The organism is Paenibacillus sp. FSL R7-0302, assembly GCF_038006885.1.
Lineage (GTDB): Bacteria > Bacillota > Bacilli > Paenibacillales > Paenibacillaceae > Paenibacillus_AQ.
The window spans coordinates 5,531,995-5,762,680 of sequence record NZ_JBBOWB010000001.1 but is presented as its reverse complement, the minus strand read 5'-3'; the positions used below and the strand labels follow the sequence as shown (position 1 = coordinate 5,762,680).

Genomic DNA, 230,686 nt, shown 5'->3' with positions numbered 1-230,686 from the left:
AACGCGAAGAACGGTACGCTTACGAATGTGACTCCGGCCATGGAGTACAAGCAAGGTGTCGCAGGCGCATGGACGGATGTGACGGGCACACAAGTGTCGGGGCTTGCTCCGGGAACGTACTACGTCCAGATCAAGGCGACTTTGACGGCTTTTGCCTCGGAAGCACAGAGCGTGAATGTTGTGGCGTATGTAGCGATACCGGAAGCGACCCCGGCAGCGGTCATTGACTACGAAGCTGAGCAGTTGAACGGTTTGACGGCGAATGGCCTGTATACACTGAACGGTACGTTGACCGTAACAGCGGATGCAGATGGCAAGCTGGCACTGGATAGCTCTTGGCTGGGCAGCTCCCTGAGCCTGGTGAAGCAGGGGAATGCGTCCACAACCATTGACAGTGCGGCGCAGAGCTTGACTGTTCCTGCCCGTCCGGCAGCACCTGCGGACGTAGCTTCAACAGACGAAACGGCGATTCAAGCGAAGAACGGTACGCTCACGAATGTGACAACAGCCATGGAATACAGACAAGGTACGGCAGGCGCATGGACAGATGTTCCAGGCACCAGCGTAAGCGGGTTAGTCCCGGATACGTACTATGTCCGTACGAAGGGTACGGTTACAGCTTTTGCCTCGGAAGCACAAGCTGTAACAGTGAATGCCTACGTGCCCACTCTGGAAGCCACACCAGCAGCGGTCATTGACTACGAAGCTGAGCAGTTGAGCGGTTTGACGGCGAATGGCCTGTATACACTGAACGGTACGTTGACCGTAACAGCGGATGCAGATGGCAAGCTGGCACTGGATAGCTCTTGGCTGGGCAGCTCCCTGAGCCTGGTGAAGCAGGGGAATGCGTCCACAACCATTGACAGTGCGGCGCAGACCTTGAACCTTCCTGCCCGTCCGGCAGCGCCTGCGGGTGTAGCTTCAACAGACGAAACGGCGATTCAAGCGAAGGATGGCACGCTCACGAATGTGACAACAGCCATGGAATACAGACAAGGTACAGCAGGCGCATGGACAGATGTTACAGGCACCACCGTCACAGGCCTTGCACCAGGCGTCTATGATGTCCGCACGAAGGCGACAGCAACGGCGTTCAGCTCCGTTGTGGTGGAAGTGACAGTGAATTCTTTTGCCTCTGAGGCAGAAGTGACGCCTGCGGCGGTGATTGATTACACGGCTGAGCGATTGACAGGTCTGATTCCAGAAGGGGTATACACCGTAAATGGTACGGCTGTTACGGCCACTATGGACGGAACGCTGCCGCTGGACAGCAGCTGGCTGGGAACCACCCTGATTATCGTGAAGACGGGCGACGGGGTGACCACCACCGATAGTGATGCGCAAGTGCTGGGTGTTCCCGCGCGTCAGGCCGCTCCAGTCGGAGTGAGTGTAACGGATGTGACCTATAACGGAGCCAATGACGGAACACTGCAGAATCTGACCGTCCAGATGGAATACCGGATTGGGGACACAGAGGCTTGGACAGAAGTTACAGACACTACAATTACCAATCTTGCACCAGGCACGTACTATGTGCGGGTGAAGGCTACGTCAACGGACTTTGCTTCTGCTATTGCTCAGGTGACTGTGCATGACTCGGATGCCGTGATCCCGGGGGCTCCAGAAGTAGTGGCGGATGATCTGAACAATACGATTGCTGGCCTGAACACCAGCATGGAATTCTCTGTGGATGAAGGACCCTTCCTACGTTATGACGGAACCAACCTGCCGGACCTCAGCGGCGAGCATACTGTGAAGGTACGGGTGGCGGCCAGCGGATCGGTTCCTGCGGGACCGGCAACTACGTTGACTTTTACAACGAATGTCTTGATCCCTGCCGGGGACTTGGCTGTGAGTGCCAGTGATCCGAGTGGTGCAGAGAATAACGGCTATACACAAATCACGGTTACGCCTGCACCGGCTGATGGACATAAGCTGCTGTATAAGAATTTTGGTGCTGGCAGCATCATCGTGCCGAATGTGGGAGAGCTCCTAACCGGATACACGCTTGTAGGCAGTCAGGGACTGATTCCGGCAGCCGACGGAGATACGATTGGCATTGCTGAGGTAGATGGTGAAGGTAGGGTGGTAAAATACGGCAGCGTCATTGCAGTAGTTACGATGACTACTCCGGTAACGCCGACTCCCGATCCGGTAAGCCCGGGAAGCGGAAGTAACCCGAACAGCGGGACCCCTTCCGGGAATCCGGCCAGTACAGTTACCGATGTGATTGTCCTTGTGAACGGCAAGGAGGAGAATGCAGGCAAAGCAACCACAACGACCATCGGCAATCTCAGAACAACGACCATTGCTGTAGATCCGGCCAAACTTCAGGCGAAGCTGGATGCCGAGGGGAACGGAGCTGTAGTAACTATCCCGATGATGCTGGATTCGAATGTGATTGTCGGCGAATTGAGCGGCCAGATGATCAAGAATATGGAGAATGTGGCGGCCACCCTGGTGCTTCAGACCAGCAAGGGCAGCTATACGTTGCCTGCATCCGAGATTAACATCGGCGCATTGGCCGCAAGATTAGGCAACGGAGTTAAGCTTGAGGATATTACGCTGAGAATTACCATTGGTGATGCTTCGGCTGCCATGAATCAGGTGGTTACCGCTGCGGCAGACAGAGGCGGCCTGACCCTTGCAACGCCTATTCTGGATTTCACAGTTACTGCTTCTTCAGGAACCTCAACAGTAGAGCTGAGCCGGTTGAATGCATATGTATCGCGGACAGTGGCGCTTCCGCAGGGGGGTAACCCGAACCGGCTTACCACGGGTATTGTTGTCGATCCGGATGGAACGGTGCGTCATGTACCGACCAGATTCATTCAGAAGGATGGTAAATATTACGCAGAGATCAACAGTCTGACGAACAGCACCTATTCGGTGGTCTGGCATCCGCTGACGTTCGCGGATGTGGAGAAGCATTGGGCGAAGAATGCAGTGAATGACATGGGCTCCCGTCTGGTCATTAACGGGGTGAACGAATCCACGTTCAACCCGAACGCTGACATCACCCGGGCAGAATTCGCAGCGATCATCGTACGCGGTCTGGGCCTGAAGCTTGGAGAGGGAGCTGCGAAGTTCGCAGATGTTCCGGCGAATAGCTGGTATGCAGCAGCAGTTGGGACAGCGTCCGGGGCGGGGCTGATTACCGGCTTCGAGGACGGAACCTTCCGTCCCGGAGACCGGATCACACGCGAGCAGGCCATGAACATCCTCGCCAAGGCGATGAAGCTGACCGGTCTCGCGGAACAGACGGGCACAGTGGACACCGCAGGCGTGCTTGCAGGCTTCACGGATGCAAGCCGCACGGGAGCCTGGGCGAAGGACAGTCTGGCGCTCGCAGCCTCCGCCGGCTTAATCACTGGCCGCAGCGGCAATAAGCTGGAGGCCAAAGCCAACGTGACCCGCGCAGAAGTGGCGGTGCTGATCCAGCGTCTGCTCCAGAAGTCAGAGCTGATTGATTAATGGTATAAACTAAACTGTACAAACCCCAAAAAGCGGATTCAGGCATAAGCTGAATTCGCTTTTTGGCGTTATATACACTTGCTGATTACCCGGGCGATTGGAAGCCTTGTATTTGCTATATGAGGTCTGGTTCTTGCTATAATTGACTTTAACAGAATCTATCATAAGAGGGGCGCGGCACGTGTTCATTGTTAACGTAGAAGCAGCAATCTGTAAGGAAGATAAGTGGCTTGTGATTACACGTAGTACCAAAGAAGAGCATGCCGGAGGGACTCTGGCTCTTGTAGGGGGCAAAGTGGAGATTGAGGGCAACACGCTCGAAATCCTCGAACGGACGGTGAAGCGCGAATGCGATGAGGAGGTTGGCATCGTGATCAAGGATGAGGTTACTTTTGTGTATAGCTCCTCCTTCGTAACTGAGGACGGACGCAATGTCATCAATATGGTCTTCCTATGTGAATATGACAGTGGTACAGCAACCACCCGGAGTCCTGATGAAGTGGAAGCCGTCCATTGGCTGACCCACGATGAAATTATGGATCACCCTCTGGCTCCTCCCTGGACCCAAGAGAGTATAAGAAGAGTAGCGCTGGCAAGAAAATAACCTGCACTCACACCCACCCCGTGAACTCCAGAATACTCGCCTTCGCCGACTGCGCCTCCGACTGCGCACCCTTGCGCCATTCCTTGGGCGGGACGCCCAGCAGCTTGGAGAAGCAGCGGTTGAAGCTGGAGATGGAGTGGAAGCCGACCTTCTCTGAGATCTCCAGAATCGAATCCTCCGTGCTCTTCAGCTGCTTGCAGGCTTCCTCAATCCGGGTGCTGCTCAGGAAATCCAGGGGGGCGGTGCCCATGATGTCATGGAATTTGCGGCGGAAGTGGGTGGTGCTTAAGTGGCACAGCTCGGCCAGATCATCAATGGTCATCGGCGTCATATAGTTCCTGGTGATATACTCCAGCGCAGGGGAGATCACGAAATCGCTCTTCAGGCTATGCCCGGCCTCCTGGCTGCTCAAGGCTTCGTTCGTAGAATGGATGCGGAGCAGCTCAATGTACAGGGACAGCAATAAGCCGTATGCACTCTCCTGATAATAAGGCTTCTGCTGCTGCAATTCGAGGACGATAGAGGTAGCCAGCGTATAGACTAGAGGGTGCTTGTCTCTGCTCAGAATACAGTTCGCGCCCTGCACTGCCCAGAGATTCGGCTCGAAGCCAGCGTAGGCGCTCTTGAAGGAATGCTGAAACAGATCCTCCGGTGAGAAGAACAGATAGGACCACAGACTGGCCTCTCCCGGCGAACTGTACGTCGTATGAGGCAGATACCGCGGCAGGAAGGTCACATCCCCGGCGGCAAAAGGCACGTTCTCGCCCTTAATCTCCATAATCCCGCTATCTGAATAGCAGATCCCGATCTCCAGGTGGTTGTGGAAATGCAGATGCTCGCTCTTGATGTCGGAGATCTTCCAGCGTTCGCCGCTGAGCAGCAGGACAGGGAACTGGATCGGCAGGCTGTAGTGGCGGTACTCAATGACGGGTTTCTTTTTTCTGGGCATCTTCAGCAGCTCCTGTCCTTCTTGCGTTAGAATAGGAATGAAGAATAAAGGGTCGAAATTGCGCAGTTTTGATATGAATGTGCTTAGATGTAGAACATTTTACTGCTTACAATAGATTCTGTAAAGCGCTTCCAAGCGGATGGACGGGTGGCAGCTGTCTTCAAGAGACGCGGGGAACAGGAGAGGGGAATACACATGCTTCAAGTCAACTATAACCGGGAAGAAATCTTAAGCGTAATCGATAAGGTTGCCAGGAAGACACTGGCGATGGATTTAACGTGGGAGTGGCCTTGCGGCGTTGCCTATTACGGGGTGTCCAGAGCTTACCAGACCACGGGGAACCGGGAGTATCTGGACCAGCTGGTGAAGTGGGTGGATGAATATATCGAACTGGGGCTGCCCGCCTTTACGGTCAACACCTGTGCCATGGGCCATATGCTGATCACGTTGTACGAGGAGACCGGAGACCAGAAGTATTGGGATATTGTGTTGAGTAAAATCGGCTATATCCGGGGGAGCGCGCTGCGGTTCGGGGACAATGTGCTGCAGCATACGGTCTCGGTATCTAATGACTTCCCGGAGCAGGCCTGGGCGGATACGCTGTTCATGGCGGCGTTCTTCCTGCTGCGCGTGGGCAGCAAGCTGGAGGATCAGGAGCTGATCCAGGACGCGCTTAACCAGTATTACTGGCACATCAAATATTTACAGGACCCCAGCACCGGCCTCTGGTTCCACGGCTATAACCATGTGAAGCAGGACCATATGTCCGGGCTGTACTGGGGCCGGGCGAACGCCTGGGGAGCCTATACGATGTCGCAGGTGAAGCCGCTGCTTAAGGAGTGGTACCTGTACCCGCAGTGCATGGATGTGGAGTGCTCGCTCCGGGATCAGCTGGCGGCGCTGAAGCTGGTACAGACGGAGAATGGCCTGTGGCGTACGCTGCTGGACGATGAGGAGTCCTATGAAGAGGTATCGGCATCCTGCGGAATTGCTGCGGCCATGGTGAATAACGGCAATCCGCTGCATACCAAATATGTGCAAAAAGCCCTGAAGGGCATCCTGGAGAACATCACTGAAGACGGACGCGTATTGAACGTATCGGGCGGCACCGCCGTCATGAAGGACCGTGAAGGGTACCGCCATATTCCCAAGGACTGGACTCAGGGCTGGGGCCAGGGCCTCGCGCTTGCGTTCCTGTCGGATCTGCTGAAATAGGAGGAATTCCCGTTGCCGAAATTATCTACAGGCTCCACAGGAGCTTTTACCCTGCCGGGGGAAGCCGGTTATGAAGCACTGACCTTGAAGCTTGCCGAACGCTGGGGGGCCGATGTCATTCGTGACAGTGACGGTACGCAGTTGTCAGAAGAGATTATTAGTGCCGGTTACGGCATCTATTCGACCCTGTGCATCATCCGCGACCATAACGCTTGGGCGTCGAGGAACCCGGACAAGCTGCAGCAGACCTTCCTGATTACAAGTCCGAAGGTGGCTGTTCAGGATTACATATCCATCTATCTGCTGGAGGATTTCTTCGCAGAGCAATTCAGGGTGAATGATTCCCTTGAGGCATTCAAGTACTGGCAGGTGTACGACCGGACAACCGGGAAGGAGGTGCCGGGGGAGCAGTGGAATTACGACCGGGAGTCCGGCAATGTGGTGCTAACCGGCATTACACCTTGGCATAAATATACGGTCAGCTTCATGGCCTACCGGATCTGGGAAGAGATCTCCATGTACAACCACACCACGAATCACTGGGACAAAGAGCATCTGATGCAGATCGATCCGATGTATGAGGGGACCCGGCAGTACCTGCTGGACTGGATGGAGGACTGGTGCGGGAAGCATCAGGCGACGACAGTGGTCCGCTTCACCTCCCTGTTCTACAATTTCGCCTGGATCTGGGGCAGCAGCGGGCAGAACCGCCATCTGTTCTCGGACTGGGGGTCCTACGACTTCACGGTGAGTGCGCGGGGTCTGGATCTGTTCGCGGAGCAATACGGCTATTCGCTGACCGCAGAGGATTTCGTGAACGGCGGCAAATACCGTGTCAGTCATATCCCGGCAGAGCAGCGTAAGCTCGACTATATGGCTTTTATCAACGATTTCGTCATCGGGTTCGGCAAGCAGTTAATTGACATTGTCCATAAGCACGGCAAGCTGGCCTATGTCTTCTACGATGACAGCTGGGTGGGCGCTGAGCCATACAATGACCGCTTCGGGGAGTTCGGCTTCGACGGGATGATCAAATGCGTGTTCTCGGGCTATGAAGCCAGACTCTGCTCAGGGGTGAAGGTGGAGACGCATGAGATCCGGCTGCATCCGTATCTGTTCCCGGTTGGCCTGGGCGGCGCACCTACCTTCATGGAAGGGGGCAATCCCACACTCGATGCGAAGCAATACTGGATTAACATCCGGCGCGCCCTGCTGCGTGAGCCGGTCAACCGGATCGGCCTGGGCGGCTATCTGCATCTGGTCGAGCCTTACCCGGATTTCTGTGCGTATATTGAGAAGATTGCGGATGAATTCAGGGAGATCAAGGAGCTGCACCGGCAGGGGCAGCCTTATCACATCAAGACTAAGGTAGCTGTTCTGCACTCGTGGGGCAAGCTGCGGTCGTGGACCCTCTCCGGCCACTTCCATGAGACGTATATGCATGACCTGATTCATATCAATGAGGCCTTATCCGGCTTGCCGGTGGAGGTGCGGTTCATTGATTTCGAGGATATCCGTCAGGGTGCCTTGCAGGATGTGGATGTGGTGATCAATGCAGGCAGCGCCGGTTCCGCATGGAGCGGCGGGAACCACTGGCAGGACAGCCAGGCGGTGGACGCCTTGACGGAATGGGTATATAAGGGCGGTGCGCTCATCGGAGTGAATCAGCCTTCCGCCGTGGACGGCTATGATCACTATTTCCGGATGGCGCATGTTCTCGGGGTGGATGAGGATATGGGCGCAAGGGTAGCTCATGGCAAATGGGCTTATGAGGTTCAGCCGGTGCAGGGACTGGTGCCGGATGGCGTCAGCCTCACGCCGAAGAACGGGATTTATCTGACCGACGGGGCTGCTGCGGTGGTCCGTGAGGCAGAGGGCAAGCTGGCCTTGACGGTGAATAGCTTCGGGAGAGGGAAGGGCATCTACCTGCCGTCCTTTGCCTTCAACTGGGAGAATACCCGCCTGCTGCTGAATCTGATCCGCTATGCCGGCAATGAGCTGGAGGAGACCCGCTACCTCCCGGATAATCTCTACACCGAGTGCGCGTATTATCCGCAGAGCAAGCGCCTGGTTGTGATCAACAATAGCGGTCAGCCGCAGCTTACCACCATCGGGACGGACTACGGTCCGCAGGTTGTGGAGCTGGAAGCTTTTGATACGGTGATTCGGGTGATGGGGGAATAAGGGGAGGGCGAACTGCGCCTCTGTCTTCGTACCGCTTGCTGCTGAATAACTTGGCCGGGGGCCGGCGAGGGAATAATATGATAGTATAGAGGTACATTTATTTTCCCGTAGGGGTAGAAAAGAGCATATCATGAGAATCATCATTTCACCTGCCAAAAAGATGAAGACGGACACGGATTTCCTGGAATCCCGCCAGGCTCCGCAGTTCTTACACGAGTCACAGACGCTCCTGTCCCTGCTTCGTAAGCTGAGTTACGCAGAAGCCAAGGCGCTGTGGAAATGCAATGACGCTATTGCCGCGCTGAATATGCAGCGGATTGAAGAGATGGATCTAACCCGGAATCTGACCCCGGCGATCTTCGCCTATGAGGGCATCCAGTACCAGTACATGGCGCCGGGGGTTTTTCAGACGGAGGAGCTGGACTATCTGCAGCAGCATTTGCGGATCCTGTCCGGGTTCTATGGGATCGTCCGGCCGTTCGACGGGGTGGTCCCTTACAGGCTGGAGATGCAGGCCAAGCTGGGCGGGCCGGGCTTCAGTACCCTCTATGAGTTCTGGAACAGAAGATTGGCGGACCAGCTGTTCGCAGAGAGTGACACTATTGTGAATCTGGCCTCCAAGGAATATAGCAAGTGCATCTCTCCGTACTTGAGCAGCCATGTCCGGATGGTTAGCGTTGTATTCGGGCAGGAGATCGGCGGCAAGGTGGTGGAGCGGGCGACGCTGGTCAAGATGGCCAGAGGCGAGATGGTCCGGTTCATGGCGGAGCAGCAGATTACCAGCGTCGAGGAGATTCAGGGCTTCAGCGGGTTTGATTTCCGGTATGAAGCGGCCTTGTCGGACGAGAACACGTATGTGTTCGTTCAGGCTAAGCGAGACAAAGAGTAGACTGATAGAGCAAGCAGTATAGAGGGTAATCCTGAAGATGGTGGAAGCACCGGATTCGGGGTTACCCTTTGGTTTGTTGCGGGCGGACTCCAGCTTTTTGTAAGATGAAAGAAATCAGAACCGATTCAAGAGGAGGACTTACCATGGTCAGACAGGACCTGCTTACCAAAGAGCGCTTACTTAAGGAACTGGATCAATTAGGGTATTCCGATAGAATCAAAGCAATCACAGGACTAGGCCGCGATCACCTGGGGTCCCCGGAATACTCACAGCTACTTACCTCCTTACTTGGGGGCGGGGCTTATGAAGCGCGTCTGGCCCTGATGGGGGCGATCGCTACGCTGGATGCTTCTGTGATTCTGGCGGGGCTGAAGCACCCCATGGCAAGCATCCGGAATGTGGCTGCGGGCCTGCTGCCCAAAGTCGCCTCAGGCGAAGAGATTGAACGCGAGCTTCCGCTGCTCTCACAGGATTGCCGCCGCAAGCTGCTGCGCACGGTTGCCCTGATGAACCGCCAGGAGCTGGCGGAACGGCTATTGCCTGTGGTCCAGGCCCGGTGGGGCCCGGAGGAGGCTGCGATTGTGCTGCAGGCCTGCTCTGCGGCAACCGTCCGCGCGCGGCTTGCGGAGCTGGGGTACGCGATCAAGGACTGGAAGAAGCTGGCCAGCCGCCACCTGGAGGTGGTCGCGGAGTATTTCACCAGAGAGCTGGAAGCAGCTCCGCTTAGGGCCAAGGGGACGGTCTGGTCACGGTTCTCCTCCGCGATGGAGCAGCTGAGTAGTCGCAAGCCTGACCTGGTGCTGGCTTATGCGGTGAACCATGGACCGGCAGACCTGCTGCCGCCTGCGTTTAAGGCGAATCTCGGCACACTGATGCGCCTGAGACCGGGCGCGGTGTATGAGCTGCTGATCCGGACGCAGACGCGAGGTGAGCTTATGGCTTACGGTGTGCCTGAAGCTGTGCTCAAGCGGGCGAAGCTCCTCTCCATGGACGAGTGGTCGCAGCTTGCCAAGCTGCTGGCGGACCAGCCCCAGCATGTGGCGCGGCTGCTGGAGCATCTTGCGCCATCTAAGCGCCAGGAGATTTTTGATGCTGTGTATGAGGAGGAGAAGCGCCGGGAGTGGATTTTCCCGGAGAGGCTGCTGTATGTATTACCGCATGAGCTGCGTGACCGGGAGGCCACCCGGATGCTGGGCCTGCGTGAGATCAAGGAAAACCGGGAGCGTACCCTGCGCATTACTGCTGCCCGCTCCATTCTTCAGGTCCGTGAGCAGCTTGAGCAGGCCACCCGGGTATCGAATGCCGACGAACGCGCCACGGCGCTGATGCAGCTAATCCGCAGCACGGTTCTGGCAAGACAGGGCATGGATGCCACACTGCTGACCTTAAGCCGTATTCGCAATGATCAGGACCCTGTGCGGGGGGCAGTGTTCAAGGAGCTGTCAGAGAGTCCGGCGTCTGTGTACGAGGCTGCTCATGTCCCTGCGCTTACTGTGCTGGTGGACAGTGTGATTGACGCCAGAGACACCTCCTACGGTACGAGATACTCTGTGCAGCAATTGGCCTTCTCCATTCTGCGCCATCAGGCGGCGGAGCCGGGCGGGGAGCTGTTCAAGTTCGCGCTGAACACGCTCCAGAAGCTGGCGAAGCAGGACGGGCAGCTCTCCCTGCCGTCCCTTGCGAAGAATATGCCGCGGGGCGTGGAAGAGATCATCTTTGACAGTATCTATTCCTACGCCGCACAGGCGGGGAAGCGGGAGAATTACAACCTGGTGCTGAGCCTGGCAACTTCATTTGGTAAAAGAGGCTATGGCATCGTCAAGCTGCAGCAGCTCTTACGGGAAGCCACCCGGGCCAAAACCGAGGGAACCGCGATCCGGGCAACCCGGCTCTGGCTGGAGCCGCTGCAGACGCGCGATGAACGGGTGAAGGAGCTGCTGGATGCAGATCCATCGTACATCACGATCCACGAGATGTTTCAGCATCTGCATCTGAAGCGTCAGGAATGGCTGGACCCTTACCTGTCGGGGGCTGTCATCAAGGGTAAGTTCCTCTCAGGCAAAACGGTATATCCTGTTCCGGCTGCGGACGGGTTTCACCGCTGGCTGCCGCGCCAGCAGGAGGCGTATGGTGCCCTGTTAAGCACAATCGCCTTCGGTGCCAAGTACAGCCTGTTTGAGCGTGCCAGAGCGATTAGAATCATGGCAAGCATGCCGGATGTGAACCCGGAGCGGCTGTATGAGCTGGTACAGGACAAAGAGGTGGCGGTAGCGGAGGCAGCGCTTCATGCCCTGTCCCTGCTGGAGGAGCCGGAGAAATCCTTGCCTGTGCTGCTGGAGCATCTGGATAGCGACCGGGCCCGTGTAGCGATGTACTCCATCCCGAGGTGCATCCGCCGGGTCAGTCCGCAGCAGCTGTCTCAGGCACTGAAGGCGCTGCTGAGCCGGGAGAAGTTGAAGATCACGGTCCGCAAGGAAGCCATCCGCCTGCTTGGTGCGTATAGAAGTGAGGACAGTCTTCCGCTGCTCCTGCGTGAGTTCGCGAAGCCTGCTGTGCATAAGGATGTGGTGATTGCTATAGGGCATGCTGCCAGGGGTCTGCTGGACGATGAACGGAGCTGGGAGGTGCTAAGCGCCATCGCTGCTTCTCCAGAGCGTGATATCGCAGTGAGCTTGTTGTCCCAGCAGCCTGCTGCGCTTCCGCTTGCTTACAGACCGCGCTATCTGGACTTAATCATAAAGATTGCCGATCATCCGGATGTATCGGTCAGCAGCCAGGCTTATAGTTCCATGAAGTGGTGGACAAGCGGTTATGAAGGCACCGTTGCCGCGGCTGCGGCTCAGGCGGTTGCGGGTCTGAAGGACAGCTCCAGCTGGGAGTTCGCGATGATGACACTGATTGAAGCCGCCCGGGACGGCAAAGTGAATGCGGTTGTGGCTGGTATCTGCCGGCAGCTGTCGGCAACGCCCGTGATGCAGGAATGGAATGCAGCGGCGGACAGAGATCTGCCCCACCGGCAGCGTCTGCAGGTGCTCATCAACCAGCTTACGAGTCTGCCCATGAGTACAAGGGTGCAGCTTACCCCGCTCTACCTGGAGCTAGCCGATATTCTTGCCGCCGATGAGACTTTACAACCGCTGGTCCTGACCTTATATATTGCAGTGATTGATTGGAGTAAGGCAGAGGAAGGGTCCGGGTACGTGAAGCGGATCGCGCAGGAGGTAACCCGTCAGCCACAGCTCTTGAGCGGGTTGTACAGCGGGCTTGCCGTCAGCCTGGAGAACAGCGCAGGGTACTGGACACCGGAGACACTGCTTGAGATTGTGGATGTGCTGCGGGCAGAACCTTCTTATGAAGCTCCGTATCTCGGACTGTCCTTGCTGGAAGCAGCGGGAACGGCGCTCCGCTGGAGCCCGGAACCGTCAGAGCGTCTGCGGGAGTATAGGAATCATGCGAATCCCGCAGTCCGCACGCAGGCGCTGAATATTTGGACGGCGAGAGAGTCACGGCTGTTCATGCTATAACCGCATATGCAGGATGGGCCATGGCTTGCCTTGCTCATCCTGTTCGGAGCGGCTGTAGACCCGGAAGCCTAAATGTTCGTAGAATCCGGCAGCCTGGGGATTGTCTTCATTCACATCCACGGAGTGTACGTTCAGAGTGTGTATGGCGTACGTGACCAGTTCCTTGCCAATCCCCTGTCCCCGGGCTGCGGGATCTACGAACAGCATTTCAATCTTCTGATCCTGAATGCCGATGAAGCCGAGGGAATGCCCCTCCGGATGGGTATACGTAATCAGATGCCGGATCTCTGCAATCCCTTGCAGAACTAAGGGACGCAAGTCTTCAATATCCTGCGGGGTGAGGAATAGGTGCGTAGCCCGCACAGCGTTCTCCCAGATGACTAGCAGTTCTTGGGAGAGTGTCTGGTTCCGGTCTGTAATCTCTTGAATAGGTATCATAGGCTTCTCCTTGGCTAATTTTTTTGATTATAACATACTAAAATAAAGTGCGAATCGGGAAAAGATTAATGACTTAACTTCCAATTCTTGATACAATAAAACCAATTAAGTGAAAATATTCACAATTAAAGCGGCCAATAATTGCTATAACGGGTGTGATTGCATATTATATGTATAAAATTATAAAGTACATTTGTAAAAGTGGGGGGATTCGAATGGCGACACATCGCTTAAACAGTATGGAAGTTAAAAAGATGAACCGAAACGCCATTTACCGGTACCTGTACCACCGTGAGTCCACTTCCATTCAGGAGATTGCGCAGGCGCTAGGTCTAAGTCTTCCCACCGTGACACAGAATCTCAAGGAGCTGCAGGAACGCGGGCTGATTGAGGAGACAGGGCTGTATGAATCCACCGGAGGCCGTAAGGCCAAGTCGTTGGCCTGCAACAGTGTGGCGGGTTATGCTGTCGGACTGGATGTTACCCTGAATCATGTGGGAATTGTCGTCATTGATTTGAGCGGCAGGATCATTAAGAATGTCAGGAATCATTATCCATTTGCGAATGAGGAGAATTACTTCCGGGGAGTAGGCAAGATGGTAGAGGATTTCATAGAGGCTTGTCAGCTGGAACGCAGCCAGATTCTCGGTGTAGGCATTGCGCTGCCCGCGATTCTATCCGGGAACCGGCAGACAGTGAGCTATGCTACAGTCATAGATTTCAAGGGAGGCAGTGTCCGGCGGTTCGCCGAATACATCCCTTATCCCTGCGTCCTGAGCAATGATGCGAATGCGGCGGGACTCACTGAACTGTGGGGAGAGCAGGACATACACAATGTGGTCTATCTGTCCCTTAACAATAGCGTGGGCGGTGCCATTATAGTAGGTAATCAGATCTATGCAGGCCAGAACCACCGCAGCGGGGAGTTCGGGCATATGACGATTCTGCCTGGAGGCCGGACCTGCTACTGCGGGCAGAAGGGCTGCGTCGATGCCTACTGCTCCGCGAAAATCCTCTCGGACAGCACCGGGGGCAGTATTGTGGAATTCTTCAGGCTCTTGGGAGAGGGCAAGAAGGAGCAGCAGGCCATCTGGCAGGAGTATGTGGGCTATCTGATCATCACAGTGAATAACCTGCGGATGCTGTACGATTGCGATGTGATTCTCGGCGGCTATGCCGGAGCTTACATGGAGGAATACATCGATGATCTTCAGGCGTTAGCAGCGCACAAGAACACCTTCGAACAGGACGGTTCCTACCTGCGGGTCTGCAAATACAAGCTGGAGGCTACCGCTGTGGGTGCTGCCCTGGAGCTGGTGACGGAGTTTATCGACAGCATCTAGAACCGGGTTGATTTTACCTAATACAATATCTGCTTTTCCCGCTCCTCCACAAGAGGGACGTTGCTGCAAGCGCGGCACTGTCCTGCTCTGGGGGAGTTTTTGTTGACTTCACTTTAAATCTGACTATAATCTTATTTAAATAGTTTTATAAAAGTATATTATTATATAACTGAAGAAGGCAGAAGTCTTGAAGTAACAGTAGTTTTTATAAGAGCAAGCTAATGTCCCTGAGGAGGAGAAACAGATGAAGAACAGAGCTTGTTATATGACAGATCTGAAGCAAATGGCAATGAAGGAAATCAGCATGCCCGTAGCCCGGGAGGGTGAGGTGATTGTCAAGCTGGAGGTAGTCGGTATCTGCGGCTCGGATGTGCATTACCTGGAGTATGGCCGGATCGGCGATTTCGTGGTGGATGGAGATTTCATTCTGGGGCATGAATGCGCCGGAGAGGTAGTGGGTCTTGGGCCTGGGGTGAAGCACCTGAAGGTGGGGGACCGGGTAGCCCTGGAGCCTGGTGTGACCTGCGGACAATGTGAATTCTGTAAGAGCGGCAAATATAATCTGTGCCCGGATGTACAGTTTCTGGCGACTCCGCCGTACCATGGCTGTCTGATGGATTATATGGCTTTTCCGGAGAACATGGCCTTCAAGCTGCCGGATAATGTGACTTCGGAGGAGGGGGCGCTGGTGGAACCGCTGGCGGTGGGACTCCATGCTGCGGCGCAGGGCGGCGTTAAGCTGGGGGACCGTGTGGTGATTCTGGGAGCGGGCTGCATCGGGCTGGTCACCCTGCTGGCCTGCAAGGCATTCGGGGCTACGGAGATTGTGGTGGTGGACATCATTGAGAAGCGGCTGGAGGCAGCGATGAAGCTAGGGGCTACGCGGGTGATTAACGCCAGACGGGAGGATGTACTGGAGGTTATTGCGGCTTGGACCGGTGGCGCGGGCGTGGATAAGGTCATCGAGACGGCAGGCAGCGAGCATACGGTGAAGCAGACCCCTTATCTGGTCAAAAGAGGCGGAACCATCGTCCTGGTCGGCCTAGCTGCCAAGGATATCATCGACTTTGACTTCATGCAGATTATGTTCAAGGAGGCCGACATCAAGTCGGTCTTCCGGTACCGCAACCTGTATCCGGCAGCCATCGGAGCCATCGCGGACGGCAAGATTGACGTCAAGGGCATCGTGACCCACGAATTCGAATTCGAAGACACGCAGAAGGCCTTCGATTACGTGATCGACAATAAGGAGGATGTGGTCAAGGCTGTCATCCGGATGGGCTAAGAGACTTTAGGAGCATTAGGAGAAATTAGGAGCGCCAGTACAGAGCTGTCCCGTATCGGGGCGGCTTTTGTGCATGTAACAGTATTCTTTGAATGATCCTGAGGGCATATGATTGCATGAGGTGCTAGTGCTCCCGAATTCGCCGAATGCCCTCAGAGGGAAGCGGATGAACCCTCTTAAGTTGTTACATCATTCACCTTTTAGGGTCATTTTTCGCGCGAGCATCCCAATAATTTCATAATATCAATAAAAATTGGGGGTTAATCTTTAGTTTGCAGAGAGAAATGTAAACGCTTACTAGATATAATCATCTCGAAAGGAGGACAAGTAAATATATGGGATAACCATCAGGATAAGTTATATTCTGCTGGGAGCAGTAAGCTGTAAGCAAACACATTATAATCGGGAGGTATTAATTTACAATGAAAAAGAAACTTCTTACGGTATTAATGACAGCGGCACTGAGCTTCAGCGCGTTCGCAGCTACTGCAGGCGCAACAGATTATTGGCAGAACTGGACCGATGGCGGCGGAACCGTGAATGCGGTGAACGGAAGTGGCGGGAATTACAGTGTGAACTGGTATAATACCGGAAACTTCGTAGTCGGTAAAGGCTGGACCTACGGCACGGCGAACCGGGTCGTCAATTATAACGCGGGTGTCTTTTCACCTTCCGGTAACGGATATTTGACCTTCTACGGATGGACCCGGAATGCCCTTATTGAATATTACGTGGTCGATAGCTGGGGGACTTACAGACCTACCGGCCAGTTCAAAGGTACTGTGAACAGTGATGGAGGTACCTATGATATCTACACCACAATGCGTTACGACGCTCCTTCGATTGACGGAAATGCCACATTCCCTCAGTACTGGAGTGTAAGACAATCCAAAAGACCGATCGGCAGCAATGTTCAGATCACGTTCAACAACCACGTGAATGCCTGGAAGAGCAAAGGCATGAATCTGGGAAGCAACTGGTCTTACCAGGTACTGGCTACCGAAGGATACCAGAGCAGCGGCTCCTCCAACGTAACCGTGTGGTAAAGGATAAGCTGACCGGCACTTGCCGTTCGGGCAGTACCGTAAGTTCAGCTAATCGTTGACAGGCTAAGGCCGGCCGGGTGGACAAGCTGCCGGCCTTATCATTTTCGCGCACCGAACTTCGCTTAGGTCCTGTACCTTGCCCATCTGCTCAAAGGAGAGCTGTTCATGAGAAAACGATTAATGATTCTGATTCTGTGCATGGCAATCGCGGTTATAGCCAGTGCCTGCTCGCAGGAGAAGCCTGCCGCTGATGAGCGTTTAGTGCGGGTGGAAGGCGGTACTTTTAAGGATACGAAATCCAATTATTACGGGACAGAGATGACCCTCCCGGACTTCTACATCGGTAAATATGAGATCACCCAGCAAGAATGGCTGGAAGTGATGAAGAATAACCCCTCGCAGTTCCAAGGAGATAAGCTGCCGGTAGAGAGTGTAACCTGGTATGATGCCGTGGAGTACTGCAATGAGCGGAGTGTGAAGGAAGGCCTGGCCCCCTATTATAATATAGACAAGAATACGGTCGATCCGAATAATACAAGTGACCGGGATTTCATGAAATGGACTGTAACGGCGAATGAAGGGGCGGACGGTTACCGTCTGCCGACAGAAGCCGAGTGGGAATATGCAGCAGGCGGAGGCCAGATGAGCACAAGCAACCCGTATAGCGGAAGCGACAATCCGGAGGAAGTAGCCTGGTACTGGAGGAACTCCGGCGATCAATTCCTGACCGGGGACTGGAACTGGCCTGCGATTGAGAACAACCATAGCCAGCCGAGGAATACCGGCCTCAAGCAGCCCAATGAGCTGGGACTGTATGATATGTCAGGGAACGTAAGGGAATGGTGCTGGAACTGGTATGGAGAAGGGGATTCGAATAGCAAGACCGGCTCGGTCCGGCTGGTGAAGGGCGGCGGCTGGATCGGCGGAGTGAACAACACAGAGGTATCCTTCCGCGGCAAATTCGAGCCGAGCAGCCGGGGGAATGACCAGGGCTTTCGTGTGGTTCGTGCTGTTGCTGGCAAGTGATTCACCCGTACGTATTCAACAGGAGGAGAATAGGTTAAGCAGCAAGCCTTCGGGAAGCTTTTCCGGCATGAGCGCATCTATGAATGCGGCGGCTGGAGAGGACCCGGAGGTTTTTGGCGTGTCTGAAGCATCCTTTCAACTAACATTCAGGTTCACTATGTATACTCCGTATATGGATTAAGGCACGTGCGAACGACTCGCCGGGCGCTGCCGGTCAGGAGGGTATCATGGTAAAAAGAATCCAGCAAATCGTAACACTCATCCTCGCCTTGTTCATGGGACTGTTCATCGCTTCATCCTTCTTGTTCCGGGCGAAATATAATTATTCCGTGTATGGTGACTGGGCAGTGCTGGAAGGGCAGCAGCCACTTGTGTTCCTGCTATGGATTGTAGTTGTTCTGGGCCTGGGCTTTGTGCTGTACAGACTCTCACGGAAGCTTGAAGGGTACAGCCGGGTCAAGGTTATTCCTGCCGTGCTGCTGTTGTCGGGTATCCTGCAACTCGTGATTATTTTCCTGTTCACCCGCATGCCTACAGATGATTCACAGACGGTGCTGTCCCTGGCCTGGGCTATGCTCTATGACAAGGATTATTCCTCCTTTCAGTCAGGCGGATACCTGTATATGTTCCCTTTTAATTTCTCCTTCGTGCTGTATCTGAAGACGCTGCTGCTTCTGTTCCCGGACAATTATCTGGTGATCAAAAGCTTCAACATCCTGTTCACGCTCGTCACCACGCTGGTCATCTATCTGCTCGGCCAAGAACTGAGACCCCAATCCCGCAGCAAAAACTATGGCCTTCTGATTGTGGCTGCGACCTATATACCGGCTATGTTCATGAGCAACTTCATCTATAATGATGGAATTGCCACGGCTCTGCTTACCAGCGCGCTCTATTTCGCAGTCAGGTTCATCCGCAGAAGATCCATGAAGGATATGCTGTTCGCGGCGGTTCTGCTGACACTCGGCAACTACTTCCGCAGTATAGGTATGATCTTCCTGATTGCCATTGTTCTCAGTCTGCTCCTGAACCTGCGGGCGATTGGCGTGAAGAAGGTCATTGCTGCCTTTGGCATAACCCTGCTGCTGTGGGTTCTTCCTGCCTGGATTCAGAATACGGCGCTTCAAGCAACAGGCATTGTGGACGAATCGCCGTCCGGCAATTCTGCTCCAGTGTACATGTGGCTGAATATGGGGATTAATCTGGAGACACTCGGGTTCTGGGATGACCGGGAGAGCTATAATATCTACCAGCAGGAGGCCGGCTATAATAAGACGGAGAGTGTAGAACTGTTCAAGGACTCTATTCGCAGCAAGCTCTCTGACGCGACCGTAACTGAGCTTGCAGGAATGTACTATAAAAAGCTGGTCTGGACCTGGACGGAAGGGACCTACCAGATGGAGCGCTACGGGATAGGAAATGAAGGAGCCTCCTCTGGCGGCGTAAGAGGCGGCATGGTGATGGGCCATTACAGCTATTCCACAGCTGCAAGCAGACTGTTTGAAGGTGCTTCTATATACCGGAGCGGCTTGCTGTGGGCCTTATATGTCCAGAATTTCCTGATGTACGTCTTCATTCTGATCCGGTTAATCCGGGGACTGCGGGCTAAGCGCTTCGCGGAGACCCCGCTCCTGCTGGTGATTCTTGGCTTCATCGGGTTCTACCTGCTCTGGGAGATCAAGTCCCGGTACCTGTATCCCGTATATCCGCTGCTGCTCGTCTTATCCTGCTTGGGTGTCCAAGACGTATATGTATTACTGACCGGGACAAGGAGGTCTAATCATGCGGACTAAGAAATATTACATCACCTTAATTATTAGCATGCTTAGTTGTTCGCTGCTGCTCACTTCCTGCGAAGCGGTCACTGCTCAGAATATTACCAGTGCAGACTTTAATTCCCGGCCCGGCGGGTTCCCCGGCCTGAACGGCGGCGGCCCCAACTTCAAGGACGGGAGCAGGGGAATGAACCGGGAAGGCCCTGGCAGGAGGGGGATGCAAGCGCCAGACGGGAGGGCAGACAGCACGCAATGATTGGGAAGCATTGGATGCTATGCTGCTATGCGACTTTGTCATACTGCCATTATTTTACTCTGCCAGTCCTTCAGGACAATGCTTTTTCCACTTCCGGATCTTCCCCCGGAAGGTTTTGAACGGAGCGGCGGAGTTAATGTGAATCCAGCGGGCCATCGGCCAGTTCTCCTTGGTTCCGGTCCACTTCCGGGCGCCTTGAATGAATAGTTCCTCCTCCGTTAAGGTGGCGATCCAATCCAGCCACTGCTCTTCGGATTGCCGGAAGAGCTCACGCAGCCCGGATAGGGAATACTCCGCATATTTACTATAGAAGGACTGATATAACCCGCCCAGCTGATTCCACTTGTAATCCGCAGCGGGCATCTGGACTGTTCGTTCCGCCAGCTCATCCTTCTCCCAGCCCCTCACCAGCCCCAGCCAGCCCAGCTGATAAGCAATGATCTCGGCAGGGGTCTTGTCCACCTCGGGAACTCGCGTATCCTTATATGTATCATTTATACCATCGAATTCGGCATCCAGCAGCAGGTATAGAGCGTGGATCGTGTCCATCAGCTCCTGCCGGGACGAGTATTCATAGCTTGCCATAACAATCACTCCTTTACCTGGTTATATCACAGGGTTGTGACAGCAGTCTGTCAAGTTCAATAGGATGAATGGAGAGTTATTGCCAAATATGCTGTACACCCTCAAGCTTGTCCTCATGGAAGCTTAGCTTATAGATATCGGGCATTTCTAACTGCTTCCAGAAGCTATAATCATAACGCTTGTCCAGAGTATTCATGATCAGGACCATCAGATTACCGTGAGTTCCGATCGCGATCGATTTGCCTTTGTATTGCTGCAATACTCTGGAGAGTGCTTGTACTCCCCTTCTCAGATAAAGGTCTATTCAATTCGTCGGTAGAATAAGTAGAGTGCGCATGTCGTACGAAGTAGAGAGTGGTAACCATTGATTATCGCCTCATCCATTTATATTTGTACAGTATTGTAACACGAAGGGGACGGAGGATTCAGCGATGCAGGAGCAGTATGGGGAGAGGATTAAGCAGGTTATTGCCTACATAGAAAATCACAGCAGCCAGCCGCTGCGGCTGGATCAGCTGGCGGAGGTCTCCCATTTCTCCAAGTATCATTTCACCAGAATATTTACAGCCTTCACGGGCATGACACCCATGGCCTTCGTAACCAGGCGGCGCATTGAGCGGGCATGGGTGCTGCTGACTGAGACGAACCTGACCATTCTGGAGATCGCGGGGAATTGCGGGTTCGAGTCGGTATCTGCGCTGGGCGTTCATTTCAAGCGTCATTACGGCTGTTCGCCGGGCACCATCAGAAGCAGGAAACGTAAACATAGCAATTTCCCGTCATTCCTCAGCAATAAGCAGGCAGAGCCGGGCGCCCTGGCAGATTACAATAAAGCAGCAGGTAATCCGCTGTTAAGGAGGGCGTGGGACAGTATGGTAGAACTCAGAGAAATTACAGAGGTTGAGGTCGCTTATGTCAGGCATATTGGAAGTTACCTGGATACGCATCACGCATGGGACAAGCTAACCGGCTGGGCTGCTGAGCAGGGGCTGCATCCGGCGAATCAGCAGTTCATCGGAATCTCACTGGACGACGGGGAGCTTACGGAAGAGTCGGCCTGCCGCTATGATGCTTGTGTAACACTGCCTGCCGACTTCGGGCCGGAGGCGCACCGGGAGGCAGTCGGGTTCAAGACATTGGCCGGCGGCCTGTATGCAGTGTATTCTTACTACGATACGGTAGATAGATTTGTCCTTGCGTACGATACTATGTTCAGCGTATGGTTACCTCGCAGCGGCTATGAAGCCGATGACCGGCCATGCCTGGAATTCTGTCTGAATGATCCTGCGCAGGACCCGCAGGGCAAGTGCATGATTGATCTGTACGTCCCCATCCGGCGAGGCATGCAGGAAGCAGAGAATGGAGTGTAAGGGAATGAACATGGAGGTTGTGTTTGACCAGTTCCCTGTCCTAAGATCAGGGGAGCTTGTACTGCGCAAGATTGAGGTGCAGCATCTGGATGAGCTGTTCGAGATCTACAGCAATGATCATGTGTTTGAGTATTGCGGCATCATCCCCAAGCACAACAAGCTGACAGTGAAGAGCATGATCGGTCATTATGAACGGGACTATCTCAAAAGATCGCGGATCAAGTGGGGCATCTTCACCGCAGAAGACGAGACGCAGCTACTCGGGATTATTGAAGCCTGTGAGTTCAATCAGAAGGTGAACATGGTGACGATTGGCTACTTCCTCGGGGAAGCCCACTGGGGGCGGGGCCTTGCCTCCAGAGCGGTGGCTCTGCTGACGGAATTCCTGTTCGCACAGGTGCAGGTGAACCGGATTCAGGCTGAGGTAATGCTGAATAATGAGCCTTCCAAGAAGGTGCTGCTGAAGAACGGATATGTCAAGGAAGGGATGCTGCGGCAAGCGGCCCTCTGGTCCGGCAAGGGAGTGGTCGATCTGGAGATCTACAGTATGCTTAGGGAAGAGTATATGAAGGTTCTGCAACCGGACCATGAGGCCCTTATTTTGTGAAAAAGACAGCTTTACAGCTCGCCCGCGGACTAAGAGGCCGTTATAAGGCCGGTTGGTGATTAAAATGAGGCAAGAGCGACTAGTTAAGTACATGTGAGTCCGCTTAGCCCGCAATATGGTGCAATGTACAGGAATAGCGGCTCTCCAGTCCGCATGGATCGCAGCAGGAGTGCTGCTTAATTGCACAAATTGATGAAGCCAGCAACCAGCAGACTTAGGTGGTAACGGACCGTGCATGCGGACATATTCTTCACTGAATATGTGCTGTATAGTTCATCCAAGCACGCCAAAAACCGCAGACAGGGGCGAAACCTTGCTGCGGTTTTTGGCGATTTCTTATTTGAGTGTATAAAAATTGAACTTAAAATAAACAGACAGGGAAAAGTGGCGGAGGAGAATTTTGGAACTGTAGGAGCGTCAGCGTCCGCCTTTGTCACCGGATTTCTACCGCTAAGAGCGGTTCAAATTGATTCAAGAAATCTGGGGACAACAGCGGCCGGAGGGCCAAACATTCTCTGGAGTCACGGCAATCCCAACACGGAAAATTACAAGTACAATCTATATAGCCTTATCCTGCACCGAACATCAGGCTTCCATCTTCTGCGCTGTATACAGCCGGTGGTACAGGCCGCGGCGGGCGATCAGCTCGTCATGCGAGCCGCTCTCGGCAATGCCCTTGTTCGCAACGTACATGATGCGGTCGCAGTTCTTCACCGTAGACAGGCGGTGCGCGATGATGAACGAGGTGCGTCCCTTCAATAGCTCGTTCAGCCCCTTCTGGAGCAGGCGCTCGGTCTGCGCATCGATGGAGGAGGTGGCCTCATCCAGAATGAGAATCCGCGGGTTGGCCAGCAGCGTTCTGGCGAACGAGATGAGCTGCCGCTGTCCTTGGGAGAGCTTGGAGCCGCGTTCGTTCACCTCGGTCTGGTAGCCCTGATCGAATTCGCGGATGAAGTCATCAGCGCAGACTGCCTTCGCGGCGGCGATAACCTCTTCCTCGGTCGCATCCGGTCTGCCGTAACGGATATTATCCAGGATGGTTCCCGAGAAGATGAAGCTGTCCTGCAGCATAATCCCCATCTGCCCGCGTAGCGATTTCAAGGTAATCTGCGAGATATCCTGCCCGTCGATCAGAATGCGCCCGCCAGTCAGGTTATAGAAGCGCGAGATCAGGTTGACGACCGTGGTCTTGCCCGCACCGGTCGGACCAACCAGAGCAACGCTCTCTCCGGCTGCAACATCGAAGGAGATGTTCTCCAGGATATTCAGGCCCGGATCGTAGGCGAAGGTGACATCATCGAACGTCACCCGGCCCTGAACCGGCGGCAGCGCCTTCGCACCGGGAACATCGCTGACCGTTACCGGCTCATCCAGCGTCTCGAAGATCCGCTCCAGGTAAGCCACAGCATTAATGAAGTTGTTGTACAGGTTCGACAGGTTCAGGATCGGCTGCCAGAAGCGGGCCGCATAGCTGCTCATGGCCAGAATGACGCCCAGCGTCATGTTCTGCGGGTCCAGGGTCAGCAGTCCGACCAGGAAGATCATAGCCGTAACAATGGTAGACAGATTATCGACACTGAACGGAATCAGAATGTTGTAACGCAGCGCCTTCATCCAGGCCGTGCGGAAGTTGCCGGCCAGCCGGGTGAAGATCCCTTCATTGCGCGTCTCCCGCGAGAACATCTGGGTAACGCCGATGCCGCTGATGCTCTCCTGCAGATAAGCGTTCAGGTTGGAGCTTTTGTTCGATACGGCCTGCCAGGCCCGGCGCTGCCGGGTCTTGATCAGCAGCATGATGCCGAGGAAGACAGGCAGTCCAGCCAGAATGATGAAGGAGAGCCGCACATCCACGGCGAACATGAACACGGCGATGAAGATCAGGTTCACGATTTCTAAGATAAAATTGATAATACCGTTGGACAATACATCGGATACCGCATTGACGTAGTTCACGACCCGGATCAGAATCTTGCCCTGCGGACGGTCATCGTAATATTTGAACGGCAGATCCTGCAGATGCTTGAACAGGTCGGTGCGGATATCGAAGATAATATCCTGTCCGACACTTGTCATAATCCGCGAGCGGATCGTAGCCAGGATTACGCTGACCACGATGGTCGCCAGCATTAGCAGGGACCAGCCTGCCAGTGCGCCCATGTCTTTGGCCGGAATGGTCACATCCACGACATGCTGCATGATCAGCGGAGCCGACAGGGCGATCGCCGCCGACAATGCGCTGAGCGCGAATGCAACAAGCATCGGCTTCTTCTTGCGTCTGATATAGACCATGGCCCGCCGGAAATGCTTGATATTAAACGGCGATTCCAGATTCTCATCAACATCGAATTTATTCCTGGCCACTCGCGGTCACCTGCCTTCCAATGCCCTCGTTCTGAAGCATGAATACATCATAGTAATAACCCCGCTTCGCCAGCAGCTCGGCGTGGGTGCCTTCCTCAATCAGCCGGCCGCCCTCCAGGATCAGAATGCGGTCAGCCTGGGCGGTAGTGGATACCCGCTGCGCAATGATGATCTTCGTGCAGGGGTACTCCAGCTCCCGCAGGCTGCGCTGAATATGCTCCTCCGTCTCCAGATCGACCGCAGAGGTCGTATCATCGAGGATCAGAATCGGACGTTGGACCGCCAGCGCACGGGCCAGCGCTATCCGCTGCTTCTGTCCCCCGGACAACCCGACACCGCGTTCTCCGACTACGGTATCGTAGCCTTCAGGCATTTTGACAATGAAATCATGGGCAGCGGCCAGAGCCGCGTAAGCCTTCGCATCCTCTTCAGGCAGATCAGGATCGCCATATGCGATATTGCCGTCGATGGTATCGGAGAACAGCAGCACATCCTGCGTAGCCATCCCGATGTTCCCCCGCAGCTCATCCAGCTCCAGCTCCCGGACATCTCTGCCGTCTACCAGCACACGCCCGCCAGCCACATCATAGAAGCGGGGAATGAGGTTGATCAGCGAGGTTTTGCCGGAGCCGGTAGCCCCCATGATCGCAATGGTCTCGCCGGGGGCGATCGTGAAGCTCACATCATCCAGCACGGTAGCGTTATCATATTTGAACCGGACATGGTCGAATTCAATCCGTCCCTCATAGCGGCGGCGCTCCACCGGGTTATGGTCATTGGCAATCGCCGGGCGGGCGTAATAGATATCGACGATTTTGGATAAGCTGGCGAAGAAGCGCTGAATATCATTAATAATAATGCCGATATTGCGCATGGGATTGGAGACCGCCCAGATCAGCGAGGAGAACGCCGTGAACTCACCGAAGGTAATCCGCCCCTCCATCACGTAGTAACCGCCGGCCAGCATCAGGACCACGTTGAAGCCTTGTGCGAACGACTCCAGATAAGGGAAGTAGTCGAGCCAGACGAGGGCCGCTTTTTTATTCGCCACCGCGTAGTTGACATTCTTCTCTGTGAACTTGGCAATCTCGAACTCCTCACGGGCAAAAGCCTTCACCACACGGTTCCCCGAGATATTCTCCTGTGTCGTCGTATTGAGCTGGGACAGCCGCTCGCGCAGGTCGATGTACATCGGGCGCACTCTTTTGGCGAAGATAAAGGCCACCACAAAAATCGGCGGTGACAGGATCAGCATCCACAGCGTCAGCTTCACATCAATCGTGAGGAAATAAATGACGGCTGCCAGGAAAATCGTAAGCGATTCAATAATCGTTTTGAAAATCCACGCCATCGAGTGGCGGACCATATCCAGATCCCCCGTCATTTTGGTCATCAGGTCCCCGGTGCGGTTGCGGTCATAATATTCCCGGTCCTGGCCCTGAATCTTGTTGTACAGATAAATCCGGATATTGTACATCATATTCTGTGAAGAAATTTCGTACTGCATGGTCGTGAAGTATGCCAGCCCTGTACGGAGCAGGGAGAAGCCGATCATGCCCAGGCAGAGCGCAATCAGCAGCCCGCGTCCTGTAGCAAGATTCTCTCCTGCGTGGTCACCGGCAATGAACGTATCGACGATGCGCTGGCTGATGTAGGGGTTCACAATCGTAAGACTTGATCCCACTACCGAGAGGCAGAGCGCCACGATATACCGCGCCCGGTTGCCCTCCAGGTTCTGCCACAGCCATTTGATTTCAAACATTTGATCACCTGTTTCCTGTTGTTCTTGTGAATAAACAAAGTGATTATAACACTATGGTTCAGAATGTATAGGTTTTCGGGCAATTTTATTGTTACAAATGGTGAAACTTTCTGATGGAGTAATTCTGCATTGCGTTAATGTATATCACAGCATACAATGATGCTTACATATTAAGATAGATTGCGTTGAGTACATGTGAGGTGTACAGGTGTACATATGAGGGGGAGCATTTCATTGGAATCCAAACAGTTAACCAGAGGACTTAAGCCGCGGCATATCGAGCTGATCGCACTGGGCGGCACGATTGGCGTGGGCTTATTCATGGGCTCGGCAAGTACAATTAAGTGGGCAGGGCCTTCCGTGCTGCTTGCGTATCTGTTGGCAGGCATCATTATGTTTTTTGTGATGCGGATTATGGGGGAGATGCTGGTAGTGGAGCCGGTGACCGGTTCGTTCGCCACTTTTGCGCACAAATATATCAGCCCGCTGGCCGGCTTCCTGACCGCCTGGAGCTATTGGTTCCTGTGGGTGACAGTCGGAATGGCGGAGGTTACGGCGATTGGTATCTATGTCGGGTACTGGTTCCCGGATATCCCGCAGTGGATTCCGGCACTGATCGGTGTGGGCATCATTGCAGCAGCCAATCTGGCGGCGGTGAAGCTCTACGGGGAGTTTGAATTCTGGTTCGCGATGATCAAGGTGGTTGCCATTGTCGTGATGCTGGTGATTGGCACCGGGGTGATTTTCTTCGGTCTCGGGAATGGCGGGCAGCCGCTTGGACTGTCCAATCTGTATAGCCATGGCGGTTTTTTTGCCGGAGGACTGAAGGGGTTTCTGTTCGCGCTCTGCATTGTCACGGCGGCCTATCAGGGGATTGAGCTGGTGGGGATTACGGCCGGGGAAGCGGAGAATCCGAAGCAAACGCTTCGCAAAGCGATAAAGAATATCATCTGGCGCATTCTGATTTTCTACGTGGGGGCCATCTTCATCATTGTGACCATTTATCCGTGGAATGAAATCGGCGAGATCGGCAGTCCGTTCGTGTTGACCTTCGCCAAGGTGGGGATTGTCGCTGCGGCAGGCATTATCAACTTCGTGGTGCTTACAGCGGCGATGTCGGGCTGCAACAGCGGAATCTACAGCGCGGGCAGAATGCTCTACACGCTGGCCCAGAACGGACAGGCTCCGAAGTTCTTCGGCAGAGTCTCTGCCAGCGGAGTACCCCGCAACAGCATTATCACAACGATCTCCCTGCTGCTGGTCGGCGTATTGTTAAACTATCTGATGCCGGACTCCAAGCTGTTTCTCTACATTTACAGTGCCAGCGTGCTTCCGGGAATGATTCCGTGGTTCGCCCTGGCCTTCAGCCAGTTCAGATTCAGGGAGCGGTGGGCAGGCGAGATGGCAGCCCATCCGTTCAAATCCCGCTTTTTCCCGGTCAGTAACTACATTATTATCATCTTCCTGTCGCTGGTCATCATCGGGATGTGGTTCAACCCGGATACGCATCTGTCGCTGATTGTCGGCGCGTCCTTCCTGGCTATTGTTGTGGCGGGGTACTATGCGTTTGGGATTGGCAGACGCCGGATGCCCGGGGATGGGGAGGAAGGGGAGTTCCTCTAATTTGGATTGGAAACGAAGTGTCGGTTTTTATGAGCGGCATGGCTTCAAGATGTGGTATGTCCAAATGTATCGTTAATAAAAAGGCTTCCCAAGCAAACTACGCTCCGGAAGCCTTTTGCATGTCAACCCTTAAGATGAAGCTGCCGCCGCAGCAGCAGAGGCCGCAGCTACAGCAATCGCTGTCTGCTGGGCAATGATGATGTTGGTCAGGCTGGTAGACAGCGTGGATTCAATGATGCCGTTTCTGACATCATCGATATATTGATAGGAGACGAGCGCGGCAGACAGCAGGAGCAGCTCCTGCTTGTTAATCGACCAGCCGCCGAAGCCCTTCTGCGGGCGCAGGAACTCATAGGTGTCCGAGACATCGCTTACCAGCTGCTGCTGCTCATAGGGAATCAGGGACAGGATGCCAAGGGACGAGAGTGTATACTCCTTATCCAGCCGGATATCCCGTGCCCGGAACGCCTCACGCAGGCTAAGCACCCGGCTTGTGAGATCTCCGCCGCCTAGCACCAGCACCTGTGTTAGCGCCTGAACACTATTCCCGGAGAAGAACTCGGGCTTGAGCGTAACATAGAGCTGTTCCAGCTGCTCCACCCCTTGCTCTACAGGGATATCGGAGAGGCCGAGCATGGCTGCGAAGATATAGTCGTCCCGTCCGGTGAGGAAACGGTGCTTCGACCGCATCCCTTCATAGAAGGCTTGGGTGCGGTCTATGGCTGCGGTATATCGATCATAGGGGGTATGGGCAGCGATCTGATAGGCGGCAATGACCAGGTAGTCGGAGGCCCGGAATTTACGTTCCTTGAGCAGGTCATATACAGCCAGCGTAGCTGCAAGCTGCTGCTGCGGCTGGGGGGACAGGGAGAGCAGCGCAGCAATACAGATGGCTGAGGTTCCCCGGAAAGAGGAAAAGCCCCGGGTGTTATCCTTGACCATCTCATGGTACATGCGGATCGCTTCTACATTGGCGATCTTGTCCTCCACAGCGTAGAGCAAGGCTGCCAGCCGGTTCACGGAGGCATTTTGCCAGGGGAATTCCTGTTTAATCTGCTGGGCGTTAGTTACGAATAATTCAAGTCTGGCTATGTACGATTGCTTCATATGATGCACCTCTCATCTAGTGGTAGTTATTTGGGTTTATTCTACTATAAAAACCAAATCGATGAAATTGAAACGGCTCCGGCAGACTTGCCGCCAAACCTATGAGAGCGTATTCTTAAACAAGATAGAATAGAGAGCAGAATGATAATCCGGAAAGAGAGGCACGAAAATGATAAGAGCATCTGAAGATAACGAATATTATGAGCTGTCCAGTCCCACCATTCTCCCCAAGGCTTCGGGGTTCCTGTGGAATGAGCAGATGATGATTCATATGAACTGCCGGGGCTATGCGGTAGCCCAGTTCATGCAGCCCGAGCCAGCCAAGTACTCCTATGCGCCGAATCTGGAGGCCAAGACGTTCATGCAGCCGGAGCAGCCTTATTACGCCCACCACCCGGGACGCTTCGTCTATGTCAAAGATGAGGAGAACGGGGAGCTGTTCTCTGCCCCTTATGAGCCTGTCCGCACCCCTCCGGATCATTATACTTTTGCGGTAGGGAAGCATAATATTGTCTGGACCGTCGAGAAGAACGGGATCGCTATAGAGATGACGCTAAGCCTGCCAAAGGATGACCCGATGGAGCTGTGGCGGGTGAAGGTGACTAATCTGTCCGCCGCTCCCCGCAAGATCAGCATCTACCCCTACTTCACCATCGGCTACATGTCATGGATGAATCAGTCCGGCGAGTATAAGGAAGGCTTGCAGGCAATTGTGGCTACAGCGGTCACACCTTATCAGAAATATCAGGATTATGCCGCAATCAAGCATCTGAAGGACAAAACCTTCCTGCTGGCCGACCATGCCCCGGCCTCCTGGGAAGTGAATCAGGAAGCCTTCGAGGGCGAAGGCGGAATCGGCTCGCCGTCAGCGCTTAAGGGCCAGCGGCTGGCGCAAGGCGAAGCCCGTTATGAGACCCCGGTTGCGGCCCTGCAATACAGTCTGGATCTGGCTGCGGGGGAAGAACGTGAATACCGCTTCGTCTTCGGCCCGGCCCGGAGTGAGCAGAGAATCGCGGAGATCCGCCGGAAGCTGTTCCTGGATACCGATGCGGCAGGCGAGGACGGATTCGTGCGCGCCGAGCGGGAATATGCGCAGTACATTGCGGAAGGCAGAGGGGGCATTGAGATTTCCACGCCGGATGCGGATCTCGACAATCTGGTCAACCACTGGCTGCCCCGGCAGATGTACTATCACGGGCAGACCAACCGCCTGACCACCGACCCGCAGACCCGGAATTATCTGCAGGATAATATGGGGATGAGCTATCTTAAGCCGCAGACGGCAAGAGCGGCGTTCCTGACGGCCTTAAGCCAGCAGGAGGCCAGCGGAGCGATGCCGGACGGGATTATTTTGCATGAAGCGGCTGAACTGAAATATATCAATCAGGTTCCGCATACAGACCATTGTGTCTGGCTGCCGGTTTGCCTCAGTACCTATCTGGATGAGACCGATGATTACAGCATTCTGGATGAGGAAGTATCGTATGCGGGCGGCCTGGAGACAGGACCTGTGCATGAGCATATCGACCGGGCGGTGCAGTGGCTGCTCCATGAGCGGGATGAGCGCGGCCTGAATTATATCAATCAGGGGGACTGGTGTGACCCGATGAATATGGTAGGGTACCGGGGGCAAGGCGTGTCCGGCTGGCTGACCATCGCTACCGCGTATGCATGTGTGGTCTGGGCGGATATTTGTGAGCGGAGCGGCCGTACGGATGTCGCCAAGACCTTCCGCCTTGCAGCGGAGGAGATGAATGCGCTCGTCAATCAGTACTTCTGGGATGGCGAGTGGTATGCGCGGGGAATTACCGATGACAATGTGGTGTTCGGTATCAGCAGTGACAAGGAAGGCCGGATCTTCATTAATCCCCAGGGCTGGGCGCTGCTCAGCGGTGCGGTGGATGAGGAGAAGCGGGCGAAGCTGATGAAGTCGGTCCATGAACAGCTGGAGACCCCGTATGGAGTGGAAAAGCTGGCACCGTCCTATACCGCCATGCGCGAGGATGTGGGCCGGGTCACCCAGAAGCATCCGGGGACAGCCGAGAACGGCGCAGTCTACAACCATGCCGCAGCGTTCTATATCTATGGCTTGTATGCAGTAGGTGAGCAGGACCACGCGTACCGTCTGCTGCGCAAAATGCTCCCCGGGCCCGATATCGAGGATATCATTCGGCGGGGCCAGTTGCCGGTGTTCATCCCTAACTATTACCGGGGGGCTTATAAGCAGTTCCCGCAGACTGCCGGACGCTCCAGCCATCTGTTCAACACCGGAACCGTTCCGTGGGTGTACCGCTGCCTGATTGATGGACTGTTCGGCCTGCAAGGCTGCCGGGAAGGACTGCAGGTGAAGCCGCAGCTTCCTTCCGGCTGGCAGGAAGCAACCGTGAAGCGCAGCTTCAGAGGCGCTGAGCTGCAGATTGAGATGAAGCGTGAGTCTGGCGTAGCGGCAATCGAAGTGTATCTGGACGGCAGCTTAGTGGAAGACGGTGTTCTGAAGGAACTGAAACAGGGTAAGCAGTATCAGGTGCTGGTTAAGATACCGGCTGGGGCTGCTACTATCTAAATACAGGAGGCTGAATGAACATGACGAATCATATTCCGGAAGTACTGCTGAACGATGGAATGAAGGTGCCTGCGATTGGCTTTGGTACCGCGTGGATCAAGGGCGCGAGGGGTGTAGAGAGTCTGAAGACAGCGCTGGATTTAGGTTATCGTCTCATCGATTCCGCATTCAACTATGAGAATGAGGGTGTTGTCGGGGAGGCGGTGCGGCAGAGCGGCGTGGCCAGAGACCAGCTGTTCATTACCTCGAAGCTGCCTGGACGCCATCACAAGTATAATGAAGCGCTCGAGACTATTGAGGAATCGCTGTACCGGGCAGGGCTGGATTATTATGACCTGTATCTGATCCACTGGCCGAATCCCAAGGTGAACCTGTATGTGGAAGCATGGCAAGCACTGATTGATGCAAGGGCAAAAGGGCTGATCCGTTCTATCGGAGTCAGTAACTTTTTGCCGGAGCATCTGGACCGTCTGATCAAGGAGACGGGAGTGGTACCGGCTATGAACCAGATCGAGCTGCATCCCTTCTATCAACAGGCGGAGCAGCGTGCGCATCATGAGAAGCACGGAATCATCACAGAATCCTGGAGTCCGCTGGGACGCGGCACGGAGCTGCTGAAGAATGAACAGCTAAGTGCGATCGCCGCAGTCCATGACAAATCGGTCTCACAGATTGTTCTGCGCTGGCATGTGCAGCTGGGAGCGGTTCCGATTCCAAGATCGCAGTCGGAGGAGCATCAGCGGGAGAATCTGGATATTTTTGGCTTCGAGCTGTCAGAGGCTGAGATGAAGGTGCTTTCTGAGCTCCCGTCCACCGGACCGCTGTGGGACCAGGACCCGGCCGTGTACGAGGAGTTCTGATCCATTGAGGTTATACAGATATGGCCCCTTGCTTTTTGGCAGGGGGCTATTTTGTTACGGCGCTCATACATAATTCGTTTAGGAAAAAGGGAAGCTGGTTACATAGAAAGAGTCAGAAGCCTACACAATCAGAAGCGAACAGAGGAGGAATATTATCATGAGTAATCAATATAAGATTCAAGATCCTGTGCAGCAATATGAAAAGGCGACACCTGAATTCGAGCAGCAGCAGCCCAGTCCGGGCTTAGAAACGAAAATGCACCCGCGTCCCGATGACGGAGCGGGCACCTACAAAGGCAGCGGGAAGCTCACTGGACGGAAGGCTGTTATTACGGGAGCGGACAGTGGAATCGGGCGGGCGGTAGCGATTGCTTTTGCCCGTGAAGGCGCCGATGTGGTGCTGGCCTATCTGCCGGAGGAAGAAGCTGACGCGAAGGAAGTGGTTAAGCTCATCGAGGAAGCCGGACGCAAGGCGGTGGCCCTGCCGGGTGATCTGAAGGACGAGAAGTACTGTGAGCAGCTGATTGCCAAGGCCGTAGAGGAGCTGGGCGGAATTGATATCCTGGCTAATATCGCCGGTAAGCAGCAATTCGTGAAAGACATCGCCGATTTGACCACTGAACAGTTCGATGCTACCTTCAAAACGAATGTCTACTCGCTCTTCTGGCTCTGCAAGGCAGCAGTGAAGCACATGAAGCCCGGCAGTACGATTATTAACACTTCATCCATTCAGGCTTATGAGCCTTCAGAGATTCTGCTGGATTATGCGACTACCAAAAGCGCGATCAATACCTTCAGCAAAGCGTTCGCCCAGCAGGTGGCGCCTAAGGGAATCCGGGTGAACGTGGTTGCCCCCGGACCGGTGTGGACTCCGCTTCAGGTAAGCGGCGGACAGCCGGAGGAAGTCCTGAAGCACTTCGGAGCTAAGACCCCGCTGGGACGCCCCGGCCAACCTGCCGAGATGGCTCCGGCCTATGTGTTCCTGGCCAGCCAGGAATCAAGCTATGTCAGCGGTGAGACCCTGAATGCCAACGGCGGAATGCCGACCCCATAAATAAGAATGAGTAACAACACCCGTGAGCAGGAACCTCCGTCAGGAGGTTTTTTGCTGTGGGGGGAATACTCGCTGGCAGTCTGCGTCAATTGGATTCAGCGGAGGCGGGGCGGCCTCTCCCCACTTTTGCAATCATAGGGGGTTCATGTGCTACACTTGAGTCATTGAATCGTATCTGCCAGTTCTGGTGTATTAGCGGTTTGTGGAGAAGACAGGAGGAGACGGCATGGCATTCGTAACGGTGAAGGGCGAGTATAAGCGCTATAAGATGGGGGAGACCCTGATTGTCGCCAATGACGGCATTGAGTTCGAGATTGAAAAGGGTGAATTTGCTGTAATTGTAGGGCCCAGCGGGGCGGGGAAGTCAACGGTGCTTAACATACTGGGCGGGATGGATTCCGCCGACGAAGGCCAGGTCATTGTGGACGGTACTGACATCGCACGTTTCAGCGCCAAGGAATTGACCGGCTACCGCCGTAATGACGTGGGTTTCGTATTTCAGTTCTATAATCTGGTCCCTAATCTGACCACTCTGGAGAATGTCGAGCTGGCCTCGCAGATCTCGCCCCGGGCACTGGATGCCCGGAAGGTGCTGGAGGATGTGGGCCTTGGCGCGCGGCTGAATAACTTCCCGGCCCAGCTCTCAGGCGGAGAACAGCAGCGCGTGGCTATCGCCAGAGCGCTGGCGAAGCAGCCGAAGCTGCTGCTCTGTGATGAGCCGACCGGTGCGCTCGATTACAATACCGGCAAGCAGGTGCTTAAGCTGCTGCAGGATACCTGCCGCGACACCGGCACAACAGTGATTGTGATCACGCATAACCTGGCGATTGCTCCGATGGCCGACCGGGTTATTGAGATCAACAACGCCAAGGTACGGAAAATGGTGAAGAACGAAGCACCGGTATCCGTAGAAGATATTGAATGGTAAGGAGCCGGGAATGATGAAGAAACAGGCATTATGGAAGGATGTTTTTCGGGAGATCCGCCGCACCAAGGCGAGGTTCCTCTCGATCTTTGCGATTATTATGCTGGGGGTCAGCTTCTTCTCCGGGATCAAGTCAGCCGGGCCGGATATGCTGGATACCGCTGCGACTTATTATAAGGATCTGCGGCTGATGGATCTGCGGGTCCAGTCCACTTACGGGCTGTCGGAGCAAGGGATTAAGCAGCTCCGGGGGATTCCCGGGGTGCAGACGGTTCAGCCTGTATACAGCTCTGACGTATTTCTTGGCGACAGCGGGCTGATTGCCAAGGTCTATTCGTATGCGGACAATAATGAACTGAACAGCTACAAGCTCACCGCCGGGCATCTCCCGGCAGCCCCGGGAGAGATTGTGCTGGATGAACACCTGCGCGAACAGGAAAAATTCAAGCTCGGTGATTCCATTACCTTCGGCGGGGAGGCTGGGGAGAAGCCCGAACAGAGCTTCCGCACCAAGACCTATACCGTAGTAGGGTTCGCGCAGAGCCCGCAATATATTGAGACCGCGAACCGCGGAACCAGCCGGATCGGCAAAGGCACTGCCGATGCGTTCGCCGTCATCCCGGAAGGGGATTTCACACTTCCGGTGTATACGGAGGCCTATCTCAGCTTCAAGGATACGGCTGCGGAGACGGCCTATACTCCGGCCTACGACACGTTGGTTGAGCGCCACCTCACAGAGACAGAGGAAGCGCTGAAGGATTACCCGGCGCAGCGCCTGGAGGAGCTGAAGGCGGAGGCGGTAGCAGCGGCCAAGCAGGCGGCGGTTCAGCAGGGGGCGCAACAGCAGACGCAACAACAACAGGCAGCATCCGCCGCACAGAGCCAGCCGGAGCTGCCCAAGGTATACGTGGCTGACCGTACGATTAACCCGGGATACGCCGAATACAAGGATAATGCGGACCGTCTGTCCGCGATTGCGTCGGCTTTTCCGGTATTCTTTTTCCTGATTGCCGCGCTTGTCAGCTTAACCACGATGACCCGCATGGTGGAGGAGCAGCGGCTCCAGATCGGGACGTTGAAGGCACTCGGATACGGCGCTATGGACATAATGACCAAGTTTCTGGTGTATGGAACACTGGCCAGCCTTACGGCATCCATTGCAGGCCTGGCAGTCGGCTTCACGTTCTTCCCGGATCTGATCTATAATGCCTATAGCTCGCTCTACAACCTGCCGGATGTGATCAAGAGCTTCTACCCTTCTTACGCCGTTATTTCCATAGTCGTGGCGCTGATCTGTACAACGATGACGGCGATGATCGCTTCACGGGTGGAGCTGCGGAGCAACGCGTCTGTGCTGATGCGGCCCAAGGCACCGAAGAGCGGACAGCGTATTATGCTGGAGCGCTTCAAGTTCCTGTGGACCCGGCTCAGCTTCGTGCAAAAGGTCACGGCCCGCAACCTGTTCCGCTACAAGCAGCGGATGTTCATGACCGTTATCGGGGTGGCAGGCTGTACCGCGCTGATCCTCACCGGCTTTGGGCTGAAGGATTCCATCGGCAGCATCGCCGAGCGGCAGTTCGGCGGCATTATGAAATACAGCGCCCTGGTCGCCCTGCACGACAATGCAACGGCCGCAGATCAAGCTTCCTATAAGGAACTGATTGAACAGGAGACTGCAGTTACAGGCACGCTGAATGTGCTGCAGGAGGCTACGACGGCCCGGGCCAAAGGCGTGAACGACCAGGAAGTGCGGATCTTTGTTCCCTCGGATACAGCTGAGCTGGCGTCTTTCGTTAATCTTAAGGACCGCAGCACCGGTAAGCCGCGTGTACTCAGTGACGAGGGCGCGGTCATTACAGAGAAGCTGGCCAAGCTGTATGATGTGGCACCCGGGGGTACGTTGACGCTTCTGGACAGCAACAATGAGCCATTCCAGATCAAGGTAGCGGCGGTCACCGAGAACTATGTGCTGCATTATGTGTACATGACTCCGGCTTACTACACAAAGGTGTTCGGCAAGGAGCCGGTCTATAATATTCAATTATTGAATTACAGCGGCAAGGATAAGGAGTGGGAGAGTGCCTTCGGGGAGAAGCTGACTGCGAATGGACAGGTGGCCTTGGTCAGCTTTTCCAGCGGAGTGGGAGAAGCGTTCGAGGGAACCATGGACAGTATGGATATCGTCATTGTGGTGCTGATTGTCTCTGCTGCCGCGCTGGCCTTCGTAGTTCTGTACAACCTGACCAATATTAACGTGTCCGAGCGGGTCCGCGAATTGTCTACGATTAAGGTGCTCGGCTTCTATGATAAGGAAGTCACTCTGTATATTTACCGGGAAAATATCCTGTTGACCCTGCTCGGCATCCTGTCCGGCAGTGCCCTGGGGGTGATCCTGCACCGGTTCGTCCTGTCAACTGCCGAGCTGGATGCCACCATGTTCGCTCCGCTCATCAAGTGGCAGAGCTACATCTATGCAGCCTTGCTGACCATACTATTCTCAGGCATCGTAATGGCATTCATGCACATCAAGCTCAAGCGGATTCATATGATTGAAGCGCTGAAGTCGGTAGAGTAGTTCAGTCACGATTTTGTCAAAAAAGATAAAAAAAGCATCAGCATATAAGGAAGGATAATGAGCCGGGGGCAGAGGGAGCCCGGAGCCGTTATCCTTCTTTTTTTGTGCCTGAAAAGCGGGCGATGACAAGGAAATAAGTGCTGAAACATGCGGAATTATAATGCACAATGTCGAAAAAAAGCGAAAATGATAGAAAAGTGTCATTAAAACTAACCTTATTAAACTCATTGTAATTATGAGAAAAAGAGTTTTTTGCATTTTTTCCAAGATACATTGGAAGTAAATGTTTCAAGAGCAAAAAAGTAAGATTCCGCAGCGATAAATAAATATATTGACGTAAGATATATTCACATGTAATATAAACCATAATTTATCAGGGAAGTTGTAAGGCTTCCCGCCGGGAATGTTGTCCCTGACCTTAATTGACCCTCGGTCTATTCATCGCATTTCTACAATATATATCATGTGTGATGTTATATCACATGTAATGCGAAGGCGGTCATTAGGGGCTAGGCGCATAACGATCCGGAGCATCCCAGTCTCCCGAGAAGCTTTGAAGAGCAGGTACAAGCACTTAACTAAGGAGGAGTAAAGGAATGGCGAAAAAGAGAAAATGGTGGTCAGGTTTACTAGTATTATCGTTGGTAGGGGTTCTATTTACAGGTTGCAGTACGAATAACACTGCAGGTTCTTCAACAAGCGCGCCTGCAGCCACTACAGCTCCGGCAGAGAGTACGGCGCCTGATGCTACGGAAGCACCTGCGGCTGACGCGCCTGTTGACGGCGGAACACTGGTTACAAGCTCATTCTCCGATATTGTTAATATTAATCCCCTCTTAGTTAATGACACCGCGTCTGGTGATGTGGCCCAGTTCGTCTTCGCCAAGCTGTACAATCTCGACCGTGAAGGCAATGTACAGGCAGAGGATTGGTCACTGGCTGCCGCACTGCCGGAGATCTCTGAAGATGGCTTGACCTATACTGTGAAGCTGAAGGATACCGCCAAATGGAGTGACGGCCAGCCCGTCGTCGCAGATGATGTAATCTACACCGTTGAAATGGCCAAGAATAAGGAGACAGGCTCTCCGCTGATCAGTGCCTTTGACAAGGTGAAGAGCGTTGAGAAGGTGGATGACCACACCGTCAAGATCACAATGTCCCAAGTCTATGCGCCGTTCCTGTATGCGCTGGTCCAGGAGATTGTTCCAGCCCATGTCCTGAAGGATGTGAAGCCGACCGAAATGCAGAAGAACCCCTATGGTACTGATCCGGCCAAGACCGTTACAAGCGGACCGTGGAAGTGGACAGCCTGGAAGCAAGGCGAGAGCCATACCCTGGATGCTGATCCGAACTACTGGGGAACCGTGAAGCCTCATATCGCTCAGGTGATCTACAAGATCTATGCTGACCAGAACACTGAGGTTCAGGCGATTATGAAGGGCGACACGGATCATATCAGCGCGATTCCGGTAACCCAGGTTGAAGCAGTTAAGGCTGACGGGAAAATCGATATCATCCAGAAGCCGGGCGCGCAGTACGAATATGTTAACTTCAACTTTGACGGCAAGAACTTCCCGGATGGCTACGGCCTGTTCCAGGGACAGAAGACCAGACAGGCGATTGCCCATGCCTTGAACCGACAAGGAATGGTGGATAATATCCTGAAGGGCGTAGGCGCGCTGATGAATGCGCCGTTCCTGCCGGATACCTGGGCTGACCCGGGTGATGCTGCTGTGAACTATGATTACAATGCCGAAACGGCCAAGAAGCTCCTGGCTGAAGACGGCTGGGTTGCGGATGCCAAGGACGGCATTCTGGTCAAAGACGGCCACCGCTTCTCCTTTGAGCTGCAGTATAATGCCGGCAACAGCCGCCGTGAACAGGTAGCCGCTGTTATCCAGCAGAACCTGAAGGATGTCGGCATTGAAGTGAAGCCTAAGGCGATCGACTTCGCTGCATGGATTGACCAGAACGTAACGCCGGGTAAATATCAGGCCCTGCTGCTGGCATGGTCCCTGAATACACCGGACCCGGATGCAGAGAGCATTTTCTCCTCCAAGTACTTCCCGCCTGCGGGACAGAACAGCGGCTGGTATAAGAACGAGAAGCTGGATAAGCTGTGGGTAGACGGATATTCCACGGTAGATCAGGCTGAGCGCAAAGAAATCTACAAAGAAGTAGGTAAGGAAATCTCAACCGACCTTCCTTATGTATTCCTGTATCAGTATGGTCAGGCGATCGGAACAGGGCCTAGAGTGCACTGGGCAGAGGAGGACGCTCCAGAGCCGTCACTGGGCTACGGACAGTTCTTCCACGCTATCAAATGGTGGGTAACCGAGTAACGTACCGACTAACTGAATAGACTTGCGGGAGGTGAAAGAGAATCTCTTTCACCTCCCCCTTTTGTATAAATAGGGGGCCTTCCGTAATCTATCGCCTTACCATCTCTAGGAGGCTAGCCAATGACAGAATATCTGATACGTCGAGTGCTTCAATCGGTACTGGTCATCTTTCTGATTACCATACTGACCTTTCTTCTCATCCATGCAGCTCCGGGCGGCCCTACGCAAGTGATGCTCGCGCCGGGCCTGACACCGGAAATCTTCGAGCAGCAGGCCAAGAACCTGGGTCTGGATCAGCCGATTCATATCCAGTATTTCCACTGGATCGGCGACCTGCTGCAAGGAGATCTGGGGTATACCTTCAAGAACCATATTGCCATCTCGGACCTGCTGTGGCCGCGTATCGGCAATACCGTAATCCTGATGGGCGCGGCTTGGCTGGTATCCCTGCTGATCGCTATCCCCTGGGGAATCTATAATAGTACCAAAGTCTATGGTTTATCGGATCAGACGGCTTCCTTCATTTCCTATCTGGGCTTCGCCATGCCGACCTTCTGGTTCGGGATTCTGCTGCAGCAGTGGCTGTCGCTCAAGCTGGACTGGTTCCCATTGTCGGATATGCATACAAGAGGCAAGGAAGGCAGTATAGCTGATTTATTCATGCATCTGGTGCTGCCGGTAACGGTGCTGGCGCTTGGGTTCCTGGCCTCTTATATGAAGTATGCGCGGGCCAGTATGCTGGAGGTGCTGGATCAGGATTATATCCGTACAGCACGGGCCAAAGGCGTCAAGGAACGGAAGGTCGTCTTCCGCCATGCCCTGCGCAATGCGCTTATTCCAATTATTACGATACTCGGCCTTGATCTTCCGATCCTGGTAGGCGGGGCTGCACTAACAGAGAATGTATTCAACTGGCCGGGAATGGGCCGTTGGTTCGTAGAGATGGCCACTGCACGCGAATATTCGGCACTGATGGCTGTGACTATCGTAACGGCTGTGATGGTCGTCATTGGCAATCTGCTGGCAGATATATTGTATGTCGTAGTTGATCCCCGGGTGAAGCTCGGTAAGCAAGGGGGGAAGGCAGCATGAGTACAGACAATACAGAGCTTACCAAAGGGAAGGTATCCAAGCCGCTGGGAACGCCGGATATGAGTCCTATGCCGGGCGGAACTGACCCCGAAATTCCGGTGGTGGATTTGGACAGACCTCCCGGCCCGTGGAGAGTGCTGTGGAAGAAGTTTTCGCGCAATCCTTTTGCTATGGGCGGGTTGATCGTCCTGCTTATCTTTGTGCTGCTGGCGATCTGCGCACCGTTCCTGACCTCCTATGGGCCGGAGAAGATTGATCTGATGTTCGCCAACCTGAAGCCTGGAGCGGAGGGGCATCCCCTTGGCACTGACGAGCTGGGCCGCGATATTCTCAGCAGACTGCTGTACAGCGCACGGATTTCGCTGCTTATCGGTTTCTCGGTTGCTTTTGTATCCGTGCTGGTCGGATCGGTGGTCGGAGCCATTTCGGGTTACTTCGGCGGATTCGTGGATACGGTATTCATGCGGATTGTTGACGTCATGAACTCCGTCCCATCCCTGTTCCTGAATATCCTGGTGATGGCGCTGTTCGGAACACAGATTAAATTCATGATCCTGATTCTGGCGTTCACGAGCTGGATGAGTATTGCCCGGCTGGTCCGGGGAACCTTCCTGCAGCTGCGGGAGATGCAGTATGTGGAGGCGGCCAGAGCAATCGGCGTATCCAGCTGGGGGATCATCTTCCGGCATCTGCTCCGCAATGCGAGCTTCCCGATCATTGTCAATGCGACCTTAATGGTCGGCGGCGCGATTCTCAGTGAATCCGCGTTGTCCTATCTGGGTCTTGGTATTCAGGCTCCGGCTACGAGCTGGGGGCTGATGCTCAGCAACGCGCAGGAGTTCATGCTGATTGATCCGATGCAGGCGGTGTATCCGGGCTTTTGCATCCTGATGGTGGTGCTGGCGGTTAACTTTATCGGCGACGGCATCCGGGATGCCCTTGATCCCAGACAGCAAGTGACCAAATCCCGGAGGAGGCTGGAACAATGGCGCAAAAACTACTCGAAATCCGGAAATTGACCGCCGGCTTTGCAACAGAGAAGGGATTGCTCAAAGCAACCGACGGCATCTCTCTTACTGTGGACAAAGGCCAGACGGTCTGTATTGTAGGCGAATCGGGCAGCGGCAAAAGTGTCACCTCGCTGGCGATTATGCGCCTGATTGATTATGCGGGCGGTATGATCCTGGATGGAACCATTGACTTCCATGGACAGGATCTGGGGGCGAAGAGCCAGGAGGAGATGCGGGAAATCCGCGGTAACCAGATTGCAATGATCTTCCAGGACCCGATGTCTTCGCTGAATCCGGTCTTTACCATAGGGGAGCAGATTGCGGAGAGTCTGCGGCTCCATCAGAACAAGAGTGACTCGGAAGCGTTGAGGCTGGCGGTTGATCTGATCCGGCTGGTCGGCATACCGGCCCCGGAGATCCGTGCGAAGCAGTACCCGCATGAGCTGTCCGGCGGGATGTGCCAGCGCGTAGTCATTGCGATTGCGCTGGCCTGTAACCCCGAGCTGCTGATTGCCGATGAGCCGACCACCGCACTTGATGTTACGGTCCAAGCGCAGATTCTGGATCTGCTGCGCAAGCTTCAGTCGGAGCTTGGCATGTCCATCCTGCTGATCACCCACGACATGGGGGTTGCCGCCGAGATGGCTGACCGTATTGCTGTGATGTATGCGGGAGCTATAGTGGAAGAGGGGGGTGTGGAAGAGATTTTCGACCATCCCAGCCATCCGTATACGGTAGGTCTGCTCCAGTCAATTCCGGGGTTTGAAGGCGGACGCGGAGGCGAGCTCTATACGATCAGCGGAACAATTCCGCCGATAGGGCAGCTGCCAGCGGGCTGCCGCTTCCACCCGCGCTGTCCGCATGCCATGGATATCTGCAGAAGCGAGGAGCCGCCGGATTTCATGATTACAGGCGATCACCGGACCGCCTGCTGGCTGTTCAAGGATAAGCCGGTGTCAGCGGATACCAGCAGGGAGGCGAAGCGCGCATGATGAACAAGACAGCAACTATACCGGACCGTAAGCTATCGTCCTCCTCAGAAGTACTGGTGGAGGTTAAGGACATTAAGAAGTATTTTCCGATTACCAAGGGCCTGCTTAACCGGACCGTCGGGCAGGTGAAGGCGGTAGATGGAGTCAATCTGGCGATCCGCCAAGGTGAGACGTTCGGGCTGGTCGGGGAATCCGGCTGCGGCAAATCCACCTTCGGACGGGTACTTCTCCGGCTGCAAAGTGCGACCGGGGGGCAGGTGTTATTCAAGGGCCAGGATATCCATTCGCTGGGTTCGCGTGACATGCGGAAGCTGCGGGAAGAGATGCAGATTATTTTCCAGGACCCGTTCGGGTCGCTGAATCCGCGCTTCCTCGTCAAGGATATTATCGGCGAGTCGCTGCGTATTCACTGGAACATGTCCGGCAAGGAGATCGATGCCCGGGTGGTTGAACTGATGGAACTGGTGGGTCTGGATGCCAGCCGCCGGAACCGCTATCCGCATGAATTCTCCGGCGGACAACGCCAGCGCATTGGCATCGCCCGGGCGATTGCGCTGAATCCGCAGTTTATTGTGGCCGATGAGGCCGTGTCCGCGCTTGACGTATCCGTGCAATCCCAGGTCATTAACCTGCTGATGAAGCTGCAGAAGGAGCTGGGTTTAACCTTCCTGTTCATCGCGCATGGTCTTAACGTTGTCCGTCATATCTCTGACCGTGTGGGGGTCATGTACCTGGGCAAGCTGGTGGAGGTGGGGGAGACGGAGGCGCTGTTCGCGGCCCCGCTGCATCCGTATACTGCCGCCCTGCTATCGGCCATTCCCAAGCCTACACCACGGCGTAAGCAGGAGCGCATTATGCTGGAGGGAGATGTGCCCTCCCCGGCCAATCCGCCCTCGGGCTGCCGGTTCCATACCCGCTGCCCGTTCGTCCAGGACAAATGCCGTTCGGTGGAGCCGCTGCTGGAAGAGGTCCTGCCGGGCCGTCCGGTAGCCTGTCATTTCCCGCTGCTTCCGAAATCCTGATCAAGGATTACCCTGTGCTGTACCGAAGAGGGACACTGCTGAATCTTACGCGGTGTTCCTTTTTTGATTTTGGGGCGCCCCGCAAAGTACCTGAGTCATCACCTACGCTAAAGCTCCACTTTGTGGGGGTATTTGGTTTGGTCGCCTCAAACTAATCATTGTGCTACAGGCATTTCTATAAGAAAATGAGGAAAAGACAACGCAAACGTTGCGGAACCGGAGGCTATGGTGAAAAAGGTCAATACAGTAATTTCAGCACTCTTTATCCTTGTTATGATAATAGCTGGCTGGGTATGGGCAGTGTCAGTACATACCTGGACCCTGGCGGGGACCATGGCTTCCCTGCTCTGTCTGGTCCTGTTTATCTGGACAGGCCTGCGGGCCATCCCTGCTATAACCGGGTACATTCTGAGCCCCGGCGCACTGCGGACGGTGAATACGGACGACTCGCCGGAGGAACGGCAGCGGATCTGGTGGAAGATTGTGCTGTGGGTGATATTCAGCCGGGTGCTGCTAATCCTTGCGGCTTATGTATTCTGGGTGCTTCGGGAGGGAGGCTCCGGCAGCCTGTTCTCCCGCTTCATTGAGATGTGGCATATCCGCGGAATTGATGCCATGTCTTATCTGGGCATTGCCGAGCGGTGGTATGTGACGGAGGGAGATCCAAGATTTCATATTGTGTTTCTGCCGTTCTTCCCCGTGATGATCAAGCTGGCGCAGTTCTTCACAGGCAATTATATGGCTGCCGGATTTGCCGTAGCCAATCTCTGCACGCTTGCGGCGGCGTTGTTCGCTTATGAGCTGGCCCGGCTGGATATGGGACGCAGGAATGCCCTGCGGGTGGTGAAGTACGTCTTCATCTTTCCGTCAGCCTTCTTTTTCTTCCTTCCCATGACAGAGGCGCTGTTCCTGCTGCTCTCCCTGATGGCGCTCTTGTTTGTCCGCAAAAAGCGCTGGCTGCTGGGCTGCCTCTGTGCGGCGCTGGCCGGATTCACCCGTTCCCCGGGGATTCTGCTGGCCGTGCCGATTGCCGTGGAATTTGCCAGGGAGCTGGCTGCTGGCTACAGGTCAATGGACCGGAAGGCTTTTACGAATAAGCTGATCTTGGCCGTTGTCTCCCTGGTGAGCGTCTCCTTCGGTCTGCTGGCTTATCTCTACATCAATTACAATGTGACGGGCAACGCGTTCCAGTTCAGTATTTATCAGCGGGAGCACTGGTCGCAGCGGTTCTACTTCTTTTTCGATACCGTGAGATATCAGATGGAATATGCGGTCAATACCTTCAAGGATGCCGATTACCGGTCGTTCCTGGGACTATGGCTGCCGAATTTGTGCGCAATCTTCCTGGTGCTGTTCATAATGCTCCGCAGTACGAAGAAGCTTAATCCCGCCTACATGGCGTACCTGATCGCCTATTTCGTCTATGTGGTGGCCCCGACTTGGCTGCTGTCCGCTCCGCGTTATTTCGCTGTTGCTTTTCCGCTGGCGTTCGCGGCTGTGCTGTTGACGGAGGATAAGAAGTGGAAGGATATCCTGCTCACTACGCTATTTATTGCGGGGGGTCTCCTGTATCTGGCGGTGTTTGTATCCGGTTATCCGGTATATTAGTGTGTATTAGAAATTACAGAAACGATGGTGGCTATGCAGATTCAACTAGAAGATCAGATGGTTACGTTACATGTCCAGTATGCCAAGCGCAAGAAGCTTTCCGTAACGGTGGACGGCTCGGACCTCATTACCGTTAAGGCGCCCAAGGGAACGAGTGAAGAGACGATCCTCGGTGCGGTAGCAAGTCTAGGCCCGAAGATTCTGGAGAAGCTGCGCAGCAATGCGGCAGCCCGGCAGGTGCCGAGGGTTAAGGCTTATGAGGGAGACGAAGAAGCCTTCTTGTACTTGGGGAAGGAGTATGCGCTGCATGAGCTGATCGGGGACCGGCAGGCGGATGCGGAGGAGCTGAAGCTTGCGCTGAAGAAGTTCTATACGGCCAGTCTGAAAAAAATCATCGCAGAGCGCATCAAGCCCTACCAGACGCAGCTCAGAGTGAAGCCGAAGAGTATGGAGATTGTGGAGTCGCGGACCAAGTGGGGGAGCTGCAGCTTTGACGGCAAGCTGACGTTCAACTACCGCCTGGCCATGGCGCCGCCCGAAGTGATCGACTATGTCATCATTCATGAGCTGTGTCATCTGCTGCATATGAATCATGACCGCTCCTTCTGGCGGCGCTTGGGCAGTATTATGCCGGACTATAAGGAGAAGGAGGCCTACCTGGCCCGGCAGGGGCAGTTCATGACGCTATGAACATTTTACAAGGGTAAAAGTGTAGCGTACGCCTAGGCGATGGAAGTAGCCGGATGCTTAACGTTCGCAGGATATTGCTGCCCGCCCTGAGTGCGGACGAATAGGCCCTCTGAATGGCTGCTGCCTGACAGCTCCAGGCCATCATCATCAGGAGTGAAGTGAAAGACAATCGTCTCCGTGTCGCTGTCTGCAAGCTTCAGGGCAATTTCGCGGCAGGAGACGGGCTGTGCGCTGATTAGATCGAAGAGCTCAAGCTGCCCATTCTCCTGCTGGCAGATGGCAATGAGATTCTCGTCCTCCAGGTAATAGAGCTGGTCGCTGAATACGTTCAGGCAGTAGAACATCAATAGTCCATGGGCGCCGGCGATGCCAAAACGCTCAGATACCGGTACCCGCTGCGCTCCAAGGGTAGAGACCAGACTCAGATCACGCGGATCGGCAAGATCCAGCTTGCGGATTGCCGCAGATCCGGCAGTGCCCCCGGGGCAGGCCATGGAGAAGATCTGTTCTTCCACCGGGTGGAAGCCGAATTTAGGATAGAACTCCAAGACTGACTCATTGGCAAAAAGATACATGAATTCACACGCTTGTCCATACTCCTCCAGCACCTTGTCCATCAACCGGGCAGACAGGCCGCGTCCTCTATAGTCAGGATGAGTCATCACCGTTCCGATCTGCACAGCAGGGGACTTCACTCCATTAATGGTTAGCTCCAGCAGATTTACCGAGACATTCGCCACGATCCGGTTTCCCTCCGCGTAAGAATATGGAACATACTTATCCGTCCAGAAGCCCTCCTCATACCAGCGCTCCAGCTCCAGCTCGAACGTGTCTTTTGCCAGCCCCAAAAAGCTATTCCGCAGCGGCTCTATATCTTTGTAATCCCTAACAAACTTCAATTCTTGCATGGTCTATCACTCCATATCATATATTTGTTACCCCTACAGTATAAGCCATTATATCCCATAGGTCATATTTCAGGGTTCCAATACCACAGATTTTAACTATAGTCAATACGCTAAAGGATACCTTAAAGTACTCTCTGGTACTATTCACATTTAATGGCAAGAACGTTATCTTAGGTAATAAGAAGTGTTCACTATTAAGAACCTGTTGTAATGAACCTATTACTGAAACGGTAGCGAAATTATAGACAGCTGGAGGTAACCCATGAGTGCAATCGCCGGGATCTATTCTATGCAGCATGGGCCGCTGGACCCGGAGCTTGGCCCGCGCCTGATGCAGGAGCTGCAGCGTTATCCGGCGGATGATGCCCGGGGCTGGAGTGCGGATGGGCTGTTCCTCGGGTGCCACGCACAGTGGATTACCCCTCAGTCCCGGGGCGAGGTGCTTCCTTATTATGATCCGCAGCGGAAGCTGGCGATCGTAGCTGATGCCATTATTGATAACCGCAGCGAGCTCTTCGGACAACTTCAGGTTGTCCGGGAGGATCGGGAGTCGATGCCGGACAGCCTGCTGATTCTTCTGGCCTATGAGAAATGGGGAGATCAGGCTCCGGTGCATCTGGTCGGAGATTTTGCCTTCATGATCTGGGATGCCGGCAGGCAGACGCTGTTTGGAGCGAGGGATTTCTCGGGGAGCCGGACGCTGTACTTCCACCGCTCAGGCAGACAGTTCTCCTTCTGTACCGTGATTCATCCGCTATTCACGCTAATGGATGGAGGGCACGCGCTGCATGAAGGCTGGATCTCGGAATATCTGGCGGGCCAGGGCCGGATGGATGTCGCGGATATGTTCTCCACGGTCTATCAGGGTGTGGAGCAGCTGCCCCCGGCGCATTCGATGACGGTCAGCCCGCAGGGGATTACCTTCTCCAGGTATTACACCTTCCAGACTCCGCCGCCACTCCGGCTGCGCAGCAATGGTGAGTATGAGGAAGCGTTCCGTGAGGTGTTCGGACGGGCTGTCCGGGACCGGCTGCGTACCCACCTTGAAGCTGGTGCGAACTTAAGCGGCGGGCTGGATTCAGGGGCGGTGGTGAGCTTTGCGGCGGAGGAGCTTCGCCGTACCGGCAAGCCGCTCCACACCTTCAGCTCGTATCCTCTGGATCACTTTACAGGGTTCAAGCTGGGCCAGCGGGTGACCGATGAGCGTCCATATATTCAGGAGACCATCGACTATGTCGGGAACATTGAGCCTAGCTTCTACAATTTTCCTGACCGAAGCTCATATGGCGAAATTGATGAATGGCTCGATATTATGGAGATGCCCTACAAATTCATAGAGAATTCTTATTGGCTCAAGGGCATATATGAACAAGCCGGACTGAAGAATGCCGGTGTGCTGCTCAGCGGGCAGCGGGGCAACTGGAGTATCTCCTGGGGACCGGCGCTGGATTATCAGGCGAAGCTGCTGCGTGAATTCCGCTGGTTCAGCTTTTACCGGGAGAACAAACTGTACAGCCATTCGATGGGAGTAAGCCGCAAAAGAATGCTGAAGATTGCCGGGCGCAAGGTATTCCCCGCCCTGGGCCAGCTGATGGCCGGGAAGCAGGAGGCTGCGCCGGAGCTGATCCATCCTGAGTTTGCCCGGCGGACAGGGGTGCAGGAGCGGCTGAAGGAGCTGGACCAGTCGCCTGCCTCCCAGACTGTGTACGATATCCGCAGAGAGCATTTCCGCCAGCCGCATGTCTGGAATGTGAATGGAACGGCGGCTACCAAGCTGTCGCTGAAGTACAGGGTATGGGACCGGGATGCGACGAATGACCTGCGTGTCATCAACTTCTGTATGTCGGTGCCTGAGGAGCAATACGTCCAGAACGGAATGGACCGCTCGCTCATCCGCCGGGCGATGGAAGGGCGGCTGCCGGATAAGGTCAGGCTTAACCAGACCCGGCGCGGCATCCAGGGGGCGGACGGCATTACGCGTATGCTGCCCGAGTGGCAGAGGTTTCAGCAGGAGCTGAGGGAGATGCTGCAAGACCCCCGTACTTCGTCTTATCTGAATCGTCCCGGGCTCGCCGGATGCTTGGACCGGCTGGGTAGTGAGCCCGAACCATTATTAATCTTTAACACGGATTTCCGCCTTCTTACACGAGGACTGGTGTTTTACCGCTTTTTGAAGCGGCTCTCCTGAAGGACGTTTCTTGAAAGGGGGTGACAAGATGAAAAAGGAATACAGCAAGCCTGCATTGGAAGTGTTGGATGTGAAAATGACTATGGCTGGCCCGGGGGTATCCATTGCCGATGCGTTCCAAGCCGATCCAGATGAAATCGTTAGTCACTCCTAGTCTTCCTGCATTACCGCTCAGCCCTAATCCCTCTTAGCTTGCTGGAGGGGGATCAGGGCTATCCCTTTATCCGAAGTAATGTTCCGAAACGGTACCGTCCTTTCAAAGGACAGTAATGCCGGTCCCACTTGTCATCCGCAAGACAACGGGTGAAATTGACTGAGATGGAGTGAGCAGTATGGCTGGCACAGTGCAATGCCCCGGTTATAAGGCTTTTGGCCTGCAAATCCTCAGTGAGTTCGCGCTACCAGAACTTCCCCGTACGGATCAGCCCGGAAGAATAGGCAGCCTGTCGGTAATTGAAGGCCGTCTGCTTGAGCGATGGGAAGCAATACCGAAGATTACGCCGAATCTGGGCATCGCGGAGCATGAAGTGATGTTCATGGTGAAGGGAACCGCTATTTTTTCCATACAGAACGGCAGTACGATTACAGTCTCTCCAGCAGCAGGCGCAGATCCGGATAGCATCCGCTTGTTCATTCTGGGCAGCTGTATGGGTGTAGTATTGATGCAAAAAGGCATACTGGCCCTGCACGGCAGCTCGCTTGTGCTGGATAATAAGGCTTATGCGCTGGTGGGGCGTTCAGGTGCGGGTAAATCCACGCTTGCCTCCTATCTGATGGATCAGGGACATCTCCTGGTCAGTGACGACGTTATTCCCGTGTTGGTGCATAATGGACATCCATTAGCTGTTCCAGGTTATCCCCAGCAGAAGCTGTGGCAGCAGAGCCTGGACTATTTGGGAATGAATTCGTCTGCGTACCGTCCGCTGTTTCAGCGGGAGACCAAGTTCGCCGTACCGGTACATGACCGGTTCCAGAGTGAGCCGCTGCCGCTGGCCGGCATATTTGAACTGTCTGTGGTGCAGGACGGGCCGGTGGCCGTAGAGGCGATAAGCGGCTTGGACCGGCTTCATACCTTATACAATCATACCTATCAAAAAGCGCTGGTCGACCCGATGGGTGTCAGAGAATGGCACTTCGGGCTGCTGGCCTCGTTCGTGAACCGGCTGCCGATGTACCGGCTGACCCGCCCTGAGCAGGGCTTCAGTGCACTGCAGCAGACGGAAATGATTATGGAGACGATTATGCCCAAGGTGAAGGAGATGAACCTATGAATATAAATACTACAAAAGTGCTGTCGCCGGATTCGGTACTGGTTCAACGGGAAGGTAATATCGCAAGTGATATGGACGGCGAGAAGGTCATGCTGAATGTGAAGAACGGCAAATACTACAACCTCGGCGAAGTCGGCGGTGAGATCTGGGAAGCATTGGCTTCACCGGTATCGATTCGGCAGATTGCCGGGAAGATTCAGGAGATCTTTGAGGTACCGGCAGAGCTGGCGCAGCAGGATGTCATTGATTTTGTACAGAATCTGCTGAATGAGGATCTGGTCTCCATCGTTAGCGGACCATGATGACCCTCCGGCGGCTCCGTCTCCTGCTGGTGCATGACAAGGCGTTGCTTGCGCTGCTTCCTGAGACATTATGGCGGCTGATGCTGGTCCGAATCCAGCTGTTGTTCCCCTTTGCCCGGACAGCCCCGCAGCTTGGGGTGAAATCCCTGGAGACTCCTGCAGTATCCAAGCCTTCCGATATTCGCCGCATCCAGCAGATTACCAAGGCAATCCGGGTGATGAGCCGCTATACTCCCTGGAAAAGCACCTGTATGGTCCGGGCGGTAGCCGCCCTGAAGATGCTGGAGAAGCGGGGCATTGAGAGCACTCTCTATATGGGGGTCGCCCGCGATAAGCAGGGACAAATGATTGCCCACGCCTGGCTGCGCAGCGGAGCCCATTATGTCTCCGGGGATGATGCGATGCAAGGCTTCGTGGTGGTGGAGAAGTTCGCGAAGGTGTTACAAGCCGAGTAATCGAGGTGGGTCCATGCAAGCTATAATCTACTACGTCCGGCAGCTTCAACGGTTGTCGGGCGTGAAGCTGTATCTTAATCTGTTAGGCATGGTGATCAGCGGTCTGCTGGAGAGCTCCGCCATTCTGCTGCTGGTTCCCATGCTTGGCATGGCCGGCATTCAGCTGGGCGGCGCGGCGGCGGGCTATCATCTGCCTATGCTCGGATTCATCAGTGAACTGCCGCAGTCCACAGCGCTGCTGCTGGTGCTGGGCAGTTATGTTCTGATTGTGCTCTGCCAGAATCTGATCGCAAGGTTCGTGGCGATCCGCAATGTCGAAATTCAGCAGACCTATGGCAGGCAGCTGCGGGTTGAGGTCTATAGCGCATTGCTGCGGGCGCAGTGGTCTTTTTTTCTGAAGAAGCGCACCTCCGATCTGATCAACATGATGACCACCGAGCTGGCCAGAGTCCTGGCGGGTATCAGCGGGTTCCTGCAGTTCCTGACTTCGCTGTTGTTCACCCTGGTGCAGATTGCCTTTGCCTTCTGGCTGTCCCCCAAGATGACACTGGCGGTTCTCGTCTGTGCGGCGCTGCTGTCCATCTTCTCCCGGCGGTTCATCCGTAAGGCGAAGAGGCTGGGCAGCCGCAGCACGGAGCTGGGCAAGACGTATCTAGGCGGCATCACCGATCAGCTGAACGGAATCAAGGATATCAAAAGCAATAATCTGGAGCAGTCCCGTCTCGAATGGCTGCATGCCTTCACTGGCGAGGTTAAGCAGGAGCAACTGGACTACACGCGCCTGCGTTCCAACTCCCAGCTCCTGTATAAGCTGTCCTCCACGCTGCTGATTGCTGTGTTTATCTTCGTGTCCTTCCGGTTCATGCAAGTGGAGGGGCCGAATCTGCTGCTGGTCATTCTCGTCTTCACCCGGCTGTGGCCGACCTTCTCGACGCTGCAGTCGCTGCTGGAGCAGCTGGCCTCAGTAGTGCCATCCTTCAAACAATTGCAATCGCTGCAGGAAGAATGTCTGGCCGCTGTCGAGCATGAAGCGGATCAAGGTGGAGAACGGGTGCTGCCTATGACGCTGGAGCACGGTCTGGAAGCCCGAAATGTCGATTTCCGTTATCATGCGGACGAGCCGCAATATTCGCTCCAGAACGTCAATGTGCGGATTCCCGCCCGGCAGATGACGGCGATTGTCGGACGTTCAGGCGCCGGCAAAAGCACGCTCGTTGATCTGCTCATGGGACTGATGCAGCCGGAGAACGGGGAGATCCTGGCGGACGGCGAGCCGATCACCGGGGAGCGGCTGCTGTCCTACCGGAGATCCATCGGGTATGTGGCACAGGACCCGTTCCTGTATAACGCAACCATCCGCGATAATCTGATGATGATCAAGCCGGACGCGGAGGAGGCGGAGCTGTGGGAGGCACTGGAGTTTGCCTCCTCGGCGGACTTTGTCCGCAAGCTGCCGGACGGACTGGATACGCTGCTCGGCGACCGGGGCGTCCGCCTGTCGGGCGGGGAACGTCAACGCCTGGTGCTGGCACGCGCCATTATCCGCAAGCCGTCGATCCTGGTGCTCGATGAAGCGACAAGTGCGCTCGATACCGAGAACGAGCAGCGGATTCAAGAGGCGCTGGAGCGGATTAAGGCTTCTGTGACCGTCATCGTCATTGCCCACCGCCTGTCCACGATCCGGGGAGCCGATCAGATTCTGGTCATCGACCAGGGCCGGGTCATCCAGCAGGGAGTCTACAGCGGTCTGGCTTCGGAGAAGGGCGGCATGTTCAGCAGGTTATTGAAGGGGCAGGAAGAGGCTGGATAAGGGTATACCTTAAACGCGAATGTAGGCAAAAAACCGAACACAATTCGGTGCTGCGTGGGTGTGTGGTCCGAATGTAATCGAAGAACCGATTACATTGGGCGAGCGCAGAGGTTATGGCGTGAATGTAATCGAAAAACCGATTACATTGGGCGAGCGCAGGGGTTGTGGCGCGAATGTAATCGAAAAACCGATTACATTGGGCGAGCGCAGAGGTTGTGGCGCGAATGTAATCGAAAAACCGATTACATTGGCTGACCGCCACCCGGCTCCGAAACCGTAAAAAGGCAAGTGCTGCTAATCTAACGCAGCACTTGCCTTTTTGGTATGGCTGTCCCTGCCTAATTCTCCTTCTCCGCACCCGTCACCTTCCGCCAGCTCCACAGCAAAGGCCGCAGCGGGAAATACAAGAAATGCAGCGGCTTCGGCAGCGGCAGGGTCTTGGCATCCGCTGCATAGGGATAGAGGAAGCTGGCAGAGCGGAGTATCCGGTTCCGCGGGGACAGGATGCTTGGGAGATAACGGTTGAAATGCTGCTGCACCTCCGGCTCCAGCGGAGGGGTATTCAAATTCACGATGCGCGGGAGATAGAACAGAATGTCCTGCGCCAGTCTGCGGGCCTTGGGGTTGTCCAGCAGCGGGGATAGCGCCGGGTCAACCGGCGTCTCCAACAGCTCTCTGGCCAGAATCAGCGTCTGTCCTCCTATAGCGTTGTGATTATACCGCTGTAGTAATTGAATCAGCTTGGCGGAGTCGGGCGGCTGCTGTCCCATTAGCAGCATCTTGATGTCCTGCAGCCATCTCAGCCGGGACCAGGCATGTCTGGCACCGTGTACAGCCAGGAACATGAACAGATCCTCCGGCCCCAGATAGCGGACATTCTGGCCGAAGGTGCTGCTGGTCCGCGAATGACGCCAGAGCTCGTCGAACGCAGGCTCTTTGGCAGGACCCGGTCCTAACCGCCAGTGCAGCTCCAGGTTGACATTGCTGACAGGATGCACGAATGTCGAATGATGCTCCCGCCATTTCCAGTCGCCAAGCAGGCTCTCGAACTTGTCTTCCTTCTCATAGCCCAGCCGGATCAGCAAGGTTTCGGCATCCTCCAGCTGTTCAATCGGCACCAGGAAGTCGAGATCCCGGGAGGTGCGCTGCGACAGGTCTCCGTACAGCTCCTGCCCAAGCACCGGCCCTTTGAGGAACAGACAGCGGATATTCAGCTCGGCCAGCTGACCCGCAATATTGCTCATTTCACCGCTAAGCTGGAGCATCTGCACCGTATTCCTGCGGTATTGCCATTTCAGCTGCTCCAGAACTTCGGAAGGGACCGCCTTCTCCTCCATCTTGCTCAGCCTGGAATAGAGGTAGGGATACACCCTGTGCTGCCGGTTCAGTTCCACGAATAAGTCCCAGTTCACCTCTGTGAACAACTGCGGATGCTTCCGCGCCGTCTCATCTGGATTTCCGGAATTCAGTAGTGCAAGAATAAGGTATACTTCCTTGGTTAAGCTTGCCTGATTAAGGATCTTCCGGTCAGTCATAGAGACGCTCCTTACCTGATTTGTGAACGGATTACTAGAATATTAGTGAGCGTACCACCGTTTACAGAAGGTTGTCAATTTAATGGCCCGTTCGCCTGCCCGACTTCAATAAGTCCCGGCGCTCAGCTTCAGAATCGTGCCGGTGGAGGCCGGAATCACATCCGCATCACTGCCCAGTCCGAAGTAGAAGTCACCATTGTATTCCTCGAAGGAACGGGCGAAGGTATCCCGGCTGAAGCGGAAGACTTCACTCCAGTCTCCTCCGCCGGTGGCGAGGCTGGCGGTGCTTTTGCGGTAGACATAATTCGTATATTGGCCTGAGGCCTCCTTGGCATATCCAAGCACGTATACCGTATCTTTGCGGTCCAGAATATCGATAGGCGCTACGGCAGCATTCGGCAGCAGCTCCTTGCGCGTGTTCTGGAAGCCCGCTCCGGCGGAGAACAGGCCCTGCGGAATGGATTGATGGTCATTATAGATTTGGCCTGCAATATACAGCAGCCGTCCATTCACCTCAGTGGTGCGGAGCAGCTTCAGCCAAGGCTGGCCGCTGACGCCGGGAACGTTGACTTCACCGGGCTTCGTCACGAAGCTGAGTCCGGGGAAGAGCTGGCTGCTGGTGAAGGTCAGCTTCGTCTGGACCAGTCCGCTGCCGGTCTGCCGGATGGAGGTCATGTAGCCTTTCTCATTGGCCATTCCCTGCGTCTTGCCCGCCGTGGCGGAGGAAGCATAGAGCGTGTCACCTAAGCCGAACAGAGTATAAGCCCGCATAATGCCGTATTGGGAGACTGTGCCGAACCGGGTCCAGCTATTCCCCCTGTCAGCGGATACATAGATCAGCGGGCCACCGCTGGCGCCGAGCGAAGCATACAGCTTGCCTTGATAGTAGGCCATATCATAGACATGGATACCCCCGGGAATATTCATATATTGGTCCCAATGATCCCCGTTCAGGCGGTAGAAGTTCCCGTAGGCCCAGCCTGGGACTCTGGAGTCATGCCCGGGAATGTACAGCTCTCCGTTCAACACCTTGAAGGTATCAATCTGCTCGTCCATGACATAGACATTGGTGGTCACCTTGCCCGTGGCCGGGTTGGTATAGGTAACATCCTGAACAGAGAATTTATTCTGGGAAAGGTCCCAGTAATAGATAGGAACCGGTCCTGCATTGGGCACAGGCGCATTATTGCTGCTGTTGCCGTGGCCGAGATAAATTTTGCCGCCGAAGAGCTGCATATCCCAGACGTTGCGGGCATAAGCCGCTTTCTTGAACGGGCTGCCCAGCACCGTTATGGAGGAGCTGACATCGGGAGCCCCGGCGCTCACCTGCTCTTCCTGGACCGGCAAGGCTGCCGCCTGCAGCCCCTCCCCGTAAGATATTACACCTATCAGCATGAGACTTAAGCATAACCGGCCGGCACGTTGTTTTAACCCCTGCATGATGAACCTCCTATAATTTGGAATGAGGCTAATGATAATCGAATTCTCCGCAAAAAAGAAGGCAAACCGCCAGTTTTGGTTCTTCCGGTACAATCCCCGTGGTAAACATGCAGTGCATCCGCTGGGAGGTAAGGCCCAGGGCCGGATGGAAGCATAGTACCCCCAGTTCAATTCCAAAATCCGTACCCCTACGCCACAATAGCGTTCATTCTGCAAGCCATCTCCCTTTGCTAGACTTACATTATGAACATATTGCGAAGGAGGGATCGCTTGAAGAAGCTAAGAAGAACCGGCATTCATGACCATCATCCGGCCGGTTATTGGTTTATCGCCCCCAGCATGATAGGGATTACGCTGTTCTATCTGGTGCCTGCCCTGATGTCGCTGGTCATGATGTTTACAGACTACTCCTTCATGAACAAGGGGGACATCCAGTTCGTCGGGCTGGACAATTTCAGACGGCTGGCCGGAGATGCCTCATTCCACAACTCCGTCCTGAAGACATTCATCTTTCTGCTGACGGTTCCGGTATCGCTGATTGTGGCTTTTCCCATCGCCTACATTCTGAACAGAAGCGTCTACTGGGCCAAACTGCTGCGCACGCTGTACTTCCTGCCCTATATTATGAACGGTGTCGCCATCGCCTTCGTCTGGATGCTGCTTTTCCATCCCAGCCTCGGCCCCATTAACGGAGCACTCCGGCTGGTTGGCATCGCTGATCCTCCGGGCTGGCTGTCCGAGAGCAGTACGGCAATCTATGCGTTATGCATCATTCAGATCTGGATTATGGTCGGCTACAACATGATTATTTATCTCTCCAGTCTTCAGGAGGTGCCGAAGGAGCTGCTGGAGGCGGCGACCATCGACGGGGCCCGGCTGTGGCATTCCATCCGTTATATCACCGTGCCGCTCGTATCGCCGACCACCTTCCTGCTGCTGATTACAGGGTTCATCTCGGCCATTAAGACGTTCGGCATCATTCAGGCCACTACCGCCGGAGGACCGGGAGAAGGCAGCAATGTACTGTCGCTCTACATTTACAAGACAGCCTTCCGCTACTATGAGATGGGTTACGCTTCTGCTGTATCCTGGATGCTCTTCGCCATTGTCATGCTGATCATGCTTGTCAATTGGGCAGGCCAGCGCCGCTGGGTGCATTACTAAAAGAAAGCAAGGAGAGCCGCTAATGGAAACGACAATAACACCTGCTGTCCGGGCGGGGCGGCAGACGGCAAGGCGTGCCTCGCGAATGTGGAAGTGGCTGCTTACGCTGGTCATGACTGCTATGGGCCTGCTGCTGCTGCTGCCCTTCTTCTGGATGATCTCCACTTCATTTAAAACACCACTTGAGGTGTTCGAGTTCCCGATTCAGTGGATACCGCTGCACCCGGTCCTGAAGCACCATGTGAATGTGTGGACCGGAACGGGGAACTTCGCGCTGCTCTATATGAATTCCCTGAAAATCTCTATCCTTTCGACCCTGGGCGCGGTAACGTTTGCTGCTCTGGCCGCCTACGGATTCTCGCGGATTCGATTCCGCGGGCGGGAGCCGCTTTTCCTGATCTATTTATCCATGATGATGATCCCGCCGCAGATTCTGTTCGTGCCGAGGTTCGTGCTGTTCAACTGGATGGGCATTTACAACACCCACTGGGCGCTGATTTTGCCGGGGGCATTCACCATCTTTGGCGTGTTCCTGCTGCGCCAGTTCTTTATTACGGTGCCCCAGGAGATCAGTGAAGCAGCTTTAATCGACGGTGCCGGGCATTTCCGCATCTTCACACGGGTCATACTGCCGCTGGCGAAGGCCCCACTCGCAACACTGACGATCCTTGATTTCTCCTGGCACTGGAATGATTACGAGAACGCTCTGATCTTTCTGGTAGACAAGAATCTGTATACGGTGCCCCTGGGACTGCAGAATTTCGTGCTGGAGAATTCGGTTGATTACAACGGCATGATGGCTGCAGCTACAGCCGCCATGATTCCGATGATTGTGGTCTTCCTGGCCGGACAAAAGTTCATTATTCAAGGCATCGCCAGCGGGGCGGTCAAGGGTTAATACATGACAATATAATAAAGACAATGAAGCCTCAGGAGGTACTATCATGAACGTTCAGATTACAGAGAATTATGACATCGTAGTGGTGGGTGGCGGCCTTGCCGGGTTCTCTGCCGCTGTCGCTGCCGCACGCCAGGGAGCGCAGGTGTGCCTTGTGCAGGACCGTCCGGTGTTTGGAGGCAATTCGTCCTCCGAGATTAGAGTGTCGCCGCATGGAGCGGCCTGCTTCCATGCCTACGGACGGGAGACTGGTATTATCTCCGAACTGCTGATTGAGGAACGGGCCGTCAATCATGAATGGATTACTGAGAACGGCTGGACCAACAGTGTATGGGATATGACGATGTATGACATGGCGGTTAGAACCCCCGGTCTCACCTTCCACTTGAATACGGCGCTGCTTGACATCGCGATGGAGCATGAGCGCAAGATTCATTCGGTGCGGTGCCGGACCGCAGGCGCGGAGACTGATCTGCTGATTGAAGCGAAGCAGTTCATCGACTGCACCGGGGACGGCATACTCGCTGACCTGGCCGGCTGTGAATGGCGGATGGGCAGCGAAGGCAAGGATGAATTCGGCGAGCCGCACGCCCCGGAGCAGGCCAATCAGGAAGTGATGGGCAATTCGATTCATTTCAAGGCAAAGGATATGGGGCGGCCCGTTCCGTTTGTGCTGCCGGACTGGGCCATCCGCTATGAGGATGCCAGCTTCTTCTATGATCAGGGCCGCAAGCCCTACGATATCCGCAGCGGATACTGGTGGCTGGAGATCGGCGTGCCCTGGCACACCATCCATGATGCGGAACGCATCCGCCATGAGCTGACCCGCCATACGCTGGGGGTATGGGACTGGATCAAGAACCGTGATCCCAAGACCCGGGAGTTGGCTGCGAACTATGCGCTGGACTGGATCGGCCAGGTGCCCGGCAAGCGGGAGAGCCGGCGCATCATGGGCAAATATCTGATGACCGAGCATGATCCGGCAGGGCGCACCGTCTTCGAAGACGAGATTGCCTTCGGTGGCTGGTTCCTCGACCTGCATACGCCCGGCGGTCTGCTGGCACCGACCAGTGAGCCCAGCAGCGCAGAGCATTACGACCAGACCACCGATTATGCGGTCAAAAGCTATTGCGGTCCTTACGGTATCCCGCTGCGTATTTGTATGTCCAAGGATGTAGACAACCTGATGATGGCAGGCCGCAACGTAAGCGTAACCCATGCTGCTCTCGGCACGGTGCGTGTCATGGGCACAACCGCGCTGATGGGGCAGGCGGCAGGGGTCGCGGCGGCGATTGCGGCAGCGGAGCAGCTTAGCGCCGATGAGCTGCTGGCGACCCGTGTTCCTCATATTCAGCAACAGCTCCTCCGGGACGGCTGCTTCCTGCCGAATGTGGTCAATGAAGATCCGCTGGATCTGGCCCGGCGGGCTGCGGTTAGCGCAAGCAGTGAAGCGCTGCTCTACGGCGTAGGCCCGTCCTCCTCGGGAACGGCGGAGCATCTGGTGGATTGGACCGAGACGAAGCCGCAAGCGCAGGTGGCGCCAGAGCAGCCATATGACCGGGACCGGCTGAACCGGCGGACCGGGCAGTGGATCGCGGTGGGCGACCGTCCGGTCCGGCAGCTGGAGGTCTGTCTCAGCAACCTGTCCGGTGCCGCGCAGCAGGTTCAAGGAGTTCTGTATGCGGTGGAGAGCATCTGGGATTACCGTACAGAACCGGGAGAGCCGGCGGCAAGGCTGGAGTTCATGGTGCCTGAGGGCGAAGAGTTATGGGTCACTGCGCCGCTTGAACTGGAGCCGGGCCGCGACTTCCCGGCGTTCTCCTACCTGCGGCTCGATCTGCTGGCGCACAGCGGAGTGGCCTGGATCAAGGCCGGAACGGTCATTCCCGGCCATGCTTCGGCTTACGAGATCGGCGGCGGCAAGATGCGCAGCCTTAAGGAGAACCGCAGCTTCCGGCTGGACCCGCCGCAGAATTGCTATGCTGCGCACCAGGTGACCAGCGGTGTTACCCGCCCTTACCGCGCAGCCAATCTGTGGCGCTCCAATCCGCAGGAGCCGCAGGAGCAGTGGCTGGAGCTGAGCTGGCAGCAGCCGCAGGAAGTGCATACGGTGGAGCTCAGCTTCCCGGGGCATCTGTTCCATGAATACCATAACTACCCGCCGCTGTACCGTGATCCGCAGTGCGTGAGAGACTACAGCATCCTTCTCCGGCAGGACGGCCGCTGGACCGGGGCTGCCAGGGTCAAGGACAACTACCAGCGCCGGAATACCGTCACGTTAACACCGGCATCCGGCAGCTTCAAGGCGGACCGGCTGCGGGTGGTGATTCACGGGACGAACGGCGATGCATCAGCAGCCATATACGAAATCCGTTGTTACTAACAGAATTAGACAGACCGCATTGCGGTCTGTCTTTCGGCTGTCTGCGGAGAGAAATACTTTCTATCTAACCAAATTATTGAATAATGAATCCTCTGCTATACTGGGCAGGAACATGCCGCAAGGCCGAAGGGGGAAGAAGGATAATGAAGAGATTAAGGTGGCCCGGTGGCCTGAAATACCGCATTTTTACGGCATACTTGCTGCTGGTTATTATCCCGTTCTCCCTGCTGTGCCTGATCGGCTTCCAGCAGATTGAGCAGATTCTGAAGCAGCAGCAGGTTGAACAGAACAAGCGCGAGATGGGCAGCTTCCGGGAGGATCTGCTGGATCTGGCCGGACTGATGACCCGGTCACTCATTTTGATTAATCAGAATCCTTCCCTGGAGCAGTATCTGAGCTCGGACTCGCCTCATTCTCCCTTCACGGCCATGCGCGAAATCAACCGCAATCTGGACTCGCTGGCGAACTCGTTCTTCCTGTCCACGCCGTCCGTCTTCCTGACCGTCACTGACCGTGCCGGACATGCTTATTACAATTACACTTCGCGTAAGCCCATAGACGGGGGACAGGTATACAACGAGATAGCCGCCGGACTCCAAGAGCAGATGGCCCCGGCCTCCTACTATTGGAAGGTAACAGACAGCTATGTCTCCAAGGAGTTTGCCTCCGGCAGCAAACTGCTGACGATTGATTCCCTGCTGCTGGATGCCGGCTCTGAGCCGTACGGCGCAGTAAGAATCAGCATGGACCACAGGCAATGGCTGAAGCAGTGGACGGACGCGGCTGATCCTCAGGCGGCCTATCTCGTTCTCGGCAACGGGGGAGAGATGATCTACCGCAGCAAGGAGGATGCCCAGATCCCGGATGAGCTGGCCCGCCGTTTCCAGGAGGAATTCCGCCTCCACCCGGATAAGCTGGCCGATCTGACAAGTGAACGCGAGCAAGCCCTGTACCTGGCCAGCTATATGCCTTCCCTGGAGTGGACCCTGATTAAGAAAATCTCGCTGGAGCAGGTCTTTGCCGGCACCAATACCATCAAACGCACGGCGCTCATCTCCCTCGTAGTGCTCACGCTGGTGTTCATTGCCGCTACGCTGCTGATCTCCTCCAATGTAACCAAGCCGCTGCATAAGCTGCGCGATCAGATGAGCCGGGCCGCTGACCAGGAGCTGAGGGTGACGATCCCCACCAGCGGATACCGGGGGGAGATTCTTCAATTGCTGACCAGCTTCAACCGGATGATAGCCGATATCGGGACACTGATCTACCGGCTCAAAGTAGAGGAACGCCAGAAGGAATCCGTCCGGTTCCAGATCCTCGTCTCCCAGATGGACCCGCATTTTCTGCTGAATACCCTGAACATGATCAAGAGCCAGGCGCTCAAAAATAAAGACAGCACCACCTTCGACATCTGTGTCTCGCTCGGTCTGCTGCTGGAGACCAGTCTCAATACCGAGCTGGATCTCATCCCGCTGGGGCAGGAGCTGGGCTTCATGGAGGCTTATATGCACATTCAGAATATCCGCTTCGGCAACCGCTATCACCTGGATGTGGAGTACGATCCTTCGCTGTACTATGCCCTGGTTCCCAAGTTTACGTTGCAGCCGCTGGTCGAGAATGCCATTATTCATGGCTTCGCTGACACCGCGTCCGGCGGGCAGATCACCGTGGACATTCATGCCAGCGGACAGGAGCTCATTATGCTCGTGATGGATAACGGCGCCGGTCCCGATGCCGCCCGGCAAGCTGCTGCCCAGGCCGCTGTCCGGCGGAGTCGCAAAGGAATCGGGCTGAGCAATATCCGGGAGCGGCTGGAGCTGCTGTACCGGGGGCAAGCCTCCTTAACGCTCACCCGCAGCGGGGAAGAAGGCCGGACGATAGTCGAGATCCGCACCCCGCTGCTTGTATCCGAACCTTACGCCAAAGGAGAATCAGACGATGTATAGTGTCTACCTGGTAGAAGATGAAGTGTTTGCCCGGGATATGGTGAAGCATCTCATTGCCTGGGAGAAATACGGCTTTGTCATAGAAGGCGAGTATGCGAACGGGGCTGAGGCTATGGAAGCTATGGAGCAGCGCCCTCCCGACATCGTGATTACCGATATTGTCATGCCTGTTCTGGACGGGATTGAGCTGCTGCGCCGCAGCCGGGAAGCCGGCTGGGAATGCCCGTTCATCATGCTGACCTGCATGTCCGAGTTCGATTATGCCCAGCAGGCGCTGGAGCTTGGCGCTATAGGCTATGTGCTGAAGCTCTCTCTGCGGCCGGAGCGGCTGATTGCCCTGCTGGAGCGGGCGCGGGCGGGTCTGGAGCAGCGGGACAAATGGCGGAAGCTCAGTACCCTTGGGGACACCGCGCTGCTTGCAGCGGCCGGAACAGCCGGGGGGAAGACGGGGCATCCGCAGGTTGACCGCATTATAGACTATATCTCCGAGCATTATGCACAGGAGCACACGCTTGGCGAGCTGGCGCGTCTGGTCAATATGGAGCAGACCTACGTCAGCAACCTGTTCAAGAAGAAGACCGGGCTCACCCTCACCAATTTCACGCAAAAGGTCAGAATCGAAGCGGCCGTGCATCAGCTGCTCCACACCAGCCTGCCGGTCTCGGCCATCTCCTGTGCGTGCGGCTTCTCGAACGATAACTATTTCAACAAGGTGTTCAAGCGGTGGACGGGCAAAACTCCGAGCGACTTCCGCCGCTCCTGAAGCGGAGCCTCTAGCCGGGCGTATGCTATATCCCAAATCTGTATCATTAGATCACAATAGCGTTCATGGGGCAGCGGGGCGCGGGCTGATATCATTATAGGCAAGCGGAGGATGCTGCACAGCAGCGGACTTGCGGACAATAGCCAAGGGGGTTGACGATAGATGAAGAAACCAAGATACGGATGGCTTGCAGGACTTACAGCCCTGCTGATCATTGCAAGCGGTTGCAGCAGCAAGGAAGGGGCTGGCACATCGGCTGGAGTAGCTGAAGGCAGTAATTCCGCCGGACAGAACAACAAGACCATTACGCTGAAATTCTGGGGCGGGGTTCCTGAGGAAGCAGGGCCGCTGGACATGGTGAAAGCCTGGAATGAGGCGAATCCCGGAGTGCAGGTGGAATATGTCCGTTACGTCAATGATGACAGCGGCAATCTGAAGCTGGATACGGCGCTTGTGGCCGGAGAGAATATTGATCTCTATACCAATTACGCCAAGTTCCAGCTGGAGAAAAGAGTGCAGTCCGGCGGCGCGCAGAACCTCAGCGAGCTGGGAGGGTATGATATTGAAGCTGCTATGGGCGGGCAGGCCAAAGCGTGGCAGTTCGACGGCAGCTACTACGGCCTTCCGACCGTCTCCTCGAAGTCTTTTATCTGGCTGAACAAGAACAAGCTGGATGCTGCCGGGCTGAAGCTGCCGGATAACAACTGGACCCAGTCGGACCTGGCGGAATATGCCAAAGTGCTCAGCAAGGATTCAACTTACGGCTACGTTCAGGGAACCAACATGTTCCCCTTCGGCATGGACGGGGAGCTGCAGAATGAATTCGTCAAGGACGGCAAGTCTAACCTGGACAGCCCGGTGACGCGCGGCTCGGTGGAGAGCTGGTACAAGATGATGCACGATGATAAAAGTATGCCCGCCTACGGCGAGCAGATTGCCACCAAGCTTCAGGTCGATGCCTCGTTCCTCAAAGGGGAAGCGGCCATGCTGGGCTCCGGTAACTTTATTTTCCGCAATGCGAACAATCTGACCGATTACCCGCGTGAGTTCAAAATTGCCTTTGCCACCATTCCACGCCCGGATGGAGCGAGGGAAGACTTCCGCCTGGAAGGCGGGCTGAGCGATGTCATTGCCATCAACCCTGGCTCGGCTTACAAAGAGGAGGCGTGGAAGTTCCTGCAGTGGTATGCGGATGAAGGCGTAACCTATCTGACCAAGGGAGGCCGCATTCCCGCCTCGGCGAAGATTGATAACTCCCAGACGCAGGCCAAACTCGTTGCAGGCTTCGAACAACTGTACGATCTGGAGTCTATGGAGCGGGTGTTGTTCGGCGGTCAGGATACCTACATCAACACGGTGCCGATTCAACTGAACGACCTGCGTATGGAGGAGCTGGAGCATTATTTCCTGAAGGATAAGACACTGGATGAGACCTTCCAGAGCATCGGCAAGCGCCACAACGAATTAATCGCCAGAGGGAAATAACCTACAGAGTTATTATCACAATACCCGTACCGTCAGGAGATCCGCAACTCCTGGCTGTACGGGTATTTGGCTTACTATAATCCCGGTTCCCGTTGCCCGATCGTGATGGCAATAATGCCTGGACCCTTCCCGCTCGCCTGAAGCTCACAGGCGCTCTGCAGCCCTTCCTCGCTAAGCGGGAAGACTGGTCCGGCCGGTACCTTCAGCCTCCGTGCGGCAATCAGCCGGGCCAGCTCGGACAGCTGGAAGGCATCAGCAGCGGGAATAATACACCCTGCCTGGACTCCCTGCTGTGCAGCCCGGGCGGGATCGGGCGGTCCGTCCGTGGAGAACAGCCTTCCGCCGGAAGCCAGCACCGCGAAGCTGCTGTCCAGCACGCGGCCCCCTGCCGTATCGATGACCACATCGATACTCTGCCCCAGGATGGCTGCGAAATCCTGTCCGCTGCTGTTAATGGCCTGGTCTGCTCCCAGGCCCCAGACGGCGTCCAGATCTGCATCGCTGCTGATCGTCGTAATCACGGTTGCCTCCCGCAGCTTGGCGAGTTGCACCGCGAAGCTGCCGATGGCTCCCGCGCCGTTATGCACCAGCACGCGGTCCCGGCTGGAGACCCGGGCTGCGGCCAGTGCCTGCCATGCCGGCAGCCCGGCGGCTACGGTTACCGCAGCCGCTTCATAGGATAGCTCCCGGGGCTTAAGCGCCAGCTCAGTCTCACGTGCCAGCGCATATTCTGCGTAGCTTCCGTCCGCTCCGGCGTTTATCAGGCCGTACACTTCGTCACCGGTCTGCAAGCGGGTTGCTGCCGGGCCGGTATCCGTTATTGTTCCGGCTATGGCTGTAAGTAACGGGCCATTCTGAAGCTTCTGGAACGCCGGATGAACAGAGGCAGCGCGCAGTTCGATGAGAACTTCATACTCACCGGGAACAGGAAGCGGGGCGTTAATTTCTTTGAAGCTCCAGGTGTCGCTGAATGAATCTGGGAATAGGACTCTCATCTTGCAGTATGACCTCCTTGTCCTGCTGGCCGCTCTTTTGGTTCATACTATACTTATGCAGCCAGGTGAAGTCAAAAATCCCGATGCCCGGTCTCGACCCTGATCCAAGCGATACCTTCGCTCCCGGTTCAGCCGAATGTTTGGACAAAAGATTGAATCAGCGAGTACAGTACTGTAGAATTGAACTATATCAGATTTAACCAAGAAGGGGATTGTAACGCTTGAATAATGAAGAAGTAATCCAAGAGCTGCCTGAGAACTATGACGAACTGAAGAAAGCCGCCGGCCGTTCCGCAGACTGGAGAGCGCGTCTTGAAGCGGTAGAAGAGCTGGGCCGCTACAACCACAAACAAATTATCGATATCCTTAATCGCCTGATGATCAGCGATCCTGTATATACTGTGCAAGAAGCCGCATATAACAAGCTGGTGGCTTTTGGCGAAGAGGTCAAGGTTCCATCGAAGAACAAAGCTGAACTGTTCAAAGGGGTATCCAAGATTATTCTGCGGATTAAGAAAAGTCTGCCTAAGGACCATTCTTACGAAGAGTTCAAAGAGAAGCTGAAGAAGATGCGGGTTGATGTCTACGATGCCTATGAAGGCGAGAAGGGCGCGGATTTCGATCAGTGGCTGGAGAAGATGTGGGCTTCGGCTGCCAAGTAACCCATCTCAAATAACATAGCACATTAGCATGGCAGCACCAAGCGGAGAGATAAGGGCGTTCCTTATCGCTCCGCTATATTTTTGTGAGAAAGGATGATTACATGCTTACCGGTACATTTCAGGAATTCCTTAAGCTGTCCACGCAGCTGCGTCCCGGGTACACCGCCAGTCTGGGAAAGGCTCCGGCAGGGGGCAGTGATGCGATATTAGAGTTTACACCCGAAGTACCTGCGCTTCTGCGTGCGGTCTATGATACAGTTCTTGGAACAGGCGGCGCCGAGGAAGATCCCAGTCTGCTGGAGTTCATTCCGGGCTACCGGCTCTTTCATATCGGGGAATACGGCCATGAAGTGAAGATACTGTCAGGGATTCTGCAGGAGAAGGGATATACCGGCGGTGGAACCGTGTTGCCGCTGCTGACGAACTATGGAAGTGATTATATCTGCTACTACCGCTCTGAAGAAGGCGTGGAACGGATCTGCGATCTGCTGCACGACTACGGAGATTTGGTGGTAATGTACGATTCGCCGGAGAAGTTCCTGGAGACGCTGTGCGAATTCTATAAGCAGGAGGTCTATTTTCTGGATGAGGAAGGCTACCTGGACTGCGATCTGGTAAAAGAAGGCGAAGTGGGCGCGGCGCTCAACCCGGAGGCGGAGTATTGGTCCGAGTAAGGTAAGCACTGCACGCTTAGGCGTCCAAAAACACAACAATCCCCGTCCTGCATCACTGTAGGAACGGGGATTTTATAGTTTCGGCTGGCAATATAGCTGCCTGATTTGCAGCGTTCCCTGAACAGATTAGCTCTTGCTACAGGTTAGCGCGCTTCTCCTGCTCACGCAGCTCGATTCTGCGGATCTTTCCGGAGGTAGTCTTCGGCAGATCCGTAATGTATTCGATTTTGCGCGGATACTTGTAGGGAGCGGTCTGCTCCTTGACATGGGCTTGCAGCTCTTTGGTCAGCTCCGGTGTTCCGGCATGGCCGTCCTTGAGTACGATAAAAGCTTTGACGACTGACCCGCGGATCTCATCCGGGCTTGCGACTACGGCACATTCCTTAACGAGGGTATGCTTCATCAGCGCCTCTTCGACCTCGAACGGCCCGATCGTGTAGCCCGAGCTGATGATGATGTCATCGCCGCGCCCCTCGAACCAGAAATAGCCGTCCTCATCCTTGCGCGCCCGGTCGCCGGTTACGAAATACTCCCCCTGCGAGCAGTTCGCTTTCCGCTCAGGATCTTTGTAGTAGTTCTGGAACAATGCAGGCATGCTCAGATGTACGGCGATATCACCGACCACTCCAGCCGGCAGCGGATGTCCGTTCTCGTCGATCACCTCGACAATGCCCGGAGCAATCGATTTGCCCATGGAGCCGACCCGGATCGGTTCATCCTTCAGTGCTGCGATGATGAGTGTGCTCTCTGTTTGTCCGTAGCCGTCACGGATTGTAATATTGAAGTGTTGCTGGAATGTATGAATGACTTCCTGATTCAGCGGTTCACCGGCGGATACGGCGCAGCGCAGATTGGACAGATCGTATTCTGCCAGGCCTTCAGTCTTCGCCATCAGGCGGTATTCCGTCGGTGTGCAGCATAATACCTGGATCTTCTCATCTTGCAGCAGCTGCAGGTAGCGCTCCGGATGGAAGGCTCCGTTATAGACGAAGCCAGTTGCCCCGTTGCCGAGTACCGTCAGGAATGGACTCCAGATCCACTTCTGCCAGCCCGGTGCGGCTGTAGCCCAGACCGTATCTGATTCACGGATATCGAACCAGAGGGAGGAAGTGATCCGCAGATGGGCGTATCCCCAGCCGTGCGTGTGAACTACTGCTTTGGGATTGCCGGTGGTTCCGGAGGTATAGGCCAGAATGGCGATATCATCGCGGCGGCTGGCAACCGCAGGGTAAGAATCAGCTTGTCCTTCCATTAGACCCTCCAGGTCGATCCAGCCTTCTTCAGGCTCAGCTTCACCGCTGGAGACGGACAGGCGGTAGTCCAGTGCGGGAAGATCATCGGAGATTTTGTTGACTTCTCCGGTAGCCTCAGACCAGACAATCACGGCCCGCGCTTCGGAATGGCGCAGCCGGTACGAGAGATCCTTCGCCCGCAGCATTTCGGACGAAGGAATAACAGCCAGTCCCAGCTTCAGGCAGGCCAGATATATCGCATAGGCGATGATGCGGCGGGGGACCATGACCAGGACCCGGTCGCCTTGCGTAAGTCCGAGACCGGCCAGTCCGCCGGCGAGACGGTTAGCCTGAGCCATGAGCGCACCATAGGTGATTTGCTCCAGGCTCCCATTTTCATGTAACCATTTAATTGCAATCTTATCTTCGGGATGCTGCTCCATTTCCGAAGTGAGATTGTAGAATTCAGGTGCGATCCAACGTTGATTATCCAAATGAACCTCTCCTATTATAAGCGTGATGATGTATCTGTTGCCTACAGTATAGCACGTTCTCCTAGTACCAGATGCTAATCGGCTCATAGGGAAGCGGAGAATGTTCTGTGACAGTCTTTATTTTGAAGCATCTTGATGCGTACAGAATCCCTGAAGGTATTTTTAACCGGATCAGGGAACCATACATTAGAGCCCTTCATGCAGCGAAGCGGCAGAAAGCAGGCCATTGCAATGGACGAGAATACAGTGATCAATGAGACATCTATTAATGAAGAAAGCATTAGTGAATCAGAATTCAATGAAATATTCGCTATTATGGAAGCTTCGTTTCCGGTAAGTGAGCTTAGAACCCGCAGCGGGCAGCAGGCTTTGCTGGATCAGCCGAATTATCATCTGTATACCAGCAAGGATACGGAGGGGCAGATACTGGCTTTTTTGGCGGCATGGGAGTTACCCGAACTGCGGTTCATCGAGCATATTGCCGTGAATCCCCAGCGCCGGAGCGGAGGGATCGGCCGCAAGCTGATGAGCAGCTACCTTATGCATTCGGACAAGCCGGTGCTGCTTGAGGTAGAGCCGCCGGACGGGGAGCTGGAGCAGAGGAGAATCGGATTCTACGAGCGGCTGGGCTTTTACCTGAATCCCTATGACTATATGCAGCCGCCGCTGCGTGAAGGGCAAGCCGATCTTCCGCTGCGCATTATGACCTACCCGGAGCCGGTGACGATGAAGGAGTTCCTCCATTTCAGAGATGTTTTGTACACAGAGGTGTATGGGGTGTGCATTTGAATTACTTCTTTACAATCCGGATACAAGTTAGAAACAAGTTAATGGTTTAATAAGTCTATAGCAAGGAACACACACACTAACATCACAACTAAGGGAGACGATATTCAATGAAAAGCAAAAAAATGATCATAGCAACGATGGTATTCGGAATGGCCGTTACAGGTTCAGCAGGGGTCTACGCAGGAACGAACATGCAGAAAATCAGCGCCTATCTTAACCACGGAATCGGGTTCAAAGTGAACGGAGCCGCCTATACCCCAGTCGATAACAACGGCAAAACGATGGCGCCAATCACTTATAAGGATACAACGTATCTTCCGGTCCGGGCCATGGCAGATGCACTGAAGGTGCCGGTTACCTTCAATGCTTCCACGAATGAGGTTATCCTTGGGACTGGAACAGGGAGCACAACGCCGGATAATGGTTCAGCTGTGAAGCTGACGGCGGTACAATACACTGCAGCACAGAAGGAACAGATTGCTAAGGCGTTTGCGAACTTTGAGGGTTTTGAGACAGCCTATGCCCCGACTCAGATGGTCAGCGGAGATGCCTTCCAGAAGGTTGCGGGCGGCGATGACGGCGTAAGCTTCCTGTTCAATAAAATGCGGGTGAATGTATCTCCACGTGATTATTCCTACGACTATGACGGAACTACCGTAAAGCTCTCTAACGGAACTGAAGCGAAATGGTACACCCCTTCGGATACACCAATGCTGACCTTCAAGCTGGCAGACCGTTTTGTAACCATCAGCTCCGCTGACAAAGCTCTTAGCAAAGCACAAATCGAGAAAGTGGCTGTAGGCGTAACGAAACTAAGCAAATAATTACTCCTGCTTCTATAGAACAGAAATGCAAAAGGGATGTCCGCAGAGCCGTAACTGGCCGCGCAGACATCCCTGCTTTGTTTTGTCACCGTTATTTGTTAGAGCTATGCTGTTTATTGGCCAGTCTTGCTCCGGGAGTTCCTTTACCGCGTTTTCTGTTCTTTAGCGCTTTACGCTGATTCTCCTGGAACTTCTCCACGAATTCATGAGTGTCCATAACAATCCCCCTAGAAGGTTAGATAACGTAGGCTGGAGGCTTCCAAGCAAACGTTTAGATATTCGGTTATTCTGTCCATTGGCGGCTGATATCATTCTAAGATGATGGTTATAAAATAATGCTTGTAATGAATCTCTATCCGTGATATATTCTATTTCTGGCCGCGAAACATCAACGCCGAGCTCGAACAAGAAGTTAAAAAAAGAGCTTGCATTGATCGGCTGGATGTGATATATTATAAGAGTTGCTGGTGACGATAACATCGCCGCTGACAACGAGCTTGATCTTTGAAAACTGAACAACGAGTGAGTATCGGAAATCACTTCGGTGAGATCCAAAATGAGAATGTAAATTCTCGTCAGATGTTTCAAAATGAGCAATCGCTCTTTCTAAATACCAATTTGGAGAGTTTGATCCTGGCTCAGGACGAACGCTGGCGGCGTGCCTAATACATGCAAGTCGAGCGGAGTTTGAGAGGAAGCTTGCTTCCTTTCAGACTTAGCGGCGGACGGGTGAGTAACACGTAGGCAACCTGCCCTCAAGCCTGGGATAACTACCGGAAACGGTAGCTAATACCGGATAATTTCTTTCTTCTCCTGAGGAGAGAATGAAAGGCGGAGCAATCTGCTGCTTGGGGATGGGCCTGCGGCGCATTAGCTAGTTGGTGGGGTAACGGCCCACCAAGGCGACGATGCGTAGCCGACCTGAGAGGGTGAACGGCCACACTGGGACTGAGACACGGCCCAGACTCCTACGGGAGGCAGCAGTAGGGAATCTTCCGCAATGGGCGCAAGCCTGACGGAGCAACGCCGCGTGAGTGATGAAGGTTTTCGGATCGTAAAGCTCTGTTGCCAGGGAAGAACGTCCGGTAGAGTAACTGCTACCGGAGTGACGGTACCTGAGAAGAAAGCCCCGGCTAACTACGTGCCAGCAGCCGCGGTAATACGTAGGGGGCAAGCGTTGTCCGGAATTATTGGGCGTAAAGCGCGCGCAGGCGGTTATTTAAGTCTGGTGTTTAAACCTTGGGCTCAACCTGAGGTCGCACTGGAAACTGGGTGACTTGAGTACAGAAGAGGAAAGTGGAATTCCACGTGTAGCGGTGAAATGCGTAGATATGTGGAGGAACACCAGTGGCGAAGGCGACTTTCTGGGCTGTAACTGACGCTGAGGCGCGAAAGCGTGGGGAGCAAACAGGATTAGATACCCTGGTAGTCCACGCCGTAAACGATGAGTGCTAGGTGTTAGGGGTTTCGATACCCTTGGTGCCGAAGTTAACACAGTAAGCACTCCGCCTGGGGAGTACGGTCGCAAGACTGAAACTCAAAGGAATTGACGGGGACCCGCACAAGCAGTGGAGTATGTGGTTTAATTCGAAGCAACGCGAAGAACCTTACCAGGTCTTGACATCCAACTAACGAAGCAGAGATGCATCAGGTGCCCTTCGGGGAAAGTTGAGACAGGTGGTGCATGGTTGTCGTCAGCTCGTGTCGTGAGATGTTGGGTTAAGTCCCGCAACGAGCGCAACCCTTGACTTTAGTTGCCAGCAGGTGAAGCTGGGCACTCTAGAGTGACTGCCGGTGACAAACCGGAGGAAGGTGGGGATGACGTCAAATCATCATGCCCCTTATGACCTGGGCTACACACGTACTACAATGGCCGGTACAACGGGAAGCGAAGCCGCGAGGTGGAGCCAATCCCAGCAAAGCCGGTCTCAGTTCGGATTGCAGGCTGCAACTCGCCTGCATGAAGTCGGAATTGCTAGTAATCGCGGATCAGCATGCCGCGGTGAATACGTTCCCGGGTCTTGTACACACCGCCCGTCACACCACGAGAGTTTACAACACCCGAAGTCGGTGGGGTAACCCGCAAGGGAGCCAGCCGCCGAAGGTGGGGTAGATGATTGGGGTGAAGTCGTAACAAGGTAGCCGTATCGGAAGGTGCGGCTGGATCACCTCCTTTCTATGGAGAATCGTTCTCTGCAATGAGGACATTCAAATCGGAAGCTTCGCTTCCACCAAAGAACCCTTGGGTTCGAATACTCACTCGTTGGTCAGTTTTGAGAGTTTAAGCTCTCAACCGTCTGTAACTTCAATCGACACAGTTGTGTTCGACCCGAACTTACAGCATCTTGATCCTTGAAAACTGGATACCGAAACGAATTTGCGTTTTAGAACATTCCTTTAAGCTGAACTTGTGTAAACAAGTTTTGAATTAATGGCGATGCAACGATGATCTGGATGGAAATACAGGCGTTGAAGAAATTCATTGTCCGATATTTTCCTAAAGGAAAAATCGAGGTTAAGCTACTAAGAGCACACGGAGGATGCCTAGGCGCCAGGAGCCGACGAAGGACGTGGCGAACAACGAAACTGCCTCGGGGAGCTGTAAGCAAGCTTTGATCCGGGGGTGTCCGAATGGGGAAACCCAGCTGTGGTAATTCGCAGTTACTCGTATCTGAATACATAGGATACGCAGAGGCAGACCAGGGGAACTGAAACATCTAAGTACCCTGAGGAAGAGAAAACAATAGTGATTCCGTCAGTAGCGGCGAGCGAACGCGGAACAGCCTAAACCAAGGGGCTTGCCTCTTGGGGTTGTGGGACGTCTCACATGGAGTTACAAAGGAATCGAGTAGGCGAAGAGGTCTGGAAAGGCCCGCGATAGAGGTAAAAGCCCTGTAGCCCAAACTGTGTTCCCTCCGAGACGGATCCCGAGTAGTGCGGGGCACGTGAAACCCCGTATGAATCCAGCAGGACCATCTGCTAAGGCTAAATACTACCTGGCGACCGATAGTGAAACAGTACCGTGAGGGAAAGGTGAAAAGCACCCCGGAAGGGGAGTGAAATAGAACCTGAAACCGTGTGCTTACAAAAAGTCAGAGCCCTCTTTATGGGTGATGGCGTGCCTTTTGTAGAATGAACCGGCGAGTTACGTTTAACATGCAAGGTTAAGGTGAGAAGCCGGAGCCGCAGCGAAAGCGAGTCTGAATAGGGCGACTGAGTATGTGGACGTAGACCCGAAACCGTGTGATCTACCCCTGTCCAGGGTGAAGGTGCGGTAACACGCACTGGAGGCCCGAACCCACGCATGTTGAAAAATGCGGGGATGAGGTGGGGGTAGCGGAGAAATTCCAATCGAACTCGGAGATAGCTGGTTCTCCCCGAAATAGCTTTAGGGCTAGCCTCGGTGAATGGAGTGGTGGAGGTAGAGCACTGATTGGGTGCGGGGCCCGCAAGGGTTACCAAGCTCAGTCAAACTCCGAATGCCATTTACTTCTTGCCGGGAGTCAGACAGTGAGTGCTAAGATCCATTGTCAAAAGGGAAACAGCCCAGACCATCAGCTAAGGTCCCCAAGTGTGTGTTAAGTGGGAAAGGATGTGGAGTTGCACAGACAACCAGGATGTTGGCTTAGAAGCAGCCACCATTGAAAGAGTGCGTAATAGCTCACTGGTCGAGTGACTCTGCGCCGAAAATGTAACGGGGCTAAACACACCACCGAAGCTATGGCTAGATACTTTGTATCTGGGGTAGGGGAGCGTTGTATATACGTTGAAGGTGTACCGTAAGGAGCGCTGGAGAGTATACAAGTGAGAATGCCGGTATGAGTAACGAAAAGATCAGTGAGAATCTGATCCGCCGAAAGCCCAAGGTTTCCTGAGGAAGGCTCGTCCGCTCAGGGTAAGTCGGGACCTAAGGCGAGGCCGACAGGCGTAGTCGAAGGACAACAGTTTGAAATTACTGTACCACCGTAATCCGCTATGAGCGATGGGGTGACGCAGGAGGGTAGTGACGCGGACTGATGGATGTCCGTCTAAGCAGTGAGGCTGGTGTGCAGGCAAATCCGCACATCGTAAGGCTGGGCTGTGATGGGGAGCGAAAATTATAGTAGCGAAGGTCATGATCTCACACTGCCAAGAAAAGCCTCTAGTCAGGAGAAGGTGCCCGTACCGCAAACCGACACAGGTAGGCGAGAAGAGAATTCTAAGGCGCGCGGAAGAACTCTCGTTAAGGAACTCGGCAAAATGACCCCGTAACTTCGGGAGAAGGGGTGCCTCGGTAGGGTGAATAGCCCGAGGGGGCCGCAGTGAAAAGGCCCAAGCGACTGTTTAGCAAAAACACAGGTCTGTGCGAAGCCGCAAGGCGAAGTATACGGGCTGACGCCTGCCCGGTGCTGGAAGGTTAAGGGGAGCGGTTAGGGGTAACCCGAAGCTGTGAACCGAAGCCCCAGTAAACGGCGGCCGTAACTATAACGGTCCTAAGGTAGCGAAATTCCTTGTCAGGTAAATTCTGACCCGCACGAATGGCGTAACGACTTGGGCGCTGTCTCAACGAGAGATCCGGTGAAATTTTAATACCTGTGAAGATGCAGGTTACCCGCGACAAGACGGAAAGACCCCATGGAGCTTTACTGCAGCTTGATATTGAATTTGGGTACGATCTGTACAGGATAGGTGGGAGCCGGTGAGGCAGGAGCGCAAGCTTCTGCGGAGGCGCCGTTGGGATACCACCCTGATCGTATCTAGGTTCTAACCTAGTGCCCTTAGCGGGTACGGGGACCGTGTCAGGCGGGCAGTTTGACTGGGGCGGTCGCCTCCTAAAGAGTAACGGAGGCGTTCAAAGGTTCCCTCAGAATGGTTGGAAATCATTCGCAGAGTGCAAAGGCATAAGGGAGCTTGACTGCGAGACCTACAAGTCGAGCAGGGACGAAAGTCGGACTTAGTGATCCGGTGGTACCGCATGGAAGGGCCATCGCTCAACGGATAAAAGCTACCCTGGGGATAACAGGCTTATCTCCCCCAAGAGTCCACATCGACGGGGAGGTTTGGCACCTCGATGTCGGCTCATCGCATCCTGGGGCTGAAGTAGGTCCCAAGGGTTGGGCTGTTCGCCCATTAAAGCGGTACGCGAGCTGGGTTCAGAACGTCGTGAGACAGTTCGGTCCCTATCTGTCGTGGGCGCAGGAAATTTGAGAGGAGCTGTCCTTAGTACGAGAGGACCGGGATGGACGTACCGCTGGTGCATCAGTTGTTCCGCCAGGAGCATGGCTGAGTAGCTACGTACGGACGGGATAAGCGCTGAAAGCATCTAAGCGTGAAGCCCCCCTCAAGATGAGATTTCCCAATTAGTAAGACCCCTTGAAGACGACGAGGTAGATAGGTTGGAGGTGGAAGTGCAGCAATGCATGGAGCTGACCAATACTAATCGGTCGAGGGCTTATCCAAAAAAATAATTCGCAGATTCGTTTCGGATTCAGTTTTCAGGAATCAAATTCCTGAAGCATTTACGCTGTAAATGCCCGTTTGGTGGCGATAGCGGAGGGGTTCCACACGTACCCATCCCGAACACGACTGTTAAGCCCTCCAGCGCCGATGGTACTTGGACCGAAGGGTCCTGGGAGAGTAGGACGCCGCCAAGCGGACCATCCACACACATTGTGGTATTTTTTTTGTCCTAATTGCTTGCATATTCCCTGATAGCTCAGTTGGTAGAGCACTCGACTGTTAATCGAGTTGTCACAGGTTCGAGTCCTGTTCGGGGAGCCATATGGAGAGGTGTCCGAGTTTGGCCGAAGGAGCACGATTGGAAATCGTGTAGGCGCCACAAGCGTCTCGAGGGTTCGAATCCCTCTCTCTCCGTAGTGTTACCTCCCTGATTAGGGATGAGAATCCTCAATGGTTCGTTGGAGCATAAGCTTCGATAGCACTACATCGCAATCTCGTAACGAAGTGAAGAGTATCCCTCTCTCTCCGTAGCGTTACCTCCCTGAAAAGGGGATGGAAATAACTGTATAGCATGGCTCGTTGGTCAAGGGGTTAAGACACCTCCCTTTCACGGAGGTAACATGGGTTCGAATCCCATACGAGTCACCAATTTCTTCTTTGAATGATGGGAAGAGAGAGTCATATATGGAGGCTTAGCTCAGCTGGGAGAGCATCTGCCTTACAAGCAGAGGGTCGGGGGTTCGAACCCCTCAGCCTCCACCATCTATCTTAACCGAATAGATTTTGTACAATGACGCGGGGTGGAGCAGCCCGGTAGCTCGTCGGGCTCATAACCCGAAGGCCGCAGGTTCAAATCCTGCCCCCGCAATTGTTCCCCACAAAGTGAAGAGATGCTCTGTAGCATATTCCGAATACTTTCCGGGGGGGCCATAATGTTAAACTTGGAACCGTGGTGTAGTTGGCCTAACATGCCTGCCTGTCACGCAGGAGATCGCGGGTTCGAATCCCGTCGGTTCCGCCATTTTAATGGCGTAAGGGATGAGAAATCCCTGGGTTCGTTGAAGCATAGGCATCGTAAGGAATACTTCGCAATCTCGTAACGGAGTGAAGAGTATCCCGTCGGTTCCGCCATTTTAATGGCGTAAGGGATGAGAAATCCCTGGATTGAGCATCCTATATCTCGAAGTATAGAGTATCCATCCGATTCCGTAGTATTTTGCTAATTATAATATTGGGGATTAGCCAAGCGGTAAGGCAACGGACTTTGACTCCGTCATTCATAGGTTCGATTCCTATATCCCCAGCCATCTATTTTCGATTGTTTCTCTTATGAGAGCCATTAGCTCAGTTGGTAGAGCACCTGACTTTTAATCAGGGTGTCGAAGGTTCGAGTCCTTCATGGCTCACCATTTTCTTGTAACGTGTGCGCGTGTGGCGGAATGGCAGACGCACCAGACTTAGGATCTGGCGTTTCACGACGTGGGGGTTCAAGTCCCTTCACGCGCACCATGTTTTTGCGGACGTGGCTCAGCGGTAGAGCATCGCCTTGCCAAGGCGAGGGTCGCGGGTTCGATTCCCGTCGTCCGCTCCATATAGATTTTGCGCCCTTAGCTCAGCTGGATAGAGCGTTTGACTACGAATCAAAAGGCCGGGAGTTCGAATCTCTCAGGGCGCGCCATTTATACTTTATTGAATTAACAAAGTGTCCCCAGATTCGAACGAGTTCGTTGGAGCATCCGCTTCGATAGCACAACTTCGCAATCGGATGCGTAGCATCCGTATCTCTCAGGGTGCGCCATTTATACTTCAATGCTTCAACTTTTGTATTAACGGGATGTAGCTCAGCTTGGTAGAGCACCTGGTTTGGGACCAGGGGGTCGCATGTTCAAATCGTGTCATCCCGATATTTCATTTCACCTATGCGGGTGTAGTTCAATGGTAGAACTTCAGCCTTCCAAGCTGATAGCGTGGGTTCGATTCCCATCACCCGCTTATATCTGTATCACGTGAGTCCGTCAGCCCTATGGGGAAGGCGGACTTTTTTTGCTATTTAGCAAATGTAAGCGAAAAACGAACACAATGTGATGCAGGGAAGGCGAATGGCCGAATGTAATCGAAAAAATCGAACACAATTGGACTGGGCGCGCTGCGTAGGCCGTGTGTTTATCGCAGTGCCAGACGTATTTTCACAGGAAAACCGAATACAATGGGTGCCACTGCGAGGAGGGAAGGGCCCCATGCATCACCGGCAGTAACATTTTAAGAGAAATCCTGCCAAAAGTGCAACAATACTGCCCCAAAGAAGCGGTCAATGCTGAAATCCTGCATGAAATGCAACAAATTCAGCGCTAACTTGCTCTAAACATCAAAATTTGTGCAAATCATGCAACATTGTACTTCAACCCGTAAAAGGTATAGAGAAATCCTGCCAAAAGTGCAACATTACCATTACTGCTCCTTAAAAGCGGCCAGTGAGAGAGGCATTAGCATCGTTCACCCGCAGGATGATTTTGTTGCTATTTAGGGAATGTATGCGAAAACTGAACACAAGGTGATGCAGGGAAGGCGAATGGCCGAATGTAATCGAAAAACCGAACACAATTGGACCAGGCGCGCCACGTAGGCCGTGCGTTTATCGCAGTGCCAGAAGTATTTTCACAGAAAAACCTAACACATAGAACTCAGAGTATCTGTGAGCCAGAGCGCTAAGGGCTGCAGCTGTCAAATGGCCGTCAGAAGGCAGGTAGATGGAGAAAAGTGAGCTTCGTGTAAGAGTGGTATAGAGGCACCAGTATTATTCATCCGCTAGGGTGATTTCGTTGTAAGGGCCGGGATGTTGCAATAGTATGGGAGGGCGTTATGTTTCTATAGAACTGATATAGTATAACTATTGGACTATTGGATCATAGGCAACACTTACTTGGAAGCTGAGGAGCATTTGTTATGACAGACAAAGTAATACGGATTTTCAGAATCATTAACGCCATTCAGTCGAACCCGGGGATTACCGCAGCAGACTTGGCCTTTAGGTGTGAGGTGAATATTAGAACGATCTATAGGGATCTTGAGGTGATCAGCCACTTTGCACCGGTTACGAATGAGGGAAGAGGCACGGGCTACCGGTTCATGGGCAAATTCTTTTTATATCCGCTGGATTTCTCGGAGCAGGAGTCGCTGGCGTTCTCTTTGCTGCCTTCGGTGCTGAATCCGGATAGAATTCCGCCGGGTTTTCATTCTGCTTATGACAAGGTGATGGGTACCCATCTTAAGGAGAAATCACGGCAGAACGGCCTCCTGGAGAATATCGCGGATATTATCCAGATGGGCACACCGGCCTACCGCAAGGAGAGCCGGAACTTCCTGCAGCCGCTCATTGGAGCGATTCTGGAGCAGCGCAGCATCCGGACGGTATACCACTCGCAGTCACGCAACGCCACTACAGCGCGGAAGATTGATCCTTATTATCTGATCCCGCGGGATCAGCGTTTTTATCTGATTGGCTATTGCCATCTGAAGGGGGCGATTCGTACGTTCCGGATCAGCCGGTTTGAGCAGGTCGAGATGACGGCTTCCGCTTTTGATAAGGGAAATTTCAATATTAAGCAGTATCTGAAAAATACCTGGTCGATCAACCGGGGCACCCGGAATGTCACGTTCAAGGTACGGTTCGATCCGGAGGTGGCGCGTTACATTAAGGAAGAGGAGCTGTTCGTACAGCCGCGGATGAGCGAAGAAGGCGATGGAACGCTGCTGTTCGAAGTCACGGTTAATAATGAGAAGGAGTTCATCAAGTGGATTCTGCAGTATGGCCCGAATGCTGAGATTCTGGAGCCGGAGTCGGCCAGGGAGCGCTTGAAGGAGCAGCTGGAGCAGTGGCTGGATGTGTATCAGCAGCAGCCATAGACTATAATTTTACATAATATGGAATTAAAATGTCGAAAAGGTTAGATTGATTAGCTCAACTGGAGAATAAAGGATTTTTTAGAGATATATATGTTGGGAATGAATTGACCGGAGCGGTGAAGCAGGTTATTATTGGAATATAATGGAATGATAGGAGGCAAGATAGAAATTGCTGGAACTGGATGGGATGAATGAAGACTCTTTGACAGATATGCTTAAAGTCTCGTTCTCATGGGAGAACTGGACGGCAATTCTCGAGATTTCAGACAAGCTCTTTGAACTTGCAGTTCTAACCTACGGCTCCCATCAACAGGGTGCAAAGAAGTATTATTTGAAAAAAAATATAGCGTATTATCTCGGCTACAGTGCGTGCATGAAGGGCATTGCCTACCAAAAGCTCGGTAATCTCGCTGAATCAAGAAAGTGTATAGGCTTGTACTCGGATTTGAGCTGGATCACGGATGCGGATCAGGAAGCTGCCGCAGAAGTGGAATACTACAGGAACATTGCGATAGCCAACACCTTCGTCATTGATCTGCTGGAAGGAAAGGTAGAAGTTCTCCCTGATTATGTTGAATTCATTCGTACAGGGGACCAGGAGGAGCTGCTTGCCTGCTTGATTACTGTGCTGGAATCTGCCATTAAGTACAACTTTTCTATCGACTGGGTACTGGATGAATTCAATGAGCCGCTACAGGAACTAAGCTGCAGAGAGAAGCAGGAAGATATCAGATACTACATAGACTACATGCATCTTAGTGCAATTTATTTGTATAAAAGGGAGAAAATTCATGATGCAATTAATCTGACTCTCTATATTTTGGTAATAAGTAGTAAACTTTATGACGGGACAGGCTTTAGGAAAATCGTGTCGTTTTATGAACATATCCGAAGCCATGCGACCGCAGAACAACAAGAATCTTATCAAAATGTAATGAAAAATATCTTAGAGAGGGAGTTTTTAAAAGATGAAAAAGGCGATCTCGTTATTAACAGCCGTATTGTTGATTAGCGCAAGCGTAGTGGTAACAACGGCAAGCGCAGGCGGCCACTTATCCGCATCCTCCGGCAATATCTCTATTAACAATCACGGAGCAGGCCACTAGTCTAAAATCTCTCTGTCTCATGAATCTGGAAATATAAGCTGCATATCATGCAAAGAAGGGGTAAGCGATGCTTACCCCTTCTTTGCTGTGGATAGAGGTTACTCTGTTACAGCCAATCCCAGTCCTTCTGCGATACGCCGGCCAAACTCCGGATCGGCTTGGTAGAAGTGGCCAATCTGGCGGAGCTTGATCTCCTCGGATTCCACTGGAGTCATGGCGCCAACAATATTGCTCACGAGCCGGGCACGTTCCTCTTCACTGAGCAGACGGTACAGGTCCCCCGGTTGGGTGTAGTGATCGTCATGGTCATAAGACACGCTGTCTGCCTGGCCGGTGACTTCAAAAGCAGCCGCTTTATGCGGCGCTGACTCGGTTGCCCCGCCGGAGCTGTTGGGCTCGTAGTAGACGGAGCCTCCCCCGTTATTCGTAGCATTCATCGCGCCGTCGCGCTGATTATTGTTGACCTCTGCGACAGGCCGGTTAATCGGCAGGTGGTTATGGTTCGCTCCTACCCGGTAGCGGTGGGCATCTCCGTATGCGAAGAGGCGGCCCTGAAGCATTTTATCTGGAGAAGCTTCTATGCCTGGAACGAACGACCCGGGGGAAAAGGTAGCCTGCTCCACTTCGGCGAAGTAATTCTCAGGATTGCGGTCCAGCACCATGCGGCCTACCTCAATCAACGGATAATCCTTCTGCGACCACACCTTGGTGACATCAAACGGATCGAAGCGGTAGGTGTCGGCATCTTCCACAGGCATAATCTGCACATGCAGCCTCCAGGCTGGGAAGTCTCCACTATCAATGGCGTTGAACAAATCCGCTGTATGATAATCCGGGTTCTCCCCGGCTAACTGTGCGGCCAGCTTAACATCGAGGTTCTTGACGCCCTGCTCTGTCTTGAAGTGATATTTCACCCAGACGGCTGCACCTTCGGCATTCACCCACTTGAACGTATGGCTGCCGAAGCCATGCATATGGCGGAGAGTAGCCGGGATGCCGCGGTCGGACATCAGAATCGTCACCTGGTGCAGAGACTCGGGGGAGAGGGACCAGAAGTCCCAGACGGCATTCGGGTTCTTTAGATGGGTCTGCGGATGGCGCTTCTGGGTATGGATAAAGTCCGGGAACTTGATGGCATCACGGATGAAAAAGACAGGCGTGTTATTGCCGACCAGGTCGTAGTTGCCTTCCTCAGTGTAGAATTTCACAGCAAAGCCGCGCGGATCGCGCACAGTATCGGATGAACCCAGCTCCCCGGCAACGGTAGAGAAACGGATGAACATCGGGGTGCGTTTGCCGACCCCCGATAAGAATGCAGCCTTCGTATATTGGGAGAGATCATTGGTGACTTCAAAATAACCATGGGCACCGGCGCCTTTGGCATGAACGACACGCTCAGGAACACGCTCACGGTTGAAGTGGGCCAGCTTCTCCAGCAGGTGGACATCCTGCACCAGCACGGGGCCACGGGCACCGGCGGTCATTGAATTCTGGTTGTCACCTACGGGAGCGCCCCAGCTTGTCGTTAGCTTGTTGTTATGGTTTGTGGTCATGAACACAATCACCTCGTATAGGATTTGATTTTAGATTAAGTATAAATACTATAATAACAAGAATTTAAATAAAATCAATCCTTTTTTATAATTATTATAATTAACCTTATGCGGAAGAAAGCAGGTTCATGCCAGAGCTGGAGGTTACTGACAAGGAAATTTGGCTTAGATGAAGCGGAAGCGGAGAGTGAAGATTGGGCAAAAAAACTCCCGCCCGCAGCAGCGGACAGGAGGGGGGATTCGTGAACAGTAACGGAGCAGCAACAACTGGATGCGGGTGACGGGAGCAAAAACTACTGTAAGTTAGCTTGGGATATACATACGGTTATAGTATTCATCCAGCATGCGCTTGGTGGCGAACTCGGTGCGGGTGGTCTCGATGCTGCGGTGCATCATCTGCACCCACTTGGCCTTATCCTCATAGAAGACCGGGAGGACGCGGTTCAGAAGGGTCTCGTACAGTGCATCGCTGTCATGCTGGTCAAGCACCGCAAAGTCGGTAGTCTCGAAGCCGCCGCCGATCTGCCAGCCGTTCTCGCCGTCGATGCAGGCCTCCGGCCACCAGCCGTCCAGGATGGAGCAGTTCAGGACGCCGTTCATGGCGGCCTTCATCCCGGAGGTTCCGCTGGCTTCGAGCGGTCTGCGCGGATTGTTCAGCCAGATGTCAGAGCCGCGGGTCAGCCGGGCTCCGATGGTCATATCGTAGTTCTCCAGGAAGACTACGCTCTTCGGATATTTGCGCATCATAGCTACAAGGTTGCTGACGATCCGCTTGCCGTTGTCGTCCAGCGGGTGCGCCTTGCCGGAGAACACAATCTGAATCTTGCCGCTCTCCAGGTACGGCTCTATAATATCCGGCTGGGAGAAGATCAGGTCACTGCGCTTGTAAGGAGCCGCCCGGCGGGAGAAGCCAATGAGCAAATTGTCTGCATTCAGGGCGATGCCGGAGCGTTCTGCAATGAAGCCGATCAGCTCCTGCTTGATCTCCTTGTGCACGGCCCACAGGTCGCCGCCCTCCTCAAAAGCACGGGTCATCCGCTCATCTACCCAGGTAGGCGTGTGGATCGCATTGGTAATGCCGATGATCTCCGATCTGCCGGCGACTTCCTTCCACATTTTGTTAGCGGTGTCGGCATGAAGCTGAGCCACTGCATTCGAGATTCTCGACAGCCGCAGACCGGCAACTGTCATGTTGAACGGCTCTCCGCCGATCCGCTCCATCTGGGCGCGGGTTAGGCTGTTGAAGGCTCCCATGTACTCCAGACGGTCCAGCGGATGTGTCTCGTTGCCTTCCTTGATCGGTGTATGTGTAGTGAACACAACCTCTTCCCGTGTAGCTTTCCAGGCTTCTTCAAAGGTACTGCCGCCGGACATCTTCTCCCGGATCAGCTCAATTGCAGCGAGCGCCGCATGTCCCTCGTTGAAGTGATAGACATCGATCTTAATTCCTAGAGCGCGCATGGCTTTGACGCCGCCGATGCCCAGAACGATCTCCTGGGCAATCCGCTCTTCCCCGAACCAGCCGTAGAGCTGGCCTGTAATCCAGGCATCGCTGTTCTCCGGGATATCGGTGTCGAGCAAATAGAGCGGACGGTTGCCGAACCGGTCGGTTCTCCACACTTTGCAGACCACATCGGTTTTTCTGACTTTTACCGTGACCTTGACGCCTGTATCTTCCAGGAAGTCATACACATAGTTGTGGTAAGAGTCGTAGGGATTGCCGTCCGCATCAATCTTCTGGTCCGTGTAGCCCTGCTTCCATTTGAGTCCGATGGGGATGATGGGTGCCCCGATATCCTGCGCGCCCTTGATGTAATCTCCGGCCAGAATGCCTAGGCCTCCGGCGTACATTTTGAAATCGGAATGCAGTCCATACTCCATGCTGAAATAAGCTACTGACGGTAAGTGGTTCTCGCTCACGTGATAAGCCTCCTAAATGCGATTTAGATAATAACAAGTTGCTGCAGGCTTTATCTAAGATGCAAACGTTTGCTCCATGAGGCAGGACGGGCTCTGGAAGCGATTGCACCATCATTCTAGCATATTTATCCTTAAAAAGCACAGCGGAGTTTCGGTGACGAATGACCGCCTGCTGAGCCGATAAATAAAATTTGATAAACCTGCCGGAAGGCCATAAGATAAGGGGAGAATAAATGTACAAGCTTCATCTAAATTATAAGCTAAACCATAAAGCAAACAATAAACCAAGTGGTGGTGTAAAGGATTGAGTATAGTCGTAATTGGAAGTCTGAATATGGATATGGTCGTACGGGCAGAGCGCGCGCCGGAGGCGGGTGAGACTCTGTTCGGTCAGGGCTTTGCTCTGTCTCCGGGCGGAAAAGGGGCGAATCAGGCCGTCGCAGCGGCCAGACTGGGCGCGGATGTGACGATGATCGGCAGAGTGGGGAAGGATGCTTTTGGCAGCGGGCTGCTGGAGATTATGGAGCAGGAGCGGGTTCATACTGCGTATATCTCACAGAGTGAATCCCAGGCTACAGGGGTTGCTTCCATTGTGGTGGACGGTGCCGGTGAGAACCGGATCATTGTGGTGCCTGGCGCGAATGTGGAGATGAAGCCGGAGGATATTGAAGCACTGGAGACCGTGATCAGCGGAGCCGGGATCGTGGTGATGCAGCTGGAGACGGATCTGGCGATGTGCGAGGCTGCGGCAGTCCTGGCTTACCGGCATGGGCTTCCGGTGATTCTTAATCCGGCTCCGGCCCAGCCGCTGAGCGATGAGCTGCTGCACCATGTCACCTACCTGACTCCGAATGAGACAGAGGCGGGGATTCTGGCCGGCATCTCTGTGGAGAGTGTGGAGGATGCAGAGCGTGCGGCCCGGATGATGCTGTCAAAAGGGGTCCGGCATGTCATTGTAACGCTGGGCTCCAAAGGGGCGCTAATCGTGGATGCTGCCGGAAGCCGGCATGTCCAGGGGTTCCCGGTGCAGGCGGTAGATACGGTGGCAGCCGGAGATTCCTTCAACGGGGCGCTGGCCTGGCAGCTGACCTGCGGGAGGACGCTGGAGGAAGCGGTCCGCTTCGCCAATGCAGTCGGTGCGCTGGCGGTTGGCAAGACCGGTGCAATTGCTTCTCTGCCCAGACTGGAAGAGGTAGAGCAGTTCCTGCGGACAGCTGCTAAGGCGGAGCCACAGGACCTGTAGATCCCAGTAGATTCCGGGTGTGAGATAGAGGAAGCAGATGCTAATAGACAAATTAAGCGGGGAGCGTCAGAGGAAGCGCTGAGACTCGGGGTCCGCTAAGGAGCTGACACGTTTGAGCGGTACAGTAACCGTCAAGAATATAACCCTCGGAGAAGGGATGCCCAAAATCTGTGTTCCGCTGGTCGGAACGACGCGGACGGAGTTGCGTGCAGAAGCTGAGGCTTTGCTCGCACTGGCGCCGGATGTGGTGGAGTGGCGCAGTGATTTCTTCAGGGAGGTGGAAGATATTAATGCCGTAACCCAGGTGCTGGAGGACATTCAGCGCCTGCTGCCGGAGATTCCGCTGATCTTCACCTTCCGCAGCGCCAGGGAGGGCGGGGAGAAGGATATCTCCAACGCCTATTACTTCGAGTTGAACCTGGCTGCGGTAGAGAGCGGACTGGTGGATATTGTGGATGTGGAGCTGTTCCAGGAGGAAGCGGAAGTCCGCAAGCTGATTGCCGCAGCGCATGGAGCGGCAGTGTTCGTGATTCTCTCGAATCATGATTTCCACGGGACGCCGTCCGAGGAGGAGATTGTCTCCCGGCTGCGCCGGGCGCAGGAGCTGGGCGGCGATCTGCCCAAGATTGCCGTAATGCCGCAAGGTCCAGCCGATGTGCTGACCCTGCTGGCGGCGACGAACCGGATGCAGGAGCAGTATGCGGACCGTCCGATCATTACGATGTCGATGGCCGGGGAGGGCGTGATCAGCCGGCTGGCCGGAGAGATCTTCGGCTCGGCGCTGACCTTCGGTGCGGCGCATAAGCCTTCGGCACCGGGGCAGGTGGCAGTTGCCGAGCTGCGCGGTGTGCTTACGCTGCTGCACCGTAGCTTGTAGCGGCTGCCGGTACAGACGCAGCAGGAATGGGGATAGACAGGGGTGTTTCCGGCCGGGATTACGGTGGAAGCACCCTTTTGCATAGAGAGAGAGATAACAAATAGCGGGCGGAGTTTGAAAGTGTAGCTGCCCATGCCCTACAATGGAGGCAATCAAGTAGAAGGGGCGGAGCGCCGATGACAGAATTGATTCTGGTTGTGGAGGATGAGGTGAGAATTGCCCGTCTGCTGCAGATTGAGCTGGAATGCGAGGGATACCGTGTGTCCATTGCCGGGAGCGGCCATCAGGGGCTGGAGATGTACCAGGAGCAGCAGCCAGATCTGTTATTGCTGGATGTGATGCTGCCTGGATTCAGCGGCATAGAGCTGCTGCGGCGAATCCGGGCGGGCGATTCCGATACGCCAGTGCTGCTGCTTACAGCCAAAAGCTCGGTAGAGGATAAAGTATCAGGCCTGGACCTTGGGGCCAATGATTATATTACGAAGCCGTTTCAAATTGAGGAGCTGCTGGCGCGTGTCCGTGCTGCGCTGCGGCTGGCCTCGGGGCGGAGGAGAGAGGAAGCCGTCAACCTGCTGATGTCAGATGATCTGGAGCTGAACGAAACTACGCGGGAGGTGAAGCGGGCAGGCCGGAGTATCGAGCTGACTCCCCGGGAGTTCGACCTGCTGGTCTACCTGCTGAAGAATAAGCGCCAGGTGCTGAACAGGGAACAGATCATGGCTGCCGTCTGGGGGTACGATTATTACGGCGATACGAATATTGTGGATGTCTATATCCGCTATGTCCGCAAGAAAATCACGCTGGACCACCAGTCTGAATTGATTCATACCGTGCGGGGCGTTGGTTATGTGCTGAAGGATGCCCCATGAAGCTGCGGAGCACCATTCATCTGTATTCCAGCGTGCTGTTTGCCGTGCTTCTTGTCCTTATGAATCTGTTCATCTACGCCGTGTTCAGCCGGATGTCACTAGACAGCCAGCTCGGCCAGGCTTCTGCCGAGACGGTTAGAATCGCTGCCGCGATTAGAAAAGCCGGAGACGGGGTAACGGCACCGGAGCTGCTCCGGGCTTATGTGCCGGTGGAGGGAATGCTGCGGCTGCTCTCTGCGGACGGTAGCGGACCGGCGCCAGTCACCTCAGTCTCCGGGCAGGAGATCAGCCGGGTGAAGCCGGTCTACCATTCCGGGAAGCAGGCGGAGCGGGTTCGGGTGGACGGACGCTTGTACGCGTTCGTAAGCATTCCCGTCATCTGGACGGACGGGAACGTCCTGAATCTCCAGATGACCAAAAGTCTGGAGAGCACGATGGATACGCTGCGGGTGCTGCGGCTGGTCCTGGCCGGGGCTGCGCTTGCGGCGCTGCTTCCGCTGCTGCTCTCCAGCCGCCTGTTGTCGGGCCTGATTATGCGGCCCATCGTCCAAATGACGGCGACTATGCGGGAGATTCAGCGCAGCGGGAAATTCCGCAGGCTTCCGCTGGAAGCACACTCGAAGGATGAGCTGGTGGAGATGGGGCATACCTTCAACGAAATGATAGGCCTCCTGGAGAGTAATTATGTGAAGCAGGAGAAATTCGTGTCGGATGCCTCCCATGAGCTGCGCACACCGCTGACGGTTATTGAGAGCTATGCCAGTCTGCTGAAGCGTAGAGGGCTGGATCACCCGGAGCTGTTCGAGGAATCGGTTGAGGCCATACACTCCGAAGCTGTGCGGATGAAGGAAATGACGGAGCAGCTGCTATTGCTGGCGAAGCACCCGGAGCAGTGGGATCTGGAGATGAAGGTGATGGATCTGGAGGAGCTGGTCCGTTCTTCGGCGAAGGCTTTTCATAATGCGTACGGGAGAGAGGTCACGGTTCAGGTCAAGGGGCCGGCTGAGGGCTACAGCGATGAAGCGAAGCTCCGGCAGCTGCTGTTCATCTTCCTGGACAATGCCCGCAAATACAGCGATGAGCAGATAACCGTGCGTATTGAGGCTTCCGGGCAGGAACGGATGATTGTGATTACCGACCGCGGCATTGGAATTCCGCCGGAGGAGCTGCCGAAGATATTCGACCGTTTCTACAGAGTGGATGAGGCGAGAACCCGTGAGAATGGAGGGGCAGGCCTGGGGCTGTCGCTTGCCGCAGAGATCGCGGGGGCGATCGGAGCGGAGCTGTCTATGGATAGTACGGTAGGCCTGGGAACCTCGGTGACGATCCGTATGGCTGCGGACCGCAGGGGAGGTGGACAATGAACCAGCACCCAAGGAACAAGAGCAAAATGTACAAGGCAGTCATAGGTATGGTTGTCTTCCTGTTGCTGGCTTGGGTTGCCTTCTGGATATTCGGGAAGGATTCGGAGCCGCTGTTATCCAGAGATCAGGCGGAGCAGGCCGTGCTGAACGAATATGCCGGTAAGGTAGAGAGTCTGAAGCTGCAAGCTGGAGCTTATGTAGCAGAGCTTCAGACGGAGCAGGGACGGTATGAGCTGAAGCTGGACGGGGTTAGCGGCGAGATTCTCTCCATCGTGCTGTTGAAGCGCGCGGACGAACCGGCGGTGCAGCCTACGTCTGCCGCTACTCCAGCGCCATCTGGAGGAGCTGAGGCTACCCCGTCACCAGCACCTACCCCGGCGGCGCAGAGCGTAGTCTCCGAAGCGGAGGCTGTCAGGCTCGCTCTGCTTGAGGTACCGGGGAAGCTGGACGATGTGGATACGGGAATCGATGCGGCGGGCGCATTTTACCTGGTGGAGATTCATACTTCAGACGGGCGTGAGGCCGTAGTCCAGGTGAATGCCATCTCGGGCCATATCATGTCTGTGACCTGGGAAGAGCCGGATGGGGACGATTCCTAGGGTATCTGTTTTTTTCTCAGCGAATTCTAATGTTACTCCCGCTGTTCTCTCAGATTGTAGCGTTATAGTTACTACATGAAGCAGCGAAGAATGAACTTAGGAGGCGTTAACATTGAAGACAAAGATATGGAGCAGTATCACGGCGGCAGCACTTATTCTCGGTGGCGCTTATGGTATAGGCGAGCTGAAGGGCAGTACGGCTGAAGCAGCCGCAGCAGTGAAGCGTCAGAGCACAACGTTGATTAGTGTAAGCCAAGCCGAGCAGATTGCCTTGAAGGCAGCTCCGGGACAGGTGGAGAGCATCGATCTGGAGAAGAAGGCCAGCGGCACGTATTACGATATCGAAATTCAGCAGACCAAGCAGGAGATGGATGTCCGGGTAGATGCGTATTCGGGAAAAGTGATCAGCGTGCGCAAGGATGCAGACGATGATGACTCTTATAAGGCAGCTCCGGCCTCAGGCGGGAAGATGATTACCGCAGGCAAGGCGGCTGAGGTGGCTCAGGCTGCTGTGAAGGGGACGGTCACCGAGATTGATCTGGACCGGGACCATGGAGGAGCTGTCTATGAGGTTGAAGTCAGGAACGGGCAGGTTAAGACAGAAGTAGGTGTCGATGCGTATACTGGCAAGGTTGTGTACACCGATACGGATTCCGACGAGGATGATGATTGAGCCAGAATAACGTTTCAGCAGAAAAAAGAGAGGCAGCCGTTAATCCGGCTGCCTCTTTGCTATGCCAAACTATTACGGCTGCTGCTTCGCTCCAGTATACACATGCACTGCATCCCGCAGGAACGCGGCCATGCCGGGGCGGCGCTGGTCGTAATAAGCGGTGAAGCGCTCATCATCGATATACATCTGGGCAACACCGGCATGGGCTTCCTTGGTGTACGTATCCCAGTAGAAGCTTAGCCACTGGCGGTGCAGGTCAGCGGCCTTTTGCGCCAGCTCGCTTGCCGAATCGCCTTCCTCCATCGCCTGCTCCAGTGACGCGAACATATCGGCCTCCAGCTGTTGAAGGGCAGCGTACTGCTCCTCCGTCATATGGCTCAGCTTGCGGTTCGACTGCTCCACAGCTTCCGCGCCGTATTGCTCCCGGATCTCCTGGCCGTACTTCTGCTCGTTATCGTCAATCAGCTTCTGCTTGAAGCCTGTGAATTTCTCCTGATTGCTCATTATACTTCTCCCTTCTGTGTGTGCAATGGTCTGCTCGACGTTCGCGATGAGCCGGTCCAGCTGCTGTCTCCGCTGAAGCAACTGGTCATGGTGCTCGCGCAGGGCGCGGGCGCCGTCGAAGGAGGGCGAATGGACAATATCCCTGATCGCCTCAAGGCTAAGTCCCAGTTCCCGGTAGAACAGAATCTGCTGTAACAGGTCTACCTCGGCCTGGCCGTAGATCCGGTATCCCGATGAATTGATTCTGGCCGGCTTCAGAATGCCGAATTCATCGTAATACCGCAGGGTCCGTGCACTGATCCCCGCGAGTGTCCCCAGCTTATGCACCGTATATTCCATGGTCCTGTCTGCCTCCAATCTGTCTCCTGCGTCTCTGGCAGAGGATGGTCTTCAAGGTCTCCCCGCCGGGTAAGCGGCCGCTTACAGATCTAACTGTACACTTTGACGTAACGGCAAGGTCAACTCTTTATTTGGTAGAATAACCGGACAGAGGGGCGGGTAACCGTGGGTGCTGGAAAAGCAAACAGCGGCAACCGCCCGGGCTATGCCTCGGGAGATTGCCGCTGCTGTGCGCGGGTAGGGGGCTATTTCTTGCCAAGCTGGGCGGTGAAATACGCCTTAAGCTCTGCCAGCTTCCGGGGGTCCGCCAGGGCATCCTCCGCAGGGAAATAATGCTCGGCCACCAGCTCCCAGGTAGGGACGATTTTCTGGGCGGTCATCGCTTTGATGGCGATCTTAACCGTCTTGCGCTCCCTGGCGTTCGAGAAGGTATCGACATAATGCTGCGACCGCGCAAAGTCCAGCTCGCTGAAGACTGCGCGGAAGATCTCCGCCGTCATCTTGGCATCGTCCAGCGCGCGGTGGGCGGAGCCGGAAGGCTCCAGGCCGAAGAGGGCCATAGCCCCTTCTACGCTGATGTCGTTACTGAGGCCGCGGGCGCGCAGGACGCCCTTAAGCAGATCGAAGTAGGTGGCCTCCATCCAGTAGGCATCATCCATCTTGTGCATCCGCACATCCTGGATAATCCGCTTCATATCCTCGCCGCCCCAGGTTAAGAGCAGCACGCCGTCAGCACTCTGGTCAAGCCACGCTCTAAAGGCGGTAATGACCTTCGGGAACCGGCTGGCGACGTCGATATCCTCCTGGGGGATGCCGGTTTTTTTCTTGATGAATGAATTCAGGGTGGAGAAGTATATGGGTCTGATTAAGGCTGAGAATTCATCCTTAACCTGCAATGAAGCGTCTAACCGGACCGCTCCGATCTCAATGACCTCCATGGGATGCTCGCTGGCAAATTTGCGGCCGTTGAATTCGATGTCCAGAATAATATAATCCACAGGTAATGCCTCCGTTTCAGTGACTGGCGCCAAGATTGCCCGGAAATGCGCCGACCCTTCTATTTTAGCAAAAAAAGCGCTGTACAGATACCGGATGCCCTGTATCCGCACAAATTTGAATTTTCGGCCGGGGGAACGGGTTGATATCTGCAAAATTGGGTAATGAACAAGATAATCTGTCGAATAGAGCTATTGAGGTAAGGAGGGAAGGCCATGAAGCTGTATGTAACCGTCAAAAGCCTGGGGAAACGCAAGGCGGTGCTGGAGCGGAAGGAGCTGCTGCTTGCGTCCCATCCGCAGACGCTTCGCGCGCTAATCTCGGAGATTGTAGCCGGGCAGGTGCAGGCGATGCGGGAGCGCCAGGAGCAGGGGGAGCTGATCCCCTACCTGACCGCAAGTGAAATTGCGGAGCAGGGCGATAACGGCAAGGTCGGGTTCGGCACAGTGTACGGTGAGACGAAGCCTGAGGTTGAGCAGGCTACGGCAGCGGCACTGCTTGCTTTTGAAGACGGATTGTATAAGGTGTTCGTGCAGGAGGAGGAATGCTCCGCGCTGGATGAGCCGCTGAGGCTCGAAGAGGGCGATGAGCTGACGCTGATCCGGTTCACGATGCTGGCAGGAAGATTATGGTGAGGGAGATGACAGGATGAAGTTCGGAAATGCAGAGTGGGAGACTCAGTGGTACGAAGAGATCGAGAGTAAAGCGAAGGGGCTCAAAGGGGAAGGCGCAGAGCTTGCACCTCTGCTGGCAGAGTTCAGCAAGACCCGCTACCTCCATGAAGGGGAGGATTCGCTGGACCGCTTCATGGCTATACTGGAAGCGCGTGCAGACGCTGCCCGGAGTGATTTTGCCGGTTACTGGGAGCCTCTGTTCCAAGTCATGCAGCAGCTGTACAGCACACATACTGTTGAGCTTGCCCGTTACATAGTTAATCATGCGATGGAGTACCCTTATGCCATAGGGTATCTGCGCCGGCCGTTCCGTACCCGGGAGGTTCAGCCGCACCGGCTGCAGATTCTTCGTAAAATCAATGCTCTGATCTATATGGAGATGGTTGAATTCTCGCTGCCGGAATATTTCAAGGGCAATCTGGATAAAGACTACAGTACCTCCTACCGTGTGGATGTGGCTGTTCCGGATGTAGTCGCCTATGAGCTGGACCGCGGCGGCAGCGGCATGGAGGATCTGCTCAAGGAAGCCGTATATGGAGACAACCAGGCGGCGCAGCTTAGTCACAGTATGCTGAAGGGTGTATTCCTCAGCCACAATCAGGCGGCTATGCATATGGTAGGTGAGCTGCTGGTCGCTGCCCGTCTGCAGGAGGGGCTGCGGCAGTCCATTGTCGAGCGGATGGATGAGGGGACGATTGAGAATAACCTCTATATGCTGAAGGTGATTCTCGACAATGATCTCGTGCGCTACAGCTCGGTGGTTCGTGCCCTGGGCGTATGGACAGGCATGGGCCTGGAAGCGCAGAACCAGCGGGTGGCGAAGCAACTGGTGGAGGGAGCCTATCAGGTGCTGACGGATGAAGCGCTGCGCGAGGAATGGCTGACCAGTGAGAATGCCAACCATGTCTACCTGGGCTTGTGGGGGACGGCAGTCTATGAGGAGAATGAACTGATCGGCAAGGTTGACGTTCTCATGGAGCAGGGACAGTTGTACCAGAAGATTGTAGCCCAGTATGTGCTCTCGAACAGCCAGAACCAGGAGGTCCGCCTGCGCAGCGCCCGGCAGCATCTGAACGGGCAGGAGCCGGAGCTGCTGTACTGGATTCTGATGAACTACAACTACGATTATGACCGGATGTGGAGAGGGCCGAAGGATAACGGTCCACGAATCGAGGTCAGAACCAGCCCCCAGCTTGCGGATAAAAGCGAGCGGCAGCGCGACTTCAGCCTGCTGATGAACATTTTCCTGAATCCTGCCAGCCGGGAGCAGAGCGGCCCGTCCAAGGTGCTGGACTTCGTGCAGGTTAACTATACCCGTGATCTGCCGGTACAGAAGATGCTCTATCTGATCTCCTATGATATGGACCCGGCCTGGGTGAATGAACTGCTTGCCTATAAGGACAAGCTGAGCCCGGATATGCGCGGGGAGCTGCTGAACTACTTCGTGCAGGATGCAGGGGATGCGGTGCAGCGCGAATTTATCTTCGCCAGCCTCTCCGACAAAAGCATGAAGAACCGCGAGCTTGCGCTGAAGCTGGCGCAGGAGCTGACGCTGGCGGAGGATGAGCTGCTGATGGCGGAAGGGCTGCTGAAGCTCAAGACCGGCACGCTGCGCCAGAGCGTCACCCTCATGCTGCTGAATCAGCCGGAGGAAACGCTGGAGGCCTCCATCCGCAGGCTCGTGCAAGGCAAGAATGCCCTGCAGCGGCAGGCGGGACTTGAGATTATGACGGTGCTGTTCGAGGATGAAGAGCGGCAGGCGCTGTTCGAAGCGGTGCGGCCGCTGGCGGAGGAGCTGGTGAAACCTTCTGACCAGGAGCGTGAGCTGATCGGAAGGCTGAGCCGGAAGAACGAGTATACCAAGACGAACGGCTTCGGCTTGTTCGATCCCAAGCAGACGGAGGAATGGCTGGCTCAGCGGCCGGCAGCGGACGGATTCGAGTGGGATCAGGTGTTCAAGCTCTCGCTGGAGCAGATCAAGAAGTTTCTTAAGGAGCTGGACAACACCGTTCACAAGCACCGCGATGTGGAGTATGAGGTCGAATACTACAGCGGATATAAGGATACGCTGCTGATCGGTACCAATCTCAGACCGCTGCAGGGGTACTTATTGAACGATGAGGAGAGTGGCAAATCGGTTCTCGGGCAGTACCCGCTGCATGAGGTATGGGCTGAATATTGGGACAAGAGCGGCTGGAGCGCCCGGGATCTGATGGAGCTGAACTTCTATATGAGCCTGGAAGAGCTGGATGAGACCCTGGATAACTATGACGGTTATGATACGATGGGCATCGATGACGATGAACTCAGCAAGCAGAAGCTGCTGTCCGGCTGGCGTAAGGAGTTCGCGGCTAAAATCTACCCGCTGGAGCAGCTCGAGGCTGTGATGAAGCTGGTGGACAAGCTGAAGTACAGATGGCAGGTGGAATCGCTGCTGGATGCGTTCCGTGCCGACCACAAGAGCCCGGAGAGCTTCCGGCTGGTAAATGGTGCGGTGAATGCCCTGGTGGCTGCCTTCCCGGAAGAGAAGCTTGCGGCGGACTGGCCTTTCCTGTCTGTGCTGGCTGATCCGTGGATCGATATGGTCCAGAAGCTGTGGAAGGGACCGGAGGAGTTCAAGGAGATGTTCCGTACCTGCTACCGGTTCGAGAGGATCAGCGGCGGCGAAGAGCGGGACAGCATCATCGGGCTGAAGCACTATGTCGAGGCCTTCACTGGTGGCATCATCCGCGAGGAGACGCTGCTTAAGGAACTGCTGCTGAGTACGGATGCACGCAACCATATGAGTTGGATCAGTTCACGCAGATACGATTGGATTGAGAACAGTCCAGAGATGGTTGCACTGCGTACACGGATCATCGACCGTCTGCTGGCGGTTGAGCTGGGGCGTGGCGACCTGCCGACCGAAGTGACCGGCATGACGATGGGGCTGCAGCGGATAGAGGGCCTGGAGTATTGTATCCGTATCCTGTCAGGGCTGAACAAGGATACCTTCGTGCGCGGGTACGTGTATGGCTATGGCAACAATATTACGAAGAAGGAATCCTTCAGCCATCTGCTGAAGGTATGTTATCCGCGTGAGGGCGATGATGCGGAGCTGCTGAAGACCTTGCTGCAGGAGTACAAGCTGTCCGATCAAAAGCTGCTGGAAGCCGCCATGTACGCCCCGCAGTGGATCGAGATCATTGCCGGATACCTGGGCTGGGAAGGGCTGCGCAGCGGGGCCTGGTACTTCCATGCCCACATCAACGAGAGCTTCTCGGCCGAGAAGGAGACGGTGGTGGCGCATTATTCGCCGATCACCCCGCAGGAATTCAACGACGGCGCCTTCGATGTGAATTGGTTCCAATCAGCGTATGAAGCGCTTGGCCAGGAACGCTTTGAGCTGCTCTATGATTGTGCCAAATATATCTCCGCCGGTGCGAACCACCGCCGCTCCCAGCTGTTCGCCGATGCTACGCTCGGCAAGCTGAGCCTGGAAGAGATGAAGGAATCGGTAGAGCAGAAGCGGAATAAAGAGCATCTGCTCAGCTACAGCCTGATTCCGCTGAAGGCAGACCGGGAGAAGGATATCCGCGGGCGGTATGAATTCATCCAGCGCTTCCTGGCGGAGAGCAAGCAGTTCGGCGCACAGCGCCGTGCCAGCGAAGGCGCGGTGGCGCAGATTGCGCTCGGCAACCTGGCGCGCAATGCCGGATATGCCGATGTCACCCGCCTGATCTGGGATATGGAAGCTCGTAAGCTGGACGACTATGCCGCGTACTTCGAGCCTTATGCGCTGGATGACGAGACTTATGTCTCGCTCAGCATCGACGAGGAAGGGCAAAGCGATGTTGTGGTGACCAGCAAGGGCAAGGCGCTGAAGTCGGTGCCCGCGCGCTTCAAGAAGCATGAGCGGATCGAAGCGCTGAAGGAGGCCAAGAGTGACCTGACCGGCCAGTTCCGCCGCGCCCGCGCTGAGCTGGAGCGGTCGATGGCGTCCGGCGGCACCTTCACGCCGGGTGAGATCGCGGGGCTGAGCCGGAATCCGGTGCTGGCTCCGCTGATCAGCAAGCTGGTGCTGAAGAGCGGCGATGCGCTGGGGTATTATGATGCGGACCAGGGCGCGTTGGTAAGCCCGGCGGGTGAGCGGCAGGCCCTGGACACCGGGGCGGTGCTGCAGATTGCCCATCCGCTGGACTTCTACCGCAGCGGACAATGGAGCCTGTACCAGAAGGACCTGTTCGACCGTCAGCTCCGCCAGCCGTTCAAGCAGGTCTTCCGCGAGCTGTATCTGCCGAATGAGGATGAGCTGGCCCAGGGCGTGCTGTCCCGCCGTTATGCCGGCCATCAGGTGCAGCCGAGCAAGACAGTCGCCCTCCTGAAGGGGCGGCAGTGGACGGTCAGCTATGAGGAAGGGCTGCAGAAGGTGTTCTATGCCGAGAACCTGATCGTCCGGCTCTATGCCATGGCGGATTGGTTCTCGCCAGCGGATACGGAAGCGCCGACACTGGAGACAGTGCAGTTCTTCGACCGGAAGACCTACAAGGGCGTGCCGCTGGATCAGGTGCCGCCCGTGCTGTTCTCGGAGGTTATGCGGGATGTGGATCTCGTCGTCAGCGTAGCCCATGTCGGCGGCGTCGATCCGGAAGCGAGCCTGACGACCGTCGAGATGCGCCGGGTCATCGTCAGCGAATCGCTGCGGCTGCTGAAGATTGAGAACGTCCGGCTGGACGGCAATTATGCGCGGATTGACGGTACGCTCGGCGAGTATGCCGTGCATCTGGGCAGCGGCCAGGCATACAAGCAGGCCGCGGGCGCCCTGTCCATTATTCCGGTGCATTCGCAGCACCGGGGGCGGTTGTTCCTGCCGTTCCTGGACGAGGACCCGCGCACAGCGGAGGTTCTCTCCAAGGTCATGCTGCTGGCCGACGACACGAAGATCAAAGACCCGCAGATTCTGTCGCAGTTGAGCAGCTGAACTGCTGGGCAGTAAGTGGTAAGAGCTGAGGGCTAAGCGTCTGCTTAGCCAGGGGATATATGGCACCGGCGCTGGAAATATAGCGCCGGTGTTTTTTGGTGCGGGGGAGAGAAGGAGGGTTCGTGTGCCGAATGTATGCGAAAAACCGATCACATTTTGCTGGCGAGGGGTGCCTGGACCGAATGTAATCGAAAAACCGACCACATTTTGCTGGCGAGGGGTACCTGGACGGAATGTAATCGAAAAACCGATCACATTTTGCTGGCGAGGGGTGATTGGTCGGAATGTAATCGAAAAACCGATCACATTTTGCTGGCGAGGGTGCGTTTGCCAAATGATATCTGTCAATCGGCCGGGTGATATTTTTTCGCAATTGCGCATTTTTGTATTTGGATTCTTGGACTATAATGCTACGTTTGTAGAATGAAAGGGAGAAAAAGCAGGGAATCAGTGAGGCTATGGCGAATTTTGGAGGGGAAAGCGAGGAATAAGCAATGAAGAACAAGCTCCGCCGAAATCTGCAGTCTTTGCAAGACGCATACGCATCATTATGCGGATTGACAATTATTATTACCGATCAAGCGGACAAACGAATAACAGAACCCTCCGGCTTAACCGAGATGGCATCTCTGTTGTTCGGTTCTCCTTGTGCAACCGCTGAACATGCAATTGCGAATCTGCTGGAAAAGGTCAGGAATGTATCGAAAACTATTGTCTATGAGACCCGCTCCGGGCTGAAAATGCTGGTTACCTCCATCGGGCTCAGTAAGCAAAGGCCCTATTATATTCTGACAGGCGTCTGGGTGGACGGTTGTACGAAAGAGCTGATTACCGGAAGGATTCATGAAACCGTTCCCTCCGGGGAATGGGAGGACTGGATTCAAGCTCTGGATAAGGTGCCGGTATTGGATCAGGAGGGCGTCGCCCGGATTATCAGCCAATTGGACATACTGGCTGATACCGTGCAGGCTCTGCTTGAACGGGAGCAGGGGGGAGAATATTCTGCGTATGACCTGCAGCTTATGAATCTGATTTATCTGCTGGACCCGGCAAGCCCGGAGTGGCTGCAAGGAATACTGGGCATTGTGGTGCGTATTCTGGGAGTGGAATTTGCGGGCTATGCCATGAATGCTGCAGACGGGGACCAATTCACAGTGGTGGAGACCACCGGTATGCCTAAGGATAACTCCCTGCTGGGAGCTTCTTTTTTTTACGGTGAGGGATTTCTGGGACAGGTGGGACTCTCCAAGCAAATGGGGTACTGGAGGAATGCTGACCGCGATCTCCGGATTTCTTTTTTTGCTGCCCATGGGGTGAGGCCTAAGGTGTTAATCTGCTATCCCATCAAATACAAGGACAAGCTGTATGGATTATTGTATGCCGGAGACCCGGTCCGCCCGGAGCTGACGGAGGAGCAGGCGGATATGGGCATGCTGGTGGCCCATCAGCTCGCTGCTTCTATGTATCATATGGAGAGCGAAGCGCTATATGAACGTCAAAAGAAGAGGCATGATACCTATAAAGAAATTGTCCAAGGGATTCTCGTTACTCAGGATAAGGAGGATTACCTGCAGCTGTTCATTGAGTTTTTCCAGCAGCAGCTAGGCAGTCCGTTCATGTGCTTGTTATTACATACGCCTGACGAAGCCGGACTGAGGATCTATTCTTCCTCTTCTGCTCCGAATGAGCTGTACACCGTGTACGCAGAAGATGCTGAACAGATCTATTTCGCTGACGGGATACCGGGGTTCAATCTGCTGAACAAGCCGATCCGGCGTGAATGGAAGAGCTGGCAGCTGGTAGAGCATCCTATGGTATTTGAACAAAGGCTGCTGGGGTTATTCACGGTCCAGTTCAGAGATGAGGGGCAGCGGCGGGAATATGAAACGATTTTTCATATGACCAATGTGCTGCTAGTGACCAAGCTGCTTGTGCAGCAGCCTGGCGCTGTGCCCTCCAGGGCGGACATTATGCGGCTGCTGCGGGATACGTTGCTGACGCAGGAGCCGATAGCGCATAGCAGAGCTGCGGAGATTCAAAGACTTGCACAGGACTTGCTGGAGCCACTAAATCACTCTGCTGAGGAGATTGAATGGATCGGCCATGCCGCATTCCTCGCTCCATATCCTATAGGGCTGCTCCGTGAATATTTGGGTGACATCCCCGCGGTATGCATTCTGCGTCATATGCATTATTACCTGTTGGCTTACAATGGAGAAGAGGATGCAGGAGAAAGTTCCCATCTGTACTTGGCGAAGGTCTTGCTTATGCTCACGAAGTATACGGAGCAAGGCGGCAGGCAATGGAAGGAAACACTTCCTATACCCATAGCCGAACCGCTGATACGGTCCTTTGAACAACTGATAGCTCCTTCGCCGGTCGCAGCGCAGGAAGTGGGGGGCGTACGGTTTACTACCCGGGAAAGGGATATCCTGGATGGTCTGCTGACGGGCCTCAATAACAAGCAAATTGCGGAGAGGCTGTTTATCAGTACGCATACTGTCAAGAATCACATCACCAAAATATATGAAAAGCTCGGTGTACATAGCAGATCACAGGCCATCTCCCACATGTATCAAGCCACAGGCAAAACAGATTTTCTAAGAAAGCAATGATTACGCAGCATGTAAGCGTACATTGCTTTTTTTGTGCAAATATAAGAATTTATAGGTTTCACGCTATAAATTATCCTTCTATTTCTCGCTGAAACGAATGCCGTCCTTTAAAAGGACGGCAAAGCCGTTTCCACTTGATAAAGGAAAGAAGGCCTGTAGAATACAGGAAGATTATGTCGAAACTTAGGAACCAGTGGCGATAGGCGCAGAGGTCATACGTTATTCATAATAGGGGAAGCTTTGTAGGCTCGACAAAATACATATTGAGGAGTGCTTCATTTGAAACTAAACATCCGCACCAAATTGTTGGGAGGCTTTCTGGTTATTGTAGCGTTGCTTATATTTATCAGCGGGCTATCGATTATGAAAATGGCGGGCATGAACAGTAACTCTGTACAGATGCAGAGCTACAACTTTCCCGCGCTCGTCAATGTTGCCGAGATTCGGACGGAGCTGTACAAGCTGCGCGGTGACTTGTTCAAGCTTATCCTCGAAACCGATGATTCGGTGAAGGCGGAGATTCAGGCAGTTATTAAAGCGGATCAGGACAAGATTGCTGACCGGATGAAGGTCTATGGAGAGCTCGCACTGAATGCGGATCAACGGGCTGCGTTAGAGATCATTAAGCAGAGCGTGGATAACTATAACCAATCCGTACCCAAAGTCAATGAACTTCTGGATAAAGATCAGAATACGCAGGCTTACGGCGTCTTAATCGATGCACTGCCTGATTTGCAGAAGGCTCAGGATACCGCCGATCTGGCCGTCAGTAATGTCATCCAAGGTGCAGATGAACGGATCGACTCTACGGTTGCCAGCTATACCACGGGAAGATTGATGATCCTGATCATCTCCAGCATTGCGGCAATTGCAGCCATTGTGCTTGGTGTCGTGATCTCGCAGGGCATCGTCGGTCCGGTATCCAAGCTGCTCGCTGCAATGGTCCGCATGGCAGGCGGTGACCTCAGGGAGGAGGTTGCGATCAGGAACCGGGACGAGTTCGGACGGCTGGCCGCAGCAGCCAATGAGATGATTACCAGCCTGCGCAAGCTGATTGGCGGAACTGTCGAAGCGGCGCAAAGTGTCGCAGCCTCCTCTGAGGAAATATCGGCAACGACAGAAGAAATCGCCAGCGGCAGCCAATCCCAGGCGCAGGCGGCGCAAAATATCAATCAGCTGGTTCAGGATCTGACCCGGGGCATCGATGAGGTTGCGAAGAATGCCGAGCAGGCATCGGAGCTGTCTCTGCTGACGCGTCAGGGCGCTGAGGAGGGAAGCACTGCGGTCAGAGAATCCGGCCTCGGCATGAGCAATTTGTCGGAGAAGATGGAGCTGCTTGAGCAGGATTCCCAGAAGATCGGCGAGATTATCGAAGTGATTGATGAGATTGCCGAGCAGACCAATCTGCTGGCGCTCAATGCAGCGATTGAGGCCGCGCGTGCCGGCGAGCAGGGACGGGGCTTCGCCGTTGTCGCCGATGAGGTCCGCAAGCTGGCTGAACGGAGCAGTGAAGCTACCAAACAGATTGCCCTGATCATCCGGGTGATGCAGAAGAATACGGTTCTGAGTGTGCAGGCTGTTAGTGACGTATCGGTCCTGTCCGAGCGCACAGAGCGGCTGATCGACGATATCGTTAGCCGGATCAATGATACTGCCCAGCAGATTACAGGCATCGCTGCGGCTTGTGAGGAACAGGCGGCGCAGACGAACGGGGTGCTGCTCTCGATTGAATCCATTGCGGCTGGAAGCCAGGAGTCTGCTGCCGCCGCCGAGGAGACGGCCTCCTCTTCGCAAATGCTCGCCTCCTTGGCGGATGAACTGAATAGCTCGGTGTCGGTGTTCAGATTGTAGAGGGGGAGTAAGCCATGCTGGCTGCACGAACGGAGCAGTACATCATCTTCCGGCTGGTACAGGAGAAGCTGGCCATCGCTATCCGGGAGATTGATGAGATTATCAAGATGGAGCCTATCACAGCCGTGCCTAACAGCAAGCCTTTTATTAAGGGCGTGATTAATTTACGCGGCAAAATTATACCGGTGATCAGTCTGTGCAGGCGGTTTGGCCTGGCAGAATCTCCACCGGATGCCAGTGGTGCATTATCGGCAGGAGGCCATAGGGATTATGGTGGATTCCGTAGAGAAGGTGGCTTCCTTTCATGAGGTGGAACCTCCTCTGGAGTCCCATGAAGTGCAGGGAGTGCAGTACATGGACGGGATCGGCATGTGTGCTGAGGAGCTGATCAGCATTCTGAACATCGGGCGTCTGCTAAGTGACGGGTGAAGGCTAACGCATGAAGGCGGGGAGGAGAACAGAAATGAACGAGTTTCATAATAGGGTATATTTGGGCGTTTTTCTGGATGAAATGGACGAGCAGCTGCGGTATTTGGATGAGGCCCTGCTCATGCTGGAGAACAAAGGATATCAGAATGACCTTATTCAGAGGATCTTCCGGGTCGCACATACGCTCAAGGGCTCATCCGCGGTCATGGGATTCAAGCAGCTTAACCGGCTGACGCATCAGATGGAAAGTGTGCTGGAGCTGCTCAGGGGCAGACAGCTGGACGTAACTTCCGAGTTATTGAACATCTTCTTTGACTGCGTAGATTTCATTAAGGAGCTTCGTCAATCCATTCTGAGCGGTGCGCTGGAGGAGGGGGACATCTCAGAGCTGTTGCGCCGGTTAAAAGAGTTGCGGAAGACAGCAGCCGATTCGCCCGCTCCTGCTGGAGAGAGGCCTGCGCAGGGAGAAGCGGGGGCTGCGCCGGATATTATCTTCGATGATATCCGTAAAGAGCAGATCCAGGCAGCTATAGATCAAGGCTCTGCGGCAATGGCGGTTCATATTCAGCTTGCTGCTGAGGAGCCGATGAAATATGTCCGCGCGAAGCTCGTAGAAGCCAAGCTGCGGGAAACGGGCGAGGTGGTTGCCACCTTCCCCGAGCTGGAATCCCTCGAGAGGGATACGCAGTTCTCCGGTACTATTGCATATATTCTGCTTACGCAGCAGTCCCGGCAGGATATGATGGCCTGTCTGCAGGAAATCTCACAGATTGAAATTATACATACAGATCCTATTACAAAAGCAAACCTCGACATCTTCACCGAAGGAAAAGAGGCTCAGAAAAATAACGGCTATGCGGCCCAGACTGTGCGTGTGGATGTGGAGCGGCTGGAGGGACTGCTGAATCTGGTAGGCGAGCTGATTATAGATAATACCAGGCTGCACAGTGTCCGTTCCAGATTAAGCGAGCAGTTCAAGAACAACAGTGATGTTCATCTGCTTAATGATATTGCAGGACATTTGAATATGGTCATCAGCGATCTTCAGGAGGGGATGATGAAGACCCGGATGCTGCCGATGGAGCATCTGTTCGGCCGCTTCCCCCGGATGATCCGGGATTTGGCGCAGAAGTCGGACAAGGAGATCGAGTTCATCATTGAGGGCAATGAGACCGAGCTGGACCGCAGCCTCATTGAGGAGATCAGCGATCCTCTGATCCATATTCTGCGCAACGCCGTGGACCATGGGCTGGAGTCGCCGGAAGAACGTGCAGCTTCGGGCAAGCCGCGGAAAGGGACCATTACGCTGCGGGCAAGTCATCAAGGGAACATGATTGTGATTACGGTATCCGATGACGGCAGGGGCATTGATACCGGCAAGGTTAAAGAAGCCGCTGTGCGTAAAGGCTTCGTCACTACTGATGAAGTGAAGCGTATGACGGACAAAGAGCTGGTGATGCTGATTTTCCGCTCTGGCATCTCAACAGCCCGTACGGTCACAGATTTATCCGGCCGCGGAGTGGGCATGGATATTGTCAAAGCACATATAGAGAAATTAAATGGCGTTATAGATATTGAGACGGTTCCTAATCAGGGGAGTGTATTCACGATCAAGGTCCCGTTGACCCTTGCCATAATCCGCTCCCTGCTGGTGAAGCTGGGGAGCAGCACCTTTGCCATTCCGCTGATTAATGTCATTGAAATATTTAGAATGAAGGCGGAGGATATTGTTACCATCCAGGGACGGGAGGTCTGCCAGTTCCGCGATCAGGTGCTTCCGCTTGTCCGTCTGCATCATATGCTGCAAGTGGAGGAAGGGGAGCATACGGTGAACGGCCGGCTGTTCGTTGTCATCGTCGGCTTCGCGGATAAGCGGGTCTGTCTGGTAGTAGATCAGACGATCGGCAATCAGGAGATTGTCATCAAGTCACTGGGAAGTTACATAGGCAACGTATCTTATATCGCAGGCTCAACCATACTTGGCGACGGCCGTGTGGCCCATATCCTGGATATAGGCTCGATTGCAAGGGAAACAGGCTCGGCCCACGATACAATGCTCCAAGAGAACACAGTTACGGCAGGGAATCAGGATGGTCAGAGTGAGAAATATATCACCTTCAAGCTGGAGAAGCTGGATTTCGGAATTCCGATCCGTCAAATGAAGGAGATTGTCCCCGTACCGGAGATTCATTCGCTGGTGTCCGCGCCGGCTCATATCCTGGGAATGATTAATCTGCGCGGACTGCTGTTCCCGGTCTATGACATACGGCCCAAGCTCGAAATGGGCTGGGGTGAACAGACGGCCGGCTCCCGGATTCTGATCTGCGAGGTGTGGGGACAGGAGGTAGGGATATGGGTGGATCAGGTGTCAGCGGTGCAACTGCTCGCAAGGGAGCACATGGATGAGGCGCCGGATCACATTCTCCAGAATCCAGAGGTGCTGGATGCCGTCTATAAAGACAACCGCCAGTTTATTCACTTGCTGAATTTGGAGAATATAATCGACCTGGACGCCTGCTGCACTACCGGTCCCGGATCACATGACCGATCCCTGGAGTGATCTCGCTGAAGCCGGCCATGTGGCGGGACTGATAAGGGATCGGCCGGGCGCTGGCGGTCATGAGGATATTGCGCAGATCGGCGGTTCCTTCTGCCGGGAGGGCGAAGGTTCTGGTATATGGATACACTTCACGGAGTGTGGTATGGATGGCACTGATGAAACGGTCATTGCCGCTGCGGCCCATCAGATTCATGATGAGCTGGCCGTGTCCGTTCAGCTTGGCACGGGTAAGTCGGAAGAACTCCAGCGTAGTGAAATGGGGCGGCGTCCCGGCAGCGGTGAAGGCATCAAGCAGGATGTAGTCATGGCCGCGTTCCGGCGCGGCTTCCAGCAGGCTGCGGCCGTCACCGATCAGGATGTTATCCTGCGTGTAGCCAAAGCGGGTTCTGCTGTATTCCACCACCTTCGCATTCACCTCAGCCACCGTAAACTGCTTCTCTGCGAAATAACCGGCAATTGTACCAATCCCGTGTCCGATCAGGAAGACACGCTCGAAATGCGGATTGCCCGCCTCCATCAGATGAATCATCGCCCGGGGATACTCGAAGATCACCCGGCGCGGATGGTCCAGATCCAGTGCGCCCTGAACAGCTTCCCCCGAGAATTGCAGTACCCGGAACCGTCCGGTCTCGCCATATAGCTCGGTTGTATCGTAGACCTCGATGTCCTGAGAGCCGTAGTTAGGATGGGAGGGTGTGTGCAAGCGGATCAGACTCCTTCTGCAGATTGGGATTCGTTCGTTACAACCTTCATAGTAACATAAAGCAGCCGCAGGAAGGGCTTCCTGCGGCTGCTTGTATTGCTCAGAGGCGGCTTAGGCTTACTTAATGCACCAGACTCTCCAGTTCGGGCTGGAGCTTGTGCCGCAGGGCGTACAGCATGGCAGCACCGACCAGGAAGGCAGCGGCATCGGCAATGACCAGCGACCATACCACGCCATGGAAGCCGTTCATCCGGTTGGCGAAGAAGAGCACAGGAATCAGTGTGACCCCTTGAATAATCGACATTACGAATGCGGCCGTTCCCTGCGCGGTAGCCTGGAAGATCCCCATGAACAAGGTGGTCAGCCCTGAAATGAATAAGGACAAGAAGGTGACATGCAGAATATAGCTGCCCATTTCAATCATTTGCGGGTCCCGTGTGAACAGACCAATCAGATGGTCGGAGATCAGATAGACGACGATGCCGAATACGGCAGCCATGGCGGCCATCGCTTTTACTGTGAATCCGATCGTATGCTTCATGCGCAGCTTATCCGCTGTAAATGAGAAGGCAATGAGCGGCACCACTCCCTCGCATAACCCCATCAGAATAAACTCGGGGAACTGCAGCAATCTTGAGGATATCCCGTAAGCGGCTACAGCCGAATCCCCATATTCGATCAGGAACAGATTGAAGATCAGCGACATGGCTCCCAGAAAGACACTCATGATGAAGACCGGAACGCCGATTTTGAATACATTGCTTAAGATATCCTTGGTGGCCTTGAACCATTTGAAGGAGACCGTCAGGAATTGGCTTTTGTAGCCCATGTGGAAGGCATAGTAGGCACTCGCAACCATGTTGGCAACAACCGTTGCAGACGCTACGCCAATTACACCCCAGTGGAGCACGAAGATGACAAATGCATCGAGCAGGATATTAACCACCACGCTGAGCATCATACCGATCATGGAGACGATGGCTGCACCCTCGGAGCGGACCATATTCTCCAGTGTAAAGAACAAGACGACAAACGGTGCGCCAATCAGCATGATTGTGACATAATCCTTCGTGAATTCATAGGAATCCGGCGTTGCCCCCAGACTGTGAAGGATGGGGCCGATCAGCGGCAGACCTACCGCCATCACAAGGAGGCCAAGCAAGAGACTACTGTAAAAGGCGAAGGAAGACACTTGCTTGACTTCATCATATTTGTGCTCACCAAGCAGCCGCGAGATGTAGGTGCCGCTGCCAATGCCCACCAGATTGCCCAGCGCCATGATGATGGCGAACAGCGGCAGGGTCAGGGCGAGTGCGGTCAGCATGGCCGTATTGTGGAGAGTGCCCAGGAAATAGGCATTCAGAATCGAATAGATAACGTTCATGGAGGTGCCTAACATCATGGGCACGGCGAAATGGGCGACGGCTTTGGTGATGGGTGCTTTTTCAAAATAATAAAGGTTTTCGGTATCCATTAGGGATCACTTCTTTCACTGATTTTTGTTAATCTAACGGCGTTAGATTGAACCTTACAGTGTTAGATGATATCATGAACCTAAGAGACTGTAAAGCATAAACTTACACTGTTAGATAAAAGGGCGGATAGCGATGAAAAAAGCACAACCTCAAATCTCGGAAGACCGGATTCTGGAAGCTTCGTGGGAGCTTCTCAGGGAGGGGGGGATCGAGAAATTCAGTATGCGGCGTCTGGCGGACCGGCTGGGGATTCAGGCTCCCTCGCTGTATTGGTATTTCAAGAGCAAACAGAATCTCTACCAGCGGCTGGCCAACCACATCTCCAGAGTCATCCTGGAGGAGCACCGCCCGGAGGGCGACTGGAAGGAGCAGCTGACAGACTTTGCGGTAACGGTACGGAGTGTGCTCAGCCGGTATTCCTGCTCTACGCAGCTTATGATGATGACGCTGCCCCACGAGCCGGACATTATCCGGTTCAACAACCGGATGCTGCACTGTGTGGAATCCACGCCGCTTGAGGAGGCGCAGAAGGTGCAGGTGGTCACTACACTTGTGAACTTCGTGTTCTTCTTCGTGCTGGATGATTATGAGCATGAGCGTAATGTCGCCATGATGGCTAAGGAACAGCAGGAGCCTCCGGGCGAGGAACTGCTCCGCCTGATGGACTCCATGAGCGAGAAGGAGGTTGGGTTGTTCCGGAGGATGTTCAAGAACGGACTGTTCGAGCTGCTGGGGACCGATGGGGCCTTTGAATTCGGCCTGAGGCTGATTCTGCTCGGGACGGAGCAGGTGATTAAGGAGCATGAAGAGCAGCAGAAGCAGAAGTAAGTTGGGTCGGGTTCGATAATAATTAAGATAACAAAAATAACAAATGGCTCTTCGGCAATTCGAGTTAATTTCGCTGGTTGGGGCTTTATCTAGATTAGATATGCATTTGGCAGGTTCGAGGAGTAGTTCATTTTGTTTTTATTATAGCTGCTTTAAATATTGTTATTGCTAACGTTATTATAACAAAATATAATGGGGTTAGCTAAGCGCCGGAATGCGCAAAAACAGTATAGGAGGAACTATGAAACAACTACAAATCGACCTGTCGAACTGGGAATTCAGAGCCTGCGGAGATGAAGAATGGCTTACGGCTGTGGTACCGGGAACGGTGCATACGGATCTGCTGCGCAATGGCGTTATCGATCAGCCCTTCTATGGAACGAATGAACATGAGCTGCAATGGATTGATAAAAAGGACTGGGAATACAGAACAGGATTTGTATTAGAAGAGACATGGCAGACGCTGGCGGTAACTGAGCTGGTGTTCGCCGGGCTGGATACGTATGCCGATGTGTATGTGAACGGCGTGCACGCCTTGTCCGCAGACAATATGTTCCTGTCCTGGACCGTGAATGTGAAGGGTCTGCTGCGGGCGGGTGAGAATGAGATCCGCATCGTTTTCCGCTCGGTGGTGACGGAGGATCTGCCGAAGCTGGCGGCGCTGGGCTACGATCTGCCTGCGCCGAATGACCAGTCTGAGTTAGGTGGCCTTCAGGAGCAGCGGATCAGTGTATTTGCCCGCAAAGCGCCGTATCACTACGGCTGGGATTGGGGCCCGCGATTCCTGACCAGCGGGATCTGGCGGGAAGCTGTGCTGACAGGCCGGGATGTTGCTGCGATTGAGGATCTGTACATTCGCCAGCATGAGGTGAATGAGCAGGAGGCCCGGCTAACGGCCGTGATTGAAGCAGACGCCCCGGAAGCATGGAGCAGCCTGTTGCGGGTGAGCGCCGGAGGGCAGGAATGGATGAAGGCGGTTACGCTCACTCCGGGCAAGCAGACACTAGAGCTTGAGCTGGTGATTGACCGCCCGCGCCTGTGGTGGTGCAACGGCCTGGGCAAGCCGGAGCTGTACCTTTTTCGTGCAGAGCTGCTGCAAGGAGCGGATACTGTAGCAGTATCGGAGGTAACGACGGGGCTTCGGGAAATTAAGCTGGTGCGTAAGCCGGATGCGCAGGGGGCGTCGTTCCATTTTGAGCTGAACGGGGTGCCGGTCTTCGCCAAGGGTGCCAATCATATCCCTAACGACAGCTTCATCACGGAGGTTACGGAGGAACGTTACCGCCATGAGATTGCCACGGCCGTGGAATCCAATATGAATATGCTGCGGGTGTGGGGCGGCGGCTTCTATGAAGAAGAAGTGTTCTACCGGCTGTGTGATGAGTACGGGCTGCTGGTCTGGCAGGACTTCATGTTCGCCTGCAGCATGTACCCGGGCGATGAGGCATTCCTGAATAATGTCCGCGCAGAAGCGGTATATAATGTCCGCAGATTGCGTAACCACCCTTGTATCGCGCTCTGGTGCGGGAACAATGAGATTGACTCGGCCTGGTCCCAGTATGAGGAGAATATGGGCTGGGGCTGGAAGGAGAAGCTGAATGCTGAGATTCGCCAGAGCTTATGGACTGCCTATGAGGAAATCTTCCACCGGATTCTGCCGGAAGCCGTGGCTGCGAACCATCTCGGTATGGATTACTGGCCGTCCTCGCCGCTGCGCGAACTCACAGGTGGTCAGGGTCAGCATGCGACGCGGATTATGGGTGACGGGGATATCCACTACTGGGGCGTCTGGCACGCCAAGGAGCCGTTCGAGAACTATAATCTCAAGGTAGGCCGCTTCATGAGCGAATACGGCTTCCAGTCTTTCCCGGAGCTGAAGTCGGTGCTGAGCTATGCAGAGGAAGAGGAGCTGGCGCTGGAATCGAAGGTAATGCTGGCCCATCAGAAGAACGGATCGGGCAATCAGCTGATTAAGGAATATATGGATATGTACCTGCCACAGCCGAAGGATTTCCGGGGCTTCCTGTACATGAGCCAGGTGCTTCAGGCCGAGGCGATCCGCATGGCTATGGAGAGTCACCGCCGCAACAAGCCTTATTGCATGGGCACGCTGTACTGGCAGATGAATGACTGCTGGCCGGTAGCCTCCTGGGCGGGCATGGATTATTACGGGCGCTGGAAGGCGCTGCAATATACGGTGCGCCGCAGCTTCCAGGAGGTGCTGCTGTCTGTAGACAGCACAGACGGGGAGAGCGTCAAGGTCTATGGGGTGTCTGACCGGCGGGAGGCATTGGACGCAGAGCTGGTTCTGCGGCTGCATGATATCAGCGGCGTACTGCTGCGCGAATGGTCGCAGCCGGTCACTCTGGCTGCGGATTCATCGGCTGTGGTCTTCACACTGCCGCTGGCTGAAGTGCTGGAGGGCCGTGAACCGGCTCAGGTGCTGCTGATAGCTTCCCTGCTGGAGAGCGGGCAGGTGGTGCAGGCGGAGCTTGTGCCAGGACAGGTGCAGGAGCCGGGGACGGAGACAAGGCAAGTGCTGGAGCAAGGACCGGAGACAGGGCAGGTGCTGGAGCAAGGACCGAAGACAGGGCAAGTGCTGGAGCGCAAGGAGCATTACTTCGCGGCCGCCAAGGATATTCCGCTGAGCCAGCCGGTCATTACGGTGACCGAGGTGCCGGGAAGCGGCGGGCAGAGCTTCACGCTGAGCAGCGATGTGCTGGCGCGGGGCGTGCATCTCACTGTAGAAGAAGAAGGCATCTTCTCCGATAATTACTTCGATCTGCTGCCTGGCGAGCCGAAGACGGTGGAGTTCTCGATTCGGGGCGGGAGCAGCGGCGGAGGGGCAGACTTCACCCCTGCCGCGCCGACAGGACTCGTAGTCCGCTCGATGGCGGATTATATCTAGGGGTGGTAACGGCTTGCGGACTGACATGACCTTATTTGCTGCTAAACTAACCTGATTTCTGTTCTTGCGGACTCAGAAGACCTTATTGTCTTCCCGGCTGGCTGTTTCAAGGCGAAATCATACGAATAAGGGCCTCTGAGTCCGATTACAGGGCAAAAGTGGCTATATACGCGAAATAGCGGATTCTCTGTCCGCATGGGTATCATAATTCGGTATAATGGACATCAGGCTTCGGTATAATCAAACAAACAGCGGTCCTCCAATGACGGGGGACCGCTGTTTTTGAATACCCGGGCGCCTTCAGGCCGGTTCGATAAACATCTCACCCAGGATCTGCCGGGTGCGGTATGCATGCTCGGGAAGCTCAGCGGAGGTGAAGGCCGCCACATCCTCTGGATTGATATCGTACATGGCTTCGATTTCTCTGGAGAAGAGAAGATGTCCTTCGGCCAGCAGCTCCGGCAACGCCGGGAGAGCAGCAGGAGCAAGCGGCTCAGGAATAAGCTGCTGTAAGGCATCTACGTAGTTTTGCAGGGTGCGGGACCCGACCAGCTTAATGCCTTGGTTCTCTTCATTGACCATGACAAGGGTCGGGAAGCCGCGTACGCCGAGCTGGGCCACCTTCTGAAAATCCTCCTCCAGCAGCTCCTGCGCCGCTTCCAGTCCTGCGGCCTGAACGATCTCTGCGCCGGGTAATCCCAGACTATTCACAATATCCGTGAGGACCTCGTCTTCTCCGATATTCCGGTTGAAGACGAAGACGGCTTCTCTGGCACTCCGCAAGTAGGCCAGTTCCTTCCCCGGATGTCTCTGCTGGATAACCTTGAATACTCTGGAGGGCGGATAAGAGGACATGACCGGATTGTTCAGCCATAGGGTGCCGTCAATGGGCATGCGGTAATGCGCCCCGACTTCCTTCCAGTGCCCCGCTACATCGGCTGGCTGCTGTATTCCATTCGCCTTGTCAGCAAAGCCATTCCAACCGGCTAATAACCCGCCCATTAGGGGCTGTAGATCAAAGTACTTGCCATATTGCTGAATAAACCGGTTCAGGGTAGGCTCGATGGCCCAGCAGTGTGAACAGATCGGATCAGTAACATAATAGAGAGTAACTTTGGGCTGCTGCTGCGGATTGAAATCTATAATTTGTGTATGCTCCTCGTCGCTTACCCCGCATACCCCTGTCTTCAGATCACAGATCATAGGATTTGTATTCATAGCTGTTTACCTCACTTTCTTTTTTTAAAATATCCGTTTCCAGTTGTAGTATGATTATAATATCTGGAATCAGATTAACAAGTACTATTGTTTTTAATACTTGGTATATAAAATATACTAATGGAGGAATCACCTATGAAATATGAGGTTGACTTAACGCAGATGTGCCCAGCCACCTTTGCTTTTCATGTCATCGGCGGGAAGTGGAATCTGCCTATCCTCGCTTTGCTGAGCGAAGAGGGGCCGATCCGGTATAACGAACTAAAAAGAAGGCTGCACGGCATCACCGGAACCACGTTAACGAACAGTCTCAAGGACCTTATCGACTACGGCATTATCCATCGCGAGCAATATCCTGAGGTGCCTCCGCGCGTCGAGTATTCCCTGACCCCCTCCGGGCAGGAATTGGTTCCGCTAATCGAAGAGATTGTGGCCTGGGGAGCGAGTAACATTCATGCCTTAGGCGGACAGAAGGTATAGAATTTTTTTCCCGGTGAATCCGTTCCCTCCGGTTGACTTGCGTATGACCCGCCCCTATGATGATAAATAATATGTAACATTAACGCTCGCACAAAGCTCGCACACAGAGGAGAGAAACAGCATGGCTATGGAGATTGAACGCAAATTCCTGCTGCCGGAATACCCGGAGCGGCTGATTGAAGAAGGACAGCTGAAGGTGCTGACCCGTCACAGTATTGACCAGACGTATCTTGCGATTGAGGACGGGCAGGAGCTGCGGGTGCGGAAGATCACGGATCTGGACACGGGTGAGGTAACTTACACGCATACGTTCAAGGATGGCAAGGGCATCAGCCGCCAGGAGATTGAATATTTCATTTCCGCAGGCTTGTATAACCAGATGATTGAGGCGGTGAAGGCGATCCCGCTGGTCAAAACCCGCATTACAGGCGTATGGAACGGTACAACGGTGGAGATTGATCTCTACACCCAGCTGGAGCTTACGGTGCTTGAGGTTGAGTTCGATTCGCTGGAGGAGGCGGAAGGCTTCACAGCCCCGGAATGGTTTGGCCTGGATGTCAGCACAGAGAAGAAGTACAGCAACAAAACCGTCTGGAAAGAGCTTCAGGGCAAATAGCCCGGTGAGCCTTAATCTTATAGAATCAGCGGACTTTAACGCGTAAACGTGGTACTATGTACAGTAAATAAAGAGGGGTTCAGGAGGATGAGACGGGTATGGAGTATATAAGCACAAGAGGCAAGGTAGCGGCCAGAGGCTTTATTGATACGGTTCTGATGGGGCTGGCGGATGACGGCGGACTCATGGTACCGGCTGAGATTCCGGTGATTTCCCCGGAGAAGCTGGAGGAATGGAGAAGCCTGAGCTTTCAGGAGCTGTTCCTTGAGATTTTCTCCTACTATACCAATGACGAAATTCCTTATGAAGATCTGCGCTCAATGGTCTACACCAGCTATGGCAGCTTCCGCGCTCCGGAAGTTACGCCGCTGCACCGGGTGAACGATTCTTTATACGTGCTGGAGCTGTTCCACGGGCCGACGTTTGCCTTCAAGGATGTGGCGCTGCAGTTCATGGGCGAGTTGTATTCCTACATTGCCAAGGTGCGCGGTGAAATCATCCATATTCTCGGAGCCACTTCCGGCGATACTGGTGCTGCGGCCATTCAGGGCGTTCGCGGCAAGGAAGGCATTAAGATCTGTATCCTTCATCCGCACGGCAAAGTCAGCAAGGTGCAGGAGCTGCAAATGACCACCGTAGATGACAGCAATGTGCTGAACCTGTCCGTAGAGGGCAACTTCGACGATTGCCAGAAGATTATCAAGGAGCTGTTCGCCGATCTCGACTTCAAGGGACGGTATCACCTGCGGGCGATTAACTCCATTAACTTCGTGCGCATTCTGGCGCAGACGGTCTACTATTTCCATGCTTATCTGCAGCTTCCGGGGAGCGATCAGAAGAAGGTTAATATCAGCGTGCCTTCGGGCAACTTCGGCAATATTTTCTCAGGCTTCCTGGCGCGGAAAATGGGTCTGCCGATCCACAAGCTGATCATCGCCACCAATGAGAACAACATCCTCGAACGGTTCGTGGTGACCGGCGAATACAAACCAGGCAGCTTCACGGGCACCTACAGCCCGTCGATGGATATCCAGGTGGCGAGCAACTTCGAACGCTATCTGTATTATCTGCTGGGCGAGGATGCGGATAAGCTGTCCGGGTACATGGCAGCCTTGCAGAGCGAGGGCGCGATTACGGTGGACGGCGAGCTGCTGGCCCGGGTACAGGCGGATTTCTCCGCGCTGGGCGTGAAGAATGCACAGTGTCTGGAGATCATCAGCAAGTACCAGCAGGAATCCGGCTATCTGCTCGACCCGCATACGGCATGTGGCGTAGCCGCATATGAGAAATTCAGCGCTCCTGATGAGATAAGCATTGCTTACGCTACAGCGCATCCGGCCAAGTTCGACGAGGCGATTGCCTTGACCGGCATCAAGCAGGAGTTCCCGGAGCAGATCTCGGCCCTGTTCGAGCAGCCGCAGCATCAGGTCGTGGTCGATCATGATAAGGCGGAGATCGTGCGCCAGCTTGTAGCTTTTTACGGGTAAAATAGGTGCGTGTCCAGTGGGGCCCGCGCAGGATGAAGACAGCCCCCGCCGGGAGAAGCGGGGGCTGTTTGCTGTCGCTCGTATTGTGGGACACTGGATAGTAGGCGCGCTGTCCGCTGTAGCTCGTATTGTGGAACACTGGATAGTACGTGCGCTGTTCGCTTGAAGCCAATCAGATGTGAATTTGTGAGAAGGACGTTAACTAATCGCTTATTGAGGGTTTGGTATGCCCTGGTGAAGGTGCGAGTGGGATGCTGAGTTGTAATCTGTACAACTAAATCGCTTGTTGTGCCGCCGAATATCCGTTTAGCTGTATTTGGTACAATTAAAATACCTCCATACCCTGGTTCTCACTCCTTCGGGCAGATTTTAGTTGTACAGACTACAGTTAGAAGAGGAAATCCTTCGTGTTTCCTGTTTTTAATTGCACAGACTACAACTATCTCCAACTGTTCGCTCGGTGCACTGCCGACTGTCCATCGTCATTGCGCTCTGCTCATTGCTCACCGTCCCGCTGCGCCATACCCACCGCCCACTGCCCACTGCGCCTGCCTTCGCCAGTCAGTCGGGTGATTGCATTATGTGCAATAGAATGTCCCAAAAACACCTCAAAATTTGAGTCTGTTGTATTTCATACAGTAGATTTATGGGGTGAGGGCTGTTACAGGCCCAAACTCCAGATTCTGTTGTACAAAATACAGCAGAATGGCAAAACAGGAGGTTTACACCGGATTCTAGTGTATAAAGTACAATTGCTGGCTCCAGCGGGAGGGGCGATGACCTGCCTGGAGGTGAGGCATGGCTCCGGTGGGAGGGGCGATGATCTGCCTGGAGGTGAGGCATGGCTCCAGCGGGATGGGCGATGACCTGCGTGAAGTTGAGGCATGGCTCCAGCGGGAGGGGCGATGATCTGCCTGGAGGTGAGGCATGGCTCCAGCGGGAGGGGCGATGATCTGCCTGGAGGTGAGGCATGGCTCCAGCGGGAGGGGCGATGATCTGCCTGGAGGTGAGGCATGGCTCCAGCGGGATGGGCGATGACCTGCCTGAAGGTGCGGCATGGCTCTGCTGAAGGTGATGGATCGGCGAATCGGTCCAGGTTCGTAGGGTTCCATCTTCGATTGGCCGGACCATGCACCATTGCCACCATGTACGAATGGACCAAGGGACATTGGACTCAGGGAGCCTATTCTCAGGTGCTTTTTTTCACAATCGAAATCTAGCGGAATTTGTCGGAAATTACGGTATATAAGTGGACATACCTATCATGGAATGAGAAAATAGCAGTTATAGCTTATATTTCAAGTGGACACGGCTTTGCCGTCCTTTTTTAAGAACGGTACCGTTTCGGCGAGAAATAGAAGGATAATTTATAGCGTGAGAAACATATAAATTATATTTTGAAAAAGGACGGGATCATTCATGACTATTCGTTTCGGGGTTGTAGGGACTAACTGGATTACAGACCGCTTTGTGCAGGCGGGACTTGAGAATGAGGAGTTTCTGCTTACGGCCGTGTATTCCCGTACAGAGGAGAAGGGACAGGCTTTTGCCGCCAAGTATGCCGGGGCTTCGATCTATACGGATCTGGAGGCGATGGTATCAAGCGCAGAGGTGGACGCGGTCTATATCGCCAGCCCCAACTCGATGCATGCGGAGCATTCATTGATCTGTCTGAACCATGGCAAGCATGTGATCTGTGAGAAGCCGGCGGCCTCCAACAGCCGGGAGCTGAAGGCGATGATTGAAGCAGCGCGCAGCAATGATGTGCTGTTCATGGAAGCGATGAAATCCACGTTCATGCCGAATTTTGGCGTGATCCGGGATAACTTATATAAGCTGGGTCAAGTCCGGCGCTACTTCGCAGGTTATTGTCAATACTCTTCGAGGTATGATGCTTACCGGCAGGGGACGGTGCTGAATGCGTTCAATCCTGAATATTCCAACGGCTCTCTGATGGATCTGGGGATCTATTGCTTATATCCGATGGTGGCTTTGTTCGGCAAGCCGGATTCGGTCAAGGCCGTTGGGCTGATGCTCGCCTCAGGTGTGGACGGGGAAGGCAGCATGGTCATGCGTTACCCGGACATGGACGCGGTGGTCATGCATTCCAAGATTGCCGATTCCTATCTGCCTGCTGAGATTCAGGGCGAGAACGGAACGATGGTGATCGACAAGATTAACCAGCCCTATCAGGTCAAAATCCATTACCGCGACGGAACCGTCGAGGAGCTTACGCTACCGCAGGTGTATGAGGCGATGTACTATGAGATTGAGGAGTTCATTCATCTGCTGAAGAGCGGGCAGCGGGAGAGCGCGACCAACAGCCACGCCAGTTCCCTGGCGGTGGCAGAGCTGATGGAAGAGGCGAGAGCCCAGATTGGCCTGCGTTATGCTTCGGATCTCTAGCGTAACGGGCAGCCTGGCCTGCATTATATATTGAAATGGGGAGCGGAACTTGAAGACATTCAAAAAGGTATACATCGAGATCACAAGCGTCTGCAACCTGGCCTGCAGCTTCTGTCCGCCCACGGAGCGGCAGAAGAATTTCATGAAGCTGGAGACGTTCAACACCATTCTTGATGAGATCAAACCGCATAGCAATCATATCTATCTGCATGTCAAAGGCGAGCCGCTGCTGCATCCGAAGCTGGGTGAGCTGCTGGATGCCGCGCATGCCAAGGGCTTCAAGGTCAATATTACGACCAACGGCACGCTGATCCGAAAAGCGGGGCCGAAGCTGCTCGGCAAGCCGGCACTGCGGCAGATGAACTTCTCGCTGCACAGCTTCGACGGCCATGCAGGCTCGGAGAACCGTGAAGGTTATCTTACAGAGATCATCCAGTTCGTCCGGGAGATCTCTGCGCGCGGCGTCATTGTCTCGTTCCGGCTCTGGAATCTGACGGAGGACAACCGGACGAATCTGGAGAAGGAGCGCAACCGTGAGACGCTGGCCCTGCTGGAGGAGGCCTTCGGACTCGGCTACAGGATCGAGGAGAAGGTCGTCCCCGGCAGCGGCGTGAAGATTGCCCCGCGCGTGTACCTGAACCAGGACCACGAGTTCAGATGGCCGGCGCTGCATGAGCCGGAGGATGATGGCAAGGGCTTCTGCCATGCGCTGCGCAGCCAGGCGGCGGTCCTGGTAGACGGCACCGTTGTGCCGTGCTGTCTGGATGGCGAAGGGGTGATCAACCTCGGCAATATTCATGAGCAGCCATTCTCCGAGATTGTCGAGGGGGAACGGGCGAATAATCTGTTCTATGGCTTCTCGCGGCGGGAAGCTGTTGAGGAGTTGTGCCGTAAATGCGGCTACCGGCAGCGGTTCGGCACCTAGCCGGAGCGCGAGGCCGGAGTGGGTGCTGGTGTCGGTGCATACCGGCAAAGCAGCAGGGTGATGCTAGAAGGAAGATAGAAATATTTATAAGGCCCGATCATATGAAAAGAGGGAATAGATGCCTACTATACTTGTTGCAGACGACGATGCGAATATCCGCGAGCTTGTCTGCCTATTTCTGCGCAATGACGGATTCGATACCGCTGAAGCGGCAGACGGTCAAGAGGCGCTGGCGGTCTATGCCAGAACGCATGTGGATCTGGTCATCCTGGATATTATGATGCCGGTGATGGACGGCTGGGCGCTGTGCAAGGAGCTGCGCAGAGCAGACCCGGAGCTGCCGCTGTTAATGCTGACGGCGAAGGGGGAGACCTGGGAGAAGGTGAAGGGATTCGAGCTGGGAACCGATGATTATCTGACCAAGCCCTTTGATCCGCTGGAGCTGACGGTCCGGGTCAGAGCCTTGCTGAAGCGCTCGGGAATCGGCAAGTCGCATACGATCCGTATCGGAGAAGTAACGCTGGACCGGCAGACCTACAAGGTGATGAACGGGGCAGAAGCGCTGTCCCTGCCGCTTAAAGAGTTCGAGCTGCTGTATAAGCTGGCAGGAACACCGGGGCAGGTCTATACCCGCGAGCAGCTGATCGACCAGATCTGGGGCATTGATTACTCGGGGGATGACCGGACGATAGATGTACATATTAAGCGCCTGCGTGAACGGTTTGCGGCTTCGCCGGATTTTCGGATCGAGACTGTCCGCGGTCTGGGCTACCGGCTTGAGGTTACTGAATGATCAAGTCGTTATATACCCGTGTGGTTCTGACCTTTCTGGTATCGGTAATCGGAGGGACGGTGATCTCCTTCAATCTGGCAATCTGGCTGTACAAAGATGAATTGAACGAGAATTTGCAGGTTCCCTTGCTGCGCTTCGGACAAGATATCGTACGGATCTATAAGAGCTTTCCGCTGAACGAAGCCAACGAGTTCGTCGCAGGCATGAAGCAGCTTGAGACCTATCATGTGCGGATTTATGATGAGAACGGCGGGATTCAGTCTTATGGCGGTCCAGAAGGAATGAAGCTGGAGACCGTGACTGAAGAGCAGGTGAAGCAGGTGCTGGCAGGCAGGATCGTTCAGGTCAATCCGACAGGCATCTCCACCAGCCTCCTAGGGCTGCAATTAACTACGGATACGGGAAAAAAAGCATTGTTCGTAGAGCCTGTCGGCCCCCCCTCTTCCGCCTTTGTGCTGAAATGGCTGGTGTATTTCGTGGTGTATTCGCTGATCTCCGGCAGTCTTGTGATCTTGGTAGCGGCCATGTTCGTGGTCCGGCCGATTAAGAAGCTGACCAACGCGACGCGCAGGATCGCAGCCGGGGACTTCAACGTGAAGCTGAATATCAAGCAAACGGGAGAGCTGGGTGCCCTCGCGCGCAGCTTCGAGGAGATGACACATGATCTGCAGCAGCTGGAGCAGATGCGCCGTGACTTCGTGTCGAATGTATCTCATGAGGTGCAGTCTCCGCTGACCTCCATCTCCGGCTATGCCCTGGCGCTGAAGCAGATGAATATTCCTGAGAGCGAGCGGGGCCGCTATCTCGATATCATCATCGGGGAAGCCGAACGGATGTCCAAGATGAGCGACAGCCTGCTGAAGCTGAGCCTGCTGGAATCGCAGTCCCAGCAGCTCCGGTTCACCACCTTCAGCCTGGATGAACAGATCCGGCGCGTGATCGTTGCTCTTCAGCCGCAATGGTCGGCCCGGCGCATCAACTTCGATCTTCAGCTGACGGCTGCCACGCTCACCGCGGATTATGACCAATTGAACCAGGTCTGGACGAACCTGCTCGGGAACAGCATCAAATTCTCCGGGGAGGGGGGAGTGATTAGTGTGCATACGAGGCAAGATAATAAAAGTGTGACCGTTCGCGTATCCGACACCGGCATCGGGATCTCCCCCGAGGACCAGAAGCGGATCTTTGACCGCTTCTTCAAGGCGGACCGCTCCCACAGCCGGAAGTATACCGGCAGCGGGATGGGACTGGCGATCGTGAGGCAGATCGTCCTGCTGCATCATGGCGACATCCGGGTTACGAGCGAGCTTGGAGCGGGTACAAGCTTTATTGTAACCCTCCCGCTGAATACACCCGCAGATTAGATTATTGAGCCGATTCATCTTCCGTTCACATTACCGTCACGGGGAGTACATTTTCATTGTATAAGCTATCCTTAGCAATTGATTCAGTCAACACATTCGATTCATAAGGACAGGTGATCGTATAATGAAAAAAGGACTCAGAATCCTGCTTAAGTCTATAGCGGCATTGATGATTGTGATCGTATTGTTTTTTGCTGTAGTATTTGTGGTTAATATCATCAGCAGCAAATCGGAGCTGAAGAAGATTGAGCCGTACGGGCAGCTTGTGCCAGTCGATGGCAAGAAGATGAATGTACTCATCCAGGGATCGGGTGAGGAGACCGTGGTGCTGCTGACGGGGTATGGCACCGGGGCACCGGCGCTTGATTTCAAGCCGCTGGTAGACGAGCTGTCCCCCAATTACAAAGTAGCAGTGGTGGAGCCGTTCGGCTATGGCTTAAGTGACCGGACCGATAAGGAACGGACCTCGGACAATATCATCAGTGAGATTCATGAAGCGCTGCAGCAGCTGGGGATCAAACGTTACACGCTCATGGGTCATTCCATCGCCGGAATCTACGGGCTGGATTATGTGAACAAGTATAAGGATGAAGTGCAGGCCTTTGTAGGAATTGACAGCAGTGTGCCGACCCAAGGGGGCTTGGACGATAAAATACCGGTGGGGACGCTGAAGTTCCTCGACAAATCCGGCATTATGAGATTGTTCCAAAAGATTGGCCCCGACCCGTATGCCGGGCTTCCGTTCGACGAGCACACCAAGCAGCAGATGAAAATGATCGCCACAAAGAACTTAAACAATGACACTGTCATGAATGAGATCGACCATTTCAAGGAGAATTTCACAGCAGCCCAGGCGCTGGCCTTCCCCAAAGAGCTTCCGCTGCTGCTCTTCATACAGTCGAATAATACCGATGTGGAGGGCTGGATGAAGCTGCATGAGGAGCAGGTGAAGGATTCCGTGTACGGTAAGCTGGTGCCGCTCGAAGGCGGTCATTATCTGCACCATACATTGTCCAAAGAGATTGCCAAGGACTACAGAGAATTCATGGCAGGTGTGAAATGAGGGGAATCTGATTCCCGGCCAACTATCTGATACAATTGAATAAGAGCTTCCGCCGCCGCAGGCTTCTACCCAGAAGCTTGCGGTTTGTTCTATTCTGCGGACACTCTGATTCAAATCTGAAGCACATGGGCTATTGTATATAGATTGCTATTACATAGGGAGGCATGCAAATGCTGAAATCATTACGGGCTATAGAGGCGTATCGTGAAGGAGGATGGCCTGCCGGAGAAGGTTATCCGTGGCTGGAGTACATCGTGCAGGCAGAGCAGACGATTGTGAACCTGGAGCGGGTAGAATCGCTGCAGTCGCTAGCGCAGCAGAATCCGGTGCTGGATTATGTAGAGCGGAGTCTGCGGGTGCTGGACAGTCTGCCGCTGTCGTATTGGATCAAGGAGCTGGCCGAGGAGACGCTGATCTGGTCGGAGACGGCTAAGGGCGGGACTGTCCGGCAGCGGCGGAGCTGGCAGGAAGAGGGCATTAATATTTTCGTTCATAATATCGGCTCTGCGGAGTTGTATCGGCGCTATGCAGAAGGGTTGAAGCAGGACGATGCAGGCTCTGCGGAGAAGAGACGGGTCATACATACACTGATCGAGACACATGGGCTGATTGGACAGCAAATCCGCGGCGAGGTTCCGCCTTCCGTCAATCTTCCGTTGTCTGGACTGGTGGAGCACGGCCTGCTGGGCGCAGAGGAGCTGGAGCGGCTGCTGTTCGCACTGAATCACTGCATCATTGCGGCGGTATCACCGGAGCTGTGGCAGGAGGTCCGCCTGCAGGTCATGGAGCTGATTGCTGTAATTGCTTCAGGGCATCTGCAGCCTGAAGTCCCGATGAAGGAACGTCTGCGGAGAATGCGCGCCGGGTCCATTGCGCAGGGGGAGGATTACGAGACGGAGTGGGACGGGCTGGTGCAGGAGGGCTTCCTCCCTGCTGCGCTGGAGCCGCTGCGGCCTGCCACCTTCTGGTATGTGGAATCGGCGCTCCAGACCTTCTCGCTGGAGCAGTTCCTGAAGGTCATAAGTCTGGTGGCCGCCAGCAGCCCGATTCAGCTAAGCCATCTGAGCTTCGAAGCGGTCATGAACAGTATTCATTACGACTATAAGGGCAGCAAGAAGATCAACGTCTATAAGAAACGGATTATTGAGAAGTATCTCTCGGAGCTGAGCTGGGAGGAAATCTACAGCGGCGTGAAGCCTTCCGGCAGCAATCCGCATCTTACGCACAGGCTGCGGGGCAAGGAGCATCTGCCGGATACGCTGTTCTTCCAGTTCGAGTTCTCGGCGGCAGCGGAGAAGCTGATTGAGTTCTGCACAGAGGCCGAGAAGTCGGCGCTGTATGAACGGGCGGTCCTGCTGCTGTTCGACCTGTTCGATCTGCGGCGGGACGCCTTCGACCGCTTCCACAATGAGGATACGTACTTAAGCCAGATGAATGATACGGCTGACTATAAGGCAGTGATTCTGGACTACGTTACCGGGCGGAAGGTGCTGGACATCGGCCCAGGCGGCGGGGTGCTGCTCGATCTGCTTGAGGAGCGGATGCCGGAGGTGGTGCCGGTAGGGATTGATATTTCCAGCAATGTGATCGAAGCACTGCGGCAGCGCAAGCAGCGGGAGGACCGCCGCTGGGAGGTGCTCCAGGGCGATGCGCTGAATCTGAAGGATTATGTGGAGCCGGGCACGGTGGACACGGTGATTTTCTCATCCATTCTGCATGAGCTGTATTCCTATGTGCCGCTGGACGGCCGCAAGTTCAATCACGGCACGGTGGCGGCAGCCCTGACCAGTGCCTTCGAGGTATTGGCTGACGGCGGTGCGATCATTATCCGCGACGGTATAATGAGCGAGCCGGAGGAACAGCAGCGCCGGGTACGGTTTCTGGAGGCGGACGGCATGGCGTGGCTGGAGCGGTACGCGAAGGATTTTGCCGGACGGAATATCCGTTATGAACAGCTGGGCGAACACGAGGTGCTGATGCCGGTGAACGATGCGATGGAATTCCTCTATACCTACACTTGGGGGGAGGAAGCCTACATTCATGAGGTGCAGGAGCAGTTCGGCTATTTCACACCCTCGCAGTACGCTGCGTTCATTCAGCAGACGCTGGGGGACCGGGCCAGGATAGAGGTCTTCCGTCATTACCTGCAGGAGGGATACACGGAGGCGCTGGAGAGCAGAGTTGAGATCATGGATGAGAGTGGAGAACTGGTAGGCTTGCCGGATAGCACTTGCTTCATTGTGGTTCGTAAGGCGGGTTGAACAAAAACAGGCTGTCCCTAGTCATCTCTGACTTACGGGACAGCCTGTTTTGTTAGGAGGAACACTATACGCTTATTTAAGCGTGATGATCAGCTCGCTGATTTTACCGCCTTGTACCTTGAATTCATGAGTGAACTGCTGCGGGGCGGGGACACGGTTCTTATTGAACTCACCCTCCATCTCAGCGGTCACCGCAATGCGGCCCTGGATTTCTTCAATTTCCATAATGGTAAAGCGGACCTTAGCGGAGAACAGCTCGGATTCTCCCCAAGCCGCAATGGCTTCTGCGCCTTCGGCCGACTTCCCGTTATCCTTCACGGTAGCGCCGGGAGCGAACAATTCAATCAGAGCGTCAGGCTGGTATTGGTTCACAGCATTGTAGAAGTCCTGTACCTCAATTGGCAAGGTAACATGTTGATTCATGAATATCTGCCTCCTGTAAGTAGATTAGTGGGGAACGGCATGTCCACCGGAATGAGCCACTAGGCCACCGCTGAAGCGGCAGGTGCCGTGGTCATCCATACACTAACTTAAACGTATCCGGGCATCCGTAAGCAGGAAAAAGAATGGGGCGGGGTTCGGCTTACGGATAGAGCTGGTTCTGCCCGGCGAAGGGAGCGGCGTCCTTGCGGAATTCCGAAGGTGAGCAATTCATGACTTTGCGGAACACTTTGATGAAATAGCTGACGTTGTCGAAGCCGACATCCATGGCAATATCGGAGATTTTGCGGTCCCCCTGCTTCAGCAGGGCTGCGGCCTGGCGAACCCGGTAGGAGTTGATGTAATCGACGGGCGTCTTGCGGGTCATGCTTTTGAAAAAACGGCAGAATTGCCCTTCGCTCATCGGAATCAGCCCCGACAGGTCACGAGTACGGATCGGCTCCTGGTAGTTGTCCTGAATATAGAGAATTACCCGCTTCAGGCGGTCAATCTTCGTGGGCTCCGCGCCTTCGGACTGGCTGTGGTTGACGAAGCGCCCCGGCTGCGCAATCTGCGAGAGCATAATCAGCAGGGTCCCTTTCATAAAAGCTTCGAATCCGGGCATTTGTTGATCATACGCGTTCATCATGCGGTTCAAATGCACCAGCAGCTCCGCCTGCCAGGGAACAGAAGGGGTGAGGTGGCGTGGAAAGCTCTGGCGTTTCTCCTGAAGCGGCAGAATAACACTCTGCTGAATCGTATCATATTGGGCGCTGGCCAGCAGGTCGGGGTGGAAGACCAGGGCGCAGAAGCGGCAGGGGGTCTCCGTAAGCGCGTATGCGGCATGGATATCCCCGGATTCAATGAACACGGCCTCACCGGGGCGAAGCGTGAAATAGTCGGTGTCCACCTGAAACAGAATCTCGCCTTCCAGCAGCAGGAAGAACTCGGCCTCCTCATGCCAGTGGGTGTCCAGGACATGCGCTCCGGCGGGAAGGTCGATCCAGTAGGCAGCCAGGGGGAACATGACATCCCCGTGTTCGCGGTCTTCTTTGAGCAAGCGCTGCGAGGTACGGTCCATTGGGAGCCTCCTTATCTGATGACGTCAAAATAGTGTTATAAATGAGCTATATATTATTAGTTTTGAGATTTTATTATCGGTATAATGCAACTATATACACCAAATCGAAGGGTGGCAAGTGCACATATGAAATTTACAGACGGCTTATGGCTGGTTCGTGACGGAATTACAATCAATGGTGCAGTGCAGAACTATGTAGTAGAAAAAACCGAGGAAGGCCTAACCGCCATCACGCAGACGACTCCCATCACGGGACGTTCGGCGACACTCAACTCCACACTGCTGACGGTGAAATTCCATTCCCCGCTTCCGGGCGTGGTAGGAGTCAAAATTATTCATAACGACGGCGTTATTCAGCGCGGACCTTCGTTTGAGCTGACTGAGGGAACCGGCGATCATGTTCAGGTGGAAGAGAGCGAAGCGCAGACCGTGCTGATCAGCGGGGGACTCCGCGTGGTCATCAACAAGGGCACACACTGGTCGGTGGACTTCTACCGCGGCGACGAGCGTATTACCGGCAGCGGTTACAAATCAATGGCCTATATCACGGATCAGGACGGCAACACCTTCATGCGTGAAGAGCTGGATCTGGGCGTCGGCGAATTCGTGTATGGTCTGGGTGAACGCTTCACGGCTTTTGTCAAAAACGGCCAGGTGGTCGATCTGTGGAACAAAGACGGCGGTACAAGCTCCGAGCAGGCGTACAAGAACGTTCCGTTCTATGTGACCAGCAAGGGCTACGGCGTCTTCGTGAACCAGCCGGAACTCGTCTCGTATGAGATTGCATCTGAGAAGGTGAAGAAGGCCCAGTTCAGCGTCGCCGGAGAGAGCCTGGAATACTTCGTGATTGAAGGGCCGACGATTAAAGAGGTCATCACCAAATACACCTCCCTGACCGGCAAGCCTGCGCTGCCTCCGGCCTGGACCTTCGGCCTGTGGCTGACGACTTCGTTCACTACAGACTACGATGAAGCTACGGTTAACTCCTTCGTGGAGGGGATGGCGGAGCGCGATCTGCCGCTGCATGTGTTCCACTTCGACTGCTTCTGGATGCGTGAATATCAATGGACGGATTTCCAGTGGGATTCCCGTGTGTTCCCGGACCCGGTGGGGATGCTGAAGCGCCTGCATGACAAGGGACTGAAGATCTGTGTGTGGATCAACTCCTATATCGGGCAGCGCTCCCCGTTGTTTGAAGAAGGCCGGAAGAACGGTTATCTGCTCAAAAAAGCCAACGGTGACGTCTACCAGACGGACCTCTGGCAAGCGGGAATGGGCCTGGTCGACTTCACGAACCCTGCGGCTTGTGAATGGTATGCCGGTTACCTGCGCGACCTGGTGGATATGGGCGTAGACAGCTTCAAGACGGACTTCGGCGAGCGGATTCCGACGGATGTAGTCTATTTCGACGGCTCCGATCCATACAAGATGCATAACTATTATACCCAGTTGTATAACAAGGTTGTATTCGAGGTACTGGAAGAAAAGCTCGGCAAAAATGAAGCTGCCGTGTTCGCACGCTCCGCTACCGCCGGCGGCCAGCAGTTCCCGGTACACTGGGGCGGCGACTGCTACGCCGACTATGAATCCATGGCAGAGAGCCTGCGCGGCGGCCTGTCGCTCGGCCTGTCCGGCTTCGGCTTCTGGAGCCATGACATCGGCGGCTTCGAGAACACCGCTCCGGCGCATGTCTTCAAGCGCTGGCTGGCCTTCGGCCTGCTCTCCAGCCACAGCCGTCTGCACGGCAGCACCTCGTACCGTGTGCCTTGGGCGTATGACGATGAAGCCGTGGACGTTACCCGCTTCTTCACCAAGCTCAAGTGCAGCCTGATGCCGTACCTGTATGATGTAGCCGGACAGGCACATGAGCAGGGCTGGGCCTCGATGCGGGCCATGGTGATGGAGTTCCCGGAAGATCCAACCTGTGAAGTGCTGGACCGCCAGTACATGCTGGGCGATTCCCTGCTGGTCGCTCCGATCTTCCAGGAGAACGGCGAAGTGAAGTATTACCTGCCGGCCGGCCGCTGGACACACCTGTTGAACGGTGAGACTGTACAGGGCGGAGCATGGCGCAAGGAGAAGCATGACTTCTTCAGCCTGCCGCTGTTCGTGCGTCCGAACACCTTGCTGGCCTTGGGCAGCGAGGACAGCCGTCCGGATTATGATTTTGCCGACGGCGTGAAGTTCGGCCTGTACTCCCTGGAGGACGGCAAGACTACATCGGCAACCGTGCGCGATATCCACGGCGCTCCTGAGCTGAAGGTAGAAGCTGTACGCAGCGGCAGCGCTGTAAAGGTTACTGCCGAAGGCAGCGGCAAAGCATTCACCCTGGCGGTGAAGGATCTCGGCGCTATCGCTTCCGTGGAAGGTGCGGAGCAGGTAGATGAGACGACGGTGAGCGTGGGCGCGGGCGAGAAGTCGGTGTCGTTTGCGATTACGCTGAAATAATTAACTAAATTACCGTGAAATAAGACAACTATAGACTGAATTAACACAACCGCAAGACTGAATTAACACAACTATAGACCGAATCAACACACCCGCACGCTGGCTTAGCCTATGGCTGTGCCCTTAAGTAACCAAGCTCTCTGATGACAGGGGACATTCGTCTCCTGGATCGGGGAGCTTTTTGGGGATCAGTGCCAATGTGATCGGTTTTTCGATTACATTCGGCCCACGTGGCATGCTCAGTTCAAATGTGATCGTTTTTTCGATTACATTCGGCCCACGTGGCGTGCCCAGTCCAAATGTGATCGTTTTTTCGATTACATTCGGCCCACGTGGCGTGCTCAGTCCAAATGTGATCGGTATTTCGATTACAATTGGCCCACGTGGCATGCCCGTTCCCAATGTGATCGTTTTTTCGATTACAATTGCTAACGTGGCGAGCCCGTTCCCAATGTGATCGGTTTTACGATTACAATTGGCTAACGTGGCGAGCCCGTTCCCAATGTGATCAGTTTTTCGATTACATTTGGCCCACGTGGCGTGCCCAGTTCCAATGTTATCGTTTTTTCGATTACAATTGGCTAACGTGGCGAGCCCGTTCCAAATGTGATCGGTTTTTCGATTACATTTGGCCCACGTGGCGTGCCCAGTTCAAATGTGATCGGTTTTTCGATTACAATGGGCCCACGTGGCATGCCCAGTCCAAATGTGATCGTTTTTTCGATTACAATTGGCTAACGTGGTGCGCCCAGTCCAAATGTGATCGGTTTTTCGATTACATTCGGCTAACATGGCGTGCCATAGAAGTACCGAAGGATTGCCTAAGGAGTGACAAGTTACTGTCAGCATCAGTCGCATCAGATTAGAGGAGTCGATCATTATGAACAATGTTGAGAACAGTCCAAACGGAGTGCTGAGCCAGCCGGAGTTCACCTCCGCTACCGCGCTGTCTACAGCCGCCAACTACATTATGAACGCGCCGGAGCCGTTCACCCATACGTACCGCACCTATATCCGTCTGCGGGAGAACGGCAGGGTGTCGCTGAAGTTCTGGCACAGCAATGCGGTGGATTCGACCTGGGACCAGGGCGCGGATGCCGTAGCCAGTGAACCCGGGGGCGAGTGGAGCATCGAAGCAGCATATATCGCCGATGGCGGAGCCGCGCCGGACGGCAGCGTTGTGCCTGGCTCACAGGTGCCGGTTACCTTCAGCGGCGAACGGTCGCGGCGCGTGGAGCCGGGCGAGCAGTTTTGGAGCGACGAAGCGCTTCTGGAGCTGCCGGAGGGCCATATGCTGGCCTTCACCTGGACCTTGAAGACGGCTGGCGAAGGCAAGTCTTTCCCCTTCAATGTGGAGGGAATGCTGGTCTCCGGCTACGATGCGCCGGGCACGTTAGCGGCCCGGGAGTCGGCCGCCGGGTTCAGCGAATCGGACAAGCTCCAGGTCCTCCCAAGCTTCCTGGGCTACAAGAAACAAGTGGCGAAGAAACTGATATTCCTCGGCGATTCTATCACGCAGGGGGTACGGACGGCCAAGGATCAATACACATACTGGGCAGCAAGAATTGCAGAGGGGTTGGGCACAGAATATGGAGTGTGGAATATCGGCTCCGGCTGGGGCCGGGCTTACGATGTAGCCACGGATGGCTCTTGGCTGCATAAGGCGCAGCAGGGCGACGAAGTGCTGATCGTGCTGGGCGTGAATGATCTGGATATCGGCCAGCGTTCGGCAGAGGAGCTGCTTACGGACCTTACGCACATCATCTCCCGGATCAAGGAAGCACAGCCGGAGACAGCGGTAATTCTCAGCACGGTGCCGCCCTTCAATTTCGAGGGCGGGCGTGAGACCCATTGGCGCACGGTGAATGAATGTATCCGCACGAGTCCTCCGGCCGGAGTGGACCGCGTGTTCGACATCGCTGCCGTACTCTCTGTTGCTGTTCCCGCTGACCACCGGATCAAGCCGGAGTATATGAGCGACGAGTTCGACCCGCATCCGAACGGTGCGGCGGGCAAGGCCGTGGCGGATGCTTTTCTGGCGTGGTACGGGGAATCTGCAACACGCAGACCGTAACTCTGCCATACTGCCATATAGCTAAACTGCCTCAGCTTAGAAATTACTCCTCGGCATGGAAATACTGCCTCGACAGGGCAGTTGGCAGAAATGTTGTACATTATGCAGCTTAGATTCATGATAACCGGGGGTTAAAGGAAGAATGTTGCAAAAAATACAAGAATAGCTCCGCAGAACCTCCGGGAGGTGGAGAAATGCTGCCTTTCCTGCAACAATACTGAATTAATGGCGGCATCAGGAAGGAAATGTTGCATTTCGTGCAGGATTCCATCATCGTGTAGGATTCCATCATCGTGCAGGATTCCATCATATAAGGTACGATTAGAAAAGAGCCTGCATTTTGCAGGCTCTCAGCTTGTCTGCCCGGGTCTTTACATGACCTGGTGCTCTTTTCTTCTCTGAGGAGGCATCCATCATTCACTCAATGCTCCGCCTGATCCCGGTAATCTTTCGGCGAATGGCCGGTATGCTTCTTGAAGACCTTGCTGAAGTATTTGACGTCGTGGAAGCCGACCATTTCCGAGATCTGGGCCAGCTTGAGGCCCGGATTCTGCATCAGCAGCTTGGCCTTCTCGATGCGGACGCTGACGATGTAGTCGGAGAAGTTGATGCCGTATTCCTGCTTGAACCGGCGTGAGACATACTCGCGGCTGACCTGGAATTTGCCCGCCACCTCCTGAAGGGAGAGGTCGGAGGGGTAATTCTGCTCAATGTATTTTACGATCTCCGTCATCGGGTTCCGCTCTTTCTGCTGTCTGTCCCTGAGCGCCCGGGATAACTGCTGCATGAAGGCAAGGGACCAGTCGCGCCAGGCGAACAGGGAGAAGGAATAGCCGCTGGGCTGCGGAGAGGGGTTCTGCTGGTCCCCGTGCTCAAGCTCAGCCAGCACGCTAGCCGCCTGGCTGCCAAGCGCTTCCCGGACCAGACGGGAACGAAGCAGCAGCGCATCGGCCTTCCAGTCGTTCAGCATCTGCGGGGTAACCACCCCCCGGCGGCTAAGCTCCTGAGTCCAGTGCTGCGCCGCTGCGGTCAGGGCCTCGGGCGTCCCGCTGATGACCGCCATCCGCCAGTCCTCCTGGACATCGGCGAAGCTCAGCGGGACTGCGGTCTCCCGCTTATTGCGCGGCTTCCCGCCGGGTATCGTCCCCGGCTCCCTGCCCGTCACTGTGCCAGCACCATTGCCTGTCGCCGCACCCGCACCTGACTTCCGGCCTGTCACCTCGCCCGTTCCCGAGCCAGTCAATCCGCCTGTCGCCGCACCCGCACCTGACTTCCGGCTCGTCACCTCGTCCATTCCACTGCCAGTCACTCCGCCTGTCACCGCACCCAAGCCTGGTTTTCCGCCCGTCATCACACCCACATCAGTCCCCACGCCTGCCACCGTACCCGCTCCCATGCTTGTCCCCCCGCCCGGCAACGTCTCCGCCCGCGCATAATGGCAGTAATCCTCATGCCTAAGCAGATTCCGCCGCAGCAGGGCTTCGGCGGCTTCGGTGCGTCCTGCCGGCAGATGCGCGGGGAAAGCACCCGGCGTGCTGATTCCGAAATGCATACGGAACTGCAGCGTCAGGAAGATGCCCTGATTCATCCGGCTAATCAGCGAAGTGACAGATTCATGCGGCTCCCAGAGCAGGATGGCAATCTCCGGCGGCCCGCCCCAGTAGCGGAAGGCGATGCCTGTGCCCTGCTGCTGCAGGAATTCGTTGCAGATGTTCACGATGGCATAGTAGAGCAGCTCGCTGTCGCCGCCGAAGCGCCGCAGCAGCGGATTGTTGCCGCTGTCCGTCTGCACGAGAAGCAGACGCGAAATCTTAATGTCCGGCGGAATGATGCCGTCATGGATCAGGCGGCGCAGCGAGGCCTCGGCATTCACCCTGTCATCGATGAGCGCAGACAGCAGCTTCTCCCCGAAGATCGGCTTGATCTCATTCAGCCGGAGGCTCTGGTGCTGGCGGTGGCTGCGTTCCGCCTCCTCGGCCCGCCAGGCGGATACTGCCTTGGAGACCGCACTGTTAATCATATCCGGCTCAATCGGCTTCAGGATATAATCGATGCCGCCATGGCGGACGGTCTGGCGGACGAAGTCGAAGTCATTATGACCGCTGACCACAATGAACTTGGTGCTGCCTGCGAATTCATCCACCCAGGTCATCAGCTCCAGGCCGCTCCCGGACTCCATCATCATATCCATAATGACCAGCGCAGGCTTCTCCCGGCGGATCAGACCGATGGCCTCATTGCCGTTACCCGCCTCCAGAATCTCCTCAATCTGATGGGCCTCCCAGTCCACCAGCAGGCGGACGGCCTTCCGGACTCTTGCTTCGTCATCTACAATCAGTGCCTTCATATTCGTTCACTCTCCACTACAATATCGATTTCCAGGCGGATGATTACCCCGCCTGTCTTCAGATTATCCACGGTCAGCAGGGCGTTATCGCCGCAAACCAGCCGCAGCCTGGCCAGCACATTGCTGAGGCCGATGCCCGCGCCCGGTGCATCGCGTCTGCTAGGGCTGTCCTGTCCGGCATTCTGCAGCAGCTCCCGTTCTTCAGCGGTGCTGGACTGCTCCAGCTCCTTGCGCAGCGCCTCCAGCCTGCCTGCGGGAATGGGGAGGCCATTGTTGGCGATGCTGATCTCCATCCGCTCCGGAGCAAGCCCGGTCACGTTAATCTCCATATATCCGTCCTGCCGGTCAAGCTGGAAGCCGTGCTTGAAGTAATTCTCCACAATCGGCTGAAGAATCATTTTGGGCATCAGCGCCTGAAGCAGCGGCTCCTCCACCTCAGACCGGAAACTGAACTTGTTCTCAAAACGTTCCTTCTGCAGCTGGATATACGCTTTGACATGGTCCAGCTCACTCTGGACCGTCACCACCTTCTCATCATTGTACATGCTGTAGCGCATCATTTTGGCCAGAGCCGACAGCAGGCCGTAGATCTGCGGCACCTTCAGCTCCAGGGCCAGCGTACCGATAATCTGGAGAGTGTTGTTCAGGAAATGCGGATTAATCTGGGACTGGAGCGCCCTCAGCTCATTGGTCCGGCTCGCCAGCTCCAGTCTGTACTCCCGCAGAATGAGATTGTTGATCGTGTCCATCATACTGCGGAAATGCTCGGTGACCACACCGATCTCATCGTTGCCCGCCGGGCGGATCTCAATGTTGAGATTCCCGGTCTGGACCTGATTCATATACCGGGTCAGCTGCTTGATCGGCGCGGTAATCCGGAAGGAGACGAGGATCGTCAGAACAATGATCGTCACCAGCAGCAGCGCCAGCAGCAGCAGGTTGATCGCGGCGGCCTCCTTGGCTTCGCGGAACAGATAGGAGACCGGAATCTGCTTGACGAGAGTCCAGCCGAGGCCGATGCTGTCGATCTTTTGATAGATGAATACAGAGCTGTCCTGTTCAAAATAACCCTGCATCTGCGTGCTGTCCGCAATCTGGCTGTTATACCAGGCGGCATTCAGCGGTTTGCCGAGCAACCCGGAATCCTGGCTGTAGACCAGCCTGCCGCTGCTGTCCACAAGATACAGCTTCTCCTGATCCTGCTCGTACAGCTGGTCCACAATCTCACTGAGGGCTGCCAGCTTCACATCAATTGACAGATAGCCTAGCGCCTGCGAGGTAGGGATACGCTCAATTCTGCGGTGCAGCGTAAAAACCGGCTCCGGTATAAACTGCGTTAACGGCAGCCTCAGCCCGTAAGCGTTGCTCAGATGTGTACTCTGCACGCTTACCGGGGAGCTTCCGCTCAGACTGGACTGGTGGTAGGGTGCACTAGCCAGCCAGCGCTTCGGTGTTGTATTGTCCGTAATCAGCGTAGCCTTCGAATCTTTCACACTGTATAAGTACACCTGTGAGAGGTGGGGCAGGGAGGTGGAGATATAGCTGAGCGAGTTATAGATGGCAATATCGGAGGACAGATCGTCGTACCCTGCTTCAAGCAGCCGGTAGAAATCGCCGTCAGAATACACGTTCAGCGACAGACGGTTGAGCTCCTGCAGCAGACTGTTAATGTTTTTGTAGCCCTGATAGAGCAGATTCTTGTTCTCCTCGACCGCCCGGTCCCGCAGTGACTTGGTGGTGTGGGAATAGCTGACATACATTGTAGCCATAATGCAGATTAAGGTGGGCACAAGCAGGAAGACGATCAGCTTCGTGCGGATACTGGTCCATTTCATGGGGCGGGTCACATCCAGGTCAATATTTTACACCCTAAAGATCACTTGCGTAGGTGTAAGAGGCTCTGCAAAAAACAGATAATATCTTTAGATCATAAACAAGTGAGTGAGTAAAAGAAAGGGGGGCCATAACATGCGCGGCAATAAATTGTCCCAGTTCGGTCAGCAGGTATTTTTCGTTGGCCCGGCATTATTGTTTTTTACCTTGATCATGATTATTCCGTTTCTGATGGGGATGTACTACTCCTTCACGGACTGGAACGGCGTATCCGGTAATGTGAGCTGGGTCGGCTTTGAGAATTTTAAAAGTATTTTTACGAATGATCACGACTTCTGGTCATCCTTCTGGTTTACCGTGAGATTCACCGTGCTGGGTGTGATCTTGACTAACATAGTAGGCTTCTTCCTGGCCTATCTGTTGACCAAACCCCTGAAGACACGCAATATGCTCCGGACCATTTTTTTCATGCCGAATGTGATCGGGGGCCTGCTGCTCGGGTTCATCTGGCAGTTCATCTTCATCAAAGGCTTCGCCACGATGGGCGATCTTACGGGCCTGTCCTTCTTCAACCTTCCCTGGCTCGGGGATGCGACCACCGGCTTCTGGGCGATTGTCATGGTCTTCATCTGGCAGTCCTCCGGCTATCTGATGGTCATCTACATCGCTTCGCTCAGCAACGTCTCCAAAGAGGTGCTCGAAGCTGCCGAGATTGACGGCGCCTCCCGGATGCAGGTGCTGCGCAACATTATCGTTCCGCTGATTATGCCTGCGGTTACGATCGGGCTGTTCCTGGCAATCTCCTGGTCCTTCAAGATGTTCGACCTGAACCTCTCGCTGACCAAGGGCGGACCGTTCAAATCGACGGAATCCGTAGCGATGAACATCTATAACGAAGCCTTCCTGAACAACCGTTATGGTCTGGGTACGGCTAAGGCGCTGTTATTCTTCCTCATTGTAGCGCTGATCACGATCATTCAGGTTCGTATAACGAAGAGTAAGGAGGTAGAAGCTTAATGAATGCCAAGACCAAAAGCAGATGGAATATCGGCATTGAAGTGATTATGATCCTTCTGGCGCTTCTGTTCCTCTCTCCGTTCTACTTCCTGCTGGCGAACTCGGTGAAATCCTTTGGCGAGATTCTGAGCGATGCGGCAAGCTGGCCGCAGGCCTTCATGTGGGAGAACTATGCGAATGCGTGGAAGCTGGCCCGGTTCTCCGAAGCCTTCCGCAACTCGCTGATCATTACGATCATCAGTGTAGCGCTGATCTCGTTGTTCAGTGCGATGGCGGCCTACCGCATGGTGCGTGCCAATAACCGGTTCAACCAGATTCTGCTGCTGCTGATGGTAGCGGCGATGGTGGTTCCGTTCCAGACGATTATGATTCCGATCCTGAAGGTTGTGAATGTCCTGGGCGTGAACAACTCCTTCACCGGTCTCATTATCTCCCATCTGGGCCTCAGCATTCCGATGGCGATCTTCCTGTTCCACGGCTTCATCAAGTCCGTGCCGCTGGAGATTGAAGAGGCGGCCACGGTGGATGGCTGTAACCCGGTCTCGGCATTCTTCCGGATTGTATTGCCTCTCTTGAAGCCGATGCTGATGACCATTATCGTGCTCAATGCCCTGGGGATCTGGAATGACTATCTGCTGCCGTCCCTGATTCTCCAGGCACCCGGACTGCGGACGATTCCGCTGGCGACCTTCTCCTTCTTCGGCCAATATACGAAGCAGTGGGATATGGCACTTCCGGCACTGACCATCGGGATTGCTCCGATCGTCATCTTCTATCTGTTCATGCAGCGTTACATTGTTGAGGGAATAGCGGCTGGCTCGGTGAAGGGTTAATTCACCGGGCTCCCGTTCCACATAAGAAGCAGTTAAATTATTCAAGGGGGAAATATCCAATGAAGAAGAAACATTCTGCACTGATGATGTCATCCGTAATGCTAATGTCAGTAGTGCTCGCAGCTTGCGGCGGCAATGCCGATAAGTCTGCCTCCAATAATGCTTCTAATGGAAGCGCTGGCAACAGCGGCGCTGTGAAGACCGTTAAGATTTTCCAGTTCAAGACCGAGATCGTGGAAGGCCTGAATGAGCTGAAGGTGGAATTTGAGAAGGAACATCCTGACATCAAACTGGATATCCAGACCGTGGGCGGCGGCGCAGACTATGGTGCAGCGCTGAAGACCAAATTCGCTTCCGGCGATGCTCCTGATATTTTCAGTAACGGCGGGTATGCCGAAATGGCACTGTGGGCAGACAAGCTGGAAGACCTGTCGGACCAGCCTTGGGTGAAGGATCTGATTCCACTTGCCGCAGAGCCTATGACCAAGGACGGCAAAACCTACGGGATGCCAATGAACCTTGAAGGCATCGGTTATGTATACAACAAGGACCTGTTCGCCAAGGCCGGGATTACAGAGACGCCCAAAACCATTTCCGAGCTTGAAGAAGCAGCCAAAAAGCTGCAGGCGATTAACGTGACTCCGTTCGGCAACGCCTATCAGGAATGGTGGCTGCTGGGGATTCAGGGGATTAGCGTAGCTTTTGCCCAGCAGGATAATGTGGATGAATTCATCAAGGGTCTGAACGACGGAACTGCATCCATTGTGGGGAATGAGAAGTTCAAGGATTGGAGCAATCTGCTGAACCTGACGGTAAAATACGGCCAGAAGAATCCGCTGACCACTGATGCCAATACTCACCTGGCACTGTTCGCCAAGGGCGAAACGGCTATGATGCAGGAAGGCAACTGGGCACAGACGCTGGTAGATAACATTACGCCGGACATGAACATCGGGATGTTCCCGATGCCAATCAACGATGATGCGGCGATGAACGATAAGCTGTCGGTGGGTGTTCCGGCGAACCTGGTGGTGAACAAGGAATCCGGCTCCAAGGAAGAAGCGAAGACGTTCCTGAACTGGCTGGTCACTTCGGATATGGGGAAAGAGTATATCGTGAAGAAATGGAAGTTCATTCCTGCATTGTCCACCATTCCGGCAACCCCTGAGGATATTGGTCTCCTGGGTGCGGATGTCTGGAATTATGTAAAAGAAGGCAAGGTCTATGGCCTGCAGGCATCCAAATTCCCTGATGGCGTCACTCAAGAGTTCGCCAGCTCCATTCAGGAATTGATTGCGGGCAAGGTGGATGAAGCCGGCTGGGAGAAGGGCATGCAGGCTGCCTGGGATAAGCTGAAGAAATAATCTGAAAGGGAACAGATTGAATAAAGTGGTTTGGCCGGGACGCTCATGCCCATCTCAGAGAATGAGGTGAGGCGGGGCGTCCTTTATGGTTTTCGGCTAACTGGGGATTGAGGTATACTCGAATCAGAGTCTTGTACATTACGATAAGAGGGAGCTGGGCACAATTCGGGAGCGGAATCATTACAGCAACGTGCAAATCGGTGTCGACTATTATCCTGAGCATTGGGACGAGTCCATGTGGGAGAGGGATATCAAGTTAATGAAGGAAACCGGGGTCAAGGTTGTCCGGGTAGCGGAATTTGCCTGGAGCCGGCTGGAATCATCGGACGGCAGCTTTGACTTCGCCTGGTTGGACCGGGCGCTGGATTTGTTCCATGCGTACGGGATTCAGATTGTGATCGGGACGCCTACAGCAACACCGCCGCGCTGGCTGACCTCGGCTTATCCGGATGTGTTGCCTGTATTCGGCGATGGAAGCGTATTCTATCCCGGTGTGCGCGGTCACCGCTGCTACAACAGCAACTCGCTGCGGAAAAATGGCCGCCGGATTATTGAGGCGCTTGCCCGCCGTTACAGCAGCCACCCTGCGGTTATCGGCTGGCAGACGGATAACGAATTCAGTATGCTGGATTGTCATTGCGACAGCTGCAACCTGGCATTCCGGGACTGGGTTCAGCAGAAGTACGGGACGCTGGAACGGCTTAATTCGGAGTGGGGAACCGTGGTCTGGAGCGGAAGCTACAGCAGCTGGAGTGAATTGACCGTTCCTTATGGCGCTTCACCTTATCAGAACCCTTCACTGCTGCTGGACTTCCAGCGGTTCCAATGGGATTCAGTGATTGCCTTCCAGAAGTCGCAGATTGATGTGCTGCGGGCGATCTGCCCACATCACTTCATCACCCATAACTTTCACAGTTATCCGCAGCGGCTGGATATGCACGGGCTGGCAGAGGAGCTGGATGTGGCGGCCTTCGATTACTATCCGAATCCTTCGCCTAAGAAACAGGCCACTGCACCATACAGCGGGGCCTTATCCCTGGATCTGACGCGCGGGATTAAACGCCGGGGCTTCTGGATCATGGAGCTGCTTAGCGGCCCTCCGGGCTGCTGGTTCCCGATGTGGCGTACTCCGTATCCCGGATTGATCCGTGCATATGCCTGGCAGGCGATTGCCAGAGGTGCGGATACCGTGGTGCATTTCCGCTGGAGAAGCGCAGCCGCCGGAGCAGAGCAGTTCTGGCACGGCCTCATCGACCACAGCAATGTGCCCGGGCGGAGATTTGCCGAATTCGGGCAGCTGTGCAGTGAGGTGAATGCTCTGGCTCCGCTTCTGGAAGGGACCGGAGTTATGAGTCAAACAGCTATCTTGTATTCGCACGAGCAGTTGGCTGCGCTGCGGATTCAGCCCCAGGCGGAGGGACTGGACTATTATGATAACATCAAGCAATATCACCGGGCGTTAACCAAGCGGGGCGTCAGTTGTGATGTGGTAGACTGGCGTCAGCCGCTGGAGGGCTACAAGCTGGTTATAGTCCCGAGCCTGTACCTGCATGATGAAGAGGCGGCTCAGGCGCTGGAATCCTTTGCGGAAGGCGGCGGCACAGTCATTCTGACGAGCCGAAGTGGTGTGAAGAACATGAATAATATCTGTGTAATGCAGCCTCTTCCCGGGCTGTTCTCGCGTGCGGCCGGCATAACGGTGGAGGAATATGATCCGGTTGGAGACGAGGTTCATACGCTCCGTGATGCTGAAGGAAATCTGTATGCATGCAGCCATTGGTGCGATATTCTTCGTCTGGAGGGAGCGGAGCCGATTGCCTGGTATGAAGATGATTACTATGCCGGAGTTCCTGCAGCTACACTGAACCGCTTCGGGGCGGGCAAGGTATATTATATCGGGACCGATCCCGGGGAGGATTATTGGCTGAAGCTTTTGGGTGATATCGCGCTGGACGCAGAGCTTGAGCAGTTCGCGGAATTACCGGAGGGCGTTCAGGCCTTCAAGCGTACAGGAGAGAACCGGGAGCTGCTGTTCCTGCTGAACCTCAGCCGGACGGCTCAGAGCATCCGGCTGGAGAGGCACTACCGCAGCGCGCTAACCGGCAATCTGGAGACTGGAACCGTCATGCTTCCGCCTTTTGCTGTTCAGATCCTGCAAGCTGTAGGCGCTGGCCTGCCGGAAGCTGGGGTCAGGCAGTAGGGTGACGTCTCTTCTCCTGCAGACGGGAGGCCAGGGAGACCACAGGAGCTTTCGGCTGTGGCTTCCGCCTTTCGGCCTGCTGTTTCTGCGCCGCCATAAGCTCCTCTTGGCGGAATTGGCTTAGGAGGTCATGGACAGTTCTGATTTCACTTGTACTGATAGCTATTTCTATGCCATCCGGATTACCGGGCAGCTGGAACTTCCACTTTTTGTTTTCCACTGCTATCACTCCTAGCAATTTTATAGTTGGGGTCTCGCGTTCCTGTTATATTTCCATCATAAACGGTGTACCGGATCATGTATAATGAAGGGAAATGATGGTGGCTATCACTGCGGCTGATGGGTGATCCGGGGGGAGCGATGCGGCGTGGATATGGGTCTTCTCAAAGTGTTTCAAGCGGTTGCCGAAGAAGGAAGTATCTCAAAGGCAGCCCAAAGCCTGAACTATGTGCAGTCCAATGTAACCGCGAGAATTCAGCAATTGGAGCAGGAGCTGAAGACTCCGCTGTTCTACCGGCATAGCCGGGGGATCACCTTAACTTCGGCCGGACGGACGTTCATGGAATATACGGTCAAGATCCTTAATCTGCTGGAGGAAGCGAAGCTGGCGGTGCTGGATTCACCGATTCCCACAGGCTCGATTACGGTCGGCTCGGATACGACGGCAGCAGTGCGGCTGCCTGCTATCCTGTCCGTTTACCGCGGGTGCTACCCGGATGTGGAGGTTCATCTGCAGGTCGGACGGGCGGGGGAGCTTATCGAGTCGGTTCTGCAGCATAACGTGCAAGGGGCCTTTATGGACGGACCGGTAGAGCACCCGGAGCTAGTCCAGGAGCTGCTCATTCATGAGCGGATCGGACTGGTCATTCCCGATACGATGGATTATCAGGGAGTCCGCTCTGTTCATGACAAGACTCTGCTGATGCTGAATTCAGAATGTCTGTACCGGAACAGGCTGGAGAGCTGGCTGGCGGAAGAGGGCGGACGGCTGGGCAAGGTGATGGAGTTCGGGACGATGGAGGGACTGCTTGGCTGCGTAAGGGCGGGAATAGGGTATGCGGTGCTGCCGTTATCCTATTTCACCCGGATGAATGTCACGGAGGGGATAAGGATCTATCCGTTTCCCGAGAAGTATGCGGAGGTGCCGACGGTATTCATCCGGCGGCGTGACCTGTATATGACGAGCGCGTTCCGGGAGTTCATAGAAGAGCTGAAGGCGGGGCTGCCGGAAGCGGTGAGCGGGACAGACAGAATGCAAAACGGCAGCGGTCCTGTGGAGTAACGGGCAGCAGTGAAGTCATAAGCGTAGCATGAATAAGATGCGAAGCACGCGGTATAGCTGGCTTGTGCACAAACGGATACCGTCCATTTATAAGGAGGGTATCCGTTTCTGTGTTTGTTTAGAAAATGTAGATAGCCATCTGCCAGCTGTATGCGAAAAACCGATTACAATCTTGCTTGCTACTCAGTGCAGCTTCCTGAACTGCTCCGGTGTAACCGCCGACTGCTTACGGAAGGTAGCTACGAAATGGCTGACATCGCGGAAGCCGACCAGCTGCGAGATGGCCTTGACGGTCAGCTGGGGCTTCGCAACCAGCAGCTCCTTGCTCTTGCGGATGCGCAGCCGGACGAAATATGCATAGGGCGATAGCCCGAAGGTCTGCAGGAACAGGCTGTTCAGATATCTGCCGGACACCTCAAGCCGGGAGGCGAGATCACTGAGGCCTACCTCGGGATCACCATAATGGCTGTCCATCCATTTCAGCAGCGGCTGAAGCTTGTCTACATTGCGGGAGATTGCCGTGTTGTTATGCAGCTGTCCGTATTTGTTCAGGGTCAGCAGGAACCGGTAGGCATCGCTAGATTCCCCCAGACTGAACATGTCATTCGAAGCATCATGGCGGTCCAGCATCTCCTTCAGCATCCAGCTCAGCGGCGCCCCGCTCTCCCAACGATAGAACAGGCTGGTATTCATCCCGAGCGAATCCAGAATATGCCGGGCTGAGGTCCCGCCGAAGGTGAGATAATAGGTGCGCCAAGTCTCTGAGGAGAGCGCTTCATAGCGGTGCGGTGTCCCCGGCATCAGCAGAATGCCGCTGCCCTCGGTGAGGGTGAGCTTCTTGTTGTCGAAGTGGATCATCCCGCCGCCATGCGCCGTTTGCAGCCAGTGATAGGTGTGATAGCCTTGCGGCCGGGAGACTTGTTCCTGATCAGGGTTATAACCCATACTGTCGAGGGTGATGGGGAGCAGCTGGCCGCTCTCCTGGGCGAATACGATTCTGCGGACGGTATCCAGTGACATTCCGGTTCATCTCCAACTGTTCCATATTATTATATTCCAATTCATTAATATTATATTTATAGCGATAGAGGTAGCGATTAAAATAAGGATATACTTATACTATAAAGGATGTGCGTAGCGTGATCAACGAGAAATTACCTAAGATCTGGTACGGTGGAGATTATAACCCGGAGCAATGGGAGGCCCCGGTCTGGGCAGAGGACGAGCGGATGTTCAAGCTCGCGGGCATAGACGTGGCAACCATTAATGTGTTCTCCTGGGCGCTGATTCAGCCGTCTGAGGATACGTATGATTTCAGTGGTCTGGATGAGTTAATCGACCGCTTATATAAGAACGGCACCTATGTATGTCTGGCTACGGGTACCGGGGCACATCCGGCCTGGATGGCTCACCGCTATCCGGAGGTTACCCGCGTGGATGTTCAGGGCCGGAAGCGTAAATTCGGCGGCCGCCACAACTCCAACCCGAACAGCGCAGTCTACCGCAAATATGCGGCACTGCTGGCCGGTAAGCTGGCTGAGCGCTATAAGGATCACCCGGGCCTGGTGGCCTGGCATATCTCCAATGAATATGGGGGATATGATTACTCCGAGCAGTCCGAGGCTGCTTTTCGTGTCTGGTTGAAGGAACGTTACGGAACGCTCGATGCGCTCAACAAAGCCTGGAATACCCGGTTCTGGGGCCATACCTTCTATGACTGGGAGGAAATCGTTGTTCCGAATGAACTCAGTGAAGAGTGGGGCGGTAACCGGACCAACTTCCAGGGAATTTCTCTGGACTACCGCAGATTCATGTCGGATAGCCTGCTGGAATGCTACATCCTCGAATATGAAGCAATCAAGCAGCACAGCACGAACATTCCGGTTACAACCAACATGATGGGCTTCTACCCGGAGCTGGATTATTTCAAGTGGGCGAAATATCTGGATGTAATCTCCTGGGATAACTATCCGGCACTGGACACACCGGTCAGCCATACGGCGATGACGCATGATCTTATGCGCGGCCTGAAGAACGGACAGCCGTTCATGCTGATGGAGCAGACGCCAAGCCAGCAGAACTGGCAGCCGTACAATTCCCTGAAACGCCCCGGCGTCATGCGCCTCTGGAGCTATCAGGCAGTAGCACGCGGTGCTGACACTGTGCTGTTCTTCCAGCTGCGGCGGTCCATCGGCGCTTGCGAGAAATACCACGGAGCGGTCATTGAGCATGTAGGGCATGAGCATACCCGCGTATTCCGCGAATGCGCTGAGCTGGGCCGGGAGCTGGAGAGCTTGGGCAGCGAGCTGCTGGATGCACGCAGCGCGGCGCAGATCGGGATTATCTACGACTGGGAGAACCGCTGGGCGCTTGATCTCTCCAGCGGCCCGTCTGTTGCACTGAAATATGTGGACGAGGTCCATAAGTATTATGATGCGCTCTATCAGCAGAATATTGAAGCGGATATGATCGGCGTAGAAGAGGATCTGTCGAGATACAAGATTGTCATTGCACCGGTGCTGTATATGGTGAAGCCGGGCTTCGCCGAGAAGGTCGAAGCCTTCGTCAAGGCTGGCGGCACCTTCATTACGACGTATTTCAGCGGGATTGTAAATGAGAATGATCTGGTTACGGTTGGCGGGTATCCGGGAGAGCTGCGCAAGGTGCTGGGGATCTGGTCCGAGGAGATCGATGCCCTGCTGCCGGGTATGAGCAATGAGATCGTGATGAACAAGGAGTGGGGATCACTTAACCGTTCATATAGCTGCGATCTGCTCTGTGACCTGATTCATCCCGAAGGCGCAGAGGTGCTCGCCCAGTATGGCGCGGATTTCTATAAAGGTATGCCGGCCCTGACGGTGAACAGCTTCGGCACTGGTAAGGCTTATTATGTGGCCACAAGTCCCGATGCGGCCTTCCTGCGCGGCTTCCTGGCTAACCTGTGCGCCGATAACGGCATTGCGCCGCTGGTCAGCGCGCCGGAAGGTATTGAGTCCGTCCAGCGTGTGAAAGACGGCGTATCCTATCTGTTCCTGCTGAACCATTCAGCAGAGGAGCTTCGTGCGGATATCGGTACCCTAGAGCGGACCGATCTGATTACCGGCAGCAAGTTCAGCGGCTCCACTCCAGTTCCCGGGCGTGGTGTGCTGATTCTCTCAGACAAACAGTAAGGTGCGAAAAAGCTGTCCCGAAGGCCGTTCATTAGACACGGCTGCTGGGACAGCTTTTTTTAGAACAGACTCACTTAACGGGATTACCCTATTGAGTGAAGGAGCCGAAGTCTGTTATCTTCAGATCAATAGTGACATGAATAGGAGTCCGGCTGAACACCTCGTCCCAGCGCTCCTCCAGCTTCTTCCATAAGGCGGGCTCCTGAATGCTGAGCCTGGTGGAGAAGCCGCCCACATCTGCTTTGTAATCCGACTGCAGCTTGTGAAGCATACTCGTCATCATCCGCTCGAGCCGCTCCTTGAACAGCTTCTCTGCTTTTTGGGGAAGATGGGTGGCCGCAGGGTATTCCTCTACGTTCCAGGTCTCGCTTAGCCTTCCTTCCGTTGTGAGCTTGACGTCGAAGGATAGCTGGCCGCCGTCTGCTTTGGCAGTGATTTTACTCTTCATGGACTTGAGTTCATAGGTAATCGGCTCATTGCTCCAGTCGTAGGTCTTGATGACGCCGCTTTCCCCCCCGTTGGTCAGCCAGCTCAGACATTCGGTTTCCTCCTGATTCAGCGCCCCCACCCAGTGTCCGGTATCCCCCTTGATGACTCCGGCTCCCGAGAATTCTACCTCACCATTCGCCGTTACCAGGTTCTGCAGCGCATAACTGCGTTTGGAGAACATATTGGCATCCATTTTCGATAAAATAACAGGGTCCAGCACCTTGCTGGTTCTCTTCTGATTACGCAGCATATCTCTGATATGAAAGGCAGGAATTTCATTTTTTTGCTTCGTGACCATAGTGTCTGCTGCCCGGCCTTGGCTTATGAACACCATCGTACTGGGACGGATGTCATTATCCCGAAGCACGAAATCCATTAACTGGTTTATACTTTGCTGCTTGAGCAGCTCACTGGAGATCACAATTACCTTGAGGTGGTGGCCGATGATCGGCCGTTCACGCAGAATCGAATATTGACGGAAAATCTCCAGCACAGAATCTCCGGTTCCGGATACATTCATATAGGGTGCACTACTGCTGGTGCCGCCTTGTTTATCTGCTCCACCCACGGAGTTAGCCGGAACCATCTGCACAGTGGCGGTAATCTTATTCTTTTTATAATAAGTAGCGCCCTTGTCCTCCAGCTCCTGTTCTGTAGGCGTGAACTCTCCGATATCCAGAGCCAGGCCGGCGTATAGGGCCAAATCCTCAATCTCTTTACTGCTCCAGCAGGAGGTCAGTGTGGCAAGCATCAGCAGCGAACACAGCAGGAGGAGGATTCGTCTAGACATGCTGCTTCAGCCCCTTCACCCGGATGAGCCAGACGACGGAGAGCAGGACAGGCACCAGCAGGAACAATACCAGCCCTATCTTGCCTATGGTATCCCCGAGTGCGAACAGGTCGCTTAAGGACTTCGGCAGCATCGCCGAAATGAACAGAAGCGGAACCAGCGCATATATAATCGGATGGACCTTAAGCTTGAAAATCTGGGAGAGACCCAGTGAGGACTGGAAAAAGAAGCTGCTGAAGTTGCAGAACATCTGCATCAGCCAAATGACCATGAACGGGAATTCCAAACGCTCGAAGAAAAATCCCGGCACCTCAAAGCTGCGCAATAGATCAATAGTGGGCCAGGTGCTGGTAATGGCGGAATCAATAGAGATGCCTCCGATCACTACAATAATGGTCAGGAAATAGATGGCCAGCAGGATGCTCAGGCCGCCAAGCATAGCTTTGACAGCCTTTTTGGGGTCATCCATGAACGCCACAAGCGTCATGGTGACTTCACAGCCGGTGAATACAAGTACAGTGGATTTGAGTCCTGCGAATACAGGGGACCACCCACTGCCGAGCACAGGACGCAGATTATCGATATCGAACATCCGCAGGCTGAGCACGAAGGAGATGAGCAGAATCATGATGCTGATCGGAAAAACAATGGTGTAGACACGGGCAATAGAGTTGATGCCTCCGTACACCAGGTAGGTGCTCAGCCAGAGAAAAGGAAGAATTACTGCCCAGATCGGAGTCCCCTCCAGCAGAAAAAACAGGGTAACCTCGGCCAGTGTACGGATCTCAAAGCCGGCGATAGTGATGAAGTACAGGATTAACAGCATGGACAGAATGCCGCCGACGAACCGGCCGGTCAGCAACCGTGAGTACTGAAAGACGGTTTTTCCCGGAAATTGCTGGCTGATCTTCACCATAAGAAGAACTGCCAGCATTACAATGGCCCCGCCGAGCAGGGTGGAGATCCAGCCATCCGGAGTTCCGACACTCTTGCTCACGCTGCGCGGCAGTGTGAGCACACCCGCGCCCAGCAGGGTATTGTTCAGGAAAATGGCCGTTTGTGTAGCCGTGATTTTATCATCCGTACGTATGAACATACTGCATTCCTCCTTATACCAGGCGCGGTCATGATCTTCGTTTACTCTGTTGGGGTTTCATCATTTTCGGTCTGCGCTTCATCAGAGCCATCGGAGCGCGCAGGAACAGATCCTTCCAGTCACTGAGCCGGAAAGGGGAGAGCGGGGTCAGATAAGGCACTCCGAAGCTCTTGAGCTTGGTCAGATGGCAGCAGATCAGCAGGAAGAACAGAATGGTCCCGTACATTCCCAGCACCGAGGCGAACAGCATACCGGCGAAGCGCAGCATCCGCAGGGTGATCCCGGCACTGTACATCGGGATGGAGAAGGAGGAGATGGCGGTTACGGCCACCGTAATGACCAGGAACGGACTGACAATCCCCGCCTGAACCGCTGCATCGCCAATAATCAGACCGCCGACGATGCCCATCGCCGGACCAATCGGCTTCGGCAGCCGGATGCCGGCTTCCCGCAGAATCTCGATGGCGACCTCCAGAATCAGCACCTCAATCAGCGAGGGAAAGGGTACACCCTGCCGGGTCTTGATGATCGTAATCGCCAGCTCTGTAGGGATCAGCCCCGGATGAAAGGAGATGAATGAGATGTACAGGGCCGGAGCCATCAGGGCAAAGAAGGAAGCGCCAAAACGCAGCAGCCGCAGAAGTGTTCCCGGCAGCCAGCGATCATAATAGTCTTCCGGCGACTGCAGCAGCATGCTGAAGGTTACCGGTGCGATTAGTACAAAGGGTGTGCCGTCCAGCAGGATGGCAACCCGTCCTTCCAGCAGGGCACTGATCACTCTGTCCGGCCGTTCTGTATTCTGTAGCTGCTGGAACGGACTGAGATAATTATCCTCAATGAGCTGCTCGATATAACCGGATTCGGCCAGGAAATCCATATCGAGCTTGGCGATCCGGTTCTTGATCTCCTCCAGCAGGTCGGGATTGACGATATCCTTCATGTAGGCGATCACAATATCCCGCTCAATCGTGCTGCCTGCCCGGTAAGACTTCATCTCAAGCTGGTCGCTCAGGCCCTGGCGGCGCAGCATCGAGGTATTCTCGCTCAGCACCTCGGAGAAGCCCAGCCGGGGACCGCGGAGCAGGGCTTCAGAGACCGGCTCCGCGATGGCCCGGTTAGCGGCACCGGGCATCTCGATGAGAAGTCCGCAGGGCAGACCTTCGATCAGCAGGCCTCCGTGTCCGAAGAGGATGTATTTATTAAACGCTTCGATAGCGTTCTCTTCCTTAAGCTCGCTGAAGGGAAGCAGCTGACGGGCAAGGCCTGCGGAAGACAGCGGTCCTTCAGGCAAGTCGTACATCAGGAACTGCATAATTCGCATATTCAGCAGCCGGTCATTCTGCATGCCGTCGATATGGATAAGCACGGCCCGGGCACCTGTATTCGCTAATGTGAATTCCCTGAAATGCAGATCGCTGTTGTCTCCAATGGCGGCTTGCACAGCGAGCAGATCCGTGCTGTAGCTGCCGCTGAAGGGAGCTGTACCCGCCATGCTGGAGGGGGCAGGTACAGGCGGCTGGGTCTGGTGAACGGTTCTGGAGCCGTACCCTATCTGGCCCCGTCCGCTGCCTACCAGCCTATAGAGCGATCTATACAGTAACGTGAGAAGCAGTGGAACGAGCATAGCAACGCCCGCCTGACCAAAGACTGCCCAGCCGGGTATATACGATACAATGGAAGCGAACAGTGTGATCATCCCCAGCCGCAGAAATTTAAATGTCAGGACAGAAGCAGACGTTTTTCTTCTCATCAAGTTTTCCAAAGTTTATCTGAATTTACTCCTAATTCCCGAAAAAAGTTCGAGCCAGCCTAAATGGTATATAATGCATACTAGAACAGATTGTTCAGGACAGCAGGAATGAATGAATCAGGAAAGAGGCAGCGCATGAGAACCTTACTGGTCACAGGCTACCGGGCCCATGAGCTCGGCATTTATGACAGCAAGCATCAGGGCATTCCCTATATCAAAAAAGCACTCGCGAACCGGATCATTCCGCTGGTGGAGGAGGGACTGGAATGGGTCATTACTCCCGGGCAATATGGCGTGGATCTGTGGGCCTGCGAGGTGGTGCTGGAGCTGAAGCAGCAATACCCCGGGCTGAAGCTGGGCATTATTACGGCCCATGCCTCACCGGAGGAGAAGTGGAAGGAAGAGAAGCAGAATGAATACCGCCGCATTGTAGCCGGTGCCGACTACTACGGAGCCGTAAGCAATGCCCCCTATGACGGGAGCTGGCAGTTCAAGGCCAGGGATGATCTGCTGCTGCGTAAAAGCGACGGGATTCTGTTATTCTACGACGAGGATGCAGCGGAGAGCAGTGCGAAGTTCACCAAAGAGCGGGTCGTGAAGCTGCATTCCGAAGGTGATTATGAGCTGCATCTGATGCATGCAGAGGAGATTCAGAGCATTGCCGATGAAGAGAACCGGCATCACTATGATTGAGAAGGGGGTGCGCAGCTGCGAGCTGCGCACCTGGAGCCTGTCCCATGTTGGCATCAAGCGGGATCAGATGAAGCTGCGGAGTGAAGGCGGCTTGCGCACCTTATAGTTCTGCTCATAGGCGTAAGCCAGTCTGATAAGCACCGGTTCTTCATAGGCCCGGGCGGAGAAGGTTACGCCGAAGGGCGCGCCGGCTGAGGTATAGCCTGACGGCACCACGATCGACGGATATCCGGCTCTTGAGGTAATCCGTGCGCCGAAGTCAGCGGGGAACAGCAGGGCATCAAGCTGATGTTCGCGCATAGTAGCGTCAATCCCGAGCTCCTTGCAGAGTCTGAGATCCGTCATGCGGTCACGCAGATATTGCGGCTCAGTGAAGGTGCCGGAGGTTGTTAATTCGGCATCGAGCAGGGTCGCTTGCCCGAACTTCAGCGTCTGGACCGGATGGGCATGATTGAAATCAATAATATCCTTCAAGGTACGCATCGGTGCCCCCGGGCCCAGGCGGGCCAGGTAGGCGTTCAGCGAGGTTTTGAATTCATTCAGCACCACGGATGAATAGCTGATCTCCCGCGCCGTTGTAATCTCGGCCGGATCGATAATGGTCGCCCCGAGCTCTCGCATTCTCTCCACAGAGGCATTGAACAGCGCAAGCTGCTCCTCCGTCAGCTCCTCAAAGTAATAATCGCGCGGAATTCCGATTCTTGCTCCCCGCAGACCGTCTGCATCCAAGAAAACCGTGTAATCCTCGTGAACCTTACCTCTGTTCGTACCCATTGCCGCATCTCCGGCATCCTGACCGAGCAGAGCGTTCAGGAGAAGGACGGCATCCCGGACCGTTCGTGCCATAGGCCCGGCGGTATCCTGCGTGCTGGAGAGCGGCAGAATACCGGAGCGGCTGATCAGCCCCACCGTGGGTTTAATACCGATAATAGAGCCAAGATTGCCGGGATTGAGGATGGAGCCGGAGGTCTCTGTTCCAACGGAGACGGTGCAGAAATTACAGGCCACCGCTACAGCAGACCCGGCGCTGGAGCCGCCTGTCGGCGTGGAGATGTTATAGGGGTTAAGCACCTGCCCGCCCCGGGAGCTGAAGCCGGAGGGCATGCCATTCGTCATGAAGTTGGCGAATTCCGTCATATTAGCCTTGCCCATAATGATAGCTCCCGCCTCGCGCAGCCTGCTGACGATGAAGGCATCCTCTCCGGCAAAAGAGTCCGCCAACGCGAGCGAGCCCGCGCTGGTATGCATGTTATCTCCGGTATTAATGTTATCCTTCAATAGCACCGGTATGCCGTGCAGCGGTCCGCGCGGACCCTGGAGCTGGCGCTCTACGTCCAGGGATTCAGCGATGAACAGCGCATCCGGGTTAATCTCCAGTACAGAATTCACCGTCAGACCGTTTTTGTCATGATCCGCTATGCGCTCAAGGTACATCAGGACTAATTGTCTGGAAGTGATCTCCCCGGAATCCAGAGCGGCTTGAATGTCAGACAGGGTAGCCTCTACGATTTCAAAACTCATGCGGGTCCACGCTTCTTTCCCTTTTGGATTTAGTAGTATTCTTCCTCATATAAGCACAGTTTGGCCTGTCTTCATAGTGTTCTTTTGCGGGCGGGACGACCATGACTTTGGATGTAACTTTTAAACGGCTGATTAAAAGGGGGGCTCCTGTGGTTAAATACATCACAAGATTTAACAATACTACTTGCTAACATCACTAGGAGGAATCGAACTTGAAGAAATGGACTACGTTATTTATGGGTGTTATGTTATCTGTGGCCTTGGCTGGCTGCGGCAATAATGAGGAGCTCAAACCATCAGAGGGCGCTGCAACAACTGCACCTTCAGGAAACGCGGCTCCGGAAGCCTCCGCATCGGCAGCGCCTGCTGAACAGACATCAGACGGCGTTCCAACAGTGGATGAATTGATTCAGAAGTCGGTTGCCGCATCGGGTGATCTGAAGAGCTTCGCGATGGAATCGCAGGTGAAGCAGAAGATCAACGTGAAGACGGCACAAGGGGATAATGCGCAAGATACCGATATGACCACGAAATCCGAGTTCATTAAGGAGCCGCTGATGATGCATCAGGAGGTACAGATGAAGACGGCCCAGGGCGACCAGAAGATTGAGCAGTATGTGACTAAGGACGGCTTCTATTCCCAGGTGAACGGGCAATGGATGAAGATGCCTGCTACGATGGGTGAACAGGTCCTGACTGCTATGCAGCAGTCCGCCAACCCTGAGAAGCAATTGGAGCAATTCAAGGCGCTTACCGAGAAGACAAAAATCACCGAGGAAGGCGATAGTTATCTGTTGTCTGCCGAGGTATCCGGCGATGACGTCAAGGAACTGGCGAAGTCTTATATGAATCAGGGCGGCAGTGCCGATCCTCAGATGGCTGCTATGATGGAGCAGATGAACATCAAGAGCATGAATATCGCCTATGCGGTAGATAAGAAAACCTACTTCCCAACCCGTACAGATGTAACGATGGTCATGGATATGACCAGCAATGAACAGACGATATCGATTGATATGGATATGAAGTCGACCATCAGCGATCACAATAAGGTCGACGAGATCAAGGTTCCGCAGGAAGCGCTGGACGCGAAGGAAGTTGAAATGCCAGCGGCTCCGGCAGCTCCTACAACTCCGTAACTGGCTTACCGGGCTGAATAGAAATGCAACATATGGAAACGGCGTTGCTGTCCTGATTAGGACGGCAGCGCCGTTTTTGGCATAAGCTTTTTACGGGGTGATTTTAGAATTTGAAGGAGTTGCTTAGCATACCAAAGGCCGCTCCGGCTATGACGGAGGTGATCAGCTTGTAGAAAATATATCCGGTCACAATGTTGGCGATGGCAATCGGGTATAAGGTGTCAATTCCCCGGCTGCCGGCGGTGTTCAGCGGATATTGAAACAAAGCCGTATTCATGCTGATGAAGACAAACAGGAAGGACAACGCCACCAATGTGGTCGAGAAGGAGTACAGGCTGACAAGTAGTGTAAGAATCGCCAGCACCAGCAGCGCCACGGCCGGAACGAGCAGCGTGCCCATCCGGGTAATCAGCAATTTGAAATCGAAGCTGACCTTCTCCAGCCGGAGAACGGCATAAGTGGCTCCGCAAGCAACGGCAAGGCCTACCGCCGTCAATAACAGCGGCTTCAGGAAGCCGGGGCCGAAGATGGCCGAGACATCCCATTTGATGAACAGGGTGAGGAAATATAAGGCCGTTAACAACGCCGTAAGGCCCATGGTGATCAGGCTGTTCATGAAATGGGCCACAGGAATTTCCCTCATTGTACTGTACGGGCGGGTAAGGGCTCTCAGGTAAAAGCTCCAATACTGCTTGCCTACTGCCTGTGCCTGCTGTACACGTTCATCCTTGAGCAGATTATTGAACTGCTCGGTTACCTTACGCTGGGGCTGCGGCTGCCCAGGCTGGTTGTTAGGCCCCTCAGGATTCGTGAAGGGGGTTCCGCCTTCCGGGTTGTTCATTGTGATTCCTCCTTGTGAAATATATGGAAAATGCCATTGGCTCTAGTATAAGGGCACTCACCGAGGAATTCTATAAATTTGCCGGAATATGCAGAAATTCATGCGAAAAAGCCCGTAAATCGTCGATAAAGGTCGATTTACGGGCCTGAGCCATTCCTATTTCTGTTCCGGTGTTAGTCTTCCGCCCGGGCAAACCCCTCTTCAGCGAGATATTCCTCCGCTTCAGCCGTCGTCTCGAAGGCCATCTCAAGCTGTAGTCCGGCATAGAGATACCACAGATCCTCCTCAAATCTCAGGCTCAGCGTATGCCCGGCCTCATTCTTCCACAGCGACTGCGCTTCAGCTCCGCCCGTCTGCGCTTTTTTCTTTCTTTTGGAAGGGGCAGGGGCCTCGGGAATGTACATCAAGAGAGAAGTGATAGACGCATCGAGCAGCTCGCGCAGCGCAGCCTCCGAATAATCTCGGATATTGACCAGTCCCTTATCATCCGTCTCGTAGCCCCGCAGCAGCCCGGCATAGACGAAGCCGTTCCCGTTCGGGTGAATATGCGAAGCCACGGTCTTCTTATCGTGACGGCTCTGCTCCAGGTGATAATTCACCCGTCCCAGTGAGACCTTCCGCGCCTCCAGCTGGGGATAGGAATCAAGAATAGCTATTTTCTGTTCAAAAGTAAGCATATACGCCTCCGGTTCACTTGAAATATAAAAATGTATAGGTTTCACGCTATACATTATCTTTCTATTTCTCGCTGAAACGGTACCGTCCTTTAAAAGGACGGCAATACCGTTTCCACTTGTAGTCAGTTGATTATACCACGCAGCGGGGTGCTGGACTATAACGCGCTTCCCCGGTTCATTACTCTGCCAGCGGGAGCCGCAGCACGAAGGTGCAGCCCTGCGGCGGGTTGCTGCCCAGCTCCAGGCTGCCGCCCATGGCTTCGGCCAGCAGTCTGCTGAAGGTCAGGCCCAGCCCGAGTCCGCGAAGCAGGCTCTGCTTGCCCGAGCTGCGGTAGAACGCTTCGAAGATCCGCTCCCGGCTGTCCGGATGGATGCCTGGCCCATTATCCGTAACGGTGATTTCGGCATGACCCTGCGGCGTAGCCGTAAGTTCAAGCTTCAATTGAAGCTTGCGGTCAGGCATCTTCGCCTGCAGGCTGTTGCCCAGCAGATTCACAATAATCTGCTGGATGCGCAGCGGGTCTCCCCGCAGTACAAGCGGAGTCTCCGGCAGCAGCAGGATGGGCTTACTGACCTCCTCGCTCTGGGTCAGCATCCATTGATAGAGAATCTCCTCCAGCAGCGGGGCTGCTTCGAGCTTATCATGACGGACGGCAACCATGCCCGCTGTCAGCGCATTGTAGTCCAGCAGATCGGCGACCATATGCTGCAGCCGCCCGGTCTCAAGCAGAGCGATATCGAGGAATTCCCCGGCCTCCTCGCCTTCGACAACGCCCTCGCGGACCGCATGGAGCAGTCCTTTGATCGAGGTGACCGGCGTCTTGAGCTCATGGGACACGCCGGCCAGCATGATGGCCCGCGACTGCTCGAACTGCTGCAGCTTGCCTGCCATCTCCTGGAAGGAGACGAGCAGCTCGTGAATCTCACGTTCTTTGGCCCCGGTCTCAAGCGCGATATTATATTGGCCGCTGCTGATCTGCGCGGCGGCGGCAGCCACCCGCTGAACCGGCTTGGCCAGCTTGACCGATAAGAGATAGATTGTCAGCCAGCTTAGGATAATCAGGAAGACGATGATAATCGAGAAGAAGGTGATCTCTTCTGTCGGAATATGACGCAGGGAGCGCTTGGACTGCATAACCAGCACCTGCCCCAGCGTGCCCTGGTCCCCCTGGATCTGAGCGGCAGCGGCTTTGTATTCCGAGGTCCGCGAATCGGTCAGGGTATCATTGAGCTTATATCGCATCTCCTCGTCCGTCATCGGGGGCTGGGAGTATAGCAACTCGCCTTCGGGTCCGGTGATGATTACGCACATCTCCTCAGTTACCTTGAAGAAGCGTTTGCGGTCCTCCACCAGCCTATTCAGGCCCCCGGTAATCGCTAATTGACCGTCTGTATCCACGCTCCGGTCAGCAATCTCCTGCGCCAGCAAGCCGGTCGTCTGCATCCGGTTGCTCATCGCCTCCTGCTGCATCCACCAGAAGGTGAACAGCGCCGTCACCAGCAGCCCGATGCTGATGATCAGCAGATACCGCAGAGTCCAGTAAGTAAGAATGGAGGTAGTCTTCTTCTTCCTGCTGCTGTTCTTCTTACTCTTCTTTAGGTTGTCCATAATTGATAACCCGTTCCTCTCAGTGTGCGGATCTCGCCCTCGTCCTCCGGCCAGTGCGAGAGCGCCTGGCGCAGTCTTTTGATGGAGAGATCAACGGCCCGGTCGCTTCCCTCGTAATCCATCTCCCATACATGCTCCAGCAGCTGGTCACGGGTGCAGATCTGATTCGGCCGCTCGGCCAGGAACAAGAGCACCGACATGTCGCGCGGGCTAAGGCTGACCTCTGCCCCGTTCAGGAAGATGCTGCGGGCCGAGAAGTCGATGAACAGGCTGCCGTAGTGGCGCTTGCGGCTGCCGTCCGACCACTGCGAAGGGCGGCGCAGCACCGCCCGCACCCTTGCGACCACCTCCTCGGGGATGAAGGGCTTCGACATATAGTCATCCGCCCCGCCGTCCAGACCCGCCAGCCGGTCCTTGATCCCGTCGCGGGCGGTGAGCATGATGACCGGGCAGCTGCTCCGCTCACGGATGAGCTGCAGCAGCTCGAAGCCGTCCATCGCCGGCAGCATGATATCGAGCAGGACCAGCGAGGGAGGCGCCTCCCCGAAGGCGTCCAGGGCACTCCGGCCGTCTGCGGCCCGGGTGACGTGAAAGCCTGCTTTTCGCAGATAGGCACTAAGCACCCGCGCGATGGCTTCTTCATCCTCTACGATTAGTATCGATTGCATGAGCTTCAGTCCCTTAACTAAAATTACGACAATTCTAACACATATGCAGGCTAGTATGCTTTGACTTATTCCCGACATATTGCTTTGGTAGAATGGGAGCCAAGCCAATAGAGCAGAGATAAGAATATGGAATGGAGGAGATCGTATGAAGAAGAGGACAGTCGCTATAACCGCAGCCATTGTAATTATTGCAGGAGCCATCACCGCCTTCATCTTAGTGAACAACAGCCTTGGCAATAAGGTGGAGATTGAATCGGTGATTCCTGAGCAGGCGCAGGACAGCGGAGCCCAGAAGGAAGGAACGGCCAATGCGGCTGCCGCCGCCGCTGCTGTAACGCCGGAGCAGTTGAACGGAACCTGGAACATTGCAGAGCCGTCCAAGGTCTACTGGTCCGTAACCACATCCAAAGAAACGGTTAACTTCGTAGATCCTTCCGTGAAGGGCACCTGGAAGGTGAATCTGGAGGATGCCTCCGCGATGACCGGCGAAGGGTCGGTCGACATGAGCGCGCTTGATTCGGGAACCGCCCAGCGGGACGAGCATGTCAAGGGAGCAGACTTCCTGTCCGTGGCAGAGTTCCCGGAAGCCACCTTCACGGTGAAGTCCTTCTCGGAGCTGCCGAAGGAATGGACAGAGGGGACGGCGGTGCCGGTACAACTGCAGGGTACGCTGACTGTGAAGGGCATTGAGAAGGAAGTGACGTTCGACTCGCAGGCCGCATATAGCGGCGGAGAGCTTAAGCTGTCGGGTACGACTACCGTAACCTTCGAGGATTTCGGCCTCAGCAATCCGCATTCCATCGTGCTCAGTACCGAGAACAACCTTGAGGTGCGCCTGGAGCTGGTGCTTAAGAAATAACATAGAGTTGGGGATGACCCTCCCCGTCTGCCGTGGATTCGCGGCTGGCGGGGAGGGTTTTTTGATGTAACTTGGGCTGTTGCGGCGGCGGGGGCTGTGGAGGATGTATGTGGAAAAGCGAACACATTGGGCTGGCGCGGGGTGTACGGCCGGAATGTAATCGAAAAACCGATTACATTGGGCTGCGCGGGGCCTATGGACGAAATGTAATCGAAAAACCGATTACATTGGGCTGGCGCAGGGCGTATGGCTGGAATGTAATCGAAAAACCGATTACATTGGGCTGGCGCGGGGTGTACGGCCGGAATGTAATCGAAAAACCGATTATATTGGGCTGGCGCGGGGCCTATGGACGAAATGTAATCGAAAAACCGATTACACTGGGCTCAGCGTGGGGCCTATGGCCGAAATGTAATCGAAAAACCGATTACATTGGGCTGTTGGAGAGCGTATGGCTGGAATGTAATCGAAAAACCGATTACAATTGGGCTGGAGCTGGGCGGATGAGCGGAATGTAGACGATAAACCGAACACAATCGGTGCTGCTGCGGTGAGATGGACATATGCTATCCATACAAGCGGTCGGTGAGAGAATGCTCTCAGAACTGGCGAATTCCCGCTGACGGTGCAAATTCCCGCCTCCAGATTAAATATAAGAGATAAATAATCATTCCACAGGACCATCAGGTAAGGAAGGGAGCTAAGATATATGGACCGAAAGGCCAAGACCATACTGCAAAAATCATTCTGGAGCGCGAGCGGCTGGAAGGGGACGTACGGGCCTTTTTCCGGTGAGGATTTCGACTATGCGAAGAGCAAGGGGGTCATGTTCGATCCCCTCACGATCACCCATGATGAGCTGGTGGAGAAGCTGCGGGTGCTGCACAGTGGAAGCGTGACCCGGGACAAGGTGGCGGCTGCCTTCCTGCATAGTCTGTCCACCCGGAAGGTTCATCTGCGGAGCGCCTTGTCCAGCTGGGCTTTGACCTCGGAGCTGGCTGCACATACCTACGCCCAGCCCCCCGCTGAGCAGCCAAGGTATAGCAGCTGTGCGGCCTGTGATACCAGACACCTGATGTCTGATCAGCAGTACAACGCTGTAGATCTGAATGTGCTCAATTTCGAGCGGGTCAAATGGGGCGGCATCCGCCTTAATAAGCTGCTGTATTGCTGGCTCGATCTGGAGCTGTTCAGCCGGGAAGAGGAGGTGGAGGCTGCTCCGCAGGATCTTCGTATTTTGCAGGATATGGCCGAAGCCGTGAAGCTATGCGGCAGCAAGAATGGTGCACGGAAGCTGGAGAAGCATTGGAAGGATATATTCCCCTCGAACCAGCATGAACGGGATGTGGTGATGGAGATCTGGGGATATGCTGGAATTCTGGTTCCGCAGGAGGAGCCGCGCCAGGGGCGGGGCGGAGACAATGACTTCAACGCTGTAGCCAACTGGCGCGGGGAGGACGGTTATTCGGAGGAGCGACTGAATTTGTTGTTCGGGCTATAATACATATCTGTATAGAGCTGGAGGGTTCCGGCGGGATGCGGACATGTACACAACAGGGAGATTTTGATAGAATCAGAGGGACCTGAGCTTCATTAAGAGGAGGATATTACTATGGCAGAAGATAACGCTTACACGATAAAATGGGGCATTCTCAGCACAGGCTGGATCGCCCATCAGTTCGCCACGGATCTGGCCCACGCCAGCAATGGGGTGGCCTATGCAGTCGGCTCGCGCTCGCAGGAGAGCGCGGATAAATTCGCAGCCGATCACGGCATTCCTGTCGCATACGGCACCTACGAAGAGCTGGTTAACGATCCTGATGTGGACGCCATCTATATCGGCACACCGCATCCGTTCCACCGTGAGAACGCGCTGCTCGCGCTGCGTGCAGGCAAGGCTGTGCTGTGCGAGAAGCCTTTTACCGTTAACAGTACTGAACTGGAGGAAGTCGTGGCCTATGCCCGGGAGCATAAGCTGTTCCTCATGGAAGCGATGTGGAGCCGGTATATCCCGGCACATGTGAAGGTGAGGGAATGGCTGGCCGCCGGGCGCATCGGTGAGGTGAAGCTGGTGAAGGCGGACCTTGGGTTCCGTTCTGACTGGAAGCCGGAGGGGCGTCTGCTGAATCCGGCCCTTGGCGGCGGTGCGCTGCTGGATGTCGGCATCTATCCGGTCTCCTTCACCTCGATGGTTCTCGGACCTCATCCAGAGTCGATCGCCAGCACCGTTCATATCGGGGAGACCGGCGTGGATGAGCACTTCTCGCTGCTGCTGTCCTACGGGAATGGCGTATCTGCTTCACTCCATGCCGGCATCCGGCTGAATCTGGACGATGAAGCCTATATCTATGGAACGGAAGGCCGTATCGTGGTCAATGGCACCCTGGTTAATCCGAAATCGGCCGAGCTCTACGTGAACGGCGAATTGGCGGAGAGGTTCGAAGATGACCGCGCTTCAGTCGGGTACTGCTTCGAGGCGGAAGAGATAGGCCGTTGTCTTCAGGCCGGACTTACCGAGAGCCCGATGATGACGCTGGATGAATCCGTAGCCCTGATGAAGCTGCTGGATGAAGTCCGGGCGCAGTGGGGGCTGAAGTATCCCGGCGAATAAGTGCGGGCAGGAAGCTTCCGGGAAGGGGGAGACCAAGTGACATTGACGATGGACCGTTATCAGGGCTGCCTGCAGGGGCTGGCCGCCGGGGATGCGCTGGGCACAACTGTAGAATTCCAGGCACCCGGAACCTTCAAGCCAATGACAGATATTGTCGGCGGCGGGGTATTCGCTCTGCAGCCGGGGCAGTGGACAGACGACACCTCGATGGCGCTCTGTCTTGCGGAGAGTCTGCTTGCCATGCAGGGCTTCGATCCGGCAGATCAGATGCAGCGTTATGTGAAATGGTACCGCGAAGGAGCACTTAGCAGCACCGGCAGATGCTTCGACATCGGCAACGCAACGCGCGAAGCGCTGCACCGGTATGAAGCAAGCGGGGAGGCGTACAGCGGTTCAGAGGACCCGTTCTCTGCCGGGAACGGCTCAATTATGCGTCTGGCTCCGGTGATGATGTACTACGCGGAGCAGCCCGCTGAGGCGATCCGCTATGCAGCCATGAGTTCAAGAACCACACACGGGGCCGCCGAGTGTCTTGCTGCCTGCCGCCTGCTCGCGGCCTATATTCTCGCCGGGCTGCACGGCTGGAGTAAGCAGGAGATGCTGGCGCCGGATGCCTTCCGCGAATGGCTGGATGAAGATACGCTGACGCCGCATATGCTGAATATCAAGCAAGGCTCCTACAAGCTGAAGGAGCCGCCGCAGATTCAAGGCTCGGGCTATGTCGTAGAGTCGCTGGAAGCGGCGCTATGGGCATTCCATAAGTCGGACAGCTTCGCAGAGGGCGCGCTGCTTGCCGTGAATCTCGGCAATGACGCCGACACCACCGGTGCCATCTACGGCCAGATCGCAGGAGCCTGCTATGGGCTCAGTGGCATCCCGGCGGAATGGAGCCGCAAGCTGGCGCTGCGTGAGCTGATCAGCGACTATGCGGGGCGGCTGTTTATGGAGCGGGTGCGATAGACGGAGGTAGTTAAGCTGCACGTGGCAGGCGGGGCGCATGGGTTACAGGGCGCCCGCCTGCCACGTGCAGGATGATGCGGAGTTTCGCATGTGAACTATAGAACCTGATTCATTGCGCTAACGCTGTAATGTGTGGGTCTGTGTTTGAAGGAGACATTCAGAGATAAGTGTATTCAGTACAATTAAAAACCGCGAAATGGCAAGCATTCCTCTTCTAACTGTAGTCTGTACAACTAAATTTGCCTGAGTGGGCGAGAACCCAGATATAGAGGGATTTTAGTTGTACGAACTACAGCTAAACGGCTATCCGACGGCACATCAGACGATTTAGTTGTACAGAAGAGACAATTTCATAATTCAAAACCCTTGCTATACCTGGTTTTTTTGAGCATAGAAAAAGGAGTACCTCCCCAAATTCTCGAAGTTATAGGCGACGAAACCAACACCCGAGAAGAAAAGAGGTAATCCCCATCTATTCTATTCGACAAGAAGAACTGTTTTCCTTCGAGGAATTGCTCCAAATGAGTCCAGAAGATAAATACAGCCAAATCTTTGAACACTTACATTTAGCTCCAGTTCTGTTCGCACTAGGGAAAAAGAACCATCGCGGACGGCCTGAAAAATTAAATGTACCTGCCATGATCTACTCGCTGCTGATTGCAAAAATGGAGAACATCGAGTTTGTCTCTGCCCTGGTCCGGCGACTGAATCATAGCAACGAATTTCGAGTCCAGTGCCGGTTCACCGGCTCGGATAACATTCCAAGTCAGGCCTCCTATTCCCGTTTGATTCATGCGCTGGAGCAAACGGGAATGCTGGAACAACTTCAGGATCGCCTAGTCACGTCTGCCCTAGAAGAAGGCTTTGTGAGCGGAACCCATCTGGCTGTGGATTCATCCATGGTCGAGGCTTGGGATTGCCAATTTAGCGAATCGGCCTCCAAGCGTCGTGCGGCTCGCCGGGGGCAAAAGAAAGGCGAAGCTTCGGTGGCCGAGCAAATTCAGCTCGAACATCCCGAGCCTGAGCCTAAGGTGGCGAACGAGCCGCTGAAGAAACCCAGATATAGCAAGCCCGGCCGTCCATCCCAGGCGGAAAAGGAACGTCGGCGCGAGGAAATGGAAGCCTATGAACAAAGTCTCGGACCGTTCCAGAAAACCATTGAAGCGATGTTGCCGTACCCGTACGATGAACTACTGACCGCGTTGCCCCGGCATGCTGCGCGTTGTGACAAGAAAAATACGAAGGGCCGAATGACCAGCTATTACGGGTTCAAGGCGAATCTGCTGGTCGACACGGACAGCCAGTATATCCTCAGCGGCCTCTTTAGTTCGGCCAATCCGAATGACCAGCGTATGGCGGTCGTCCTTCTCAAAGGCCTGCTCCTGAAGTTTCCGATGCTAAAGGTCAAGCATATCTTGGGCGACAAGGGGTACGATTGCGCGGCGATCTACCAGTTGATTCATTCGCTCGGCGCCTATCCTGCGATTTCCCTGATTCACCACAAAGACCCGCCTGCGGGAATGAATCTCGATTACACGCCAGTGTGCGCTCAAGGGCATGCGTACCGTTACGACAGTTTTGATGCCAAATATGAGACCCTGAAGTACACCCGGCCTAGTGAATGCAAAGGCTGTGCGCTTTCCGGTACCGAATGCCAAAAAGTGTTTAAAATTCGAATCCAAACGGATTTGCGTTTACACACCTATCCCGCCAGAGGGAGCGAAAGTTTTACAACACTGTACAAGAAGCGTACGGCCGTGGAGCGTGTGTTTGCCTATCTCAAAGAGTATTTCGGGATGAAGCGCACACGCCACCGCGGTGTCCGGGCAAGTGTCGATTTCCAGCTCAGTACGCTCGCGTACAATTTGAGTAAGTTTGCGTTAGACAAATTGAACCAGCAGTTGAGGAATTCCCAGCAAATCGCCTGATTTTTTAAAAATGTGACCTTAGATTTTGGCCTAATCTTGCTATTTAACAAATTGAATTATGAAATTGACTCCAGAATGCAATTAAGTTAACCGCTCGTACCTTAATGGGGGCCACAATGGATGATAGTAGGCAATTCTGCACCTGTCGCCGGCCCCTGGACTTGAATTGAAAGCAGCTGATTGTATTTCCTGCAATAGAAAACTCATATTTGACTGTAAAATGAGATTCTATTGTATTTCGTACAGTGGAATGTTGCGTATTGGGCTAAAAATGGCCTTTTTTCAATATTCAAATGTACCGAATACAATAGAATCTATTTCGATAACCTTTTTACAGCATTCCATTGTACAAAATACAGTTACTACTGTTCCAGCGCCTACAGTATACGAACGACTGTGTGGGAATGAGGCGCTAGTTATCTTTTTCGGAACAAGGCGGCCCACAGAAAAGCTTCACCGAACAGATTCACACTCTGCTCCGTCTGGCATCCGGATAATCCCGGAAAAAAGGAATGCCCTTCTCCTTATCCGCATAGAATCCATCCCGCCATGCCCCCTAGTCCCGGAAAATAGTGTCCAGTATCCTCAGCGTATCCTCATGGCTATAAATCGTTTCATCGCTCATTCTTCTCAAGGTCTCCCTTCCTGTCATCATACGGCAAACCGAATATACACTATGAGACAATGCAGACAGTAACTCTCCTAAATTATGTTATAATATTCCGGAAATATGTTCTGTGCGGTTGGTTGCAGGGAGCGGAAATTCTATGAGGGGGAGGGAAGCGTGTGCTCTGGACGGCAAGTCTATCCAGTCTGCTGCTGAAGCCGGACAACCGGCAGCGGCATAGCGAATTACTTCAGGAAATTGGCAGCTATATCAGCACTCATATTCTGAATCACCCGCTGCTTACGGAAGATTGCGGGAATATCAGCATCCTGCTGGATGGATCAACGGCCTTGGGGATTGTGGACGACAGCTCGGATGTAGATCTGATTCTGGTCTGCCAGGATGAACGCTATGAGCCGATTACAAGCCGGTTCGAACAGGCCGGGCTGATCCCGGAGAGAAGCAGCTTGTTTGTCGATGTGCACCTGCCCAGCGGCAAAACAGGACATTACACCCTGCTCAAGTTATCGGAGCTGGAGCAGGCGCTGGGAATGGGACAACTGGACTGGTTGTGGAATGCATCGGTCTCCTGTCTTTATCAAGATCCGCTGGACCTGAAGGCGTTGTTCACGCAAGCGGTTCCGCTGCCCTCAGACCTTCTGCTGAGTCTGCGGAAGAAGACATACATAGACCTTCGGAGTGCTGCCAAAAGCCTGGATAATCCCGTGCGCCGGGGAGAGGCTTTTCCGATTCTTTTTCAGGCGGTGGAGGTGTTCAAGCAGGCCTTACGCTGTGCCATCACGGTGGAGGGTTACCCCTATCCGTATGATAAATGGCTTGTACAGGTAGCAGAGCAGCTTCCAGTGGGGAAAAGGGTGCTTGATTGCATGAAGGACTTCCGGCAATACCTATCAGAAGATCTGTCCTACGCGCCAATGTACCAGGAGGATAACAGCTTTGTGAAGATGGAGAAGCGGGTCCGCCGGGTGCTGCTGGAGGAATTCCGCCTGCGCGGCGTAGATGAGCCTTGGCTGGTGGAATGGTGGAAGTATTTCGAGGATTGAATGGAATAAGAAGTCACGCTGGCGCAGACAGTCTATAGATGAAAGGGGCTCAACCCATGTCCAAGAGCTTTGAAGTCACACTCCAAAAAGTAGTCGATCATTCTTACTCTATTGAGATCGGTGAGCATTTGTTCGCCTCATTGACCCGCGATTTGCGGCAGGGGCTGATAGAGGGAGCCAGTAAATATGCTATCATTATAGACTCTACGGTGGAGCCGTTATATGGCCGTCCTTTGCTGGAGCTGCTAGAGGAGCTTCGCGCGAACCCGGTAACTTAAATGTTATATATTCTATCATAATATATATATTTCTTTTATTTATGTTATATTATCTTCCGTATTTTTATTGACAAGTCTTTAATTTTATCTATAATGATGTATAAGCGGTGGGCGAAAAGGCGATATAGTTGCTTGCGAGTCACATTTCATAACATAATCTATTGCAGCAAAGGTGTGATCGCTAATGATCGCTTCCGCCGGACAATGGAAACAGGATATTCTACGGATTTACAACGAAATCAACAAGAAGCTGTTCAACGCCGGCGTTAAGCAGCAGAAGGTCGATTTTGTGGGGAACAAGATTATTATTATATCCATTAATAGCCGGGTGCCCGTACTCAAGGTGCTGGATACCCATGATCCCGCGGCAAGCCGCCAGATGAATCTGGTGCTGCATGAAGTATTCAAAGGTGAGATCAAGCAGGCATTTCTGGATGAATTTCAAGTCAATATTAAGGCTGTTCTTAAAGATTATGATGTGGAGACCGAGTATTCCGGTACGATCATAATTTTGGAGAAGGACCTTGAGCATTATCTGAACGTTACGCTGGAACTCTGAGCTTTTGGAGAGCCGGCCTGCCGTCAGTTTTCGGACATGTCCCTGCGGGGCTGTGTCCAAAGCTGGCGGCTTTTTGTTTATACGCCTTATGTTATTACTTCCTTAAGGAGCTGATTCTATGAAAACCAAAATTGAGATTGCCGGTGTCAGCAAGTGGTTCCGCCGTGACGGCCAGGAGATTATGGCCATGCAGGAGACGAATCTCTCCATAGAACAAGGCAGATTTGTCAGTATTATCGGCCCCAGCGGCTGCGGCAAGTCCACGCTGTTCAATATTATCGCGGGCCTGATTCCCCCCTCCACCGGCCGTGTGCTTGCAGACGGAGAGGATATCGTAGGAAAGACCGGATATGTCGGGTATATGCTGCAAAAGGATATGCTGCTTCCCTGGAGGACGATTCTGGACAACATTATCCTGGGCATGGAGATTCGCGGGGTGCCGCGCAAGGAAGCGGTAGCCCGGGCCAAGCCCTTGATGGACCGCTATGGACTGAAGGGCTTCGACGGACATTACCCGGCAGAGCTGTCCGGCGGGATGCGCCAGCGGGCAGCGCTGCTCCGTACGCTGCTGTATGAGCGGGATATTATTTTGCTGGACGAGCCCTTTGGCGCACTGGATGCCCAGACCCGGCTGACTATGCAGAACTGGCTGCTGGAGCTCTGGGAAGATTTCCGCAAGACAGTGTTATTCGTTACTCATGATATAGATGAAGCCATTTATCTGTCTGACGATATCTATGTCTTCTCCGGGCGGCCGGGACGGATCATCTCCAAGATTTCTGTAGATATGCCGCGTCCCAGACACCAGGAGGATACGGTATCTGCTTCATTCATGGAGCTGAAAGCCCACTTGCTGAATCTGCTGTCAAGCGGCGACCAGGAGCCTGCGACCCGTATCTCTTAGAACTCATAAACTGTTGAAGGAGAGGACAACCATGGAGAGTGTACAAAAGAAAGGCTATGTCATTCACAAGCTGGAGCCCGCCCCGATCTATTCAGTCAAGCCGGACAAAATGCAGAAAGAGCCTGTCATCATTGATGAAGAAGCCGCCAGACGCCAGATGCGGCGGATCATCGGAATCGGGCGGCTGTCTGTGGCGCTGCTGATCGTGCTCTGCTGGGAGCTGTTTACGCGGATTGGCTGGATGGACTCGTATTATTGGAGCAGCCCCCTGCGGATTATTAGCACAACCTGGACTCAGATGACAGAGGGGACGCTGCTGGAGGATATCGCTTATACCTCAAGCTCGACGATTCTCGGCTTCATCGGCGGAACGCTGATTGGCTCGTTGCTCGGCCTGTCCTTCTGGTGGTCCCGCAAATTTGCGGGCATCAGTGAACCGTTCCTGATCCTGCTCAACGCCATGCCGAAGCTGGCGCTTGCCCCGGTGCTGGTCATTCTGCTGGGCATCGGGTTCTTCTCGAAGGTGGCGTTAGCTTTTGCCATGACAGTGGTTGTGGCGGCCTTGTCGGCGCATAGCGGTGTGCAGAGTGTGGACAAGGATATGGAAAAGCTGATGTATTCGCTCGGGGCGAAGCGGCATCAGGTATTCACCAAGGTGGTCATTCCCTGGGCGATGCCCTGGATGATCAGCAGCCTGCGGATTAATATTGCCCTCTCGCTGGCCGGAGCCATTGTTGGTGAATTCATTGCTTCGAGCCATGGCATTGGCCGTATGGTCATCTACGCCGGTACCATTCTCGATATTAATCTGGTCTGGGTAGGCGTTGTAGTTCTGTCTGCACTGTCGATGGTCATGTATGCGGGAGTGGTGTTGCTGGAGAAGTGGTTGTCTAAGGGATATGGGATGAAGAAGGCTTAATATGCAGGAATTTCAACAAGATAGAGGAGAGAAGCCAATGATGAATGTAACGAAAATGAAGCTGTCGGCCGTCCTGCTGGTCTCTGTAATTCTGCTGTCCGGCTGCGGCGGCAAAGGCAATGCTGAAGTGGAAGCAGCCGCTGCCGGAAACGTTACGGAGAAGCTGAAGAAGCTGGTTATCGCCGAGCCGCTGCACTATACGGGTTATTTGCCGCTGTACGTGGCGCAGCGTGAGGGGTATTTTGCCGAGGAGGGCCTGGAGGTGGAGATGCTTCAGGCTGCAGGCGGCACCCATGTCACCTCGGTAGTCAGCGGGGATGCCTGGGCGGTCATCGGCGGGCCGGAGTCCAACGCACTAGCGAATATTGGCAACTCGGACCCGATCGTCTCGGTCAGCAATGTGGTTAACCGGGCTAATGTCTATCTGATGGCCAAAAAAGGGACAGCCCCGGCAGGCAGCTCAGCTGAAGAATTGGCAGCCTTCCTGAAGGGCAAGAAACTGAATGCCGGACGGCATGGCGGTACGCCGAACCTGCTGACCCAGTATTTGCTGCTGGAGCTTGGACTTGATCCGCAGAAGGATGTGCGGCTGCTGGAGCCGGCGGACGGCTCCACGGTGGTGGCGATGGTCCAGCAGGGGGCAGCGGATATTGCGAACGGCGCGGAGCCGCAGATCAGCGACGGGATGAGCAAGGGAGTGTGGGATGAACCTTTTTACAAGTTCCATGATCTGGGTGACTATGCTTACTCGGTGCTGAGCGTGAAGAAGTCTACCCTGGAGAAGGACCCGGAAACGGTACAGAAGGCGGTGAATGCTGTCGTCAAGGCACTGAAGGTGATCCAGGAGGATAAAGAGCTGGCGATGCGTGTCCTGAAGGCGGAATTCCCTACACTCTCGGAGGCTGCTGCTCAGGCTGCGCTTGACCGGGCGTATGAGGATCAGCTCTGGAGCCCGGATGGAGTGATCTCGCAGGAGGCGCTGGATAAGGATATGGATGTGATGATCAAGACCGGAATCTACAAAGGCGAGTATACCTATGATGACCTGGTCGATATGCAATTTGTGAATCAAACAGCAGCGAAATAAACAGAGGTCTTCAAAAATGAAAGAGGTGACGAAAATGGAGTTAACTGCCGATCTGATTATTCCTGATAAAACCGCACTTATTATAGTAGATGTGCAGAATGATTATTGCCATGAGGAAGGCGCGCTGGCCGCAGGCGGGAACGATGTGTCAGCCGTCAGTGAGATGATGCCGCAGCTCCACGGGTTGATTGCCGCAGCGAGAACGCAGGGAGTGCCGGTCATTTACATCCAGACGTATCATGAAAAGGCGACGGATTCCCAGGTCTGGACGTCCCGCTCCGGGCGGGGCTCGCTGGGTGTCTGCCGCCGGGGGAGCTGGGGCGCTGAATTCTACGAGGTATCCCCGCTTCCGGAGGAGATTATCGTGAATAAGCACCGGTACAGCGCTTTTATTAACACCCGGCTTGATTCTGTGCTGCGCGCACAGCGGATCGAAACCCTGATCATGACTGGCGTAAGCACCAATGTGTGCGTAGAGTCAACCGCAAGGGACGGCTTCATGCTGGATTATCAGATTGTGATGGTTCAGGACGCCTGTGCTTCGTATTCCCGGGCGGCGCATGACATGACGCTGGAAAATATGAAGGGATACTTCGGTGTGGTCGCTTCAGCCGCAGAGATTGAAGCGGGCTGGAAGATCTGGAACCAGCCTGTGCTGCAGCAGCTGTCATGAGCCTCACGGTGCCGTCACCGGAACGGGCCGTGAACCTCACGGCGGTCAAGGTGGTTATCTGTCTCGGGGCGTTCCTGTCCAATCTGTCCGCCGGGATGTTCAATATATCGCTGGTTGATATTTCTGCTGATTTGCAGATTCCCGTGGCCTCTGCACAGTGGGTGGTTAGTATCTATCTGCTGGTCATTTCAGTGCTGCTGCCTGTAATGGGACGGCTGGGAGACAGGTTCGGCCGCCGCAAGGTGCATAATCTGGGTCTGTTCGCATTCGCAGCAGGAGCGCTGGGCTGTGCGCTCGCCCAGAATGAAGCGATGCTGCTGGGCTTCAGAGTCTTGCAGGGCGCAGGGGCTTCCATGTATCAGGCGACTAACATGGCTCTGATCGTCTCGCTCTTCCCGGCGGAGCAGCGGGGCCGGGCGCTGGGGCTGATGAGCACCTTCGTGGCTGCGGGCTCGATGGCAGGGCCGGCCTTAGGCGGCTTCCTGATCCAGTGGTTTGCCTGGGAGAGCAACTTCTGGCTGCTGGCCGTTGTTGCGGGAGCCGTGGGTGTGCTCGCACATAGGCTGATTCCCCGGGATACAGAGACCGCCGGAGGCCAGTTGAATCTGGCCGGTGCAGCCTGGATGGCGGCCTGCCTTACTTCGCTGATGATTGCCGTCGATCTCGGCAGCCGCTCCTCGTTCCTGTCTGTATCCGTACTGCTGCTGCTCGCGGTCTCGGTAGGGCTGGCAGCGGGTTATACGGGATACGCCCGTTTCGCTCAGCGCATCTCTCCGCCTGCGGAGAACGGCTTCAGCCTGTTCACGGACCGGAGCTTTGCCGCGGGTATCGTGATTACGGTTATCACGTATATGGCCGCTTTTGCCGCACAACTGGCGTTGCCTTCGCTGTTGCGTCTATCGGGAGCTGAGCCTGCGTGGGTGGGGCTGATCATGATCGGATATCCGCTGGCGCTGGTGGTAACTGCCCCTGTCAGCGGGAACATCGCGGACCGCAAAGGGCCGCTCGGCATTCTAACCGCAGGCCTGCTGCTGATGAGTGTCACGCTGCTGGCGTTTGGCCTGGGCTCTCCTGCTCTGAGAACAGGTGCAATGGTGCTGCCGGTGGTGCTGCTCGGCTGTGCCATGGGAATGATTACTTCGCCTAACACAAGCATCGTTATGGGTTTGGCGGCAAAATCGCAGCTTGGCCGGGTCAGCAGTATACTGGCGTTGTCCCGCAACATCGGCATGATGTTCGGAACGGCGGCCGGCGGTCTGATGATCAGTGGGGGGAACAGGCCGAACGGAAGCTATGTGGCGGTGTTCGTAGCCTGTGCAGCGGCAGTCGGTCTGTCTGCCGTCTGGCCGCTGTATTCCTTCCGGCACAGCAGCAAGCGCAAAAGCGCGGAGCATCTGCATCTGCCGTAATAGAGTTGAGTTTCAGGTGAGCTGAATCCCGCCCCCTTCATTCTGGGTAATATAGAGAAAGAGAGCTTAGGAGGGACGACGATATGGGCAATCCGTTGAAGGAATTCAAGAGCAGTATCGATGGGCTGAAGCAGTCACTGGACGGGGTAAAGCAATCCGTCGATGGACTGAAGGCTCCGGTCGATGAGCTCAAAGCGAATATGCAGGAGACGGTGGAGGCGGCGAAGCTGCGGAGTGACGGGGTGAAGTCGGAGCTTGGGCGGATGAAGCAGTCGGTCAAGGACACTCAGGAGGTGCTTGGCGAGGTGAAGGAGACGCTGAGCGCATCGGCGGAGGTGCTGTCTACCCGGAAGCGGTATCTCAGGCTGTTCAGCCGCAAGAAGGGACGTCAGATGGCTGCCAAGGCCCGCCGTTCGTGAACGATAATCACACATCTCCCGCGCCAAAAAGAAGACGCAAGCGTCAAGCGGCATCCGTGCCGTCCGACGCTTGCGTCTTTGTGTTCCGTTTTGGGATTTTCGGTCCATGCGGACTGGAGGGCCTTTATTTGGTCCGTTTACGCCATTCCAGTAACCTGTCCGGACTCAGAGGACCTTAACTAACCTGTATCGACTCATTTTCAGTGTCAACGCGCCGTTTAACGGCCTCCCAGTCCGCGACGGGCAGAAAAGTTGTCTTATTGACCAAATAGCGTCCTCACTGTCCACCAAGCATTCAGCCGGGCCGCCATCAAGGTGCCATCAGGCTTAAGCTCTGCGCCGAATCGACCATAAACACAGGCACAGACTGTACCCCAATCTCCGTCTCCACCTCTCCGAATTCATTCCCGAACTGGCCGCTGACTGCGGCGGGGCCGGTAAACAGCGGCACCTCGCCCTGGAGGAGCAGATCACGCCCATTTGCGCGTGCAACGGTTCTTCCGGCGGAGTCGATGATAATCTCGCAGGAGAACATCACCTTCTCATTGAGATGAAGCTCAAGCTGTGCCGCATCAATTGGAGTATAGGTGGCGGCGGACTCCTGATAGAGTTCCGAGAATTCATATGCCCCGTTCACTTGGCGGAAGATAGCGGTTCTGCCGGCGACACCATCGGCCAGATCCGTATTCATTACGCGGATGGAGCCATCCTCCGCCATCAGCTCATAGCTGCTGCCTGTGAAGCTGAACAGCAGGGAGATTCCCTCCGGCCGGATGGTATAGCCTGTGAAGATGCTGCGTCCGTCAGTCTCGCCGCTGTTAGCTACAACAACAGGTACTTCGGAGTAAGCAGACAACGCTTCGTCAAAAGAAAGAGTGCTCAGCATCCCCGAACCCTGGATCACCTCCCCGGTCCGGGTGGAGACCGTGCCGTCCCCGCTCATCTCGGCGTAGACCAGCTTGCCGCCAGCATCTACTCCGGCTACTGCCACCTTGGCACCGTACTTGTCAGTGACGGAGGCCGTAAGCGAATAGCTGCCCTGCACTTCACCGCCCGGCAGCAGCCGGAGCGGCTCGGCCAGGTTCCAGGCAAGCGTTGCGGCAGCGGTCTCCCCGGAGGTGTCCTGCACTGGGGCCAGCTCCGCATAGAGCCTGATGGCATCCGCATACCGGCCGCCGCGCACATGGCGCGCGCCCTCGCGGAGCAGCCGGGCGATGCTGCTGTCGATCAGCTTCAGCACCTTGGAGCTGGTAATGCCGGCAGATGCCGCATAGCTGCGGTAGCGGGCGGCATGTCCGGCGAAGGCGGCGGTGTTGCCGCCGTCCAGATCCTTGTTCAGGATGATCGAAGCGCTCTCCTGAACCTGCTTGCTAAGCCAAGGCGCGGTATAGCTATGATTCTTATAAGCTTCTTCCATAGAGAGGGCGCTCTCCAGCATAGGCCCGAAGCTTCCGGCTGCGGCCAGAGCCTTGAGTCTCGCGGTATCATGGGCCTTGAAGCTCGCAGCGAGCAGCTTATCCTTGGCGGCAATTCCCCCGTAATAGTCTGCCGGAATCTGCAGCAGGCTCCATTTGAGACTGTCCGTACTGTCGCTGTCCGTCCCCGAATCTGTCCCCTTAGACGAACCTGCGGCGAGTCCGGCCAGATACTCCTCCTTGAACAGCCGGAACCCGGCTGTCATCTTGTCTGAGAGGCCTGAATCTGCCGAGAGCTGGCGATAATAGGCTTCATAGGGACCGCCCGGCGTCATATATTTGCTCTTCAGGCTGAGTAGGGAGGCATAGCTCTCCATCAACCCTGCGAAATCCTTCACAGTCAGCTGGTCCGCAAGCGTTAAGGACAGTCTGCTTAGACTGCTGCGGATGCTGGTGATGGGAGCCAGCTCTGCCAGTCTTGCCGAAATTTCTTCTTCTTTATAAGAAATCGCGTGATTGGCCGCTGCTTGGCGGTATCGGTTCTCAGCAGCAATAAGCTCCCCGGCGGCGTACAATTTTTCGGCTTCTTGTACATCCTGAAGCTTATTCTTAATCCCCAGCGCCTTCTGTCCCAGCGGGAGCAGCATCAAAATACACAGAATAATCATAATATTCCGCAGGGTTATAGCCCGTATGATCGTCATATAATATAGCCCCTTTATAGATAGATAAGGATTAGAGCGGCAGTCGGCTTCTAACCTTATACTTCAGGGTCCCAGCGGTACTTAAGCTCACGGATCTCCTCCACCTTGACATCCAGGCCGTTCCACGGCTCATAGGGATTCGCGGCAATGAGTCTGGATAAGCGCAGGAACCGGTCTTTGGGCAGCTCCTGCACATAGCGGCCGATCATGCCGGAGTAGAGCAGCGCGTATCGCTTCATGCGGACCGCAGCACTGGCAACGGCGGTCATAATGTCCAGCCCCTTATCCATTTCGAGAATCTGCACCTCGTAATTCTTGACATAGCGCAGGGTGCGGTCTTTGATCAGCTCGGGACGGACCCTGGCGATCTCGCCGATATATTCAGCCAGCAGCGGCTCGAAGTCCTTCAGCAGCAGCTGCTCCAGCTCCAGCGTCATGTCCTTGCGCAGTTGGAAGCCGTGCAGCAGGGCGACGCGCTGGCGGGAGATCCGGTCTCCGCGCAGCAGCACGGAGATCTCGCGCAGCTTCTCATAAGCGAGCACATCATTCTCACGCAGCACCGTCACGGCTTCCTGGCGGTTCAGCTCCAGATCCTCCTTGATGCTATAGATATTACGGCCAAGCAGTTTGTTCAGCGCATACAGATTTTCGTTCTGCCGGACTTTCCGCTGCGTATAGTAGACCAGTCCGGCTAATACGAGGCCGCCTGCGCCGCACAGTACCATCTGCTGCAGATTCTGCCCGAAATAGATTCCGGCCAGGGTCAGCAGGAGGATAACGAGCAGCCGGGTCTGGACCTTGCGCCCGGCCTGGGACACTGCATACTTCTCCACCGGAGTCAGCGAGGCGCGGCCGCAGCGGGTGCAGCGTTCCTCGCCCAGCGCGGTGTAACGGTGACAGCGGCGGCAGATGCGCAGCTTCTCGAAGGCGTAACGGGGGGCCTTGAAGGGACGGAAGATGACGGGTTTCTTTTTACTCACGGGCCGTATCCCCTCCGTTCAATGCAGCCAGCAGGCGCTCGTCGATATCCTCACGGGTGAGCGGCTTCCGCTGGCGGGAAGCATATAGAATGATCTGAATCACAGCATAGAGAAACGTTATCCCGAGTATGGCGTATGTAATCATGGAACTCTTCCTTTCTGCTCTGGTTACGGTCTTTTAATCAAATATTCAGGATTGCGGCGTATACTTAGAATAGTCTATCCGGCTCAGGATGGCGATTGTTACTCGCGGAAGTGCCGGTCCAGCGGTCACTATGTTGAAGTTTACAAGGTTTAATTATATCATAATGGCATGCTATTGACAGAATTTAGCTATGCGTTACGGATCTGCCATATCCGCCTAATTTCACACAAGAGGAGCCCTATTTATGCTTCGTAACGAACGTAATTTCAGCAAGGCCAAGAATAGACTGCAGCGCATATTGCCTGTATTGCTCATGATTCTATGTATCACTCTATCCCCATATGCTGCTTCGAGAGCCAGCGCGGCTTCGGCCGCACCCTCGCATATTGATGCTGTGCTGCTGATCGATGTCAGCAACTCGATGAACAAGAGCGACAAGAACAAGATTGCCAATGAAGCGATGAAGATGTTCATAGATATGCTGTCCACCCAAGGCGATAAGGTAGGCATTGTGGCCTACACCGATAAGGTGCAGCGCGAGAAGGCGCTGCTTGGCATCAAATCCGCCGGCGACAAGGAGGATCTGAAGAATTTCATCGACGGGCTTAGCCGCGGACCCTACACAGACCTGGCGGTCGGGATGGAAGAGGCGGTGAAGGTGCTGGAGAACGGCAGCGATCCCGGCCATGAGCCGATGATCGTCATGCTGGCGGACGGCAACAATGACCTCAACGAAGCCAGCGGCCGGAAGCAGTCCGATTCCGACAAGGAGCTGAAGGCGGCAGTAGAGGCTGCCAAGCAGAAGGGGTATCCCGTATATACCATAGGACTGAATGCGGACGGCAAGCTGAACAAGAATATTCTGGCCGGACTGTCCACCGAGACAGGCGGCAAGGCGTTCACCACGAATTCCGCGGATGATCTGCCGCAGATTCTCAGCGAGATTTTTGCCAGCCACTTGAAGCTGAAGGTGGTGCCGGTGCCGTCCATTACGGCAAACGGCGATTATCAGGAAGTTACGGTAAATGTGCCTAACGGCAGCGTGCTCGAAGCGAATATCTCAATCATGTCCTCGAAGCCGGTGACCGCGAAGCTCAGTAACCCTGCGGGGAAGGAAGTAGCGATCCCCTCCGATAAAGTGCTGTTATCCAAGTCTTCCAGCTATACGCTGATCAAGCTGCTGTCGCCGGAGGAGGGAGACTGGAAGCTCCAGGTCAAGGGAGTGCCGAAGGATAAGATCGACATCAATCTGGTATTCAACTACGATCTGGAGCTGAAGCTGGATGCCCTGCCCTCCAAGTCTTACGGCAAAGGCGACACGGTGGATATCTCCTCGCATCTGTTCAGCAACGGGACAGAGGTAACGGAGAGCAGTCTGTACCAGGATATGAAGGCTGTGCTGCTGGCTACCGATAAGGACACCGGCCAGGTGCAGGAGATTCCGCTGGATAACTCGGGTGCCGAGTTCAAGGGTGCTTTTGAAATCAAGGATAATCATGAATACGAGCTGAAGGTCCGGGCCGAAGAGAGCAGCTTCTATCGGGAGAGCGATGTGCTGACCATCAATGCCAAGACCGGAACGGTGGCGACCACCCCGCCGTCAGCAGGCACTCCTGCGGGCGAAGAGCCTGCTGAGGAGAAGACCTCGAACACGCTGTACTATATCATCGGCGGCATTGTGCTGCTGCTGGCTGCTGCAGCCGCATTCTGGCTGCTGCGCAGTAAGGCGAACCGGGGGTTCGTCGGACAGATGGTGGTAGAGGTGCTGGACAACAACACAGGGGAGAAAACCTATCCGCAGTACAAGAAGCTCTCCGGCTTCCGCGGCAAATTCACACTTCACCAGCTGCTGCAGCTGGCCCCGGAGCTGAAGGAGAGCGAGAAGCTGGTCTTCACGCCGGGAACGAATGACCGCCTGCTGCTGCGCAGCGGCGAGGGCATTACTGTAGAACGCTCAGGCCGTGCCGCCGATACGTCGCGGGGCCTGGAGATGAAGAGCGGGGACCGGGTGACGGTCTCTCTGCAGACGGTAGACAAGACGATTTCTCTGGAATATTTGATCTGATAAGCAGGCTAAGTGTACGCTCCCGAAGCAATCATGCGAAGTGATTCGGGATGCGTAGGCTATCACAACTTTTGGGGGAGAACCTATGAAACCGGTAGTAAGAGAACATATTCAACAGCTGGATGTATCGCTTGGCGGAGGGATCGTCAGCGACAAGATCAGAGTGGATACCATCGACAACCCGATCCTCATTATCGGGCTTGGCGGCACGGGCATCGATGCCCTGCTGCGGCTCAAATACCAGATTAACCGCCGCTTCAAGCTGCCTGAAGATCCGTTGTCCAAGAAGAAGCGGGATAAGCCCGATAACGTGGAATTCCTGGCGTTCGAGACCAATGAACAGGACCGCGGCAAAAAATACAAGGGCATCGGCCTCGACCCGCAGAATGAATTCGTGCTGCTGGCCAATGCTGAGATCGGCGGACTGCTGCAGAACCGCAGCATCCTGGATTCTTACATTACAGACTGGCTGTCGCCGGAGCTGAGCATCACAGACGGCATGAACGGAGCCGCCGGGGTGCGCCAGGCCGGACGCCTGCTGCTGTTCACGAAGATCAACCAGGTGGTTGCCGCCATCGACAAGAAGATCAAGACGCTGTCTGTCGGCACCAGCAAGAAGCTCATGGTCTTCCTGCTTACCGGTCTGTCCGGCGGAACGGGCAGCGGGGCGTTCCTGGATATTGCCTATATCGTGCGCGGCATCATTGAACGTGACTACGGCGCAGCCGGGATAGACCGTGTCAATACGCTGGGCTATCTGTTCACACCGGACGTCAATCTGTCGAACAAGAGCCTCAGCGAGCATACCCGCGAGTATATCCGCAAGAACGGGTATGCCGCGCTCAAAGAGCTGGACTACTGGATGAACGTGGACAGCCGGGGCGAACGCTTCCGCCAGAAGTACGGCAATATTCTGAGCGTTAACTCGCCGCTGCCGCCGTTCAATCTCTGTCATCTCATCTCCGCAACCAATACGGAGGGCAAGCTGCTGGAGAATGCCTACGATTACTGCATGAACGTGACGGCTGAGAACATCACCAACTTCATGGCCAGTGAAGAGAAGGCCTCCGGCGAGGAATTCGCGATCCATGATTATATCAGCAACATCCGCACGAACATTGCCCAGATGAACAAGACTTATCCTGCCAACTATGAATACAACATTATCGGGGCATCCTCGGCCGTGCTGCCGATTGAGGAAATGACAACATACCTGGCCTACCGCCTTTTCGACAAAATGGACAAGATGTTCCATCACGCCCCGAATCAGGAGGATGTGGAGAAGATGGCGCGCAAGCTCGGCATCGATCTCGATACGATGATCAAGACGTTCGAGTCCCGTGTGCCGGAGCCGCTGCCGGGCTATCAGAACAGCGAGCGCCTCAGCCATGCGAATGTCGTCAAGAATCAGGTCGTCAGCATGGATACGGAGCTGGAGCAGAACTTCCTGGCCCGTGCGCGTGAGGAATATATCAAATCCAAGAAGCAGCTTCCGGGTGAGATTGCCGGACGGTTCGGCGAAGAGCTGGAGCGCATTTTCCTGCATCCTGAGCAGGGGCCGTTCTATGTGTCACGGCTGCTCTACACCGAGAAGGGCTTCTGCATCCTGAAGCTGATCCAGTCTTATATTGAAGCGCTGCGCGAGAGTCTCTTGCGCCTGCCGCGTGATATTGAGACCGCACAGGAGAGTGCAGAGGATAAGCTGGGCGATGCGCGGAGCGCTTTTGTGTCCAAGGAGAAGAAGAAGAACGCCTATATTGAAGCCAAAATCAATGAATACTGGCTGCATGCCGATGTGGAGCGCACCGAGCAGATGATCCAGTTCTATGAGGATCTGTATGAGCTGCTGAATGAAGAGAACAGCCGGATCTACGGGGTGTTCACCGAGATACTGACCGCGCTCAGCTCGATCTTCGAGAAGAACGGCGACATTCTGATTAACGGCGAAGAGCAGGCAGACCACAAGGGCAACAAAACCTACTATTGGAACATCGTCAACGTGCCGGATATCTCGGCGACCATCTCCAAAATCATGGACCAGAAGGACGGCGATGATCTGATCCGTGACTTCACACGCGAGATGCTGAAGCATTCCGGGCGCTGGGTAAGGGAGCAGGAGATTGATATTGTCCGCTCCATCTCCGAGTTTCTCAGCGACAAGTTCGGGGATCTGATTACCCGTTCGATGGAGGACTTCCTGGTGATGAAATACGGGCGTGAGGAGCCGCTGGATAAATTCGTGGAGCGGATTATTGCCGGACGTCTGGATGAGGATGCGGTGCCGATTTTCCACCTCAGCAACAGCTCCGGCAGTCTGCACTTCCCGTCCTGGGGCTTCGTCTCTGTGCCGGTGAAGGCGCCGGGGATTCTGAAGGGTGTGCGGAATTATCAGAATAATGCACTCGGCAAATCGCAGTTTACGATCAAGGAGAGCGAGGTCAAGAACCGGATTTTCTGGCTGAATACACGCAACGGGGTGCCGCTGTTCGTATATACGCCGCTGCGGGTGTACGAGGAGAACTACGAGCGGACCATTCTCGACAAGGAAGGCATCGGCCGCCATCTGGTGATGACCGACAAGGACAACTGGACCTATCTGCCTTCGCCGATCCCGGAGAAGTCCTGGGGCGATACGTATGCGAATCCGCGGGTCCGTGAGTACAATGCCAGAGTGCGTGCGGATTTCGGCCGGGCGCTGGAGTCCGGTGTGATCATAGAGAAGGGTGTGGACGAGAACACCAGCAGCCGCTTCTCCGTCATCTTCACGAAGCCGCTGGATCTGGGCAAGCTGCTGGGCGCTTATGATCTGCAGCTGGATGCGCCGCGTCCGAACCTGGGTGAAGTGCGCAAGGCGGCTGAGGAGCTCAAAGCACTCCGCACAGGAGGTATTGAACGCGAAGCCGTGAAGGATATCTTCGGCAGCATTAATCTGGAGCTGGCCCAGGAGAACCTGATCCGTTCCCCGCAGCTCATTGCCCGTGTCCGTGAGGAGCTGGCGAAATACGATGCGCTGGCGGCCAAATCTGCGGAGCTGGAAGCGCTGGTGCATCAGCATCTGGATGAGGACAAATGGCTGGACCAGTTCATCGAAGCGCTATACACCGATACGATTACCAAAAAAGGCGCGCTCTATGTCTATGACCGTGACGAGGACGAGGATGCCTGGGAGCCGTTCGCGAATCTGATGAAGGAACGCAGCTATGTGGAGTATGCCGTCTACCGCCATTTCCGTGAGCTGGACGAGAAAAGCCGCAGTCTCCTGCTCCGCAAGGCAGCGCGCCGGGCCGGAGAAATGACCGCAGCTGAAGATGTAACTCCGCTGCTGTATAAGCTGGAAGGGATGTATGTCTCGTTCCTGGAGGCGCGTGACACTCTGGAATATGAGCGGGTAGAGCATGCCAACGGAGATGAAATGTACGGCTTCTACAAGAGCCTGACCGGCAAGCTTGGCAGCATCCGCAGAAAGCTGAAGTAGGCCTATGATCAGAGATCAGGCCTTACAATATGCCGAGCAATACGCTGCCCAGGAGGAAGCACAGCATAATAAGGGGGATGGGCGCAGCAGTATCCATTACCCTGCGCTGTTCCTGTTCCTGGGCGATAAGGTGACCCCGGCCATCGGTCCGGTGCTGGAACGCTGCCAGCGTAAATGGGACAATGCAGGCGGTGTGATGGCACTGCATGCCGGTTCGCATAACGGCAGCGGCAGTACGCAGGAGAAGGAGGGGGTCAAGGGGCGGATCGGCAGCGGAAACAGCAGCGTCCATGAACGCGTGATGCACATGACCCTACCGGATACGGCAGGGCGTGATCCGCGTACGGTCCGGCGTGAGCTATACCGTGAATTTCATGAGGATAGCCAGTATTTGGCCGGAATGAACCGGACGCTGCGCAGCTTAAGCAACAGTATAGCGGATTACGGACGGCTGTATTCTTCTTTTGACGTCATTCATCTGTCTGTCATTACACGGGTCGATGACCCGCAGAATGTGCTGTTGCCGGAGATCGTGCTGCTAGCCCGCGCAATTCTCAGCCAGTCATTCAAATCGGTACAGATGGATCTGTATGCGCTGATTAACGAACGGGAGCAGGGGGATAACTTCGGCTATTCCAGCTCGGTCGGGCTGGCTTGTCTGCGTGAGCTGGACGGGATGCAGGCGGCGGATTATGCCTTAAGCGCTCCGCTGCTGGTGACGGAGGAAGGGCTGTCCATTCCGGTGACGCATGGCCCTTCTCCGCTGTTCGATCTGGTCTATCTGCTCTCCGACAAGAACGAGCGCGGACTGATGTCCGTCCATGGCATGGACGACAATTACGAGATTATCGCCCACATCAGCCTGCTGAAGAACCGGGTCCGGCCTGCGGCCGATCAGGCCTCCGGGCACGGCGGCTACAATAATATGACGTTCAAAAGCGGCATCCGCGGCAGCACAGGCAGACAAGGCTACGCGTCTGCCGGCTTCTCGGCGGTGCGGCGGCCGAACCGCCAGATTGCGCTGGCGGTGCTGTACCATGCGCTGCATTATCTGTCCGGGCGGCTGCGTGCAGGCCATACCCGGAGTCTCAAGGAGCGGCAGGCGATGCTTGGCCTTGGAGCGGATACCCTGCGGGACCGCGCGGCGGAATTGCTGCCGGAGGCGTCTGCTCTTGCCGAGATGACCGGGCTGATGAGCCACGGGCGTCCGTCCTATTCACAGCTGCGGATGCTCTCGCTGCGCGAGGCTGAGGAGCTGCTCTTCGGGGAAGGAGCGCAGGCTTACTTCCGCAGTAATTTTGCGGAGGTGTCTGTCCGTAGGGCTGCCGGGATTGATCCGGCCCGGGAGTGGGCCGGAGTACTGGCTGCCGGGGAAGCAGGAGCCTCCCCGGTCACCTTCTACCAGCTGGCGGAATGGACCAGTGAGACAGGTGAGGGAGGCAGCGTCCTGCAGGCCTTGCGCCAGCATATGGGCGGACTACGTTCCGCCCTGCTCTCCGGTCAGGAGGAGCTGGAGCGGCTCTATGCGGAGAGCGTGGAGCGCCAGCCGTTCCAGCGGGTGCCGCTGCTGGACAAACGGACGGTGCGCAATTTCATTCATTACCTGTTCGAGTCCGTCTACGGCAAGAAGTATGAGCTTCTGCTGCTGGAGAGCGAGCTGGCCCTCTGTCTCCGCTATGACGCTGCACTGGAGCAGCTGCATACAGACAGCAAGACCAAGGTTGCGAAGATGGAAGCGCTGGAAGAGGAGCTGCAGAGTGTCGCTCTGGCCAGCATCGGCCGCAGCAAGGAGACGGTAGATCAGAATATTATGGAGTACTACCGCACGGTGACGGATGAGGTCATGAAGGACATCGAGAACCGGCGCGGGGCGGGGATCTTCTTCAGCGAGCGGTTCCTGGGCAGCCTCTCCGGGCTGCTGGTGAACGGAGGCGGCCAGGCGGTGGCCGAGCGGCTGATCGAGCTGTGCCGCCGGGAGCTGCTGACGGCGGGGCCGTTCACGCTCCCGTTCGAGGAGGAGCTTCTGCGGCGTGCCAATGTTGCAGCAGCTTATGAGAACCGGGACATCGTCTCCAAGGAGGAGCTGTTCAAGCAGCTCTACCGCAGTCTGGAGGAGGAGGCGGCAATGAATGTCCGGCTGTTCGAGTATACGCAGGAGCACCGGCATGAGGAGAAGTACTTCTTCGGCGACAGCTCCTCCGAATTCTTGCGTTATGCCTTCAGTGCAGACGAGACCACACGCATCTACCGGCTCGGCTTCGTGCATGAGCAGCGCCGCAGCGGCGTGGAGAAGCTGAACCTGATGGGCGGCTTCCACCTGGAGGACCTGCTCTACTACCGCAACGGTAAGGTCTATTACGAGACTTATGCCGGCAACGGATACCAGCTCCACGGTCTGGAAGAAGAGCAGCTGCCGGAGATGAGATGAGTGGTGATCAGATGTGATTAGTGCTGATGAGCGGAGACGGGATCAGATGAGCGGAGTAGAGATTAGATTAGTGGGGTGTTATGACAAACTATTATTTATGGTCAGGCTGCTATAGCCGTTGGATCTATAGTCCACATGAGTTCGGCGGCTGACCATGTGCTGCTGAAAGTAGGCCGGATGGCGGAAAGAGAGGGATAAATCCCTTTAATGCTGCTGAAAGTGGACCGGATGGCGGAAAGAGAGGGAAAAATCCCTTTAATGCTGCCGAAAGTGGGCCGAATGGCTGGAAAAAGAGGGATAAATCCCTTTAATGCTGCTGAAAGCGGGCCGGATGGAGGAAAGAGAGGGATAAATCCCTTTGGTGCTGCTGAAAGTGGACCGGATGGCGGGAAAGAGAGGGATAAATCCCTTTAATGCTGCTGAAAGTGGACCGGATGGCGGGAAGAGAGGGATAAATCCCTTTGGTGCTGGCGAGTGTCGGTAATAGTGCACCTGATTTCACCGAAAGTATGCCAAACCACCAAATGAGGAGCACTAGTGCACCTGATTTCAGCGAACGTGTGCCGAACCACCAAATGAGGAGCACTAGTGCACCTGATTTCTCACGAACGTGTGCCAAACCACCAAATGAAGAGCACTAGTGCACCTGAATTCACCGAAAGTATGCCGAACTACCAAATGAGGAGCACTAGTGCACCTGATTACTGGGGGCGGCCGAAAATCCGAGGGTTCACCATAATAATGCCCAGGCTCCGGGTCCCGGTCCCGGACCTGGGTGCGGGCCTAACCAAACAGGCTTCATAGGACAATTCTCATTCATTCTGCTGCCGGATGTGCAATAGAATGGAATGGGGAAGCGTGTGTTGATCAAGCTTTTCCCGGAAAGGATGAAATGCAATGCAGCGAAAAATCAATCTGCTCCTGCTGCTGTTCAGTCTGCTCGGCGCGGGTGTAGCGTTTGTGCTCGGTGAGCTGCTGCTGGACCGCAGGCCGTATGATTTACCGCAGATGGTGCTGGTCGGCATTTATTTTGCCATTGTGGCCTTATGTGTTGGAATAGGCGCTCTGGTCGCAGAGACGATCTCGCCGAGGCTGAACGGACAGTCCTGGAAGCTGCGTTATCTGGGCACCTCATGGAAAATGTTCCCGCTCATGGTCGTGCTGCTGCTTGGCGTGGGCACGCTGACCGAGTTCGTGTACGAGCTGAACTTCGGCGGCAGCAAGCCGGTGAAGAATGTCGTCATGGTCATCGATGATTCCGGCAGCATGTCGCAGAGCGACCCGTCAGACCGGCGCTACGCGGCGGCCAAGAATCTGGTGCAGCAGCTCAAAAAAGACAACAAAGTCGCCGTAGTCACCTTCAGCAATGAGGCTTCCGTCGTCCAGCCGCTGCTCCCGCTCTCCAAAGCGGCGAACCGCGAGAAGGTGATGGAGGTCATCAGCAGCCTGAAGACGACCGAAGGCGGAACGAATATCAGCGGCGCGCTGGCCGAAGCGATGAAGGTGATTCATGAAGACGGCGCGGACCGCGGGGCGATGGTTATTCTGTTATCCGACGGTGTCAGCCAGTTCAATACCGCAACGGAGCTGACAGACTATGTGGCCCGGGGAATTAAAGTAAATACGATCGGGCTGGCCCTGGATGATCCGTCCGGCGCTAGTCTGCTCCAGAATATCGCCAGCGCCACTGGCGGACAGTATTATGATGTGGCTGATGCGAACCGGCTTGGCGATGTATTCCAGCAGATTTATGACCGTCTGGGCGACCGGACACTGCTGACCGAACGCAGCGACCAGACGGCAGACAGCCCATATTATGCTGTGGTACGTGTGCTGGCATTGATGCTGCTCGGCACGGCGCTGGGTCTGGGCCTTGGCATTGTGTTCGATAACCGCCATCTGGCCCGGAGCTTCAGTGTCGGGGGCGCGGTATCTGGACTTGTGGCGGGGCTGATTCTGGAATCCGGCCTGAACGGCGACACGCTCTGGGACCCTATGACCCGGCTGCTGGCGCTGCTCGTTCTGGCGGCTATTCTCACCTTGTTCACATATATCGTGCCTGTAGGGGAAGGGAGCCTGTCGCGCCGGGGAAGAGCTGCCGGAGCTGGTAATGCGCCGGCGGACAGTATTCATTCACCCCGCCGTAACCGCGGCAGTAAAGGGTTCTAGAGCATGCAGGGAAAGGGGCAGGTTGCCATGAAGTACGCCGAGGCAGACGCTGGAGCACCGGTGATTACCGAAGTTGTATCCAGAGTGGAGGACCGGTTCTGTACGCTGCGCTGGCGCTGGCCGGACGGTGTACAGGCGGTATATATTCATAAGGCCTCTGCGGAGGCACCGGACAGTCATGAGCATCCGCCTCCGGGCATGAAGCTCTACACGCGTGAAGAATACAAAGCGAATAACGGATACCGGGACCGGCTGGACGAGATCGGGATGGTGGCTTATACCATTTACGTGCGGCTTAGCGGGAATGGAGAGACGCTGCTGGTCCGCCAGCAGGATGGCGGTAACCGGGCGCTTGTCAGCGCGGGCAAAGCGAGGATCTACTACGCGGTCCAGCACAAAAAAGGGTTATTCAGCAAGCTGAAAACCGTGCAGATGACGATTACTGCCGAGGTGCCGGTGCCGAAGGAAGTGCTCTGCTACGTCAAAAAGCGGGATGCGCATCCATCCTCCAAGGAGGACGGTGCAAGGTTCCCGTTCGTCCAGGACTTCGCTCCCGGGCGCAACCAGCTCCCGCCGATTGAGGTCGGCAAGGACGACTTTATCCGTATTTTTTTCACCGACGGGCCTAAATACGGGGCGTATTATGAGCTGGTTCCCGAGTGAGCGGGAGCAGCATACCGGGTGCTGACACAACCCTGAGGAGGATGAGAGATGTCTTTTTTTAGCCGTTTCATGAAGAAGAATCAGCCTGCAGCAAGGCCGCTGTATTACGATATTGTCTGCCCGTTCTGCTTCACGCGCTTTGAGCCGGAGGAAGTGGTGTTCCGGGCCATGCACAGCCGTGAGGATGATGAGAATTATGCGCTCGGTGAGGATGATCTGCTGAATAAATACCGGGAGCGCTTCGGCCTCGATACGGTGGATGATATGGAAGCGGTTCTGCATCCGGCGGATATCCCGGAGGAGTACCATCATTATACAGACAACGTGCTGACCGGGCTCACCGACCGCTATGGGGTGATGACCCGCAGACGGCTCTGTCCGTCCTGCCATAACGAGCTGCCTGTAACGGCCGGCAAGGTGCCTAGCAATATTATCTCGATTATCGGGGCTTCCCAGGTCGGGAAGTCTGTCTATATGACCTCGCTGATCCATACGCTCCAGCATACAACGGCAGGGCATTTCGACGCAGCCTGTATGCCGCTGAATGCCGAGATCAGCCGCAAATTCCGCACCCTGTATGAGGAGCCGCTGTTCGAGCGGGGGGATCTGCTGGCGTCTACCCAGAAGGAGAAGATGCAGGAGCCGTTTATTTTCCAGTTCGTGTTCAAGGATGAGTCCAAGCCCCCGCTGACGCTGGTGTTCTTCGATGTGGCCGGTGAAGGAATGGTCGATCAGGATTATCTGGGCCTGCACGGCCAGCATATCAAGAACTCCGCAGGGATTCTGTTCATGGTCGATCCGCTGCAGATCCGTTCGGTCCGGGAGAAGATCCGCATTAACTTCGGTGACCGTCCGGGGGAGTGGGTATCGCAGTATGATGAGCCGCGTGATGTGGTGCTGACCATGTTCGGTGATTTCATCGCCTATCAGGAGAAGAGCAAGACCGAGATTCCGACCGCAGTCGTCCTGGCCAAAAGCGATATGCTCCACTCCCTCAAGGATGAGGATGGCGACTATATCAAGTCGAACAGCAATGTGTTCAACAACTATGTGCACCGCAAAACGCTGAACCTGGACGAGTTCCACAACATCGACGGTGAAATCCGGCGCTTCATTGAGAAGGTGGACCGTCCGTTCAAGGATACGATGGATGTGTATTTTGCGAATACCGGGTACTTCGCCGTGTCTGCGCTGGGCAGCAATCCGGTCAATCAGAAGGTGGAAGGCGTAGTCAGCCCGATCCGGGTGGATGAGCCGTTCATCTGGCTGCTGCACAAGCTGAATTATATTGAGGGGAGCGACGGGCCGTGAACAGATTGTCAGGGTCCATGATCACCCAGCAGATGTATACCCGCGAGCGCCGTGGCGTATACCGGTCGACAGAGGGCTTCGATACGGTAGCGAAATCGGAGAGTCTCGATAATAATTTTGTCAAAAAAATTCTGCATCCCTTCTGCCTCTACGATGCCCCGGCTGAGCTTACGGCACGCGGCGAGAAGGATGAGGAGCTGTATCCTGCTGCGCTGCATCTGTTCCATACGGAGAGCAACGAGACAGTGATCGGAGAGAGCCGGTATCTGGCGGCGGATTTCACGGGGCAGCGGAGCGCTTTTTTTGCCCATAATTTCGTGGTGCCGCCTATCCGCTCCGAAGAGATTGTCGAGGGGTACGGGGACTGGCTGCATGCGGGGTTTGCCCGGAGCTATGAAGGGGAGCCTGGCGGGACACTGCCTGAACTGGATTCGATTCCTGTGGCAACCCGTCCGCTGGACGAGCCGTCAGACCCGCGCAGCGTGCTGTCCGGTCTAGGCTTCACAGAAGAGCTGTTCAAAGCCCTGCTGCAGGCAGTGATGCTGTCCGTAGCCGGGAAGAAGAAAATCTATGTAGCGCTGGATGTACCCATCAGTGAGTTGTCGCAGCGTGCGGCCCGGCTGACGGAGGTCATCTTCGCTGCGCTGCCGTATGACTTCCGCCGCAGGCTGGGAGTGATCACGTATGCTAAGGAGCCGCAAAGCCGCAAATATATTCACCTGACCTTCGTGGAGAAGGGCTCTCTGCGTCCGGGTGACCGGAATATCGAGAAGGATTATATCTTCGATCTGGCAGGGGCAAGGTTCCTGAATACCGACTTCGGCGAGTCGCGGCAGATCTATGCCGATTTGGCCTGGAAGACGCTGGTGGAGAAGGGCGGAAGCCTCCGTGATTTCGCTAAGTTTGCCGACAGCCTGCTGCTCGGGGAGAGTGCGGACCGTAAGCTGTCGCTGGCGCTCTACAATGAGCTGGCGGTCTTTTATGAAATTGAGCAAGGCAACGAAGCCTTATATACAGATAACAAGAACGCTATACTTGGCGGCCTGCTGTCCTATCTGAAGCCGGAGGGGAAGCTGGACTCGCGGGTGCGGCTGAATGATATGTTCCTGGAGCGGTTCGACCGCGAATATGATCTGATCCGCAAGAAGGGGATTCCGTCAACGGAGATCCTGGAACAGTTCAAGGCGTATTACGCGCTGCCGGGCCATAATTACCGGGTGAAGATCGTCGATTACTTCATCAACGGGATGCTGAACTGCCAGTCCGGGGGCCGGGAGGATGTGCTGGCGGCGGCTTACGGGATTATTGAGAGCGATGCGGAGCTTAGTGAGGCGTTCTTCAAAAAAGTGCTGTCCCAATCTCTCTTCCGCAGAGCGCTGTTCGAGCCGTATCTGGAATCCCGGCTGGCAGCCGCTGCCGGAACGGCGGATATCCTCCGCCTCGTGGGCCACTTTGGCCGGAGTCTTCCGGAGGTGCTTCAGCAGGCAGCGGTACGGGATACCTTCAAGGAATATCTGCTGGAGAAGCTGCAGCGGGAATCCGATCCGGTAGCGGCGGTAACGGCTGTTCATGAAGCGGTCCAGCAGGCGGAGAAGCAGCGCCGCAGAGGCGGCGTATACCCGGAGGCCTTGTCCGTTATGGAGGAGCTCGGCACGGTTGCTGACCGCTTCCTGCTGAACCGGCTCTCGCTGGACGAGCTGACGATGGAGCAGCTGCTGGAGATCTCGTTCCTGCGTTACCGGGATACGGCAGACTGGCAGCCGCCGCTCGATGCGATTGCGAAGCGCAAAGCGAATGCGCTGCGTGCAGCCTACCGCTGGTTCGGGGAGGAGTCGCCGGACGAGGAGATTTTTGCCGGACTGACACCGCGTGAGCTGGACGATGTACAGCTGCTCGGTGCGCGGTGGCTGAAGGAAGCGCGGAGTCTTGAGCCGTTCGACCGGCTGCCGCTGGCCTTCTATCACAGCAGTGAACGTGAAGGCGGGCCGCTGGATTATGATGCGCTGCTGGATCTGGTGGTCCGCAAAGCGGGCAATGACAAGGAGACAGTGTACCGGTTCCTGGACTGGTCGCAGCATAGCTGGCTGTTCGCAAGCTCCGGCAAGAAGCTGTGGCCGAATTACAAGCGGGCCGTGCTGAGATACTTCCTGAAGAGCGACCGCGAGGCATTCAAGAACCGTGAATTCCGCAAAACCCATCTCGACACAGCAACGCCTGCTATGCAGACTGTCTACAATGAAGCCCGCGCCCAGCTGGCTTCGCCGCTGGCGCGGTGGGTCAGCCGCAGCCGATTTCAAATCCTGATCTCAGGGAGCATCCTCGGGATCATTCTGATTGCGGCGGTTATCCTGCTGAGCCAGCTTGGGGGACGCGGCAAGGATACAGCCGCGCCGGTGGCCAGCCCCAGCCCGCTTCCGGCAGTGACCGGAGGGGCCGCTGTAGCGGCCCCGGTCTCTGTCCGGCTTATCGGCGGAGATGCAGGGACAGGCGGGGATAGTGGCGGAAATGCAGGAACTGGTGGGAATAATGGCGGTGATGCAGGGACCGGCGGGAACAGTGGCGGAGATGCGGGAAGCGGAGGAGCAGGCAAGAGCAACAGCAGTAAGCTGGTGTTCAGCTTCACTGATGCGGCGGAATGCTCCGCCTTCAAGCCGGAGCGGATCAAGGTGGAGTCCGCCAGCGGCGTTACGGACTACGAGGTTAAGGCAACGGTTAGCAGTTGCCAGGTTGAAGCAGGCGCCGGAGCGGACGGCGGCGTGAAGGGGGAAGCAGGCGCTGGAGTGGACGGCGATGCGAGCGGTAAGGCAGGCGCCGGAGTAGACGGCGATGCGAGTGGTAAGGCAGGCGCCGGAGTAGACGGCGATGCGAGTGGTAAGGCAGGCGCTGGAGCGGACGGCGGTGCGAGCGGTAAGGCAGGCGCCGGAGTAGACGGCGGTGCGAAGGGTAATGCAGGCGCCGGAGCGGACGGCGATGCGGACAGTGAAGCCACCGCCCCTCCAGCGGCGGCGGGAACTCCTCCGTCACGCGTATACGAGGTGACGGTGGAGCTTTCAGCAGGCGCGAAGCTGGCAGCAGGTGATATGATCACCGCCGGAGGCTACTCGCTGAAGCTGGCGGCAGATCCGGGCAGCGCCCCGGAGGCCACAGCCACAGCCGCGCCTAGTGCAGAGCCATCCGCTTCCGCAAGCCCGGAAGCAGACACGGATGCAGAATAAAGCAGCGGCAACAAGCTGGCTGTTTACATTTTTTAACTAGTGCGATCGGGTAACATTACCTTCAGAGATAGGTGTACTCTGTACAACTAAAAACAGTGAAAAGAAGGGCAGACCTATCCTAACTGTATTCCATACAACTAAATTTGCCCGAATGGGCGAAAAGCCGGATACAGAAGCATTTTAGGTGCACGAAATACAGCTAAAAGTACATTTGGCGGTAAATCAGACGATTTAGTTGTACAGATTGCATTTAAGCATACAGTGTGCACCTTCGTCGGGGTACGGCAGACCCTCAGCAAGCGAAGGAGTTAAATTAAAGACTGATTAGTTTAAACCTGATGATCGGCTAGCGGCTCATCCTACTTTACCTTATCGTAGTGCATTTATTAGTGCTCCGGCAGGCTGGAATATATGGAATGTAGCAGATAGGTATGCTGGTGTCCGTAAGAAACTGCTTTATCGCACTTTGTACACTAGAATCAGGCATATTGGAGCTTATATGGCGTTCTGTTGTATTCGGTACATTAGATTTTGGAAATTCGGCCCGGCGGAGGGTTCTTTGCCACAATCGATTGTATGAAATGCAGCAGAATGCGTTATCGGCCGCTTTTACACCAATTCTAATGTACATAATACAATCGCCTGCTGCCGCTGTCTCCGCTAGTACCGCCAACGTCTTAATTAACCAGCAGAAGAATGACTCCATAGTCCTGAATAGTACGATGTGCCGGGGTAGCGGGCATGTGCTGTTCAGGATTTTTGCTGCGGAATAGGCGGGGTCTCGGGGCGGATGGAATAGATATAGCTTGTCTATAGACATACATGGAAATAGTCGATATGATGGTTTGAGAATCTTAAAATTTAATAAGCTTTGGGAAAAGGTGCGGATGTCTAAGAGACCGTACGCTGTTGCCAGCAGATGCTGGCAGGGCTATTGTCTTATAGAGGAATCTGCTTAAAAGGGAAGCCCGGTGCAAGTCCGGCGCGGTCCCGCCACTGTAAATACGGAGCAACTCCTGAGGAGCCACTGTCTGCTAATGGGATGGGAAGGCGGGGGAAGCGGTGAAGTATGAGCCAGGAGACCTGCCTTTTTCGTTGTTGTTTCTATTCTTCGGGGGTAAGAATGTGGAAGCAGATGCTGATATTGGCGAGGGCTGTATATGCTGTATTGTATGTTAATGCGGGAGAGCAATCGGCTCCTTCAGCCGCCCTGTATTGTATTCTTCCCCGGCCGCCCTGCACAGGGCGGTCTTTAGGTTGCCGCTCTATTTGCGTAAGGAAGCAGGATTCATCCATTCTATTTCAGGAAAGAGGTTAGTTATGAAGAATCACTCTCTATCATCCAGATTCACACGGCTGGGACTAGCTGTCATTATGCTGTTCGCACTGCTCGGAGCAGCCGTAGTCCCGGCAGGACAAGCTGCTGCTGCACAGGTAGGCGGAACTTCCGCATCCGCGGTATCCGCTCTGCCCGCAAGTGAGGCAGCCAGCGTAACCGCTGCGGTCTATGCTACTGCGGAGTTCATGCTGAAGAACGGAGTCCAGTCGGACTGGCAGGCGATTGGCCTTGCGCAAGCGGGCTACAAGGTTCCAGCCGGCTATCTGAAGGCGCTTGAGGGCAAGGTGGCTGAGGCTAAGGGTGTTTTTGCCAGAGCTACGGACTATGCCCGGATCACGCTGGCTGTTAAGGCACTGGGCGGCGATCCGGCGAATGTGTCAGGCTATAACCTGATCGAGAAGCTGTACAATAACGATAAAATTACGGGCCAGACGCTGAATAATCCGGTCTATGCACTGCTGGCTCTGGATTCCGGCAGCTATACGATCTCGGCCAATGCGAAATGGACACCGTCGAAGCTGCTGGCAGAGATTCTGGCGAAGCAGAACCCGGACGGCGGCTTCACCCTGACCACGGGTGCGAGTGATCCGGATATGACAGCGATGGTGCTGAACGCACTGGCTGGACACAAGCAGGAAGCGGCAGTGAATGCTGCTGGTCAGCGGGCGGCAGCCTGGCTGGCTAAGGCACAGGATAAGAACGGCGGATATGGCGACAGCAGCGAGAGTGTAGCTCAGGCCATTATCGGTCTGTCTGCCTTCGGCATTGATCCTGCAGGAGCAGATTATACGAAAGGCCAGATTAATCTGGTCAGCAAGCTGCTGAGCTTCAGCGCAGAGGGCGGCGGATTCGCCCACACTGCAGGCGGCAGCTCCAATCCGCTCTCTACAGAGCAGGCGCTGGAGGCTTTGGTAGCGTACAAGCTGTTTGGAACAGGCGGTAAGCTCTTTGACTTTAGCGGCACACCAGTGAAGAATCCTCAGGTAAGTGTCTCCGTTACTGTTGAGGGTCCAAATGGAACCTTGGCTGAAGGCAGCGTATACGCTGGAAATGTGCTTACGGCACTGGACAAGACAGCAGCAGCCAAGCGCCTGGCCTTGGTCAATGAAGCAGGCAATTATGTGACGGGGATCGGCGGCGTGACTGCGGGTACGTTTGGCGGATATGATGGCTGGATGTATGTAGTCGCACGCGGCGGAGCATGGATCTATCCAAGTGTAGGCATGGGCGACTTCGCACTGGAGGAGAATGACCGCATTGTGGTCTACTATGGCGGGGACAACACGCAGGTGGTTGATGCCGTAACCGTGACTCCCGCACAGCCGCAGCCTGGACAAGATCTGAAGGTGCAGGTAACCCAGAAACAATGGGTCTGGAATGAGGCGACCTTCACCTCCGATCCGGTAACCTCACCGGCAGCAGGCGTACAGGTAACCATTGGCGGTAAAACAGCAGTTACAGATGCTGCAGGCGTGGCTGTTGTGGCCGGAGGACTGCCAGCGAATAAATATACCCTGACGGTTACGGGATATCTGAAGGATAAAACCCCAGCCATCGTCCGTCATACGGTCCCGGTAACCGTGGCTTCTGCTGCGGCGGACCGTCCGGCTTTTGCCGATGTGAAGTCGATCTCGCCTTGGGCGCTGGAGTCGGTATACACGGCGTATGACCGCAAGCTGATGAACGGTGTGAGTGAGGACAGCCTGCTGTTTGCACCGAAAAAGAATATTACCCGTGCTGAATTTGCAGCGCTGCTGCTGCGGTTAACCGGGAACGAGCCGTCTGCGGCGTCTTCTGCTGGGGCCTTCAGTGATGTTAAGGCCGGTACATGGTATTATGGAACAGTGAACCGGGCGAAGGAGCTAGGAATCATCAGCGGTGTGACGGCCAAGACGTTTAAGCCGGACGGGCTGGTTACGCGCCAGGATATGGCTGTGATGATGGTTAGAGCTTTTAAGCTGGATGCGGCATCAGCTGGAGCAGGAGCAGGAGCAGGTAAATTCAGCGACGAAGATAAGATTAGCGACTATGCATTGTCCGCTGTCCGTACGGTGACGGGACTTGGATATATGAGCGGCACCGGCGGCGCATTCGAGCCTTCCGCAGTTGTAACCCGTGAGATGGCTGCTGCTGTGGCGGTTAGATTGCCTTAGTTGTAGGGAGCAGCAGAGTTCGGTAGGTAGAGTAAGATCAGCTTCAATATACAGCTATACTACCGCAGGAGGCACTGAACGAACTCTGGAGCCGACGATAAGTGGAAAAATGACATCTAATTTGGCCGGATTTGCTGCAGAGCGGGAGCTAGTTGGATAAACGACACTTATTCAGGCTTGAAGCTGCAGAAGGATGAGGTATGGGCAGAATTAGATGCCGGAAATCCAACTAAATTCTTTACAGGTGCGTAATCTGGATTATTAAGAGTAGAAAATCCAACTAACGCACTCATGCCGATGAGCCGATGAGCCGTATAGGGTTGCCGAAGCGCTGAAGGCTCGTTTGACGGACGGCTTTGCTTGGAATTCGTTTGGATATGTGTTGAAAAGTAAGCATAAGGTGTATGAAGGAACGGGAACAGGCTGACTGCCCCCGTTCTTTTCCCTTTTTGTGGAGGTGTGCAGGTAATGTTCAATCTATTCAAAACAGGCCGGGGAAGGCTGGCTCCGCTGCTTCTCCTGCTGATGGTATTGCTGCTCCCCGGCTGCTCCTCAGCGCAGCCGGATCAGGCAGGCGGCGTCACGCAGCCGCCCGCCGGGACCCCGGCCGCGCAGACGCCGCGGCCTGGAGACGAAGCGGCTCCGCTGCCGGGAGCCGCTGAGGGCACTGCCGTACCTTCCGCCCCTGCGGAAGGTACGGCAGCTCCGGCGTCGCCAGCCGCAGCGGCGGCGCAGCCTTCGGCGGGCGCAAGCGAGCCCGCCAAGCCCCCGGCGTCGCCAGGCGCAGCGGCGACACAGTCTTCGGCGGGCGCAAGCGAGCCCGCCAAGTCCCCGGCGTCGCCAGGCGCAGCGGCGGCGCAGCCTTCGGCGGGCGCAAGCGAGCCCGCCAAGCCGGCGGCCACCCCCAAGCCGCCGACCCCCAAGCCCGCGCCAGCGGCCACGGCTAAGCCGCCAGCCGCTACGCGCTCTCCGGCCGCCACGCCCAAGCCGGACAATGTGGTCACCCTCTCCATCACCGGAGATGAGGAGCATGGCGTGATTCTGGCCGCTGCCCAGTATGAGATCAAGAAGGGCGAGAGTGTGCTGGACCTACTGAAGCGGATTACGCGGGAGCAGAAGATCCAGATGGAATATCAGGGCCGCGCAACATTTGCTTACGTGGAAGGTATAGATAATTTGTACGAGAATGATCACGGGTCAGAGAGCGGCTGGATGTACAAGGTCAATGGAGAATTTCCGTCCAAGGCTGCGGGCAGCTGGATCGTGGAGCCCGGGGATACCATCGAGTGGCTGTATACGCTTGATCTGGGCAAAGACCTGGGGGCCAAAGCGCCATGAGCAGCGGCTTTCGTTCCATGCATCCGGTCGTAGCCCTGCTGTATTATGCAGGGCTGCTGCTGTTCACTCTGCTGGTCTTCCATCCGTTATTTCTGGCTACAGAGATAGCCGGACTGCTGGCGCTGCTGCTGTTGCAGGGACAAGGGCGGCTGCTGGTGCGCGGCTTGCCTTTTATGCTGCTGATGGCAGCTTCCGTGGCCTTGCTGAACCCGCTGTTCTCCCATCGGGGGGCGCATATTCTGTTCTACTGGCTGGATCAGCCTATTACACTGGAAGCTGTACTGTACGGACTGATGATGATGACTCTGCTGCTTACTATTTTTATCTGGTTTATATCCTATAATTACACGGTGACTACAGATAAATTCATGTATCTGTTCGCGGCGGCTGCGCCTAGAACGGCGCTGCTGACGCTGATGGCGATCCGGTTCGTGCCGCTGTTCCAGCGGCGGCTGCGCCAGATTACACTGATCCAGCGTCTGCGCGGAATAGATACCGGTACGGGAAGCCTTAAGAAAAGAATGACGGACGGAATGACGCTGCTCAAAGTGCTGCTGACCTGGTCGCTGGAGGAAGCACTCCAGACAGGAGATTCCATGACAGCCCGCGGCTACGGCAGCACCAAACGCAGCACTTACACGATATACAAGGCCGATTTACAGGATAAGCTGGTGATGCTGCTGTTAACCGTTAGCGGTGTGGTTACGCTGCTGTTCTGGGTGCAGGGCTACGGCAAGCTGGAGATTTATCCCCGGATGAGACCAGCGGACTTCGGCTGGCAGGAGGCCGTCATGTACGGAAGCTTCTGCCTGTTCGTGCTGATTCCTGCGGGACTGGAAGGAAAGGAGAAATGGTTATGGAGATCCTCAAAGCACAGCAATTATCCTTCCGATACCCTGAAGAACACAGGGACACGCTCCATGAGCTATCGTTCGTCATAGAAGAGGGTGAATTTGTCGTGCTCTGCGGCCCGTCCGGCAGCGGCAAAACCACCCTGCTGCGCCATCTGAAGCGGGAGCTCGCCCCGGTGGGTTCATCCAGCGGAACCTTGACCTACAAAGGGCAGCCTCTGTCCGGGCTTCCGGCAGCGGTAGCCGCCGGGGAGATCGGGATGGTCTTCCAGAACCCGGATGCACAGATTGTGATGGATACGGTCTGGCATGAGCTGGCCTTCTCCATGGAGAACCTGGGGCTGCCGCCTGCTGTCATGCGGACCCGGCTGGCGGAGATCTGCGGCTTGTTCGGGCTGGAGCCGCTGCTCTACCGTCCGGTACATGAGCTGTCAGGCGGACAAAAGCAGCTCATGAACCTGGCCTCAGTGCTGCTGCTTCAGCCCAAGGTGCTGCTGCTGGATGAGCCAACCTCCCAGCTTGATCCTGTTGCTGCGCGGGAATTCATTATGGCGCTGCAGCGGCTGAACGAGGAAATGGCGGTCACAGTGATCATCAGCGAGCACAGGCTGGAGGAGGTGCTGCCGCTGGCCGATCGGGTGTTGATGCTGGAAGACGGCAAGCTGCTGGCCGATGCCGTCCCCCGCCTGTTCGCCCGGCAGACCGGCAGTGGAGCCTTGACCTCGGCTGGGCGCTACCTGCCAGCCGCTTCACGCCTGTACTTGTCACTCGCTCCGGGAGCGGATTCGGCTGCGCCGGAGAATATTCCGCTGACCGTACGCGAGGGCAGACGCTGGCTGCATTCCCTGAAGGCAGAAACGGCCGCCGCCGATTCCGGTACCGCCGCCGATTCCGGTACCGCCGCAGGGGAGGATTCACCTGAATTACCCGCCGGAGTCTCGTCCGTGATGACCTCCTCAGAAAGACTCCAAGCTGCCTTCGCCAAGACTCTGCTCACCTGCCGCGAAGTGACCTTCCGGTATGAGAAGGAGGGCCGGGAGGTCCTGAGGAAGCTCTCGCTGACGCTTAAGCAGGGGGAGCTCCTGGCCGTCATGGGCGGAAACGGTGCGGGCAAGTCCACTCTGCTGCATGTGCTGAACGGGCTGATGAAGCCGCAGCGCGGCAAGATAGAGCTGGCCAAGGGCATGACTACAGGTCTGCTGGCGCAGAATCCGCTGCTCTATTTCAGCTATGATACGGTAGCCGAGGAGCTGCAGCATATGGGGAGCTACGCCGGGTTAACGCCAGAGGCAGCAGCAAACGAGATTGAGGCTTTGCTGGCGGTATTCCAGCTCCGGGAGGTGCTGCAGAGTCATCCGCATGACCTCAGCGGCGGGCAGCAGCAGCAGACCGCGCTTGCCATGATGCTGCTCATGAAACCGGATATCCTGCTGCTGGATGAGCCGACTAAGGGGCTTGATCCGGCCGCCAAAGACAGGCTGGCCGCCCTGCTTCAGCAATTGCGCGTGCAGGGGATCAGTATTCTCATCGTAACGCATGATGTAGAATTCGCGGCTAAGCATGCTTCGCGCTGCGCACTCCTGTTTGACGGGGGAATTACGGCAGAAGGCACACCGGCTGAGTTCTTCAGCAGCAATTACTTCTATACCACGGCAGTCAACCGGATAGTGCGGGACTGGCTGCCACAGGCATTGACCATAGAGGATGTGATTCGCGCATGGCCCGCTTCCGCATTCCGCTGCTAATTGCCCTGGGACTCTTCACCGCCGGGCTTGCACTTACCGCAGCCTTCACTGACCGGCATTATGTGCTGCTTAGCGTGGTGCTGCTGCTGGCTGCTCTCCTGCCGCTGTTCATCCGTCTGGAGCGCCGGCCGCGCAAGTCCCGTGAACTCGTGCTGCTGGCTGTGTTATCCGCTATTGCAGCGGTCAGCCGGATTCCTTTTGCTGCGTTGCCGGGGGTAAAGCCTGTGTCGGCCGTTGTCATCCTCTCCGCTTATGTCTTCGGGGCAGAGGCGGGCTTCGTCATCGGAGCAGTCGCTGCCCTGGTCTCCAATATTTACTTCGGGCAGGGGCCCTGGACACCATGGCAGATGTTTGCCTGGGGCATGACCGGACTTACAGCCGGTTGGCTGCGCAGGAGCTGGCTGTTGAGCCGGAGAGCCGGGCTGCTGGTTTTTGGCTTCATCTGGGGGTTCCTGTTCGGCTGGATTATGAATATCTGGGTCCTTCTCAGTCTGCCGGATGCCTTAAGCTGGCGGCTGGTTGCCGTTACGTTTGCCGCAAGCTTTTACTTCGATCTGGCCCATGCCTTGTCGAATGTATTCTTCTTAGCGGTGCTGGCCGGAGGCTGGACCAAGGTGCTGCAGAGATTCCGCAAGAAATATGGCTTGCTTCAAGAGTGAATGGAATTATAATTAAGGGATATCGCTCTGTTAAAATGATATTTTTCTCCTTTATTCGACAAATTTCTTAGCAGGGCCATCAACAATTCGATGTTATTCTCCGATAATTAAGGTTACAGCTAGATATCGAGAAGGCGGGATAACAGGAAATGAGACATCTGAAGATTAAGCATAAAATGATTGTAATGATCGCAGTGGTTATCCTGCTGCTGATCGGGATCGGAACAACGGGTATCCTGACGACAGCCAGAATGGCTGAGAGGTCTGAAGAGACATACAGGCAGAACCTGCAGCCGATTTATTTCGTAACGGAGATCCGCGGGAATAACCGGGCGATTGAGTCTTTTCTGCTGGAGGATCTGATTACCACGGATGACGCGAAGAAGCAGGAGCTGAAGGCGAGAATTCAGGAGAATATCCAGACGAATAATGAGCTGATGGCCGAACTGAGGAAGATTGAATTCAACAATGACAAGATTGCAGCTTATGTGAACGAATATACCCTGCTGCTGCCGGATTACCGCTCACAGCGTGATAATATTATCCATCTGGCCGATAACGACCTTAACGATGAAGGATATCAGGTGTACACGGGCCGGACCTTTAATGAGCTGCGTGACAAAATGGTCCGGCTGCTTGAAGAGACAGCGACGTTATTCATTCAGGATGCGTCTGCCCATAATACACGGACGGCTGACAGTGCCAAGAGCTCTGTTACGTTAAGCAGCATTCTGATTGCGCTGGCCTTGCTGCTCAGTATTGTCCTGAGTGTGATCATCACCAGATTGATTACGAGACCGCTGAAGGAATTGCAGGGGCTGATGAAGCGTGCGGAAGAAGGGGATCTGACGGCCTCTGCCGCTTACCGGTCCAAGGATGAGATCGGCCAGATTAATACATCGTTCAATACTATGCTGGACGGGTTGAAAAATATGATGCGCGGCGTCTCGGAGAGCGCCGAGATTCTCTCGGCCTCCTCCCAGCAGATGAGCGCCAGTGCCGACCAGACCGCGCACGCCTCACAGATGATCGCTGAGACCTCAGGCGAGATCGCAGCCGGATTCGATGTGCAGGCGGAGAGCATTACCCTGACTACGCAGTCTGTGCGGACGATGTCCTATGAGATTGCCGAAGCCCGGTATAGCGGACAAGAAATGACCCGTCTGATGGAGCAGGCTGCCTCCTCCACGGAACGCGGTGTAGACGCAGTAGAGCAGATTCTGGCCCAGATGCGGGAGATTGACTCCAGTGTCTCGGCGAGCCGCCAGATTGTCGGCAACCTGGGCAGCCTGTCCGAAGAGATTAACACCATTATTACAACCATTAATGAGATTGCGACCCAGACCAATCTGTTGTCCCTGAATGCTTCCATCGAAGCCGCCCGGGCGGGCGAGCATGGCCGTGGCTTCGCTGTAGTTGCCGGTGAGATCCGTAAGCTGGCGGAAGCTACCGGAACAAGCTCGCTGCAGATTACAGAGATCATTAACCATATCCGTCAGCAGACCGCCAGTGCCGTAGAATCGATGGAGCAGGGCTCCGGGATTGTCTCTCACGGTGTAGCGCAGAGTGAGGTGGTATCCGAAGCCTTTACGGCGATCCAGACCTCCATTCAGGCTGCCAGTGAGCAGACAGAGCAGATTACAGAGGTCATAGGCCATGTCGCGCAGGAATCGGAGGAAGTGGCCAAATCCATGTCGACGGTGAATGAAATCTCGCGCAAAGGCGCGGCAGACGTTCAGGGCACCAGTGAAGCAAGCCTGGAGCAGCTGACTGCGATGGGAGAGATGTCCTCCTCTGCGCAGTATCTGGCTACCCTGGCCGAGGACCTGCAGAAGCATCTGGCCCGGTTCCGGCTGTAACGGTATAATAGACATCAGCCCGGCCCGATTCGGCCGAGGAACCCTGGAGATTCCCGGGCATCTTCGGCGGAGCCGGGCTTTTGAACGTATTAGTATTAACCCCAAGGAGGCGGTCTCTATAATGAACACCCGAACATGGAAGCTGGCGATAGTTCCAGCCTTGTTAATGACACTTGCAGCTTGTAGCTCGAATCAGGCCAGTGCTCCGGCGGTTAGCCCCAGTCCACAGCCAACAGCGGCTCCTGTAGAAGCTTCTGCCCAGCCTACGGAAGGGCCAAAGGTTACACCGGCACCTGCTGAAGCTGCTGGGGTAACGGTAGGGGAAAGTAAACAGTATGAGAAAATAGCAATTTCCGACTGGAAGGACGATAGAACCGTTGTCGTGTCCAAGCAGAACGATAAGCTGGGACCGATCAGCTCGGGAGAGCTGAAGGGTTCCTATCCGCAGAGCCTGTATTTCTTCCATCTGGATACCGGCGAATACGAATTGATTACAGAGAAGGCGAACATGATGCTGGGGGATGCCAAGCTGTCCGCCGATCAGTTGTTTCTGCTCTATAGTGAATTCTCCCTGGGTGATCCAGTCTACAATGTAATGGACCTGGGGTCCAAGAAGACGTTCACCATTAAGGGTGATACCATTGCTGGAGCAATGGGGGCCGATTGGGCGGATAAGGATACGGTAGTGGGTCCTGCATACAGCGGCGGTGCTTACACAGCGACGGCTACCTCAATGAAGATTGCCCCGGTGGAGGGACTAGGCGGGGAAGGTCTGATTGTTGTAAGACAAATCAAGGATAAGATCTATTACACCAGTAATTCGAAGGACTCCCTGCATAGCTTGGACCTGAATACTAAGGCGAAGGCTGACTTGAATATTCCGGGTGCCAGCAGCGTAATCCCTTCATCTGACGAAGAACAAATGCTGATCCTGCAATATAAGGAGACGACCCAGTCGCTGCTGCTCAGCGGCACAGACGGTAAGAATCCGCGAACCCTGGTGGAAGGCGCCGAGCTTGGGGCCGTCTCCTGGTCTCCGGATCAGCGGCTGATTGCCTATAGTGTAACTCTTGAGGAGAATGGTACAACGAATCATACCTTATATGTCTACGATCTGACTTCTGACAAGTCCGTCCAGATTGCGGAGAGCAATGGAACGATGACCACCTCATGGAGCCCCTCGGGCAAGCAGCTTGCGTATACGGAGCGGGATGACAGCGGGAGCAGCAGCAGTATAGTCCAGTTAAAGTATTAATCAAAAAAAGCGGTCCGTACCGGTAAATCTACCGGATACGGACCGCTTTTATTATAGATTACTAGAAGGAGCATAACGCTCCTTTGCTTCTTACATACTAAGCATACCAGCCCCATACGAAGATGAACAGGGTGCCGAAGATGGTGACCAGAGCCACGAACATGGCGTATGCGATGTTGATATACAGTTCTTTTTTGGAATCGGCCGATTCTCCGATGTGCATGAACACAAACAGCTGCAAGGAGGCCTGGATCAGCGCTGTAACCAGCAGCACCGCCATATTGGCACTGGAGGACAGATCTCCGTAAATTACAATCAGTGCAGCGGCAGAGAGGACCAGAGAGGCTACATAACCCATCACATGCTTAATTGGGAATAGTTGCTTCATCATGTCACATCAGTCCTTTCAGGTAGACGAAGCTGAAGATAAAGATCCAGACCACGTCTAAGAAGTGCCAGAACAAGGAGAAGATGAACGTTTTGTTGGCGGTAGCGGGCGTAATGCCGCGCTTCCACAGCTGAATCATAATGCCAATTCCCCACAGCAGACCGAAGCTGACGTGAAGACCATGCGTTCCCAGCAGTATGAACAGACTGGAGAGGAAGCCGCTGGTCTGCAGGGTAGCTCCTTCATGTACATAAGTGAAGAACTCGTCGATTTCGATACCGACAAAAGCCAGACCCATCACCAGCGTAATCGCCATGAAGACCATCATGGCTTTCTTGTAGCCATGCCGCATGGCATGGACAGCCAGACCGATGGTGAAGGAGCTCGACAGCAGGAGGAAGGTCTCCATCAGCACCGGGCCGATCTCGAACAGCTCGCTGCCGCTCGGTCCGCTGGCATAGCGGTTAACCATTACGAAATATACAGTGAACAGCGTAGCGAAGAGAGGGATCTCGGCTCCGAGAAAGACCCAGAAGCCGAAGATCTTATTACTGTTCTCTTCCGTTGAATATTCGAGCGGCTTGGACGCATCTATTTTCATACAGTCTCACCCCGCATCAGTTTCTTTTCTGTAGCTGCAATCTCTTCTACAGGAATGTAGTAGCCCTGGTCCTTATCGAAGGACATGAAGGCCAGTACGACCAGAATTCCAATCCCTGAGACGATCGCCGGAATCCACATGCTGAAGACCAGGAAGAAGCCTAGGAAGAAGAAGACTACACCTAATATGAACGGTTTGCCGGTATTGCTTGGCATATGAATCTTGGTGTATTTAGTGTCTGTATACAATGGAATATTCTCATGCTTCGCAGACCATAGAGCATCGCGCGTCTCAACCTTAGGCACAACCGCAAAGTTGTAGAGCGGGATCGGGCTGTGTGTCGCCCATTCGAGCGTCCGGCCATCCCAAGGGTCGTTGGTCGTATCTCTCGGCATGTAGCGTGTACTCCAGTAGATATTGTAGACCAGGATCACGAAGCCGATGGCGAGCCCGACAGCCCCGACGAAGCTCAGCATATTGAGCGGACCGAAGCCTGATTCCTCAGAGTACGTATACATACGCCGCGTCATTCCCATGAGACCCAGGAAGAACAGCGGGAAGAAGGTTACGTTAAAGGAAATGATGATCCACCAGAAGGCATGCTTGCCCAGCCGTTCGTTCAGGCGGAAGCCGAACACTTTAGGGAACCAATAGTGGAACCCGGCGATGACGGCAAATACGGCACCCGGAATCAGCACGTAGTGGAAATGCGCCACCAGGAACATCGTATTGTGATACTGGTAATCGGCGCTGGCCATTGCCAGCATGACGCCCGTTACCCCGCCGATCGTAAAGATCGGGATAAAGGCGAGCGTATAGAGCATCGGTGTCGTGAAGGTAATCCTGCCCTTTCGCAGGGTGAATAGCCAGTTGAATATTTTGACCCCGGTAGGGACCGCTATGGCCATCGTTGTAATAGAGAAGAAGCTGTTGACCATAGCCCCTTGACCCATCGTATAGAAATGGTGCGCCCATACAAGGAAGGACAGGAGCGAGATGATCAGCATACTGAATACCATGGAGGTATAGCCGTACAGGTTCTTCTTCGAGAAGGTGGCGATAATCTCACTGTATATCCCGAAGGCCGGCAGTATAACGATATAGACCTCCGGATGTCCCCAGACCCAGAACAGGTTGGCCCAGAGCATATCCATCCCGCCGTTGGCCATCGTGAAGAACTGGGAGCCGAAGAGGCGGTCGAACATCATCATCGCCAGCGCTACGGTAAGAACCGGGAAGGCGAAGACAATGATAACGTTGGTGATGAGTACGGACCAGGTGAACATCGGCATCTTCATCAGCGTCATGCCTGGTGCGCGCATTTTGAGAATCGTTACGATAAAGTTAACCCCGGTGATCAGCGTACCAATACCGGATATTTGCAGGGCCAGAGAGTAGTAGTTGTTCCCTACGGTCGGGCTGAATTCAAGACTCGCCAGCGGGAAGTAGGCTGACCAGCCCGCATCCGGCGAGCCGCCGATGACGAAGGAAATGTTCAGCAGCATGGCGCCCATGAAGAAGAGCCAGAAGCTGACGGCGTTCAGCCGCGGGAAGGCAACGTCCCGTGCACCGATCTGCAGCGGAATGATTACGTTCATCAGACCGATGATAAAAGGCATGGCCATGAAGAGAATCATGATCAGACCATGGGTGGTGAAGACCTCATTGTAGTGCTGCGCATCGAGGAATTTCATTTCCGGCGCAGCCGTCTGCAGACGCATCATCATCGCATCTACACCGCCGCGGAACAGCATCAGCAGCGCCGCAAGGATGTACATGATCCCGATTTTTTTGTGGTCAACCGTGGTCAGCCATTCACGCCACAGATAGCCCCATTTCTTGAAATAGGTAAGCCCTACGAGAATCCCGATGGTTGCCAGTGCAATACTGATCATGGCCCCGTATATCAAGGGTTCGCCGTGAACCTTAAATTTGTCCAAATCCATTAGGGTAGCTCCTTTCAGTGTGTTGCATTAAGCTCTTCAGAGAGCTAGTGTCCTTCATGTGTGCTTTCATCCACAGGGGAGCTTGGCAGCGGCTGATCGACTTCCGGATCAGGCTTGCTGTCGAATTCCGTTCCGCTGGACGGCTCGGGAGACGGATGAATTTCCTTGTTATCCTGATGCTCCGGATTGCCGTTGTCCATATCCATCTCTTTGCCGCCGCCGCTCATATGGTCTCCGTGATTTCCCGGAGGAGGGCTGAACTCCAGATGGGTGGAGGAATACGTTTTGCGTCCGAGGTAATCCGTGGCCAGCAGGCCTTTGAATTCTTCCTCAGTCAGCTTAGGTGCGGTTTCCTTCACTTCCTTCACCCAGTCCTCGTAACCCTTGTTACTAAGTACAAGCGCTTCGAATTCCATGTGGGCAAAGCCTTTACCGCTGAAGTTAGCATTCTTTCCGATATAAGAGCCTTCCGTATCAGCGGAGAGATGAAGCGTTGTCAGCATGTCGCTCATGGCGTACTTTTGACCGGCAAGCTGTGGAATCCAGAGACTGGTAATGGTGCCGAACGAGTACATTCTGAATTCTACCGCACGATGCACCGGCATATTCACGTAGTTCACCGTCTCGATCCCTTCCTCAGGGTAGCTGAAATGCCATTTCCAGTTGGAAGAGGAAGCATAGATGACCAGCGGAGTCTGATCTTGATAGTCCGCAGCCACATTCTCCACTTCGTTAGTCGTCTTGACGGTAACAACGGACAAGAAGGCTACGATAATGATCGGGATAATGATCCAGATGGCCTCAAGTACCACATTGCCTTCTTCATGTTTAGGAATGTAGCCCTCATTACTCTTCTTCGCACGATATTTCACCAGTACAAAGATATACAGAATGTAGACAACAGCCAGAACCCCGAGCATAACAAGAATAGAGAGCACAATGGTGTCAGATAACGTCCTTGCAGACGGCCCCTTCGGGTTCAGAACAGCGATTGAGCTGCATCCCGGCAGGAGAAGGATCAGGCTTAGAAACAAAGCGTATAACGGTCCCTTTTTTTTCATATAGAACTCCTTCCTTCAATACTACTTTTCATTCGCCGTTCATTAACGGGAGTACATTGATCTGTATCTATAGTAAGAACTACTTACCCATAATGCAAAATACATATTTTGTATAAATATATAAAATAGACCTTAAAAATGGCGAACAAGTTAAATATGTGTGATCAAATTGTTACAACTCCCTAAGGGTATGATAAAGATCACTGTAGTGGCGCACTTTAGCTAATTTTAAGGTTGTTCAATTTTTGTTCAAAATTCCGATATTGTTATTAATTTTGTCACAATTATTCTGTGCCAAAAACCGCTGTTTTAACCGTGCAACGCCTGCTGTGACAGCATTCGACGAGAATTGCGTGCTTTCTGAAAATAATGGCGAACCCTCATTTATGATTGCATAAGAGTAACAATTTCTTAGCTTGCGGTTACAATCTCTCAAATTACGTTGAAAGTATATATGATAAAGTGATAGACAAATATACATAGATTGGAGACTGCTGCTGTGCGCATCAAGAAAATTCTGCTTTTATTCATGTCTTTATTCCTAATTATGGGGCTTGTGCAGGTCCCGGCTGACGCTAAAGGTGATAGCACTATTCTTAAACTCGGAGTCAACGATAAATTAAGCAAGGTTGAAGCTGTATCCGTAAAAGGCACCTATTATGTACCGCTGCGCGCGCTTGCGGATGAGCTGAAATGGACCCTTACCGGACTGACGGACGGGATTCACGTAGCCGGCGGGACAGGTTCGCTGACCCTGCTGAGCAAGGACGGAGGTGCGGTGCTGAAGGATGGGACTGCCGTGCCTATGAGCACTTTCGTACAGGACGGCAAACTCATGGCTCCGCTGAAGCTCAGCGGGTACCTCGGGTATAGCATTTCCTATGCGGGAGATAAATATTTACTTCGTGTGAAGGACGGCTCGGCGCAGCTTACCGATGCAGCCTTCACCGATAAATATGCTGCAGAGCTGAAGCCTAAGGCTCCAGTGGCTCCGGTAACTCCAGTCACTCCGGTTCAGCCCACGGAGCCGGGCAAGCCTGGCCGGACCGTGTATCTGACCTTTGACGACGGCCCGTCAGCCACGACTGGCGACCTGCTGGACATCCTGCGTAAATATGACGTACAGGCAACCTTCTTCATGCTGGGGAACAATATGAATCAGCACCCCGCTCAAGTGAAGCGGACTGCGAAGGAAGGCCATGGCTTAGCGCTGCATGGCGTGACCCACCGCCAGGAGAAGTTCTATGCATCCCCTTCAGCGGCGCTTGCCGAGATGTCAGGTGCCAATGCGACGCTGAAGAAGCTGACGGGAACCAGCACCACCTTGATCCGTACGCCTTACGGAAGTAAGCCCTATTTCACCAAGTCCTTCAGGGATAAAGTCCTGACGCAGGGCTATCATCTCTGGGACTGGAACGTGGATTCCTATGACTGGAAATACAAACAGAACAGCGACAGAATCTATAACACCGTGATGGATCAGGTGAATAAGCTGAAGGCGTCCAAGACCAATCCGGTCATTCTGATGCATGACCAGAAGGCTACGCTCAAGGTGCTGCCGCGTATTCTGGAGAAGCTGAAGAAGGAAGGCTATACCTTCAAGCTCATTACAAAGGATATGGAGCCGCTCAATTTCTGGAAGGATAAACGCTGATTACTGCTATAGCAACAGCAAAGAGCAAGCCCGGGAGACAATCTGTTCCCGCAGGCTTGCTCTTTTTTTGCGCCGAAACTAGACAAAGTAAAAGTTAATGATTGACATCAATCCTCAACTGTATTAATAATAGTAGTACAGTTAATACACTATGATACAGCAGCCGGAGTATCAGATGAAAGGAGGACTGTCATGTTCGAGTTGGATGTACGCAGCCGCAAGCCGATCTATGAGCAGCTGACCGACAAGGTGAAGGAGTTGATTATGCATGGTATTCTGCGGGCGGATGAACAGCTGCCTTCGGTGCGGGCGTTATCCTCGCAGCTTACCGTGAATCCCAATACGATCCAGAAGGCCTATAGGGAACTGGAGCGTGAGGGGTATATCTATTCACTGCAGGGCAAGGGCAACTTCGTAGCCGAGTTGCAGCAGGGCCAGAGTGAGAGCAAACGGGCAGAGCTGAAGGAGGAGCTGCTGCGGCTGATGGCAGAAGCAGTCTACCTTGGGTTCACGGAGACAGAGATCAGTTCCTTGTACCGCCAGGCGCTGGATATGAGAAGAGAGGAGAGCAGCCATGATTGAGATACGCGGTGTGAGCAAGATTTTTCAGGAGGAAAAGGCTGTGAACGGCCTCTCGCTGACGGTACCCAAAGGGGCCATCTACGGATTGCTGGGATCAAACGGAGCAGGCAAAACCACGCTTCTTAAGATGCTTGCAGGCATCTATCGCCCGGATACAGGAAGTGTCAAGGTAGGCGGGCGGCCCGTCTATGAATCACCTGAGGTGAAGCGCAGTCTGTTCTTCATGCCGGACAGCCCTTATTTCTTCCCGCAGGCCACAATGAAGAGTATGGCGGAATTCTACCGCTCAATCTATACACAGTGGAGTCAAAAAAGGTATGAGGAGCTGGTTACAGTGTTCCGGCTCGATCCCCGGCGCAGGCTCAGCCGCTTCTCCAAGGGGATGCAGCGGCAGGCCGCCTTCCTGCTGGCGCTTAGCTGCAAGCCGGATGCGCTGATTATGGACGAGCCGATCGACGGCCTGGACCCGGTGATGCGCCGCCAGATCAAGAATCTCCTGTTCCAGGAAGTCGCTGAGCGCGAGCTTACCGTGCTGATCTCCTCGCATAATCTGCGGGAGATTGAGGATCTGTGCGACCATGTCGGCATTATGCATGAGGGAAGGATGCTTGTGGAGAAGGATCTGGATGATCTGAAGGCCGACACGCACAAGATTCAGGTCGCTTTCCGTGACGTACGTCATGCGGCGGCGCTGGAATCCAAGCTGCAGATCCTCCATCAGGAGCAGCGGGGAAGCGTCAGCCTATACATTGTAAAAGGGGAGCGGGAACGCATCAGCCAAGCTTTTCATGTCTATGACCCGTATGTGTATGACCAGCTTCCGCTGACGCTGGAGGAAATCTTTATCTATGAAATGGGGGATGCCGGTTATGACGCGCAGCCGATTATTCTGTAACAGCAGCATTATCCGCCAGAACCTGCGCCAGTATGGCTGGATCGGAATTTTGTATACACTGGCACTCTTATTCATACTCCCGCTGCAACTGTTCATTAACGGCGACCGGCTTAAGGAGCCTATCGTAATAGACGGACTGTTCAACCTTGGCATGGACATTGCGGCAATCCTGATTCCTTTTCCGATTATTGCCGGATTGTTCCTCTCACGTTATATACAGTCCCGGAGGTCCTCCGACCTGATGCACAGCCTTCCGCTGCGCCGCTCGAATCTGCTGTCTTCCCATATGCTTAGCGGTCTGCTACTGCTGCTGCCTCCGGTGTGGGTCACTGCTGCGGTTACGGCTCTCGTCCGTCCCCTGAAGGGCAATATGTACATCTATCACGGAGCGGAGGTCTGGGAGTGGTGCCTGACCCTTACGGTGCTGACCCTGTTCCTGTTCGCGTTCACCCTCTTTGTTGGCATTTGCACAGGGCAGAGTATTCTACAGGGAATTGTAGTCTTTATTCTTCTGATGCTTCCGTCTGTACTTCTGGAGATCATCAATATGCATTTCAACAGATTTCTGTACGGATACGTGGATTGGTTCGGCCTGTCAGCTGTGGAGAAGAACGTATGGTCTCCGCCCCTGCGTATAACCAATCTGACGACAGATCCTTTAAGTGGAGCAGAGATATGGAGTTATGCGTTTCTGTCTGCTGTGTTCCTGGCGTTGTCCTTCCTGCTGTACCGTAAGCGTCAGAGTGAACAAGCCGGACACGCCATGGCTTTTACCTATTTCAATCCGTTGTTCAAAGCCGGAGTGATGCTCTGCACTATGCTGGTGGCCAGCAGCTACTTCGGCAGCATCAGCCGGCAGCCCGGCTGGATCATCGGCTGGGTCTTGGCCGGAGGGCTGATCGGATATATCACAGTGGAGATGGTGCTGCGCAAAACCTGGCAGATCCTAACCCGCAGACTGCCGCTTGAATTCGCGCTGTACAGCGTGCTGCTGGGCCTGCTTATCTACATTCCTATCTCCGGCCTGACGGGTTATGAGAGCCGGGTTCCGCAGGCTGATAGGGTTGTCGGGGTATTTGCCGGAGACAACTACCAGGCACTAATGCGAAGCCTGGAAGGCGAGACTGCCCCGGAGGCATGGAAGGAGGAGCTGTACTCCACTGACCCGAAATACATTGAAGCGGTAACTGCACTCCATCGTGCCGTGGTATCTGCAAAGCCTGATCAGAGAAAAGAACTGTGGAGTGAGTATCGTCAGACCCGGCATTTTATGCTGGTGTACCAACTGGAGAACGGACGGAAGCTTACGCGCAGTTACGTGATTCCGGTAGCGGGCTACGAACCGGAGCTGAAAGCGGTGATGGAGGATGCTTCATACAAGCGGGATCGTTATCTCCTCACCCGGATGAACGGGAATCTGGAGAGCTTCAGGCTGAATTACAGGAACAAGACCCTCAGTATTTCTGACCCGCAGGATGTAGAGGCGTTCACCGGAATTCTAAAGCGTGAGATCCTTAACAAATCCTTTGCGGATGAAATTTCTGATCAACGGGAGAAGGCAAGCATTCAATTAATCTATAAGCCGAAATCACCCGAGAGCGCCCTCTCCTATTCGTACAACTGGAACCGTTCCTACAAGGAAATGACCGCCTGGCTGGAGCAGAAGGGGTATGCGGATAAGCTGAAGATAACAGCGGAGGATGTTAAATCGGTTGAACTGTTCAAGGATGTCCATCATAACGCAATCCCTCCAAGAGAGCTTTATAATGCCGAGGTCCGCCTGCAGCTTGCGCGCAGCGAACAGCGGACGGTGAAGATTACCGACAAGACGCTCATTGATGATATTCTGCTGCACCAGCGTAAATTTACCCGCCAAGAGGGTAGAACCGTAGTGCTGATCGAATACAAGAAGGGCAATGAAGAATTCAGTTCATTGGAAGAACAAGACATGGACCCGGCGCTTAAGGCGCTTCTTCCCTAATTCACTGCACAGCCCCTGCCCATGGGATGATTCTCCGGGCGGGGGCTGTTGCCTGTTATTATGATCTATGCGTTATGGGTTATAGTAAGGTAAGGCTGCTGCGAACAGAGTGCAGCCTCTGCAAGGAGGGGATGGAATGGAAGAAGTGCCGGATCATCTGGATCATGGACTCCAGATTGTATTCATCGGGTTCAACCCCAGTATCCGCTCCGGGGAGCTGGGGCATCATTATGCCAATCCGCGCAATAATTTCTGGCGCATACTGCATAAGTCCGGGCTGACGCCGCGGTTATACGAGGCTTCCGAGGACGGGGAACTGCTGAAGCTGGGGTATGGCTTCACCAACATCGTCGCCCGCCCCACCGTAGGCGCTGAAGATATCACCCGCGAGGAGTACGCCAAGGGCCGCGAGCTTCTGCGGGCCAAGCTGGAGGAGTACCGCCCGGAGATTGCCTGCTTTGTCGGCAAGGGTGTATATACAGAGTTCAGCCGCAGAACTACAGCCGCCTGGGGCTTCCAGGAAGGTATTGCTCCCGTGGTGGACGGAGTCCGCGAGTTCGTCGCCCCGTCATCCAGCGGTCTGGTCCGCATGCCGATGCCGGAGATCATCGGAATCTACTCGCAGCTGCGTGACTTCACGGAGGAGCAGGAGCCTTAAGGCCGTAGAAACGCGTCATATAGTTGCGTGGAATCGATGTATGCGAAAAACCGAATACAATCGGTACAGATGGGGGTGCGCGGGCCTGATGTATGCGGAAAACAGCATACATTTGCTGGCGCGCAGGCGTGTGTCCCGAATGTATGCGAAAAACAGCATACATTGTGCTGGTGCGCAGGCGTGTGTCCCGAATGTATGCGAAAAACAGCATACATTTGCTGGCGCGCAGGCGTGTGGCCTGAATGTATGCGAAAAACAGCATACATTTGCTGGTGCGCAGGCGTGTGGCCCGAATGTATGCGAAAAACCTGACGCATGAGCTGACGCGAGGGCGAAAGGGTGTGTAGTATCGGGTTTGTGGTTTTAAATCGCATCCCGCTTAAACAGCGGAGAGGACGGAACGAATGCGGAAAAGCGATAGCGGTCGCCTTTGTCTCCGGATTTTTACCGATTAGGGAAATAAATAAAATCTGGAGACAACAGCGATTGTAGCAACGTTCCGTTCGCGGAGCGTCCACCCAAGTGCCCGCGTTGATCCTGCTCAAAAGTAAAAGGTTCTCCCATATAATCAGGCAGCGCCCACGCTGATCCTGCTCGAAAAATTAAAAAGGCTGCCCCCATCAGCCATTTCATGACTTTTGGGAACAGCCCTTTTAATAAATAGCAGCCTGCCTACGTCTGGATCAGCAGCAGAATGATGGACGACAGGGAGAGGCAAACGCTGGCCAGATAGAGCACGCCGACCACCTGTCTCTGGTTCAGACCAGCCTTGAGCAGACGGTAATGAACCTGACTGGCGTCCGCCTGATAGATGGCTTGTCCCTTCAGGAAGCGTCTGATGACGACAAAAATATTGTCGAAGATCGGTACGCCCAGCGCGAGAATCGGAATGAACAGCGACAACACCGTAGCCTGCTTGAAGGCGCCGTCCAGCGCAATCACCGCCAGAATGAAGCCGAGGAAGGTGGCGCCGGCATCGCCCATGAAGATTTTGGCCGGAGCCTTGTTGAAGCGCAAGTACGCCAGCGTAACCCCGATCAGCGAAATTGCCATGTAGGCAGAAGTAGATTGGCCCATCGTGAGTGCGACTACAAACAGGGTAACTGCCGAGATCGCTGTAAGTCCGCCGGCCAGACCGTCCATGCCGTCCGAGAAATTAATGACCGTAGTGACGCCGAAGATCCAGATGATCGTCAGCAGGAACTGCAAAATGAACGGCAGTGAGATATAATCACCTGAGAACGGATTAATGAAGCCGGTAAACGCATTGCCGGAAAAGAACACCAGAACCGCGGCGGCAATCTGTACGATGAACTTGGGCAGGGCCGGGAAATCCTTGCCTTTGGTTTTGTACCAGTCATCGATGGTTCCTATAGTCAGCAGAAGCACACCGCCAATGAACAGGGCGAGCGTCTCCAGGGTGAATTCACGTGCGAAGAGCAGATATGTAATGAAAAAACCTACGAATATGGCATAGCTTGCCGTTAGCGGGATAGGCTCCCTATGGATTTTGCGTTCAACATCTTCCCTCGGCCTGTCCACGAAATCCAGCCGGAAAGCCAGCCTGCCCAGAGGAGGAATCAGCAGATAAACGATAAAAAATGACACGAGAAAAGCTAAACCGTATAAAATGACAATCACCCCGTTGATTTTTTTAAGGCCTATCCCAAATTATATCGCAGAAGGATGTATGTTGTCGAACTACATAAGCGAGATGGAGGAAATGATGAAATACGAATGTATCTTATTTGATGCCGATGATACGCTGTTCGATTATGGAATGGCAGAGAGTCATGCCTTGATCCATGCCTTCGCCCACTTCGGGCTGCCGACGGGCGCGCAGGAGTATGCCGCCAGCTACCAGGAAATTAACCATGGACTGTGGAAGGAGCTTGAACAAGGGCAGATTACCGCTGCCGCCCTGCGGGTGGAACGGTTCAACCGGCTGTTCGCCGCCCATCAGCTCAGCCTGAAGCCGGATGAATTCAGTGAAGCATATTTGCGTTTTCTGGGGGAAGGCACCTTCCTGATTCAAGGGGCGGTAGAGATCTGCGGAGAGCTGGCGGGATGCAGGCTGGCTATTATCACTAATGGCTTCAAGCATGTACAGCAGTCGAGGATCAAGGGTTCTCCGCTAAGCGAGGTGTTCGAGGAGATTATCATCTCAGAGGAGGCCGGTTACCAGAAGCCGGAGACGGGGATTTTCGACTATGCTTTTGCTAAGCTTAAGCTGTCCGATAGACGCAAGGTGCTGATCGTCGGGGACTCCCTGACCTCGGATATCCGGGGCGGGAACAATTACGGCATCGATACATGCTGGTTCAATCCGCTGGGCAAGCCCGGTGATCCTGAGATCCTTCCTACCTATGAAATCCGCAGTCTGGACGAGCTGGTGGAGATTGTGAACCGCGCGTAAGCGGAATAAAAGACGGCAGGCAGGTTGAAAGTTTCGCTTCCGTGTTAAATATATAGGGACGCAAAGTTTATACTTTTTTAACAACAACATACGGGAGAGGATATTATGAGAAAAAAATGGCTGATTGCCGCGGTGGTCACCGGCATGACGGTAACAGGCTCGGCAGGGGTGTATGCGGGCACCAAGCTGCAGCAGATTAAGGCTTATCTGAACCATAGCCTGGGTATTGTGGTGGATGGTAATCCTTTTTGGATGAAAGACGGCAACGGCAAAACCCTGACACCGATCACCTACGAAGGTCTCACCTACCTGCCGGTCCAATCGATCGCCACGGTGCTGAAGGTGCCTATCAATTATGACTCGGTCAACTATAAAGTGAGAATTGGTGCCGGCAGTGCGGATATTCCTGCGCCGACTCCTGCTCCGGGAACCTCTACCGGCGGGGGGAATACAACTCCTGCTCCAGTAGTGGAGGGAACGGCCAGACCGGTTAATCTGCCTAAGGATTTTCCGATTCCCCAGGACGCCCTGATTGCGATCACGCTGGATACGGATGCTAACGGCCAGAAGAAGGTGGCGTTCACGTATTCCACGCAGGAGACACTGGAGATCATGGGCTTCGTGTATAGTGAATATGCGCGGATTAAAAACTTGGATAATGCCTCGGAGTCGGTATCAGCCAGCAATGTCAAAATTACGGGCAGACTCGGCGGGACGAGTCCTGTATCCATCACAGGCAAAGCCTCCACGGCCCGGCCCGGCTTCAATCTGTTCACGATCACTTGGTCGGAGAGCTGATCTGAGCCGGTAAGCCTAAGCTGTTATGCAGGCTTGGCCAACTCAAAAGAAACTCCGGCTTGTAAGTCAGCCGGAGTTTCTTCATGTGCAATTCGCCAAGGCTAATTCACCAAGGTAATATGATCAGACTTGCGGGCGGGTATCCAGCGGCTTCAGGTGGGCCTCAATCTGTTCACGCTTTGCTTCCAGGAACGGAGGAAGGGCCAGCGCCTCGCCCAGATGCTCAACCTCTTCATCCGTGGCGAATCCCGGTCCGTCCGTTGCCAGCTCGAACAGAATACCATTCGGCTCCCGGAAATACAGGGAGCGGAAGTAGAAGCGGTCCACAAAACCCGAGTTCGGGAGCTGTACGCTGCGGATGCGTTCAATCCACTGCTTCAGCTCCTCTTCGTTATCGACGCGGAAGGCTACATGATGCACGCCGCCCCGTCCCAGGCGCTCCTGTGGAAGATCGCTGCGTTCCTCCAGATGGATCTCCGTACCAGAGCCGCCTTCGCCAGTCTCGAACACGATAATATCCGGCTGGCCCGTGACTGGAGAAGGATAACTGCCTGCACGGCGGAAGCCGAGCAGGTCCTCCAGAATCAGGGCCGTATGCTCAGCAGTCTCGACCGTCAGATGTGCCGGTCCCAGTCCGACTATGGCATACTCGGCAGGTACCGGGCTCTTGGCCCAGGGCTTACCGCCGGGCATGCCCTCGTTATGCTCATCTGAGATGAGGATGAGGCGCTGGCCCTCATGGTCGGTGAAGGCCAGTGTCTTGCGGCCGCCGCGTTCGGTGATTTCTTCATGCTCTACGCCGAGCACCGTGAAGCGCTGTGTCCAGAAGAGCAGGGCATCATCTCCGGGAACACGCAGGGAGAGTGCGGAGATGCTGTTATTGCCGTCGCGGTTTCGCCCTGCGTTAGGCAACTCGAAGAAGGTAAGCTCCGTGCCTGGATTCCCGGTCTCATCCCCGTAGAACAGGTGATAGACAGATACGTCATCTTGGTTGACGGTCTTCTTAATCAAGCGGAGTCCGAGCACTTCGGTGTAGAATTTGTAGTTCTCCGGCGCTTTGGCGGTAATGGCAGATACATGATGAATTCCTTTTAGTGTTAAACTCATGGGAATACCTCCTGAAGTTTGGTTGTTATATAAGACACACTTAAGAGTTGAACTCGAAGCTAGGTCGTCACTGCGGTGAACATTTGGACTTCCGGCCGCTGTTGTATTAGGATTTCCTGATTAGAACCGCTCTTCGCGGTAGAAATCCAAATACAAAGGCGGTCGCTAACGCTCCTCCAGTTCCAAATTTCCCCTCCGCTTCTTTTTGCTTTTTGTTAATTTCTTTAGTGTTTCTTATATAACTTGGGTTGTTATATAAAAGCTGCAAATTACTTATTAATATTAAGTTACTATAATTTTAATAGTAAATGAGTAATTTTGCAAGATGTATTTCAGGGTGTATTTCAAGATGCATTTCAAGCTGGTATTTATTATTCAGGAAAGCGGGGTTAATCATGCACACCAGATCAAGTCTGATGAAGCAGCTGGAGAGGATGGGAATCGATCCGCAGGGGACACTGCTGGTCCATTCCTCGCTCAAAAGCATCGGTGAAGTAGAAGGGGGAGCGGATACCGTACTGGATGTTCTCTCAGAATATATGAAGGAGGGGCTGCTGGTCCTGCCCACCCATACCTGGTCTTATATCGACGGGCAGAATCCGCGCTTCTCTGTGCTGGAGTCTCCCGCCTGCGTAGGAATTCTGCCGGAGCTGTTCCGGAAGCGGCCGGGCGTGATCCGTTCCTGGCATCCCACACATTCGGTGGCGGCGCTGGGCAGGGAGGCGGCGGTGTTCATAGCCGGAGATGAGCGCTGGGATACGCCCTGTGCACGCGGGTCGGTCTATGGCAAGCTGCTGGACCGGGGAGCGGAGATTATGCTGCTCGGTGTGGATCTGCGGAGGAATACGTTCATTCACGGCATTGAAGAGTGGGTGGATATTCCCGGCCGGATGACGGACGGGCCTGAGGCGCTCTATACCGTGACGCCGGAAGGAGAGGAGATTGCGGTGCCTTCGCGCAGACACTGCGGACTGTCCTGGTCGGAGCATTTCTGGAAGGTGGAGACTGTGCTGGAGGACGGCGGGGCGCTGCGCCGGGGCAGCTTCGGCGATGCGGCGGTTATGCTCTGCGGCACGGTGGAGACTACGCGTATCCTGAGTGATATGCTCAGGGAGAACCCGGATCTGTTCTCGGATAACGAGCCGCTCTTCGGGGAGAATGCGCCTGAGGCGCTGCCGAAGACGAAACGGGGTCAACCTGTACAGGCAGTGCAGGAGCATACCAAGCGTTAACCCAGGCCGGATATTTACGGGTCTCTGGCAGGTTTCTATCAATGTATGGTATATTATTCTCACAAAAACATAGTAAGGAGATTGGAAATGACAAAAACTTTGATCTTTGGTCACAAAAACCCGGATACAGATACGATCTGCTCGGCCATTGCTTATGCGGCACTGAAGAAGGAACTGGGCTGGGATGCCGAGCCGGTCCGGCTTGGAGACATCAGCGGAGAGACTCAGTTCGCCCTCGACCACTTCGGGGTAGAAGCGCCGCGTCTGGTGGAGAACGTTGCTACAGAAGCTGAACAAGTGATTCTGGTTGACCATAATGAACGCCAGCAAAGTGCGAATGATATCGATCAGGTTCGTGTGGTTGAGGTTATTGACCATCACCGGATTGCGAACTTCGAGACCGCCTATCCGCTGTATTACCGGGCTGAGCCAGTCGGCTGTACGGCTACCATTCTGAACAAGCTGTACAAAGAGAATGGCGTGGCCATTCCTAAGAACATCGCCGGTCTGATGCTGTCCGCTATCATTTCCGATTCCTTGCTGTTCAAATCGCCGACCTGCACGGAGCAGGATGTGGCTGCTGCGCGTGAACTGGCGGTCATTGCCGGAGTGGATGCCGAGAGCTATGGCCTGGACATGCTCAAAGCCGGTGCCGACCTGAGCGATAAGAGTATTGCCCAACTGATCTCTCTGGATGCCAAGGAGTTCAAGATGGGTGAATATAAGGTGGAGATTGCCCAGGTTAACGCTGTGGATGTGAATGATGTCCTGTCCAAACAGCCGGAGCTGGAAGCGGCGCTTACCGCGATTATTGACGACAAGGGACTGGATCTGTTCCTGTTCGTGGTTACCGATATTCTGAACAACGATTCCGTGGGTCTTGCACTGGGCCGCGTAGCCGGAGCTGTGGAGCAGGCTTACAATGTGAAGCTGGATGATAACAAGGCTGTGCTGAAGGGTGTAGTGTCCCGTAAATCACAGATTGTACCGGTTCTTACCGAGACGATCGCCAAGCTGTAAATGCTGCTTCCGGGTGCACCCGGAGCAAGAAGGTTGTCCCGTGACCGGCTGTGCCTTTTCCTCAGGAAAAACGTACAGCCGGTTTTATTTTACAATTCACAGCAACTCCTTGCCGCCTGAAGGGTATAAACAGCATAGGACATTATAGAGGGGGACGGGAATAATGGGGAAGATGCGCAAGCTGGCGATTTCAACAATGTGCCTGATGATGGTCTCGGGGGGAGGCCTGCTGTATGCTGCTGCCGGCAAAACAGATCTCTCATTCTATGTGAATAATATGCTGCTTAAGCAGCCTGCACTATCCTCGGATGGCGGGGTCTATGTGCCTGTGGAGCAGCTTTCGGAGAATATGCAGGCGATTGTATCCGTGGACGAGTCAGCAGGGACGGTCAAGATCTACAAGCCTAATGTGAACACGGTGCTGCTGGATGAGCAGGGTAAGATTTTTGGCAAAGTCAGAATGGACACCAGCAATACCTTCTCTGCCCTGGTGCAGGTGGATGATCTCAAAACAGATATCTCCGATCTGAAAATCACCATTACAGACCCGGCAGGCAAGACGGATGTTGTGGATAACCAGCCGATTACAGAGAAGAAGGACAGCTTCTGGTTCAAATCGGCAGCGTATAATTATAAGGTTACCGACAAGGGGAGCTATATGATCCAGGTGTATTTCAAGGATGCTGCGTCCAAGAAATGGTTCATCATTTCTGAACTGCAGATATCGACCACTTCATAATAACCACAGGAGGCGGTTCCATTGATTACAATCTATCCAGCTGCGTCTGCGCACCAGTTCGATCACGGCTGGCTGAAGGGCAGTCATGTCTTCTCCTTCGGGGATTTCTACGATCCGGACAACACGGCCTTTGGGCCGATGCGTGTCTGTAACGATGATACGATCGCTCCGGGAAAAGGCTTCGGCGCCCATCCGCACAGTGACATGGAGATTGTCTCGATTGTGCTGTCCGGCGTGCTTCGTCATGAGGACAACCTCGGTAATGTCGCGCAGACGTCCTTCGGCGGCATCCAGCGGATGTCGGCCGGGACCGGCGCGATTCATACGGAGCATAACCCTTCGGACAGTGAGCCGGTCCGCCTGCTTCAGCTGTGGTTCATGCCCCGGAACCGGGGGACAGCTCCCTCCTATGCAACCGGACGCTTCGATCCGGCCAAGCTTGAAGGACGCTTGCTTCCGGTAGTAGCGGCTGAAGCGTCGGAGGAGATTGTTGATATAGCCCAGGATATGACGATTTATCTGGGGAAGGCCGAGGCGGGAGGGCAACTGAATTTCCGGCAGGAGCCGGGGCGGCGCAGCTTTGTATATCTGGTAGAAGGGCAGCTTACCCTGAACGGGAATGATGTGCTGAAGCCGGGCGATTCGGCAAGAATCGAGGACACAGCGCAGCTGGAGCTGAAGGCGGATGAGCATATACTGGTCATGGTGATTGATCTGCCGTAATGAGCGGCGGGAACCAGATATGAAGGAGGAGCTCGAATGGCAGAGCAGGAAAGAGTGCTGGTGAAGCATTCCGTAACCGGGCGCATGCTTGTGAACAGCATGGAGGGAGTAGGATACACCTTCGATGAGCAGGGCGGGCTGACCTTGATCACCCTGACGAATGTGGCGGCAGATAAGGGCGCTGCGGTGGTGGAGCTGAAGGCGGAGCTTAATGTCTTCCGCTTCGAGGAGCCTGCGGACGGTCCGGTCATCAAGCATTGGTACTACGTTGGAGATCAGCCCGTAACCTATGATGCGGACTCCGGGCGCTTAACGATAGCTGTGCAGTCCGAAATCGAGTACCGGCCAGATCAATACTGGGCCTAATCCCTTCACAGACCCCACCCCATGTGCTTACAATAGGCGTGAGGTTCGGGGTCTGCTGCTTGATGCGCATTTATGAAAAAAGATGAAAATGGGACAAATGAACTTGACAATACATTCCAGAACGACTAGCTTTGTTATGAAACGTAACATGTACATAAGAATAGACAGGAGAAATGAAGCGGATGGAATTGTTTGCGGCGATGGAGCGGGAGGATTACGAGGAAGTACTGTTTTGTCAGGATAAGGCATCAGGGCTTAAGGCGATTATTGCGATTCACGACACCACGCTGGGACCGGCGCTGGGCGGAACGAGAATGTGGACTTATGCAACGGAGGAGGAGGCGCTTGTTGACGCTCTTCGTCTGGCTAAAGGCATGACGTATAAGAATGCGGTGGCCGGACTTAATCTGGGCGGCGGCAAGACGGTCATTATCGGCGATCCGCACACAGACAAGAACGAAGCGATGTTCCGCGCCTTCGGCAGATACATACAGGGCTTGAACGGCCGTTACATTACAGCAGAGGATGTAGGCACTACGGAAGAGGATATGGATATCATCCACCAGGAGACCGACTTCGTTACCGGAATATCGGCTTCCTACGGCTCGTCCGGCAACCCCTCACCGGCTACAGCCTTCGGGGTATATCAAGGCATGAAGGCCGCAGCGAAGGCTGCCTTCGGCAGTGATTCCCTGGCTGGCAGAACCGTCGCCGTGCAGGGGGTTGGGAATGTCTCCTTTACACTATGCAAGTATCTGCATGAAGAAGGCGCACGCCTGCTGGTTGCAGACATTCATAGAGAGGCAGTGAACCGGGCCGTGGAGGCTTACGGGGCAACCGCCGTAGACCCGGGCGAAATTATTGGAGCAGATTGTGATATCTATGCACCATGTGCGCTCGGTGCCACCATTAATGATGAGTCTCTGCCGCAGCTTAGAGCCAAGGTGATTGCAGGGGCTGCCAATAATCAGCTCAAGGAGCCGCGTCACGGGGATGCGCTGCACCAGATGGGGATTGTCTACGCACCGGACTATGTAATTAACGCCGGGGGCGTTATTAATATTGCCGATGAATTGAACGGTTACCACAAGGAGCGGGCGTACAAGCAGATCTCCCGAATCTATGACAGCATCACCCGTGTGCTGGAGATCTCCCGCCTGAAGGGGATTCCGGCTTATGCGGCTGCGGATCAGCTTGCAGAAGAACGGATATCCCTGCTGCGCAACAGCCGCAGCACCTTCCTGCGGAACGGGCAGCACGCCCTTAGCCGGAGATAAGCCCCCAGACGGGTATTTTCGACTTCTTTCTACTTTTTATCCATTTCCCGTTTGAATTGTGAGAAATGTAGCAGTACTCGCCATGGATAATAAGGAAAATAGAACCAGGAATAATTTGCATGAATGAAAGGCGGAGGCCCATGGGAGCACTGCATATGAATCCGGCAGCGATGAATTATGGAAGCAGGGAATCTTATTTTGACGGGAAGCTTATTGAGTACATTGGCTGGTGTCTGGTAGGCTGGCTGGTTACGGTCTGTACCTTCGGCATCTGCTATCCCTGGTCAATAGTCATGCTCTACCGCTGGAAGGTCGAGCATACCGTGGTGGAGGGGCAGCGCCTGCGGTTCGACGGTACAGCCGTCAGTCTGTTCGGACAATGGATCAAATGGTTCCTGCTGACGCTGATTACGCTCGGAATCTACGGCTTCTGGGTGGTCATTAAGCTGGAGCAGTGGAGAACGAAGCACACCCACTTCCAATAAGAAGCTGCATGCTTCAAGTATACTTAAGATGCGAAGAAGAGCCATTCTCCGGTTATGGGGGATGGCTCTTCTGTGTGGATTTTGGAGCAAGACTAGTTGAGCATCAGACCTATAGAAGTTAATGCAGTTCAACCAAGCAGTGCTTTATGGCGTGTAGTTCCAAGTAGACATTCAGGGATAGTTGCAGAATGTACACTTAAAAACAGCGAAAAAGAAGGCTTGCCTCTTCTAGCTGTAATCTGTACAACTAAATCTGCCCCAACGGGTGGAAACTCGGGAAAGTGGGGATTTTAAGTGTACGAAATACAGCTAAACGTATACTGGGAAGCCAACCAGACGTTTTAGTTGTACAAAATACAATTAAGCCTATCGCCTATGAATGGTTACGGTACTCGGGGCGCTGCAACAAACTGCAGGTGCTGGAACGATAGCAACTGCAGTTTGTACATTAGAATGCTGTAAAAAAGCCTACAAAATTGATTCTATTGTATTCAGTACAATGGAATGTTGAAAAAAGGCCATTTTTCAGCTAAAACACAACATTCCACTGTATGAAATACAATAGAATCTTATTTTACGGTCGGCTATGCCTTTTCTATTGCAGGAAATACAATCAGCTACTTGAATGTAGGAGTTGAAGTCAGCAACGGGGTTCAGCCCTAGTGTTAAATCGATGTTCATGCTCAGATTTTAACACGCCTGAGGTCTATTCTTACAGTTCTAAATCTGATGCTTTACTAGTCTGTGCAACCCGCTTGCAGGCTGCTTATTGTACTTTTTGCGGCTCGGGATACGTAACCCCAAGGGTATCAACGGTGACCTTCTTCATTACCGGCGGCTGATCCGGACGGTCATTCTTGCCACGCGGCAGACTGACGATGGCCTGGACCGCTTCGAGTCCTTCGGTAACCTTACCGAAGGCGGCGTAATCGCCGTCCAGGCTTGGATAAGCAGCGGCCATAATGAAGAACTGGGAGCCGGCAGAGTTCATATCTTTACTTCTCGCCATGGACAGCACGCCCTCTGTATGCAGCAGATTGTTGGTGAAGCCGTTGTTATTGAATTCTCCCGCAATGCTGTAGTCCGGTCCGCCCATTCCTGTGCCATCCGGGTCTCCGCCCTGAATCATGAAGCCCGGAATGACCCGGTGGAAGATGGTTCCGTCATAGAAGCCCTTCTTGATCAATGAAATGAAGCTGTTGACCGTATTGGGGGCAACCTCGGGATACAGCTCGGCCTTAATTACAGCGCCGTTATCCATCTCAATCGTAACCACCGGATGACTGGCTGTGGCTGAAGGCACGCCTTCTGTAGCGGCGGCGCTCTCCTGTGGTGCTGCTGTAGCCTCACTGCCTGCTCCGGTACTGCTGTTACCATTGCCGGCGGCATTATTATTCACTGGCTTGTTGCCGCAGCCCGCCAGAATGACGAGTATCAGGCACATCACCGCAAGCAGGATGACGGGTTTTCTTGTGATAGACTTCACTTCAGCATCTCTCCTTTTGAATAATCTGGTGCATTCACCTCTGTATCATACCTTCTTTGTCCTGCTTCTGGCAAAGCCTGCTTCCGCGCCCTGCCGGATTCCGCTACTTTGGTGCGGGCTGCTCCTTGGCGGAAGCAAGCGTCGTTCCTTCGGGAACCGGCAGCAAGGCGCTTTTGGAGATGCCGATGAGCTGGGAGCTGTAGATGCCGCTGTGCCCGGAGAACAGATAGCTGATGATGCAGGCGATGAACATATAGACCGCTCCGCCGGAGCCGAACAGCTCGATGCCCATAATGAAGCAGGCAAGCGGTGTGTTGGTGGCTCCGCAGAAGACAGCGATGAAGCCAAGCGAGGCCAGAAAAGGCCCATATAGATGGAGTACTCCGGCCAGGCTGCTACCCAGAGAAGCTCCGATCGCGAACAGCGGCGTCACTTCGCCGCCCTGGAAGCCGGTCCCCAGGGTGAAGGCGGTGAAGATCAGCTTCCACAGAAAGGCGAAGGGCGATACGCCGTCTTCTAAGGAGCTGTTGATCAGCGGAAGGCCCAGCCCCAGATAGTCCCGAGAACCGGCTATGTAGACCAGGGCAATAATGATCAGCCCGCCGGCGGCGCTTTTGAGCATAGGATTACGGATGATGGCGGTGAAGGTCCGCTTCAGATAATGGGTAAGCTCACTGAACAGCAGGCTGCACAGGCCGAAGAGGATGGAGGCGAATATAACCTTGACCAGCACCAGGACATCCATAGCGGGGAAGACATCCACCTGATAGTGGGTATGGTAAACGCCCCACAAGCGGGAGGCTACCAGATCACCGGTGAAGCTGGCGGCAAAACAGGGCAGCAGCGCCTTATGGCTGATCAGCCCGATGGCGATGACCTCCAGGCCAAACACCGTTCCGGCCAGCGGAGTGCCGAAGATGGAGCCGAAGCCGCCGCTGATGCCGCACATCAGCAGGATTCGGCGGTCCAGCGGACCGATTCTGAGCCAGCGTCCGAGTGCGTCGGCCAGACTGCCGCCCATCTGCACGGCCGTGCCTTCGCGTCCGGCCGAGCCGCCGAAGAGATGGGTAATCAGCGTCCCGCCAAGAACCAGCGGGGCCATGCGCAGCGGAATCGCTTCATTGCCCTGGCGGATCTGCTCCAGGATCAGATTGTTACCCTTCAGGCTGCTCTTGCCGTAACGCATATACATTCCGCTGACGAGCGCGCCTCCTACCGGAAGCAGGAAGAGCAGCCAGGCATGCTCCAGCCTTACCTGGGTGACCGCATTCAGACTGGCCAGGAACAAGGCCGAGGCGCTTCCTGCCAGCAGCCCGACCAGTCCCCCCAGGATCACCCATTTGACGAATGTACTCCAGAGCGCAAGCTGGCTCTGGCGCGCTGCAAGTGCTGACCACTGTTCATACTTCCTCTTCACTATGGCTAACGCCCCCCGACCCGAAATACATACTACCCTGAAATCAAAACAGACTCCTACCAGCGCAGTTAACCACTGGTAGGAGTCATTAGCCCCGAAGGGCGGTTATGGCGAACTCCATCGCCGCAATTGAATGAAACTATCGTATGCCGATTGTCTCCAAAAGTCAATATGAACCTGGACCTTGGGTGTACGCTCCGGCAGGGACGCTTAGCCGTATCTACTCGTCGCCGTTTGAGCCGTTCAGCACATCGGTTCCGGGCATAGCATCAGGGTCCGGGGAGGCCGGGTCAATGCTGCTGCCGGGAACCAGCTCATCCGCATCCGGGACGTCCTCCAAAGGAGCGGCTTCCTCCGCTTCTTCGGTCACCTCGTCCTCCGTATCCGCATAATCAATGACACTGCCGGTTAAGCCAGCAGCCCCGGCCGTGTATATAGCATCTGACTCCAGCAGCTCATCCCGCTGCGGACCCGGGGTGACAGAGGAAGGAGCAGGGCGGTCTGCGCGCGGTCCAAGCCCGGCGTCCGGCACGTTCAGCCCGATATCGGCCGCTAGAATAGGGTCGCTCACTAGCTCCGGATCAGAGCCGTCATCCACTACACCGTCGAAATCAATCGGTGTGAAGTGGGCAGGGTCATGACTGGCTAGTGCGGATTCCAGCGGGCGGCTCCCGGCGTCTGCGGTATCCTCACTGGGGCTTTGTTCAGTAATCGTGCCAAGCGGACGCAATTCTTCCAGCGGGATATCCTGCTCAGGGGAGATACCGCCCATTTTGGTATAGCGCTCATATGCAAAGTCGGCTTCCGTCTTATTGAATTCGTTACCCATCGTCAATCAGCTCCCTTTTCCCTTGTTGTAAGTCTTCTTCATCTTATAGTACAACTATACCCGTTTACACGGCGGCGAATCTGCCCGGCATCCAGGCTGCCCATCTGATTAATATATTCATTTCGCCGTCAGAATAACCGGAATAGATGAATTAACCGAGCCGGTTCGAGGTTATTTGCAGTCTGATGGCAGGTATTGTGCAAACGTTGTCGAAAATAAGAATCATATGGACTATATAAATACAACTAAGGATTCACTGAGGTGCCACAATGAAGTTAGCATCAACCAGAACAGCCGCAGTCTTTATTATGCTGCTGCTTGTCATAACCATCATTCCGGCGGGGATCGCCATAGAATGGGATGCACATACCGAAGCGGAAATTCCGGCCTGGGAGCTGAAGTGGGAAACGGCCGGGAATAGCGGCATAGAAGCTGTAATGGCAGGGCCAGCCGCCGGATGGACATGGGTGCGGGCGGGGGAGGCCAGGCCCCTTTCGCCACCTGGTACCGCTTCCGCCTGGATGCGGATCACCTTGCCCCCTGCGGGAGCAACTCCCGCTATTCTGATCAATAGAGTATTTGGCGACAACCTGAAAGCATATATAGACAACCGGCTAATCTACGATTCCAGCGGGGATGTGGAATATAGCGGCAACAAGGTGCTGATTCCATTACCGGCACAAGATAGTGCGAAGCCGCTCTATCTATGGAATGCGGGCAGCGGGGAGTTTGGAATCGAGGGGGACATAAGGGTCGGCAGCTATAATCAGCTGCTGTCCTTTTATGTGAAGCAGGATCTGGTGGACGTTGTACTCGGAGCCGCCATGATCTTCATGGCCGGAGCGTTATTGATCTGTCTGCTGTTCCTTAAGCCGGAATTCTTCCACAGCGGTTTCTTTCTGGCGCTTGTCATCCTGTCCTTTGGAGTGCTGCTGCTTACATACTCCCCGTTTCTGACGCTGATTCTAAGCCGGGGGGACCGTCTGAGGCAGATCAGCTTCGATTTGGCCCTGTTTACCATTATGCCGGCGTTCACGCTTTATTTTGAGCAGTTATTCGGACCGGGCAAGCGGAGACTCACTACCCGAGTGCGTAAATTTCAGCTGGCCTACTCCCTGTTCTGTACCGCAGCGCTTATTCTGAATGCCGCAGTATCCTTCCGGCTGGACGCGCTGTATTCGGTTCTGACTATTAACGCAACCGGTGTACTAATGATTGCCCAGTTTGTCTACCTGCTGTATCTGGCGCTTTCTTATGCCCGCAGGGGCAATTCAGATGCCATTCTGTTCACTGGGGGCTTCTCTGTATTTGCCGTGGTTTCCGTGGCGGAGCTGCTGCATTACTTCATCTCGGCGGAGAGATATCATCTGTACTGGTGGAAATGGGGCATGATGGTGTTCATTCTTTCCCTGATAGCTATTCTGGGGAGAAGGTTTGCAGGAAGCCATGAGAAGGCGCTGGAATACGCCAGGGAGCTGGAGAAATTCAATAATGAGCTGCAGCGTTCGGAGAAAATGGAGATTATCAGCGAGCTTGCCGCCTCTGTAGCCCATGAGGTGCGTAATCCGCTCCAGGTCACACGCGGGTTCCTGCAGATTCTGGGGGAACGCTCCGGCAATAAGGAGAAGGAATATCTGCAGATGGCTGTGGGGGAGCTGGACCGGGCCTCGGTGATCATTACTGATTTCCTGACCTTTGCGAAGCCGGGCGTGGATATCGTAGATGTATTCGAAGTCTCGGGGGAGCTGAAGCATGTGTCGGGAATCCTGATGCCGCTGGCTAATCTGCAGGGCGGTTCGATAGAGCTGCGTCTGCAGCAGGAGCTTCAAGTGACGGGCAGTCCGGCCAAATTCAAGCAGGCGTTCATTAATCTGATCAAGAACAGCATTGAATCACTGCAGGAGGAGGGGCAGATAATCGTAACGGCCTGGAGGACAGGCAGCTCTGTAATCATCAGCGTGAAGGATAACGGCGAAGGAATGAAGGTCAGTGAGCTGGCCCGGCTGGGAGAGCCGTATTACTCCAATAAGACCAAGGGCACGGGGCTTGGCCTCATGGTTACCTTCCGTATTATTGAAGCGATGAACGGCACGATTAAGTTTAACAGCCGCAAGGGCGAAGGGACCGAGGTGCTTATTGAATTGCCGGCCTCCAGCATAAATTAGGAATTTTTTTTGTTTATTCCGTTTTTTTGAAGGGATGGGCATAGCATGGGGCGAAATATTAACACTAACAGAACTTTTCTTCTAAAACTTTCCTCTGAGGTGCTTGCATGTCTTTGATGGTCAAAAGTTTACATACAGCGTTAGTATTGTTTCTGCTTTGCCTAACCTGCGGAAGCCTCCTGGTGTCCGCGCAAAGCGCTTCCCCCGCCGGTGAGATCAGACATTGGCAGATGAAGTGGCAGGAGGGAACGGATGATGGCGGACTCCAGGCTCCGGTAACGGAAGACCAGGGGTGGATCGATGTGGAGGCGAAGGCCGAGATGCCGCGCAAGCCTTCCGGGGTATCCTCCGCCTGGACCAAGATTACATTGCCCTCCTATCATTACGTGTCCCCCTCCGTCTATATTCAGACGATCTATGCGCTACATGTGAAGGTGTATGTGGAGGACCGGCTGGTTTTTGAAGGGGACCGCGGCTTTATTATGGATAATTATTCCTTGCTTGTGCCCCTGGACATGCGGGATAACGGAAAGACGCTCTATATCTGGACGCAGACGCTCCAGGACCGGATTGGAATCAAAGAGCAGGTGATGCTCGGTGAGCACAGTATTCTAATCAAGGACTATATCAAGAACGGACTCATAGATGTGATTCTGGGCGGCGCTTTTATCTTCGTGGCTGCGGTGCTGTTTGTGTGCGCATTTTTCCTGAACAAGGAGTATTTCCCTGTGGCGGCTTCGCTGTCTATTGTTATCGCCTCTACCGGTGTGCTGTCTGTAACCTACTCTCCCTTCACGTATACCTTCTACAGCTATTTGGGCGGGCTCAGCGTATTTTTGTTCGATGTGGCGCTGTTGTCCCTGTTACCCGCACTGACCTTCCTGTTCGAGAAAATATTCGGCGCGGGCAAATACGGCATCATCCGCAGGTTCCGCAAATTCCAGATGGCCTATTCCTTATTCTGCTGTGTCCTCCTCATTATAAATGCACTCTCCGGGGGCCGGTATCTGCAATTCTACTACTTCATCTCCACCAACATTGTCGGCATTATTATGATTCTTCAATTCATTCTGCTGATCGGCTGCGTCATCGTGTTCTCCCTGAAGCGCAATAAGGATGCGATCATCTTCGCCTGCGGCTTCGGTACGGCTGCCCTTACCGGGGTGTTGGAGCTGTTGTGGTATTATTTCAAACGCGGAAATTATGATCTCTTCTACTGGAAATGGGCGCTGGTTGTGTTCATTCTCTCGCTGATTGTGATTCTGGGACGGCGGCTGGCGCAGAACCACAGCCAAGTGGTGAAATATTCGCAGGAGCTGGAGCTGTTCAACAACGAACTGCAGCGTTCGGAGAAAATGGAGATTATCAGCGAGCTGGCAGCGTCGGTAGCCCATGAGGTGCGTAATCCGCTCCAGGTGACCCGGGGGTTCCTCCAGCTGCTCAGCGAGAAGTCGAGCGGGGACGAGCAGAAATACCTGTCCATGGCGCTCAGTGAGCTGGACCGGGCGGCGAGTATTATCACCGATTTTCTGACCTTTGCCAAGCCGGAATTTGAACAGGTCTCCCTGCTCTATGTGAATGAAGAGTTCATGCATATCCAGAGCATCCTGCTGCCTTTATGCCATTTGAACGGGGGCAAAATGATTCTGGAGGTGGAAGACGGCTTGCGGGTCAAAGGGAATTCCTCGAAGTTCAAGCAAGCGATGATTAATATCATCAAGAACAGCATTGAATCCCTGGGGGAGGAAGGCACGATTCATCTGCTGGCCTACAGCCGGGGCGATAAGGTACATATTCATATTAAGGATAACGGGGCAGGTATGGAACCAGCTGTGCTTAGCCGTCTGGGCGAGCCATATTTCTCCTCCAATAAGACGAAGGGCACGGGGCTCGGGCTGATGGTTACCTTCCGTATTATTGAAGCGATGGAGGGCGAAATTCGTTTTATGAGCAAAAAAGGAGTTGGAACCGAGTCCATCACCATTCTGCCGCGTGCAGAAGGGCCGGACGATTCCAACTCCCGATAATAGGTTGACTTGAGTATGCTACCAGGTTCCCATTGGGGTGATACGTGTCTTCATTACATCGGAAGAAGGGCTTGGGGGAATGACCAGGTAGAATTCATTAGAGCCTTCCTCTACGGTCTTCAGTGTAATGTTGTCAGGAAGGTTGATGCCCAGCACTTCCTGGAGCGCTGCCTTCGGATCTGCAAGCAGTCTTTGTTTGAAAGCCGGATCTTCCCACGCCTTCTGAATCACCTGGTTCTTAAGAACTCCTACTGACAATACAATCACCCTTTCGAAATGGTTATAATTGCCTTTTTAGTATAGCATAGGCCATTCTATAATTCTATTGCTATTTGCATAAATTATGAGAGATTCGAGTGCGAAGATAGCCAGTAATCCAGCCCCCCGCCCAGCAGCAATTGCTTCTGCGCTTCAATGGCTGCGGCGATCTGCTGCAGGTTCTGCACGAGCACGAGATGGAAGGACACCAGCAAGGGCAGCTGTAAGCTGGCCTCCTCCAGGATGAGCTGGTTGGCTTGGGCCGTTGCAGCATATCCGGTAAGTCCGCCTGCTACATAGAGGAAGTCCTTCACTGCTGATTCGGTCAGTGGTTCTTCTGCGGCTATCCCGGTACTGGAGCGTACCAGTGACAGCAGGCAGTTATAGCTGCTGTCCTCCAGATCCTGTTCCCAATCCTCGTAGTCATCAAGCAGCTGCAAGGTCAAGAGCACAGTGTGAATCATCTCTTCGGCCTCGGGAATGGAGGAGGACTGGCCGGAGAGCAGCAGCGCAGCCGTGCTGCTGAGCTTAAGCGGGCTGGCCTTATGGGAGATACGGATGCGGTCATTCAGGAAGTAATCGCTGCCGGCTTCCCCGCTTACGCTGTCTGCCCACTCGCTGATGTAACGGCTGAAGCAGGGCCAGAAGGGAGAGTCCGCCGGGAACAGCGGAAGGTAGGTAGCCAGAAACTCGACATAGAGCAGATTGGCAAGCGGCAGCGTTTGCGCAGCCGAGGCCTCCGGGCTGTCCATCAGATCATCCTGGAGGAAGAAGTAGAGCATGAGGAAGATGTTACCTGCGGACATCCTGCGGGCCAGTTCGGGGTTCAGGCTGCACGGGTCCTGGAGCCAGAAGGGCAGCAGGTAACAGATGTAATTCTTGTGGCTGTCCGGGTGGAACACGTTGAACTGATTGAGATACGACAGGCCGCGGGCATTAAGCGGCTCTGGAAACGCAGAGATCACCCTGCGGCTCTCCTCAAAGACCACACGGAGCTCGTCCTCATAAGCATGAAGCCAATCCATAGGCTTATCTCCTGTCAATTATGTATTGTCTTACTAACAATAGGTAAAAAGTGGGTATGTGACCTGATTATAATCCTACGTCCGTCCTATTTCAATCAAAATTTGGAAAGTAGGCCCGGGGAGGGTAATCGGGCTATTCTACCCACGAAAATTAGTGCTGGCGGGGCAGAGAAATAACAGAAATAGACCATAGTGAGTATTACAGAAGGGGGGTGGGGTCATGGGAATCATCAGATTTGGACTGGTGGGCGGGGGCTGGCGGGCAGAATTCTATCTGCGGATCGCCAAGGCCCTGCCTGAGCGCTTTGCTATTGCGGCCATGTACGTCCGCAATAAGGATAAAGCCGAAGAATTGAAGAGAATATTGGGAGTGGAAGTGTACACCTCGCTGGATCTATTTGTTGCAGCGGGCGGTTATTCCTTCGCAGTAATCTGCCTGAACCGCGAGGTCAGCAAAGGTAGCATCATTAGACTGGCTGCCGAAGGGGTTCCCGTCTTGGCCGAGACGCCTCCGGCGCCGGATCTGGAACAGCTTCTTCAGCTATGGAATGCGGTGGACCGTTCAGCCGTTATCCAGATCGCTGAGCAGTATATGTACCAGCCGATGCATGCAGCCAGAATCAGGCTAGTGCGTTCGGGACGACTCGGGAGAATCAGTCAGGCGCAGGTATCGGTGGCCCATGGCTATCACGGGATCAGCCTCATCCGCAAGCTGCTGGATGTCCGCTTCGAGAAGGCGGCTATCCGGGCTCAGAGCTTCGGTTCAGCTATTATGAAGGGGCCGCAGCGCAGCGGGCCTCCTCTTGCGGAGGAGCTGATTCAGACCGATCAGACACTGGCTACCCTGGATTTCGGGGACCGGCTGGGGGTCTATGATTTCACCCGTGACCAGTATTTCTCCTGGACCCGGGCCAGCAGGCTGCTCGTCCGGGGAGAGCGCGGTGAGATCATGAATGACGAGGTATCCTGGCTACAGAGTTATGACACTCCGGTCTACACTAAGCTGCGGCGGATAGATGCCGGTCATGGCGGCAATCTGGAAGGCCTGCATCTCCGGGGAATCATGGGGGAGGGGGAGTGGCTGTACCGCAATCCATTTATTCCTGCCCGGCTTACGGATGAGGAGATTGCTATTGCCGAGTGTCTGGATAGAATGCAGCAGCATGTAGAGGGCGGCCCTTCATTCTACAGTCTGGCAGAGGGCTGCCAGGACCAATACCTGGCCCTGCTCATGGAGCAGGCGGCGGCCAGCGGGGAGACGGTCCTGTCCGTTGCCCAGCCTTGGGCGGCGGAGTGACGTACAAAGAAACCTTTCCATGTTGGCGGAAAGGTTTCTTTTCTTGTTCATAGGATTCACGGTCATCACCTGTCTGAAGGGCTTCATAGCAGCATCACGGAAACGGTGAACTGACCCTATACACTTTGCCATTTATGTATTCATTTTCTTCGCTATCCGTAAAAAAAGACGATATAAATAACATATGAGGATTTAATTCCCATGATAGGACTGGTTATAATGCAGGTACACCGCTCCAAGGTACAGCGGTTTACAGCCTGACATTTAAATGACTTCATGGAGGTGATTGGGTGAGGCAGGCGGCTTCATATAAATTACAGCACCTTGCACGTGAAAAATGAAAGGGCGTGTACAAAGATATGAATTCACCGGATTCGGTTCAAGCTAGTGTAAGCGGCATATTTATAAGGGTTAACCAGGTTGGATACAGTCCGGCTGCGGCTAAAATAGCCATCGTATTATCAAGCACGGGCTTGAGCGGAGTTAGATATGATGTGTTCAATTCAAACAACACCTCGGTATTGAACGGAACCATTACCACAGCCAGTAAAGGGAGCTGGGGTGACGCGGGTGGTGCAAATTGTGCTTATTCCTATGCTATAGATTTCAGTGCACTAACTACTGCCGGAAGCGGATATTATATAAAAATCAACGCCTATAAGTCCCCGGTCTTCGCTATAAGCAATTCGGTTTACAGCAGTCTGGCCGATCTGTCCATGCAGTTCTTCAAAGTGCAGCGGTGTGGGAATACCAGTCCGCAGGATCATGGCGTATGCCATATGACGGGAACGAACTCATCCATTGACGGAAAGCCGGATGGTGCTTCCGGCACCAAGGACTTTACCGGGGGCTGGCATGATGCCTCGGATTATATCAAATTTCTGAGCACTATCGGACATGTTACGGATGTGATGCTAACGACTTATATCCACCATCCGGAAGCTTTTCCTGCTCCCGGAGGCGCGGCCGGAGCATTGATGGAAGCGAAGGTAGGTCTTGATTTCATTCTCAAGCTGTGGGACAACACCAACCAGATTCTGTATATGGAAGTAGCCGACGGCCTGGACCATGATGTCGAGAATGATGATCTGGATTCCCGCAGCAAAACCTGGCCGCAAAATGACAATACGATCTATGGCGCGGCGCGTCCGGTGCATCCATGCCCTGCCGGTACAGGCGCAAACCTGGCCGGAAAAGCTGCAGCTGCCTTAGCGCTAGGAGCTAAAATATGGGGAGATGCTGCCGGACCGGTCTATAATGCTGCATTAGCTGCCGGCTATTTGACTGCAGCCCAGCAGATCTACACCTGGGGTAAGACAAGGACGGGAATTGCCGGGGATGCGGACGGATTCTACGTGGATACGGACTATAAAGACGATATGGCCTGGGCGGCTGCCGAACTCTACCGGGCCACAGGTACCGCCGTCTATTTAACAGAAGCGAAATCGTTCTGTGACAGTGCGGGAGAATGGTACAACAAAAGTAACACA

General features: G+C 54.6%; 180 protein-coding genes, 13 tRNA genes, 3 rRNA genes and 2 riboswitches (2 of these 198 running past the window's edge). Of the genes, 146 read left to right on the top strand and 50 right to left on the bottom strand.

The window, feature by feature from the left end; genetic code table 11:
- Positions 1 to 3,474, top strand: partial view of an S-layer homology domain-containing protein gene (locus MKY96_RS24870; RefSeq protein ID WP_340944154.1) — the 3' portion only. It extends 2,838 nt beyond the left edge of the window; only the last 3,474 of its 6,312 coding nucleotides appear in the window; its start codon lies off the left edge, out of view; its stop codon occupies positions 3,472 to 3,474.
- Positions 3,475 to 3,655: 181 nt separating this feature from the next.
- Positions 3,656 to 4,078 (top strand): NUDIX domain-containing protein, encoded by a 423-nt coding sequence (locus MKY96_RS24865; RefSeq protein WP_340944153.1) that lies wholly within the window; start codon positions 3,656 to 3,658, stop codon positions 4,076 to 4,078.
- 7 nt (positions 4,079 to 4,085) lie between these two features.
- Here the strand turns inward: MKY96_RS24865 and MKY96_RS24860 are convergent, their stop codons facing one another.
- Complete coding sequence (locus tag MKY96_RS24860) at positions 4,086 to 5,027, bottom strand: AraC family transcriptional regulator (RefSeq protein WP_340944150.1); 942 nt, start codon at positions 5,025 to 5,027, stop codon at positions 4,086 to 4,088.
- Positions 5,028 to 5,222: 195 nt separating this feature from the next.
- On the opposite strand from MKY96_RS24860, the gene MKY96_RS24855 reads away from it, so the two are divergent.
- The 4 genes from MKY96_RS24855 (at position 5,223) to MKY96_RS24840 (ending at position 12,839) form a co-directional block, all read left to right on the top strand.
- On the top strand, positions 5,223 to 6,242 hold the full coding sequence (locus MKY96_RS24855; protein WP_340944148.1) for a glycoside hydrolase family 88/105 protein: 1,020 nt from the start codon (positions 5,223 to 5,225) through the stop codon (positions 6,240 to 6,242).
- Between the two features lie 12 nt (positions 6,243 to 6,254).
- The gene (gnpA, locus tag MKY96_RS24850) at positions 6,255 to 8,426 is read left to right on the top strand and encodes a 1,3-beta-galactosyl-N-acetylhexosamine phosphorylase (protein WP_340944146.1); all 2,172 of its coding nucleotides are present in this window, start codon (positions 6,255 to 6,257) and stop codon (positions 8,424 to 8,426) included.
- Positions 8,427 to 8,556: 130 nt separating this feature from the next.
- The gene (gene yaaA, locus MKY96_RS24845; protein ID WP_340944145.1) at positions 8,557 to 9,315 is read left to right on the top strand and encodes a peroxide stress protein YaaA; all 759 of its coding nucleotides are present in this window, start codon (positions 8,557 to 8,559) and stop codon (positions 9,313 to 9,315) included.
- A 143-nt stretch (positions 9,316 to 9,458) separates the two neighbouring features.
- Positions 9,459 to 12,839: a HEAT repeat domain-containing protein gene (locus MKY96_RS24840; RefSeq protein WP_340944143.1), complete on the top strand. Its 3,381-nt coding sequence runs from the start codon at positions 9,459 to 9,461 to the stop codon at positions 12,837 to 12,839.
- Here MKY96_RS24840 and MKY96_RS24835 read toward each other — a convergent pair.
- Positions 12,834 to 13,277 carry a GNAT family N-acetyltransferase gene (locus MKY96_RS24835; protein WP_340944142.1) on the bottom strand — a complete coding sequence of 148 codons (444 nt, stop codon included), beginning with the start codon at positions 13,275 to 13,277 and terminating at the stop codon, positions 12,834 to 12,836. The genes MKY96_RS24840 and MKY96_RS24835 overlap by 6 nt on opposite strands.
- Positions 13,278 to 13,531: 254 nt before the next feature.
- On the opposite strand from MKY96_RS24835, the gene MKY96_RS24830 reads away from it, so the two are divergent.
- From MKY96_RS24830 to MKY96_RS24805, 6 genes are all read left to right on the top strand, one after another.
- The gene (locus MKY96_RS24830) at positions 13,532 to 14,620 is read left to right on the top strand and encodes an ROK family transcriptional regulator (protein ID WP_340944140.1); all 1,089 of its coding nucleotides are present in this window, start codon (positions 13,532 to 13,534) and stop codon (positions 14,618 to 14,620) included.
- 244 nt (positions 14,621 to 14,864) lie between these two features.
- The gene (locus MKY96_RS24825; protein ID WP_340944139.1) at positions 14,865 to 15,905 is read left to right on the top strand and encodes an NAD(P)-dependent alcohol dehydrogenase; all 1,041 of its coding nucleotides are present in this window, start codon (positions 14,865 to 14,867) and stop codon (positions 15,903 to 15,905) included.
- A gap of 422 nt (positions 15,906 to 16,327) precedes the next feature.
- Positions 16,328 to 16,951 carry a glycoside hydrolase family 11 protein gene (locus MKY96_RS24820; protein WP_339222314.1) on the top strand — a complete coding sequence of 208 codons (624 nt, stop codon included), beginning with the start codon at positions 16,328 to 16,330 and terminating at the stop codon, positions 16,949 to 16,951.
- Between the two features lie 165 nt (positions 16,952 to 17,116).
- A complete protein-coding gene (locus MKY96_RS24815) occupies positions 17,117 to 17,977 on the top strand; it encodes a formylglycine-generating enzyme family protein (RefSeq protein ID WP_340944137.1) in 861 nt (286 codons plus the stop codon).
- 227 nt (positions 17,978 to 18,204) lie between these two features.
- Positions 18,205 to 19,770: a glycosyltransferase family 39 protein gene (locus tag MKY96_RS24810; RefSeq protein ID WP_340944134.1), complete on the top strand. Its 1,566-nt coding sequence runs from the start codon at positions 18,205 to 18,207 to the stop codon at positions 19,768 to 19,770.
- On the top strand, positions 19,760 to 20,008 hold the full coding sequence (locus MKY96_RS24805; protein WP_340944133.1) for a hypothetical protein: 249 nt from the start codon (positions 19,760 to 19,762) through the stop codon (positions 20,006 to 20,008). Before MKY96_RS24810 ends, MKY96_RS24805 begins: the two co-directional genes overlap by 11 nt.
- Positions 20,009 to 20,062: 54 nt before the next feature.
- On the opposite strand, the gene MKY96_RS24800 is transcribed toward MKY96_RS24805, so the two are convergent.
- Together MKY96_RS24800 and MKY96_RS34000 are read right to left on the bottom strand one after the other, a co-directional pair.
- A complete protein-coding gene (locus MKY96_RS24800; protein ID WP_340944131.1) occupies positions 20,063 to 20,593 on the bottom strand; it encodes a ClbS/DfsB family four-helix bundle protein in 531 nt (176 codons plus the stop codon).
- A gap of 76 nt (positions 20,594 to 20,669) precedes the next feature.
- On the bottom strand, positions 20,670 to 20,852 hold the full coding sequence (locus tag MKY96_RS34000) for a hypothetical protein (RefSeq protein ID WP_445671457.1): 183 nt from the start codon (positions 20,850 to 20,852) through the stop codon (positions 20,670 to 20,672).
- A 172-nt stretch (positions 20,853 to 21,024) separates the two neighbouring features.
- Between MKY96_RS34000 and MKY96_RS24790 the strand changes: the two genes are divergently transcribed.
- Both MKY96_RS24790 and MKY96_RS24785 read left to right on the top strand, forming a co-directional pair.
- Positions 21,025 to 21,963: an AraC family transcriptional regulator gene (locus MKY96_RS24790; protein ID WP_340944129.1), complete on the top strand. Its 939-nt coding sequence runs from the start codon at positions 21,025 to 21,027 to the stop codon at positions 21,961 to 21,963.
- A gap of 4 nt (positions 21,964 to 21,967) precedes the next feature.
- The gene (locus MKY96_RS24785; protein ID WP_340944128.1) at positions 21,968 to 22,570 is read left to right on the top strand and encodes a GNAT family N-acetyltransferase; all 603 of its coding nucleotides are present in this window, start codon (positions 21,968 to 21,970) and stop codon (positions 22,568 to 22,570) included.
- A gap of 585 nt (positions 22,571 to 23,155) precedes the next feature.
- On the opposite strand, the gene MKY96_RS24780 is transcribed toward MKY96_RS24785, so the two are convergent.
- Together MKY96_RS24780 and MKY96_RS24775 are read right to left on the bottom strand one after the other, a co-directional pair.
- Positions 23,156 to 24,931, bottom strand: a complete 1,776-nt coding sequence (locus MKY96_RS24780) for an ABC transporter ATP-binding protein (RefSeq protein ID WP_340944126.1) — start codon at positions 24,929 to 24,931, stop codon at positions 23,156 to 23,158.
- Positions 24,918 to 26,693 (bottom strand): ABC transporter ATP-binding protein, encoded by a 1,776-nt coding sequence (locus MKY96_RS24775; protein WP_340944125.1) that lies wholly within the window; start codon positions 26,691 to 26,693, stop codon positions 24,918 to 24,920. Before MKY96_RS24775 ends, MKY96_RS24780 begins: the two co-directional genes overlap by 14 nt.
- Before the next feature lie 234 nt (positions 26,694 to 26,927).
- Here MKY96_RS24775 and MKY96_RS24770 point away from each other — a divergent pair, with 234 nt between their 5' ends.
- Entirely contained in the window at positions 26,928 to 28,316 is a 1,389-nt protein-coding gene (locus tag MKY96_RS24770; protein WP_340944124.1) for an amino acid permease, read from the top strand.
- 129 nt (positions 28,317 to 28,445) lie between these two features.
- On the opposite strand, the gene MKY96_RS24765 is transcribed toward MKY96_RS24770, so the two are convergent.
- Positions 28,446 to 29,423 carry a DUF4003 family protein gene (locus MKY96_RS24765; RefSeq protein WP_340944122.1) on the bottom strand — a complete coding sequence of 326 codons (978 nt, stop codon included), beginning with the start codon at positions 29,421 to 29,423 and terminating at the stop codon, positions 28,446 to 28,448.
- Positions 29,424 to 29,592: 169 nt separating this feature from the next.
- On the opposite strand from MKY96_RS24765, the gene MKY96_RS24760 reads away from it, so the two are divergent.
- The 12 genes from MKY96_RS24760 to MKY96_RS24705 all read left to right on the top strand — a co-directional run bounded on the left by MKY96_RS24760 (position 29,593) and on the right by MKY96_RS24705 (position 46,156).
- Positions 29,593 to 31,986 carry a GH36-type glycosyl hydrolase domain-containing protein gene (locus tag MKY96_RS24760; protein ID WP_340944120.1) on the top strand — a complete coding sequence of 798 codons (2,394 nt, stop codon included), beginning with the start codon at positions 29,593 to 29,595 and terminating at the stop codon, positions 31,984 to 31,986.
- Between the two features lie 20 nt (positions 31,987 to 32,006).
- A complete protein-coding gene (locus MKY96_RS24755; RefSeq protein WP_340944119.1) occupies positions 32,007 to 32,846 on the top strand; it encodes an aldo/keto reductase in 840 nt (279 codons plus the stop codon).
- Positions 32,847 to 33,003: 157 nt separating this feature from the next.
- Positions 33,004 to 33,900 (top strand): SDR family oxidoreductase, encoded by an 897-nt coding sequence (locus MKY96_RS24750; RefSeq protein ID WP_340944118.1) that lies wholly within the window; start codon positions 33,004 to 33,006, stop codon positions 33,898 to 33,900.
- Positions 33,901 to 34,126: 226 nt separating this feature from the next.
- Complete coding sequence (locus MKY96_RS24745) at positions 34,127 to 34,828, top strand: ABC transporter ATP-binding protein (RefSeq protein WP_340944116.1); 702 nt, start codon at positions 34,127 to 34,129, stop codon at positions 34,826 to 34,828.
- A gap of 10 nt (positions 34,829 to 34,838) precedes the next feature.
- Positions 34,839 to 37,400: an FtsX-like permease family protein gene (locus MKY96_RS24740; protein WP_445671456.1), complete on the top strand. Its 2,562-nt coding sequence runs from the start codon at positions 34,839 to 34,841 to the stop codon at positions 37,398 to 37,400.
- Positions 37,401 to 37,996: 596 nt separating this feature from the next.
- The gene (locus tag MKY96_RS24735; RefSeq protein ID WP_340944114.1) at positions 37,997 to 39,742 is read left to right on the top strand and encodes a peptide-binding protein; all 1,746 of its coding nucleotides are present in this window, start codon (positions 37,997 to 37,999) and stop codon (positions 39,740 to 39,742) included.
- Positions 39,743 to 39,862: 120 nt separating this feature from the next.
- Positions 39,863 to 40,834 (top strand): ABC transporter permease, encoded by a 972-nt coding sequence (locus MKY96_RS24730; RefSeq protein WP_340944113.1) that lies wholly within the window; start codon positions 39,863 to 39,865, stop codon positions 40,832 to 40,834.
- A gap of 59 nt (positions 40,835 to 40,893) precedes the next feature.
- Complete coding sequence (locus MKY96_RS24725; protein ID WP_340944767.1) at positions 40,894 to 41,853, top strand: ABC transporter permease; 960 nt, start codon at positions 40,894 to 40,896, stop codon at positions 41,851 to 41,853.
- The gene (locus MKY96_RS24720; RefSeq protein ID WP_340944112.1) at positions 41,820 to 42,836 is read left to right on the top strand and encodes an ABC transporter ATP-binding protein; all 1,017 of its coding nucleotides are present in this window, start codon (positions 41,820 to 41,822) and stop codon (positions 42,834 to 42,836) included. The genes MKY96_RS24725 and MKY96_RS24720 overlap by 34 nt, the downstream gene beginning before the upstream one ends.
- Positions 42,833 to 43,858 (top strand): ABC transporter ATP-binding protein, encoded by a 1,026-nt coding sequence (locus MKY96_RS24715; RefSeq protein ID WP_340944110.1) that lies wholly within the window; start codon positions 42,833 to 42,835, stop codon positions 43,856 to 43,858. Before MKY96_RS24720 ends, MKY96_RS24715 begins: the two co-directional genes overlap by 4 nt.
- Before the next feature lie 300 nt (positions 43,859 to 44,158).
- Positions 44,159 to 45,466, top strand: coding sequence for a hypothetical protein (locus MKY96_RS24710; RefSeq protein ID WP_340944109.1), 1,308 nt, complete (start codon positions 44,159 to 44,161; stop codon positions 45,464 to 45,466).
- 33 nt (positions 45,467 to 45,499) lie between these two features.
- Positions 45,500 to 46,156 carry a M48 family metallopeptidase gene (locus tag MKY96_RS24705; RefSeq protein WP_340944107.1) on the top strand — a complete coding sequence of 219 codons (657 nt, stop codon included), beginning with the start codon at positions 45,500 to 45,502 and terminating at the stop codon, positions 46,154 to 46,156.
- Positions 46,157 to 46,188: 32 nt separating this feature from the next.
- Here MKY96_RS24705 and MKY96_RS24700 read toward each other — a convergent pair whose 3' ends face one another.
- The gene (locus tag MKY96_RS24700; RefSeq protein ID WP_340944106.1) at positions 46,189 to 47,064 is read right to left on the bottom strand and encodes a GNAT family N-acetyltransferase; all 876 of its coding nucleotides are present in this window, start codon (positions 47,062 to 47,064) and stop codon (positions 46,189 to 46,191) included.
- A 262-nt stretch (positions 47,065 to 47,326) separates the two neighbouring features.
- Here MKY96_RS24700 and MKY96_RS24695 point away from each other — a divergent pair, with 262 nt between their 5' ends.
- From MKY96_RS24695 to MKY96_RS24665, 7 genes are all read left to right on the top strand, one after another.
- The gene (locus MKY96_RS24695; RefSeq protein WP_340944105.1) at positions 47,327 to 49,252 is read left to right on the top strand and encodes an asparagine synthase-related protein; all 1,926 of its coding nucleotides are present in this window, start codon (positions 47,327 to 47,329) and stop codon (positions 49,250 to 49,252) included.
- Positions 49,253 to 49,280: 28 nt separating this feature from the next.
- Complete coding sequence (locus MKY96_RS24690) at positions 49,281 to 49,406, top strand: paeninodin family lasso peptide (protein WP_036694602.1); 126 nt, start codon at positions 49,281 to 49,283, stop codon at positions 49,404 to 49,406.
- 178 nt (positions 49,407 to 49,584) lie between these two features.
- The gene (locus tag MKY96_RS24685; RefSeq protein WP_340944102.1) at positions 49,585 to 50,523 is read left to right on the top strand and encodes an aldolase; all 939 of its coding nucleotides are present in this window, start codon (positions 49,585 to 49,587) and stop codon (positions 50,521 to 50,523) included.
- Complete coding sequence (locus MKY96_RS24680; RefSeq protein ID WP_340944101.1) at positions 50,520 to 50,825, top strand: lasso peptide biosynthesis PqqD family chaperone; 306 nt, start codon at positions 50,520 to 50,522, stop codon at positions 50,823 to 50,825. Before MKY96_RS24685 ends, MKY96_RS24680 begins: the two co-directional genes overlap by 4 nt.
- On the top strand, positions 50,822 to 51,280 hold the full coding sequence (locus MKY96_RS24675; RefSeq protein ID WP_340944100.1) for a lasso peptide biosynthesis B2 protein: 459 nt from the start codon (positions 50,822 to 50,824) through the stop codon (positions 51,278 to 51,280). Before MKY96_RS24680 ends, MKY96_RS24675 begins: the two co-directional genes overlap by 4 nt.
- 13 nt (positions 51,281 to 51,293) lie before the next feature.
- On the top strand, positions 51,294 to 53,090 hold the full coding sequence (locus tag MKY96_RS24670; protein ID WP_340944098.1) for an ABC transporter ATP-binding protein: 1,797 nt from the start codon (positions 51,294 to 51,296) through the stop codon (positions 53,088 to 53,090).
- A 58-nt stretch (positions 53,091 to 53,148) separates the two neighbouring features.
- Positions 53,149 to 53,370, top strand: a complete 222-nt coding sequence (locus MKY96_RS24665; protein WP_340944097.1) for a hypothetical protein — start codon at positions 53,149 to 53,151, stop codon at positions 53,368 to 53,370.
- A gap of 58 nt (positions 53,371 to 53,428) precedes the next feature.
- Here MKY96_RS24665 and MKY96_RS24660 read toward each other — a convergent pair whose 3' ends face one another.
- The gene (locus MKY96_RS24660) at positions 53,429 to 54,625 is read right to left on the bottom strand and encodes a nucleotidyltransferase domain-containing protein (protein WP_340944096.1); all 1,197 of its coding nucleotides are present in this window, start codon (positions 54,623 to 54,625) and stop codon (positions 53,429 to 53,431) included.
- Positions 54,626 to 54,730: 105 nt separating this feature from the next.
- Positions 54,731 to 56,065: a hypothetical protein gene (locus MKY96_RS24655; protein WP_340944095.1), complete on the bottom strand. Its 1,335-nt coding sequence runs from the start codon at positions 56,063 to 56,065 to the stop codon at positions 54,731 to 54,733.
- 270 nt (positions 56,066 to 56,335) lie between these two features.
- Between MKY96_RS24655 and MKY96_RS24650 the strand changes: the two genes are divergently transcribed.
- From MKY96_RS24650 to MKY96_RS24625, 6 genes are all read left to right on the top strand, one after another.
- Entirely contained in the window at positions 56,336 to 57,229 is an 894-nt protein-coding gene (locus MKY96_RS24650) for a carbohydrate ABC transporter permease (protein WP_340944094.1), read from the top strand.
- 85 nt (positions 57,230 to 57,314) lie between these two features.
- A complete protein-coding gene (locus MKY96_RS24645) occupies positions 57,315 to 58,127 on the top strand; it encodes a carbohydrate ABC transporter permease (RefSeq protein WP_340944765.1) in 813 nt (270 codons plus the stop codon).
- A 46-nt stretch (positions 58,128 to 58,173) separates the two neighbouring features.
- Positions 58,174 to 60,510 carry an FAD-dependent oxidoreductase gene (locus MKY96_RS24640; RefSeq protein ID WP_340944093.1) on the top strand — a complete coding sequence of 779 codons (2,337 nt, stop codon included), beginning with the start codon at positions 58,174 to 58,176 and terminating at the stop codon, positions 60,508 to 60,510.
- A 143-nt stretch (positions 60,511 to 60,653) separates the two neighbouring features.
- On the top strand, positions 60,654 to 62,456 hold the full coding sequence (locus tag MKY96_RS24635; RefSeq protein WP_340944092.1) for a sensor histidine kinase: 1,803 nt from the start codon (positions 60,654 to 60,656) through the stop codon (positions 62,454 to 62,456).
- Positions 62,449 to 63,219 (top strand): response regulator transcription factor, encoded by a 771-nt coding sequence (locus MKY96_RS24630; RefSeq protein ID WP_340944090.1) that lies wholly within the window; start codon positions 62,449 to 62,451, stop codon positions 63,217 to 63,219. Before MKY96_RS24635 ends, MKY96_RS24630 begins: the two co-directional genes overlap by 8 nt.
- A 162-nt stretch (positions 63,220 to 63,381) precedes the next feature.
- Positions 63,382 to 64,704 carry an ABC transporter substrate-binding protein gene (locus MKY96_RS24625; protein ID WP_340944089.1) on the top strand — a complete coding sequence of 441 codons (1,323 nt, stop codon included), beginning with the start codon at positions 63,382 to 63,384 and terminating at the stop codon, positions 64,702 to 64,704.
- 74 nt (positions 64,705 to 64,778) lie between these two features.
- Here the strand turns inward: MKY96_RS24625 and MKY96_RS24620 are convergent, their stop codons facing one another.
- Entirely contained in the window at positions 64,779 to 65,699 is a 921-nt protein-coding gene (locus tag MKY96_RS24620; protein ID WP_340944088.1) for an NADP-dependent oxidoreductase, read from the bottom strand.
- A 221-nt stretch (positions 65,700 to 65,920) separates the two neighbouring features.
- Here MKY96_RS24620 and MKY96_RS24615 point away from each other — a divergent pair, with 221 nt between their 5' ends.
- Both MKY96_RS24615 and MKY96_RS24610 read left to right on the top strand, forming a co-directional pair.
- On the top strand, positions 65,921 to 66,361 hold the full coding sequence (locus tag MKY96_RS24615; protein ID WP_076081929.1) for a HEAT repeat domain-containing protein: 441 nt from the start codon (positions 65,921 to 65,923) through the stop codon (positions 66,359 to 66,361).
- Between the two features lie 101 nt (positions 66,362 to 66,462).
- The gene (locus tag MKY96_RS24610; RefSeq protein WP_340944087.1) at positions 66,463 to 67,035 is read left to right on the top strand and encodes a hypothetical protein; all 573 of its coding nucleotides are present in this window, start codon (positions 66,463 to 66,465) and stop codon (positions 67,033 to 67,035) included.
- 136 nt (positions 67,036 to 67,171) lie between these two features.
- On the opposite strand, the gene MKY96_RS24605 is transcribed toward MKY96_RS24610, so the two are convergent.
- Positions 67,172 to 68,710, bottom strand: a complete 1,539-nt coding sequence (locus MKY96_RS24605; RefSeq protein WP_340944762.1) for an acyl-CoA synthetase — start codon at positions 68,708 to 68,710, stop codon at positions 67,172 to 67,174.
- Between the two features lie 186 nt (positions 68,711 to 68,896).
- Between MKY96_RS24605 and MKY96_RS24600 the strand changes: the two genes are divergently transcribed.
- Together MKY96_RS24600 and MKY96_RS24595 are read left to right on the top strand one after the other, a co-directional pair.
- Complete coding sequence (locus MKY96_RS24600; protein ID WP_340944086.1) at positions 68,897 to 69,550, top strand: GNAT family N-acetyltransferase; 654 nt, start codon at positions 68,897 to 68,899, stop codon at positions 69,548 to 69,550.
- Between the two features lie 107 nt (positions 69,551 to 69,657).
- Positions 69,658 to 70,374 carry a hypothetical protein gene (locus tag MKY96_RS24595; RefSeq protein ID WP_340944084.1) on the top strand — a complete coding sequence of 239 codons (717 nt, stop codon included), beginning with the start codon at positions 69,658 to 69,660 and terminating at the stop codon, positions 70,372 to 70,374.
- Between the two features lie 91 nt (positions 70,375 to 70,465).
- Here the strand turns inward: MKY96_RS24595 and MKY96_RS24590 are convergent, their stop codons facing one another.
- On the bottom strand, positions 70,466 to 70,591 hold the full coding sequence (locus MKY96_RS24590) for a DUF4023 family protein (RefSeq protein WP_076081926.1): 126 nt from the start codon (positions 70,589 to 70,591) through the stop codon (positions 70,466 to 70,468).
- 398 nt (positions 70,592 to 70,989) lie between these two features.
- Here MKY96_RS24590 and MKY96_RS24585 point away from each other — a divergent pair.
- From MKY96_RS24585 to MKY96_RS24500, 18 genes are all read left to right on the top strand, one after another.
- Positions 70,990 to 72,550 (top strand): 16S ribosomal RNA (locus MKY96_RS24585).
- Between the two features lie 337 nt (positions 72,551 to 72,887).
- Positions 72,888 to 75,813 (top strand): 23S ribosomal RNA (locus tag MKY96_RS24580).
- Positions 75,814 to 75,890: 77 nt separating this feature from the next.
- Positions 75,891 to 76,007 (top strand): 5S ribosomal RNA (gene rrf / locus MKY96_RS24575).
- Together the 16S, 23S and 5S rRNA genes with 13 tRNA genes alongside form the textbook arrangement of a ribosomal RNA operon.
- 51 nt (positions 76,008 to 76,058) lie before the next feature.
- A tRNA-Asn gene (locus MKY96_RS24570) sits at positions 76,059 to 76,134 on the top strand.
- 3 nt (positions 76,135 to 76,137) lie between these two features.
- Positions 76,138 to 76,227 (top strand) — tRNA-Ser (locus MKY96_RS24565).
- A gap of 159 nt (positions 76,228 to 76,386) precedes the next feature.
- A tRNA-Glu gene (locus tag MKY96_RS24560) sits at positions 76,387 to 76,461 on the top strand.
- 38 nt (positions 76,462 to 76,499) lie between these two features.
- A tRNA-Val gene (locus MKY96_RS24555) sits at positions 76,500 to 76,575 on the top strand.
- A 32-nt stretch (positions 76,576 to 76,607) separates the two neighbouring features.
- Positions 76,608 to 76,681: transfer RNA gene (locus MKY96_RS24550), tRNA-Met, on the top strand.
- Positions 76,682 to 76,756: 75 nt separating this feature from the next.
- Positions 76,757 to 76,834, top strand: a tRNA-Asp gene (locus tag MKY96_RS24545).
- Positions 76,835 to 77,045: 211 nt separating this feature from the next.
- A tRNA-Gln gene (locus MKY96_RS24540) sits at positions 77,046 to 77,120 on the top strand.
- Between the two features lie 26 nt (positions 77,121 to 77,146).
- Positions 77,147 to 77,222: transfer RNA gene (locus MKY96_RS24535), tRNA-Lys, on the top strand.
- A 16-nt stretch (positions 77,223 to 77,238) separates the two neighbouring features.
- A tRNA-Leu gene (locus tag MKY96_RS24530) sits at positions 77,239 to 77,322 on the top strand.
- 7 nt (positions 77,323 to 77,329) lie between these two features.
- Positions 77,330 to 77,404 (top strand) — tRNA-Gly (locus MKY96_RS24525).
- Between the two features lie 10 nt (positions 77,405 to 77,414).
- Positions 77,415 to 77,491, top strand: a tRNA-Arg gene (locus MKY96_RS24520).
- Positions 77,492 to 77,643: 152 nt separating this feature from the next.
- Positions 77,644 to 77,717, top strand: a tRNA-Pro gene (locus tag MKY96_RS24515).
- A gap of 17 nt (positions 77,718 to 77,734) precedes the next feature.
- Positions 77,735 to 77,805 (top strand) — tRNA-Gly (locus tag MKY96_RS24510).
- A gap of 951 nt (positions 77,806 to 78,756) precedes the next feature.
- Entirely contained in the window at positions 78,757 to 79,716 is a 960-nt protein-coding gene (locus MKY96_RS24505) for a helix-turn-helix transcriptional regulator (RefSeq protein WP_340944083.1), read from the top strand.
- Positions 79,717 to 79,885: 169 nt separating this feature from the next.
- Complete coding sequence (locus MKY96_RS24500; protein ID WP_340944081.1) at positions 79,886 to 80,728, top strand: DNA-binding protein; 843 nt, start codon at positions 79,886 to 79,888, stop codon at positions 80,726 to 80,728.
- Between the two features lie 192 nt (positions 80,729 to 80,920).
- Here MKY96_RS24500 and katA read toward each other — a convergent pair whose 3' ends face one another.
- Positions 80,921 to 82,375 (bottom strand): catalase KatA, encoded by a 1,455-nt coding sequence (gene katA, locus MKY96_RS24495; RefSeq protein ID WP_340944079.1) that lies wholly within the window; start codon positions 82,373 to 82,375, stop codon positions 80,921 to 80,923.
- A gap of 303 nt (positions 82,376 to 82,678) precedes the next feature.
- Positions 82,679 to 84,295 carry an alpha-glucan family phosphorylase gene (gene glgP, locus MKY96_RS24490; RefSeq protein ID WP_340944078.1) on the bottom strand — a complete coding sequence of 539 codons (1,617 nt, stop codon included), beginning with the start codon at positions 84,293 to 84,295 and terminating at the stop codon, positions 82,679 to 82,681.
- A gap of 304 nt (positions 84,296 to 84,599) precedes the next feature.
- Here glgP and rbsK point away from each other — a divergent pair, with 304 nt between their 5' ends.
- From rbsK to MKY96_RS24460, 6 genes are all read left to right on the top strand, one after another.
- On the top strand, positions 84,600 to 85,538 hold the full coding sequence (gene rbsK, locus MKY96_RS24485) for a ribokinase (protein WP_340944075.1): 939 nt from the start codon (positions 84,600 to 84,602) through the stop codon (positions 85,536 to 85,538).
- Between the two features lie 112 nt (positions 85,539 to 85,650).
- Positions 85,651 to 86,415 (top strand): type I 3-dehydroquinate dehydratase, encoded by a 765-nt coding sequence (aroD, locus tag MKY96_RS24480; RefSeq protein ID WP_340944073.1) that lies wholly within the window; start codon positions 85,651 to 85,653, stop codon positions 86,413 to 86,415.
- A 176-nt stretch (positions 86,416 to 86,591) separates the two neighbouring features.
- Positions 86,592 to 87,284: a response regulator transcription factor gene (locus tag MKY96_RS24475; protein ID WP_340944071.1), complete on the top strand. Its 693-nt coding sequence runs from the start codon at positions 86,592 to 86,594 to the stop codon at positions 87,282 to 87,284.
- On the top strand, positions 87,281 to 88,648 hold the full coding sequence (locus MKY96_RS24470; protein ID WP_340944069.1) for a sensor histidine kinase: 1,368 nt from the start codon (positions 87,281 to 87,283) through the stop codon (positions 88,646 to 88,648). Before MKY96_RS24475 ends, MKY96_RS24470 begins: the two co-directional genes overlap by 4 nt.
- The gene (locus tag MKY96_RS24465) at positions 88,645 to 89,247 is read left to right on the top strand and encodes a PepSY domain-containing protein (protein ID WP_340944068.1); all 603 of its coding nucleotides are present in this window, start codon (positions 88,645 to 88,647) and stop codon (positions 89,245 to 89,247) included. Before MKY96_RS24470 ends, MKY96_RS24465 begins: the two co-directional genes overlap by 4 nt.
- Before the next feature lie 112 nt (positions 89,248 to 89,359).
- Positions 89,360 to 89,920: a PepSY domain-containing protein gene (locus MKY96_RS24460; RefSeq protein ID WP_340944067.1), complete on the top strand. Its 561-nt coding sequence runs from the start codon at positions 89,360 to 89,362 to the stop codon at positions 89,918 to 89,920.
- 72 nt (positions 89,921 to 89,992) lie between these two features.
- On the opposite strand, the gene MKY96_RS24455 is transcribed toward MKY96_RS24460, so the two are convergent.
- Both MKY96_RS24455 and MKY96_RS24450 read right to left on the bottom strand, forming a co-directional pair.
- The gene (locus tag MKY96_RS24455) at positions 89,993 to 90,763 is read right to left on the bottom strand and encodes a MerR family transcriptional regulator (protein ID WP_340944065.1); all 771 of its coding nucleotides are present in this window, start codon (positions 90,761 to 90,763) and stop codon (positions 89,993 to 89,995) included.
- A 245-nt stretch (positions 90,764 to 91,008) separates the two neighbouring features.
- Entirely contained in the window at positions 91,009 to 91,761 is a 753-nt protein-coding gene (locus tag MKY96_RS24450) for a 3'-5' exonuclease (RefSeq protein ID WP_340944064.1), read from the bottom strand.
- A 213-nt stretch (positions 91,762 to 91,974) separates the two neighbouring features.
- On the opposite strand from MKY96_RS24450, the gene MKY96_RS24445 reads away from it, so the two are divergent.
- From MKY96_RS24445 to MKY96_RS24415, 7 genes are all read left to right on the top strand, one after another.
- The gene (locus MKY96_RS24445; protein WP_340944062.1) at positions 91,975 to 92,394 is read left to right on the top strand and encodes a hypothetical protein; all 420 of its coding nucleotides are present in this window, start codon (positions 91,975 to 91,977) and stop codon (positions 92,392 to 92,394) included.
- Positions 92,395 to 92,407: 13 nt separating this feature from the next.
- The gene (locus tag MKY96_RS24440; protein WP_340944061.1) at positions 92,408 to 97,393 is read left to right on the top strand and encodes a DUF4132 domain-containing protein; all 4,986 of its coding nucleotides are present in this window, start codon (positions 92,408 to 92,410) and stop codon (positions 97,391 to 97,393) included.
- A gap of 494 nt (positions 97,394 to 97,887) precedes the next feature.
- Positions 97,888 to 100,008: a LuxR C-terminal-related transcriptional regulator gene (locus MKY96_RS24435; RefSeq protein WP_340944060.1), complete on the top strand. Its 2,121-nt coding sequence runs from the start codon at positions 97,888 to 97,890 to the stop codon at positions 100,006 to 100,008.
- A gap of 279 nt (positions 100,009 to 100,287) precedes the next feature.
- Complete coding sequence (locus MKY96_RS24430; protein WP_340944057.1) at positions 100,288 to 101,859, top strand: methyl-accepting chemotaxis protein; 1,572 nt, start codon at positions 100,288 to 100,290, stop codon at positions 101,857 to 101,859.
- A 14-nt stretch (positions 101,860 to 101,873) separates the two neighbouring features.
- Positions 101,874 to 102,167 carry a chemotaxis protein CheW gene (locus MKY96_RS24425; protein ID WP_340944055.1) on the top strand — a complete coding sequence of 98 codons (294 nt, stop codon included), beginning with the start codon at positions 101,874 to 101,876 and terminating at the stop codon, positions 102,165 to 102,167.
- Positions 102,130 to 102,288 (top strand): hypothetical protein, encoded by a 159-nt coding sequence (locus MKY96_RS24420; RefSeq protein WP_340944053.1) that lies wholly within the window; start codon positions 102,130 to 102,132, stop codon positions 102,286 to 102,288. Before MKY96_RS24425 ends, MKY96_RS24420 begins: the two co-directional genes overlap by 38 nt.
- A 34-nt stretch (positions 102,289 to 102,322) precedes the next feature.
- The gene (locus MKY96_RS24415) at positions 102,323 to 104,848 is read left to right on the top strand and encodes a chemotaxis protein CheW (RefSeq protein WP_340944051.1); all 2,526 of its coding nucleotides are present in this window, start codon (positions 102,323 to 102,325) and stop codon (positions 104,846 to 104,848) included.
- Here the strand turns inward: MKY96_RS24415 and MKY96_RS24410 are convergent.
- Together MKY96_RS24410 and MKY96_RS24405 are read right to left on the bottom strand one after the other, a co-directional pair.
- A complete protein-coding gene (locus MKY96_RS24410) occupies positions 104,811 to 105,551 on the bottom strand; it encodes a spermidine synthase (protein WP_340944050.1) in 741 nt (246 codons plus the stop codon). The genes MKY96_RS24415 and MKY96_RS24410 overlap by 38 nt on opposite strands.
- A gap of 121 nt (positions 105,552 to 105,672) precedes the next feature.
- Positions 105,673 to 107,025: an MATE family efflux transporter gene (locus tag MKY96_RS24405; RefSeq protein ID WP_340944049.1), complete on the bottom strand. Its 1,353-nt coding sequence runs from the start codon at positions 107,023 to 107,025 to the stop codon at positions 105,673 to 105,675.
- 133 nt (positions 107,026 to 107,158) lie between these two features.
- Here MKY96_RS24405 and MKY96_RS24400 point away from each other — a divergent pair, with 133 nt between their 5' ends.
- Both MKY96_RS24400 and MKY96_RS24395 read left to right on the top strand, forming a co-directional pair.
- On the top strand, positions 107,159 to 107,854 hold the full coding sequence (locus MKY96_RS24400; RefSeq protein WP_340944048.1) for a TetR/AcrR family transcriptional regulator: 696 nt from the start codon (positions 107,159 to 107,161) through the stop codon (positions 107,852 to 107,854).
- A 241-nt stretch (positions 107,855 to 108,095) separates the two neighbouring features.
- Complete coding sequence (locus tag MKY96_RS24395; protein WP_340944046.1) at positions 108,096 to 110,762, top strand: beta-mannosidase; 2,667 nt, start codon at positions 108,096 to 108,098, stop codon at positions 110,760 to 110,762.
- A gap of 300 nt (positions 110,763 to 111,062) precedes the next feature.
- On the opposite strand, the gene MKY96_RS24390 is transcribed toward MKY96_RS24395, so the two are convergent.
- Positions 111,063 to 111,980 (bottom strand): DsbA family protein, encoded by a 918-nt coding sequence (locus tag MKY96_RS24390; RefSeq protein WP_340944043.1) that lies wholly within the window; start codon positions 111,978 to 111,980, stop codon positions 111,063 to 111,065.
- 135 nt (positions 111,981 to 112,115) lie between these two features.
- Here MKY96_RS24390 and MKY96_RS24385 point away from each other — a divergent pair, with 135 nt between their 5' ends.
- From MKY96_RS24385 to MKY96_RS24345, 9 genes are all read left to right on the top strand, one after another.
- A complete protein-coding gene (locus tag MKY96_RS24385) occupies positions 112,116 to 112,460 on the top strand; it encodes a winged helix-turn-helix transcriptional regulator (protein WP_340944042.1) in 345 nt (114 codons plus the stop codon).
- 121 nt (positions 112,461 to 112,581) lie between these two features.
- Entirely contained in the window at positions 112,582 to 113,076 is a 495-nt protein-coding gene (locus tag MKY96_RS24380) for a CYTH domain-containing protein (protein ID WP_076078851.1), read from the top strand.
- A gap of 98 nt (positions 113,077 to 113,174) precedes the next feature.
- On the top strand, positions 113,175 to 114,563 hold the full coding sequence (gene thrC / locus MKY96_RS24375) for a threonine synthase (protein WP_340944041.1): 1,389 nt from the start codon (positions 113,175 to 113,177) through the stop codon (positions 114,561 to 114,563).
- Between the two features lie 1,419 nt (positions 114,564 to 115,982).
- Entirely contained in the window at positions 115,983 to 116,969 is a 987-nt protein-coding gene (locus tag MKY96_RS24370) for a Gfo/Idh/MocA family protein (RefSeq protein ID WP_340944040.1), read from the top strand.
- A 49-nt stretch (positions 116,970 to 117,018) separates the two neighbouring features.
- Entirely contained in the window at positions 117,019 to 117,894 is an 876-nt protein-coding gene (locus MKY96_RS24365) for a radical SAM/SPASM domain-containing protein (RefSeq protein ID WP_340944039.1), read from the top strand.
- 118 nt (positions 117,895 to 118,012) lie between these two features.
- The gene (locus MKY96_RS24360) at positions 118,013 to 118,687 is read left to right on the top strand and encodes a response regulator transcription factor (RefSeq protein WP_340944038.1); all 675 of its coding nucleotides are present in this window, start codon (positions 118,013 to 118,015) and stop codon (positions 118,685 to 118,687) included.
- Complete coding sequence (locus MKY96_RS24355; protein WP_340944036.1) at positions 118,684 to 120,051, top strand: sensor histidine kinase; 1,368 nt, start codon at positions 118,684 to 118,686, stop codon at positions 120,049 to 120,051. Before MKY96_RS24360 ends, MKY96_RS24355 begins: the two co-directional genes overlap by 4 nt.
- A gap of 124 nt (positions 120,052 to 120,175) precedes the next feature.
- Positions 120,176 to 121,114 carry an alpha/beta hydrolase gene (locus MKY96_RS24350; RefSeq protein WP_340944034.1) on the top strand — a complete coding sequence of 313 codons (939 nt, stop codon included), beginning with the start codon at positions 120,176 to 120,178 and terminating at the stop codon, positions 121,112 to 121,114.
- A gap of 170 nt (positions 121,115 to 121,284) precedes the next feature.
- Positions 121,285 to 123,375 (top strand): class I SAM-dependent methyltransferase, encoded by a 2,091-nt coding sequence (locus MKY96_RS24345; protein WP_340944032.1) that lies wholly within the window; start codon positions 121,285 to 121,287, stop codon positions 123,373 to 123,375.
- A 72-nt stretch (positions 123,376 to 123,447) separates the two neighbouring features.
- On the opposite strand, the gene MKY96_RS24340 is transcribed toward MKY96_RS24345, so the two are convergent.
- Positions 123,448 to 123,798 (bottom strand): nuclear transport factor 2 family protein, encoded by a 351-nt coding sequence (locus tag MKY96_RS24340; protein ID WP_340944030.1) that lies wholly within the window; start codon positions 123,796 to 123,798, stop codon positions 123,448 to 123,450.
- Positions 123,799 to 123,958: 160 nt separating this feature from the next.
- Positions 123,959 to 124,876, bottom strand: coding sequence for an AraC family transcriptional regulator (locus tag MKY96_RS24335; protein ID WP_340944028.1), 918 nt, complete (start codon positions 124,874 to 124,876; stop codon positions 123,959 to 123,961).
- Between the two features lie 126 nt (positions 124,877 to 125,002).
- On the opposite strand from MKY96_RS24335, the gene yicI reads away from it, so the two are divergent.
- From yicI to MKY96_RS24320, 3 genes are all read left to right on the top strand, one after another.
- Positions 125,003 to 127,324, top strand: coding sequence for an alpha-xylosidase (gene yicI / locus MKY96_RS24330; RefSeq protein ID WP_340944026.1), 2,322 nt, complete (start codon positions 125,003 to 125,005; stop codon positions 127,322 to 127,324).
- Positions 127,325 to 127,505: 181 nt separating this feature from the next.
- Positions 127,506 to 127,781 (top strand): hypothetical protein, encoded by a 276-nt coding sequence (locus tag MKY96_RS24325; protein ID WP_340944024.1) that lies wholly within the window; start codon positions 127,506 to 127,508, stop codon positions 127,779 to 127,781.
- Between the two features lie 423 nt (positions 127,782 to 128,204).
- The gene (locus MKY96_RS24320) at positions 128,205 to 129,398 is read left to right on the top strand and encodes an SGNH/GDSL hydrolase family protein (protein WP_340944023.1); all 1,194 of its coding nucleotides are present in this window, start codon (positions 128,205 to 128,207) and stop codon (positions 129,396 to 129,398) included.
- 421 nt (positions 129,399 to 129,819) lie between these two features.
- Here MKY96_RS24320 and MKY96_RS24315 read toward each other — a convergent pair whose 3' ends face one another.
- Positions 129,820 to 131,745 carry a helix-turn-helix domain-containing protein gene (locus tag MKY96_RS24315; protein WP_340944020.1) on the bottom strand — a complete coding sequence of 642 codons (1,926 nt, stop codon included), beginning with the start codon at positions 131,743 to 131,745 and terminating at the stop codon, positions 129,820 to 129,822.
- A complete protein-coding gene (locus tag MKY96_RS24310; protein ID WP_340944017.1) occupies positions 131,742 to 133,580 on the bottom strand; it encodes a sensor histidine kinase in 1,839 nt (612 codons plus the stop codon). Before MKY96_RS24310 ends, MKY96_RS24315 begins: the two co-directional genes overlap by 4 nt.
- 133 nt (positions 133,581 to 133,713) lie before the next feature.
- Here MKY96_RS24310 and MKY96_RS24305 point away from each other — a divergent pair, with 133 nt between their 5' ends.
- The 4 genes from MKY96_RS24305 (at position 133,714) to MKY96_RS24290 (ending at position 138,992) form a co-directional block, all read left to right on the top strand.
- Positions 133,714 to 134,595, top strand: a complete 882-nt coding sequence (locus MKY96_RS24305; RefSeq protein ID WP_340944014.1) for a carbohydrate ABC transporter permease — start codon at positions 133,714 to 133,716, stop codon at positions 134,593 to 134,595.
- Positions 134,595 to 135,428: a carbohydrate ABC transporter permease gene (locus tag MKY96_RS24300; protein WP_340944013.1), complete on the top strand. Its 834-nt coding sequence runs from the start codon at positions 134,595 to 134,597 to the stop codon at positions 135,426 to 135,428. The genes MKY96_RS24305 and MKY96_RS24300 overlap by 1 nt, the downstream gene beginning before the upstream one ends.
- Before the next feature lie 59 nt (positions 135,429 to 135,487).
- A complete protein-coding gene (locus MKY96_RS24295) occupies positions 135,488 to 136,792 on the top strand; it encodes an ABC transporter substrate-binding protein (RefSeq protein ID WP_340944012.1) in 1,305 nt (434 codons plus the stop codon).
- A 190-nt stretch (positions 136,793 to 136,982) separates the two neighbouring features.
- Positions 136,983 to 138,992: a beta-galactosidase gene (locus MKY96_RS24290; RefSeq protein WP_340944010.1), complete on the top strand. Its 2,010-nt coding sequence runs from the start codon at positions 136,983 to 136,985 to the stop codon at positions 138,990 to 138,992.
- On the opposite strand, the gene MKY96_RS24285 is transcribed toward MKY96_RS24290, so the two are convergent.
- Positions 138,982 to 139,212: a hypothetical protein gene (locus MKY96_RS24285; RefSeq protein WP_340944008.1), complete on the bottom strand. Its 231-nt coding sequence runs from the start codon at positions 139,210 to 139,212 to the stop codon at positions 138,982 to 138,984. The genes MKY96_RS24290 and MKY96_RS24285 overlap by 11 nt on opposite strands.
- 153 nt (positions 139,213 to 139,365) lie before the next feature.
- On the opposite strand from MKY96_RS24285, the gene MKY96_RS24280 reads away from it, so the two are divergent.
- Positions 139,366 to 140,274, top strand: a complete 909-nt coding sequence (locus MKY96_RS24280; RefSeq protein ID WP_340944759.1) for a LysR family transcriptional regulator — start codon at positions 139,366 to 139,368, stop codon at positions 140,272 to 140,274.
- Between the two features lie 183 nt (positions 140,275 to 140,457).
- Here the strand turns inward: MKY96_RS24280 and MKY96_RS24275 are convergent, their stop codons facing one another.
- Positions 140,458 to 141,294, bottom strand: coding sequence for an AraC family transcriptional regulator (locus MKY96_RS24275; protein ID WP_340944006.1), 837 nt, complete (start codon positions 141,292 to 141,294; stop codon positions 140,458 to 140,460).
- Between the two features lie 119 nt (positions 141,295 to 141,413).
- On the opposite strand from MKY96_RS24275, the gene MKY96_RS24270 reads away from it, so the two are divergent.
- On the top strand, positions 141,414 to 143,444 hold the full coding sequence (locus MKY96_RS24270; RefSeq protein ID WP_340944004.1) for a beta-galactosidase: 2,031 nt from the start codon (positions 141,414 to 141,416) through the stop codon (positions 143,442 to 143,444).
- A gap of 88 nt (positions 143,445 to 143,532) precedes the next feature.
- Here the strand turns inward: MKY96_RS24270 and MKY96_RS24265 are convergent, their stop codons facing one another.
- The 3 genes from MKY96_RS24265 to MKY96_RS24255 are packed head-to-tail and all read right to left on the bottom strand — an operon-like array spanning position 143,533 to position 147,515.
- Positions 143,533 to 144,723 carry a Ger(x)C family spore germination protein gene (locus MKY96_RS24265; RefSeq protein ID WP_340944003.1) on the bottom strand — a complete coding sequence of 397 codons (1,191 nt, stop codon included), beginning with the start codon at positions 144,721 to 144,723 and terminating at the stop codon, positions 143,533 to 143,535.
- Positions 144,716 to 145,819, bottom strand: a complete 1,104-nt coding sequence (locus tag MKY96_RS24260) for a GerAB/ArcD/ProY family transporter (protein ID WP_340944002.1) — start codon at positions 145,817 to 145,819, stop codon at positions 144,716 to 144,718. The genes MKY96_RS24265 and MKY96_RS24260 overlap by 8 nt, the downstream gene beginning before the upstream one ends.
- Positions 145,820 to 145,847: 28 nt before the next feature.
- Positions 145,848 to 147,515: a spore germination protein gene (locus MKY96_RS24255; protein ID WP_445671497.1), complete on the bottom strand. Its 1,668-nt coding sequence runs from the start codon at positions 147,513 to 147,515 to the stop codon at positions 145,848 to 145,850.
- 189 nt (positions 147,516 to 147,704) lie between these two features.
- Between MKY96_RS24255 and MKY96_RS24250 the strand changes: the two genes are divergently transcribed.
- Positions 147,705 to 148,262: a DUF1273 domain-containing protein gene (locus tag MKY96_RS24250; RefSeq protein WP_340944000.1), complete on the top strand. Its 558-nt coding sequence runs from the start codon at positions 147,705 to 147,707 to the stop codon at positions 148,260 to 148,262.
- Positions 148,228 to 148,368: a hypothetical protein gene (locus MKY96_RS24245; RefSeq protein ID WP_340943997.1), complete on the top strand. Its 141-nt coding sequence runs from the start codon at positions 148,228 to 148,230 to the stop codon at positions 148,366 to 148,368. The genes MKY96_RS24250 and MKY96_RS24245 overlap by 35 nt, the downstream gene beginning before the upstream one ends.
- Here the strand turns inward: MKY96_RS24245 and MKY96_RS24240 are convergent.
- Complete coding sequence (locus tag MKY96_RS24240) at positions 148,326 to 149,783, bottom strand: amidase family protein (protein ID WP_340943995.1); 1,458 nt, start codon at positions 149,781 to 149,783, stop codon at positions 148,326 to 148,328. The genes MKY96_RS24245 and MKY96_RS24240 overlap by 43 nt on opposite strands.
- A 212-nt stretch (positions 149,784 to 149,995) precedes the next feature.
- On the opposite strand from MKY96_RS24240, the gene MKY96_RS24235 reads away from it, so the two are divergent.
- The gene (locus MKY96_RS24235) at positions 149,996 to 150,922 is read left to right on the top strand and encodes a DUF6612 family protein (protein WP_340943992.1); all 927 of its coding nucleotides are present in this window, start codon (positions 149,996 to 149,998) and stop codon (positions 150,920 to 150,922) included.
- Positions 150,923 to 151,025: 103 nt separating this feature from the next.
- On the opposite strand, the gene MKY96_RS24230 is transcribed toward MKY96_RS24235, so the two are convergent.
- From MKY96_RS24230 to MKY96_RS24215, 4 genes are all read right to left on the bottom strand, one after another.
- A complete protein-coding gene (locus MKY96_RS24230; RefSeq protein ID WP_340943989.1) occupies positions 151,026 to 151,763 on the bottom strand; it encodes a hypothetical protein in 738 nt (245 codons plus the stop codon).
- 173 nt (positions 151,764 to 151,936) lie between these two features.
- Entirely contained in the window at positions 151,937 to 152,440 is a 504-nt protein-coding gene (locus MKY96_RS24225; RefSeq protein WP_340943987.1) for a hypothetical protein, read from the bottom strand.
- A 178-nt stretch (positions 152,441 to 152,618) separates the two neighbouring features.
- The gene (locus tag MKY96_RS24220; RefSeq protein ID WP_340943986.1) at positions 152,619 to 154,049 is read right to left on the bottom strand and encodes a HAMP domain-containing sensor histidine kinase; all 1,431 of its coding nucleotides are present in this window, start codon (positions 154,047 to 154,049) and stop codon (positions 152,619 to 152,621) included.
- Entirely contained in the window at positions 154,037 to 154,717 is a 681-nt protein-coding gene (locus tag MKY96_RS24215) for a response regulator transcription factor (RefSeq protein WP_340943982.1), read from the bottom strand. Before MKY96_RS24215 ends, MKY96_RS24220 begins: the two co-directional genes overlap by 13 nt.
- A gap of 145 nt (positions 154,718 to 154,862) precedes the next feature.
- Here MKY96_RS24215 and MKY96_RS24210 point away from each other — a divergent pair, with 145 nt between their 5' ends.
- The 15 genes from MKY96_RS24210 (at position 154,863) to MKY96_RS24140 (ending at position 168,994) form a co-directional block, all read left to right on the top strand.
- On the top strand, positions 154,863 to 155,576 hold the full coding sequence (locus tag MKY96_RS24210; protein WP_340943980.1) for a YceI family protein: 714 nt from the start codon (positions 154,863 to 154,865) through the stop codon (positions 155,574 to 155,576).
- 107 nt (positions 155,577 to 155,683) lie between these two features.
- Entirely contained in the window at positions 155,684 to 156,094 is a 411-nt protein-coding gene (locus MKY96_RS24205; RefSeq protein ID WP_340943978.1) for a hypothetical protein, read from the top strand.
- A 191-nt stretch (positions 156,095 to 156,285) separates the two neighbouring features.
- On the top strand, positions 156,286 to 157,077 hold the full coding sequence (locus tag MKY96_RS24200) for a hypothetical protein (RefSeq protein ID WP_340943976.1): 792 nt from the start codon (positions 156,286 to 156,288) through the stop codon (positions 157,075 to 157,077).
- A gap of 111 nt (positions 157,078 to 157,188) precedes the next feature.
- The gene (locus MKY96_RS24195) at positions 157,189 to 158,187 is read left to right on the top strand and encodes a Gfo/Idh/MocA family protein (protein ID WP_340943974.1); all 999 of its coding nucleotides are present in this window, start codon (positions 157,189 to 157,191) and stop codon (positions 158,185 to 158,187) included.
- A gap of 36 nt (positions 158,188 to 158,223) precedes the next feature.
- Complete coding sequence (locus MKY96_RS24190; protein WP_340943972.1) at positions 158,224 to 159,147, top strand: ADP-ribosylglycohydrolase family protein; 924 nt, start codon at positions 158,224 to 158,226, stop codon at positions 159,145 to 159,147.
- Between the two features lie 521 nt (positions 159,148 to 159,668).
- Positions 159,669 to 161,075: a transposase gene (locus MKY96_RS24185; RefSeq protein WP_340938816.1), complete on the top strand. Its 1,407-nt coding sequence runs from the start codon at positions 159,669 to 159,671 to the stop codon at positions 161,073 to 161,075.
- A 786-nt stretch (positions 161,076 to 161,861) separates the two neighbouring features.
- Positions 161,862 to 162,746 (top strand): hypothetical protein, encoded by an 885-nt coding sequence (locus MKY96_RS24180; protein ID WP_340943969.1) that lies wholly within the window; start codon positions 161,862 to 161,864, stop codon positions 162,744 to 162,746.
- Positions 162,747 to 162,802: 56 nt separating this feature from the next.
- Complete coding sequence (locus tag MKY96_RS24175; protein WP_340943967.1) at positions 162,803 to 163,024, top strand: hypothetical protein; 222 nt, start codon at positions 162,803 to 162,805, stop codon at positions 163,022 to 163,024.
- 184 nt (positions 163,025 to 163,208) lie between these two features.
- The gene (locus tag MKY96_RS24170) at positions 163,209 to 163,583 is read left to right on the top strand and encodes a Na-translocating system protein MpsC family protein (protein ID WP_340943965.1); all 375 of its coding nucleotides are present in this window, start codon (positions 163,209 to 163,211) and stop codon (positions 163,581 to 163,583) included.
- Positions 163,584 to 163,701: 118 nt separating this feature from the next.
- On the top strand, positions 163,702 to 164,487 hold the full coding sequence (locus MKY96_RS24165; protein ID WP_036731326.1) for an ABC transporter ATP-binding protein: 786 nt from the start codon (positions 163,702 to 163,704) through the stop codon (positions 164,485 to 164,487).
- 109 nt (positions 164,488 to 164,596) lie between these two features.
- Positions 164,597 to 165,406: an ABC transporter permease gene (locus tag MKY96_RS24160; RefSeq protein ID WP_445322054.1), complete on the top strand. Its 810-nt coding sequence runs from the start codon at positions 164,597 to 164,599 to the stop codon at positions 165,404 to 165,406.
- Between the two features lie 37 nt (positions 165,407 to 165,443).
- Positions 165,444 to 166,493, top strand: a complete 1,050-nt coding sequence (locus tag MKY96_RS24155) for an ABC transporter substrate-binding protein (RefSeq protein WP_340943961.1) — start codon at positions 165,444 to 165,446, stop codon at positions 166,491 to 166,493.
- A 16-nt stretch (positions 166,494 to 166,509) separates the two neighbouring features.
- Positions 166,510 to 167,166, top strand: a complete 657-nt coding sequence (locus MKY96_RS24150) for a cysteine hydrolase family protein (RefSeq protein ID WP_340943960.1) — start codon at positions 166,510 to 166,512, stop codon at positions 167,164 to 167,166.
- The gene (locus MKY96_RS24145; protein ID WP_340943958.1) at positions 167,163 to 168,575 is read left to right on the top strand and encodes an MFS transporter; all 1,413 of its coding nucleotides are present in this window, start codon (positions 167,163 to 167,165) and stop codon (positions 168,573 to 168,575) included. Before MKY96_RS24150 ends, MKY96_RS24145 begins: the two co-directional genes overlap by 4 nt.
- 83 nt (positions 168,576 to 168,658) lie before the next feature.
- Positions 168,659 to 168,994 (top strand): hypothetical protein, encoded by a 336-nt coding sequence (locus MKY96_RS24140; RefSeq protein WP_340943956.1) that lies wholly within the window; start codon positions 168,659 to 168,661, stop codon positions 168,992 to 168,994.
- A gap of 310 nt (positions 168,995 to 169,304) precedes the next feature.
- Here MKY96_RS24140 and MKY96_RS24135 read toward each other — a convergent pair whose 3' ends face one another.
- From MKY96_RS24135 to MKY96_RS24125, 3 genes are read right to left on the bottom strand one after another with little or no spacing between them, the layout of a single operon-like run.
- Positions 169,305 to 171,113 (bottom strand): hypothetical protein, encoded by a 1,809-nt coding sequence (locus tag MKY96_RS24135; RefSeq protein WP_340943953.1) that lies wholly within the window; start codon positions 171,111 to 171,113, stop codon positions 169,305 to 169,307.
- A gap of 56 nt (positions 171,114 to 171,169) precedes the next feature.
- The gene (locus MKY96_RS24130) at positions 171,170 to 172,093 is read right to left on the bottom strand and encodes a hypothetical protein (RefSeq protein ID WP_036731341.1); all 924 of its coding nucleotides are present in this window, start codon (positions 172,091 to 172,093) and stop codon (positions 171,170 to 171,172) included.
- Positions 172,086 to 172,238, bottom strand: coding sequence for a hypothetical protein (locus MKY96_RS24125; RefSeq protein ID WP_155991665.1), 153 nt, complete (start codon positions 172,236 to 172,238; stop codon positions 172,086 to 172,088). Before MKY96_RS24125 ends, MKY96_RS24130 begins: the two co-directional genes overlap by 8 nt.
- A gap of 244 nt (positions 172,239 to 172,482) precedes the next feature.
- Between MKY96_RS24125 and MKY96_RS24120 the strand changes: the two genes are divergently transcribed.
- The 9 genes from MKY96_RS24120 to MKY96_RS24080 all read left to right on the top strand — a co-directional run bounded on the left by MKY96_RS24120 (position 172,483) and on the right by MKY96_RS24080 (position 191,056).
- Positions 172,483 to 174,303 (top strand): vWA domain-containing protein, encoded by a 1,821-nt coding sequence (locus tag MKY96_RS24120; protein WP_340943951.1) that lies wholly within the window; start codon positions 172,483 to 172,485, stop codon positions 174,301 to 174,303.
- An 85-nt stretch (positions 174,304 to 174,388) separates the two neighbouring features.
- Entirely contained in the window at positions 174,389 to 177,778 is a 3,390-nt protein-coding gene (locus MKY96_RS24115) for a tubulin-like doman-containing protein (RefSeq protein ID WP_340943949.1), read from the top strand.
- Between the two features lie 4 nt (positions 177,779 to 177,782).
- The gene (locus MKY96_RS24110; protein WP_340943948.1) at positions 177,783 to 180,206 is read left to right on the top strand and encodes a transcription initiation factor TFIID; all 2,424 of its coding nucleotides are present in this window, start codon (positions 177,783 to 177,785) and stop codon (positions 180,204 to 180,206) included.
- 207 nt (positions 180,207 to 180,413) lie between these two features.
- A complete protein-coding gene (locus MKY96_RS24105; protein WP_340943946.1) occupies positions 180,414 to 180,620 on the top strand; it encodes a hypothetical protein in 207 nt (68 codons plus the stop codon).
- Positions 180,621 to 181,103: 483 nt separating this feature from the next.
- On the top strand, positions 181,104 to 182,375 hold the full coding sequence (locus tag MKY96_RS24100) for a vWA domain-containing protein (protein WP_340943943.1): 1,272 nt from the start codon (positions 181,104 to 181,106) through the stop codon (positions 182,373 to 182,375).
- Between the two features lie 27 nt (positions 182,376 to 182,402).
- A complete protein-coding gene (locus MKY96_RS24095; RefSeq protein WP_340943941.1) occupies positions 182,403 to 183,038 on the top strand; it encodes a beta-mannanase in 636 nt (211 codons plus the stop codon).
- A 48-nt stretch (positions 183,039 to 183,086) separates the two neighbouring features.
- A complete protein-coding gene (locus MKY96_RS24090; RefSeq protein ID WP_036731360.1) occupies positions 183,087 to 184,349 on the top strand; it encodes a hypothetical protein in 1,263 nt (420 codons plus the stop codon).
- Complete coding sequence (locus MKY96_RS24085) at positions 184,346 to 187,564, top strand: GAP1-N2 domain-containing protein (RefSeq protein ID WP_340943938.1); 3,219 nt, start codon at positions 184,346 to 184,348, stop codon at positions 187,562 to 187,564. Before MKY96_RS24090 ends, MKY96_RS24085 begins: the two co-directional genes overlap by 4 nt.
- A gap of 911 nt (positions 187,565 to 188,475) precedes the next feature.
- Positions 188,476 to 188,669, top strand: a riboswitch (cobalamin riboswitch).
- A gap of 215 nt (positions 188,670 to 188,884) precedes the next feature.
- Positions 188,885 to 191,056 carry an S-layer homology domain-containing protein gene (locus MKY96_RS24080; protein ID WP_340943937.1) on the top strand — a complete coding sequence of 724 codons (2,172 nt, stop codon included), beginning with the start codon at positions 188,885 to 188,887 and terminating at the stop codon, positions 191,054 to 191,056.
- Positions 191,057 to 191,223: 167 nt separating this feature from the next.
- On the opposite strand, the gene MKY96_RS24075 is transcribed toward MKY96_RS24080, so the two are convergent.
- Positions 191,224 to 191,541 (bottom strand): hypothetical protein, encoded by a 318-nt coding sequence (locus MKY96_RS24075; protein ID WP_340943934.1) that lies wholly within the window; start codon positions 191,539 to 191,541, stop codon positions 191,224 to 191,226.
- On the opposite strand from MKY96_RS24075, the gene MKY96_RS24070 reads away from it, so the two are divergent.
- The 6 genes from MKY96_RS24070 to MKY96_RS24045 all read left to right on the top strand — a co-directional run bounded on the left by MKY96_RS24070 (position 191,525) and on the right by MKY96_RS24045 (position 198,763).
- A complete protein-coding gene (locus MKY96_RS24070) occupies positions 191,525 to 192,394 on the top strand; it encodes a DUF4430 domain-containing protein (RefSeq protein ID WP_340943931.1) in 870 nt (289 codons plus the stop codon). The two genes, MKY96_RS24075 and MKY96_RS24070, sit on opposite strands and share 17 nt — an antisense overlap.
- A complete protein-coding gene (locus tag MKY96_RS24065; RefSeq protein ID WP_340943929.1) occupies positions 192,391 to 193,335 on the top strand; it encodes an energy-coupling factor transporter transmembrane component T in 945 nt (314 codons plus the stop codon). The genes MKY96_RS24070 and MKY96_RS24065 overlap by 4 nt, the downstream gene beginning before the upstream one ends.
- On the top strand, positions 193,251 to 194,990 hold the full coding sequence (locus MKY96_RS24060; RefSeq protein ID WP_340943927.1) for an ABC transporter ATP-binding protein: 1,740 nt from the start codon (positions 193,251 to 193,253) through the stop codon (positions 194,988 to 194,990). Before MKY96_RS24065 ends, MKY96_RS24060 begins: the two co-directional genes overlap by 85 nt.
- Positions 194,963 to 195,649: an ECF transporter S component gene (locus MKY96_RS24055; protein WP_340943926.1), complete on the top strand. Its 687-nt coding sequence runs from the start codon at positions 194,963 to 194,965 to the stop codon at positions 195,647 to 195,649. Before MKY96_RS24060 ends, MKY96_RS24055 begins: the two co-directional genes overlap by 28 nt.
- A 149-nt stretch (positions 195,650 to 195,798) precedes the next feature.
- Entirely contained in the window at positions 195,799 to 197,508 is a 1,710-nt protein-coding gene (locus MKY96_RS24050) for a methyl-accepting chemotaxis protein (protein ID WP_340943925.1), read from the top strand.
- A 121-nt stretch (positions 197,509 to 197,629) separates the two neighbouring features.
- A complete protein-coding gene (locus tag MKY96_RS24045) occupies positions 197,630 to 198,763 on the top strand; it encodes a hypothetical protein (RefSeq protein WP_340943923.1) in 1,134 nt (377 codons plus the stop codon).
- 97 nt (positions 198,764 to 198,860) lie between these two features.
- On the opposite strand, the gene qoxD is transcribed toward MKY96_RS24045, so the two are convergent.
- The 4 genes from qoxD to qoxA are packed head-to-tail and all read right to left on the bottom strand — an operon-like array spanning position 198,861 to position 202,759.
- Positions 198,861 to 199,154 carry a cytochrome aa3 quinol oxidase subunit IV gene (gene qoxD, locus MKY96_RS24040; RefSeq protein ID WP_340943921.1) on the bottom strand — a complete coding sequence of 98 codons (294 nt, stop codon included), beginning with the start codon at positions 199,152 to 199,154 and terminating at the stop codon, positions 198,861 to 198,863.
- Position 199,155: 1 nt separating this feature from the next.
- On the bottom strand, positions 199,156 to 199,752 hold the full coding sequence (gene qoxC, locus MKY96_RS24035) for a cytochrome aa3 quinol oxidase subunit III (RefSeq protein ID WP_036693560.1): 597 nt from the start codon (positions 199,750 to 199,752) through the stop codon (positions 199,156 to 199,158).
- A complete protein-coding gene (qoxB, locus tag MKY96_RS24030) occupies positions 199,749 to 201,698 on the bottom strand; it encodes a cytochrome aa3 quinol oxidase subunit I (protein WP_340943919.1) in 1,950 nt (649 codons plus the stop codon). Before qoxB ends, qoxC begins: the two co-directional genes overlap by 4 nt.
- Positions 201,699 to 201,742: 44 nt before the next feature.
- Positions 201,743 to 202,759: a cytochrome aa3 quinol oxidase subunit II gene (gene qoxA, locus MKY96_RS24025; RefSeq protein WP_340943917.1), complete on the bottom strand. Its 1,017-nt coding sequence runs from the start codon at positions 202,757 to 202,759 to the stop codon at positions 201,743 to 201,745.
- 499 nt (positions 202,760 to 203,258) lie between these two features.
- Between qoxA and MKY96_RS24020 the strand changes: the two genes are divergently transcribed.
- The 5 genes from MKY96_RS24020 (at position 203,259) to MKY96_RS24000 (ending at position 208,529) form a co-directional block, all read left to right on the top strand.
- Positions 203,259 to 204,413: a polysaccharide deacetylase family protein gene (locus MKY96_RS24020; RefSeq protein WP_340943915.1), complete on the top strand. Its 1,155-nt coding sequence runs from the start codon at positions 203,259 to 203,261 to the stop codon at positions 204,411 to 204,413.
- A 192-nt stretch (positions 204,414 to 204,605) separates the two neighbouring features.
- A complete protein-coding gene (locus MKY96_RS24015) occupies positions 204,606 to 204,995 on the top strand; it encodes a GntR family transcriptional regulator (protein ID WP_340943914.1) in 390 nt (129 codons plus the stop codon).
- A complete protein-coding gene (locus tag MKY96_RS24010) occupies positions 204,988 to 205,890 on the top strand; it encodes an ABC transporter ATP-binding protein (RefSeq protein ID WP_340943912.1) in 903 nt (300 codons plus the stop codon). Before MKY96_RS24015 ends, MKY96_RS24010 begins: the two co-directional genes overlap by 8 nt.
- Positions 205,844 to 207,871: a hypothetical protein gene (locus MKY96_RS24005; protein WP_340943910.1), complete on the top strand. Its 2,028-nt coding sequence runs from the start codon at positions 205,844 to 205,846 to the stop codon at positions 207,869 to 207,871. Before MKY96_RS24010 ends, MKY96_RS24005 begins: the two co-directional genes overlap by 47 nt.
- A 136-nt stretch (positions 207,872 to 208,007) precedes the next feature.
- On the top strand, positions 208,008 to 208,529 hold the full coding sequence (locus MKY96_RS24000; RefSeq protein ID WP_340943908.1) for a mismatch-specific DNA-glycosylase: 522 nt from the start codon (positions 208,008 to 208,010) through the stop codon (positions 208,527 to 208,529).
- A gap of 444 nt (positions 208,530 to 208,973) precedes the next feature.
- On the opposite strand, the gene MKY96_RS23995 is transcribed toward MKY96_RS24000, so the two are convergent.
- Both MKY96_RS23995 and MKY96_RS23990 read right to left on the bottom strand, forming a co-directional pair.
- Complete coding sequence (locus tag MKY96_RS23995) at positions 208,974 to 209,162, bottom strand: hypothetical protein (protein WP_340943907.1); 189 nt, start codon at positions 209,160 to 209,162, stop codon at positions 208,974 to 208,976.
- A gap of 39 nt (positions 209,163 to 209,201) precedes the next feature.
- Positions 209,202 to 210,161 carry an MraY family glycosyltransferase gene (locus tag MKY96_RS23990; protein ID WP_445322055.1) on the bottom strand — a complete coding sequence of 320 codons (960 nt, stop codon included), beginning with the start codon at positions 210,159 to 210,161 and terminating at the stop codon, positions 209,202 to 209,204.
- A 94-nt stretch (positions 210,162 to 210,255) separates the two neighbouring features.
- On the opposite strand from MKY96_RS23990, the gene MKY96_RS23985 reads away from it, so the two are divergent.
- Positions 210,256 to 210,945 (top strand): YjjG family noncanonical pyrimidine nucleotidase, encoded by a 690-nt coding sequence (locus tag MKY96_RS23985; protein ID WP_340944755.1) that lies wholly within the window; start codon positions 210,256 to 210,258, stop codon positions 210,943 to 210,945.
- A gap of 105 nt (positions 210,946 to 211,050) precedes the next feature.
- On the top strand, positions 211,051 to 211,743 hold the full coding sequence (locus MKY96_RS23980; RefSeq protein WP_340943903.1) for a hypothetical protein: 693 nt from the start codon (positions 211,051 to 211,053) through the stop codon (positions 211,741 to 211,743).
- A gap of 123 nt (positions 211,744 to 211,866) precedes the next feature.
- Here MKY96_RS23980 and MKY96_RS23975 read toward each other — a convergent pair whose 3' ends face one another.
- Positions 211,867 to 212,850: a ring-cleaving dioxygenase gene (locus tag MKY96_RS23975; protein ID WP_340943902.1), complete on the bottom strand. Its 984-nt coding sequence runs from the start codon at positions 212,848 to 212,850 to the stop codon at positions 211,867 to 211,869.
- Positions 212,851 to 213,245: 395 nt separating this feature from the next.
- Between MKY96_RS23975 and MKY96_RS23970 the strand changes: the two genes are divergently transcribed.
- From MKY96_RS23970 to MKY96_RS23940, 7 genes are all read left to right on the top strand, one after another.
- On the top strand, positions 213,246 to 214,082 hold the full coding sequence (locus tag MKY96_RS23970; protein WP_340943900.1) for an AAC(3) family N-acetyltransferase: 837 nt from the start codon (positions 213,246 to 213,248) through the stop codon (positions 214,080 to 214,082).
- 87 nt (positions 214,083 to 214,169) lie between these two features.
- On the top strand, positions 214,170 to 215,102 hold the full coding sequence (locus MKY96_RS23965) for a manganese-dependent inorganic pyrophosphatase (protein ID WP_340943899.1): 933 nt from the start codon (positions 214,170 to 214,172) through the stop codon (positions 215,100 to 215,102).
- Positions 215,103 to 215,265: 163 nt separating this feature from the next.
- Positions 215,266 to 215,841 carry a hypothetical protein gene (locus tag MKY96_RS23960; RefSeq protein WP_340943898.1) on the top strand — a complete coding sequence of 192 codons (576 nt, stop codon included), beginning with the start codon at positions 215,266 to 215,268 and terminating at the stop codon, positions 215,839 to 215,841.
- A 21-nt stretch (positions 215,842 to 215,862) separates the two neighbouring features.
- Entirely contained in the window at positions 215,863 to 216,564 is a 702-nt protein-coding gene (locus MKY96_RS23955) for a pirin family protein (RefSeq protein ID WP_340943895.1), read from the top strand.
- 36 nt (positions 216,565 to 216,600) lie between these two features.
- Positions 216,601 to 216,930, top strand: coding sequence for a hypothetical protein (locus tag MKY96_RS23950; RefSeq protein WP_339222501.1), 330 nt, complete (start codon positions 216,601 to 216,603; stop codon positions 216,928 to 216,930).
- Between the two features lie 182 nt (positions 216,931 to 217,112).
- Positions 217,113 to 218,207: a Glu/Leu/Phe/Val family dehydrogenase gene (locus MKY96_RS23945; protein ID WP_340943893.1), complete on the top strand. Its 1,095-nt coding sequence runs from the start codon at positions 217,113 to 217,115 to the stop codon at positions 218,205 to 218,207.
- A 140-nt stretch (positions 218,208 to 218,347) separates the two neighbouring features.
- Complete coding sequence (locus MKY96_RS23940; RefSeq protein WP_340943891.1) at positions 218,348 to 218,692, top strand: DUF898 family protein; 345 nt, start codon at positions 218,348 to 218,350, stop codon at positions 218,690 to 218,692.
- A 766-nt stretch (positions 218,693 to 219,458) separates the two neighbouring features.
- On the opposite strand, the gene MKY96_RS23935 is transcribed toward MKY96_RS23940, so the two are convergent.
- The 3 genes from MKY96_RS23935 to MKY96_RS23925 all read right to left on the bottom strand — a co-directional run bounded on the left by MKY96_RS23935 (position 219,459) and on the right by MKY96_RS23925 (position 222,424).
- The gene (locus MKY96_RS23935) at positions 219,459 to 220,136 is read right to left on the bottom strand and encodes a peptidylprolyl isomerase (protein ID WP_340944752.1); all 678 of its coding nucleotides are present in this window, start codon (positions 220,134 to 220,136) and stop codon (positions 219,459 to 219,461) included.
- Between the two features lie 145 nt (positions 220,137 to 220,281).
- Complete coding sequence (locus MKY96_RS23930) at positions 220,282 to 221,595, bottom strand: voltage-gated chloride channel family protein (protein WP_340943888.1); 1,314 nt, start codon at positions 221,593 to 221,595, stop codon at positions 220,282 to 220,284.
- Between the two features lie 72 nt (positions 221,596 to 221,667).
- Positions 221,668 to 221,729: riboswitch (Fluoride riboswitch) on the bottom strand.
- 86 nt (positions 221,730 to 221,815) lie between these two features.
- Entirely contained in the window at positions 221,816 to 222,424 is a 609-nt protein-coding gene (locus tag MKY96_RS23925) for a hypothetical protein (protein ID WP_340943886.1), read from the bottom strand.
- Between the two features lie 269 nt (positions 222,425 to 222,693).
- Here MKY96_RS23925 and MKY96_RS23920 point away from each other — a divergent pair, with 269 nt between their 5' ends.
- Positions 222,694 to 224,589 (top strand): ATP-binding protein, encoded by a 1,896-nt coding sequence (locus tag MKY96_RS23920; protein WP_340943883.1) that lies wholly within the window; start codon positions 222,694 to 222,696, stop codon positions 224,587 to 224,589.
- Between the two features lie 182 nt (positions 224,590 to 224,771).
- Positions 224,772 to 226,616: an ATP-binding protein gene (locus tag MKY96_RS23915; RefSeq protein ID WP_340943881.1), complete on the top strand. Its 1,845-nt coding sequence runs from the start codon at positions 224,772 to 224,774 to the stop codon at positions 226,614 to 226,616.
- An 18-nt stretch (positions 226,617 to 226,634) separates the two neighbouring features.
- Here the strand turns inward: MKY96_RS23915 and MKY96_RS23910 are convergent, their stop codons facing one another.
- Together MKY96_RS23910 and MKY96_RS23905 are read right to left on the bottom strand one after the other, a co-directional pair.
- Positions 226,635 to 226,883, bottom strand: a complete 249-nt coding sequence (locus MKY96_RS23910; protein ID WP_445321980.1) for an NHLP leader peptide family RiPP precursor — start codon at positions 226,881 to 226,883, stop codon at positions 226,635 to 226,637.
- 74 nt (positions 226,884 to 226,957) lie between these two features.
- The gene (locus tag MKY96_RS23905; RefSeq protein WP_340943878.1) at positions 226,958 to 227,899 is read right to left on the bottom strand and encodes a hypothetical protein; all 942 of its coding nucleotides are present in this window, start codon (positions 227,897 to 227,899) and stop codon (positions 226,958 to 226,960) included.
- A gap of 220 nt (positions 227,900 to 228,119) precedes the next feature.
- Here MKY96_RS23905 and MKY96_RS23900 point away from each other — a divergent pair, with 220 nt between their 5' ends.
- Together MKY96_RS23900 and MKY96_RS23895 are read left to right on the top strand one after the other, a co-directional pair.
- Positions 228,120 to 229,196 carry a Gfo/Idh/MocA family protein gene (locus MKY96_RS23900; RefSeq protein ID WP_340943876.1) on the top strand — a complete coding sequence of 359 codons (1,077 nt, stop codon included), beginning with the start codon at positions 228,120 to 228,122 and terminating at the stop codon, positions 229,194 to 229,196.
- 359 nt (positions 229,197 to 229,555) lie between these two features.
- On the top strand, positions 229,556 to 230,686 hold the 5' portion of the coding sequence (locus tag MKY96_RS23895; RefSeq protein WP_340943874.1) for a glycoside hydrolase family 9 protein. The gene runs 1,119 nt beyond the window's last position; 1,131 of the gene's 2,250 nt are visible here — the first part of the coding sequence; its start codon is at positions 229,556 to 229,558; its stop codon lies beyond the right edge, outside the window.

Bases quoted from the DNA above. Each gene is read 5' to 3' on its own strand.
- MKY96_RS24860 (WP_340944150.1), bottom strand. From the start codon at position 5,027: ATGCCCAGAAAAAAGAAACCCGTCATTGAGTACCGCCACTACAGCCTG.
- MKY96_RS24855 (WP_340944148.1), top strand. From the start codon at position 5,223: ATGCTTCAAGTCAACTATAACCGGGAAGAAATCTTAAGCGTAATCGAT.
- yaaA (WP_340944145.1), top strand. From the start codon at position 8,557: ATGAGAATCATCATTTCACCTGCCAAAAAGATGAAGACGGACACGGAT.
- MKY96_RS24840 (WP_340944143.1), top strand. From the start codon at position 9,459: ATGGTCAGACAGGACCTGCTTACCAAAGAGCGCTTACTTAAGGAACTG.
- MKY96_RS24835 (WP_340944142.1), bottom strand. From the start codon at position 13,277: ATGATACCTATTCAAGAGATTACAGACCGGAACCAGACACTCTCCCAA.
- MKY96_RS24830 (WP_340944140.1), top strand. From the start codon at position 13,532: ATGAACCGAAACGCCATTTACCGGTACCTGTACCACCGTGAGTCCACT.
- MKY96_RS24825 (WP_340944139.1), top strand. From the start codon at position 14,865: ATGAAGAACAGAGCTTGTTATATGACAGATCTGAAGCAAATGGCAATG.
- MKY96_RS24820 (WP_339222314.1), top strand. From the start codon at position 16,328: ATGAAAAAGAAACTTCTTACGGTATTAATGACAGCGGCACTGAGCTTC.
- MKY96_RS24815 (WP_340944137.1), top strand. From the start codon at position 17,117: ATGAGAAAACGATTAATGATTCTGATTCTGTGCATGGCAATCGCGGTT.
- MKY96_RS24810 (WP_340944134.1), top strand. From the start codon at position 18,205: ATGGTAAAAAGAATCCAGCAAATCGTAACACTCATCCTCGCCTTGTTC.
- MKY96_RS24805 (WP_340944133.1), top strand. From the start codon at position 19,760: ATGCGGACTAAGAAATATTACATCACCTTAATTATTAGCATGCTTAGT.
- MKY96_RS24800 (WP_340944131.1), bottom strand. From the start codon at position 20,593: ATGGCAAGCTATGAATACTCGTCCCGGCAGGAGCTGATGGACACGATC.
- MKY96_RS24790 (WP_340944129.1), top strand. From the start codon at position 21,025: ATGCAGGAGCAGTATGGGGAGAGGATTAAGCAGGTTATTGCCTACATA.
- MKY96_RS24785 (WP_340944128.1), top strand. From the start codon at position 21,968: ATGAACATGGAGGTTGTGTTTGACCAGTTCCCTGTCCTAAGATCAGGG.
- MKY96_RS24775 (WP_340944125.1), bottom strand. From the start codon at position 26,693: ATGTTTGAAATCAAATGGCTGTGGCAGAACCTGGAGGGCAACCGGGCG.
- MKY96_RS24765 (WP_340944122.1), bottom strand. From the start codon at position 29,423: ATGAAGCAATCGTACATAGCCAGACTTGAATTATTCGTAACTAACGCC.
- MKY96_RS24760 (WP_340944120.1), top strand. From the start codon at position 29,593: ATGATAAGAGCATCTGAAGATAACGAATATTATGAGCTGTCCAGTCCC.
- MKY96_RS24755 (WP_340944119.1), top strand. From the start codon at position 32,007: ATGACGAATCATATTCCGGAAGTACTGCTGAACGATGGAATGAAGGTG.
- MKY96_RS24750 (WP_340944118.1), top strand. From the start codon at position 33,004: ATGAGTAATCAATATAAGATTCAAGATCCTGTGCAGCAATATGAAAAG.
- MKY96_RS24745 (WP_340944116.1), top strand. From the start codon at position 34,127: ATGGCATTCGTAACGGTGAAGGGCGAGTATAAGCGCTATAAGATGGGG.
- MKY96_RS24740 (WP_445671456.1), top strand. From the start codon at position 34,839: ATGATGAAGAAACAGGCATTATGGAAGGATGTTTTTCGGGAGATCCGC.
- MKY96_RS24735 (WP_340944114.1), top strand. From the start codon at position 37,997: ATGGCGAAAAAGAGAAAATGGTGGTCAGGTTTACTAGTATTATCGTTG.
- MKY96_RS24730 (WP_340944113.1), top strand. From the start codon at position 39,863: ATGACAGAATATCTGATACGTCGAGTGCTTCAATCGGTACTGGTCATC.
- MKY96_RS24725 (WP_340944767.1), top strand. From the start codon at position 40,894: ATGAGTCCTATGCCGGGCGGAACTGACCCCGAAATTCCGGTGGTGGAT.
- MKY96_RS24720 (WP_340944112.1), top strand. From the start codon at position 41,820: ATGGCGCAAAAACTACTCGAAATCCGGAAATTGACCGCCGGCTTTGCA.
- MKY96_RS24715 (WP_340944110.1), top strand. From the start codon at position 42,833: ATGATGAACAAGACAGCAACTATACCGGACCGTAAGCTATCGTCCTCC.
- MKY96_RS24705 (WP_340944107.1), top strand. From the start codon at position 45,500: ATGCAGATTCAACTAGAAGATCAGATGGTTACGTTACATGTCCAGTAT.
- MKY96_RS24700 (WP_340944106.1), bottom strand. From the start codon at position 47,064: ATGCAAGAATTGAAGTTTGTTAGGGATTACAAAGATATAGAGCCGCTG.
- MKY96_RS24695 (WP_340944105.1), top strand. From the start codon at position 47,327: ATGAGTGCAATCGCCGGGATCTATTCTATGCAGCATGGGCCGCTGGAC.
- MKY96_RS24690 (WP_036694602.1), top strand. From the start codon at position 49,281: ATGAAAAAGGAATACAGCAAGCCTGCATTGGAAGTGTTGGATGTGAAA.
- MKY96_RS24685 (WP_340944102.1), top strand. From the start codon at position 49,585: ATGGCTGGCACAGTGCAATGCCCCGGTTATAAGGCTTTTGGCCTGCAA.
- MKY96_RS24680 (WP_340944101.1), top strand. From the start codon at position 50,520: ATGAATATAAATACTACAAAAGTGCTGTCGCCGGATTCGGTACTGGTT.
- MKY96_RS24675 (WP_340944100.1), top strand. From the start codon at position 50,822: ATGATGACCCTCCGGCGGCTCCGTCTCCTGCTGGTGCATGACAAGGCG.
- MKY96_RS24670 (WP_340944098.1), top strand. From the start codon at position 51,294: ATGCAAGCTATAATCTACTACGTCCGGCAGCTTCAACGGTTGTCGGGC.
- MKY96_RS24660 (WP_340944096.1), bottom strand. From the start codon at position 54,625: ATGACTGACCGGAAGATCCTTAATCAGGCAAGCTTAACCAAGGAAGTA.
- MKY96_RS24655 (WP_340944095.1), bottom strand. From the start codon at position 56,065: ATGCAGGGGTTAAAACAACGTGCCGGCCGGTTATGCTTAAGTCTCATG.
- MKY96_RS24645 (WP_340944765.1), top strand. From the start codon at position 57,315: ATGTGGAAGTGGCTGCTTACGCTGGTCATGACTGCTATGGGCCTGCTG.
- MKY96_RS24640 (WP_340944093.1), top strand. From the start codon at position 58,174: ATGAACGTTCAGATTACAGAGAATTATGACATCGTAGTGGTGGGTGGC.
- MKY96_RS24635 (WP_340944092.1), top strand. From the start codon at position 60,654: ATGAAGAGATTAAGGTGGCCCGGTGGCCTGAAATACCGCATTTTTACG.
- MKY96_RS24630 (WP_340944090.1), top strand. From the start codon at position 62,449: ATGTATAGTGTCTACCTGGTAGAAGATGAAGTGTTTGCCCGGGATATG.
- MKY96_RS24625 (WP_340944089.1), top strand. From the start codon at position 63,382: ATGAAGAAACCAAGATACGGATGGCTTGCAGGACTTACAGCCCTGCTG.
- MKY96_RS24620 (WP_340944088.1), bottom strand. From the start codon at position 65,699: ATGAGAGTCCTATTCCCAGATTCATTCAGCGACACCTGGAGCTTCAAA.
- MKY96_RS24610 (WP_340944087.1), top strand. From the start codon at position 66,463: ATGCTTACCGGTACATTTCAGGAATTCCTTAAGCTGTCCACGCAGCTG.
- MKY96_RS24605 (WP_340944762.1), bottom strand. From the start codon at position 68,710: ATGGAGCAGCATCCCGAAGATAAGATTGCAATTAAATGGTTACATGAA.
- MKY96_RS24600 (WP_340944086.1), top strand. From the start codon at position 68,897: ATGCGTACAGAATCCCTGAAGGTATTTTTAACCGGATCAGGGAACCAT.
- MKY96_RS24595 (WP_340944084.1), top strand. From the start codon at position 69,658: ATGAAAAGCAAAAAAATGATCATAGCAACGATGGTATTCGGAATGGCC.
- MKY96_RS24590 (WP_076081926.1), bottom strand. From the start codon at position 70,591: ATGGACACTCATGAATTCGTGGAGAAGTTCCAGGAGAATCAGCGTAAA.
- MKY96_RS24505 (WP_340944083.1), top strand. From the start codon at position 78,757: ATGACAGACAAAGTAATACGGATTTTCAGAATCATTAACGCCATTCAG.
- katA (WP_340944079.1), bottom strand. From the start codon at position 82,375: ATGACCACAAACCATAACAACAAGCTAACGACAAGCTGGGGCGCTCCC.
- MKY96_RS24475 (WP_340944071.1), top strand. From the start codon at position 86,592: ATGACAGAATTGATTCTGGTTGTGGAGGATGAGGTGAGAATTGCCCGT.
- MKY96_RS24470 (WP_340944069.1), top strand. From the start codon at position 87,281: ATGAAGCTGCGGAGCACCATTCATCTGTATTCCAGCGTGCTGTTTGCC.
- MKY96_RS24465 (WP_340944068.1), top strand. From the start codon at position 88,645: ATGAACCAGCACCCAAGGAACAAGAGCAAAATGTACAAGGCAGTCATA.
- MKY96_RS24455 (WP_340944065.1), bottom strand. From the start codon at position 90,763: ATGGAATATACGGTGCATAAGCTGGGGACACTCGCGGGGATCAGTGCA.
- MKY96_RS24445 (WP_340944062.1), top strand. From the start codon at position 91,975: ATGAAGCTGTATGTAACCGTCAAAAGCCTGGGGAAACGCAAGGCGGTG.
- MKY96_RS24440 (WP_340944061.1), top strand. From the start codon at position 92,408: ATGAAGTTCGGAAATGCAGAGTGGGAGACTCAGTGGTACGAAGAGATC.
- MKY96_RS24435 (WP_340944060.1), top strand. From the start codon at position 97,888: ATGAAGAACAAGCTCCGCCGAAATCTGCAGTCTTTGCAAGACGCATAC.
- MKY96_RS24425 (WP_340944055.1), top strand. From the start codon at position 101,874: ATGCTGGCTGCACGAACGGAGCAGTACATCATCTTCCGGCTGGTACAG.
- MKY96_RS24420 (WP_340944053.1), top strand. From the start codon at position 102,130: ATGGTGGATTCCGTAGAGAAGGTGGCTTCCTTTCATGAGGTGGAACCT.
- MKY96_RS24415 (WP_340944051.1), top strand. From the start codon at position 102,323: ATGAACGAGTTTCATAATAGGGTATATTTGGGCGTTTTTCTGGATGAA.
- MKY96_RS24405 (WP_340944049.1), bottom strand. From the start codon at position 107,025: ATGGATACCGAAAACCTTTATTATTTTGAAAAAGCACCCATCACCAAA.
- MKY96_RS24400 (WP_340944048.1), top strand. From the start codon at position 107,159: ATGAAAAAAGCACAACCTCAAATCTCGGAAGACCGGATTCTGGAAGCT.
- MKY96_RS24395 (WP_340944046.1), top strand. From the start codon at position 108,096: ATGAAACAACTACAAATCGACCTGTCGAACTGGGAATTCAGAGCCTGC.
- MKY96_RS24390 (WP_340944043.1), bottom strand. From the start codon at position 111,980: ATGAATACAAATCCTATGATCTGTGATCTGAAGACAGGGGTATGCGGG.
- MKY96_RS24385 (WP_340944042.1), top strand. From the start codon at position 112,116: ATGAAATATGAGGTTGACTTAACGCAGATGTGCCCAGCCACCTTTGCT.
- MKY96_RS24380 (WP_076078851.1), top strand. From the start codon at position 112,582: ATGGCTATGGAGATTGAACGCAAATTCCTGCTGCCGGAATACCCGGAG.
- thrC (WP_340944041.1), top strand. From the start codon at position 113,175: ATGGAGTATATAAGCACAAGAGGCAAGGTAGCGGCCAGAGGCTTTATT.
- MKY96_RS24370 (WP_340944040.1), top strand. From the start codon at position 115,983: ATGACTATTCGTTTCGGGGTTGTAGGGACTAACTGGATTACAGACCGC.
- MKY96_RS24360 (WP_340944038.1), top strand. From the start codon at position 118,013: ATGCCTACTATACTTGTTGCAGACGACGATGCGAATATCCGCGAGCTT.
- MKY96_RS24355 (WP_340944036.1), top strand. From the start codon at position 118,684: ATGATCAAGTCGTTATATACCCGTGTGGTTCTGACCTTTCTGGTATCG.
- MKY96_RS24350 (WP_340944034.1), top strand. From the start codon at position 120,176: ATGAAAAAAGGACTCAGAATCCTGCTTAAGTCTATAGCGGCATTGATG.
- MKY96_RS24345 (WP_340944032.1), top strand. From the start codon at position 121,285: ATGCTGAAATCATTACGGGCTATAGAGGCGTATCGTGAAGGAGGATGG.
- MKY96_RS24340 (WP_340944030.1), bottom strand. From the start codon at position 123,798: ATGAATCAACATGTTACCTTGCCAATTGAGGTACAGGACTTCTACAAT.
- MKY96_RS24335 (WP_340944028.1), bottom strand. From the start codon at position 124,876: ATGGACCGTACCTCGCAGCGCTTGCTCAAAGAAGACCGCGAACACGGG.
- yicI (WP_340944026.1), top strand. From the start codon at position 125,003: ATGAAATTTACAGACGGCTTATGGCTGGTTCGTGACGGAATTACAATC.
- MKY96_RS24320 (WP_340944023.1), top strand. From the start codon at position 128,205: ATGAACAATGTTGAGAACAGTCCAAACGGAGTGCTGAGCCAGCCGGAG.
- MKY96_RS24315 (WP_340944020.1), bottom strand. From the start codon at position 131,745: ATGAAGGCACTGATTGTAGATGACGAAGCAAGAGTCCGGAAGGCCGTC.
- MKY96_RS24310 (WP_340944017.1), bottom strand. From the start codon at position 133,580: ATGAAATGGACCAGTATCCGCACGAAGCTGATCGTCTTCCTGCTTGTG.
- MKY96_RS24305 (WP_340944014.1), top strand. From the start codon at position 133,714: ATGCGCGGCAATAAATTGTCCCAGTTCGGTCAGCAGGTATTTTTCGTT.
- MKY96_RS24300 (WP_340944013.1), top strand. From the start codon at position 134,595: ATGAATGCCAAGACCAAAAGCAGATGGAATATCGGCATTGAAGTGATT.
- MKY96_RS24295 (WP_340944012.1), top strand. From the start codon at position 135,488: ATGAAGAAGAAACATTCTGCACTGATGATGTCATCCGTAATGCTAATG.
- MKY96_RS24280 (WP_340944759.1), top strand. From the start codon at position 139,366: ATGGGTCTTCTCAAAGTGTTTCAAGCGGTTGCCGAAGAAGGAAGTATC.
- MKY96_RS24275 (WP_340944006.1), bottom strand. From the start codon at position 141,294: ATGTCACTGGATACCGTCCGCAGAATCGTATTCGCCCAGGAGAGCGGC.
- MKY96_RS24265 (WP_340944003.1), bottom strand. From the start codon at position 144,723: ATGTCTAGACGAATCCTCCTCCTGCTGTGTTCGCTGCTGATGCTTGCC.
- MKY96_RS24260 (WP_340944002.1), bottom strand. From the start codon at position 145,819: ATGTTCATACGTACGGATGATAAAATCACGGCTACACAAACGGCCATT.
- MKY96_RS24255 (WP_445671497.1), bottom strand. From the start codon at position 147,515: ATGATCACACTGTTCGCTTCCATTGTATCGTATATACCCGGCTGGGCA.
- MKY96_RS24250 (WP_340944000.1), top strand. From the start codon at position 147,705: ATGAGAACCTTACTGGTCACAGGCTACCGGGCCCATGAGCTCGGCATT.
- MKY96_RS24240 (WP_340943995.1), bottom strand. From the start codon at position 149,783: ATGAGTTTTGAAATCGTAGAGGCTACCCTGTCTGACATTCAAGCCGCT.
- MKY96_RS24230 (WP_340943989.1), bottom strand. From the start codon at position 151,763: ATGAACAACCCGGAAGGCGGAACCCCCTTCACGAATCCTGAGGGGCCT.
- MKY96_RS24225 (WP_340943987.1), bottom strand. From the start codon at position 152,440: ATGCTTACTTTTGAACAGAAAATAGCTATTCTTGATTCCTATCCCCAG.
- MKY96_RS24220 (WP_340943986.1), bottom strand. From the start codon at position 154,049: ATGGACAACCTAAAGAAGAGTAAGAAGAACAGCAGCAGGAAGAAGAAG.
- MKY96_RS24215 (WP_340943982.1), bottom strand. From the start codon at position 154,717: ATGCAATCGATACTAATCGTAGAGGATGAAGAAGCCATCGCGCGGGTG.
- MKY96_RS24210 (WP_340943980.1), top strand. From the start codon at position 154,863: ATGAAGAAGAGGACAGTCGCTATAACCGCAGCCATTGTAATTATTGCA.
- MKY96_RS24205 (WP_340943978.1), top strand. From the start codon at position 155,684: ATGTGGAAAAGCGAACACATTGGGCTGGCGCGGGGTGTACGGCCGGAA.
- MKY96_RS24200 (WP_340943976.1), top strand. From the start codon at position 156,286: ATGGACCGAAAGGCCAAGACCATACTGCAAAAATCATTCTGGAGCGCG.
- MKY96_RS24195 (WP_340943974.1), top strand. From the start codon at position 157,189: ATGGCAGAAGATAACGCTTACACGATAAAATGGGGCATTCTCAGCACA.
- MKY96_RS24185 (WP_340938816.1), top strand. From the start codon at position 159,669: ATGAGTCCAGAAGATAAATACAGCCAAATCTTTGAACACTTACATTTA.
- MKY96_RS24175 (WP_340943967.1), top strand. From the start codon at position 162,803: ATGTCCAAGAGCTTTGAAGTCACACTCCAAAAAGTAGTCGATCATTCT.
- MKY96_RS24170 (WP_340943965.1), top strand. From the start codon at position 163,209: ATGATCGCTTCCGCCGGACAATGGAAACAGGATATTCTACGGATTTAC.
- MKY96_RS24165 (WP_036731326.1), top strand. From the start codon at position 163,702: ATGAAAACCAAAATTGAGATTGCCGGTGTCAGCAAGTGGTTCCGCCGT.
- MKY96_RS24160 (WP_445322054.1), top strand. From the start codon at position 164,597: ATGCAGAAAGAGCCTGTCATCATTGATGAAGAAGCCGCCAGACGCCAG.
- MKY96_RS24155 (WP_340943961.1), top strand. From the start codon at position 165,444: ATGATGAATGTAACGAAAATGAAGCTGTCGGCCGTCCTGCTGGTCTCT.
- MKY96_RS24150 (WP_340943960.1), top strand. From the start codon at position 166,510: ATGAAAGAGGTGACGAAAATGGAGTTAACTGCCGATCTGATTATTCCT.
- MKY96_RS24145 (WP_340943958.1), top strand. From the start codon at position 167,163: ATGAGCCTCACGGTGCCGTCACCGGAACGGGCCGTGAACCTCACGGCG.
- MKY96_RS24140 (WP_340943956.1), top strand. From the start codon at position 168,659: ATGGGCAATCCGTTGAAGGAATTCAAGAGCAGTATCGATGGGCTGAAG.
- MKY96_RS24135 (WP_340943953.1), bottom strand. From the start codon at position 171,113: ATGACGATCATACGGGCTATAACCCTGCGGAATATTATGATTATTCTG.
- MKY96_RS24125 (WP_155991665.1), bottom strand. From the start codon at position 172,238: ATGATTACATACGCCATACTCGGGATAACGTTTCTCTATGCTGTGATT.
- MKY96_RS24120 (WP_340943951.1), top strand. From the start codon at position 172,483: ATGCTTCGTAACGAACGTAATTTCAGCAAGGCCAAGAATAGACTGCAG.
- MKY96_RS24115 (WP_340943949.1), top strand. From the start codon at position 174,389: ATGAAACCGGTAGTAAGAGAACATATTCAACAGCTGGATGTATCGCTT.
- MKY96_RS24110 (WP_340943948.1), top strand. From the start codon at position 177,783: ATGATCAGAGATCAGGCCTTACAATATGCCGAGCAATACGCTGCCCAG.
- MKY96_RS24105 (WP_340943946.1), top strand. From the start codon at position 180,414: ATGCTGCTGAAAGTGGACCGGATGGCGGAAAGAGAGGGAAAAATCCCT.
- MKY96_RS24100 (WP_340943943.1), top strand. From the start codon at position 181,104: ATGCAGCGAAAAATCAATCTGCTCCTGCTGCTGTTCAGTCTGCTCGGC.
- MKY96_RS24095 (WP_340943941.1), top strand. From the start codon at position 182,403: ATGAAGTACGCCGAGGCAGACGCTGGAGCACCGGTGATTACCGAAGTT.
- MKY96_RS24090 (WP_036731360.1), top strand. From the start codon at position 183,087: ATGTCTTTTTTTAGCCGTTTCATGAAGAAGAATCAGCCTGCAGCAAGG.
- MKY96_RS24080 (WP_340943937.1), top strand. From the start codon at position 188,885: ATGAAGAATCACTCTCTATCATCCAGATTCACACGGCTGGGACTAGCT.
- MKY96_RS24070 (WP_340943931.1), top strand. From the start codon at position 191,525: ATGTTCAATCTATTCAAAACAGGCCGGGGAAGGCTGGCTCCGCTGCTT.
- MKY96_RS24065 (WP_340943929.1), top strand. From the start codon at position 192,391: ATGAGCAGCGGCTTTCGTTCCATGCATCCGGTCGTAGCCCTGCTGTAT.
- MKY96_RS24060 (WP_340943927.1), top strand. From the start codon at position 193,251: ATGGAGATCCTCAAAGCACAGCAATTATCCTTCCGATACCCTGAAGAA.
- MKY96_RS24055 (WP_340943926.1), top strand. From the start codon at position 194,963: ATGGCCCGCTTCCGCATTCCGCTGCTAATTGCCCTGGGACTCTTCACC.
- MKY96_RS24050 (WP_340943925.1), top strand. From the start codon at position 195,799: ATGAGACATCTGAAGATTAAGCATAAAATGATTGTAATGATCGCAGTG.
- MKY96_RS24045 (WP_340943923.1), top strand. From the start codon at position 197,630: ATGAACACCCGAACATGGAAGCTGGCGATAGTTCCAGCCTTGTTAATG.
- qoxD (WP_340943921.1), bottom strand. From the start codon at position 199,154: ATGATGAAGCAACTATTCCCAATTAAGCATGTGATGGGTTATGTAGCC.
- qoxC (WP_036693560.1), bottom strand. From the start codon at position 199,752: ATGAAAATAGATGCGTCCAAGCCGCTCGAATATTCAACGGAAGAGAAC.
- qoxB (WP_340943919.1), bottom strand. From the start codon at position 201,698: ATGGATTTGGACAAATTTAAGGTTCACGGCGAACCCTTGATATACGGG.
- qoxA (WP_340943917.1), bottom strand. From the start codon at position 202,759: ATGAAAAAAAAGGGACCGTTATACGCTTTGTTTCTAAGCCTGATCCTT.
- MKY96_RS24015 (WP_340943914.1), top strand. From the start codon at position 204,606: ATGTTCGAGTTGGATGTACGCAGCCGCAAGCCGATCTATGAGCAGCTG.
- MKY96_RS24010 (WP_340943912.1), top strand. From the start codon at position 204,988: ATGATTGAGATACGCGGTGTGAGCAAGATTTTTCAGGAGGAAAAGGCT.
- MKY96_RS24005 (WP_340943910.1), top strand. From the start codon at position 205,844: ATGAAATGGGGGATGCCGGTTATGACGCGCAGCCGATTATTCTGTAAC.
- MKY96_RS24000 (WP_340943908.1), top strand. From the start codon at position 208,008: ATGGAAGAAGTGCCGGATCATCTGGATCATGGACTCCAGATTGTATTC.
- MKY96_RS23995 (WP_340943907.1), bottom strand. From the start codon at position 209,162: ATGAAATGGCTGATGGGGGCAGCCTTTTTAATTTTTCGAGCAGGATCA.
- MKY96_RS23985 (WP_340944755.1), top strand. From the start codon at position 210,256: ATGAAATACGAATGTATCTTATTTGATGCCGATGATACGCTGTTCGAT.
- MKY96_RS23980 (WP_340943903.1), top strand. From the start codon at position 211,051: ATGAGAAAAAAATGGCTGATTGCCGCGGTGGTCACCGGCATGACGGTA.
- MKY96_RS23975 (WP_340943902.1), bottom strand. From the start codon at position 212,850: ATGAGTTTAACACTAAAAGGAATTCATCATGTATCTGCCATTACCGCC.
- MKY96_RS23970 (WP_340943900.1), top strand. From the start codon at position 213,246: ATGCACACCAGATCAAGTCTGATGAAGCAGCTGGAGAGGATGGGAATC.
- MKY96_RS23965 (WP_340943899.1), top strand. From the start codon at position 214,170: ATGACAAAAACTTTGATCTTTGGTCACAAAAACCCGGATACAGATACG.
- MKY96_RS23960 (WP_340943898.1), top strand. From the start codon at position 215,266: ATGGGGAAGATGCGCAAGCTGGCGATTTCAACAATGTGCCTGATGATG.
- MKY96_RS23950 (WP_339222501.1), top strand. From the start codon at position 216,601: ATGGCAGAGCAGGAAAGAGTGCTGGTGAAGCATTCCGTAACCGGGCGC.
- MKY96_RS23945 (WP_340943893.1), top strand. From the start codon at position 217,113: ATGGAATTGTTTGCGGCGATGGAGCGGGAGGATTACGAGGAAGTACTG.
- MKY96_RS23940 (WP_340943891.1), top strand. From the start codon at position 218,348: ATGGGAGCACTGCATATGAATCCGGCAGCGATGAATTATGGAAGCAGG.
- MKY96_RS23935 (WP_340944752.1), bottom strand. From the start codon at position 220,136: ATGTGCCTGATACTCGTCATTCTGGCGGGCTGCGGCAACAAGCCAGTG.
- MKY96_RS23925 (WP_340943886.1), bottom strand. From the start codon at position 222,424: ATGGGTAACGAATTCAATAAGACGGAAGCCGACTTTGCATATGAGCGC.
- MKY96_RS23920 (WP_340943883.1), top strand. From the start codon at position 222,694: ATGAAGTTAGCATCAACCAGAACAGCCGCAGTCTTTATTATGCTGCTG.
- MKY96_RS23905 (WP_340943878.1), bottom strand. From the start codon at position 227,899: ATGGATTGGCTTCATGCTTATGAGGACGAGCTCCGTGTGGTCTTTGAG.
- MKY96_RS23900 (WP_340943876.1), top strand. From the start codon at position 228,120: ATGGGAATCATCAGATTTGGACTGGTGGGCGGGGGCTGGCGGGCAGAA.